The 205173-nt window shown below is 58.6% G+C and carries 165 protein-coding genes, 2 tRNA genes, 1 other RNA gene and 2 pseudogenes; 91 read left to right on the top strand and 79 right to left on the bottom strand.

The window, feature by feature from the left end; genetic code table 11:
* The 4 genes and pseudogenes from AACX78_RS08390 to AACX78_RS08375 all read left to right on the top strand — a co-directional run.
* Positions 1-1102 (top strand): annotated as a pseudogene (locus tag AACX78_RS08390) (DUF1566 domain-containing protein); the annotation flags it as partial.
* A 1-nt stretch (position 1103) separates the two neighbouring features.
* A complete protein-coding gene (locus tag AACX78_RS08385; protein WP_159165918.1) occupies positions 1104-1823 on the top strand; it encodes a DUF1566 domain-containing protein in 720 nt (239 codons plus the stop codon).
* 120 nt (positions 1824-1943) lie between these two features.
* Positions 1944-2282 carry an outer membrane protein assembly factor BamE gene (locus AACX78_RS08380; protein ID WP_011898937.1) on the top strand — a complete coding sequence of 113 codons (339 nt, stop codon included), beginning with the start codon at positions 1944-1946 and terminating at the stop codon, positions 2280-2282.
* Positions 2283-2343: 61 nt separating this feature from the next.
* Entirely contained in the window at positions 2344-2979 is a 636-nt protein-coding gene (locus AACX78_RS08375) for an NAD(P)H-binding protein (RefSeq protein WP_159165917.1), read from the top strand.
* A gap of 112 nt (positions 2980-3091) precedes the next feature.
* Here the strand turns inward: AACX78_RS08375 and AACX78_RS08370 are convergent, their stop codons facing one another.
* Together AACX78_RS08370 and AACX78_RS08365 are read right to left on the bottom strand one after the other, a co-directional pair.
* Entirely contained in the window at positions 3092-3451 is a 360-nt protein-coding gene (locus AACX78_RS08370) for an RnfH family protein (protein WP_005312840.1), read from the bottom strand.
* Complete coding sequence (locus AACX78_RS08365; RefSeq protein WP_159165916.1) at positions 3444-3878, bottom strand: SRPBCC family protein; 435 nt, start codon at positions 3876-3878, stop codon at positions 3444-3446. Before AACX78_RS08365 ends, AACX78_RS08370 begins: the two co-directional genes overlap by 8 nt.
* A gap of 157 nt (positions 3879-4035) precedes the next feature.
* Here AACX78_RS08365 and smpB point away from each other — a divergent pair, with 157 nt between their 5' ends.
* The 13 genes from smpB (at position 4036) to AACX78_RS08305 (ending at position 23502) form a co-directional block, all read left to right on the top strand.
* The gene (gene smpB, locus AACX78_RS08360; protein WP_005312834.1) at positions 4036-4524 is read left to right on the top strand and encodes an SsrA-binding protein SmpB; all 489 of its coding nucleotides are present in this window, start codon (positions 4036-4038) and stop codon (positions 4522-4524) included.
* Positions 4525-4646: 122 nt separating this feature from the next.
* Positions 4647-5006, top strand: a transfer-messenger RNA (tmRNA) gene (gene ssrA, locus AACX78_RS08355).
* A 172-nt stretch (positions 5007-5178) separates the two neighbouring features.
* A complete protein-coding gene (locus tag AACX78_RS08350) occupies positions 5179-6450 on the top strand; it encodes an integrase domain-containing protein (protein WP_159165915.1) in 1272 nt (423 codons plus the stop codon).
* 97 nt (positions 6451-6547) lie between these two features.
* The gene (locus AACX78_RS08345; protein ID WP_159165914.1) at positions 6548-7318 is read left to right on the top strand and encodes a DUF6387 family protein; all 771 of its coding nucleotides are present in this window, start codon (positions 6548-6550) and stop codon (positions 7316-7318) included.
* A gap of 149 nt (positions 7319-7467) precedes the next feature.
* Positions 7468-7695, top strand: coding sequence for a helix-turn-helix transcriptional regulator (locus AACX78_RS08340; protein WP_159165913.1), 228 nt, complete (start codon positions 7468-7470; stop codon positions 7693-7695).
* 12 nt (positions 7696-7707) lie between these two features.
* The gene (locus tag AACX78_RS22175; protein ID WP_159165912.1) at positions 7708-8052 is read left to right on the top strand and encodes a helix-turn-helix domain-containing protein; all 345 of its coding nucleotides are present in this window, start codon (positions 7708-7710) and stop codon (positions 8050-8052) included.
* 166 nt (positions 8053-8218) lie between these two features.
* Entirely contained in the window at positions 8219-11014 is a 2796-nt protein-coding gene (locus AACX78_RS08335) for a DUF927 domain-containing protein (RefSeq protein WP_159165911.1), read from the top strand.
* Positions 11015-11414: 400 nt separating this feature from the next.
* Complete coding sequence (locus AACX78_RS08330) at positions 11415-11909, top strand: hypothetical protein (RefSeq protein WP_159165910.1); 495 nt, start codon at positions 11415-11417, stop codon at positions 11907-11909.
* Between the two features lie 1113 nt (positions 11910-13022).
* A complete protein-coding gene (locus tag AACX78_RS08325) occupies positions 13023-14627 on the top strand; it encodes a type I restriction-modification system subunit M (protein ID WP_159165909.1) in 1605 nt (534 codons plus the stop codon).
* A complete protein-coding gene (locus AACX78_RS08320; protein WP_159165908.1) occupies positions 14617-16059 on the top strand; it encodes a restriction endonuclease subunit S in 1443 nt (480 codons plus the stop codon). Before AACX78_RS08325 ends, AACX78_RS08320 begins: the two co-directional genes overlap by 11 nt.
* A gap of 100 nt (positions 16060-16159) precedes the next feature.
* A complete protein-coding gene (locus AACX78_RS08315) occupies positions 16160-19465 on the top strand; it encodes a type I restriction endonuclease subunit R (RefSeq protein ID WP_159165907.1) in 3306 nt (1101 codons plus the stop codon).
* Positions 19466-19607: 142 nt separating this feature from the next.
* Positions 19608-22145 carry an McrB family protein gene (locus tag AACX78_RS08310; RefSeq protein ID WP_159165906.1) on the top strand — a complete coding sequence of 846 codons (2538 nt, stop codon included), beginning with the start codon at positions 19608-19610 and terminating at the stop codon, positions 22143-22145.
* Positions 22132-23502, top strand: coding sequence for an McrC family protein (locus AACX78_RS08305; protein WP_159165905.1), 1371 nt, complete (start codon positions 22132-22134; stop codon positions 23500-23502). Before AACX78_RS08310 ends, AACX78_RS08305 begins: the two co-directional genes overlap by 14 nt.
* A gap of 471 nt (positions 23503-23973) precedes the next feature.
* On the opposite strand, the gene dsdC is transcribed toward AACX78_RS08305, so the two are convergent.
* Entirely contained in the window at positions 23974-24918 is a 945-nt protein-coding gene (gene dsdC / locus AACX78_RS08300; RefSeq protein WP_159165904.1) for a DNA-binding transcriptional regulator DsdC, read from the bottom strand.
* 226 nt (positions 24919-25144) lie between these two features.
* On the opposite strand from dsdC, the gene dsdX reads away from it, so the two are divergent.
* The 3 genes from dsdX (at position 25145) to AACX78_RS08285 (ending at position 28347) form a co-directional block, all read left to right on the top strand.
* Positions 25145-26482 (top strand): D-serine transporter DsdX, encoded by a 1338-nt coding sequence (gene dsdX / locus AACX78_RS08295; RefSeq protein WP_159165903.1) that lies wholly within the window; start codon positions 25145-25147, stop codon positions 26480-26482.
* 16 nt (positions 26483-26498) lie between these two features.
* Positions 26499-27830: a D-serine ammonia-lyase gene (locus AACX78_RS08290; protein WP_159165902.1), complete on the top strand. Its 1332-nt coding sequence runs from the start codon at positions 26499-26501 to the stop codon at positions 27828-27830.
* A gap of 340 nt (positions 27831-28170) precedes the next feature.
* On the top strand, positions 28171-28347 hold the full coding sequence (locus AACX78_RS08285; RefSeq protein ID WP_005312753.1) for a hypothetical protein: 177 nt from the start codon (positions 28171-28173) through the stop codon (positions 28345-28347).
* A gap of 75 nt (positions 28348-28422) precedes the next feature.
* Here AACX78_RS08285 and icd read toward each other — a convergent pair whose 3' ends face one another.
* A complete protein-coding gene (gene icd / locus AACX78_RS08280; RefSeq protein WP_005312750.1) occupies positions 28423-29676 on the bottom strand; it encodes an NADP-dependent isocitrate dehydrogenase in 1254 nt (417 codons plus the stop codon).
* A 201-nt stretch (positions 29677-29877) separates the two neighbouring features.
* On the bottom strand, positions 29878-30753 hold the full coding sequence (locus AACX78_RS08275) for a helix-turn-helix transcriptional regulator (protein ID WP_201302816.1): 876 nt from the start codon (positions 30751-30753) through the stop codon (positions 29878-29880).
* 132 nt (positions 30754-30885) lie between these two features.
* Between AACX78_RS08275 and manA the strand changes: the two genes are divergently transcribed.
* A complete protein-coding gene (manA, locus tag AACX78_RS08270; RefSeq protein ID WP_159165900.1) occupies positions 30886-32085 on the top strand; it encodes a mannose-6-phosphate isomerase, class I in 1200 nt (399 codons plus the stop codon).
* Between the two features lie 229 nt (positions 32086-32314).
* On the opposite strand, the gene AACX78_RS08265 is transcribed toward manA, so the two are convergent.
* Positions 32315-32464: a hypothetical protein gene (locus AACX78_RS08265; RefSeq protein ID WP_021138017.1), complete on the bottom strand. Its 150-nt coding sequence runs from the start codon at positions 32462-32464 to the stop codon at positions 32315-32317.
* A gap of 706 nt (positions 32465-33170) precedes the next feature.
* Here AACX78_RS08265 and AACX78_RS08260 point away from each other — a divergent pair.
* Positions 33171-34715, top strand: coding sequence for a PTS fructose transporter subunit IIABC (locus tag AACX78_RS08260; RefSeq protein ID WP_236556305.1), 1545 nt, complete (start codon positions 33171-33173; stop codon positions 34713-34715).
* Positions 34630-35082, top strand: a complete 453-nt coding sequence (locus tag AACX78_RS08255; protein ID WP_236556304.1) for a PTS fructose transporter subunit IIB — start codon at positions 34630-34632, stop codon at positions 35080-35082. Before AACX78_RS08260 ends, AACX78_RS08255 begins: the two co-directional genes overlap by 86 nt.
* Before the next feature lie 473 nt (positions 35083-35555).
* On the opposite strand, the gene AACX78_RS08250 is transcribed toward AACX78_RS08255, so the two are convergent.
* Positions 35556-36752, bottom strand: a complete 1197-nt coding sequence (locus tag AACX78_RS08250; protein ID WP_159165899.1) for a MalY/PatB family protein — start codon at positions 36750-36752, stop codon at positions 35556-35558.
* Between the two features lie 86 nt (positions 36753-36838).
* A complete protein-coding gene (malX, locus tag AACX78_RS08245) occupies positions 36839-38410 on the bottom strand; it encodes a maltose/glucose-specific PTS transporter subunit IIBC (RefSeq protein ID WP_159165898.1) in 1572 nt (523 codons plus the stop codon).
* A gap of 316 nt (positions 38411-38726) precedes the next feature.
* On the opposite strand from malX, the gene AACX78_RS08240 reads away from it, so the two are divergent.
* The 5 genes from AACX78_RS08240 to AACX78_RS08220 all read left to right on the top strand — a co-directional run bounded on the left by AACX78_RS08240 (position 38727) and on the right by AACX78_RS08220 (position 44909).
* Entirely contained in the window at positions 38727-39764 is a 1038-nt protein-coding gene (locus AACX78_RS08240) for a Mal regulon transcriptional regulator MalI (protein WP_159167486.1), read from the top strand.
* A 344-nt stretch (positions 39765-40108) separates the two neighbouring features.
* Positions 40109-41329: an alpha/beta hydrolase family protein gene (locus AACX78_RS08235; RefSeq protein WP_159165897.1), complete on the top strand. Its 1221-nt coding sequence runs from the start codon at positions 40109-40111 to the stop codon at positions 41327-41329.
* 278 nt (positions 41330-41607) lie between these two features.
* Positions 41608-42711 (top strand): YdcF family protein, encoded by a 1104-nt coding sequence (locus AACX78_RS08230; protein WP_021138020.1) that lies wholly within the window; start codon positions 41608-41610, stop codon positions 42709-42711.
* A gap of 38 nt (positions 42712-42749) precedes the next feature.
* A complete protein-coding gene (locus tag AACX78_RS08225) occupies positions 42750-42971 on the top strand; it encodes a hypothetical protein (protein WP_159165896.1) in 222 nt (73 codons plus the stop codon).
* 219 nt (positions 42972-43190) lie between these two features.
* Positions 43191-44909 carry an alpha/beta fold hydrolase gene (locus tag AACX78_RS08220; RefSeq protein ID WP_159165895.1) on the top strand — a complete coding sequence of 573 codons (1719 nt, stop codon included), beginning with the start codon at positions 43191-43193 and terminating at the stop codon, positions 44907-44909.
* A gap of 78 nt (positions 44910-44987) precedes the next feature.
* On the opposite strand, the gene AACX78_RS08215 is transcribed toward AACX78_RS08220, so the two are convergent.
* From AACX78_RS08215 to cyoA, 6 genes are all read right to left on the bottom strand, one after another.
* Entirely contained in the window at positions 44988-46349 is a 1362-nt protein-coding gene (locus AACX78_RS08215; RefSeq protein ID WP_159165894.1) for an MFS transporter, read from the bottom strand.
* 196 nt (positions 46350-46545) lie between these two features.
* Positions 46546-47439, bottom strand: coding sequence for a heme o synthase (cyoE, locus tag AACX78_RS08210; RefSeq protein ID WP_159165893.1), 894 nt, complete (start codon positions 47437-47439; stop codon positions 46546-46548).
* A gap of 11 nt (positions 47440-47450) precedes the next feature.
* Positions 47451-47783, bottom strand: coding sequence for a cytochrome o ubiquinol oxidase subunit IV (locus AACX78_RS08205; RefSeq protein ID WP_005312705.1), 333 nt, complete (start codon positions 47781-47783; stop codon positions 47451-47453).
* Entirely contained in the window at positions 47784-48398 is a 615-nt protein-coding gene (locus tag AACX78_RS08200) for a cytochrome o ubiquinol oxidase subunit III (protein WP_159165892.1), read from the bottom strand. It abuts the gene before it with no gap.
* 4 nt (positions 48399-48402) lie between these two features.
* The gene (cyoB, locus tag AACX78_RS08195; protein WP_159165891.1) at positions 48403-50379 is read right to left on the bottom strand and encodes a cytochrome o ubiquinol oxidase subunit I; all 1977 of its coding nucleotides are present in this window, start codon (positions 50377-50379) and stop codon (positions 48403-48405) included.
* Positions 50380-50382: 3 nt separating this feature from the next.
* Positions 50383-51411, bottom strand: a complete 1029-nt coding sequence (gene cyoA / locus AACX78_RS08190; RefSeq protein WP_159165890.1) for a cytochrome o ubiquinol oxidase subunit II — start codon at positions 51409-51411, stop codon at positions 50383-50385.
* A gap of 607 nt (positions 51412-52018) precedes the next feature.
* Between cyoA and AACX78_RS08185 the strand changes: the two genes are divergently transcribed.
* Together AACX78_RS08185 and AACX78_RS08180 are read left to right on the top strand one after the other, a co-directional pair.
* On the top strand, positions 52019-53944 hold the full coding sequence (locus AACX78_RS08185; protein ID WP_159165889.1) for an NAD(P)-binding protein: 1926 nt from the start codon (positions 52019-52021) through the stop codon (positions 53942-53944).
* Positions 53941-55140 (top strand): c-type cytochrome, encoded by a 1200-nt coding sequence (locus AACX78_RS08180; protein ID WP_111588090.1) that lies wholly within the window; start codon positions 53941-53943, stop codon positions 55138-55140. Before AACX78_RS08185 ends, AACX78_RS08180 begins: the two co-directional genes overlap by 4 nt.
* A gap of 71 nt (positions 55141-55211) precedes the next feature.
* On the opposite strand, the gene AACX78_RS08175 is transcribed toward AACX78_RS08180, so the two are convergent.
* Together AACX78_RS08175 and AACX78_RS08170 are read right to left on the bottom strand one after the other, a co-directional pair.
* Positions 55212-55547, bottom strand: a complete 336-nt coding sequence (locus AACX78_RS08175; RefSeq protein WP_201302815.1) for a DUF3634 family protein — start codon at positions 55545-55547, stop codon at positions 55212-55214.
* A gap of 158 nt (positions 55548-55705) precedes the next feature.
* Positions 55706-56674, bottom strand: coding sequence for a nucleoside hydrolase (locus AACX78_RS08170; RefSeq protein ID WP_059113949.1), 969 nt, complete (start codon positions 56672-56674; stop codon positions 55706-55708).
* Between the two features lie 296 nt (positions 56675-56970).
* Here AACX78_RS08170 and AACX78_RS08165 point away from each other — a divergent pair, with 296 nt between their 5' ends.
* Positions 56971-57528: a HutD family protein gene (locus AACX78_RS08165; protein WP_159165888.1), complete on the top strand. Its 558-nt coding sequence runs from the start codon at positions 56971-56973 to the stop codon at positions 57526-57528.
* Positions 57529-57561: 33 nt separating this feature from the next.
* Here AACX78_RS08165 and AACX78_RS08160 read toward each other — a convergent pair whose 3' ends face one another.
* Together AACX78_RS08160 and azu are read right to left on the bottom strand one after the other, a co-directional pair.
* Complete coding sequence (locus AACX78_RS08160) at positions 57562-57765, bottom strand: hypothetical protein (RefSeq protein ID WP_059113944.1); 204 nt, start codon at positions 57763-57765, stop codon at positions 57562-57564.
* A gap of 210 nt (positions 57766-57975) precedes the next feature.
* Entirely contained in the window at positions 57976-58416 is a 441-nt protein-coding gene (azu, locus tag AACX78_RS08155) for an azurin (protein WP_159165887.1), read from the bottom strand.
* 331 nt (positions 58417-58747) lie between these two features.
* Here azu and AACX78_RS08150 point away from each other — a divergent pair, with 331 nt between their 5' ends.
* The 8 genes from AACX78_RS08150 (at position 58748) to AACX78_RS08115 (ending at position 69547) form a co-directional block, all read left to right on the top strand.
* Positions 58748-59788: an FAD:protein FMN transferase gene (locus AACX78_RS08150; RefSeq protein ID WP_159165886.1), complete on the top strand. Its 1041-nt coding sequence runs from the start codon at positions 58748-58750 to the stop codon at positions 59786-59788.
* A gap of 110 nt (positions 59789-59898) precedes the next feature.
* Positions 59899-61545: a tetratricopeptide repeat-containing response regulator gene (locus AACX78_RS08145; RefSeq protein WP_159165885.1), complete on the top strand. Its 1647-nt coding sequence runs from the start codon at positions 59899-59901 to the stop codon at positions 61543-61545.
* Positions 61546-61605: 60 nt separating this feature from the next.
* Complete coding sequence (locus tag AACX78_RS08140) at positions 61606-62568, top strand: ion channel (RefSeq protein ID WP_099993992.1); 963 nt, start codon at positions 61606-61608, stop codon at positions 62566-62568.
* 139 nt (positions 62569-62707) lie between these two features.
* Positions 62708-63514 (top strand): exodeoxyribonuclease III, encoded by an 807-nt coding sequence (gene xthA / locus AACX78_RS08135; RefSeq protein ID WP_021138035.1) that lies wholly within the window; start codon positions 62708-62710, stop codon positions 63512-63514.
* Positions 63515-63698: 184 nt separating this feature from the next.
* Positions 63699-64148 (top strand): hypothetical protein, encoded by a 450-nt coding sequence (locus AACX78_RS08130; protein ID WP_159165884.1) that lies wholly within the window; start codon positions 63699-63701, stop codon positions 64146-64148.
* Positions 64149-64471: 323 nt separating this feature from the next.
* Positions 64472-66016: an efflux RND transporter periplasmic adaptor subunit gene (locus AACX78_RS08125; protein ID WP_159165883.1), complete on the top strand. Its 1545-nt coding sequence runs from the start codon at positions 64472-64474 to the stop codon at positions 66014-66016.
* Positions 66013-69141, top strand: a complete 3129-nt coding sequence (locus AACX78_RS08120) for an efflux RND transporter permease subunit (RefSeq protein ID WP_159165882.1) — start codon at positions 66013-66015, stop codon at positions 69139-69141. The genes AACX78_RS08125 and AACX78_RS08120 overlap by 4 nt, the downstream gene beginning before the upstream one ends.
* 49 nt (positions 69142-69190) lie before the next feature.
* Positions 69191-69547, top strand: coding sequence for a copper-binding protein (locus tag AACX78_RS08115; RefSeq protein ID WP_159165881.1), 357 nt, complete (start codon positions 69191-69193; stop codon positions 69545-69547).
* 99 nt (positions 69548-69646) lie between these two features.
* Here AACX78_RS08115 and AACX78_RS08110 read toward each other — a convergent pair whose 3' ends face one another.
* Positions 69647-70663 (bottom strand): lipoate--protein ligase A, encoded by a 1017-nt coding sequence (locus AACX78_RS08110; protein WP_159165880.1) that lies wholly within the window; start codon positions 70661-70663, stop codon positions 69647-69649.
* 292 nt (positions 70664-70955) lie between these two features.
* Here AACX78_RS08110 and AACX78_RS08105 point away from each other — a divergent pair, with 292 nt between their 5' ends.
* Positions 70956-73448: a diguanylate cyclase domain-containing protein gene (locus tag AACX78_RS08105; protein WP_159167484.1), complete on the top strand. Its 2493-nt coding sequence runs from the start codon at positions 70956-70958 to the stop codon at positions 73446-73448.
* Between the two features lie 42 nt (positions 73449-73490).
* On the opposite strand, the gene AACX78_RS08100 is transcribed toward AACX78_RS08105, so the two are convergent.
* The 5 genes from AACX78_RS08100 to AACX78_RS08080 are packed head-to-tail and all read right to left on the bottom strand — an operon-like array spanning position 73491 to position 78943.
* Complete coding sequence (locus AACX78_RS08100; RefSeq protein WP_159165879.1) at positions 73491-76679, bottom strand: efflux RND transporter permease subunit; 3189 nt, start codon at positions 76677-76679, stop codon at positions 73491-73493.
* Positions 76672-77697, bottom strand: coding sequence for an efflux RND transporter periplasmic adaptor subunit (locus AACX78_RS08095; RefSeq protein WP_159165878.1), 1026 nt, complete (start codon positions 77695-77697; stop codon positions 76672-76674). The genes AACX78_RS08100 and AACX78_RS08095 overlap by 8 nt, the downstream gene beginning before the upstream one ends.
* 56 nt (positions 77698-77753) lie before the next feature.
* Positions 77754-78200, bottom strand: coding sequence for a YeeE/YedE family protein (locus AACX78_RS08090; protein WP_021138046.1), 447 nt, complete (start codon positions 78198-78200; stop codon positions 77754-77756).
* 12 nt (positions 78201-78212) lie between these two features.
* Positions 78213-78626 (bottom strand): YeeE/YedE family protein, encoded by a 414-nt coding sequence (locus tag AACX78_RS08085; protein WP_059168663.1) that lies wholly within the window; start codon positions 78624-78626, stop codon positions 78213-78215.
* Entirely contained in the window at positions 78626-78943 is a 318-nt protein-coding gene (locus AACX78_RS08080; RefSeq protein WP_111588243.1) for an ArsR/SmtB family transcription factor, read from the bottom strand. Before AACX78_RS08080 ends, AACX78_RS08085 begins: the two co-directional genes overlap by 1 nt.
* Before the next feature lie 115 nt (positions 78944-79058).
* On the opposite strand from AACX78_RS08080, the gene AACX78_RS08075 reads away from it, so the two are divergent.
* The 3 genes from AACX78_RS08075 to AACX78_RS08065 all read left to right on the top strand — a co-directional run bounded on the left by AACX78_RS08075 (position 79059) and on the right by AACX78_RS08065 (position 80921).
* Complete coding sequence (locus tag AACX78_RS08075; RefSeq protein ID WP_021138049.1) at positions 79059-79244, top strand: YgaP family membrane protein; 186 nt, start codon at positions 79059-79061, stop codon at positions 79242-79244.
* A 343-nt stretch (positions 79245-79587) separates the two neighbouring features.
* Positions 79588-79962 (top strand): hypothetical protein, encoded by a 375-nt coding sequence (locus AACX78_RS08070; RefSeq protein WP_099994004.1) that lies wholly within the window; start codon positions 79588-79590, stop codon positions 79960-79962.
* Positions 79963-80192: 230 nt separating this feature from the next.
* The gene (locus AACX78_RS08065; RefSeq protein WP_159165877.1) at positions 80193-80921 is read left to right on the top strand and encodes an MgtC/SapB family protein; all 729 of its coding nucleotides are present in this window, start codon (positions 80193-80195) and stop codon (positions 80919-80921) included.
* Between the two features lie 91 nt (positions 80922-81012).
* On the opposite strand, the gene AACX78_RS08060 is transcribed toward AACX78_RS08065, so the two are convergent.
* The 8 genes from AACX78_RS08060 to grpE form a co-directional block, all read right to left on the bottom strand.
* Positions 81013-82023 carry a LacI family DNA-binding transcriptional regulator gene (locus tag AACX78_RS08060; RefSeq protein ID WP_159165876.1) on the bottom strand — a complete coding sequence of 337 codons (1011 nt, stop codon included), beginning with the start codon at positions 82021-82023 and terminating at the stop codon, positions 81013-81015.
* A gap of 27 nt (positions 82024-82050) precedes the next feature.
* Positions 82051-83466 (bottom strand): glycoside hydrolase family 32 protein, encoded by a 1416-nt coding sequence (locus tag AACX78_RS08055; RefSeq protein WP_159165875.1) that lies wholly within the window; start codon positions 83464-83466, stop codon positions 82051-82053.
* Positions 83466-84830: a sucrose-specific PTS transporter subunit IIBC gene (locus AACX78_RS08050; protein ID WP_159165874.1), complete on the bottom strand. Its 1365-nt coding sequence runs from the start codon at positions 84828-84830 to the stop codon at positions 83466-83468. The genes AACX78_RS08055 and AACX78_RS08050 overlap by 1 nt, the downstream gene beginning before the upstream one ends.
* A gap of 83 nt (positions 84831-84913) precedes the next feature.
* Positions 84914-85870: an aminoimidazole riboside kinase gene (locus AACX78_RS08045; protein ID WP_159165873.1), complete on the bottom strand. Its 957-nt coding sequence runs from the start codon at positions 85868-85870 to the stop codon at positions 84914-84916.
* A gap of 115 nt (positions 85871-85985) precedes the next feature.
* Positions 85986-87476: a carbohydrate porin gene (locus AACX78_RS08040; protein ID WP_159165872.1), complete on the bottom strand. Its 1491-nt coding sequence runs from the start codon at positions 87474-87476 to the stop codon at positions 85986-85988.
* A gap of 262 nt (positions 87477-87738) precedes the next feature.
* Positions 87739-88881 (bottom strand): molecular chaperone DnaJ, encoded by a 1143-nt coding sequence (gene dnaJ / locus AACX78_RS08035; protein ID WP_021138057.1) that lies wholly within the window; start codon positions 88879-88881, stop codon positions 87739-87741.
* A gap of 113 nt (positions 88882-88994) precedes the next feature.
* Positions 88995-90920 carry a molecular chaperone DnaK gene (gene dnaK, locus AACX78_RS08030; protein WP_005312589.1) on the bottom strand — a complete coding sequence of 642 codons (1926 nt, stop codon included), beginning with the start codon at positions 90918-90920 and terminating at the stop codon, positions 88995-88997.
* A gap of 297 nt (positions 90921-91217) precedes the next feature.
* Positions 91218-91793 carry a nucleotide exchange factor GrpE gene (gene grpE / locus AACX78_RS08025; RefSeq protein WP_005312586.1) on the bottom strand — a complete coding sequence of 192 codons (576 nt, stop codon included), beginning with the start codon at positions 91791-91793 and terminating at the stop codon, positions 91218-91220.
* Positions 91794-92060: 267 nt separating this feature from the next.
* Between grpE and nadK the strand changes: the two genes are divergently transcribed.
* The 9 genes from nadK to AACX78_RS07980 all read left to right on the top strand — a co-directional run bounded on the left by nadK (position 92061) and on the right by AACX78_RS07980 (position 104004).
* Positions 92061-92945, top strand: coding sequence for an NAD(+) kinase (nadK, locus tag AACX78_RS08020; protein ID WP_005312583.1), 885 nt, complete (start codon positions 92061-92063; stop codon positions 92943-92945).
* A gap of 113 nt (positions 92946-93058) precedes the next feature.
* Positions 93059-94723, top strand: coding sequence for a DNA repair protein RecN (gene recN / locus AACX78_RS08015; RefSeq protein WP_159165871.1), 1665 nt, complete (start codon positions 93059-93061; stop codon positions 94721-94723).
* A 490-nt stretch (positions 94724-95213) separates the two neighbouring features.
* On the top strand, positions 95214-96107 hold the full coding sequence (locus AACX78_RS08010) for a DHHA2 domain-containing protein (protein ID WP_159165870.1): 894 nt from the start codon (positions 95214-95216) through the stop codon (positions 96105-96107).
* A gap of 404 nt (positions 96108-96511) precedes the next feature.
* On the top strand, positions 96512-96952 hold the full coding sequence (locus AACX78_RS08005; protein WP_005312572.1) for a universal stress protein: 441 nt from the start codon (positions 96512-96514) through the stop codon (positions 96950-96952).
* A gap of 252 nt (positions 96953-97204) precedes the next feature.
* Positions 97205-98368: an efflux RND transporter periplasmic adaptor subunit gene (locus AACX78_RS08000; protein ID WP_159165869.1), complete on the top strand. Its 1164-nt coding sequence runs from the start codon at positions 97205-97207 to the stop codon at positions 98366-98368.
* Positions 98365-100305, top strand: coding sequence for a MacB family efflux pump subunit (locus AACX78_RS07995; RefSeq protein WP_102665266.1), 1941 nt, complete (start codon positions 98365-98367; stop codon positions 100303-100305). The genes AACX78_RS08000 and AACX78_RS07995 overlap by 4 nt, the downstream gene beginning before the upstream one ends.
* Entirely contained in the window at positions 100302-101675 is a 1374-nt protein-coding gene (locus AACX78_RS07990) for an efflux transporter outer membrane subunit (RefSeq protein WP_159165868.1), read from the top strand. Before AACX78_RS07995 ends, AACX78_RS07990 begins: the two co-directional genes overlap by 4 nt.
* Positions 101676-101827: 152 nt before the next feature.
* Positions 101828-102634: a siderophore-interacting protein gene (locus tag AACX78_RS07985; RefSeq protein WP_159165867.1), complete on the top strand. Its 807-nt coding sequence runs from the start codon at positions 101828-101830 to the stop codon at positions 102632-102634.
* A 263-nt stretch (positions 102635-102897) separates the two neighbouring features.
* Positions 102898-104004 carry a 3-deoxy-7-phosphoheptulonate synthase gene (locus AACX78_RS07980; protein WP_159165866.1) on the top strand — a complete coding sequence of 369 codons (1107 nt, stop codon included), beginning with the start codon at positions 102898-102900 and terminating at the stop codon, positions 104002-104004.
* A gap of 612 nt (positions 104005-104616) precedes the next feature.
* Here AACX78_RS07980 and AACX78_RS07975 read toward each other — a convergent pair.
* Together AACX78_RS07975 and AACX78_RS07970 are read right to left on the bottom strand one after the other, a co-directional pair.
* Positions 104617-105027: an H-NS family histone-like protein gene (locus AACX78_RS07975; RefSeq protein WP_005312526.1), complete on the bottom strand. Its 411-nt coding sequence runs from the start codon at positions 105025-105027 to the stop codon at positions 104617-104619.
* Between the two features lie 400 nt (positions 105028-105427).
* Entirely contained in the window at positions 105428-105850 is a 423-nt protein-coding gene (locus tag AACX78_RS07970; protein ID WP_021138068.1) for a GNAT family N-acetyltransferase, read from the bottom strand.
* Between the two features lie 187 nt (positions 105851-106037).
* Here AACX78_RS07970 and AACX78_RS07965 point away from each other — a divergent pair, with 187 nt between their 5' ends.
* Positions 106038-106538 carry an SRPBCC family protein gene (locus AACX78_RS07965; RefSeq protein ID WP_021138069.1) on the top strand — a complete coding sequence of 167 codons (501 nt, stop codon included), beginning with the start codon at positions 106038-106040 and terminating at the stop codon, positions 106536-106538.
* Between the two features lie 47 nt (positions 106539-106585).
* On the opposite strand, the gene AACX78_RS07960 is transcribed toward AACX78_RS07965, so the two are convergent.
* Positions 106586-107071 carry a hypothetical protein gene (locus AACX78_RS07960; RefSeq protein WP_339389497.1) on the bottom strand — a complete coding sequence of 162 codons (486 nt, stop codon included), beginning with the start codon at positions 107069-107071 and terminating at the stop codon, positions 106586-106588.
* Positions 107068-107406 carry a DUF805 domain-containing protein gene (locus tag AACX78_RS07955; RefSeq protein WP_159165865.1) on the bottom strand — a complete coding sequence of 113 codons (339 nt, stop codon included), beginning with the start codon at positions 107404-107406 and terminating at the stop codon, positions 107068-107070. Before AACX78_RS07955 ends, AACX78_RS07960 begins: the two co-directional genes overlap by 4 nt.
* Positions 107407-107593: 187 nt before the next feature.
* Here AACX78_RS07955 and AACX78_RS07950 point away from each other — a divergent pair, with 187 nt between their 5' ends.
* On the top strand, positions 107594-108637 hold the full coding sequence (locus AACX78_RS07950; RefSeq protein WP_159165864.1) for a helix-turn-helix domain-containing protein: 1044 nt from the start codon (positions 107594-107596) through the stop codon (positions 108635-108637).
* Between the two features lie 201 nt (positions 108638-108838).
* On the top strand, positions 108839-109096 hold the full coding sequence (locus AACX78_RS07945; protein ID WP_005312504.1) for a DUF3297 family protein: 258 nt from the start codon (positions 108839-108841) through the stop codon (positions 109094-109096).
* A gap of 136 nt (positions 109097-109232) precedes the next feature.
* On the opposite strand, the gene AACX78_RS07940 is transcribed toward AACX78_RS07945, so the two are convergent.
* Positions 109233-110510 carry an NAD(P)/FAD-dependent oxidoreductase gene (locus AACX78_RS07940; RefSeq protein WP_159165863.1) on the bottom strand — a complete coding sequence of 426 codons (1278 nt, stop codon included), beginning with the start codon at positions 110508-110510 and terminating at the stop codon, positions 109233-109235.
* 51 nt (positions 110511-110561) lie between these two features.
* The gene (puuR, locus tag AACX78_RS07935) at positions 110562-111161 is read right to left on the bottom strand and encodes an HTH-type transcriptional regulator PuuR (RefSeq protein WP_005312499.1); all 600 of its coding nucleotides are present in this window, start codon (positions 111159-111161) and stop codon (positions 110562-110564) included.
* A 356-nt stretch (positions 111162-111517) separates the two neighbouring features.
* Between puuR and AACX78_RS07930 the strand changes: the two genes are divergently transcribed.
* From AACX78_RS07930 to AACX78_RS07880, 10 genes and pseudogenes are all read left to right on the top strand, one after another.
* A complete protein-coding gene (locus tag AACX78_RS07930; RefSeq protein WP_159165862.1) occupies positions 111518-112981 on the top strand; it encodes an NAD-dependent succinate-semialdehyde dehydrogenase in 1464 nt (487 codons plus the stop codon).
* A 209-nt stretch (positions 112982-113190) separates the two neighbouring features.
* Entirely contained in the window at positions 113191-114495 is a 1305-nt protein-coding gene (gene gabT, locus AACX78_RS07925; protein ID WP_159165861.1) for a 4-aminobutyrate--2-oxoglutarate transaminase, read from the top strand.
* A 208-nt stretch (positions 114496-114703) separates the two neighbouring features.
* Positions 114704-116029 (top strand): APC family permease, encoded by a 1326-nt coding sequence (locus tag AACX78_RS07920; protein ID WP_111588119.1) that lies wholly within the window; start codon positions 114704-114706, stop codon positions 116027-116029.
* A 448-nt stretch (positions 116030-116477) separates the two neighbouring features.
* Positions 116478-117827, top strand: coding sequence for an APC family permease (locus tag AACX78_RS07915; RefSeq protein WP_059112892.1), 1350 nt, complete (start codon positions 116478-116480; stop codon positions 117825-117827).
* Between the two features lie 189 nt (positions 117828-118016).
* On the top strand, positions 118017-119171 hold the full coding sequence (locus AACX78_RS07910) for a Na/Pi symporter (protein ID WP_159165860.1): 1155 nt from the start codon (positions 118017-118019) through the stop codon (positions 119169-119171).
* Between the two features lie 139 nt (positions 119172-119310).
* Positions 119311-119781: an FKBP-type peptidyl-prolyl cis-trans isomerase gene (locus tag AACX78_RS07905; protein WP_021138077.1), complete on the top strand. Its 471-nt coding sequence runs from the start codon at positions 119311-119313 to the stop codon at positions 119779-119781.
* Between the two features lie 340 nt (positions 119782-120121).
* Complete coding sequence (locus AACX78_RS07900) at positions 120122-120889, top strand: DODA-type extradiol aromatic ring-opening family dioxygenase (RefSeq protein WP_159165859.1); 768 nt, start codon at positions 120122-120124, stop codon at positions 120887-120889.
* A 236-nt stretch (positions 120890-121125) separates the two neighbouring features.
* Positions 121126-126031 (top strand): annotated as a pseudogene (locus tag AACX78_RS07895) (PAS domain S-box protein).
* A complete protein-coding gene (locus tag AACX78_RS07885) occupies positions 126028-126960 on the top strand; it encodes a diguanylate cyclase (protein WP_159167482.1) in 933 nt (310 codons plus the stop codon). Before AACX78_RS07895 ends, AACX78_RS07885 begins: the two are co-directional and overlap by 4 nt.
* A 103-nt stretch (positions 126961-127063) precedes the next feature.
* Positions 127064-127741, top strand: a complete 678-nt coding sequence (locus AACX78_RS07880; RefSeq protein ID WP_159165858.1) for a Crp/Fnr family transcriptional regulator — start codon at positions 127064-127066, stop codon at positions 127739-127741.
* A 70-nt stretch (positions 127742-127811) separates the two neighbouring features.
* Here the strand turns inward: AACX78_RS07880 and tsgA are convergent, their stop codons facing one another.
* The 4 genes from tsgA to AACX78_RS07860 form a co-directional block, all read right to left on the bottom strand.
* On the bottom strand, positions 127812-128975 hold the full coding sequence (gene tsgA, locus AACX78_RS07875; protein ID WP_159165857.1) for an MFS transporter TsgA: 1164 nt from the start codon (positions 128973-128975) through the stop codon (positions 127812-127814).
* A gap of 54 nt (positions 128976-129029) precedes the next feature.
* Complete coding sequence (deoD, locus tag AACX78_RS07870; protein WP_098968851.1) at positions 129030-129731, bottom strand: purine-nucleoside phosphorylase; 702 nt, start codon at positions 129729-129731, stop codon at positions 129030-129032.
* A 339-nt stretch (positions 129732-130070) separates the two neighbouring features.
* Positions 130071-130652 carry a DUF1349 domain-containing protein gene (locus AACX78_RS07865; RefSeq protein WP_159165856.1) on the bottom strand — a complete coding sequence of 194 codons (582 nt, stop codon included), beginning with the start codon at positions 130650-130652 and terminating at the stop codon, positions 130071-130073.
* Positions 130653-130878: 226 nt separating this feature from the next.
* A complete protein-coding gene (locus tag AACX78_RS07860) occupies positions 130879-131250 on the bottom strand; it encodes a hypothetical protein (protein ID WP_201302814.1) in 372 nt (123 codons plus the stop codon).
* Between the two features lie 560 nt (positions 131251-131810).
* Between AACX78_RS07860 and AACX78_RS07855 the strand changes: the two genes are divergently transcribed.
* From AACX78_RS07855 to AACX78_RS07840, 4 genes are all read left to right on the top strand, one after another.
* The gene (locus AACX78_RS07855; protein WP_159165854.1) at positions 131811-132620 is read left to right on the top strand and encodes an ATP-binding protein; all 810 of its coding nucleotides are present in this window, start codon (positions 131811-131813) and stop codon (positions 132618-132620) included.
* Positions 132608-133030, top strand: coding sequence for an AAA family ATPase (locus AACX78_RS07850; RefSeq protein WP_201302932.1), 423 nt, complete (start codon positions 132608-132610; stop codon positions 133028-133030). The genes AACX78_RS07855 and AACX78_RS07850 overlap by 13 nt, the downstream gene beginning before the upstream one ends.
* Positions 133031-133232: 202 nt before the next feature.
* A complete protein-coding gene (locus AACX78_RS07845; RefSeq protein WP_159165853.1) occupies positions 133233-133940 on the top strand; it encodes a DUF4435 domain-containing protein in 708 nt (235 codons plus the stop codon).
* A gap of 333 nt (positions 133941-134273) precedes the next feature.
* Positions 134274-134765 carry a hypothetical protein gene (locus AACX78_RS07840; protein ID WP_159165852.1) on the top strand — a complete coding sequence of 164 codons (492 nt, stop codon included), beginning with the start codon at positions 134274-134276 and terminating at the stop codon, positions 134763-134765.
* 541 nt (positions 134766-135306) lie between these two features.
* On the opposite strand, the gene AACX78_RS07835 is transcribed toward AACX78_RS07840, so the two are convergent.
* Positions 135307-136257: a transposase gene (locus tag AACX78_RS07835; RefSeq protein ID WP_159165851.1), complete on the bottom strand. Its 951-nt coding sequence runs from the start codon at positions 136255-136257 to the stop codon at positions 135307-135309.
* 263 nt (positions 136258-136520) lie between these two features.
* Between AACX78_RS07835 and AACX78_RS07830 the strand changes: the two genes are divergently transcribed.
* Positions 136521-137435 (top strand): DKNYY domain-containing protein, encoded by a 915-nt coding sequence (locus tag AACX78_RS07830; protein WP_159165850.1) that lies wholly within the window; start codon positions 136521-136523, stop codon positions 137433-137435.
* A gap of 207 nt (positions 137436-137642) precedes the next feature.
* Here AACX78_RS07830 and AACX78_RS07825 read toward each other — a convergent pair whose 3' ends face one another.
* The 6 genes from AACX78_RS07825 to AACX78_RS07800 all read right to left on the bottom strand — a co-directional run bounded on the left by AACX78_RS07825 (position 137643) and on the right by AACX78_RS07800 (position 144439).
* Positions 137643-137870 (bottom strand): hypothetical protein, encoded by a 228-nt coding sequence (locus tag AACX78_RS07825; protein WP_236556298.1) that lies wholly within the window; start codon positions 137868-137870, stop codon positions 137643-137645.
* Between the two features lie 343 nt (positions 137871-138213).
* Positions 138214-138630 (bottom strand): YybH family protein, encoded by a 417-nt coding sequence (locus AACX78_RS07820; RefSeq protein ID WP_159165849.1) that lies wholly within the window; start codon positions 138628-138630, stop codon positions 138214-138216.
* Between the two features lie 92 nt (positions 138631-138722).
* The gene (gene thrC / locus AACX78_RS07815) at positions 138723-139997 is read right to left on the bottom strand and encodes a threonine synthase (protein ID WP_159165848.1); all 1275 of its coding nucleotides are present in this window, start codon (positions 139995-139997) and stop codon (positions 138723-138725) included.
* On the bottom strand, positions 139994-141001 hold the full coding sequence (gene thrB, locus AACX78_RS07810) for a homoserine kinase (protein WP_201302813.1): 1008 nt from the start codon (positions 140999-141001) through the stop codon (positions 139994-139996). The genes thrC and thrB overlap by 4 nt, the downstream gene beginning before the upstream one ends.
* 2 nt (positions 141002-141003) lie before the next feature.
* Complete coding sequence (gene thrA / locus AACX78_RS07805; protein ID WP_159165847.1) at positions 141004-143496, bottom strand: bifunctional aspartate kinase/homoserine dehydrogenase I; 2493 nt, start codon at positions 143494-143496, stop codon at positions 141004-141006.
* Between the two features lie 250 nt (positions 143497-143746).
* Positions 143747-144439: a tRNA/rRNA methyltransferase gene (locus AACX78_RS07800; RefSeq protein ID WP_005312418.1), complete on the bottom strand. Its 693-nt coding sequence runs from the start codon at positions 144437-144439 to the stop codon at positions 143747-143749.
* Between the two features lie 266 nt (positions 144440-144705).
* Here AACX78_RS07800 and aceK point away from each other — a divergent pair, with 266 nt between their 5' ends.
* Positions 144706-146433 (top strand): bifunctional isocitrate dehydrogenase kinase/phosphatase, encoded by a 1728-nt coding sequence (gene aceK, locus AACX78_RS07795; RefSeq protein ID WP_159165846.1) that lies wholly within the window; start codon positions 144706-144708, stop codon positions 146431-146433.
* A 170-nt stretch (positions 146434-146603) separates the two neighbouring features.
* Here aceK and AACX78_RS07790 read toward each other — a convergent pair whose 3' ends face one another.
* Positions 146604-147002, bottom strand: coding sequence for an META domain-containing protein (locus AACX78_RS07790; RefSeq protein WP_005312410.1), 399 nt, complete (start codon positions 147000-147002; stop codon positions 146604-146606).
* A gap of 172 nt (positions 147003-147174) precedes the next feature.
* Here AACX78_RS07790 and AACX78_RS07785 point away from each other — a divergent pair, with 172 nt between their 5' ends.
* Entirely contained in the window at positions 147175-147651 is a 477-nt protein-coding gene (locus AACX78_RS07785) for a hypothetical protein (RefSeq protein ID WP_159165845.1), read from the top strand.
* 4 nt (positions 147652-147655) lie between these two features.
* On the opposite strand, the gene AACX78_RS07780 is transcribed toward AACX78_RS07785, so the two are convergent.
* Both AACX78_RS07780 and AACX78_RS07775 read right to left on the bottom strand, forming a co-directional pair.
* On the bottom strand, positions 147656-148135 hold the full coding sequence (locus AACX78_RS07780; RefSeq protein ID WP_005312402.1) for a putative 4-hydroxy-4-methyl-2-oxoglutarate aldolase: 480 nt from the start codon (positions 148133-148135) through the stop codon (positions 147656-147658).
* Between the two features lie 42 nt (positions 148136-148177).
* Complete coding sequence (locus AACX78_RS07775; protein WP_159165844.1) at positions 148178-148594, bottom strand: DUF3293 domain-containing protein; 417 nt, start codon at positions 148592-148594, stop codon at positions 148178-148180.
* A 376-nt stretch (positions 148595-148970) separates the two neighbouring features.
* Here AACX78_RS07775 and arcA point away from each other — a divergent pair, with 376 nt between their 5' ends.
* On the top strand, positions 148971-149690 hold the full coding sequence (arcA, locus tag AACX78_RS07770) for a two-component system response regulator ArcA (protein WP_005312398.1): 720 nt from the start codon (positions 148971-148973) through the stop codon (positions 149688-149690).
* A gap of 132 nt (positions 149691-149822) precedes the next feature.
* Here the strand turns inward: arcA and AACX78_RS07765 are convergent.
* Positions 149823-149897, bottom strand: a tRNA-Gly gene (locus AACX78_RS07765).
* Positions 149898-149996: 99 nt separating this feature from the next.
* Positions 149997-150070 (bottom strand) — tRNA-Gly (locus AACX78_RS07760).
* A 201-nt stretch (positions 150071-150271) separates the two neighbouring features.
* Here AACX78_RS07760 and cydD point away from each other — a divergent pair.
* The 4 genes from cydD to AACX78_RS07740 all read left to right on the top strand — a co-directional run bounded on the left by cydD (position 150272) and on the right by AACX78_RS07740 (position 154715).
* A complete protein-coding gene (cydD, locus tag AACX78_RS07755; protein WP_159165843.1) occupies positions 150272-152041 on the top strand; it encodes a heme ABC transporter permease/ATP-binding protein CydD in 1770 nt (589 codons plus the stop codon).
* A complete protein-coding gene (cydC, locus tag AACX78_RS07750; RefSeq protein WP_159165842.1) occupies positions 152034-153779 on the top strand; it encodes a heme ABC transporter ATP-binding protein/permease CydC in 1746 nt (581 codons plus the stop codon). Before cydD ends, cydC begins: the two co-directional genes overlap by 8 nt.
* Positions 153780-153947: 168 nt before the next feature.
* Positions 153948-154319, top strand: a complete 372-nt coding sequence (rcsF, locus tag AACX78_RS07745) for an Rcs stress response system protein RcsF (protein ID WP_017412233.1) — start codon at positions 153948-153950, stop codon at positions 154317-154319.
* Between the two features lie 9 nt (positions 154320-154328).
* Positions 154329-154715, top strand: a complete 387-nt coding sequence (locus tag AACX78_RS07740) for a DUF488 domain-containing protein (protein WP_159165841.1) — start codon at positions 154329-154331, stop codon at positions 154713-154715.
* An 83-nt stretch (positions 154716-154798) separates the two neighbouring features.
* On the opposite strand, the gene AACX78_RS07735 is transcribed toward AACX78_RS07740, so the two are convergent.
* Entirely contained in the window at positions 154799-155788 is a 990-nt protein-coding gene (locus tag AACX78_RS07735) for an NAD-dependent epimerase/dehydratase family protein (RefSeq protein WP_159165840.1), read from the bottom strand.
* Positions 155789-156022: 234 nt separating this feature from the next.
* Between AACX78_RS07735 and tsaA the strand changes: the two genes are divergently transcribed.
* Positions 156023-156727: a tRNA (N6-threonylcarbamoyladenosine(37)-N6)-methyltransferase TrmO gene (gene tsaA / locus AACX78_RS07730; protein WP_159165839.1), complete on the top strand. Its 705-nt coding sequence runs from the start codon at positions 156023-156025 to the stop codon at positions 156725-156727.
* Between the two features lie 43 nt (positions 156728-156770).
* Here the strand turns inward: tsaA and AACX78_RS07725 are convergent, their stop codons facing one another.
* Genes AACX78_RS07725 through AACX78_RS07710 form a run of 4 tightly spaced genes read right to left on the bottom strand, consistent with a single transcriptional unit; the run spans position 156771 to position 161461 of the window.
* Positions 156771-158216, bottom strand: a complete 1446-nt coding sequence (locus tag AACX78_RS07725) for an HD domain-containing phosphohydrolase (RefSeq protein WP_159165838.1) — start codon at positions 158214-158216, stop codon at positions 156771-156773.
* Positions 158217-158271: 55 nt separating this feature from the next.
* A complete protein-coding gene (locus tag AACX78_RS07720) occupies positions 158272-159393 on the bottom strand; it encodes a beta-ketoacyl-ACP synthase III (protein WP_159165837.1) in 1122 nt (373 codons plus the stop codon).
* Between the two features lie 57 nt (positions 159394-159450).
* Positions 159451-160614 carry a vWA domain-containing protein gene (locus AACX78_RS07715; protein ID WP_113721184.1) on the bottom strand — a complete coding sequence of 388 codons (1164 nt, stop codon included), beginning with the start codon at positions 160612-160614 and terminating at the stop codon, positions 159451-159453.
* 4 nt (positions 160615-160618) lie between these two features.
* A complete protein-coding gene (locus AACX78_RS07710) occupies positions 160619-161461 on the bottom strand; it encodes an AAA family ATPase (RefSeq protein WP_159165836.1) in 843 nt (280 codons plus the stop codon).
* Positions 161462-161628: 167 nt separating this feature from the next.
* Between AACX78_RS07710 and cysK the strand changes: the two genes are divergently transcribed.
* The 4 genes from cysK to crr all read left to right on the top strand — a co-directional run bounded on the left by cysK (position 161629) and on the right by crr (position 165622).
* A complete protein-coding gene (gene cysK, locus AACX78_RS07705) occupies positions 161629-162597 on the top strand; it encodes a cysteine synthase A (protein ID WP_005312371.1) in 969 nt (322 codons plus the stop codon).
* Positions 162598-163039: 442 nt separating this feature from the next.
* Positions 163040-163297 carry an HPr family phosphocarrier protein gene (locus tag AACX78_RS07700; protein WP_005303128.1) on the top strand — a complete coding sequence of 86 codons (258 nt, stop codon included), beginning with the start codon at positions 163040-163042 and terminating at the stop codon, positions 163295-163297.
* Positions 163298-163341: 44 nt separating this feature from the next.
* A complete protein-coding gene (gene ptsI / locus AACX78_RS07695) occupies positions 163342-165069 on the top strand; it encodes a phosphoenolpyruvate-protein phosphotransferase PtsI (protein ID WP_159165835.1) in 1728 nt (575 codons plus the stop codon).
* A 43-nt stretch (positions 165070-165112) separates the two neighbouring features.
* Positions 165113-165622 carry a PTS glucose transporter subunit IIA gene (gene crr, locus AACX78_RS07690; RefSeq protein ID WP_005312365.1) on the top strand — a complete coding sequence of 170 codons (510 nt, stop codon included), beginning with the start codon at positions 165113-165115 and terminating at the stop codon, positions 165620-165622.
* An 88-nt stretch (positions 165623-165710) separates the two neighbouring features.
* On the opposite strand, the gene AACX78_RS07685 is transcribed toward crr, so the two are convergent.
* Together AACX78_RS07685 and AACX78_RS07680 are read right to left on the bottom strand one after the other, a co-directional pair.
* Complete coding sequence (locus AACX78_RS07685) at positions 165711-166673, bottom strand: sensor domain-containing diguanylate cyclase (RefSeq protein ID WP_096118820.1); 963 nt, start codon at positions 166671-166673, stop codon at positions 165711-165713.
* Positions 166674-166735: 62 nt separating this feature from the next.
* Positions 166736-167554: an ABC transporter substrate-binding protein gene (locus tag AACX78_RS07680; protein ID WP_159165834.1), complete on the bottom strand. Its 819-nt coding sequence runs from the start codon at positions 167552-167554 to the stop codon at positions 166736-166738.
* A gap of 237 nt (positions 167555-167791) precedes the next feature.
* On the opposite strand from AACX78_RS07680, the gene AACX78_RS07675 reads away from it, so the two are divergent.
* Positions 167792-168337, top strand: coding sequence for a cytochrome b (locus AACX78_RS07675; RefSeq protein WP_125606427.1), 546 nt, complete (start codon positions 167792-167794; stop codon positions 168335-168337).
* A gap of 72 nt (positions 168338-168409) precedes the next feature.
* Here AACX78_RS07675 and AACX78_RS07670 read toward each other — a convergent pair whose 3' ends face one another.
* The 3 genes from AACX78_RS07670 to AACX78_RS07660 all read right to left on the bottom strand — a co-directional run bounded on the left by AACX78_RS07670 (position 168410) and on the right by AACX78_RS07660 (position 173918).
* The gene (locus AACX78_RS07670) at positions 168410-172162 is read right to left on the bottom strand and encodes an AAA family ATPase (protein WP_159165833.1); all 3753 of its coding nucleotides are present in this window, start codon (positions 172160-172162) and stop codon (positions 168410-168412) included.
* Positions 172159-173385: an exonuclease SbcCD subunit D C-terminal domain-containing protein gene (locus AACX78_RS07665; RefSeq protein WP_159165832.1), complete on the bottom strand. Its 1227-nt coding sequence runs from the start codon at positions 173383-173385 to the stop codon at positions 172159-172161. Before AACX78_RS07665 ends, AACX78_RS07670 begins: the two co-directional genes overlap by 4 nt.
* Positions 173386-173489: 104 nt before the next feature.
* Positions 173490-173918 (bottom strand): GNAT family N-acetyltransferase, encoded by a 429-nt coding sequence (locus tag AACX78_RS07660; protein ID WP_005312341.1) that lies wholly within the window; start codon positions 173916-173918, stop codon positions 173490-173492.
* Between the two features lie 179 nt (positions 173919-174097).
* Between AACX78_RS07660 and rdgC the strand changes: the two genes are divergently transcribed.
* The 4 genes from rdgC (at position 174098) to AACX78_RS07640 (ending at position 180578) form a co-directional block, all read left to right on the top strand.
* Entirely contained in the window at positions 174098-175009 is a 912-nt protein-coding gene (gene rdgC / locus AACX78_RS07655; RefSeq protein WP_005312334.1) for a recombination-associated protein RdgC, read from the top strand.
* 174 nt (positions 175010-175183) lie between these two features.
* The gene (gene ggt / locus AACX78_RS07650; RefSeq protein WP_159165831.1) at positions 175184-176965 is read left to right on the top strand and encodes a gamma-glutamyltransferase; all 1782 of its coding nucleotides are present in this window, start codon (positions 175184-175186) and stop codon (positions 176963-176965) included.
* A 372-nt stretch (positions 176966-177337) separates the two neighbouring features.
* Positions 177338-178990: a YbaL family putative K(+) efflux transporter gene (ybaL, locus tag AACX78_RS07645; RefSeq protein ID WP_159165830.1), complete on the top strand. Its 1653-nt coding sequence runs from the start codon at positions 177338-177340 to the stop codon at positions 178988-178990.
* A gap of 406 nt (positions 178991-179396) precedes the next feature.
* Complete coding sequence (locus AACX78_RS07640) at positions 179397-180578, top strand: M28 family metallopeptidase (RefSeq protein WP_159165829.1); 1182 nt, start codon at positions 179397-179399, stop codon at positions 180576-180578.
* A 77-nt stretch (positions 180579-180655) separates the two neighbouring features.
* On the opposite strand, the gene AACX78_RS07635 is transcribed toward AACX78_RS07640, so the two are convergent.
* On the bottom strand, positions 180656-180880 hold the full coding sequence (locus tag AACX78_RS07635) for a hypothetical protein (protein WP_159167479.1): 225 nt from the start codon (positions 180878-180880) through the stop codon (positions 180656-180658).
* A 303-nt stretch (positions 180881-181183) separates the two neighbouring features.
* Between AACX78_RS07635 and pykF the strand changes: the two genes are divergently transcribed.
* From pykF to pgl, 3 genes are all read left to right on the top strand, one after another.
* Positions 181184-182596, top strand: coding sequence for a pyruvate kinase PykF (gene pykF, locus AACX78_RS07630; protein ID WP_099992100.1), 1413 nt, complete (start codon positions 181184-181186; stop codon positions 182594-182596).
* A 147-nt stretch (positions 182597-182743) separates the two neighbouring features.
* Positions 182744-186067: a mechanosensitive channel MscK gene (gene mscK, locus AACX78_RS07625; RefSeq protein WP_159165828.1), complete on the top strand. Its 3324-nt coding sequence runs from the start codon at positions 182744-182746 to the stop codon at positions 186065-186067.
* Positions 186068-186258: 191 nt separating this feature from the next.
* A complete protein-coding gene (pgl, locus tag AACX78_RS07620; protein WP_159165827.1) occupies positions 186259-187269 on the top strand; it encodes a 6-phosphogluconolactonase in 1011 nt (336 codons plus the stop codon).
* Positions 187270-187357: 88 nt separating this feature from the next.
* On the opposite strand, the gene AACX78_RS07615 is transcribed toward pgl, so the two are convergent.
* The 5 genes from AACX78_RS07615 to AACX78_RS07595 all read right to left on the bottom strand — a co-directional run bounded on the left by AACX78_RS07615 (position 187358) and on the right by AACX78_RS07595 (position 194501).
* On the bottom strand, positions 187358-188098 hold the full coding sequence (locus AACX78_RS07615) for a dienelactone hydrolase family protein (protein ID WP_159165826.1): 741 nt from the start codon (positions 188096-188098) through the stop codon (positions 187358-187360).
* Positions 188099-188308: 210 nt separating this feature from the next.
* Positions 188309-189835, bottom strand: a complete 1527-nt coding sequence (locus AACX78_RS07610) for a methyl-accepting chemotaxis protein (RefSeq protein ID WP_059112055.1) — start codon at positions 189833-189835, stop codon at positions 188309-188311.
* A gap of 39 nt (positions 189836-189874) precedes the next feature.
* Positions 189875-190606 (bottom strand): substrate-binding periplasmic protein, encoded by a 732-nt coding sequence (locus AACX78_RS07605; protein WP_059112056.1) that lies wholly within the window; start codon positions 190604-190606, stop codon positions 189875-189877.
* 542 nt (positions 190607-191148) lie between these two features.
* Positions 191149-192387 (bottom strand): uracil-xanthine permease family protein, encoded by a 1239-nt coding sequence (locus AACX78_RS07600; protein ID WP_059112057.1) that lies wholly within the window; start codon positions 192385-192387, stop codon positions 191149-191151.
* Positions 192388-192785: 398 nt separating this feature from the next.
* Positions 192786-194501, bottom strand: coding sequence for an NAD-dependent malic enzyme (locus AACX78_RS07595; protein ID WP_159165825.1), 1716 nt, complete (start codon positions 194499-194501; stop codon positions 192786-192788).
* A gap of 236 nt (positions 194502-194737) precedes the next feature.
* Here AACX78_RS07595 and AACX78_RS07590 point away from each other — a divergent pair, with 236 nt between their 5' ends.
* Positions 194738-195526 (top strand): substrate-binding periplasmic protein, encoded by a 789-nt coding sequence (locus tag AACX78_RS07590; RefSeq protein WP_236556296.1) that lies wholly within the window; start codon positions 194738-194740, stop codon positions 195524-195526.
* Between the two features lie 33 nt (positions 195527-195559).
* Here the strand turns inward: AACX78_RS07590 and AACX78_RS07585 are convergent, their stop codons facing one another.
* The 9 genes from AACX78_RS07585 to AACX78_RS07545 all read right to left on the bottom strand — a co-directional run.
* Entirely contained in the window at positions 195560-196513 is a 954-nt protein-coding gene (locus tag AACX78_RS07585; protein ID WP_058393422.1) for a formate dehydrogenase subunit gamma, read from the bottom strand.
* On the bottom strand, positions 196510-197169 hold the full coding sequence (gene fdh3B / locus AACX78_RS07580; RefSeq protein WP_058393423.1) for a formate dehydrogenase FDH3 subunit beta: 660 nt from the start codon (positions 197167-197169) through the stop codon (positions 196510-196512). The genes AACX78_RS07585 and fdh3B overlap by 4 nt, the downstream gene beginning before the upstream one ends.
* Before the next feature lie 4 nt (positions 197170-197173).
* Positions 197174-200062 carry a formate dehydrogenase subunit alpha gene (locus tag AACX78_RS07575; RefSeq protein ID WP_159165824.1) on the bottom strand — a complete coding sequence of 963 codons (2889 nt, stop codon included), beginning with the start codon at positions 200060-200062 and terminating at the stop codon, positions 197174-197176.
* 23 nt (positions 200063-200085) lie between these two features.
* Entirely contained in the window at positions 200086-200289 is a 204-nt protein-coding gene (locus AACX78_RS07570; RefSeq protein WP_021229865.1) for a transcriptional initiation protein Tat, read from the bottom strand.
* Between the two features lie 73 nt (positions 200290-200362).
* The gene (locus tag AACX78_RS07565; protein WP_159165823.1) at positions 200363-200995 is read right to left on the bottom strand and encodes a TorD/DmsD family molecular chaperone; all 633 of its coding nucleotides are present in this window, start codon (positions 200993-200995) and stop codon (positions 200363-200365) included.
* Positions 200996-201005: 10 nt separating this feature from the next.
* The gene (locus AACX78_RS07560) at positions 201006-202748 is read right to left on the bottom strand and encodes a 4Fe-4S binding protein (RefSeq protein ID WP_407704431.1); all 1743 of its coding nucleotides are present in this window, start codon (positions 202746-202748) and stop codon (positions 201006-201008) included.
* A 104-nt stretch (positions 202749-202852) separates the two neighbouring features.
* Positions 202853-203455 (bottom strand): DUF3306 domain-containing protein, encoded by a 603-nt coding sequence (locus tag AACX78_RS07555; protein ID WP_159165822.1) that lies wholly within the window; start codon positions 203453-203455, stop codon positions 202853-202855.
* Entirely contained in the window at positions 203448-204002 is a 555-nt protein-coding gene (locus tag AACX78_RS07550; protein ID WP_159165821.1) for a DUF3305 domain-containing protein, read from the bottom strand. The genes AACX78_RS07555 and AACX78_RS07550 overlap by 8 nt, the downstream gene beginning before the upstream one ends.
* A gap of 229 nt (positions 204003-204231) precedes the next feature.
* Positions 204232-205173 (bottom strand): DUF4062 domain-containing protein (locus AACX78_RS07545; protein ID WP_236556295.1); only part of this gene is annotated, 942 nt, incomplete at its 5' end.

The raw sequence follows: 205173 nt of genomic DNA, 5'->3' as shown, positions 1-205173 counted from the left end.
CCCCAACAGCCCCCTCTCCCCCGTCTGTCAGCGCGAGGTGTTGTCAGATCAAGTGATCGGCCTGGCCATTCTGGGCCAGGGCCGTGATCAGGATGGCAGCCACTGGGTCACCCTCGGCTGGCAACCCCAGGAGGGGGCGAGTCAGTACCGGATTGGCTGGGGGAAAACCCCGTTTGAGCATATTGAAAACGCCGAACAGCAAGGCATCAGCCAGCAGACTCGCATCACGCTCAAGGGTCTCCCTCGCTATCAGGACTACCAGATAAGAGTGATGAGCGAAGGCGGCACCATCAGCGCCCCCCTCCACTATCGGACGGGCCAGTTGCATGTGGCCGATACCCGCATCACCCACAGCATGGGAGACGATGACGGCAAGCGGGGACGGGATCTGGACAATCGCTGCGACCCTCTGAGCGGTCAGGCCGTAAACAGCAATCAGGATGGGGTGCTTGGCGCTCGCTACATCAAGCTGGACAGCCAGGGACAACCCCTGCCACGGCAAGACCTCTCCTACAAACAGTTGCCCTTCGCCTGCGTGGTCGATGCCTTGAGCGGGCTGGTATGGGAGACCAAGGTGCAACACAAGGATGGGGAATCCTCCCTGCACGATGACAAGAGCCTGTTTGCCTATGACGATATCCAGAGCGACAACGCCTTCAACGGCAGCTGCTATGACCCGCAAAGTGGCACCCTGGCAAGTGATAGAAGCCGTTGCAACCTGAAGCGTCAGGTCAATCAGGTCAATCAGAGCAAGCTGTGCGGCCTGGATAACTGGCGCGCCCCGAGCCAGCAGGAGTTCTACGGCATCATGACCCTGACCAAAGAGAACCCCATAGCGCTCGATACCCGTTATTTCCCGCTCTATTCCGGCCTGACATACACCTACGGCAAATGGAACGAGCTGGAAGGTATCTTTTACGGCTTCTGGACGGCAGATGTCATGCCAGTGAGTCGCCCGGTCGGCACCTGGAGCCAGGATGATGGCGGGCCGGATGCCTACAAGGTACGGCCAGGCTCTGACCTCAGAGGCAGTATCGCCCGCCAGTATCAACCCCATTACGTCATGCTGGTCAGCGATGGCTTCAAGGTCACAGGAGAATAAGATGCACCGCTATTTCCCCCCCCTATTGCTGATCGCCACCCTGTTGCCGGTCACCAGCCAGGCCCGCGAGTGTCTGCCTGGCTATCAGGACGATCACAACCGTTTCGTCAGCGAGCAAGTCGACACGGCCGAGGGCAAGCTGAACGTGGTCAACGACAGAGCCACAGGTCTGCAGTGGCTCTATTGTCCCTATGGTCAGCAAGCCAGTGCCGATGGCACCGGCTGTGAAGGCACACCCGCGTTTATTTCAACCCGCGCCAACGCTGAAGACAATCCCTTGATGGGCGTTATCAAGCAGGCCAACGACCGGCTTGGTACACCCGCACAACCCTGGCGGGCCCCCGACATCAAGGAACTGTTTACCCTCTACAACAACCAGTGCCAGCCGGCCATTTATTCGGCACAAGGTTACCCTTCGACATCCCTCCAATCACAGATAGCGGCAGACAAAGAAACCCTGTGTGCTGACGCAGCGTCCAAGTGGGATAAGGTAACCGAACAGTGGATCGAGGCTCCCGATGATGTCAAAACTGCATGCCGCGCAGCTGAACAACAACTTTGGGCACTGACCAACATCGCCTTTGGTTCAGACAGCTCGGGGGGGGAAGGATACGACTTTCTGAACTTTGCCGGCAGCGGGGAAACCTTCAACGTTGGCGGAATAGGATTATCCAGTGTCATGCTGCGACTGGTCCGCCCCATCCCCACCATTGAGGAGTGATCCCATCGGCCAGAGGGCCAGGCGCCCTCTGGCTATTTTTTCCATGGCTTTTACTTCCGCCAAGGGAGTAGGTATGATTCGGCCAGCGTAAAAGACTTGAATGGATGATCTGAACTCGATATGCGGATGAAACACCTGATTGCCGCGGCCCTGACCGCCCTCACCCTGTCCGGTTGCAGCCTGGTCTATCGCATCGATATTCCCCAGGGCAACTATGTGGAACAAAAACAGGTCGACAAACTGCGCCAGGGCATGACCCGCGAACAGGTCGAGTTCGTGCTGGGCTCCGCCATGCTGCGCGATGGCTTTGACCCGAACACCTGGTATTACCTCTATGAATTCCAGCCGGGGCGCGGCGAAAAAGAGCGCAAAGAGCTCACCGTGACCTTCGCCAACGACAAGCTGGCCACGGTCACCGGCGACTTCCCGTTACCAGCGGCCTTCCACACCCCGCTCTGATCGCATTCACAAAACCGGCCCAGCGCCGGTTTTGTTTTATCTCGTTCGCAAGGAGTGCTTGATGAGCCAGATCCTGATTGCTGGTGCCAGCGGACTGATCGGCACAGCCCTTGTCCGCCAACTCGATCCCGCTCACTCACTGACCCTGCTCTGTCGCAAGGCGGGGGCTCCCCAACCCCGGCATCACTGGCTGCCAGCCGACTTCGAACAACTGGCGGATCTGGACCTGCCCTCTCCTGTCGACATCGCCTTCTGCTGCCTGGGCACCACCCGCAAGCAGGCAGGCTCTGACGACGCATTTCGTCGGGTCGACCACGACTATGTGCTGGCTTTTGCCAAGCTCGCTCGCCGCCACGGCTGTCAACGCCTCATCGTCGTCTCGAGTCTGGGAGCCAACCCACGCTCACCGGCCCTCTATCCCCGCACCAAGGGGCAGATGGAACAAGCATTGCTGGCGCAATCCTGGCCACGGCTTGCCATAGTGCGCCCCGCCATGCTGCTCGGCAACCGCCAGCCGCCACGCCGTTCCGAGCAATTTTTTCAGGCACTCTATCCGCTGCTGCGTCCCCTGCTCATCGGCAAGCTGCGCCGCTGGCGCGCCATCGACGCCAGCCAGGTCGCCCACGCCATGATAGTGCTCGGCCAGCAGGAGAGTGGCGTCGAGGTGGTGGAAAACGAGCGCCTGCTCGCCATGTAACCTTTTCGCCCTCTGGCGGGGACGATTTAAAAAACTCGCCAACCCGACAGCAGTGCGGTCGGCAAAAAACAAAAAGGCGCCCAGGCGCCTTTTGTGATCACAGCGCTCGGCATCAGGCCGAGTCTGCATCCCCTCGCTTGCGGTTGGTATTGGGCCGGCCACCAGTCACCACATCGGCGCGCCCTTCTTCTTTGGCCTTCTCTGCCCGCTTCTTGCGCATCTCTTTCGGATCGGCAATGAGCGGACGGTAGATCTCGATGCGATCCCCATCCTGCAGCAACTCGGAACCCTTGACCGGACGGCTGTAGATACCGAACTTGTTGACCGACAGATCGATCTCCGGGTGCTTGGTCACGATGCCGGACTGCTCGATGGCAGCCAGCACGCTTGTCTCGGGGGCAACCCGAATGCGCAGCACCGTCTGGCGCTCGGGCAGGGCGTACACCACCTCGATATTGAGTAAATCAGACACCGTACACCACCTTGGCGCGGTTGGAGAAAGCGAGCACCATGGAACCCACCAGATCGCGGAAAATCTGGCCAAATGCCAGCTCGATCAGCTTGGAGGTGAACTCAAAATCGAGGTCGAACTCGACCTTGCAGGCATCCACATCCAGCGGCGTGAAGGTCCACCAGCCAGCCAGTTTGCTAAAGGGGCCGTCAACCAGCTCCATTTTGATCTGCCGGTTGGCATCGAGCTGGTTGCGAGTGGTAAACGTCTTGGCAATTCCCGCCTTGGCCACATCGACCGAGGCCGTCATGTAGTCATTGCCGGTTTCGTGAACGCGGCTGCCGACACAACCGGGCAGAAACTCCGGATAAGAGTGAACATCATTGACCAGCCGGAACATTTGTTCGGCGCTGAACATCACCAGGGCACTGCGAGTAATACGGGGCATGGGCTTTCCTCATCCAATCGGGCCGATTTTATCACCTTGTCCGCTAAAATCACCGCCGAAACTGCTCACAAAGCCGCCACTTGAGCGGTTGCGCGTTTTACAGCCGCCGCCACCCACGTATAATGCGCCTTCCTAATCATTGCCAAAGGCGCCCGTCATGAGCAAAAAGAACAGTAAAAACAAAGCCGGGTCCAGCACCATTGCACTCAACAGAACCGCCCGTCACGAGTACTTCATCGAAGAACGTGTGGAAGCCGGTCTGTCCCTGCAAGGGTGGGAAGTCAAATCCCTGCGGGCGGGCAAGGCCAATATCAGCGAAGCCTATGTCATCTTCATGCAAGGCGAAGCCTTCCTGTTCGGCTCCACTTTCTTGCCACTGAATGCCGCCTCCAGCCACGTGGTGTGTGACCCGACTCGCACCCGCAAACTCCTGCTGAGCCGCCATGAGCTCGACAAGCTGGAGAGCCTGACTGCCCGTCAGGGCTACACCATAGTGCCGCTGGCACTTTACTGGAAAGAGTGCTGGGTCAAGGTCGAGATCGGCTTGGTAAAAGGCAAGAAAGAACACGACAAGCGGGAAGACACCAAGGCCCGCGAATGGGATCGGGAGAAAGCCCGCATCATGAAGAACAAGCATCGCGGCTGATTGTGCGCCGCCAGCGCTTGCGCGGCGTCCAATAAACCAGCAATCGACCGGCCAAGGCCGGTCGATTGCTATCAACTCCTTGCCATGACAGGATTTTTGCGTACAATCGCTTTTGACAACTTGGGGCTGATTCTGGATTCGACAAGATTCACGAAACCCAAGGTGCATGCCGAGGTGCGGTAGGCCTCGTTAACAAACCGCAAAAAAATAGTCGCAAACGACGAAAACTACGCACTAGCAGCTTAATAACCTGCATAGAGCCCTTCTACCCTAGCTTGCCTGTGTCCTAGGGAATCGGAAGGTCATCCTTCACAGGATCGTGTGGAAGTCCTGCTCGGGGCGGAAGCATTAAAACCAATCGAGCTAGTCAATTCGTGGCGTGTCTCTCCGCAGCGGGTTGGCGAATGTAAAGAGTGACTAAGCATGTAGTACCGAGGATGTAGTAATTTTGGACGGGGGTTCAAATCCCCCCAGCTCCACCAAACAATGTTCCGGCCGGGAACGAAGAAGTACAGAAACCCGCACAGCGTAAGGCTTTGCGGGTTTTTTGTTGTCCGAAAAAGTCCGAGGGAGTCGCCAGGAGCCAGCTTGTTTAGTACCATTATGAGTACCACAAGGGCTGTAGTACTAAATTCAGTGGTACTAAGAGGTAAGATGAACAAGAAGACGCGCGAGACTGGGACAAACCGGCTAACCGACACTAAAGTGAAAAATGCCAAGGCCGAAGCCAAGGAGTTCACCCTGCTTGATGGTGAAGGGCTAGAGCTGAGAGTTAAGCCAACCGGTGGAAAGCGCTGGGTATTCAAATACCAGAAACCTGCCGATAAGAAGCGTACCAACATGGGATTTGGTACTTATCCAGAAGTATCCCTTGCCGCAGCCAGAGAACGACGACGAGAAGCCCGCGCCCTGCTGGCCCAAGGCATTGATCCCAAGCTCCACAAAGAAGAACAGCTCGCCACCGCTCAAGCCGAGCAAGAAGCCAGTGCCAACACGTTCGAACAAATGGCCAGCAAATGGCTGGAACTGAAACGGCACGACGTATCAGAAGCGTATGCCGCCGATTCGTGGCGATCCCTTGAGCTATATGTGCTGCCGTTCATCGGCTCCATGCCCATCGACCAAATCCGAGCCCCGAAAGTAATCGAGATGCTACGCCCACTGGAGGCTGATGGAAAACTTGAGACAGTACGTCGCCTCTGTCAGCGAATTAACGAGATCCTCGACTACAGCGTTAACCACGGCCTGCTCGACGCCAATCCCTGCGCCGCCGTTCGCAAGGTGTTCAAGAAACCCACCAAAAAGCATATGCCGACCCTCAAGCCGGAAGAGTTACCGCTCCTGATGACTGACATTGCCAATGGACGGTTAGACCCAACAACGCGCTGTCAAATTGAATGGAGCCTGCACACCTTAGTTCGCCCAGGTGAATCAGCCGGTACTCGCTGGGATGAGATCGACATGGAGGCCAAAGTCTGGAACATCCCAGCAGAGCGTATGAAGATGGATCGCCCGCACCGAGTGCCCCTGACACCACAAGCAATATCCCTGCTGGAACGGATGCGACCGATCAGCGGTCACCGCCCCTTTGTGTTCCCCGGCTACCGCGACCCGCTCGGCCATATCAATGATCAAAGTGCCAATGCTGCCCTGAAACGGTTGGGCTACGGCGGGCGACTGGTAGCCCACGGCTTGCGCTCGCTCGGCAGTACCACCCTCAACGAACAAGGGTTCAACCCTGACGCCATCGAAGCAGCGCTGTCCCATTCCGACGATAACGAGATCCGCCGTGCCTATAACCGCTCCGACTACTTTGAGCAACGGGTGATCATGATGGGCTGGTGGAGCAACCACATAGAACAGGCTAGCCAAGGAAACCTCTCTCTGGCGAGCGGTTTTCAAGCCTTGAAGGTTGTGGGTAAGTAGCATCAGCCTGAACAATTGCAGGGTCAAGCGTAAAAATGGTGTTGGAACCTGCCTCGTTAACGTAGAACATATAACAAGTATATAAAATTGGAAGACCATGCCACTTAAAGAAAATACCAAAACACCTCCATTACCTACATGGTTTTGTCTCTCTAAATATAAGTTCATTGATGAGCTTACAAATGGAATTTTAGTGGATGAAGCTGTCGTAAGAGTAAAGGGCATTGAGGGTCTTTCGCGCCCTTTTAATAGGTTTTATCTCGGTAATAGTGATCTCAAACCAACAATGCTCCATGAACCCCTCCCGATTCATCTACCCGACCGAATACCTTGGGCAGAAGACCGAATGTTTAAACGAGACGGTGGTTTTCTTACACCAGCCGTTGCACTTGATCGCGCAAAACACTCTCGACACATGCGAATTCGATATGCTCCATCAGGATCGGGAGATTTTGAGCTTATCGTGAACCTAAGAAACTGGACTGATAAAGAGCTGCTTCAATTACTAGCCGAGCAATTACCATTCTTACGAGAAAAATTTAACACTCCAGAACCAGATAAAGGAGGCTTTGGAACAGCAGGACCTAGCACAATCAACAGACTAATAAACTATAAGGTGATACAAATGCTAGATCTTATGTTGTGGGCAAAGGCCCATGGCTTCCAATATAGCGCACCTCAGTTATCAAAAGCCCTATATCCTGACGAAAGGATAACAGCCAAGGTTATGCACGAAACTCGCATACCTTTTGCGCTGAACTTTGCCAATATAAAATACCTAGACACGTTATATTTTTGGTTAGATAGCAAAGGGGGCGATGGCAAAGTGAATGCCATGCGCCTCGCTCGCGATGAGAGCAGAAAGTGAACCTCAGCTAACCTAACTCATCACTAGGATAAGCTTCTTTACGATCTGAATCTCACATCCCGAAAAATAATTTTTTTGAAATTCGGATGTCAAAAATATCCAGATATCCATAATCGCCTCATCGAACACAGAGACCAAAGAGGACGATTATGGATATACACGCCCCGCAAACTAATACTCAACCTCGCCTCATCCGACTGAAGGAGGTGATCCAAAAAACCGGTTTAAGCAAGAGCAGCATTTACGACCTGATCGCTCGTGACCAGTTACCTAGACCCGTCCGTTTATCACCAGCGGGAGGGAGATCTGTCGCCTTTGTGGAATCCGAGATAGACACTTGGATTGCGGAGCGCATTGCCGCTCGCCATGCGGAATAGGGGGGACTAAAAATGACCAAAAAAAAAGCCGCGCCGCAGAACGGCACGACCCAGTTTGAACACCCGAAGAATACCACCTTATGTACTGGCCCAACAGTTACCGGGCAGCTCGCGCAAGTGCTGACCATCCTTCGAAAGGGGCCAACCTCTAGCTTAGATTTCATCCATAAGCACAACATCTTGAGAGCTCCTGCTAGGATTTTGCAACTGCGGCAAAAGGGGTTCAATATCACGACCCATATACAGTCACACTTGCTGTATCGTGACCATATATACAAGAACACTGCTACCTATGTGCTAGGACAGCCCGAATGGTCATCCCCCTCCCAATCTGACAACGACGCAACCACCAGCTAACTCCGCTAGAGACCAACACCATGACGATGAACATCAATGGGCATAGCGCTCAGGGCGAAGCCTTGCCAAAAATCGGGAAACATAGCCTCAGAATCCTCCAGATAAAGGCTAATTTTGATGCCCGGGCCTGCAATAAGCTGGCGGCAGTTCAGACCGGGAGTGAGGGATGAGCAAAGCAGGATTCGTCTCGGATGTGGCCGCTGCTGCTAGCGGTCACTGGCCCGATCTGCTTACGGCTGTGGGGATCGACACCCCACACAGGGGTAAGCATGGCCCCTGCCCTGCCTGTGGTGGCAAAGACCGATTTCGGCTCGATAACAAGGGTGGGCGCGGCACTTGGATTTGTAACCAGTGCGGTGCCGGGGATGGGCTGACGTTGGTTAGCTTGGTGACTGGCAAGCCGATCAAGGAGGCTGCTGAGCTGATAGCCCCGCTGGTAGGAGTGTCTGCAGGTGGTCTGGATACTGCTGAACGGGAACACATCCACCAGCAACAAAGGGCCAAAACTGAACAGGAAGGCAGACTGGTAGAGCAAAAACGCAAGAAGGCTGCCCGCCACGCCGCTGCCATCATGGCCGACTGCGGACAAGGCCATCCCTTATACCTTGAACGCAAGGGGTTAGGTGCTCACCTGTGCGCAGTAAACAAAACCTTGATCCAGATTGGAGATGAAGTGTTTTCACCGGGGTGCGCTGTTGTACCGCTGGAAAATGAAGCGAAGCAGCTGGTGAACGTCCAGCTAATTCGCGGCGATGGCATAAGGCGTTACCTAGTAGGTGGCCAGAAGCAACAAGCTTTCCACCGCATCGAAGGCGGGGAGCTGGTAGCAGTGGCTGAGGGATATGCGACAGGGTTGTCTGTTCACCTAGCTACCGGGGCAACCGTCTATTGTGCGATGGATAGCGGCAACCTGTTAAACGTGGCGGAAATTATCCGCCGTCAGCACCCCACCGCCGAGATCATCATCGGCGGCGATCACGACCTAGACGAGGCAGGCCAGCGCAACGAGATCACCCAACGCCAGACAGAGGAAGCGGCCCTAGCTGTGGGGGCCCTGGTGGCCCTACCGCCCAGTCAGGGAGACTGGAACGATTACCACCAAGTCCACGGACTGACCAAGACACAAGAAGTAATCATGAGCGTCAGATCAATCACCACCAGCCCCCAAGGCCACGCCGCCAGCCAGAAAGAAGAAGCCGAGAGCGTCCCACTTCTCCCTATTAGTGAAGATGAGAAGACCGAGGAACAGGCGCTCCCAGTAGGATTCGAGATCAAGGGGGGTCGCCTTTGTGTGTGGGAGCTGGTGGGCCGGGGAGACAATGCTCGGCAAGAGTTGGTGCCCATATCAAGCCCAGTGCAAGTATTGGCTGAAACCAGTGATGAACATGGCCGGGGTTATGGCCGCCTTCTGGAATGGCAAGATAGCGCCGGACGGACGCGCCAGTGGGCTATGCCTATCCGTTCGCTGGTGCCGCGCAATGGTGAAGAGGTGTTCACTGCCCTTCTGGATGCAGGCTTGCCGTTTATAGAGCTGGGTCACAAGCGAAAGCTAACCGAGTACCTGATGGCTTGCCAGCCAGAGAGGCGGATCACCTGTGTAGAGCGAACCGGCTGGCATGGTAATGCCTATGTGCTGCCACAAGGGGCGATAGGGCTAGATGCCGAGGGAGTGATCCTGCAAACAGCGGGATACGCTGCCAGTGACTTCACCGAGCGAGGCACCTTGGCCGAGTGGCAACAGGAGGTTGCAGCACTGGCCGTGAGTAACTCCCGGCTCTGCTTTGCACTGTCACTGGCTTTCGCAGCCCCACTGCTCACGTTAGTGGGAATGGAAGGAGGTGGCTTTCACCTCAAGGGGGAGAGCACAGACGGCAAAACAACCATCATGAAGGCCGCTGCCAGTGTCTACGGTCACCCAGATCGTTACAGCCAGACTTGGCGGGCAACAGGTAACGCTATTGAGGGGATCGCCAGTCGGCGCAATGACGCCCTGCTCTGCTTGGACGAACTGGGAGAGCTTGACGGTAAAGACGCCGGGCAAGTGGCCTACATGCTGGCAAACGGACAAGGCAAGGGCCGGAGCAAACAGGACGGTGAGTTGAGGGAGCGTAAGGCGTGGCGCTTGCTGTTTCTCTCCACTGGTGAATTGAGCCTTGAAGATCATGCAGCCAGTGCTGGCCAGCGCACCCAGGCAGGAATGGAGGTGCGAACCATCCAGATCCCGAGCGACACCGGCCACCATGGGGCGTTTGAATGGCTGCATGGCATGGAGGGCGGACGTATCTTTGCCGATACCCTCAAGGCCAACGCAGAACGCCAACATGGCACAGCCTTTCGTGCCTTGGTGGAAGGGCTGGCACTCGATCTGGATACACACCGCGAACGCTTGGCGAGCGAGATCAAGCTCCTTGCCAGTGAGCTAACGCCAAAGGGGGCAGGCAACCAAGTAGGACGAGCTATCAACCGGTTCGCGCTGGTGGCCGCTGCCGGTGAACTGGCGACCCGACTTGGCGTAACGGGTTGGCCAGAGGGTGAGGCGATCAGGGCAGTGCGGGCTTGTCTCAAGGCGTGGCTGGTGGAACGGGGCCACCTTGGCAACAAAGAAGACGCCGCCACCCTGGAGCAAGTACGCGGGTTCGTTACTGCCCACCAATACACCCGCTTTGCTGACTGGCTCGACGTCAATCATCGACCTGCCAATATGGTGGGCTATCGCAAGGCCGGGTCTGATGGAGTGAGCTTCTTTGTGTTGCCGCCCGGCTGGGGCGAGCTCACCAAAGGGCGCGATCCAAAGCGAGCCGCGCAACTGTGCATGGATGCTGGCTATCTACTGGCAAGCAAAGATAGGAGGCGTTTACAGCGACAAGTTCGATTGCCAGGCATGGGTAGTCGAGTATGGGTGTACATGCTAACAGAGCGAGTATTAGCCGGTGAGGCATGCGGCCCGGAGGATCGCGATTAGGGCTAGCCAGAGGTAAGTGGTGGCCGAGTTTTCCCCTTTTTGGGCACTCCGGTACTCGCAAATAAGCAACGCAAACACCTTGGTGACACTGATGACGCTACCACCAAACAGCGCTGTAAGCCCTATGAATAAAGGGATTGTGCTGTCACCACTTTAGTGGATTGATGGTGGTGACAAAGTGGTGACAGTGATGACGTTCACTATATGTCACCACCAGTCACCATTCGATTTACTACTGGGTGGTGACAGACAAACTCAGTTGTGGCGCGGATTTATGAGCGTTGTAACCATGTCACCACTGTCACCATCTTTTTCATATATAGAGTGAAATAGAACGGCCGATCAGTTCGATAGATAGCTAGAGGCGTGGGATGCACACCACAACTTGGAGAAGAAACGAATGTTCTCGGAGATTCATAAAATGTTCGCCAAGGAGATGGCGAAAGAGGAAAAACTGCGGCAGCAGGAGCAAAAAAGAGCCGAAAGACAAAGCAAAATTCTGCATAAAATTTGCAAACCAGCCCCTGGTGTTGCGCTCATCACTCCATTCTGGGAAACCTGGGCAAGAAAAACCGGGCAGTTTAACCGGCGCAGCTTGGAACGAGCAGAAAGAAACCGGGCCATTGCCAAATTGGGGCCGATTAATCACTTGGCACACCTTGTCTGCGCAATGGAATGGCACCCCCATCATGCCCACATTCTGATCGTGGCTACAGACCCTGGTGTTAGCAATGAGGAACTGACAGATTTCTACAACTTGGATCACTCAAATCACAGGATGGTTTTTCGCCGTTTGAATACGGTCTTGAAACCGGTGGGTTGGCGTTTCGCCTCATACCCTAGGGGAGCTCTAAATGAACCATGGGGTTGGGCGTTGGAAAAAATCCCTGTGTGATCATCCCTAAAAGGATCACTTTATCTGTTACAAGCGATCCTAATTACAGAATGTGACCGTACTTTCTCACAACCCAATGATTACGAGGGCCGTAGCCCTACCTGTGCTTCAAAATGCGACAAAATGATCACTTTTTGCCAATTCTACCCTGGTGCCAAAATAGGATCGTTTTTCTCATGCCTCATCGGCGCCAAACCCACATCAGGCAAGGAATCACCTACAAAAACGATCGTCATGGGGATGATCACTTTTGCTCTCCACTAAGCAATCGTTTTTCTGACCTAGAAAAAGTGTTTTGATCTGACCGCCAGTCTGCTCATAGGCGGCAAACCCAACAGTGGCAAGGGATTGAACTGTGGGGGCCTAGTACCCACACCTGCAACCTAGGCACAAAAAACACAAAATCATTTGTCCCGTTACAAGTGATCATTTCGGTTGCTCAATTATCGACCGTTAAAATTCGTGTTGGCCTGCAACGACCATTATCATCCTGTATCCGTATGCAACCATGCAGGCACACAATGCAAAAAGAGAGTTTTACGATTGGTTTTCCATTCGAGATACACGATACGCTGGAGAGATTTTCCCCGGCCCTAAAGGCAAACGTGGCCTCCGATTTCCTTACCGCAGACGACATTTGGCTCGAGTTTTGGCCGTGTCTCGACCCACAACCAAAACGAGCTGAATTACTGGCGATCAAGGCCCAGTTTATGGCTGCTATCGACGCTTATCTCATCTAGCTAATCCACCCCGTACCACTGGCTTGTCAGTCAAGAACAAGCCAGCAAAAGCGCTCCTCCTTGATCTTCATCCCATCTCGCTCCAAAAGCATCCATAACGGTTTATGAGACCCGAGCAAGACGGTAGAATGTCCGCCCACTCAATCCATTGATAGTAACTGCCTGCTCTGGCTGGCGGTTGCTTTTTGCAGTAACGGATGCCCTTCATGTTTGAGCAAGCCTTCAACAAGATCGATCAGGCCCGGCACTCATTACTGCTGCTCGGGCAGGAACTTTGAACACAACATGGATGTAGCACCCCGTCAGGTCTTCGCCATCAAGGCGCTGGACTCCGGTTTTTTTCTGAAAAATAGAAGTAAGAGAACACAGATACATGGCTAAATCGCCCGCCAAGAAAGCCAGCAAAGGCTTTGAAGAGACCCTCTGGGATACCGCCAACCAGCTGCGTGGCAGCGTGGAATCCTCCGAATACAAGCACGTGGTGCTGAGCTTGGTATTCCTGAAGTTTATCAGCGACAAGTTCGAGGCCAAGCACGCACAGCTGATCGCCAACGGCCAAGAGGCCTTTGTCGATATGGATGTGTTCTACCAGCAAGACAATATGTTCTTCCTGCCCGAAGCGGCCCGTTGGTCATACATCTGTGCCCGTGCCAAGCAGGATGATATCGCCGTCATTATCGATACGGCCCTCTCAACCATCGAGAAACGCAACGCCTCGCTGGCCAATGCCCTGCCCGATAACTACTTCTCCCGGTTGGGGCTGGATGCGACCAAGCTCGCGTCCCTCATCGACAGCATCGAGAACATCGACACCCTCGCCAATGAATGCGACCTGACCGAAGAGGATCTGGTGGGCCGGGTCTACGAATACTTCCTCGGCAAGTTTGCCGCCAGTGAAGGCAAGGGCGGCGGCGAGTTCTATACCCCCAAAGCCGTGGTCACCCTGCTTGCCGAGATGCTTGAACCCTACCAGGGCAAGATCTATGACCCCTGCTGTGGCTCGGGCGGCATGTTCGTCCAGTCCCTCAAGTTTGTGCAAAGCCATCAGGGCAAGAGCCAGGATATCGCCATCTACGGTCAGGAGCTGACCAGCACCACCTACAAGCTGGCCAAGATGAACCTGGCGGTGCGCGGTCTTTCCGGCAATCTGGGGGAGCGCCCGGCCGATACCTTCTTTGCCGACCAGCACCCGGATCTCAAAGCCGACTTCATCATGGCTAACCCGCCCTTCAACCTGAAGGATTGGCGCAACGAGGTGGAGCTCACCAACGACCCGCGCTTTGCCGGCTTCCGTACCCCGCCAACCGGTAACGCCAACTACGCCTGGATACTCCATATGCTCTCCAAGCTCTCCGAGGATGGCATCGCGGGTTTTGTGCTGGCCAACGGCTCCATGAGCTCAAACTCCAGTGGTGAAGGGGAGATCCGCCAAAAGCTGATTGAAGATGACCGCATCGAATGCATGATCGCTCTGCCGGGCCAGCTGTTCTACACCACCCAGATCCCGGTTTGCCTGTGGTTTATCAGCAAGAGCAAACAGGCCAGCGTCAAATATGGCTATCGCGATCGCCGTGGCGAGACCCTATTTATCGATGCCCGCAACCTCGGTACCATGATCAGCCGCACCCAGAAAGAGCTGACGACTAGCGATATAGCCACCATCGCCGATACCTTCCACGCCTGGCGCAGTGATGAGGACGAACTCAAGCGCCGTATTGAGGCAAAAGAGATCAGTGTCGAGCAGTATCAAGACCAGGCCGGTTTCTGCAAGGCAGCAACCCTGGATGAGATAAAGGCCAACGACTATGTGTTGACCCCGGGCCGCTATGTGGGGGCCGCCAGCATTGAAGATGATGGCATTGCCTTTGAGACCAAGATGCAGGAACTAACTCAAATCCTCTATCGCCAAATGGACGAGGCAGCCGAGCTAGATCGGGCTATCCGTCAAAATATGGAGGGGCTGGGTTATGGAGAGTAAAAATCCCTATTTCTCAAGCTGTAATGGCTGGGATGTGGCTTTCTTAAAAGACATATCTCTTAAAATTGGTTCTGGTTCAACTCCTCGTGGGGGGGAGTCTGCGTATATTTCTGAACGTACGAACTTTGCATTTATAAGAAGTCAGAATATCTATGACTTCACATTTGATGTGAATGGCTTGAGGTTTATATCTGATGAAGATGCAAACAAGCTAAAAGGGGTTCATCTCCAAAAAGATGATGTACTTCTCAATATCACCGGTGATGGCGTGACATTCTCGCGTTGCTGCTTAGTACCAGAAGAAATTCTACCGGCTGCAGTTAACCAGCATGTGGCAATAATTAGACTGGATACAACTAAATGCTTGCCTGGCTATCTAATGGCCTATCTATGCTTACCTGAAACCAAATCATACATTGAAAGCTTCAATGCAGGTGGAAGCAGAAGGGCGATTACAAAAGGACATATAGAAAGCTTCGAAGTCCCTCTTCCTCCGATGATTATTCAGGAACATATATCCAGAGTTACTCTTGGATTGTTGGCAAAACAATATATTAATATCCAACTTAACCAAACACTAGAACAGATGGCGCAGGCATTGTTTAAGTCGTGGTTTGTGGACTTCGATCCCGTGGTTGATAACGCGCTGGATGCAGGCTTCTTCGAGCAAGATTTAGCCTTGCCTGACGAGCTGCTGCGCCGTGCCGAGGCCCGCAGAACGGTACGTGAAAGTGGTAACCTCAAGCCACTGCCAGATGCTACTCGCCAACTGTTCCCCGCCGCCTTTGAAGAGTGCGCAGAGCCTGCTCTTGGCCTCGGTGGCTGGGTGCCACAGGGGTGGGAACATGGATGCGTAGCAGATGTGGCTCGTTATAGTACCAAGCGTATTGATACCGAAGAGCTAACGCTTGAGAACTATATATCTACAGAAAATATGCTCGCAGATAGAAAAGGTTTTCAGTCAGCGGCTAATTTGCCAACCGTTAATAGTGTCCCTGCATACACGACGGGCAGCATTCTCATTTCCAACATCAGGCCTTATTTCAAAAAAATATGGCTTGCTAATGGTAACGGTGGCCACTCCAACGATGTGCTTGGGTTCGAGGCAAAAAACGCTGACACAGAATGTTACGTATTTAACTTGATGTATCAAGACTCATTCTTTGATTTCATGATGGCCACCTCCAAAGGTTCAAAAATGCCAAGGGGAGATAAGAAAGCCATTTTGGAATGGGGACTCATCGTACCGCCATTAAATTTGAGACTGTTCTTTTCCGAAAAAGTGAGCAATTTTTATACATCATCATATGGTCGTCACCATGAAAACATAACGCTTGCTCAACTCCGCGACACGCTGCTTCCCAAGCTCATTTCCGGCGAGCTACGTCTCGATCAAATTGAGGCTGACTTTGCCAAGGAAGGGGTGGCCTAAACCGGTGGGCTGCGTCGCAATAGCTGCGCCGCCCCTTCGCCATCACCGATACGCCCAGCGTTAACGAACCCATTTTGAGCAAATAGAAGAAGCCATTGCCATGAGCCATATTTTCACGGAAGCAAAACTGGAACAGGCCATTATCGCCCTGCTGGGGCAGCATCTTAACTCAGCTGGCCAGCCCTGTTACCCCCACTATGTCGGTAGCGATGTGCCACGCAAGGATAAGAGCGAGGTGCTGATTGCTGATGACCTGCGCCAGTACCTTGCTCGCCAATATCAGGCCGATGGCATTACCGAGGGTGAAATTGCAGCCATTCTGCATCTGTTGCAGACCCTGCCTGCCAGTGACCTGTACCAGAGCAATAAAACCTTCTGCCATTGGCTCAGTAATGGCTTCTTGCTCAAGCGCGAAGGCCGGGATCAGAAAGACCTCTATATCGAGTTGATGAACACCCACGCCTTGCCCAGCCAGCTGGCCAGGCTGTTCGTGGGGCAAGAGGATGTGATCGCCGAAGCCGACCACAATATCTATCGGGTGGTGAATCAGCTCGAGATCGAAGGCCAGACCCGCGATGGCGGGCTACAGACCCGCATTCCCGATGCCATCCTCTACGTCAATGGCCTGCCGCTGGTGGTGTTCGAGTTCAAATCAGCGGTGCGCGGTGAAGAAGCCACCACCTATGACGCCTGGCGCCAGCTCTGCGTGCGCTACCGGCGCGATATTCCCAAGCTGTTCGTCTATAACGCCCTGTGTATCGTCAGTGATGGGGTGAACAACAAGATGGGCAACCTGTTCGCCCCCTACGAGTTCTACTATGCCTGGCGCAAGGTCACCGGTAACGAGTCCACAGAGCAGGAGGGTATTAACGGTCTCTACACCCTGATCCAGGGACTGTTTCACCCGGTGCGGCTGCTCGATGTGCTGAAGAACTTCGTCTTCTTCCCTGACACATCCAAGAGTGAAACCAAGATCTGTTGCCGTTATCCGCAGTATTACGCGGCCCGCAAGCTCTACTACAACATCAAAAAAGAGCGCAAACAGCTGGTGAGCCGCCCTGACAGCACCGGGGTGATGGTGGTAGAAAATCACGGAGGTAGCGGTAAGGGTGGCACCTACTTTGGCGCCACCGGCTGCGGCAAGAGCTACACCATGCAGTTTTTGGCGCGCCTCTTGATGAAGAGCATCGATTTTGCCAGCCCGACCATCATCCTCATTACCGACCGTACCGATCTCGATGAGCAGCTATCCAAGCAGTTCTGCAGCGCCACCGCCTTTATCGGCGATGCGGTGATTGAGCCGGTCACCAGCCGTCAGGATCTGCGTGACAAGCTGGCTGGCCGCGCCAGTGGCGGGGTATTCCTCACCACCATTCACAAGTTCACCGAAGATATCCAAAAGCTCTCTGATCGCAGCAATATCATCTGTATCTCTGATGAGGCCCACCGCAGCCAGATCAACCTCGATTTGAAGCTCACCTTCGACCAAGAGAAGGGAACCATCAAAAAGACCTATGGCTTCGCCAAGTACCTGCACGACTCGCTACCCAACGCCACCTATGTGGGCTTTACCGGCACCCCTATCGACGCCACCCTGGATGTATTCGGCCCCACCATCGACAGCTACACCATGACCGAGTCGGTCAACGACCAGATCACGGTACGTATTGTCTATGAAGGGCGCGCCGCCAAGGTGGTGCTCGATAACAGCAAGCTGGAAGAGATCGAACAGTACTATCAGGAGTGCGAAGCGCAGGGGGCCAGCGAGCACCAGATTGAAGAGAGCAAGAAAACCACGGCTAGCATGAACTCGATCCTGGGCGACCCGGATCGCATCGAGGCGCTGGCCAAGGACTTCGCCAAGCATTACGAGCAACGGGTGGCGGAAGGCTCGACCGTCAAAGGCAAGGCGATGTTTGTCTGTGCTAGCCGGGAGATTGCCTATGCCTTCTATCAGAGCCTTAATGCTCTGCGGCCCAAGTGGTTCGAGCCCAAACTGGCCAGCGATGGCGTCTCCCTCTCAGAGCAAGAGGCCAAGGAGCTGATACGCCTGCCCCAGGTCAATATGGTGATGACCCGTGGCCAGGATGATGACGCGGTAATGTATGACCTGCTCGGCACCAAGGAGTATCGCCGGGAGCTGGACAAACAGTTCAAGAACCCCAAATCCAACTTCAAGGTCGCCATCGTGGTGGACATGTGGCTGACCGGCTTTGATGTGCCGGAGCTCGATACCATCTACATCGACAAGCCGCTGCAAAAGCACAACCTGATCCAGACCATCTCCCGGGTCAACCGCCGCTTTGAGGGCAAGGAGAAGGGGCTGGTGGTCGATTACATCGGGATCAAAAGCCGGATGAACATGGCGCTGGCCATGTACTCGAAGGCGGACAAGTCCAACTTTGAGGATGTTCAGCAGTCGCTGATCGAGGTGCGCAATCACCTACATCTGCTGGGCCAGGTGTTCCATACCTTCGATAACAGTGATTACTTCTCTGGCACGCCAACTCTGCAGCTCGACTGCCTAAACCGCGCCGCCGAGTTTGCCCTGCAGACCAAGAAGATTGAGCTGCGCTTTATGGGCTTGGTGAAACGGCTCAAGGCCGCCTATGACGTGTGCGTGGGCAGTGAGGAGATTGCCCAAGAGGAGCGCGAGCTGATCCACTTCTATCTGGCAGTGCGCTCCATCGTCTACAAGCTCACCAAGGGTGATGCGCCTGATACCGCACAGATGAACCAGAAGGTGCGGGAGATGATTGCCGAGGCCCTCAAGGCGGAAGGGGTGGAGGAGATATTCACCCTGGGTGAGGACAAGGCCGAGACCATCGATATTTTTGATGACGAGTACATGGCCCGCATCGGCAAGATCAAGCTGCCCAACACCCGGATGCAACTGCTGCAAAAGATGCTGGCCAAGGCCATCAGCGATTTTCAAAAGGTGAACCAGCTGCAGGGGATCAACTTCTCCAAACGCTTCCAGGCGCTGGTGGAACAGTACAACCAGCGTAAAGAGAACGACGTGCTCAACGGTGAAGAGTTCGATGCCTTCACCCAGCAGATGACCGACATGATCTACGACATCAAATCCGAGATGATGTCATTCGCCGATATTGGTATCGACATGGAGGAGAAGGCGTTTCTCGATATCCTCAAGCACATGTGCGTGAAGTACCAGTTCACCTATGACGAGGCCAAGATGCTGGAGCTGGCCAAGGAGATGAAGGTGACGGTCGATAACAACGCTCAGTATCCTGACTGGAGCAACCGCGACGATATCAAGGCCAAGCTGAAGGTTGACCTGATCCTGCTGCTACACAAATTCGGCTTCCCGCCAGTGGCCAACGACGAGGTCTACAAGAGCGTGTTAGAGCAGGCGGAGAACTTCAAGAAATACCAGGGCAGTTAAGCCCATGACCATTCGGGGTGGTAGCAGCGATGGCCGCTACCGCTCTCTTTCTTTTGCCGTATTGCAGACAGGCATAGCGGGATTGCCTGACCCCACATTTCCATAGCCTGCTTATCCAGGCGCATTTTGAGGCTGATTGTGTATGTCGGTTTTTTTGTTGACCTGGAATCCTGAGCAATTTTCTACCGGTGGTGATGGCAATGCAACCGGCCTACTGGACTATCACGAGGGCGATGAGATCCGCTGGTCTTGTCGAAGTAAACAACCTCAATTTGGAGATACGGTTTATCTGATCCGCCTGGGTAAGGAGCCGCGCGGGATCATTGCCAAAGGGGTCGTCACCCAAGCCCGGTTTAGTGATTCAGACTGGAAAGATAAGGATCAGAACCGCTCTTACATCAAGTTTGAGTTGCAGGACTTGCGACAATCTTGCCAGGCGGGGTTATTGCCGATGTTGCTGCTAAAAGCAGCGCTGCCTGGCCAAACCTGGAGTTCGCAAACATCAGGCATTGCGATCAAACCTGATGTTACGGCCACGCTCGCGGATTTGTGGGAGGCCGGTAAGGATAACCACTCGTTAGTGCAGTTTATGCGTTGGACAAAAGAACATGATTTTAATCAGCGATGGTATGAGGATTATCAGGCTACCTGCCAATTAGCCGAAGAGATAAAACATGGTAAGCCAGTAACGGATGCCGATATCAATAAACTGTGGCGTGATAAATCCAATGGCATCGCCAGTGCTGGTCAAGGGTTAATGTATAACAAAGAGTTCAATAACAATATTGAATTCCTGCGCCAGCTAACCATGGAAATTATTCAGTCTCCTACTCAGGAAACCTATCATAAGGTATTTCAACGCTGGAAGAGTGACGGGACATTTGAACGGTATCTGAAGGTCGTCATTAACCGGGTGTTTGGTGCTGCATCTCCCAAAACTTACACCAGTATTGCTGATGGTTCTTGCCTTAAACCACTGTACCAAGGTCTTCAAAATCAATTTCAAATTGATATTAAACCACACGATGATTGGTTAGAGGACAATCAAACATTACTCGCGGCGGTGAACTCTATCGTCTCCAGTGAGTGGGATCTGTATACCCGTAATATCTTGCTATGGAACCTGTATGAATGGCTCACTGAGCCATCAAATGATGATAGTCATGGCCAATCCCATCAGGTTCATCAGGTCAAGGAGCGAGATGCAGACTATTTGACCAGCGCAGCGCCTACGGCCGGTTCACAGCCTAAAAATGTCATCTATTACGGGCCACCGGGAACCGGCAAAACCTACCGCTTGCAACAGCTGCAAGCACAGTACACCCATCGCCCGGCCGTGGTGGATGAGTCGCTGTGGCTGCGCGATAAATTGGCCCCCCTTAACTGGATGCAGGTGCTGGTGTTGTCATTGCTGAGTCTGGGCAAGCGTGCCAAAGTGGCCGAGATTGTGAGCTGTAAATACTTCCAGACCAAGGCGAGTATTAACGGGCGTACCGATAATCTGGCGCAAACGGCGTGGAGTTATCTGCAGAAATTTACCATCGCAGAGTCGGCAACGGTCAATTACAAGGGGCGCAGTGAACCCGGGGTCTTTGATAAATCAAGAGACGCCGTGTGGCAGTTGCTCGATGACCGGCTGGAGTTGGTGGATGAGGTGGTGCAGTTACATACTGAACTGATCCGCGGACCGCAATCCGCCGACGAAATCAAGCGTTATGTGACAACCACCTTTCATCAATCCTATGGTTACGAAGAGTTCATCGAGGGGTTGAGAGCGACAACTGACGATGAGGGTAATATTCACTATTCGGTTGAGCCGGGTGAATTCTTAAAGCTGTGTCACCGCGCCAAGCAAGACCCTTCGCATCAGTACGCAATCTTTATTGATGAGATCAACCGCGGCAATATTTCCAAGATTTTTGGTGAGCTCATTTCGCTGGTTGAGGTCGATAAACGGGCCGAGGGTCAGCATCCCATGGCCATTCAACTTGCCTACAGTGGCAAGCCATTTAGCGTGCCATCGAACGTCGATATCATCGGCACCATGAATACCGCCGATCGCTCTTTGGCATTGATGGATACCGCACTGCGCCGTCGCTTTGACTTCATTGAGATGATGCCTGATAGCAGTCTGTTTGCGGGTCATGATTCCATCGATATCGGCAACGGTAACAGACTCAGCCTTGGCAAGCTGCTTGATAGGCTCAATCAGCGTATTGAGGTGCTTTATGACCGCGAGCATACGTTGGGACATGCGTTCTTTTACCCGGCCTATCAGGCGGTGAAAAATGGCGATCACGCTGGCGCCTTGCTCGCACTCAAGGAGGCATTTCAGACCAAGGTGATCCCGCTACTGCAGGAGTACTTCTATGAGGATTGGCACAAGATCCGCCTGGTACTCGGGGATAACCAAAAGCGAGAAGTCAGTGGCAAAGAGTTGGCGGAGCTGCAATTTGTGCAACAGCGCCCGATCGACTTCAAGATGTTATTTGGCAATGACTATGAGCCGGATCAGTTCGGGGTGAACCAGCACCGTTATGAGCTGGCGGATCATGAGCATTCGGTGTGGGATGAGGGCATGGCCTATCTGGCAATTCATGACCCTGATGTGGCCCAACGGTACGTGCAGGATCACGCATCACAACCTTCTGCTGCGCAGGTAGAAGATGTCACTTCGTAACGATATTGCGCTGTTTGAGTACGCCTATCTGGTGAGCGAGGAGAGCGGTATTACCCCGATCCCGCATGAGGTGGAGGCAATTTCGCCCTTGGCGTTTCGTTACCTCAAGGAGATGGCACTGGGGAGCGGTCAGGATAATCGCCTGTTCCGGTTGTGCAAGAAACTCGGCGTGGAAGCGCTACAGGTACAAAATTATGCAGGGGTGATCTTCACCCCTGATGGTACTCAAGTTGAGGTGTTGCCCAAGCTGGGGAGGCCAGTTCAGGCCAATGATACCGCGCCCCCCTCCCCTGCCGCCCGCTGTGAAGAGGCCCGGCATGCGCTGTTGATCATGCTGCGAGCATTGCGGGAGTTTTCCCATCTTCAAACAACGAACGCCAACATCCGCCAGCAAAAAATGCCGTTGTTGGAGGTGTTCATTAGCCAATTTCTTGATTCGGTGAATACCCTGGTCAAGAAGGGGCTGCGCAGTGACTATGTTCGCTGTGAGGAGAATCTGAGCTACCTCAAGGGCAAGCTCAATACCGCCCGTCAGTTGCGTCAAAACATCATCACCAAACACAAGTTCCATTGTGAATATGATGAATTCTTAGTCGATCGCCCTGCCAACCGCCTGCTGCATTCGGCACTGGTTGCGCTGGCTGCCATCACGCGCAGTGGGAGTAACCAAAGGTTGCTGCAAGAGCTGACCTTTATCTTTTGCGAGGTTCCACTCAGTACCGACTACAAGTGCGATTTTGCCCGCTTGCGCATTGACCGGGGAATGAGCCATTACCAAACGCCGCTGGCATGGGCCAAATTGATTCTAGAGGGCTTTTCTCCACAAACCATGAGCGGGGGGCACCGGGCAATCTCATTGCTGTTCCCGATGGAGCGGGTTTTTGAAGACTATGTGGCGAAAACGCTGCGAGCCACACTCCCACCGCTGCTGACGTTAACCGCCCAAGCGCAGCGTAAACACCTGGTTTCCCATCATGACGCAGCATGGTTTCGGCTTAAACCCGATATGGTGATTGAGCAGGGCAGCAAGGTGATCAGCGTGCTGGATACGAAATGGAAGCTGCTAGACCCCGCGAAAGGGAACGGCACCGATAAGTACGATCTGCAGCAAGGTGATTTTTATCAGATGTTTGCCTATGGCCATCACTACTTTGATGACCCTGATGGGGACAGAGAGATGTTCCTGGTGTATCCAGCCCATAGCGCATTTCAGGAGCCGATAGCCCAGCCTTTTGATTTCCCCATTGCTGGCCACAAACCATTACGTTTATGGGTGGTGCCGTTTGTGATTGATGCCGTTGAGTCTCGCTTGATACTTCCTACTCAATGCCAGCTACAGCTGCGAAGTTTGCAGTGAAGCGTTCGTAGCAAGAACGGTGGTTACGTGACTACATGACTGGGTGAGCGATCGGCAAGGATTTGAACCCGCATCTTGTGAAGGCGGCTAGGCTACTGAATGTTATGGATGTGTCCTTTGAGAAGGAGTGGTTTTACAGCGTGTACCACCACATGTACCACCTCCACTCACACCTTAAAACACAAAACAAACAAAATCAGCACCTTACAATTAAAATTCAGACTCCCCCAGCCAAACGTTTGGAAAGGGCCGCTTCGCAAGAAGTGGCCCTTTTTATTTGTATCCTGTTTCCATCCCGTATCGAACGATTGAGCCTTTACTGACAGTTCATTCTGCTAACTCGCTGAGATGTGAGACAAATTTCCCCGAGATCTCCGGTTCCTCTCATGCCATCTACACCGTTTTTTGCCGGGTATTCGCCCTCCATCCCGCACGCCAGACGAGGAATAAAACGGCGCTTGGCCCTGCCGCTTATTGTGTCTCCTGTGCCTGGGCGCAGACCCAGTCGATAAAGGCCTGGATCTTGGGGCACTCGCGGTTGGGCAAGGTTGCTATGTAGTAACGCTGCTCGCAGCGCACCTCCATGCCAGAGAAAGGGGCAACCAGTTCATGTCTGGCCAGCCGCTTGCTCACCAGGTTCTTGCGGCCCATGGCGACCCCGGCGTGATTCATGGCGGCGATAATGGCGAGATCGGAGCGATCGAACCCCATGTTCGACTGGCAGGCGTCGAGGGAGATGCCGCACTGGCGAGCCCAACTGCTCCACTCGTCGCTGTCCGAGTCATAGCCCCAGGCCTGCCTGTCGTGCAGCAGGCGACAGCAAGGCAAGTGGTCAGGATTGTCCAGCAGCCCATGCTGCTCGGCATATTCGGGGCTGCAGACCGGCACCATGTACTCATCCATCAGCGGGTGGATGGCGAGCCGCTCAGGGAGTTTGTCATCGAAATAGATCGTCAGATCTATGCCATAGCCGTGCAGATTGATGTTCTCGTTACCTGTCATGACGTTGAGATCGATCTGGGGATGCAGGCGAGAAAAATCCGCGAGTCTGGGCACCAGCCAGCACTGGGCTATGGAGGGGCGGGAGTAGACGGTCAGGGAACCGGACAGTTCCTGATGCTTGATCTCCAGGATCTCCTGATTGATGAACTCCAGCGAGGACTTGAGCGCCCAGAAGACTCGTTGCCCCTCTGCGGTCAGCATCACCTTGCGGTGAAAGCGCTGGAACAGCTTGAAACCAAGCTCCTCTTCCAGCGCACTGATCCTGTGGCTCACCGCACTGGGGCTCAGCGCCAGCTCATCCGCCGCTAGGGCAAACGAGCTATGACGGGCCGCCGCCTCGAAGGTATGCAGCTTGGAGAGCTGATAACCATTTAGCAGCTTGTTTCTCGATACGTAGTTGTCTTCGGTATACATCTGGCACGCCTCTTCGCCCCCAAAAAACGCACAGATGATAGCCAGAAATCCCATCTTTGGATGCAACCAAACAACCCAAATCCCATAAAATCCGATAAACGTGATGAATGTGGCACCTTTGCATCAATCATGCTCACCCAAGACGCCATTTTCATCATTTGTCAGCCGCCCGTCATTTTCATTCAATAGGCGCCTAATCATCACTCATGACACATAGAGGCGCAGTATGAATTCTGAAGTGTGGGTCGTCGGTACCTTGCTGACTAGCATCATTCTGATTGTCTTCACCATAGTGAAGGGCAAGGTGCATCCTTTCTTGGCTTTGCTGCTGGCGAGCTTCTATGTGGGCACCATGATGGGGATGAACCCGGTCAAGATGGTCAACGCCATGGAGGAAGGCATAGGCGGCACCCTGGGCTTTCTCGCCGCCGTCATCGGCCTTGGCACCATACTCGGCAAGATGATGGAGGTATCGGGGGCGGCGGAGCGCATCGGGCTCGCCCTGCAAAAGTGCCGCTGGCTCTCGCCTCAGGTCATCATGGTGCTGGTCGGTCTGGTGTGTGGCATCACGTTGTTTGTCGAAGTGGGAGTCGTACTGCTCATTCCCCTTGCCTTCTCCATCGCCCGCAAGACCAGGACCTCGCTGCTGACGCTGGCCATCCCGCTCTGCACCGCCCTGATGGCTGTGCACTGCATAGTGCCGCCCCACCCGGCCGCGCTCTACGTCACCAATCAGCTGGGTGCCGACATAGGTTCCGTCATCGTCTACGGTCTCGCGGTCGGGCTGTTTGCCTCCCTGGTCGGCGGCCCGCTGTTTTTGAAGCTGCTCGGTAAACGGGTACCGTTCAAGGAGGTGCCCGCCGCCTTTGCGAATATAGAGGCGCGCAACGAGGCAAGCCTCCCGACCTTAAGTGCCTCTCTCTTCACCGTGCTGCTGCCCATACTGCTGATGCTGGCCAAGACGGTGGCCGAGCTCAACATGGATCACGCAAGCCACCTCTACACAGTGCTGGAGTTTATCGGCAACCCCATCACCGCCATGTTCATCGCCGCCTTCACCGCCTACTACGTGCTGGGGATCCGTCAGCGCATGAAGATGGAAGGGCTGCTGGACAAGACAGAGGAGTGCTTCTCCTCCATCGCCAACATCTTGCTCATCATAGGGGCGGGCGGCGCCTTCAACGGCGTGCTCAAGGCGAGCGGCCTGGGGGACAGCCTGGCGACCATCCTCTCCCAGCTGGACATGCACCCTATCCTGCTGGCCTGGCTGGTGGCCATAGTGCTGCACGCAGCCGTCGGCTCGGCCACGGTCGCCATGATGGGGGCCACCGCCATCGTCTCCCCCATCATGGTGCACTACCCCGAGATAAGCCCCGAGATCATGACGCTCGCCATCGGCTCCGGCGCCATTGGCTGCACCATGGTGACCGACTCCCTGTTCTGGCTGGTCAAGCAGTATTGCGGCGCCACCCTGAATGAAACGCTCAAGTACTACACTACCGCCACCTTTGTCGCCTCCCTGATGGCGCTGGCCGGTACCTTCCTGCTCTCCTATATCCTGTAACAAGACCGAGACTCCTATGAAAAAGAACGACATTTCGCATCTCATCGCTCAATTTCCGCTGGTTCGCTCCCTGATCGCACTCGAGCCCGTGACCTGGTTCAACCCCAAGGCCAGCACGCTGGCGGTTGGCCTGCCCCATGTGGGACTGGATGGCAGCGATGTGGCGGATGCCTCCGCCCGGCTTGCCCGCTTCGCCCCCTACATGTGTGAAGCCTTCCCCGAGACCCGCGCCAGCAAGGGCATTCTGGAGTCCGAGATCGCCGCCATCCCGGCGATGCAGGCAACGCTCAATACGCGTTACGGTGTCGAGGTCACCGGCAAGCTGCTGCTGAAAAAAGACAGTCACCTGCCCATCTCCGGCTCCATCAAGGCACGCGGCGGCATCTACGAGGTCCTGACCCACGCTGAACGGCTGGCAATCAAGGCCGGGTTGCTGTGCGAAGAAGACGACTATCGCAAGCTGTTCAGCGAAGAGTTCCGCCAGTTCTTCGGCCAGTACAGCATTGCCGTGGGCTCCACCGGCAACCTCGGCATGTCCATCGGCATCATGAGCGCCAAGCTCGGCTTTACCGTCACAGTCCACATGTCTGCCGATGCGCGGGAGTGGAAGAAGCGCAAGTTGCGTGAACACGGGGTCATAGTGGTGGAATACGCCGAGGATTACGGGATGGCGGTGGAGCAGGGCCGCAAGGAGGCCGAACGCGACCCCAACTGCTTCTTTATCGACGACGAGAACTCCCGCACCCTGTTCCTCGGCTACTCGGTAGCGGGCGAGCGGGTGAAAAAGCAGTTCGATGAGATGGGCATCAAGGTGGATGCCGAACACCCGCTGTTCGTCTATCTGCCTTGCGGCGTCGGCGGCGGCCCCGGCGGCGTGGCCTTTGGCCTGAAACTCGCGTTCGGGGACCACGTACACTGCCTGTTTGCCGAACCCACCCACTCCCCCTGCATGCTGCTGGGGGTCCACACCGGCCTGCACGATCAGATTTCGGTGCAGGATCTGGGTATTGACAACCTCACCGCCGCCGACGGTCTGGCGGTGGGGCGCGCTTCCGGCTTCGTCGGCCGCGCCATGGAGCGGCTGTTGGATGGCTTCTATACCCTGAGCGATCAAGAGATGTATGATCTGCTGGGGCTGCTGGCACGGGATGAGCAGATCAAACTCGAACCCTCGGCGCTGGCCGGCATGCCGGGCCCGTGGCGAGTGACGGCTGATCGCGAGTGGCAGATGGCGCACGGCTTCGATGCCGCGACCCTGGCCCGGGCCACCCATCTGGTATGGGCCACCGGCGGCGGCATGGTGCCCGCCGAGGAGATGGAAAAATACCTAGCCACCGCCAAAATTTGATCTTTTTTCACCCGAAAAACCTGCCACTCTGGCGGGTTTTTCTCTTCATGGATCAGCAAGATGGCACATCCTTTGCGCTGAACATGAGCACGTCACGTCTCCTCCTTCGGCTGCCAATCCCCCCAAGTTGGTTATTTTGTGATAGGATAGGGTCCGTTTTTTGACATCTGCGCCCCGTTCACACCGTTATCCCGCGAGATCGCTACCCAATCCGGTGATAACAACGAACAGAGGTGCGCAGAAAAACAGTGACCTGGTTGAGTCAGGTCTGGCCGCGGTCGAGAGGCTGTTTTGCCAGACGGGCAACGCCCAAGGGCACCTTAGATAAGGAGATCGGGCAATGAAACAATATCAAAGCTGGCTGGGACAATATCTGATGAGTCGCCGCGATGGAGATCACGCCATGGCATCCGAGCTCGCCAACTCCATCTGCGAGTTCTGGCAGACCCAGGGTGACGAAGCCGAAAGCAGCAAATGGCAGCAGCGCTATCAGCAACACGCAGAGCAAGCGCAGTAAGCCACTTGACTCTTCACCGATAAAAAACCGGCGCTCATGGCGCCGGTTTTGCTTTTCAAGACCTTCTGGATCCCATTACATCTGGTCGACCATGTCCTGGGCGAACTGGGAGCAGGAGCGCAGGGTGGCACCTTCCATCAGTCGCTCGAAGTCATAAGTGACCGTCTTGTTGGCGATGGCCGCTTCCATGCCCTTGATGATAAGATCGGCCGCTTCGACCCAGCCCATGTGGCGCAGCATCATCTCGGCAGAGAGGATCAGCGAACCCGGGTTGACCTTGTCCTGACCTGCGTATTTAGGCGCAGTGCCGTGAGTCGCCTCGAACAGAGCCACGCCGTCGCCGATGTTGGCGCCAGGGGCGATACCGATACCACCGACCTGGGCAGCCAGGGCGTCGGAGATGTAGTCACCGTTGAGGTTCATACAGGCGATGACATCGTACTCGGCCGGACGCAGCAGTATCTGTTGCAGGAAGGCGTCGGCGATGACGTCCTTGACCACGATAGTCTTGCCGGTTTTCGGGTTCTTGAAGGAGCACCAGGGGCCGCCGTCGATGAGCTGGGCATCGTACTCTTTCTGGGCAAGGGCATAGCCCCAATCCTTGAAGGCACCTTCGGTGAACTTCATGATGTTGCCCTTGTGTACCAGGGTCACGGAGTCGCGATCGTTGTCGATGGCATACTCGATGGCGGCACGCACCAGACGCTCGGTACCGGCCTTGGACATGGGCTTGATGCCGATGCCGCAGGACTCGGGGAAGCGAATTTTCTTCACGCCCATCTCGTTTTGCAGGAAGGCGATGACCTTCTTGGCTTCATCGCTGTCCGCCTTCCACTCGATACCGGCGTAGATGTCTTCGGCGTTTTCGCGGAAGATCACCATGTCGGTCAGGTCAGGACGCTTGACCGGGCTCGGGGTGCCTTCGTAGTAACGGACCGGGCGTAGGCAGATGTAGAGATCCAGCTCCTGACGCAGGGCCACGTTGAGAGAGCGAATACCGCCGCCGACCGGAGTGGTCAGCGGGCCCTTGATGGCCACGCAATATTCACGAATGAAATCCAGGGTTTCGGCCGGCAGCCAGGCACCTTCGCCATAGATATGCGTCGACTTCTCGCCGGTATAGATCTCCATCCAGGCGATCTTGCGCTCGCCTTTGTAGGCTTTCTCGACCGCGGCATTGACCACATTCAACATGGCCGGGGTCACGTCCACACCGATGCCATCCCCTTCAATAAACGGAATGATCGGATGGTTGGGAACCTGCAGCTTGCCGTTGGCATCGACTGTGATTTTCTGGCCCTGGGTCGGGATAACTACTTTGCTTTCCATCGGCATCTCCTAACTTCCGTTTGTTATCAATCTGTAAGTTGCGCGCGGCCATCTTAGCCCATTCGTTTTCATAATCAAATGGCGAGCACGCATGTCAGACCATAGTCGAGTACTGGATCACAATGCGGCCGGCTCGCTCGCCCCTGCATACATTCGGCACCATCCAACCCTGTTGTACTCGGGCCCAGACGGCGGCATGACTCATACCACCAGCCTATCCCCCTGCCCTTGCGGCTGACTCAGGGAGCGGTACTGTGAGGGGGTCAGCCCGGTCTTTTGCTTGAACACCCGGCAAAAATAGTTCACATCGCCGTAACCACAGCGGCTCGCCACCTCTTCAAGGCGGAAGCGGTACTTTTTCAGCATGAATTTGGCCCTGTCGATCCGCACCCAGCTGATGTAATCGGCCAGGCGCATGTGGCCCTGCTCGCGAAACAGGTGGGAGAGATGGCTGGCCGACACGTTGAAGCGGTGGGCGATGGAGTCACGGGTGATGGGGCGGTGAAAATTTTCCTGGATATAGATGCAGATGCCATGAAACAGGTCTGCCCCTCTTGGCCGCTCGGCGGCGGATTCCGCCAGCAGCTGGCGGGTACTGGTGAGCAGCGCCTGCAACAGGTGGTTGTCGGTGGGGGAGCGGCCGGGATCCTCGGTCAGCACATTGAGCGCCGCCAGTATGTGTTCGATCACATGGCCGGCCCGCGCCATTATGCTGTGCTTTTGCACATCGAAAAAATCGGGGTCTTCCCGCCGCTTGCTCACCAGGCTGAAACCGAGCTGGCGCTTGCCAAACAGCAGGCTAAGCACCGAGCAGTCCGTGGTCCACAGTGGCTTGTTCCAACCGTTGGGCGGTATGTAGAGCGCCTGTCCCGGCAATACGCTTATCTCCTTGCAGCCCAGCTCCTTGTCCCAGACCTGGTTGAGGTATTCGCCGCTGAACACCAGTTCGAGGCGGGGAAAGTTGACCTGATAGCTGAAACCGGGCGGCACCCCCTGATCCTGGGCAAACCAGATCTGCTCAAAAGGGGCCTGCTCATGGAGGGCGCCATCGAGCAGCTGGCTGAAGATAAGTGACATGCTGATCCTGATCAAATAGAGAGAGGCAAGCGGTTGCTGCGGCCACAACCGCCCATGTTATAGTCCGGCCCACAGCAGCAATGCCACCCTTTTCTTCACCCGACTTTCTTCACACTAAATGAGGCATCCCTTATGAGCAGTCGCGATCTGCCCTCTTTTTTGTTAATGCAAAATCCGATTCAAGGTTACGACTGGGGCAGCCATGACTCCCTCACCACCCTGTTTGGCATCCCCAATCCGGCGGGCAAACCCCAGGCCGAGCTGTGGATGGGCGCCCACCCCAACGGCTGCTCCGAGGTGACCCTGGCGGGCAGTACGCAGAAGCTCTCAGCGGTGATCGACACAGCCCCGGCCGCCGCGCTGGGCGAGGCCACAGTCACCCGTTTCGGCAGCCTGCCATTCCTGTTCAAGGTGCTGTGCGCCGAGAAGGCCCTCTCCATCCAGGTACACCCGAGCAAGGCCCAGGCCGAAGCGGGCTTTGCCAAAGAAGAAGCCGCTGGCATCCCCATCAAAGCGGGCAATCGCAACTACAAAGACCCCAATCATAAGCCGGAGCTGGTGTTTGCTCTCACCCCCTATCAGGCGATGAACGGCTTTCGTGCCATTCCCGCCATCCTGGCGCTGTTCGAGCGGGTCAAGCTGGCGGCCATCGCCGATCTGGTTGCGGCCCTTGCCGCCAGCCAGAACGAAGCGGGCTTGCAGCACTTCTTCCACCAGCTGCTGATTTTACAAGGTGCGCGCAAGGAAGACGCCCTGGCGGGCCTGCTGGCCTATGCCGCCGCACATCAGAATGAAGAAACCTTTGCGCTCATCACCAGCCTGGCCGCCCAGTACCCGGGGGATGTGGGGCTCTTCTCGCCGCTCTTGCTCAACGTGGTGACCTTGCAGCCGGGTCAGGCCATGTTCCTCGATGCCTGCACCCCCCACGCCTATGTGCACGGCACTGGCCTCGAGATCATGGCCAACTCCGACAACGTGCTGCGCGCCGGGCTCACTCCCAAGTACATAGACGTGGCCGAGCTGTTGGCCTGCACCCGCTGCTTGCCCAAGCCGGACGACCAGATCCTGCTTGCTCCCCGCATGGAAGGGGCGGTGCAGCACTTCGAGGTGCCGGTGCCGGACTTCACCTTCAGCGTCTACCCGGCGGGCGAGCACCAGCTCACCACCGCCAGCGCCGAGATCCTGTTTGCCATCGACGAGGCCGTGATCCTCAAACGCGGTGACGACACTCTGCGTCTCGAGAAGGGGCAGTCCGCTTTTATCCCTGCTGCCACCGGCCACTACCAGTTGCTGGCCGAAGGCCGGGTCGCCCGCGCCGGCAACCGCTGCTAAGGCGTGAACCCGACACGGGGTCAATGAGTGAATAAACGCACAAGGGCCATCACTGATGGCCCTTGTTGTTTTTCTTTGGAAATCATCTTCACCGTTAGCCTGCCCTGCATGACGTGTACCACCTGACCAATAAAAACCCCCACCTCCCTTGCGGGCTGTGGGGGTTGTACTTTTCTGCTGGATGACGATGACAACTGGCTTGGCTATCGGCCAGTGACAGGATCAGCGGCTACTCATCCAGTTCATCCGGTTGCCGTTCCCCTGCCCGTATCTGTTGCAGTTCATCGACTCTGGCTTGCCACTTGTCGTGGGCCTGCTTGAGCTCCTGTTGCTTGAACTCTTCACGCATGGTGTCGATCTTCTGGTCAAGTGTTTCCATCAGAATGTCTCCTTACATCATTGGGTTAGCATGACAAGGTTAAGACTGGCTGACGGCGCTATTGGCCAACCTGCTCACCTAGTCAGACACCCCGATCCCCATAACTGCCCAACGAAATAAACGATTGATTATCTATAAACCAATCTAAAAAATGGGTGGTAGCTTCTATGAAGCCATGCAGCCCATGCTCCCCAAGCCGGCAGAGGACCATTCTGCACACCCGGATTGTGCTGCAATATCAAGGGGCTATGCATATACCCAGGCGGCCAATCCCCTACGACTGCTTATGCCTGGCCTCCTTTCCTTGACCCGGCTTACCAGTACAGACATAGGCAGCAAAAGAAGATCCCCCTCCCTGGCAGCACTTTTGCCAAACGGCTCACATTAAAGAGGCGGTTAAAGGGTTCAAAACCCCGTCCCAACCTCCCCTTTTGCAAGAGGGTGGAGCCGCAACGCCTCTTGCCCATCATTCCATAAAAATAATCAAGCATTTGTTTTTAAACAGATTTAAATCCATTCAGCCCAGCGCTAACCTGACAATCAAAGTGCGAGCCTGCTCACAGGGCCGGGGCATTGACACAAAAATCCAGTAAAGGGCACATATATCCGATTTCGGTGACATGGCTTGGGCGAAACAATAGGCAGGTCAATCGTTTGCTCCGTTCGTTACTCATATCACCAGTGCTCGCAGAGCCAGGAGACACCTATGCTCACCACCTTGATAGATGAAGGACTGATCTGCCTCGACATAGCGGCCAACGACAAGCAGGGATTGTTTGTCGAACTGGCCGCGCGGCTCAAAGCCTGCGGCAAGATAGGTAATCAGGATCAGTTCGTACGCGACCTCTGGGCGCGTGAAAACCTCGACAACACGGGTTTTGAACAGGGGGTTGCCCTGCCCCACGCCAAGAGCGAAGCCGTGTTGCAGCCCGCCATCGTCATCGGCATCAGCCGGCAGGGGATCGACTACGGCGCCGAAGATGGGCTGGCCTCCAGACTCTTCTTCATGATTGCCTCCCCGGCTGGCGGCGCCAACCACCATATCGAGGTGCTGGCCGAGCTCTCCACCAAGCTGCTGGAACCCGGCTTTATCCCCCGGATGCAGGCGGCCACCAGCAAGGCCGAAGTGCTCAAGCTGCTGGCAGCCACGGCGCCTGTCGGCCTAGCCGGCAAGCAGCCGGTGCGCGCCGAGGCAGCAGCTCAACCGAAAGCCAGTGCACCTGAACCCCAGGATCGCAGCATCAAGGCCCAGCTCAATACCCTCAAGCAGCACCTGCTGTTTGGCACCTCCCACATGATCCCCTTCATAGTCGCTGGGGGCGTCTTGCTGTCGCTCTCGGTGATGATGAGCGGCAAGGGCGCCGTGCCCGAGGCGGGCGTGCTCAAGGACATGGCCGACATGGGAATAGCGGGGCTCACCCTCTTTACCGCCGTGCTCGGCGGCTACATCGCCTACTCAATGGCGGACAAACCGGGGCTGGCGCCCGGCATGATCGGCTCCTGGATAGCGGTGCAGCAGTTCCACACAGGTTTTCTCGGCGCCATCCTGGTGGGTTTCATCGCCGGGCTTATCGTCAACCAGCTCAAGCGAATAAAACTACCGGACTCCATGAGTTCGCTCGGCTCCATCTTCATCTATCCGCTGATCGGCACCTTCCTGGTGTGCGGCATCGTCATGTGGGTGATAGGGGCGCCCATCGCCGCCATGATGGAGGGGATGAACCACTGGCTCTCCAGCATGGCGGGCTCCGGCAAGGTGATGCTGGGTGCCATCCTGGGTGGCATGACCGCCTTTGACATGGGCGGCCCGGTCAACAAGGTGGCGACCCTGTTCGCCCAGACCCAGGTCAACACCCAGCCCTGGCTGATGGGCGGGGTCGGCATCGCCATCTGCGTGCCACCGCTCGGCATGGCGCTGGCAACCCTGCTCTCCCCCCGTCGCTACAAGAAGGAAGAGCGTGAAGCAGGCAAGGCGGCCGCCATTATGGGCATGATAGGCATCAGCGAGGGGGCCATTCCCTTTGCCGCCGCCGACCCGGTGCGGGTCATTCCGGCAATCGTCGCTGGTGGCATAGTCGGCAACATCACTGGCTTCATGATGCACAGCATCAACCATGCCCCCTGGGGTGGGTGGCTGGATAGTGCTGCCGGTGGTCGAAGGCAAGATGGGTTATATCCTGGGAACCGTGCTCGGCGCCCTGACCACGGCCCTTATCGTCAACCTGCTGAAAAAGCCGGTGACCGAGGATGAGACAGTGACAGCCGCCGACAGCGGCTATCAGATCATCGAAGCGGAAGGGGAAGCGGACGTACTCGCCATCACCGCCAGCCCCTCAGGGGTGGCTCACACCTTCCTCGCAGCCAAGAGCCTGCAAAAGGCGGCCGCCAAGGCCGGGATCAAGTTGAAAGTAGAGACTCAGGGCGCCAACGGCATCATCAACCGCATCAGCGCCAAGGACGTGGCCAATGCTCGCTGCGTCATCCTGGCCCACGATGTGGCCATCAAGAACCGGGAGCGCTTCGCCAATATCGAGGTCATTGATGTGAAGACCAGAGAGGCCATCCACAACCCGGAAGGACTGCTGGCCCGCACTCTGACGGGCAGCAAGGTGGCCTGACGAGGGCGTTTAATCCGGTGTGCAGCAGGAGGGGCCGAGGGCTCCTCCGTTTATTTCAATCCCTACATTTTCAATGCAAGGCAGGTGTGAAGCGCCAACCGGCAACCCGGACGGGGATAGCACACTCAGCCCACGGAAGTATTAAAAACCCGCTATAAGCCTGAAAAGGCGGCCTCGCAATAAATAAGCCGCCCAGAGGCGGTAATGCCGATCAGTTAAGGATCCATTGACCGATCCTGCTGATGTGTAAAAATCCGAAACCTATTGATTGGTTTCGGATTTTTTATGCGTATCGAACAGGCCCTCGACTTCCTTCACGCCAGCAATGCGGCAGTTTGTGCTGCCGGCACGAAGGGAACGAAGTTACCCCCGCTGCGTGAAGCCAAGGCCACAGAAATACAGTGTAAAAAAAGCCAATAAAAACAATGCCAGTCAGGCTTAACTGACTGGCATTAGCCCAGAGGCGGCTTGTTTTATCCGGCGTGCAGCTCCTGCAGCGCGGCGATCAGGGCATCGAGCCCCTGCTCGACCTTCCGGCGCGGGCAGCCGACGTTGAGGCGGATATAGCCTGTACCTTCCGGGCCGTAGGTGTCGCCGCGCATGATGGCGACCCGGTATTTCTCCACCAGCAAGGCTTGCAGCGCATCCATCCGTTCGGTGGAGTCGATGCCGAGGCCGCGCAGGTCAATCCAGGCGAGATAGGTCCCCTCGGGCACCCGATAGTCAATGGCGGGGAAGGCGGCGTTGAGCCGCGCCGCCACATGGGCGAGGTTGTCGTACAGATAGCTTTTCAGGGCATCGAGCCAGGCTGCGCCGTCCAGATAGGCGCTGATATGGGCCAGCACCCCGAGAATGGGCGGCGAAGACAGGCCATGGGCCGCCTTGAGTCGCTGCAGATAGGCGGCCCGCGCCTCGGCGTTGGCGATAAAGGCATAGGCGCCGCCAAGGGCAGGGATATTGAAGGATTTGGAGCCCGAGCTCACCAGCGCCCAGCTATCATCCGCCGCCACCTCACTCCACGGCAGGTAGCGGGCAAAGCTCATATCCATATGGATGTCGTCCGAGATGACCTTCACCCCGTGGCGCTGGCAGATGTCGGCCATCCGACCCAATTCGTCCCGCGTCCAGACCCGGCCGGTGGGGTTGTGGGGGCTGCACAGCAGCAAAATCCGGCAATCGGGGCGGGCGGCCTGTTGCTCGAAACATTGCCAGTCTATCTGGTAACTCCCCTCTGCTTTTTTGAGTGGGCATGGCAGCAGCACCCTGTCGTTGGCGGCCAGCATATTACCGAAGGCGTCGTAGGCTGGGGTATGCACCAGCACCCCCTCCCCCGGCGCCGACCAGAGGCTCACCAGCTGGGCAATCACATAGATGACAGAGGGGCCATAAACCAGGGTTTCGGGGTCGAGCTCTGCCCCGTAGCGGCGGGCAAACCAGTCGCTCACCGCCCCCTTGAAGTCACCGTGATTCCAGCGGCTGTAGCCAAATACCCCGTGTTCAAGGCGGGTGGCCAGGGTCTGGCGAATGCAGGGCGCTGTCGCGAAATCCATGTCGGAGATGGTAAAGGGGAGCAGGTCAGCATGACCAAAACGGTCGGCCACATAGTCCCACTGGGTGCAGTAGGTGCCGTGGCGGTCGACCACATGGTCGAAGTCATAAATATCGTACATGAAGTTTCTCCCTCCATAAACAGGAGACATATTGGGAGAGGCAAATAAGGGGGCTTGCGCCCCCCGTTCGGATCTTATTGGCCGGTTCAGGCCCCCATCAGGCTCTGCAGCTGGTTTTTCACCAGATGTACCTGGGGGCCGATCACCACCTGCAGGTTGTGCTCGTCGAGCTTGATCACCCCGATGGCGCCGTTTGCTTTCAATACCTTGTCATCGACCCGGCTCATGTCCTGCACCGACATCCGCAGGCGGGTGATGCAGTTATCGAGCGCCAGAATGTTATCAGCCCCGCCCAAAGCGTTAAGGATGATTTCACCGTTGTAACCGCTGTTGCCGGCCTTCTTGCCTGCGGGCTGGGCAGCTTCGCTGGTTTCAATCTCGCGGCCAGGCGTTTTCAGGTTGAAGCGCACGATGGCGAAGCGGAACACGCTGTAGTAGATGGCGAACCAGATGGCGGCCGCGACCGGCACCAGATACCACTTGGTGGCGGTGCCTTGCAGCACGCCGAACACCAGAAAATCAATCAGGTTGCCGTCGGTGTTGCCGATGGTGACGCCGAGCAGCCCCATGGTCATAAAGCCCAGCCCCGTCAGGATGGCGTGAATGACGTAGAGCACAGGTGCCACGAACAAAAACAGGAACTCCAGCGGCTCTGTGATGCCGCCGATGACGCAGGCCACCACACCGGAGACCAGCAGCGCCTTGATCTTGCCGCGATTTTCAGGGCGAGCGCAGTGATACATGGCGAGCGCCGCACCCGGCAAGCCACCGAGGAAGGCAGGCATCTTGCCCTGAGAGAGGAAGGAGGTGGCCGAGACCGAGAAGCCGCTGGTGTCAGCGCAAGAAAGCTCGGCGTAGAAGATATTGAGGGCGCCACTCACCTCGTTGCCACACACAAGCGACGTGCCGCCCGCTTCGGTAAAGCGAATGAGCGCCACCAGAATGTGGTGCAGACCGAGCGGCAGCAGCAGACGCTCACCGGTACCGAACAGGAAGGGACCGAAGGGGCCGGCTTGGGAAATCAGCGCCCCGATACCGTTGATGCCGGCGGCAAACCAGGGCCAGGCGAAAGGCACTACCAGACCGACCACACCCAACACCAGCACTGTGATGATGGGCACGAAGCGAGCACCGCCGAAGAAGGCGAGCGCATCCGGCATCTTGTAGGTGTAGAAACGGGCGTGCAGTTTGGCGACGATCACCCCGACTATGATGGCCCCCAGAATGCCGGTGTCGATGGAGCTGATGCCTAGGATCGATTTCACCCCGTAGGCCTTCTCCGCCGCAGCATCACCGATCACGTTGGCCACGGTGAGATAGAAGTTGATGGAGAGGTTGAGCGCCGCATAGCCAACGAAACCGGCAAAAGCCGCGACGCCCTTCTCTTCCCGCGCCAGCCCCAGCGGAATGGCGACCGCAAACATCACCGGCAGGTAGATAAAGGCCACCAGCCCCACCTTGGTCATCCAGAGGAACAGCAGTTGCAACACGGTATTGTCGAGGAAGGGCATGCTCTGCTTGACCGCATCGCTGGTGAGCGAACTGCCGACACCGAGCAGGATACCGGAGAAGGCCAGCAGGGCGACCGGCAGCATAAAGGTCTTGCCGAGGCTCTGCAGAAACTCCCATATGGTGGATTTGGCGGGGGACTTGGCCATGTGTCTGATCCTTGTGAAGTGAAGGTCACGTCTCGATGCCGATCTCCCGTACTGCACTCAGGGAGGGCAGGCAGGGGAGAGAGACCGCATCAGGTTTTGTGGATGATAAAACGTTTTATCAACTCACAAGTGCCGACAGGATCACAGAATGGCAGGCCCGAATGGCGAGTGGATCAAAATCTGTGAGCCAGATCGGCACAGCCGTGATGTAACGTTTCACTTGGGTATACGAGGGGGTATGCTGTGGTTCTCCGGTCTCTTTGCCCATGGCTGCAGCACTCGCACTATGTCGTCACAACCCATGCCGTCCAAACCTATGTCGTCCAAACCGCTCGTCTCGAAAAACGTCAAGATCACCGATGTCGCCCAGCTGGCGGGAGTCTCGGTCACTACCGTCTCCATGGTGCTCAACGGCAAGGGGCGTATCTCCCCGGCCACCACCGAGCGGGTACAGCAGGCGATAAAAGAGCTCGACTACGTGCCCAACAGCGCCGCCGCCAACCTGCGCAGCCAGCAATCCAACCTGGTGGGGCTGATCCTGCGCGACATCACGGATCCCTTCTATACCGAGGTCACGGCAGGGGTGAGCGAGGTACTGGAGCAGCAGGGCTACCTGCTGTTTCTGACCCAGTGCGGCCATAGCCCGGAGCGCTTGCAGCAGAGCATACAGTCGCTATCACGCCAGGGGGTGGCGGGCATCATCTTCAATCCGGTGCGCGGCGCGGCGGCTAAAACCCTGGAGACCCTGCTGAGCTCACAGCTGCCGGTGGTGTGCGCCGCCCGCTCCTACTATCGGGATGACGTGGACTTTATCGGCCCCGACAACACCCATGCCGCCCAGCAGGCCACCACCTATCTCATCGAGCAGGGCCACCGCCATATCGCCTACGTGGGCGGGCGGGCCGACTCCCTCACCCGCGCCGAGCGCATCGGCGGCTACTGCGCCAGCCTGCTGCAATACGGCCTCCCCTTCAAACCCGAGTGGGTGCTCGAATGCGAACGCACCCAGCGCAGCGCCGCCGACACCATAGCCCAGCTGCTGCACCAGCACCCCAAGGTGACGGCCGTGCTCTGCCACTACCCCGAGGTGGCGCTCGGCGGCATTTACGGGGTGGAGGCGAGCGGACGCACAGTGGGCAAGGACAACTACATAGGCCAACAGGTCGCCCTGCTCGGCTTTGACGATGTGGCTGAGGCCGAGCTCACTTATCCTGCCCTCACCTTCGTCAGCTCACCGGCCCGCGAAATTGGCCGCCAGGCTGCCCTGCGGCTGCTGGCCCGGATGCAGCAACCGGAGCTTGCCCCCAACCGCCATATCATCGCCCCCCATCTGCAGAAGCGGGCATCAGCCTGACCAGGCAAGCCTCGCCTTGTACTGTGAGTCACCCCACCCCTCCAGATGCCGGGTCGCCATCAACAAACAGGCCATTGGATGATCGGGAACCGATTATCACCACGCGCTACTGTCCCTTTCGGGTTTAGCCCGTGACATGAGCAGTGAGCAATCAAGCCTCAAGGGGGTCGCATCCATGGCGCAGATGGATCACTCTGGGCTGGCTAACAGGAATACACTGACGGTGGTCAGGCTCTGTCTCTGCCTTGTTTTCACGCTGGCACATCCAGGACCTGCAGACGCAGAAAGCCGGGCAATGAACAGCGCCACATTGCGTATCTTTACTGGAAAATGGAGTCTTCAGGATGAGAAATTGGATTTGTCTCGGTATTTTTACCCTGCTTTTGCACATAGGCGTATCACCGGCGTTCGCCCAACAGAGCGAGCCGGTTCAGGTAACGTCAGGCATCCAATACCAGTTGATTGCACGCTGGGATCAGGATCAGCTGAACAAGATCCTGACCCGTGACACACCTGCCTTTGCCGGCATCACTGTCTCGTATACTCCCGCGCGCAATGCCGTGCACCTCTATCACATCAGCTACCACTCCGTCATCCCCGAGATGGGCAACAAGCCTACAGTGGCCTCTGGCCTGCTGGCTGTGCCTGACACCGGTGGCCAGGACTTTCCGACCGTCTCCTATCAGCACGGCACCGTCTATGGTCACAATGAGGTGACCTCCTTTGCCGATCAGTCACCGGAAACCCAGTTGATGATCGCGCAGTTCGCGGGTCAGGGGTACCTGCTCATCGGTGCCGACTACTTTGGCCTAGGCACCTCGACCGAGCCGGAAGGCTATATGGTCAAGGGCAGCCATCAACAAGCCACATTTGATCTGCTGATGGCCAGCCGCACCGTGCTCGCCCACATGCAGATCGTCAGCGACAAGCTGTTTCTGGCGGGCTGGTCACAAGGGGGCTTCGTGACCATGGCTTTCCTCGAGAAACTCGAAGCAGTCGGGGTCAAGGTCGATGGCGCCGCCACCGCCAGCGCACCGCTGGATGTCTACGCCTTGATGCAGGGCTTTCTGGTCTACCCGCGCAAGTTCGATGCCGTCTGGCTCAACAGCATCATGATCCTCTCATCCTTTGCCTACGAGCATTACTACGGCATACCCGGGCTCGCCCGCTCCTTGCTGACCGACGAGTATTACGACATTGCCAAGAAGGCCTATGACAGAGAGCCCTTCAATCCGTCCGACATCACCACAGATCTGCACAAGCTGATCCGCCCGGCCTATTTCGACCCTCACTATTTTGCCAACTCGGCGTTCGGCAAGCTGATCGGCTCAGCTCACGCCTACCGCTGGGTCATACAGTCACCAGTACGTAACTACTACGGGGAAACCGATGAGGCAATCACACCGGGAGTCGGTCGCATGGCGATGACGTATGCCCAATCCATGGGATCGGGCAACCAGAACGTCGAGGCCATCTCGACCGGCCCGACCACCCATCGCGGCACCTTCGCCACCGCAGTCCCCCAGTGGAAAGCCTGGTTCGACAAGGTTGCAAAGCCAAAGTGACCTCGGCACCTGACCCCCCGGCAAAACGCCGGGGGCAGGTGACAAGCACACCCTGCCCCGGTATCTGCATGGGTATTGGTTCTTTGCTCTGCATTGCAGAACTGGCGGCTCTCTTTGGCCCCACCACTACAGCCCATCCCCCGATAACTGAAGCGGTTCACGTTTTTTTCATCTGAAAAGGAGTAGAGTGGGCAATCATCAAGTTGATGTTTTTATTGAAAAAGCCCCTACGGGTCATGCGATGGCATAGCGCCCTTAACCCTCGGTGGAACGCCATGATGAAGAAAAATGCGGTTGCCCTGACCCTGGCTAGTCTGTTGATGTTGCCAGCGTTTATCCCCTCCAATGCCTGGGCGACCTCGGTGCGCTCCCTGCAAAAGGAGCAAAATTACGAACAGTACATCAGCAAGCGCCAGGTGGTTGATCAACTGCTGGCGGACGCCTGGCAGGTCTTCAAGTCGCCGGCTCGCATCTCCACTGCCGGCTTCACCGCCAAGATGCCGAGCAACATGGAGCAGGTCACAGAACTGCTGCTGCAAGCCTATCAACTCGAACCCTACCGCACCGACCTGTTGATCTCGGCAGCCAACGCCCAGATTTACAACGGCAACGTGGACAAGGCCATCACACTGTTCGAGCAGGGTCTCAGCACGGCGCCAGACGATCTGGATCTGAACACCTATCTCGCCACCTGGCAGCGCTTCAAAGGCAATCAGGGCAAGGCTGATGACTATTTCAAGCGGGTGAGCGAGCTCAACAGCGGCCGCGCCGCCGATCTGAAACGCATCTTCGACACCATAGACAGAGTCAATGCCACTCCGCTCAAGGAGCGTCAGGGCCGGGAAAAGAAAAAGGGGCGGCAAGCCATCGTCACCCTGGGGTATGCCCTCAACCCGGATGGCAGCATGCACGAGATCCTGCTGGGCAGGCTGGAGACCACCCGCTCCCTGGCCCAGGCCAATCCGTCTGCGCTGATCATACTGACAGGTGGCGTGCCCCAGAACCGCCAGACCGAAGGCAAGCTGATGGCCGACTGGCTGGTAAAGAAAGGGGTAGATCGCTCGCGCATCATTGAGGAGAACTACGCCACCAGCACGGTGGAAAATGCCCTCTACAGCGGCTATGCCCTGGCCCGTCACCAGATCCAGTATGCGACCCTGGTGAGCTCCGCCAGCCACGTGCGCCGTGGCCAGACCTTGCTGGAGATCGCCTGCTGGCAGAGCGGTCCCGCCGGGATCCAGATAGACAGCGTCAGCTACCCGGACAAGCCGCTCTCGGCACTGGCCAAAGTGAGCGACAGTGAACTGCTCGGCATCTACCGCGATGCGCTGCGCACCTATGGCCTCTGGAGTTACCGCTCCGCCCCTCTGCTGGAGCGCTAATAGCCAGCACTCGGCCAGAAAATAAACATGCCCACTTCATGAGTGGGCGTTTTTATTTGGTCCGCTCTCGCCCAGATGGCGACAGCTCACTATTATCTTATTTATCATCCACAGCAAGAAGCCGCCAGCGTGGCGAAAAGGCAACCAAAATACAGGCTGCAACAGCAGCCGCAGATAGCGGCCATCATCAAGTCGCCTATATTGAAAACTATATTGGCAACCAAGCAGACAAGGTAACGAAATCCTCAAAAAAAACCTAACTAATTGTTTAATTACATCTTTTAAATCTCCGGCGCAGAGATGGGTAAATTGAAAATAATGGCTCTGCACGCAACAGTTACTATCTATTTTATTATTTAATGTCTTTCATTTATTTTTGATATAATCAACAGCAATATTTTCACACAATTAATCGCTGCGCTTCATCTTGTTCATTCGCTTACCATCCGTTTGTTCAGGCAATACGATGGAAACAAACGATGAAATACACGCTGATGATCTCTCTACTGGCACCCACTCTGTTGGCGGGCTGCGAACTGGAAAAGAAAGAGGATCCCCCCTTCAAGGGACAACATATCACCGCCGCTTATGACACAGGTGTCGTCTGTCGCCAATTGCAGCAGGAGTGGCAGCAAGATGACATCGCCAGTCAGCTCAGTTGCCACTACCTGACGGTACCGCTGGATTACGACAAGGAGTGGATCGACGTCAAACAGACCAAATGGGAGAAGCGCCCTGCACCCACCACAGCAAGCTCCTTCCTTTCCGGCAACACGACTCGCTTCTCATCCCCTTCCTGGTCAGATAGCACAACCCGGTTCTCGACTCCCTCCTGGTCAAACGGCATCGACCTGGGTCAGGTCAAGCAGGAGACCCGCAAGGTCAAGGGTGACACTATCGATCTCTTCTATGTGCACTATCGCGCCACCGGCGACTATCGCGGCACCCTCTTTTTCAACCCGGGCGACCCCGATTCAGCAACCCCGAGGATAGGCCCCCTGCTCACAGCCCTGCGCAGTGCCGATCCTGACATTCTCAGACATTACGATATCGTCACCATGGATCCCAGAGGGGTTGGTTACAGTGCACTCGGACACGAGCTCAGAAGCTGCCTGCTGAAAGACAAAAACGGCGTCAAACCGGACATGACCCCAAGTGAGCTCGCCAGATTATTCATTGAGCGGGACAAGGGTACCCTGCCGGCGCTGAACAACAGCGGCGATCACGGCAAGGCTCTCAGCAAACTGATACTGGAACGCTGCGACGAGCCATTTCGTCGTTATGCCACCCATCTGGGCTCCCAGGCCATAGTGCAGGACATGAATCGCCTGCGCCAACACCTGGGGCATGACAAGATCACCCCCCTCACCTTCTCCTACGGCACCCGCCTCGCGGCGCTCTACGCCCAGCGCTACCCGAGTCACGTGGCCGATGTGATAGTCGACGCTTCCATGCCTCCGAGCGAGGGTCGCTATCCGGCCATCTTCCGGGAGGATGCCGCCAATGCAGGGCGCGTCTTCAACTGGCGTTTTGGTGCCCAGGCGCTGCAGCGCAGCGTGGAGGTGACCCGGCAGGTGCACGACAAGGGCCAGTATGTCGATAACCAGGGCAATACTCTGGATCACAAGCAGTGGGATGCGATCATGGGAGATGCGCTCACCGGGCAAGAGGTCAACGATCAGCTGGCGTTCTGGCTGCAGGACGATGCCAGCGAACTGCTGGCTCGTCTCGCCAAAGAGCAAGAGGGGAACAATCCCTACGAGGAGATCATGGGCGGTCCCTTCTTCTCCGCGATTCACTGCACCGACAACGGCCAATCTTACCGCTGGCAGGATCTGGATCCGGAAGATGCCAGCTTCCAGGGTGCGGGGGCTTTTATGCTGGATAACAGCTTCCATGCCTGTGCAGATTGGCCCCATCCCCGCAAACCAGTTCCCACTGTGGGCGCCGGAGAGATTGCGCTCCCAGCTGGATCATTGGCGCTGGTACTGGGGGCAGAGTATGACCCCATAACCCCTTTCAGCAATACGCGCCAGATGCAGGCGGCCTTTGGCAGCGCCGCCCGTCTGGTGCGGGTGGAGCAGAGCAACCGGCACGGCCAGCTGTACTCTTCACAGTGCGCCAGGAACGCCCTCAGCACCCTGCTGCTGGGCGACAGGCAAACACTGGTGCGGGAGCAAAGCTGCAAGGCTGATTGAGCAATTGCCCTGCCCCACAAAAAACCAAACAAGAAGCCCGCCGAATTGGCGGGCTTCTTTATCGATGGCACAAAGAGATCAGGCGGCGACCAACTGCTCCAGATCCTGGCGAGTGAGGCGCTTGGCATCGATTTTCACGTACACAGAGCGCTCTGCACTGGCCAGCATCACATCGCTCACCCCATCGCAGGCGCGGATCTTCTGCTCCAGCGCCGGACTCGCCTCCACACCTTCCGGCAGCACGATGCGCAGGCTGCTCACATAAGGGGGCTCCTGCATGGTCAGGCTCACACCGAGCCAGATCAGGGCCAGCAGGGCGCAGCAACCAAACACCAGTGCACCGCCTCCCAGACTGTAAAAGAGCCCGCCCAGGCTGCCACCGAGAGCCACGCCAATAAACTGGCTGGTGGAGTAGACCCCCATGGCGGTGCCCTTGTAACCGGGGGGGGACTCCTTGCTGATGAGGGATGGCAATAGGGCCTCCATTACGTTGAAACCGATAAAGAAGAGCTGCAACCCGGCGAGCAGCCCCCACAGCTGCAACCCGGCCTGCCACAGCACCACTTCGGCGATCAGCATCACCAGCACGCAAGCCTGGAATACCCGCTTCATCTGGCGGTGCTTCTCGGCATAGATGATGAACGGCACCACGCTCACAAAGGCGACCAGCATGGTGACCAGATAGGCCTGCCACTGACTGTCGCGGGGCAGCCCGGCCTGCTCCAGCAGTGGCGGCAACGCCACGAAGCTCGACATCAGCAGGGTATGGACGCACAAAATGCCGAGGTTGAGTTTGAGCAGGCGCGGGTTGGTAAGCACGGTGCGCATCCCTCCCCTGACCATGCTGGACTCGCGGTTGAGCAGATGACTGGTCGGCGTCGGCACCAGCCAGAGAGTGATGCCAATGCCCCCAAGGGCCAGCAAGGCTATCAGCCAGAACAGGCCGGAGAGCCCCAGCGCATGGGTAATAAGGGGGCCCGTCACCATGGCAATGGCGAAGGTGATGCCAAAGCTCACCCCGATAAAAGCCATCGCCTTGGTGCGGTTCTGCTCGCGGGTGAGATCTGACAGCAGCGCCATCACGGCGGCCGAGATGGCCCCGCTGCCCTGCAAGGCGCGACCGAGGATGACCCCCCAGATGGAGTGGGTCAGCGCCGCGATCACGCTGCCCAGCGCAAACACCAGCAGGCCGCCGACGATCAAGGGCTTTCTGCCGATGCGATCGGAGAGCAGGCCGAACGGTATCTGAAACAGCGCCTGGGTCATGCCGTAGATGCCGATGGCAAGGCCGATCAGGGCTTCGGAGGCGCCGGCCAGGGACATACCATAGGTAGTCAGCACCGGCAGCACCATAAACATGCCCAGCATGCGCAAAGAGAAGACGGAGCCGAGCGCCCAGGTGGCGCGGCGCTCGCCCCTCGTCATGGTGAAATCATTCATGATGGCCTCGATAGGTCAAAGAGAGAGAAGAGTGAAGGGGCGGATGACAAGGCACGCCACACCCGAAAAAGCCGACAATGCACCCGTGCCCCGTGGGGCGGGCCTCATAATAACAGAGCCGGGAAGGTTCCCGGCTCTGGATTCTATTGATTTTCCTGGGTTGCATCACAGCCTTGGGGGCTGGAGACACGGACCATCAGGGCAGCATGCTCACCAATACCGGCGTCGCGTCCGGCTGGAAGTCCACCGACATCATCACGCTCAGGCAAGTAATGGTGACGATGGAGAACATGAACAGCTTGCGGGCCCAGAGGGAGTCATCGACCGCCTGCTTGTAACCCGACAGCGCCATGCCCAGCCACCAGACGCTGACCGCCGTCGCCACCACCAGATACTTGTAACCGGCGTAACCGCCGAGAAACAGCATCAGGGTCGGCACCATGAAGGCCAGTATGTAGAGGGTGATGTGGTGTTTGGCCACGACAATCCCCTTCACCACCGGCAGTACCGGAATGTTGGCCGCCTGATAATCCTTGAAGCGGAAGATGGCAATCGCATAGGAGTGCGGCATCTGCCACAGGCTGAAGATCGCCAGCAGTATCAGAGCCCCCGAGTCGAACTGGCCGCTCACGGCGCAGTAGCCGATGACGGGTGGCGCGGCACCCGAAAGGCTGCCAACCAGGGTGCCATAGACAGAATGGCGCTTCATGTAGAGGCTGTAGACCCCCACATAGACAATGAAGCCCAGCACCGCCAGCAAGGCGGCCAACGGATTGGCCGCCCAGTAGAGCAGTGCAATGCCCGCAACACCGAGCGCGCTCGCATACCAGAGCGAGACGCCGGGGGCGATGAGCCCCCTCACCAGAGCGCGGTTTTTGGTACGCTCCATGATGCAGTCGATGTCCCTGTCTATGTAGTTGTTGAACACACAACCGGAGGCCACCACCAGTGAGACACCGGTCATGGTCAGGATGAACAGGGGCACATCCAGGCTCCCCTTGGACGCCAGCAGGAATCCGCCGATAACCGAGATGAGGTTACCGAAGATGATGCCCGGCTTGGTCACTTGCAGGTATTGCTTCATCATCATTGCCAACCTGCTCAGTGAACCATCATGTTGATGTTGAGGTTGTACATGATCCACAGGGAACCCACGACCACGATGGCGATGATGAGCACGGTAAACACCAGTGCCACCAGGTTCCAGCGCTCCTCGGACGAGGTGTTCATGTGCAGGAAGTAGACCAGATGCACGAAGATCTGCACCACCGCCATGGCCACCACTGTGATCAGCATGGTCTGGTGGGTGAAGCCCCCGTCCATCACCATCCAGAACGGGATGGCGGTCAGTATGACTGACAGCACGAAGCCGATCAGATAGCTCTTGGCACTGCCGTGGCTGGCGCCATGATTGTCAACGCTATGAGTGCTCATTTACATTGCTCCCATCAGATAGACCACGGTAAACACGCAGATCCACACCACGTCCAGGAAGTGCCAGAACAGGCTCAGGCACATCAGACGGGAACGGGTGCGATCAGTCAGCCCCTTCTTGGCTACCAGCACCATCATGACGATCAGCCAGATGAGGCCGCTGGTCACGTGGATGCCGTGAGTGCCAACCAGGGTGAAGAAGGCGGAGAGGAAGGCACTGCGATCCGGGCCATAACCCTCGGCAATCAGGTGATGGAATTCGTAGATTTCCATCGCGATGAAGCCGGCGCCCAGCACAAAGGTCACCAGCAGCCAGCCATTGACGGCAGCGGCACGGCCCTTGTTCATGGCCAGCATGGCAAAGCCGAAGGTGATGCTGCTAAACAGCAGCATCATGGTTTCGGCAAACACGAACGGCAGTTCGAAGATGTCCTTGCCGCTGGGGCCGCCGGCGGTGCCGTTGACCAGGACTGCATAGGTTGCAAACAGACATGCAAACAGGATGCAGTCACTCATCAGGTAGATCCAGAAACCGAATACCTTGTTGGCTCCGGCATCATGGTGCCCATGGTCATGGGCACCCTCGTGAGTGTGATGTAGAACGTCGGTCGCCATGGCGTCACGCCCCCTTGTTGATGTTGGCAAAATGCTGACCTTCGATGCGTTCGATCTCGTCAACCTGCACGTAGTAGTCCACATCATCGTTGAAGCTGTGGATGATCCAGGTGGCAATCATGGCGACGAAGGCGGCAATCGCCATCCACCAGATGTGCCAGATCATGGCAAAGCCGAACAGGGCACTGAAGCCTGCGATGATGACACCCGCCCCTGTGTTTTTGGGCATGTGGATCGGCGCATACTGCTTGGGTTGCTGATAGGCGATGCCGTTTTGCTTGGCTTCCCAGAATGCATCCAGACCTGTGATGGTCGGCTCGATGGCGAAGTTGTAGAAGGGCGGCGGTGAAGAGGTCGCCCACTCCAGGGTACGGCCACCCCAGGGATCGCCAGTCAGATCGCGATTCTTCTCGCGGTCACGGATACTGACCACCACCTGGATCACCTGGCACAAGACGCCAATGGCAATCAGGCCGGCACCCACGGCGGCCACGACCAGCCAGGGGTGGAAGGCCGGATCAAGCTGCTGGCTGACCCGACGGGTCATGCCCATGAAGCCCAGCACGTAGAGCGGCATGAAGGCCACGAAGAAGCCGACAATCCAGAACCAGAAGGAGCGCTTGCCCCAGGTTTCATCCAGGGTGAAGCCGAACGCCTTGGGGAACCAGTAGGTGATACCGGCGAAGCAGCCAAACACCACGCCGCCGATGATGACGTTGTGGAAGTGGGCGATCAGGAACAGGCTGTTGTGCAGCACGAAGTTCGCAGCCGGTACCGACAGCAGTACCCCCGTCATGCCACCTATGGTGAAGGTGATGATGAACCCTATGGTCCACAGCATGGGCGAGGTGAACTCGATGCGACCACGGTACATGGTGAACAGCCAGTTGAAGATCTTCACCCCGGTCGGGATGGAGATAATCATGGTAGTGATGCCGAAGAAGGCATTCACGTTGGCGCCGGACCCCATGGTAAAGAAGTGGTGCAACCAGACGATGAAGGAGAGCACGGTAATGGCGATGGTCGCCCACACCAGCGAGGTGTAACCGAACAACTTCTTCTTGCAGAAGGTCGCCACCACTTCCGAGAAGATCCCGAACACCGGCAGTACCAGGATATACACCTCGGGATGGCCCCAGGCCCAGATGAGGTTGATGTACATCATCATGTTGCCACCCATGTCATTGGTAAAGAAATGGGTGCCGAGGTAACGGTCAGCGGTGAGCAGTGCCACAGTGACGGTCAGGATCGGGAAGGAAGCGATGATCAAAATGTTGGCGCACAAGGCAGTCCAGGTGAACACCGGCAGACGCATCATGGTCATGCCGGGGGCACGCATCTTGATGATGGTGGCGAAGAAGTTGACGCCGGTCAGCAAGGTACCCAGCCCCGAGATCTGCAGACTCCAGATCCAGTAATCCACCCCGACACCAGGGCTGTATTCCAGGCCCGAGAGTGGCGGATACGCCAGCCAGCCGGTCTGGGCAAACTCGCCGACCGCCAGGGAGACGTTGATCAACACAACGGCGGCGGCGGTGAACCAGAAGCTGATGTTGTTGAGGAAGGGGAAGGCCACATCACGGGCACCGATCTGCAGCGGCACCACTATGTTCATCAGACCTATTACCAGCGGCATGGCCACGAAGAAGATCATGATGACACCGTGAGCGGTGAAGATCTGGTCGTAGTGGTGGGGCGGCAAAATGCCATCGCCACCGGCCGAGGCCATCACCTGCTGGGTACGCATCATCACCGCATCGGCAAAGCCGCGCAGCAGCATGACCATGCCGAGGATCAGATACATGACCCCCAGACGCTTGTGGTCGACCGAGGTGAACCACTCTTTCCACAGATACTGCCACTTGCCAAAATAGGTGATCAGCCCGGCAAGGCCGAGGCCACCCAGAATGATACCGGCCACAGTCACCATGATGATGGGTTCATGGTACGGAATGGCATCGAGCGTTAATTTTCCAAACATCAGTTATTCCTCGGATCCCGCTTTCACAGAGTTGTCATCCGTCGGCATCGTCATATGATGCCCGGCATGATCCATTTGTGTGTCATGCGCCATGGCGTCATGGTTCATTGTTTGCTGATCCATGGTGGTGTGATCCATGGTCTCGCCGTGCGCCATCCCTTTATGCTCACCGTGGCCCATGTCACCCATGAACTTGTTGATCAGGTTGACGAACAGTGCCGGATCGGCGCTGGAGAAATACTCCACAGGATGGTATTCGGTCGGCTTGGCCAGGGCATCGAACTCCGCCATTGTGGTGAGCTGCTTGGGCGACTGTTTCACCTTGGCGACCCAGGCGTCGAAACCTGCCTGATCCTGCGTAGCGATGGCCTTGAACTTCATCCCGGAGAAACCGGCACCGCTATAGCTGCTGGAGATGCCGTCATATTTCCCGGCTTCATTGGCGATGAGATGCAGCTTGGTCTGCATACCGGCCATGGCATAAATCTGCCCGCCCAGTTTGGGAATGAAGAAGGAGTTCATGACGGTGTCAGACGTCACCCGGAAATTCACCGGCGTGTTGACCGGGAAGGCCAATTCATTGACCGAGGCAATCCCCAACTCCGGGTAGACAAACAACCATTTCCAGTCGAGGGAAATAACATCAACCAGGATCGGTTTGACCTCGGAATCGAGCGGCTTGTAAGGGTCCAGCTCGTGGGATGTTTTCCAGGTGATGGTCGCCAGAATGACGACGATAATGACGGGAACGGTCCAGACAACCGCTTCAATCTTGTTGGAGTGAGACCAATCCGGGGTATATTTGGCGTCGGTATTGGATGCCCTGTATTTACGGGCAAATACCACTGCCATAATAATCACAGGGATCACCACAATTAACATCAGCCCCAAGGCGGTTAATATCAGTGATTTCTGCTCCAGACCAATCTGCCCTTTGGGGTTCATCAACGCCATGTCGCAGCCGGTCAGCAAGCTGGCCGATGCGATCAACAGCAAAGCACCCAAGCCCCTCTTTAATTCAAAAGGTCTCATGCAGTGTCCTCATCATTCGCAGGCGTAAAGGTATAAAAAAAGCGCATCATTATATTGCATTGAGAATGGATGTAAACAAGGTGGGAAATTAATCTGCAAGTTGTTTTCTGTTTGGAGGTGACCTGTGATGTATGTTAATGCCTTGACAGCCGCCACTTTCACAAGACTGTGCAATTATTAACCAGCAACATTGATTTCATTTCAATCAGAATTAGCTCAGCAAGTGAACAGTCAGTTTTAAACCCTTTATTTAATGCGGTTAAATGACTTTTCCTGTATTTACGTCAGCTGCAATCGGCCCTGTTTTCAACAATGGAAATAACCACATAAAAAGCAGATATAAAGACTCTTACAGACCCTTAATTAATCAAAATACATTCCAGTTAATTCCATGCTCTTGGTGAGACTATCTCCTGAACATACCTGTCTCATGCATTTCATCGGGTCTGCTTCATCACAACCGTCATCATCTTGTTTAATAAGTTATTATCAAACCCATGGACTCCATCCGGATATGGCGTTAGGTTGCGCCCCTTCGTTGCCAAGCCAGTAACGAAACCGACCCTATCCCATTCCCCATTTGACTCTTCATACCACAGGGATTGCCATGAGTATCACACGCAGAGACTTTCTCAACGGCGTAGCCATCACCATAGCGGCAGGCATAGCCCCCATCAATCTGTTGCAGGCGGCAGAGGGCGGCAAGGCGCTGGCCGACAAGACGCTTGCCTATCCGCCCGCCCTCACAGGGTTGCGGGGCAACCACCCGGGCTCCTTTGAACCGGCCCACAGCATAGCCCGCGACGGCAAGCAGTATGACTTCGCCAATGTTCCCCTCGAGGGGGAGTATGATCTGGTGATCGTCGGTGCCGGGATCAGCGGTCTGGCCGCCGCCTGCTTCTATCAACAGTTGCTCGGCGCGGATAAAAAGATCCTGCTGCTCGACAACCACGACGACTTTGGCGGCCACGCCAAGCGCAACGAATTCACCACGCCCGATGGCCTGCGGCTGGGTTACGGCGGCAGTGAATCCCTGCAATCGCCGCGCTCCGTCTACAGCCCCATCGCGCTCGGCCTGCTCAAGACGCTCGAGGTGAACATCGACGAACTGGCCGCCGGCTTCCAGCAGACCTTCTATCCGGATCTGGGCCTGAGCCGCGGCGTCTACTTCGACGAGAAGCACTTTGGCGTCAACAAGGTGGTGAGCGGTGACCCTGGCCACAACGTGGCCGACGACATCCCCCGGGATCGCCTCAACGGCCGCCCCCTAGCCGAATTCATCGGTGACTTCCCGCTCAATGAGCGCGACCGTGCAGCCTTGCTGGCCCTGCACGAAGAGAAGATCGACTACCTCAGTGGCATGAGCCGGGAGGAGAAAGACCTCTGGATGACCCGCAACAGCTACACCAGCTTCCTGCGAGACAAGGTGGGTCTGAGCGAGCGTGCAATCACTTACTTCCAGCAGCGCACCAACGACTTCCAGGCGGTCGGTATCGATGCCACCGCCTGCGCCGATGCGCGGCTCTGTGCACTACCTGGCTTCGACGGGCTGGATCTCACTCCTCTCGATGCCGAGGAGCAGGCAGAGCTGGACGATCCCTACATCTTCCACTTCCCGGATGGCAACGCCGGCCTCACTCGTCTGATGGTGCGCAAGCTGATCCCGCAGGTGGCGCCGGGCCACACCATGCAGGATGTGGTACTGGCCAAGTTTGACTACGGCAAGCTCGATCTGCCGGAGCACAAGGTGCAACTGCGCCTTGGCAGCACGGCGCTGCAGGCGAAGAACATCCGCCGCACCGATGGCAGCAATGGGGTGGATGTCACCTACATCAAGGAGGGCAAGCTCCATAGGGTGCGGGCCAAACAGTCAGTCATGGCCGGCTACAACATGATGATCCCCTACATGGTGCCCGAGATGGCGGAGCCCCAGAAGGAGGCGCTGCGCCAGAACGCCAAGGCGCCGCTGGTCTACACCAAGGTGGTGATCAAGAACTGGCAATCCTTCGTCAAGCTGGGAGTGCACGAGGTCTACTCCCCCGCGGCGCCCTACAGCCGGGTCAAGCTGGACTACCCGGTCAACCTCGGCGGCTATGAGCATCCCAAGAATCCGAATCAGCCCATGTGTCTGCACATGGTCTATGTGCCGACCCTGCCGGGCAGCGGCCTGTCGGCTCGCGAACAGTCCCGCAAGGGACGCGCCATGATCCTCGGCATGCCGTTCGAGCAGCACGAACAGATGATCCGCGAACAACTGCAGGGAATGCTGGGCAGTGCCGGTTTCAACCATGAGCAGGACATCCTCGCCATCACGGTCAACCGCTGGTCCCACGGCTACTCCTACATCACCAATACCCTGTTTGATGACGAGGCGCAGTGCGAAAAATGGATTGAGCTGGGTCGTCAGCCCATCGGCAACATCACTATCGCCAACTCCGACTCGGACTGGAGCCCCTACGCCCACTCCGCCATCGATCAGGCCTGGCGCGCGGTCAACGAGCTGGTCGCCATGCAAAAAGGAGGTGCCCAATGATCCGCGCCCTGTCACTGACCGCCACCGCCCTGCTGGCAGCCATGGCGGCCCAACCCGCACAGGCGGGCTCCGCCATGTCGGCAGGCGAGTATATTTCCAAGCTGGGGGATTGCGCCGCCTGCCACACCAGCGAGGCCAGTGCCCCGCTTGCCGGTGGCAAGGGCTTCCCGACCCCCATAGGCACAGTGTTCGCCACCAACATCACCCCCGACAAGACCCACGGCATCGGCAACTACAGCCTGCCGGAGTTCATCAAGGTGATGCGCGAAGGGGTGGCCCGGGATGGTCACCAGCTCTATCCGGCCATGCCCTACACTGCCTACGCCAAGATGAGCGATAAGGATCTTGAAGATCTCTATCACTACCTGATGAAGGAGGTTCCCCCGCTGGCGGTGGCCAACAAGGAGAGCGACATCCCCTGGCCGCTCAATATGCGCTGGCCGCTGATGGGCTGGAACTGGCTCTATCACGATGACAGTCGCTTCACCCCGGTAGCGGGCAAGAGCGAGCAGTGGAATCGCGGCGCCTATCTGGTGCAGGGTGCCGGTCACTGTGGCAGCTGCCACACCCCGCGCGGGCTCGGCATGCAGGAAAAGGCCCTGACCGAGGCAGACCCCCTCTATCTGAGCGGTGCAACGCTCGATGGCTGGTATGCCCCCAATATCCGCGGTGCCCGGTACGACAAGCAGGCGATCATCGATCTGCTGAAAACCGGCCTCAGCCAGCATCAGGCCGTTTCTGGCCCCATGGCGGAAGTGATCACTCACAGCAGCCAGTACTTCAGCGACGCCGATCTGGCCAGCATCGCCACCTATCTCACCGAGCTCAGTGACGACACGCCGGTGAGTCAGGGCAACCGGGCCTACGCCAGCGCGGGCGGAAAGGCAGACTACGCCATGTACTGCTCGACCTGTCACGGGGTCAACGGTGAGGGCAATGACCATGTCATTCCTTCACTGGTGGGCAACCAGACTGTGCTGGCCGATGATCCGGCCAGCCTGCTCAACGTGCTGCTGCACGGCGCCGAGACCCCGATCACTCAGGGCCATATCGGCTACCACATGCCAGGTTATGGCTGGACCCTCAACGACGAGCAGATGGCCGAGCTGGCCAATACGCTGCGCGCCTCCTGGGGCAATGAAGGGGCCGCCATCAAACCGGCAGCCGTCAAGGCCCAACGTGAGCTGCACGAGTAGCGCGACTGCTGACCTTCGCCATAAAAAACGGGCCTCCCATGGAGGCCCGTTTGCTGTGTGCCATCAGGGCGTCAGCCCTTGCGGGACTTGGGACCTTGGGTGGACACAGCTGACTGGTGGTAATCGGCGTAAGGGAAGATATTGCGAAAACGCTGGGCGACTGGCTCAGGGATCGAACGGGAGAAGACCAGCTTGATCCCGTGTCCGTCCCGCTGACCCAGGATGCGGCCCCGCACGGGATCGTGGTGCAGGATCTGCCGGGCCTGGGCCAAAAACGCGGGGGATACCTTGCCCCGCTTGACCACCACCTTGTCCGCTTGCAACCGGATCTCGAACAGGGCTCCCCGCCCCAGCGTCATCAACCACCCGATCAGGGCAATTGCCACCAACAAGGATAACCAGGCCATCTCTTCCCTCCTAACGACTCAGTGTCAGCACGTCACTCCAGGCTATTTCCACCCCCGCTGACGTCTTGCTGTCAGACAGTATAAGCGGCCCCACTCGCGGAATGTTTGGTGCGGATCACAGCCGTCGACTCACCTTGCGTTCAGTCACCCTACACAGGTCAGCAATCCTTGCCCCAGGCCACCAGGGTGTCGCGATAGAGCGCCAGCAGCGCCTGATCCCGTACCGCTACCCCCACATGCTGGGCACGATAGTCGGCCCAGCCGTCATGAGGATGGGATTTGTCATCGAACTTTTGCAGGGTATGACCGATGGCGGGGCCACTGTTGATCACCCGCACAGGCCCCTTTCTCAGGGTGAACAGAGTCGGATCGATCACGTAGGCGATGGCGGAGGGATCATGTACGTGGCAACCATCCAGGCCGATGCGCTCCGAGTAGAAGCGCAGATAGAAACGGCTCACCTCCCACAGGAAGCGGCCCGGCTCCCCCGCCTCATCGCGCAGCGCATCCAGATAGCCACTGCTGAAGAAGCTCTGCTGGGTCACATCCAGCCCTATGATCACCACGGGCCAGTTGGCGGTAAACACCCGGTCGGCGGCATCGGGATCGTCGTGGATATTGGCCTCGGCATAGGGGGTGACGTTGCCGCGATGACCGTTGACGCCAAAGGCACCGCCCATCACCACCACCTGCTTCACCAACCCGGTGATCTCCGGTGCCTCCTGCAGCGCCAGCGCCAGGTTGGTGAGCGGCCCTATGGTGACCAGGGTGATCTCGCCGGGGGCGGCTTTCACCGCGTCGACTATGTATTGCCACGCCGGGCGGGCATCCGGGGCGAGACTCACCTCCCCGGCCTCGACATCGCCGAAACCACTCGGGCCGTGCACGACAGTGGTCGGCCCCACGGGATCGCGCAGCAGCGGCGCGGCCGCGCCCTGGGCGACATCCGCCTTCATGCCGTACTTCTGCTTGAGCCAGAGTGCATTGCGGGTGCCATTGTCGATGGTGGCGTTGCCAAAGACGGTAGTGATGGCGATGAGATCGATGGCGGGGTGCGCCTCGGCAAACAGAATTGCCATGGCGTCGTCGATACCCGGGTCGGTATCCAGAATGATTTTGTGGCTCATAGGGCCTCCAGACAACAACGGAGCTGCCAGTGTAACGACACTCTGCCCGTTTAACAGCGCTGTGATCACACCCTGACGATTGCCTTCCCCCGGACCGGGTCGAGTGGCGTCTTCTTGAGCAGAACGGGTGGCAGAGACAGGCCGGTAACCTGACAGCCGGCCTGCACAGCGAAAGAGTGCTGAAATAGTGGGCAACCGGACGGCCGCGGATAGCTGCCGCCTTGTGAGCCGCCGTGCGGAATGGTATCACTTGGCCTCATTGACCACTTATCTCACCCACCTGCCGAGGCGCCATTGTGATCACCCTGATTAAAGAGTCGGACCAGCTGAAGATGCCCTGGAAGAACAAGCAGGGCACCACAGCCCAGATCCTCATCTCTCCCAGGGGAGCGACTCTGGACAAGCTCGACTTTGACTACCGGCTGAGCTCGGCCCCCATCAAGGAAGCCGGTGTATTCTCCCGGTTCCCGGGTTATCAGCGCATCCTGCTGCCCGTCAGCGGCGCCGGCTTCGTGCTCAACGGCCACCCTTACGCGACCCTGGAGGCGGCCCATTTCAGCGGGGATGACGAGACCCACTGCGCCTTGCTGAAAAAAGAGGTGACGGATCTGGGGCTCATCTACGATCCCTCGCGCATCAGCGCCAACGTACGGGTGCTCAATCTGCCGTTTCCCCTCACCCTGACCCTGGAGGCCGACAAAACCTACCTCTGCCATCTGCTGAGCGGTCAGCTCACGGTTCAGGATCATACCCTGGCGGTCAACGACACCCTGGTGGTGACCGGCGAGGAGAGCATACGGCTGGAGTGCCAGAAGAAGACCGCCATCGCCTTCTTTACCCTGCAAGCCAGATAAGGGAGAGGCCCGCGCAGGCCATTGGAGACGGGATCACCGTTTGGGGGCGCGGCCCCCGCTGTCGAGACAGGCCTGCATGGTGTCGTAGGGAACATAGTGCTTGGTGCGGCTGTAGTAGGTGCCGCCCTGGGGGTGGCAGATGCCGTTGCGGCTCTTCTTGACCGGGGGCTCAGCCGCCAGCGCCAGGGCGCACACAAGCATTAGACAACAGCTGACAACCCATTTGACTGCGCTCATCACTCACATCCATTCAGTGTCCGGGCCAGCAGGCCCCGCTTGCGGCCTATTTTATCCCGTCCAAGGCGCGGCCACTCCTTGCCAGATCACGAAATGAATCATTTATTCAATCGCTTGGCTTATCTACATCCGCGATCGATACAAGATTTGCGCATCATAAAAAAGCCGGGGCAGCCCGGCTTTTTCTTCATGACAAACAGCACAAGCGGCTTAGCCGATCTTGAAGCTGCCCTTCATCATGGCAAAGTGGCCGGGGAAGGAGCAGAAGAAGGTGAGGTCTTTACCGGCCAGCTCGTCGGTTTTGAAGGTCACGCTGGTACTCTCACCGCCGCCAATCATCTTGGTGTGGGCCAGCACCCGCGGATCATCCTTGGGCAGGTAGTTGTTGTCGGCACCGGCGCTCATGCCGGCGGTGGCGACAGTCTGATAGTCGGCGGTGTTCGACAGCACCCAGTTGTGGCCCATGGCGGTCACCGGCATCTTGCCTGTGTGGTTGAGGGTCACTGTCACCTCTTTGCAGGTCGCCGGTACGCTCATCTCTTTGAGGTTGAACTGCATGGCATCATTGCCTTCGATGACCAACGCGCACTCATCGGCCAGAGCCGGGGCCGCCAGGGTGCTCAGAAACAGCAGGGTAATCGCCTTTTTCATCATCTTCTCCTTTGATTGGCAATAAATGGCAACACAATTGCCTCAGGCTGTGATCCACAACGGGCAAAGATGCTGTCAAAATCGACCTTATTCTACTCAAGTGTTGTCAATCGGCTATGGCTTTAGTGCAAAGCTGCGGGTCAAGTCACCAGATTGACCTTATTAACAACAGACCTTGAGCCTGAATGGATACGCACCCGCCTCGTCATAGGCCCACCTGTGTTTAATTTTGTCCGCGATTTTGTGCGCCAGACGCTCGCCACCCGCCAACCTCTTGGCTAAGCTGGCGCCCCTATGGCACAACGCCCTGTTTGAGATAGAGATGTTGCTTATGTCGTTCACCTCCATGTCGGCCCTGCGTGGCCTGCTGTTACCTCTGGTGCTGATGTTGACCGCCTGCCAGCCAGCCCCCACCCAGACCCGCATTCAGGGTCAAACCATGGGCACCTACTATGTGGTGACGGTGAACGATCTCTATCCGGGCGGTGAAGCAGAGCTGAAGCGTGAGCTGGATGCCCTGTTGGCGCGGATGAACAAGGAGATCTCCACCTATGACAAGAGCTCCCTCATCTCCCGCTTCAACCAGGGGCCAGCCAACAAGCCCATGATGATTCCGGCCACCATGGCAACCATAGTGCAACAGGGCATTGATACGGGACACCTCAGTCAGGGCAAGCTGGATGTCACAGTGGGCCCTCTGGTCAACCTCTGGGGATTCGGGCCGGACATGCGCCCGCTCAAGAAACCCAGTGACGCACAGATCGCCAAGGCGCGTCAGAGAGTGGGTATCGACAAACTGACCCTGACCCCGCAGGGGGATCACTTCCTGCTCAGCAAGGCAATCCCGGATCTCTACCTCGATCTCTCTACCCTGGGGGAAGGCGCCGCATCGGATGAAATCGCCGTGTTGCTAGAGCACAAGGGAGTCCACAACTACCTCATCGAAGTGGCGGGCGCAGTGCGCAGCAAAGGCAACAACAGCAAGGGCAAGCCCTGGCGCGTCGCCATTGTCAAACCGGCGGATCAACCCGGCGCCTTCTCCGATGTTGTGACCCCCAATGGCATGGCCCTCAGCACCGCAGGCAGCTATCGCAACTACTACGAGCTCGATGGTCAGCGTTACTCCCACATTATCGACCCGGCAACAGGCGCCCCCGTGACCCACAAGCTGGTCTCCGCCAGCGTGATGGCCAACACAGCGCTGGAGGCCGACGCCCTCGATACAGCACTCATGGTGATGGGGCCTGATCAGGCAATGGCCTTCGCCAAAGAGCATCAGCTGGCGGCCTATCTCATCATCAAGACGGAGCAGGGCTTTACCGCGAAATTCACCCCCCAGTTTGCCCCTTATCTGGTGCAAGAGAAGCCATAAGCCGTATGGCCCCGCTGAAAAACAGCGGGGCCGGCCCATGTTCAATTGCCTGTCTGCGCGCTTTGGTGGCACACTTCTGTTATCCGCCCGTAGCGCCTTGACCCTGACAGATGCAGACACCGGAACCCGAAGCAGAGAAAAAAGCCCAGCCCAAGCCCAAACGCATCTTGCTGGTCAACGAACAGCGATCCTTTCAGGTGATGATGAAGGCCATGTTGATCAACCTGGGCATCAATCGCATCACCTATGTCAATTCGGCCGAGGAAGCCCGGCGTCGCTGTCAGAAAGAGACCTTTGACATCTATCTGCTCGACTACGAACTGGGGGGCGGCGAGAACGGGCGTCAACTGCTGGAAAGTCTGCGGGATCAGCATCTCATCCCCCCCCAGAGCGTGGTGATCATGGTGAGCGCTGACAGCTCCCGCGCCATGGTGCTGAGTGCGCTGGAGGCCGAGCCCGACGAATACCTGATGAAGCCCTTCTCCCAGGAACAGTTTTCGTTTCGCCTCAAGCGTGCCCTCGCCCGCCGTCAGGCGCTGGAGAGCGTCTTTACCGCCCTGGCCAAGGACGACCTGCCTGCTCTGCTGGCCATCTGTGCCGAGCGAGCCGATGCGGTGCCCCGCTTTGCCAATTTCTGCCGCTGCCTGCAAGCCGATACCCAGCTCAAGCTGGGGCAGGTCAAGGAGGCGCGCAGCCTGATGCGCCAACTGCTGGCTGGCCAGGAGAACAGCTGGGCCCGGCTGACGCTGGGCAAGGCGTGCCACACCCTGGGCCTGAACGAGGAGGCCGTGAGCCACCTGCAGGCCACCCTCAAGAATACCCCGCTGATGGTGGAGGCCCACATGTGGCTGGCAGAATCCCAGCTGGCCCTTGGCAATAGCGAGCTGGCCCAGCAGGAGCTCAAGCGAGCGGTGGATATTTCGCCCCAGTCGGTGCAGCTCTCCCGCCGGCTGGCAGAAGTGTGCCTGCTGCGTCACGACTACGCCCAGGCCAAGGATGTATTGCTGTCCCTCATCGACCTGTCGCGCAACTCCATCCATCGCACCCCTCACTATCTGGGGGCCTATATCCAGACCCTGACCCTGTACGCCCTCAACAGCAACGACAGCTACCACATCGCCAATCTGCAGAAACAGGTGAATTCGGCCCTGTCTCGCATCCGCGATTCGCTGATGATGGCGGAGTTCAACTATCCGGTGTTCGAGCAGATCTGCCAGGCCAGGGTGCAGATCGCCCTGGGGGAGCTGCTCAAGGGCAAGAAGATGCTCTATCGCGCCAACCAGAACTGGCTCGATCAACCGGCCACCATGCCCCCCAGCCTGCTGGGCGAGACCATACTGGCCCTCTACCAGCTCGGCGAATTCGAATACGCCGAGAGCCTGCAGGCACTGCTGGCGGAAGATGAAGACAGGCTGCTCACCACCTGCATCCAGGCCACCCGCGATGACAAAACAGTGCTGGAGCGGCGTCAGCGTTACCAGCAGCTCAACGATCTCGGTATCAAGGCCTATCAGAGCGGTGAACTGGAGCAGGCCCTCGGCCACTTTCGCGAGGCCCTGCGCCGCGCCCCCGCCAATACAGGTGCTGCCCTCAACAAGATCCAGGTGCTGCTGCAACTGATGCAGAAGAATCGCAAGAGCCCGGAGTTTGGCGCCGAGTGCAAGGAGACGCTGGAGGTGCTGGACGGCATCCCCCTCAACCCCACCCAGCAGGATCGTTTTCGCAAGCTGCGTCAGGAGTTTACCCAGCTCAGCTGACCCAAGAGCGGCTCCCCTCGCCTATGCTGATACAGACTCGGCGAGGGGAGGAGAACCGCAATGGCGATGTGTCGATATCTGGTGGCGGACGGGCGTCACTGCAGCGAGGAGGCAGGGGAGCACGAGCTGTGCCGCTGGCACGATCCCCACGCCGATCATCAGGATCCCCAGACGGCGCATGAGCTTGAGCACTACATTCATCAGGGCGGTCTGTGCCACGGCCTGCAACTGGCCCGTGCCAACCTGGCCGGGCTCAATCTGGTGAAGAAGGGAGCACCGCAGGGCTTCTTGCTGGAGCAGTGCAACTTCTATCGGGCCAACCTGCAAGGTGCCCACCTCTACGGCATTCGCATCAAGGGCGGCAGCCTGATGAAGGCGGATCTCAGTGACGCCAACCTCCACTGCGCCGAACTCGACGACGTCAATCTGCTCGGCATCCGCTGGCACAACACCCGCCTCGACAACCTCGACACCGGCAAACGACTGATGCAGGAGCGGCGCGGACGCAGCGAGCGGGATCCGGCGCAAGCCCGCATCTGGTTCAAGGAGGCCGAAGAGACCTACCGGGATCTGCGCAAGGCCTCGGAGGCGCAAGGCATCTTCACCATGTCCGGCCGCTACATACAGCGGGAGCTCACCATGCGCCGCCTGCAGCTGCCGCTCTGGTCAATCCAGAGATTCACCTCCTGGATAGTCGATCTCTTCTGCGGCTACGGCGAGGCGCCGATGCGGGTGGTGCTCTTCTCCCTGCTGCTCATCTTCATCTGCAGCATCTTCTACTTCTTCTTCGGCCTGAGCTTCCAGGGTGAGCACCTTATCTACCAGCCCGGCGCCCCCTTCGAGCAAAACGCCATCTTCCTGCTCGAATGCCTCTACTACAGCGTGGTGACCTTCACTACCCTGGGGTATGGCGACTTCACTCCCGTCGGCCTGTCGCGGATCTTCGCCGCCTTCGAGGCCTTTACCGGCAGCTTCACGCTGGCGCTGTTTGTGGTGGTGTTCGTGAAAAAAATGACCCGTTGAGTGGCGCCGCCCTCCCCGGCTAACGTTGGCGCCGGGGCAAGCGCCCATGCAAGCGGGGCCAAGCCGGCCCCTGAACTTGCATCCGCGGCGGATTCCTAGTCCAATAGCGACTTATAAAAATGACATGAGCATCCCTGACATGAAGATCATCTCTTTTAATATCAATGGCCTGCGCGCCCGCCTTCATCAGCTGCAAGCCATCATCGACAAACACCAGCCGGATGTGATCGGCCTGCAGGAGATCAAGGTACACGACGAGGCCTTCCCGCTGGCAGACGTGGAAGCCATGGGCTATCACGTGGAATTCCACGGTCAGAAGGCCCATTACGGGGTGGCTATCATGAGCAAGCAGAAGCCGGTCGAGGTACAAAAAGGCTTCCCTACCGATCCGGAAGATGCCCAGCGCCGCATGATCATGGCGACCTTCAAACGGGAGGATGGCTCCCTCATCAAGGTGATGAACGGCTACTTCCCGCAAGGGGAGAACCAGGATCACGAGACCAAGTTCCCGGCCAAGCAGAAGTTCTACGAGGACTTGCAGCACTATCTGGAGACTCACCACACCCCGAATGATCAACTCGTGCTGATCGGGGATGTGAATATCTCCCCCACGGATCTCGACATCGGCATCGGCGAGGCAAACCGCAAACGCTGGCTGCGAGAGGGCAAGTGCTCCTTCCTGCCCATCGAGCGCGAATGGATGGAACGCCTGAAAGGCTTCGGCCTGACCGACACCTTCCGCGCCGCCAATCCCACGGAGTGCGAACGTTTCTCCTGGTTTGACTACCGTTCAAAGGGCTTTGACGAGAACCGCGGCCTGCGCATCGATCTCATCATGGCCTCCGATGCCCTCAAGGACACAGTGACCGAGACCGGCATCGACTACGAGCTGCGCGGTATCGAGAAACCCTCCGACCACGCTCCCATCTGGGCCACCTTCGCCTGATCCCGGTAGCCTGGCATCCTGTCGCCCCTGACCCTGAGCCCCCGCCGATGCGGGGGCTTTTTTGTTCGCAATTCCGCCATTTCTTAATCCATATCAACTCTTTGACAGAGGGGGCTTGCCACGCCTTGACCTTCACCTTTCGGTAAGGTTTACATTCGGCCCATCTGTCGCAGGGAAACCACCCATGTTGTCATCGAGATTGCCCACAGAGCTCATCGCCCGGCTGTTGCTGGGGCTGCTGCTCGTCTGCAATCTCACCCTCTGCATTAGCTGGCATGGCGCCACGGTCGACGAAGGCGCTGCCCAGTCCCCGGATACCATGATGATCATGAGCGGCAACGCCGAGACCTCCCCGGCCATGCAGAGCCTCCCCTGCCACGATGGCCAGGCCAGCACCCAGAGCCAGGGAGATTGCCAGATGCACGGCGGCCTCACCTCGCCAATCGGGGCCGGCCTGCCACTGCTGGCCGCGCTACTGACCTTGCTCGCCCTCCCCCTTTTGCTGCTGCCCCATCTGGGGATCGCCAGCCATCTGTTCGATCACTGGCTGCGGGATCCCTTCCTGCGCAGCCGCGGTACTCATCCCCCCTCCTGGCCCCGCCGACATCTGATGCTGTCGGTGCTGCGCCACTAGAAGGATCTTCTCCCGTGCATGGGACAAGGCTGACCTTGCCCGACACTGCACGTCCTTGCCTGACCCTGTGACGGCTGGCACCGCCAGCAATAGCAGGGAGCCGTGCGTCCGCTGACTCGTCAGCAACGCCCCGTTTGCCGCCCAGCCTGTGTGATCTGCTGCGATAGATGCAGCAACCAGACGCTCGTTATGCGTCTGTCACCATCACAAGCCGGCGGCCTGACAGAAGAGAAGATGCACATGTCATCTGCCCGATTGACCGAGCCAGTTGCCGCTCACCCTTGCACCATTAGCGCCCGCCTGATGCAGGTCGGAGGTTCCCTATGAGCCATAAATCAAGCCAAAAGCTGCTTGTCTCAGCCCTACTGCTGGCCCTCGGGGCCGGTGGCGGCTACTGGGCCGCCAAACAGACTGGCGACGGTGCAACCGCCAAAGAGAAGACGCCCCTTTACTGGGTCAACCCCATGGATCCCCGCGACAAGCGCGACGGCCCGGCCAAGGACAACATGGGGATGGACTTTATCCCCGTCTATGAGGAGCAGAAAAACGGCTCGCCGGGCACCGTCACCATCAGCCCCGAGATCCAACAGAACCTGGGGGTGCGGCTAGCCAAAGTCGAAAAACTGCCCATCCACCAGCAGATCGAGACGGTGGGCTATGTCGGTTATGACGAAGATCGGCTGGAGGCCATCAACGCCCGCATGGCGGGCTGGATCCGTACCCTCGCCATCAAGAGCGAAGGGCAGAGGGTCACCAAGGGGAGCCTTATCTACGAGCTCTACGCGCCGGATCTGGTCAACGCCCAGCACGAGTACCTGCTCGCTCTCAACACCGCCAACCCGCTGCTGCTGCGCGCCGCCGAGGGCAAGCTCAAGTCCCTGCAGGTGCCGGCGGATCAAATCGCCGCCCTCAAGCGCAGCCGTCAGGTGCGCGAAACCATTGGCATTTACGCCCCCAGCAGCGGCTATGTCTCGGAGCTCAAGGTGCGCGAAGGGCAGTATGTGGAGCCCGCCGCCGCCCTGTTCAACATCAGCACCCTGCAGCAGGTGTGGGTCAGTGCCGAGGTGTTCGAGCGTCAAGCCGCCCAGCTGAAAGTGGGGGATCCGGTCACCATGACCCTCGACTATGCTCCCGGCCGCAGTTGGCAAGGTAAGGTGGATTACCTCTATCCGACCCTGGATGCGGCCACCCGTACCCTCAAGGTGCGGCTGCGCGTTGACAACCCGGACGAGTTTTTGAAGCCCAACATGTTCGCCAAGGTGGCCATTCGCACCGGCCAGGGGGAACCCCGGCTGGTGGTACCGAGCGAAGCGGTGATCCGCACCGGCAACCAGGACAGGCTGGTGCTGGCGCTGGGGGATGGCAACTTCAAGTCGGTCGCCGTCACCCTGGGCCCCCAATTTGGTGACAAGGTCGCCATCGAGGAGGGGGTCGAAACGGGTGACAGCATCGTCAGCTCGGCCCAGTTCCTGCTCGATTCGGAATCTGCCATCGATTCGGACTTCCAGCGTATGACGGCGGTACGCCCGGCGCAGGTGTGGACCCAAGGTACGGTACAGAGCATCGATCTGACCAGCCGCACCCTGATGGTGGCCCACCAACCCATCCCCGAGTGGCAGTGGCCCGCCATGGAGATGGAGTTCACCGTGGCCGACGAGGTCGACATCAGCAAGCTGGCAGAGGGGCAGACCCTCCATCTGCAGGTGATGCAGGAGGGGGATGAGTACCGCATCACCACCATCCATCAGGAGCAAGCGCCGGCAAGCGGCGATGCCACCAAGCCTGCGGCGGGTGAAATAGAGACGATGGAAGGCATGGACCATAGCCAGCATCAGATGGCGATGCCCCAGATGGAGAAGAAGTCATGATCCCTTCCATCATTCGCTGGTCCGTGGGCAACCGCTTTCTGGTGCTGCTGTTGACCGTCATGCTCACCGCCTGGGGGCTCTGGTCAGTGAAGCAAACCCCGGTGGACGCCCTGCCGGATCTCTCCGACGTGCAGGTGATCATCAAGACCTCCTACCCGGGTCAGGCGCCCCAGGTGGTGGAGGATCAGGTGACCTACCCGCTTACCACCGCCATGCTGGCGGTGCCGGGGGCCACCACGGTGCGCGGCTACTCCTTCTTCGGCGACTCCTTCGTCTATGTGCTGTTTGACGACAACACCGACCTCTACTGGGCCCGTGCCCGGGTGCTGGAGTATTTGAGCCAGGTGGCCCCCAATCTGCCCGCCTCCGCCCGCCCCCAGCTCGGCCCCGATGCCACCGGGGTAGGCTGGGTCTATCAGTACGCCCTGGTGGACAGAACCGGCAAGCATGATCTCAGCGAGCTTACCTCGCTGCAAAACTGGTTCCTCAAGTACGAGTTGCAGACGGTGAATGGCGTCTCCGAGGTCGCCACCGTCGGCGGCATGGTGCGCCAGTATCAGGTACGGGTCGACCCCGACAAGCTGCGTGCCTACGGCATTCCGCTCTCCCTTATCGAGACCGCCATCAAACAGGGCAACCAGGAGACAGGCGCCTCCGTCATCGAGATGGCGGAAGCTGAGTACATGGTGCGCTCGAATGGCTATCTCAAAAGCGTGGAAGACCTCAAGCAGATCCCGCTCGGCACCACTGTGCGCGGCGCCCCGCTGCTGCTGGGGGATGTGGCGGATGTGGTCACCGGCCCCCAGATGCGGCGCGGTATCGCCGAGCTCAACGGCGAAGGGGAAGTGGTGGGCGGCATCATTGTGATGCGCTATGGCGAGAATGCCCAGCACACCATAGACGGGGTCAAGGCGCGGCTGGCGGAGCTGAAGAGCAGCCTGCCGGAGGGGGTGGAGGTGGTCACCGTCTACGATCGTTCCGACCTTATCCAGCGCGCCATCGACAACCTCTCCGGCAAGTTGCTGGAGGAGTTTGCCGTGGTGGTGCTGGTCTGCGTCGCCTTCCTGTTCCACCTGCGCTCGTCACTGGTGGTGGTCATCACCTTGCCCATCGCCATTCTGGTGGCCTTTATCGTGATGCACCTGCAGGGGATCAACGCCAACATCATGTCGCTCGGCGGCATTGCCATCGCCATCGGCGCCATGGTGGATGGCGCCATCGTGATGATCGAAAACGTCCACAAGCACATGGAGCGGGAGGCGCTCACCGATAAGAACCGCTGGCGCATCATCACCGAGGCGAGCATCGAGGTTGGGCCCGCCATCTTCTTCTCCCTGCTCATCATCACAATGAGCTTTTTGCCGGTGTTTGCGCTGGAGGCGCAGGAGGGGCGGATGTTCCATCCGCTGGCCTACACCAAGACCTACGCCATGGCCGCCGCCGCGGCGCTCGCCATCACGCTCGTTCCAGTCATGATGGGCTATTTTATTCGCGGCAAAGTGCTGGCTGAGCAGGCCAATCCTCTCAACCGTGGCTTGAGCCAGGCCTATATACCGCTGCTGAAGGCCGTGCTGGCGCGCCCCAAGACCACGCTGGCCGCCGCACTGCTGGTGACGGTGGCGGGCTTCTGGCCACTCCAGTATCTGGGCTCCGAGTTCATTCCGCCGCTCGATGAGGGGGACATAATGTACATGCCCACCACAGCGGCCAATATCTCGGTGGGCAAGGCGCGGGAAATTTTGCAGCAAACCGACAAGCTGATCCGCACCGTGCCCGAGGTGCAGAACGTGTTCGGCAAGGCGGGGCGCGCCGAGACCGCCACAGACCCAGCCGATCTGGTGATGATGGAAACCAGCATCCAGCTCAAGCCCCGCGACCAGTGGCGCCCCGGCATGACGCCGGAGAAGCTGAAAGAGGAGCTGGACTCCCTCATCCGCTTCCCCGGCCTCACCAACGCCTGGGTGCCTCCCATCAAGACTCGCATCGACATGCTGGCCACCGGCATCAAGACCCCGGTCGGCATCAAGATTGCGGGGCCGGACCTCAAGGTGATCCAGCAGCTCGGCCAGCAGCTTGAGCAGATTGTCGGCAAGGTGGAGGGCGCTGCATCCGTCTACGCCGAGCGGGTGGCGGGTGGCCGCTACGTCAAGGTGGATATCGACCGGCTCAAAGCGGCCCGCTACGGCCTCAATATCGCCGATGTGCAGGCGGTGCTCGCCACCGCGGTGGGCGGCATGGAGGTGGGCCAGACCATAGAGGGGCGTGAGCGCTACCCCATCAACCTGCGCTACCCCCAGAGCTATCGCGACTCGGTAGCCAGCCTGGAGCTGCTGCCGCTGGTCACCCCCAAGGGGGAGCGGATCGCGCTGGCGGACGTGGCCAGGGTTTACATCAGCGACGAAGCCCCCATGCTCAGAAGCGAAAACGCGCGGCTAAACGGCTGGGTCTACGTCGATATCCGCGACCGCGATATCGGCTCTTTTGTCGCACAGGCCAAGGCCGAGGTTAACAAGAAGCTGGTGCTGCCGGCGGGCTATGCCCTCACCTGGTCCGGGCAATACGAATACATGGAGCGGGCCAAGGCGCGCCTCGCCTACGTGGTGCCATTGACCGTCGCCATTATCGTGCTGCTGCTCTATCTGGCGTTTCGCCGCTTCCAGGAGGTGCTGCTCATTCTCACCACCTTGCCGCTCGCGGTAGTGGGCGGGATCTGGACCCTCTGGCTGCTGGATTTCAACCTCTCGGTGGCGGTGGGGGTGGGCTTTATCGCCCTGGCCGGGGTGGCGGTGGAGACAGGCGTGCTGATGCTGGTCTACCTCAACCACGCCTGGGATGACCTCATCGCCAGCGGCAAGCCGGACAAGGCGGGTCTGCATCAAGCCGTGATCCACGGCGCCGCCCTGCGCCTGCGCCCCAAGATGATGACGGTGGTGACCATCATCGCCGGCCTCTTGCCCATCATGTGGAGCCAGGGCACTGGTTCTGAAGTGATGCAGCGCATCGCCGCGCCGATGATCGGCGGCATGGTGAGCGCCCTGGTGCTGACCCTGCTGGTGCTGCCCGCCGCCTACTACCTGTGGCGCAGCCGCAGCCTTGGCAAACAAGCCGACCAACCAGCCGACTAACCCTTTTTGCAATCAACAAAGTGTTTGAATCAATCACGAGGAAAAGACCATGAACTACAAGACATTTGCAATGACATTGCTGCTCGGCCTTGCCTCTCTCCAGGCCCGGGCCGAGATGACCATGAGCCACGAGGGCCACGATATGTCCCAGATGGAGGGGATGGATATGCAGGCGACGGGAGAGAGCGCGATGACCAAGGGGATCATCAGCCGTATTGACGAGGCCAATGGCAAGATCGGCATCAAGCACGAGGCCATCGAGAACCTCAAGATGCCCCCCATGACAATGGTGTTCCTGCTGGCGGATCCGGCCCTGACCAAGGGGCTAAAGGTCGGAGATGCGGTGCGCTTCCACGCCGAGAACCCGGCTGGCAAGCTGACGGTCACCCAGCTGCAAAAACAGTGAATTGACGGACAAGATAAACGGCGGGACTCTCCATCCCGCCGTTTATCTTGAGGTGCGTTTGGGCACCTCGTTAGTAAGCTTGCTGCCAGGACAATGCGGTCAGCGCAGTGCCGCCTGCAACCAGCCAGCAAGCGCATCCAGCTCGGCTTGCCGAGCCGGGAAATCGGCCTTCAGTTGCCCGAACAGCGCGGCTATGGCGTCGCTGCGATAGGCCACGCCCACCAACCGCTGGGCCAATGCATCCAATGGGGCCGGATCCAGGCTGTCGCTGAAGATCTGCGCCCGACCTATGACCCCCTTCTCCACATCGAAATGCAGCTCCACCCCGCCCCAGTCGAAACGCTCGTCCAGTTGATGGGTGAACGCAGGCGCATGACCAAAATTCCACTCCCAGCTGCGCTGGCGGGCGAAAGTGTCGGCAAAGCCAGGCAAGTCCGGCAATTGGGTCGGGGAGATATGCTCGGGGGAGACGCGCGCACCGTAGTGGGCGAAGAAGGCCTCAATGAGCGCATGACTCACCTGCTGATGTTCGATCCCGGGCAGCAGCTCGCACAGGTTGGCTACCCGACTGCGTACCGAGCTGATCCCCTTGGCCGCCAGCTTCTTGGGGTCGGGATTGAGGTAATTGGCGAGGCGGCTCAAGTCTGCATCGAGCAGCAGGGTACCGTGATGGAAACCGCGATCAAGGGTCTCCCGATAGGCCGAGCCAGACACCTTGCGATCCCCGTCCTGGGTGGCCACCAGCAGGTCGTTGCGCCCGGAAGCAAAGGCACTCACCCCGAGCAGCTTGAGCGCATCGAGCACTATGGCGGTGGAGATGCTCTTGTCATAGCCCGGCTTGCCCGCCATGAAGGTGAAGCAGCTGTTGCCAAGGTCGTGAAACACGGCGCCACCTCCGCTGCTGCGCCTGGCCAGGGTCACGCCATCCTCTTCCATGCGGCGGGTGTTGCACTCCTTCCACGGGTTCTGGGCACGGCCAATCACCACTGTATTGGCGTTGCGCCACAGAAACAGTACCCGCTGGTTCGGGTCCATCTGCCGGAAGATGCACTCCTCCACCGCTAGGTTGAACAGAGGATCGTGAGAGTCGGAAACTAGCAGACGCAGAGCAGTCATGGGCAGGCCTTTATCGAGTCAATAGCGGGCCGATATTACCACTTTCTTTCTCACCTGCAGTCTTCAACCAGGCCAGGTTGTGGCCATAGACCATCAAAAATTGACAAGAATGACGCCAAAAGCACCGATACGGTCACAACCGTGCAAAAATCCCCCCCTGACCGAGGGATTGACACTTGCAGCATGAGAGAAATTACCCGACGCTAGCCATAGATACATCACTAGGCGGCCTTACTTGAGCTCACCCCCTGCATTTTTCCATTGCTCGGGCCGGCATATTGGCCCTTTGCTCATACCGTTGCTGCTGATCATACTGGCCTGTCTTCCGGCCAGAGTCGCGGCACAGGATCCGATTGTTTTACAGTTGAAGTGGCATCATCAGTTCCAGTTTGCTGGCTACTATGCGGCCATCGCCCAGGGCTATTACCGGGATGCAGGGCTCGATGTCAGGCTCAGAGAGGCCGGCCCGGGCACGGATGTGGTCGACGAAGTTGTCTCGGGACGCGCCCATTATGGAGTCGGCAGCAGTGACTTGCTGCTGGATCGCCAGCGCGGCCAACCTGTCGTGGTCCTGGCCACCCCGTTTCAACACTCCCCTCTGGTGCTGCTGGCCCGTGCCGATATCGACAACGTGCATGATCTCGTTGGCCGCCGTCTGATGCTGGAATATCACTCCGAAGAGCTGATCGCCTACCTGCAACACGAAGGGGTTGCGCTTGGGTTGCTCCACCGCCAGCCCCATACCCTGAGTGCAGATGCGCTAATTCGGGGCGAAGTGGACGCCATGAGCGCCTACAACACGGATGAAACCTACACATTGCAGCGCAGCGGTGTGCCCTATCAGACCTTTACTCCCCGCAGCGCCGGTATCGACTTCTACGGTGACAACCTGTTTACCTCCGAGCGTGAATTGCGCGACCACGGGGCGAGAGTCAGAGCCTTTCGCGAAGCCAGCCTCAAGGGGTGGCGTTACGCCATGCTACATCCGGAAGAGGTGGTGGCCTGGATCCTCACCCAATATCCGGCGACCAATAATCCAGCCCTGGACCGCAACAAGCTGCTGTTTGAAGCCAAGCAGATGCAGCCGCTGATCCGCGCCGATCTGGTGGAGATGGGCTACATGTATCCCGGCCGCTGGCAACACATAGCGCAAACCTATATGGACCTCGGCCTGCTCACCGCCATGCCGGATCTGGATAGTTTCCTCTACAGCCAGCAGGAAGAGAGAGCACATCAACAGCAGTTGATGATCTATCAGGGCATCGCCATCGGCCTGCTGGTCAGCGCCTTCCTATTGATATTGCTGATGATCTTCCTGCGTCTCAACCGCCGTCTGCGGGAAGAGAGCAAGGCACGCCATCAGCTAAGCCAGGAGATAGCCGACAACGAGCGCCACTTCCGCTTCATCACGGAGAACAGTGCCGACGTCATCTGGACCATGGATATCCAGAGTGGTCGCTTCACCTACCTGAGCCCGTCGGTGCAGCACCTGCGTGGTTTCACCGTCGAGGAGGTGCTGGCCCAGACGGGCGAGGAGCTGATGACGGCTGAATCTGCCGACCGCATCGCCCGCCAGATGAAGGAGTCGCTGGCAACCTGGGCGGCGGGGGATCACATCAATACCAAGCGAGTCACCCTGGTGGATCAGCCTCACAAGGATGGGCGCCTCATCCACACAGAAGTGGTGACCACACTGCATGCCGGCAAAGATGGCAACCCCGTCTCTGTGCTCGGCGTAACCCGGGACATCAGCGATCGCAAAGCCAGCGAGGAGATGATGCGCCAGCTCGCTTTTTATGATCCCCTCACTCACCTGCCCAACCGTCGCTTGCTACAAGACAGGCTGCAACACTCACTGCAACAGGCGGACGGAAAACCGCTTGCCCTGCTGTTCATCGATCTCGATCACTTCAAGCCGGTCAATGATCAGCATGGGCACGAGGCAGGCGACTGGCTGCTGGCCACCGTCGCCAAGCGCATGCTGCACTGTGTGCGGGAGGGGGACACGGTCGCCCGGATCGGCGGGGATGAATTCATGGTGCTGCTGCCCGAGATAACGGGAGAGGCGGGGGCCATCGCCATCGCCGAGGCCATCCACCAGAGTCTCAACCAGACCTTTGCCATGACGGATGCGCTCCATTTCCATATCTCCAGCTGCATCGGTGTAGCCCTCTATCCGCAGCACGGCACCACCCAGAAGCAGTTGATGAATCACGGCGATCAGGCCATGTATCAGGCCAAGGAGGCGGGGCGCAACCGCATCCAGCTGTTCACGCCCCAGATGGCGGGCGGGATCACGCGAGAGGCAGCCAACCAGATGCAGCTGGGCTGGAAACAGAGCCACGACTGCGGCCACCCGCAGATCGATGATGACCATCGCCAGCTGTTTGCCCTGGCCAACCAGTTGCTCAACGGTGTGCTGACCATGGAAGAGGATACAGACCAGTTTCATCAAAACTTCGAGGCCCTGCTGGCCCTGGCTACCCGCCACTTCAACAACGAAGAGGCCATTTTGGCCAAGCTGGAATACGCCGAGCTGGACACTCACCGTCAGGAGCATCAAAAGCTGCTCCATCGGGCCGACAGCCTCTATCAGGCGGCCCGCACTGGCGAGCTCACCAATCTTGCACTACTGGATTTTGTTCTGCAGGACCTGGTGCTGGGTCACATGGTCAAGCAGGACAGGCGCTACTTCCCGCTGCTGCAGGCCAGCATGCAGGAAGAGGCCCTCCTCTCGCCCGATGGCCCCCTCGCCTCTCCCCCGCCCGGTCTGGTGAAACACTGAACCTTGCTGTCTCACGCCAGCACTGGCCGCGCTCTGCTCCCGTCAAACACGCCGCGCCATCAAGCTGTAGTAGAGCAGCGGTATCACTACCAAGGTGAGCAGGGTGGAGACCAGGATCCCGAAAATCAGGCTGATGGCCAGTCCGTTGAAGATGGGATCATCGAGTATAAACAGGGCCCCGATCATCGCTGCCAGCGCCGTCAGCATGATGGGTTTGGCCCGCACCTGCGCCGCTTCGATCACCGCCTGCTCGAACGCCATCCCGGCTCTTCGCTGCTGCTCGATAAAGTCCACCAGCAGTATGCTGTTGCGCACTATGATCCCGGCCAGCGCTATCATCCCGATCATCGAGGTGGCGGTAAACTGGGCCCCCAGCAGGGCGTGGCCCGGCATCACCCCGATGAGGGTGAGCGGAATGGGAGCCATGATGATGAGCGGCACCAGATAGGAGCGAAACTGGGCCACCACCAGCAGGTAGATGAGGATCATCCCCACCCCGTAGGCAATGCCCATGTCGCGGAAGGTCTCGTAGGTTACCTTCCACTCCCCGTCCCACAACAGCGCCACCTCCCCCAGCTTGTCGGGCTGCTGCACGTAATATTGGGGCAGGTCTATGTCGGCACCGGCGGCAAACATGCCGTAGAGCGGACTATCGGTATGGCCGCCCATGTCGGCCACCACCATCACCATGGGCTGCATATTCTTGTGCATGATATAGCTGGGGGCCACCTCATCACGACGGCTCACCAGCTCTGAGACCCGCACCAGCTGCCCGCTCTGGCTACGCACCTTGAGGGCAAGCACACCCGCCAGATCCCGTTTGTCACCGGGAGCCAGCTCGATGCGGATCGGCACCGGATACTTGGCGCCGTGCCCCTGCAGCCAGCTGGCATCCTGATAGCCCACGCCCCCATTGAGGGTGGTCAGCAGATCCCCGAGATCGACCCCGAGCAGGGCCGCCTTGCTCCGATCCACCACCAGCCGCCACTTGGGCTGCGGGTCGGTCAGATAGATATCCACGTCCACCAGATCCGCCGCGGCTACAAAGTGGGCCTGAACGACGCGAGCCGCTGCTTCACGGGTGGCCGGTGTCGGGCCATACACTTCCGCGACTATGGGGGACCAGACCGGCGGGCCGGGGGGTACTTCCACCACCTTGAGGTTGCCCCCCGCCGCACTGGCGATGGCCTGCAACGGTTCCCGAACCGACTGGGCAATTTGGTGGCTGCTGCGATGGCGCTCATGCTTGTCCACCAGATTGACCTGAATATCCCCCACGTTGGCGCCGCTGCGGATAAAGTAGTGGCGCACCAGGCCATTGAAGTTGATGGGGGCCGCGGTACCGGCATAGATCTGGTAATCCTTCACCTCCGGCACTTTGGCAAGCTCCCGCCCCACCGCCAGCAGAGTACGCTCGGTCTGCTCCAGGGTCGCCCCCTCCGGCATATCGAGCACCAGCTGGAATTCCGACTTGTTGTCAAAGGGGAGCATCTTGAGCACCACCCACTGCACCACCGGCATGGCGGTGGCCGCCCCGACCAGCAGCAACACCGCCAGCCAGAGCTTGCGTCTGGCACGCTTGGCGCCAGCGCCGATCAGAAAAGGGGTCATCAGCCGGTGAAAGAGGCCAGTCTTGGCCTCGCCGTGGGCACCATGCACCTCCCCCTTGAGCAAATGGTTCGCCAGCCAGGGGGAGAAGATAAAAGCTACCAGCAGGGAGATGAGCATCCCCATGCTGGCATTGATGGGGATGGGGCTCATGTAGGGGCCCATCAGGCCGCTGACAAAGGCCATCGGCAGCAGGGCCGCGATCACGGTCAGGGTCGCCAGTATGGTCGGCCCCCCCACCTCGTCCACCGCCCCCGGAATAAGATCCTTGAGCGCCCCATTGCCCAGACTGCGATGGCGATGGCGATGGATGTTCTCCACCACGACTATGGCGTCATCCACCAGAATGCCGATTGAGAAGATCAGCGCAAACAGCGACACCCGGTTGAGGGTAAAGCCCCAGGCCCAACTGGCAAACAGGGTCAGCGCCAGGGTGATGACGATGGCCACCCCCACTACCAGCGCCTCGCGCCAGCCCATGCTCACCAGTACCAGCAGCACCACCGCCGTGGTGGCAAAAATCAGCTTGCCGATGAGGGTGTTGGATTTGGTCTCGGCGGTGACGCCGTAGTCACGGGTCACCGTCACCTCGACCCCCGCAGGGATAAGCCGGTTCTGCAAACTCTCGACCCGCGCCTCCACCCGCTTGGCCACCTCGACCGCGTTCTGACCCGGCTGCTTGCCGATGGCCAGGGTCACCGCCGGATAACTGGCCTGCCCCTGCCCCTGCCCCATCCAGCTGCGTTTGGTCGGGGTCTCCTGACCCAGAGAAACCCTGGCCACATCCCCCAGATAGACCGGTTTGCCGCCCTGCTGCCCCACTACCAGTTCTCGAGCCTCCTGCTCGCTTTGCAGGAACTGCCCCACCTGCACCTTGATCTCACTGTTGTCCTGCTCGATGGCCTGTATCGGGCCCACCTGATTGGCGGCCGCAAGTCGCTGACTCAGCTCGCCCCAACTGATGCCATGGGCGCTCAGGGCCGCCGGGTCCGGTATCACCCGCAGCACGGTGCGCTGGCCCCCCAGGCTGTAGATGTCCCGGGTACCGGGAATGCGCTTGAGTTCGGTCTCCAGCTCGTAGGCGACCCGGGTCAGCTCGGGGGCACCCAGCTGCTTGCTCCCATCTTTGCTCCACTCTTTGCTCCATAAAGTGAGACTGACGATGGGGACATCATCGATCCCCCGGGGTTTGACCAGTGGCTGACCCACCCCGATCCCCTGTGGCAGCCAGTCGCGGTTGGAGTCGAGCTGGTTGTTGAGATCCACGATGGCCTGCTCCCGGCTCACGCCTACCTTGAACACCACCACCAGCAGGGCACCATCGGGTTGGGAGAAGGAGTAGAGGGTATCTATCCCCTTTATCTGGGAGACCACCTGCTCGGCAGGGGTGGTGACGAGGGATTCCACCTCTGTCGGGCTGGCCCCCGGGAAGGGAATGTAGACGTCTGCGAAGGTGACATCGATCTGGGGCTCCTCCTCCTTGGGGGTCACCAGCACGGCAAAGAGGCCGAGCAAGAGCCCCACCAGCGCCAGCAACGGGGTGATGGCCGAGCCCTGAAACAGGGCCGCCAGCCGACCCGCCGGCCCCAGGCGGCCATGGCTGCCGTTCAGATCGCTACTCATGGGGCACCTCCTGTTGACGGGTCCAGGCATCGGGGGCCAGGGTGTCACCGCCCTTGAGACCCGCCAGGACCTCGCACAGCCCAGCCTCGCAGTGGCCGACCCGCACCGGGGTCAGGGCCCATCCCTCCCCCTCTTTGAGGTAGACGCCGTTGAACTCCCCCTGCCGCAGCAGGGCGGGCTCCGGCACTTGCAACACCTGACGCTCACCCTGTTTGAGCTGCACCTTGAGCCACATGCCGGGCAGCACCCCTGCCGTGTTCGGCGGCAGATCGAGGCGCAGCCGGAAACTGTGGCTCTGGCTGTCGGCGTAGTTGAAGCGGGTCAGCTTGACGGGAGTCACGGCCTTGCCACCGGGCAGCAGCACCTGCACATCCGCAGGCTCACGAGCCAGCGTCAGGGCGGATTGGGGCAACTCCACCTCCACCCGCAAGGTGTCGAGGGAGAAGCCCGACAGCAGCGGGGTACCTGGGGCGACAGTCTCCCCCAGCTCCACCAGCCGTTTGGTCACCACCCCGGCGTAGGGGGCCAGAATGCGGGTATAACCGTAAGCCTCGCGGGCCTGAGTGAGGCCCGCATCGGCCGCATTGACCTCGGCGCGGGCGGCGCGATCGATAGCCTCTGCATTATCGAGCTGGGCGCGGGTGATCACCCCCTTGGCAATCAGCGCCTGAAAGCGGGCGAGCTGGCGCTCGGCCTCCACCTGCTGGGCCTGCGCCCGGGCCAGTCGCGCCTGCGCACCCATGACGGCGGCAAACTGCTCCTTGCCGCTGATCTCCAGCAGCGGTTGCCCCGCCTGCACCTGATCGTTCACATCCACCAGCATGCGGGAGACCCGGCCGCTGGTCTGGGCCGCCACCGTCCCCTGATTGATGGCACTGACGGTGCCATCCAGCGTCAGCCAGTCGGTCACCGGCTGCGGCGACAGGGTAAACGAGGTCAGGGTTTCTGCCACCCCGGCCAGCGCCAGGGTGGATGTCATGACCAGCAAGGTGGCCCCCGGCAACCGGAAATGCTTCATGATAACCTCCCTCCGTGGTGCTGCGGTTCAGTACGCCAGCGGTTCACGCCACAGGATCAGGCGATGGGAGATGGCCGCACCTTCACCCATACCCGATTCAATCCCTTATCAACCAGCAAGATCCCGGCCACCATGCTTGCCACAAACAACAATATCATGGGCTGACCGCTGGAAATGAGACTCAAGGCTGGCCCCGGGCAGATGCCAACCAACCCCCAGCCGATACCAAACAGGGCCGATCCTGCGATGAGGCGGCGATCCACTTGCCGGAGCTGGCCAAACTGGTATGGCTCATCGAGCAGGCTGCGGCTGCTCGGTTTGACCAACAGTTGGTAGCCCGGCATAAACACCAGCAAGGCGCCCCCCATCACGAAGGCCAGGCTGGGATCCCAGGCCCCCGCCAGGTCGAGAAAACCGATGACACGGGCCGGATCCACCATGCCGGAGATGGCCAGACCGAGCCCGAACAAGAGACCTGCAAGCAGACTGATAAAAAGTTTCATCTCATTACCTCGTTACAACAGATGCAGGGTGACAAACACCGTCATGAAACCGGCCACCATAAAGGTGAGGGTGGCAAAGAGGGAGCGCACCGAGAGCCGCCCCATGCCGCAGATACCGTGACCACTGGTGCAGCCATTGCCAAGACGGGTACCCATACCCACCAGCAGACCCGCCAGCGCGACCAGTGGCCAGGTCGGCAGAGCGCTGAAGCTCGGCATCCGGGCCCAGCCTAGGCTGAACGCCAACCAGGCGCCCGCCCCCAGTCCCAACAAAAACAGCCAGCGCCAGGCATGCCTGTGCTGCAAGGCTCCCGCCAGAATGCCGCTGATCCCAGCCACACGACCATTGAACAGCATCAACATCAGGGCGGAGAGCCCCACCAGCATGCCCCCGGACAGGGCAAGCAACCATTGGGTTTCAAACATCAAGACACCTCATCCTCTTGGGAGTGACAAAAATGGGTTTGCAACACGGCCAGCACATCCGCCGCCGCCTCGTTTGCCAGCGAGTAGTAGATCTGCTGGGCAACCTTGCGCGATCGGATCAGGCCGCTACGCCTGAGCACCGCCAGTTGCTGGGAAAAGGCTGACTGCCCCAACTTGCTGTGGGCCAGCAACTCGCCGACCCCCTTCTCCCCATCAATCAGCTGACAGAGCACCATCAATCGCTCTGGATGGGCCAGCGCCTTGAGCAGGGCAGCCGCCTCGCTTGCGTGGCGGGTCATCTCATCGAAAGGGGCCATAGGCATAAATTAGTAGTTGCTTATATTTGGTTTTATTCTATAAATAAAACCTAAATTAGCAACTTCTAATTTTAAACCTTCGCAACCAGCCGGATAAACAACCAAGGAGCAAGATATGACTGTTGATAACGGAGTGAGAATCGTGGCGGGAAGCATGCTGTTGCTGTCACTGGCGTTGACCCAATGGGTCCATCCGGGCTTTTTCTGGCTGAGTGTCTTTGTCGGGGTCAACCTGATCCAGAGCGCTTTCACCGGTTTCTGCCCTGCCGCCATGGTACTGCGCAGACTGGGTTGTCGCTGATGTAGCCAACTGGCTCACATTATTGACAAACTTGTATCTAAATGTTGCTGAAGGAGGATAGGGCTTTACCTCATCGCTCTGGATGAGTACCATCTGGCCGTTCATCAACAGCGGAGACCATCAGTGGGCAATTCATCAAGTGACAGTTGTAGGCCGACCCTCATAGTCGGCACCCAGGTCGCGAGATAGCCGCAGGTCTTCCTCTGCCGCGTTCTCGCAACTCTGCGAGAAGCGGAAATCCACTCCCCTCTTCTCTGTTTTTACACTTGACGTCAGGTGACTCGTGGCCAATGGCCCAGGACACCTTGCCTGCATAGTTTCTGCTTCCCACAAGGAGGCTGCTATGCGTTTTATTTCAACCAAATCTGGGTCCACCCAGGCTCACCCCCTGCTGAGCAAACTGGGCCGTGGCCTGCTGCCACTCTGGCTGCGTGGCAAGCCGAATCAGCACCACTACCGGTTGCAGATCCGCTGCCAGGATCGCGCCGACATGGAGCAGGTACTCGACATGGTGAGCCACACACTGCAACCAGCAGGGCTGCATCCCATGCAGTCCCTGAGACCAGGGCGCAGTGGTGGTCGGGAGCTGGTGCTGAACTTGCACTGCACCCCGCCCCAGCGCCGGTATCTGGTGCAGTTCGTGCACCAGGTCGGGGTAGCCCACCCGGTACGCTGGGAGCTGCGCCCCCGGCGTGATGCCGAGCCAGTGCTCAACTGACATCTATCAGGTGAATCCGGGGCCAGCAATGCTGGCCCCTCTCCATTGATCCGACACCTTGCCCGTCGCCTTCCATTGAGCGCCTGAGCATCCAGGTCTGTGCGACCCGGGCGTCCGTTTTCATTTTCCATGGTGGTCTTTACCGCATGCAGCCTTGCGATTCATTAGGAGTGCCCATTGGCACGCCATCATGCATCCCGAAGGCCATCAGTTATCAGAAGGAGTAAGCCATGAGAATGTGGCAGCAACTAGACATGATTTCCCTGCTCGACACCCTGGCCAGCCTGCTGCTGGCCTTCGTGCTGGGCAGCCTGGTGGGGCTGGAGCGCCAGTACCGCCAGCGTACCGCGGGTCTTCGCACCAACGTGCTGGTCGCCGTGGGGGCCGCCCTGTTCGTCAGCCTGGCCCAGCGCATCTATGACCTGCACGGCGGCAACTACAACGTGGTCCATGTGGTGGCTTATATCGTCTCCGGCATCGGTTTTCTCGGCGCCGGTGTCATCATGCGCGAGTCGGGCAATATCCGCGGTATCAACACGGCAGCGACCTTGTGGGGCGTAGCCGCCGTGGGCGCGGCCAGCGGGGCCGGGCTCGCCATGGAGGCGGTGCTCGGCGCCCTCTTCGTGCTGGCTGCCAACACACTGCTGCGCCCCCTGGTCAACCAGATCAACCGCCGCCCGGTGGACAATACCGATACCGAGGTGACCTACAGAGTCACGGCCCTCGCCCAGCGCGAATATCAGAAGGAGGTGCTGCACTGGCTGGAAGAGATGATGGAGCAGGCCAACTACCCCCTGAGCGAACTGGACATAGCACCGTTCGGCGAGCGGGATCTGGAGATATCGGCCGTGTTGCTGGCCACCTCCATCGATGGCGACGAACTGGATGCCCTTATGGTCAAGCTGGCCATTCATCCCCATATCAAGCAGGTGTTCTGGCGCGCCAGCACCACGGATTGAACGCACGGGGAATATCTTTGCGTCCTCTCCCGATAGACGAACAGCCCCGCCAACATTGGCGGGGCTGTTCGATGGGAACGAACCTGCGCGACTAGCGGCGACTGCGCCAGCACACTCTGGGGGCTATGACCTGGGCGGTCTGGCCGGGAACATTCCCTGCAATCAGTTGCTGCATCAGCTCGAAGGCGGCGAGGGCCAGCGCCGGACAATCCTGCGCCACAGAATCGATGCGCATGGGAATACAGTCGAGCAGGTCGTGATCATCGAAGGTGCACAACCGCATGCCCGTCTCCATCAGCCCCGCTTCGTTGAGATAGCGCAGTACCCCTTCCAGCAGGGTAAAGGAGGCGGTAAAGAGCCCCCTGGGAGGCGCTCCCAGCTCGGCCACCAGCTCGGCCATCAGCTGATAACCGGAGCTCGGCTGATAGTCGCGATGACGCACCCTTGCAGCATCGGCTTCAAAACCGGCGCGATGGAGCCCCAGCTCATAGCCCGCCAGCCGGTGACGGCTGGGGGAGAGATCCAGCAGGCCACCGAAGTAGTAGATCTCCGCCCCGCACTCGCTGGTCATGTCCCGCACCAGCTCGGCGGTGGCCTTGCAGGCATCGGAGATCACCATGGGCAGGCGCGACTCGCCAATATGGCGGTCGAGCTGCACCACCGGCAGGCGGTCGTGAATGCGGGCATAGATGTCATCGCTGTGGCCGCTGGAGGCGACAATCAGCCCATCCACCTGGCGGCTGATGAGGTTGTCCACCACCCGCTGCTCGAGGGCGGGATCATCCTCGGAGCAGGCGATCAGCAGCTGGATACCCGCCTCCCGGCAGTGCGCCTCGAGGGCGCGGGCGATGCGGGCAAAACCGAAGTTGGTGAGATCGGGGATCACCAGCCCCCAGGTGTAACTGCGGGTCTCACGCAGGGAGCGGGCGTGAAAGCTCGGCAGGTAGTGACACTCCTCCGCCACCGCCTGAATGCGCTTGCGGGTATCGTCGGCAATGCGGTACTCCGCACTCTTCCCGTTGAGCACCAGACTGGCGGTCGCCTTGGACACCCCCGCCAATTCGGCTATCTGGGCAATCGTGATCCGTTTCTTCTTCTCCACCTGGCCTCCCGGCTGACTAGAACCGGGCTATTGTACTAGGCACGCCGACAGCGGCCAGTGATTGAGGCAAATTTTGCCGCCCTCGCCTGTATCACCTGCCGATAGTTGCGGCTTTTCACCGGGGAAGTAACGGGCTGACAGCGTCTGACGACCATCATCCACGAAACATTCGAGGCTGGATCGATCGCACAAGAGCGTCAGCGGGCCACCCAGCCAGGGCGCTGACCTCTCTTCCCACTCCCCGCTCTGCCAGTTCTGGCGACGCAATCCAATGCGCCCTTTCTGCCACACCAGCTCGGCCACGGCGCCGAGCCAGAGACTGCCTGCGCCGGTCAGCGTCAGATCCAGCCAGGCCGAGTCGATGGCCATCCCCGGAAACTCGCTGACGACACCCTCGAAACGGGTCAGCTCCCCCTTGAGGGCGGCAAGTTCAGCCACCGGCCGCTGGCAGAGCCACTCATGCTGCCAGAACAGCTCCCGTGGACAGCTCATCTGGTGGATCCAGCCATAGGGAATGGTCGGCTGGCTCATCTCGTTCTCCTCCGGCAGCCCCAGCCAGCCAAACAGCAGGCGGCGCCCCTGGCTATCCAGGGTGGTCTGCGGTGCATAGAATTCGAAGCCGCGGTCCAGCTCGTGAAAAGCCCCATGTTCGAAGTGCTCGCCATCGAACTGCCCCGCCAGCCAGCCACACTGGTAGAGGTTGCGGTAATCCTCCCCTTGCGGGGCAATACCCTGCGGGCAACTTATCAACACATGGCGATCGGCCAGCGGGAAAAGATCAGGGCACTCCCACATATAGCCAAACTCACCGAGGCCGCCACGCCCACTGCCGGCGATGGGGCCAACCAGCTGCCACTTGTCCAGCGTCTGGCCGCGATAGAGCAGCACCTCCCCCTTGTCGTCCAAGGTGCGGGCTCCCAGCACCATCAGCCACTGCTGGCCGTCATGCCACACCTTGGGGTCGCGCACATGGCCGCTGTAGCCTTCAGGTAAATCGAGCACAGGCCCCAGTTTGTCAAAACCACCCTCACCGTCGGCGCGAGCCAGACACTGATAGGCGGTGCGGCTGCCATCCGGATATTTGACATTGCCTGTGTAGATGAGGATCAGGCGCCCCTGCTCGTCGCTCACCGCCGAACCCGAATAACAGCCGTGGCTCTCATACGCCTCGGTGGGCAAGAGCGCCACCGGCTCGTGCTGCCAGTGCAGCAGATCGCTGCAGCTGACGTGCCCCCACCCCTTGTTGCTGTGCGTGCAGCCCAGCGGGTTCCACTGGTAAAAAAGGTGATACCGGCCGCCGTGCTCGATAAAGCCGTTGGGGTCATTGAGCAGCCCCACCGGGGCTGCCAGATGCCAGCGGGGCCTATGGGGATCGGCCGCCGCCTTGAGCTGTCCGGTCAACAAGGACCGGACTATCTGTTGGAAAAAATCGACTTCCTTCATCACTCCACCTTGTATTTGAGCAGCCAGGAGGCAGCGAAGGCGGCGCCAAAGGCGATGACCAGGCCGATGACATAGTGGATCAGATTCATGGGCTGGACGATGGCCATGCCCGGAATACCGGTCAGGCCCACCGCCGTCATCCCCACCTTGGCCGCCACCACGTAAGCGCCCCCCAGGGCACCGCCGAGCAGGCCGGCCAGGAAAGGCTTGATGTAGCGCAGGTTGACCCCGAAGATCGCCGCTTCCGTGATGCCGAGCAGGCAGGACATGGCCGCCGGTACTGTAATGGCCTTGATTTTCGGATCCCGGGTCTTGAAGTAGACCGCCAGACAGGCACCACCCTGGGCCACGTTGGCCATGGCCCAGATGGGCAGCAGGAAGTTGACGCCTATGGCAGGATTGGTGAGCAGCCCCGCCTCTATGGCATGGAAGCTGTGATGGATGCCGGTGATGACGATGAGGGAATAAGTCCCGCCAAACACCAGCCCCGCCAGCCAGCCTGCCTGCTCATAGAGGGCGCTCAGACCAAACGAGATGCCATCACCCAGCACCCGTCCGGCCGGGCCGATAAACAGCAGGGCCACAAAGCCGGTGATGATGACGGTGAGAAATGGCGTGAGGATCAGATCCAGCGCGTCCGGAATGCGCTTGCGCAGCTGCTTCTCCAGATGGGACATGAACCAGACCGCCAGCAGCACAGGGAAGACGGTGCCCTGATAGCCGATCATGGCGACATCGATACCGAAGAAATCCATGGTCTTGAAGCCACCGGCCACACCCCAGGCGTTAGTCAGGGCCGGGTGGGTGAGGATCCCCCCCATGGTGGCCCCCAGATAGGGGTTGCCGCCAAACTCACGCGCCGCCGTGAACCCGATCAGAATGGGCAGTATGATAAAGGCCGCCGAGCTGAACATGTCGAGCATGACGAAGAGGGCACTGTCGGCATTGACCCAGCCATAGGTGCGCACCATGCCGAGCAGCCCCATCAGCAGACCGGACGCGACGATTGCCGGAATGATGGGCACGAATATGTTGGAGAGCGTCCGCGCCAGCCGCTGGGCCACGTTGAGCTTGGCCGTCGCCATGTCGGTCAGCTCAGCCTTGCTGGCCGTCCCTGTCCCGGTAATAGCCACGAACTCCGCATAGACCTTGTTGACCAGACCGGTGCCGAAGATCACCTGGATCTGACCCGCGTTGCTGAAGCACCCCTTGACCCCCTCCAGCTTGTCGATGGCGGCCTTGTTCACCTTGCTGTCATCGGCCAGCACCAGCCGCAATCGGGTGGCGCAGTGGGCAGCGCTGACGATGTTCTCCTTGCCCCCGAGCAGGGGCACCAAATCCTTGGCTATCGCACTGATATTCATATTCTTCCTCTTATGACCCGCCACGCTGGCGGGCCCTTGTCACATGAGAGTAGGGTCTGTTGAGCTGCGGTTCTAGCCGCAGATCAACAACCGCTTGAGGCTGATCGCAAAAAGGCATCCAGTTCTGTGCGGGTCGGCAGTGCCGTCATGGCCCCCTTGGCGGTGGTGGCGAGCGCCCCGCAGCCGTGAGCCTGAGCCAGGATGGCGGGCAGCTCGGCCAGCGTGGGCAACCGCTCGCCCTGTGCCAGCGCCGCCAGGAGTCCGGCGACGAAGGCATCCCCCGCCCCCGTGGTGTCAAGCGGGGTCACTTTCGGCCCCACCCACTCCAGCAGCTCGCCCTCGAGGCGGGCCACCACTCCGGCCGCCCCCCGGGTCACCAGCACCAGCGCCGGGCCTGATATGGTGGCAAGCCCCGCGGCCAGATCATCCTCGCCGCTCAGCAGCTGCAACTCGTCAATCGAGAGCTTGACCACATCCGCCAGGGCAATTGCCTGGCGCACCACTGGCAGCATCTCGGCGGGGTTGCCCCACACCTCGGGCCTCAGGTTGGGGTCGAAACAGACCCGTCCCCCCGCGTCCTTGATGGCGGCCATGGCCTGCAGGCAACTACCGCGCACCGGTTCGTTGGCAAGGGCGATGGAGCAGGTGAGCAACCACTGGCTGGCCTGGAAGCCGGGCAACTCATCCGGGGTCAGAAACTGATCCGCACTGGGGCGCACCATAAAGGTGAAGCTGCGCTCCCCCTCTTCATCGAGCTCCACCAGCACTGTGGAGGTTCGATGAGCAGGATCCGCCCGCAGACAAGCGGTATCCACCCCTTCCCTTGCCAGGGTATCGGCCATAAAGCGGCCAAACGGATCGGCGCCGACCCGGCCGATAAAGGCTGACTCGCCGCCGAGTCGCGCCACCCCGACCGCCACATTGGCGGGTGCGCCACCCGGGCACTTGAGGTAGTGCAGTTCCCCTTCCGGGATCAAGTCCACCACCGCATCCCCCATTACCCACACACGATTCGTCACCTTGCTACTCCACTGCTGCACAGGATTCACTGACGGGGCCGGGCCCTCATCTCTTGGCTTTCATTATCAGCTAAACCGATTTAGCCAACCAACAGATCCTGGCACCGGCTGCTATTTTTGTGATCGGGATAACGAACTAGAACCAGGTTTCCATCTGCACGCCAAAATTCCACTCGCCACCGGCGGTGAAGTTGCTCTGGCCCATGGCATCGTCACTGGCGTAGCTGTCGAGCTCCGATGACCAGTCCATCCAGGTGGCGAACACCCGCAGCTCCGGACGCTCGAAGAAGCCGGCGGTCTGTGCCTTGAAGGTAGGGGCGAAGGTAAGCTTGGTGAAGTTGCCGTTCACCGCCTGACGACCCTTGTAGCCCTTGGGATCCAGATCCATGTACTGCCATGCCGCCTCATAGACCAGCTCGACGTTCTGGCTCAGCACCTGGGCTACCCGGGTATTGAGGGTCAGCCACTGGTATTCATCCCCTTTCACGTAACGATCCTGGCTCTGCTCTGCCAGCAGGGCCGGTGCGAAACGCCAGCGCGAGTTGAGGTCGGTAGCACCAAACACGGCGACCCGCACTGCATCGGCATCGGGCAGCAGTTCGCTGTCGGAACCCAAGCCCTTGAGCTCGGCACCCAGACCATGACCGTAGAGGATCGCCGCCTTGGAGAAGCCGGGGTTGATGCCAAAGAAGCTGTCGGCGTGATAAGCCACCAGAGTATGGGCCCCCTTGTCCGCCGCCTCGCTTCCCTTGCCACCGTCGTTGATGCGCTGTTCGTTGTCATTGGCCGAGAGGCCGTTCACCATCCACTGCCAGTTGCCGAAGCGGTTGTTCATGGTGAGGATGTAGCTCTCTATGTCCGACAGACCGCTGGCACTGATGTCGCCATAGTCGCGACCATAGAGGGAAAAGTTCGCCTTCCAGCTGTCGGCAAGTTGCACGTCATAGACACCGCCGCCGGTGCCGGCCAGGAAGACCACGTCCGAGTCGAGCCAGTGGATGTCGAAGTTGTCCCGATCAAAGCGCTTGCCCGCCCACAGCACCGCATTCTTGAAAGCGCCATCGAAGCTCGCCAGATTGCCTATTTCGGCAAACACCTGGCGGGTATTGAGGCTCGAATCGCTGGCGGTCCAGTCGTTGCTGGTCTCCACGCCATCTGCCAGCATCAGCTTGTAGCGTGCCCAGCTGCCGTCATCAAACGTCTGGGTCTTGAGCAGATTCGCTTCCATGTAGGTGTCGTCTTCGTTGCCAAGCCGGCCCACTGCGCCCCCCACAGATCCTGCCGGCGTGATGTAGGGACCGCCCCGCCCACCGTTGCCATTGCCGTTGACCAGGAGGCCAGAGCGGGCATAGCCGTGAAACTCGAAGCCCTGTGCCCCCGCCGTCTTCTCATCCACCTTCTGGCTGCGGGTGTTGGCGACCTGGGCCTGCTCGCTGGCCGCACTCGCCTTTATTTCGGCCTGACTGGCACGGCTCTCCGCCGCCTCGGCTCTCGCTTCGGCCGCCTGTACCCGCGCCTCCAGCGCCGCCAGCCTGGCTTCGATACCGCCCTCCGCCGCCCACAGCGGGCTGCTCATCCCCAATCCCAGCGCCACTGCCAACGCCAATTTGCTCTTGAACATGGTCATCTTCCTCACCTGTCGTGTGTTGCCCGGTCGGGCTCTGTTTTTATCGGCGAAGAGAGCATAGCTAAACCGCTTTAGCCAACTCAAGATGCCAGCTAAACCGTTTCAGCCACTCTGTGAGCGGGATAACATTTGTACAGAATGAATTGGCGGGAGTTGTGAGGTGGATCCCTCATCAGGATCCACTCAATAACGAAGAGACGGGCCGAATGGCAGGCAAAAAGAAAGCCGGCACAGAGGCCGGCTTTGCTGGGATGCGTTGAGATCAGCGGGTCAGGTCGTCGAAGAAGCGTTTCACCCCTTCGAAGAAACCTTCCGATCTCGGCTTGTGGGTCTTGGCGGCGGCACCGCTGAACGACTCGTCCAGCTGGCGCAACAGCTCTTTCTGGGACTCGGTCAGCTTGACCGGAGTCTCGATCACCACCTTGCACATCAGATCCCCCACCTGGCCGGAGCGCACTGATTTGACGCCCTTGCCCCGCATGCGGAACATCTTGCCGGTCTGGGTTTCGGGAGTGACCTTGAGCTTGACGCGGCCATCCAGGGTCGGCACTTCAATCTCGCCACCGAGCGCAGCAGCGGTGAAGCTGATGGGCACTTCGCAGTAGAGGTTGTTGCCGTCACGCACGAAAATCTCGTGCTCCTTGACGTGTACCTGTACATAGAGATCCCCGGCCGGAGCGCCCGCTTCCCCCGCCTCCCCTTCGCCGGAGAGACGGATACGGTCGCCGGTATCGACGCCCGCCGGGATCTTGACCGACAGTGTCTTGGTCTTCTGGTAACGACCTTCGCCATGGCACTTGCGGCACGGATCCTTGATGATCTTGCCGCGACCGTGACAGTGCGGACAGGCCTGCTGCACCGCGAAGAAGCCCTGACGCATCTGCACCTGGCCGGCACCGTGGCAGGTCGGGCAAGTCTGGGCTGTGCTGCCGGTGTGGGCACCGGAACCGTTGCAGACCTCGCAGTGGACCAGGGACGGCACCTTGATCTCTTTGGAGACACCGCGCACCGCCTCTTCCAGGGTCAGCTCCATGGTGTAGCGCAGGTCTGAACCCCGGGCAGGACCACGACGACCGCCGCCGCTGCGGCCACCGAAGATGTCGCCAAAGATATCGCCGAACGCATCACCGAAATCGGCACCGCCGCCAAAGCCACCGTGGCCACCGCCACCCTGGCTCTGATCCACGCCGGCATGACCATACTGGTCATAGCGAGCCCGCAGATTCTCGTCGGTCAGGATCTCATAGGCTTCCTTGACCTCTTTGAACTTCTCTTCGGATGCGGCATCACCCTGATTGCGGTCCGGGTGAAACTTCATCGCCAGACGCTTGTACGCCTTCTTGATCTCGCGCTCATCGGCACCTTTCGATACCCCGAGCACTTCATAGAAATCGCGCTTTGACATACTGATCCTGTTGCTACGTAAACAGTTATGCAGACGGGCGTTGGTCACCCAACGCCCGTAAATTCATCGATCAAGCCGATGGGTAGAGCGGGCTCTACCCATCTGGGTGTGGCTTATTTCTTGTCGTCTTTCACTTCTTCGAACTCGGCATCGACCACGTCGTCGTCAGCCTTGGAAGAAGAAGAGGACTGGTTGGCATCGGCGCCAGCACCCTGAGCCTGGGATTGCTGCTGGGCAATCTCCATCAGCTTCTGGGACGCTTCCAGCAGAGCCTGCTGTTTGGCTTCGATGACAGCCTTGTCGTCACCCTTGATGACGGCTTCCAGCTCGCTCAATGCAGTCTCGATTTTGGTCTTGTCGTCGGCAGGCAGGGCGTCACCGGCTTCGGTGATCTGCTTGCGTACAGAGTGGACCAGACCGTCAGCCTGGTTGCGAGTCTGCACCAGCTCTTCAAACTTCTTGTCTTCGGCCGCGTTGGCTTCTGCCTCGCGTACCATGCGTTCGATCTCCTCATCAGACAGACCGGAGGAAGCCTGGATGGTGATCTTCTGCTCCTTGTTGGTCTCCTTGTCTTTGGCAGAAACGTGCAGGATACCGTTGGCATCGATGTCGAAGGTCACTTCGATCTGCGGCAGGCCGCGCTGAGCCGGACGAATGCCTTCCAGGTTGAACTGGCCCAGGGACTTGTTGTCGCTGGCGCGCTTGCGCTCACCCTGCAGCACGTGAATGGTCACGGCAGACTGGTTGTCTTCGGCAGTGGAGAACACCTGGGACTTCTTGGTCGGGATAGTGGTGTTCTTCTCGATCAGCGCAGTCATGACGCTGCCCATGGTTTCGATACCCAGAGAGAGCGGGGTCACGTCCAGCAGCAGTACGTCGGTCTTCTCACCGGACAGTACGGCACCCTGGATGGCAGCACCCATGGCCACGGCTTCGTCCGGGTTGACGTCTTTACGCGGCTCTTTGCCAAAGAACTCGGCAACAGTCTTCTGCACCATAGGCATACGGGTCTGACCGCCCACCAGGATGACGTCGTCGATCTCGCCGACTGCCAGACCAGAGTCTTTCAGGGCAGTGCGAACTGGTTCGAGCGAGTCTTTCACCATGTCTTCCACCAGGGATTCCAGCTTGGCGCGGGTCACCTTGATGTTCATGTGCTTGGGACCTGTGGCATCTGCGGTGATGTACGGCAGGTTCACGTCGGTCTGCTGGGCAGAAGAGAGCTCGATCTTGGCTTTCTCGGCGGCATCTTTCAGACGCTGCAGGGCCAGCTGGTCGTTGCGCAGGTCAATGCCCTGCTCACGCTTGAACTCGTCAACCAGATAGTTGATAACACGGTTGTCGAAGTCTTCACCACCCAGGTGGGTGTTACCGTTGGTCGCCAGTACTTCGAAGGTGGTTTCCCCTTCGACTTCGTCGATCTCGATGATGGAGATATCGAAAGTACCGCCACCCAGGTCATACACGGCAACCTTGCGCTCACCCTTGACCTTGTTCACGCCATAAGCGAAAGCAGCAGCGGTCGGTTCGTTGATGATGCGTTTTACATCCAGACCGGCGATGCGACCGGCATCCTTGGTAGCCTGACGCTGGGCGTCGTTGAAGTAGGCCGGCACTGTGATAACGGCTTCGGTCACCGGCTCACCCAGATAATCTTCGGCAGTCTTCTTCATCTTCTTCAGCACTTCGGCAGAGATCTGCGGCGGTGCCATTTTCTTGCCCTTCACTTCCACCCAGGCATCACCGTTGTCAGCCTTGGCGATGGCGTACGGCATGATCTTCAGGTCACGCTGCACTTCTTCATCTTCGAAACGGCGACCGATCAGACGCTTGATGGCGAACAGTGTGTTCTTCGGGTTGGTGATGGCCTGACGCTTGGCCGGCTGACCAACCAGGATCTCGCCATCATCGGCATAGGCAATGATGGACGGAGTAGTACGATCGCCTTCTGCGTTCTCGATCACGCGAGCAGTGTCGCCATCCAGAATAGCGACGCAGGAGTTGGTAGTACCCAGGTCAATACCGATGATTTTACCCATTTGACGAATCTCCAAATACTTTGAATAAACTGGCGAGGAACTCGCCTTAATGCGTTAACGGCTAGGTGGGGGCTGCCAGTGTGGCTTTCAAGCTCCCGGCATCAAATTTTTTGTGCCGCCGTGGCCTTGGAACCTATATGGGGTCTCAAGTTGACGCTTCAAGCCCTACCCTCAAAAAACCGCACATTCTTGCCTTGTTTACGGAAGAATGCTTGCCAAATGACGCCAAAAATAAGCTGTTGGCGCCGCAACCAATAAAAAGCCCGCCGAGCGGCGGGCTCAGCACAGCGATGGCAATCAGGCTGGCGCCTTGGAGACCATCACCATGGCCGGACGGATCACCCGACCATTGAGCTCGTAGCCCTTCTGCATCACGGCGATGACAGTGTTCGGTGCCAGCTCGCCATTTTCGATCATGCTCATCGCCTGATGGGCATTGGGATCAAACGGCTGATTGAGCGGATCAAGCGGATTCAGACCAAACTTGGCCACGCCGCTTTGCATCGATTTCAGGGTCAGCTCGACCCCTTCGATCATCGGCTTGAGCTCTTCGCTCTCCTTGTCGGCCAGCTCGATGGCGCGCTCCAGGTTGTCCAGTACCGGCAACAGTTCGGCGGCGAATTTCTCCAGCGCAAACTTGTGGGCCTTCTCCACATCCTGGGCGGCACGGCGACGCAGGTTTTCCATTTCGGCGACGGCACGAATGGCACGCTCACGCTCTTCATTGGACGCCAGCTGGGCGGCTTCCAGTTGGGCCTCCAGCTCGGCAATGCGGGCCTGCTCGGCTGTCACTTCACTGTCTACATCGGTCGGCTCGACTGGCTGGGCTTCCACTTGCTCCATCGTTTCAACCTTTTGTTCTTCGTGGTTCATGACATCTCCAATTTCAGGGTTGCTTATGAGGGTCTGCTGACGTTCGGGTGCGAGACAAGTCGGCAACAGACCCTGTAATGGCGCTATTATGGGGACGCAGCCTCGGCTTTCAAGGGGAAAAAGGCGCTATCGTCGCCAATGAGCCGCACCGACAGGTAAATTGCCACTTTTCCCGGTACGATGGCGCGAGCAGAACGCTGGCAGCAGACAAATCCCCCACAAAGCGGGGTATACTGCCCCCAATACTCATCCCAGACCCGACAGACTATGGATTCTCCGTTCAAAACCATTGCCCTGATTGGCAAACCCCACCACGAAGGGGCCAACCAGACCCTGACCGGCTTGCATCAGTATCTCACTACCCGTGGTTTCAAGGTGCTGGTCGAAAGCCGGGTCGCCCACACCCTCGGCATCATGGATGAAAACGTGATGGATCTGGTCCAGCTCGGTGAGCAGGCGGACTTGGCCATCGTCGTCGGCGGGGACGGTAACATGCTGGGGGCGGCCCGGGTGCTGTCACGGTTCGATGTGGCGGTGATCGGGGTCAACCGGGGCAATCTCGGCTTTTTGACCGACCTGTCGCCGCAGGATTATCTGCTGCCGCTGGAACAGGTGCTTTCCGGCCACTACAAGAGTGAACACCGCTTCTTGCTGGAAGCCGCCGTCTATCGTCACGGGGAGCGCAAATCGAGCAACCTGGCGGTGAACGAAGCCGTGCTGCACCCGGGCAAGATAGCCCACATGATCGAGTTCGAGGTCTATATCGATGGCAGCTTCATGTACAGCCAGCGCTCGGACGGCATCATAGTCGCCACCCCGACCGGCTCCACCGCCTATTCGCTATCGGCGGGCGGCGCCATCCTCACTCCCAAGCTCAACGCCATCACGCTGGTGCCCATGTTCCCACACACCCTGAGCAGCCGTCCCATAGTGCTGGATGCGGACAGCGAGGTGCGCCTGCTGGTCTCACCGGACAATCAGGATGACGCCATGCAGGTGAGCTGCGACGGTCAGGTAACACTGGCGGTACACCCGGGGGACGAGATCCTCATCAAGAAGAGCAAGCACAAGCTGCACCTGGTGCATCCGCTCGATTACAGCTACTTCCACGTGCTGCGCAACAAGCTCGGCTGGGGCAGCAAGCTGTTCTAAGCCGCTTTCAACACGCTCTTGTCCATCCTGTTGCGGGTCGACTCTTTACTGTATGGAAAACCAGTATATACTGGATGCATACACAGTAATGTTGGCCCATACAGGATGAGACCATGCTGACCCAGCTGACCGTCAACAACTTCGCTATCGTCAAGTTTCTCGAACTCGATCTGCAACCCGGCATGACCTGCATCACGGGTGAGACGGGTGCCGGTAAATCCATCGCCATAGACGCACTCGGCCTCTGTCTGGGTGAGCGGGCAGAGGCCAGCATGGTGCGCCCCGATAGCGACAAGACAGAGGTCAGCGCCCGTTTCCTGCTGGACAGCAACCCGGCCGCCCGTGCCTGGCTCGCCGCCAACGAGCTGGAAAACGAAGGTGAATGCATAGTGCGGCGGGTGCTCTCTGCCGAAGGGCGATCACGCAGCTACATCAACGGCGTGCCCGTCCCCCTGACCCAGCTTAAAAATCTCGGTCAACTGCTGGTCAACGTCCACGGCCAGCACGCCCACCAGCTCCTGCTCAAACCCGACTACCAGCTCAGCTTGCTGGATGGCTATGCCGGCCATCACCTGCTGCTGGAAGAGGTGCGCCAGCACTATCAGCTCTGGCGTCAGCTGCAAAACGAGCTCAATCGCCTCAAGGCCGAACAGCAACAGCGGGAAGCCCGCCGTCAGCTCATCGAATATCAGGTGCAGGAGCTGGACGAATTTGCCTTGCAACCGGGGGAATTCGAGGCGATTGAAGAGGAGCATCAGCGGCTCGCCAACGGCACCGAACTGATGCAGGAGTGCGGCGCCTGTCTCGATCTGCTCTATGACAACGAAGAGACCACCATCGCCGGCCTGTTGCAGGTCGCCGTCGACAAAGCCGAGAGTCTGGTGGGCATGGACAGCCGCCTCAGCCCCGTGCTGGAGATGCTGAACGAGGCGATGATAGGCGTGCAGGAGAGCCACAGCGAGCTGCGCAGCTATCTGGATCGGCTTGAGCTGGACCCGGAGCGCTTCACCGAGCTGGAAGCCCGCCTCTCCAAAGCCATCAATCTGGCCCGCAAGCACCATGTCAAACCAGCCGAGCTGGCCCTGCATCATCAGGATCTTGCCAGTGATCTCGCCCGCCTCAACTCTGATGAAGAGCGCCTCGAGGGCATGGAAGATGAACTGGCCGAAGCCCGCCTTGCCTTCGTACAGGCCGCAGAGGCACTGAGCCAGAGCCGTCAGCGTTACGCCGAGGAACTCGGCACCAAGGTGACCGCCAGCATGCACGAGCTGGCGATGCCGGACGGCCGCTTCGCCATCGAGGTGCGGCCGGATGCCCAGAGCAGCCTGTCGCCGCTTGGCATCGATCGGGTGGAATTTATGGTCACCACCAACCCGGGGCAACCCATCCAGCCGCTGGGCAAGGTGGCCTCGGGCGGTGAACTATCGCGGATCAGCCTCGCGATCGTCGTGATCAGCGCCCGCAAGGTATCGACCCCAACCCTGATTTTCGATGAGGTGGACGTGGGGATCAGCGGCCCCACCGCCGCCGTGGTGGGTCGTTTGCTGCGCCAGCTCGGTGAATCCACTCAGGTCATGGTGGTCACTCACCTGCCACAGGTGGCAGGCAAGGGCCACCAGCACATGGTGGTGAGCAAGCACACCGATGGCAAGACAACGGAGACCCAGATGCAGGCACTGGATCAGGGCGCTCGCCTCAAGGAGCTGGCTCGCCTGCTGGGCGGCGACCATATCACCGACAATACCCTGGCCAATGCCCGCGAGCTGCTGGCCTCCTGAGAAGGGACGTCCAACACGGCCAGTAAAAGGGGAGCCTCACACCTGCGGGTGTGAGGCTCCCCTTCTTTATATGGCTATCTGACGTTGCGATCGCCCGATCCTCTCTTCTATTTTTCCCCACAAACCAGCCGCTTGGTTAGCCGACATCCAGGGGACTCTCTGGCCAGGATCGAGTGTGGGAGCCAGACCAGAGTACGGGAGCCAATCCTGGCTCAACCTCATAGTACCGCACAGCAACAAGACCCAGCTCCGAGTGCCAGGTCTGGCTCCGTAACAAGGTGCTCGGGCAAGCCGACACAACCAGCTCGGTGACGGTGTGACCATCAAGGACGGTGCGAGTCATCCTGGTTGCCATGACCAGCACCGACGCATAGAGTGAGACCAGGTCGGGAGCAAAAACCCGTGCGCCTTCACCTGTTTTATCTGCCCCCTTGTCCGGCCAGCGTCCTTGCGCGGTCGACCAGGCGCCTCCAACTTCAGGAATGCCTTTATGCTCCACGTGTTTGGTCACAAGAACCCCGATAGCGACAGCATCTGCACCGCTCTGGTCACCGCCGACTGGCTCAATGGCCAGGGCAGACCGGCCCAGGCCTATGCACTGGGTGACCCCATCGCCGAGACCCGCTTCATTCTGGAAACCGCCGGGGTCGATGCCCCGCCCCTGCTGCAGGGGAGTGTGGCCAACACATCTGTGTTTCTGGTCGATTTCAGCGAGCTGGAGCAGGGGCCAGAGGGCCTTGCCGAGGCAGACGTGCAGGGGTTGATCGATCACCACAGGATCGGCACTCTTGTGACTCGGGGCCCCCTCGATGCCTGGATCCGCGCTGTGGGTTGCAGTGCCACTGTGCTGCTGGAGCTGATGGGCTATGACAACCTCTCCCGTTCCCAGGCTCGCCTGCTGCTGGGCGCCATCATCAGCGACACCTTCAGCCTCACCTCGCCGACGACCACGCCCCGTGATCGCGCAGCCGTCAATGCGCTGCTGCCCCTGACCGATCTGGCGCTGGAGCCCTTCGCGCAGACCCTGCTGGAACGCCGCACCCAGTTAGGTGATGCTCCCCTGGCCGAGCTGCTCATCGCCGATGAGAAGGCGTACCAGATTGCCGGTTACACACTGTCTGTCAGCCAGATATGCGTGATGGATCCGGCACAGCTTCAGTCACGGCAAACAGAGCTGGTTCAGGCCATGCAGGCCCGGCTGGAACAGGACAAACTGGATGCCTATGTGTTGATGCTGACCGATCTCGCCAAGGGGAACAGCCTGCTCTATTTCGCCAGCAACGGCATCTTGCCCGAGCAACCCATCCATCTGGCCGGTGCCGTCAGCCGCAAGAAGGAGGGTCTTCCCTGGCTGGCCCACTATCTGTCAACAGACCCGGTGTGATGCCAAGTGGCAGGGCAGCGGTACACGCCGGGTTCCCTGCCCTCTCTTTCTACCCCATGGCTTTGACACTCCACCTCGGTCGGCATGCGACTTTTTCTGTACGCCCTGTCGTCAACTGCCCTCATCCTGCTTGTTCGTGCTCACTGCGTCACGCGATACTCAGATAGAGACCAGGCAGCATGATTCAGATATGCAGCGCTTGCTGACCATGCAAACATGCTAAAAAAATACCATTTTTATCCGCAATTCCCCCGCTAACCGTCAAATATGCGGGATCCCTTCATTCTCCATTCAACTCGGTCTGTTATGCTGATGTATACGAACATGGTTTCACTATGCATCACCGACAGAGGGTGACGCCAGACAACCAGGACATGTTAGCGTCATGCCAAGGAGAACTGCTTATGACCTCAACCCATATTGTGCTCTTGCTGGAAGGCAAGGATTACGAGCAGGAGACGCTGGCCAAAGCGAGCCGGTTGGCACAGGGCATGGGCACTGAGCTGACCCTGCTGCACCTGACTCACAGCAGCAAGGTGCGCCGCGAAAGCCTGTCGCTGTCCGAAGAAGAGCGCAGTGCCCAGGGCACATTGGATGCCAAGGCCATCATCAGTGAACTCATCACCACCTTGCAGCATCCAGTGGATTATCAGTGCCTGGTGGTCGATGACGTTGTGTCGGACCTGAAGCACTGGCTGGCTTCACACCCGACGGATCTGCTGCTGGTGGGCAGCCGCCATCACTGGATGGAAGGATCCCTGGCCCGTCTGCTTATCTACAAGCTGCCGATCGATATCCAGATCTGCCACGAACCCTACGTAGAGCAGCTCAAAGCCGTCAGCTAACCTGACAGGCGCCCACTCAAGTGGTGGGCGCCTCATCTCCCCCTATCCCCTCTTGTTGCCGTCAACACGCGCATTTTTACCCGTCCACCACGCGACTTGCTCATTGCCGCCACCGCTGCAAAGCCCGCTGGCAGCCTCACTAATGACAAGCCTATCTACATGTTTCCTTACATATTCATCGCTGTTTTTTAAGCCTCGTTTGCTGCAGGATATTGCCCTTGCATGCCTTCGCACGTTTCATTCAGGTGATAAATGAAGATAACTCCCAAGCAGAGAAAGTTTGCCCTGCTCGCACTCATCCCCCTGGCTGCCATCACCTGGCTGGCCTGGCCTAATACGACCCCGGACCCGGTGCTGAGCGCGCCAGTGACCCGCCAGGATGTGGAGCAGACTGTGCTGGCCAGTGGCGTCCTGCAGGCTATAGAGCAGGTGGATGTGGGTGCCCAGGTCTCGGGTCAGGTGACCTATCTGGCCGTCGAGGCGGGACAGAGCGTCAAGCAGGGTGACCTGCTGGCCGAGATAGACCCCCTGATCGCCCAGAACAACCTCAAGACCGCCGAGGCGGATCTTGCCAGCCGCCGTGCCCAGCTCAAGATCAAACAGGCACAGCTCAAGCAAAACGAGCTGGCCTGGCGCCGTCAGCAGCAGATGTTCAAGCAGGAAGCCAGCTCCCGCGCCGATCTGGAGAGCGCCGAAGCCCAGTTGGCGGTCACCCGGGCCGAGCTGCAGAGCGCCCAGGCCGAGATCGAGAATGCGCTGATCAAGGTGGATCGCACCAAGACGGAGCTGGGCTATAACCGCATTCTGGCCCCCATGGATGGCACAGTCGTCAGCATAGTGACCCGCCAGGGCCAGACCCTGGCCGCCAGCCAGACTGTGCCCACCCTGCTCAAGCTCGCCAATCTGGAGACAATGACGGTCAAGGCACAGATCTCTGAGGCGGATGTCACCCGGGTCAAGGCAGGCATGCCGGTCTATTTCACCCTGATGGGCGATGCGGATACCCGTTATCACGGCACCCTGCGCACGGTCGAACTGGCCCCCACCAACATCAACGAGCAGGCCACCAGCACCACGGCCACCAGCAATGCCGCCGTCTATTACTACGCCCTGTTCGACGTACCCAATCCGGATCACACCCTGCGAGTCGCCATGACCACGCAAGTCACCATAGTGCTCGGCGAGCGCAAGCAGGTGCTGACCATTCCACAGACGGCCCTTGGCAAAAAGCTGGGGGAGAACGAGTACGAAGTCACCCTGATCAAGGATGACGATCAGAAAGAGACACGCCGCATCAAGACCGGCATGAAAGATGACATCAAGGTCGAGGTAGTCAGCGGCCTCACCGAGCAGGACAAGGTCAAGCTGGGTCAAAGTGCTCCCGTCAACGGCCCCGATGTGGAGATGATGTTGTGAGTGAGCCACTGATCCAGCTCAAAGGGATAGAGCGACGCTACCAGAGCGGAGAGCAGGAGGTCACCGTCCTGCATCCGCTGGATCTGACCATTGAAGCGGGTGAGATGATCGCCATCGTCGGCGCCTCCGGCTCCGGCAAATCCACCCTGATGAACCTGCTAGGCTGCCTGGATCGCCCAAGCGCGGGCCAGTATCTGTTTCGGGGGCAGGACACCGCCACTCTGGATGCCCTCTCCCTGGCCCGGTTGCGCTGTCACCACTTTGGCTTCATCTTTCAACGCTACCATCTGCTGCCACACCTCAACGCCGCCGCCAACGTGGAGATCCCGGCCGTCTATGCCGGCACCTCCCGCCCCGATCGGCAGGCGCGATCCAACGCATTGCTGGCACGGCTGGGCTTGAGTGATCGCAGCCATCACACCCCGGGGCAGCTTTCCGGCGGTCAACAGCAGAGGGTCAGCATCGCCCGGGCACTGGCCAATGGCGGCGAAGTGATCCTGGCGGACGAACCCACGGGTGCCCTCGACAGCCAGAGCGGCAAGGAAGTGATGGCCATCCTCAAGGAACTGCACGCCCAGGGTCACACCATTATTCTGGTGACCCACGACATGGCAGTGGCCAGCCACGCGGATCGCATCATCACGCTGCGCGATGGCCGGGTGCTGGAAGACAGCGGCAAACCGGCTACGACCACAGCCCGCCTCCCGGCCGCCTCCCCCGCCGCCAGAGCGAGCGGCAACGACTGGGATCGCTATCGCGAGGCGGGACGCATGGCGCTGCACGCTATGCTGGCACACCGGATGCGCACCTTCCTCACCATGCTCGGCATCATCATAGGCATAGCCGCCGTGGTGAGCGTCGTCGCGCTCGGTCAGGGGGCCCGTGCCAAGGTGGTCGACCAGATCAACGCCATGGGCACCAACACCATCGACATCTTCCCGGGCAAGGATTGGGGAGACGAGAAGGCTGCCAGCATCCAGACCCTCAACAAGCGGGATCTCGATGCGCTGCTCGGCCAGCCTTATCTGGAAGGGGCCAGCCCCCAGATTGCCTCGTCGGGTCAGCTGCGTTATCGCAACAAAACCAGCAGTGGCAGCATAGTGGGGGTCGGCAGCGACTTCTTCCGGGTCAAGGGGATGAAGCTCACCAGTGGCCGCCTGTTTGACGAGCGCGATATCCAGAACCGGGCCGCGGTGGCAGTGGTGGATGGCAAAACCATAGAGAGCCTGCTTGGCAAGGAAGATCCGGTCGGCCAGGTGGTGCTGGTCGGCACCCTGCCGGTGCGCATCATTGGTGTGGTGGAAGAGGAGACAGGGTTTGGCCGTAGCAGCCAGTCAGTGAACGTCTGGCTGCCCTACAGCGCCGTGATGAGCCGCCTCATCTCCCAGAACCACTTCAGCCAGCTCACCATTCGGGTCAAGGACGGGGTGCAACCCGCCCTTGCCGAACAGGCTGCCATCGAGCTGCTGACCCAGCGCCACGGGGTGAAGGACTTCTTCACCTTCAGCAGCGACAGCATCATCAAGTCTGTGGAGAAGACCACAGCCACCATGACGCTGCTGGTCTCCGCCATCGCGGTGATCTCCCTCATCGTCGGCGGGGTCGGGGTGATGAACATCATGCTGGTCTCGGTGGTGGAGCGTACCCGCGAAATCGGGATCCGCATCGCGGTCGGCGCTCGCCAGTCCGACATTTTGCAGCAGTTTCTGATCGAGGCAGTGATGGTCAGCCTGCTCGGGGGCATGCTCGGGGTCGGCGTCTCCCTGTTCATAGGCCTGCTCTTCTCCCTGTTCGTGGAGAGTATTCAGATGCAGTTCTCGCTCTTTTCCATCCTGATGGCGTTTGGTTGCTCCTCGCTCATCGGGATCCTGTTTGGTTACCTGCCCGCCCGCAATGCCGCCCGGCTCGATCCGGTCGAGGCGCTGGCGAGGGAATGACGATGCACAACTTATCCAAACTGGCGCTCTGCCTGGCCCTTGCCACTGGCGTGAGCGCCTGCAGCCAGCAGAGCACCTATCACAGACAAGATCTGGCACTGGCTCCGAGCTGGCAACAGCCGGATGACGGCCTCACTCATCAGCAGGCCGGCCTCTGGTGGCAAGGGTTCCATGATCCGGCGCTGGATCAACTGGTGGAAGCCGTGCTGGCCGCCAACCCGGACATGCAGGTCGCCGGGTTGAGGCTCAGGAGCGCACTGCTGGGCGCAGATTTTGCCGATACCAACCAGGCCCCCTCGGTCAGTGCCAGCCTGGGGGCCAACGGCACCAAAAATCTGAAAGATGGCAGTGCCAGCAGCAGCATGGGCCCCTCTCTCACCCTCAGTTATGAGGTGGATCTCTGGGGTCGGCTCGCCTCGGCGCGGGATCAGGCGAGCTGGGAAGCCCAGGCTTCAGCCCAGGATCTTGCGGCCACCCGCCTGATGCTGATCGGCAAGGCGCTGGAGCAGTACTGGCAGCTGGCCTATCTCGGCTCGGCCATCACACTGGGCGAGCGGCAACTGGCAAACTACACCCGCGCCGAACAGCTGACCCAGGCCAAGTACCAGGCCGGCGCCATTACCCGGCTCGATCTGGTGCAGGCCAGCCAGCAGAAGGCCAACAAACAGGCTGAGCTCACTTCGCTCCTGATGCAGCAGGAACAGGCCCGCAACGGGCTGCGCCTCTTGCTTGGGCGCAGCAGCGGACCGCTGGAATTTGCCCCGACCGCACTGACGACGACCCCAGTGCCATCACTGGCGGTCGGCATTCCAGCGGATGTGCTGGCGCGGCGCCCCGACGTGCGCGCCGCCGAGTTGCGCCTGCGCAAGACACTGGCAAAAGGGGATGAGATCCGCACCGGTTTTTATCCCTCATTGAGTCTCACCGGCGGTGCCAGCAGCACCTCGGACACCCTGACCCAGGTATTGCAAAATCCGGTGGGCACTCTGGGTGCCAGCCTGGCGCTGCCTTTCCTCGAATACAACAAGACCCGGATCTCCATTGCGAACTCAGAGCTTGATTACCAGATTGCCGAAACCGAATTTCGCAAGCAGCTTTATACCGCCCTGGTGGAGGTGGAAGATGGCCTGGCCGCCCGCCATCACGGCGAGCAGCGCCTGAACTATCTGGCCGAGCAGCTGACGTTTGCCAAAGAGGCGGAACGGCTTGCCCGGGCTCGCTTCCAGGCCGGTGCCACCGGGGTACAACCCTGGCTGGATGAGCAGAACCGCCTGTGGGATGCCGAGCTTTCCTTGCTCAACCAGCAAAAGGAGCAGCTCAATACCATGGCCAGGATCTACAAAGCGCTGGGGGGCAGTGATCGCAGCTGAGCCAGCGCCGCTCAACACCGCCTCTCATGCCATGAGAGGCGGTGCTTTTTCCCCTCTTGATGTCCCCTTCCTGATTGCCTGTCACACAAAGCAATTGATAATAGTTTTCATTTAATGAAAAATGGGCGCCATTGTCAGTCAGGAGTATTCATATGTCTCAGCCCACCCCGGTCAATCGCCCTCGTCTGCTCACGGTCAAACACGTCCGGGATGTGAGCCCGCACCTGCGCCGAGTCTGCCTGACCAGCCCGGAACTCGCTGACTACCCCTTCACCTGCGGCGGCGCCCATATCAAGATCATGCTGCCACAGCCGGGCCAGACCCATGCCGTACTGCCCACGCCCACCCCGCAAGGGCCGCGCTGGGAAGACCCGAGCCAGCGCCCCATCATGCGCACCTTCACCATACGGGCATTTCGTCACGAGGCACTGGAGCTGGACATCGACTTCGCTCTGCACGGCGATGCCGGCCCCGCCAGCCGCTTTGCCATGCAGGTCAAACCCGGCGATCTGCTTGCCATCTCTGGCCCGGGTGGCCCGGATCCCATGCTGCAGCCCGCCCGGCACTACTACATGGTGGGTGACCTCACCTCCCTGCCCGCCATCAGCGCCATGGCCGAGGTAATGCCCGCCGACGCCCAGGGCCATATCGCCCTGCTGGTACCCTATCAGGAAGATGTGCAGGATCTGTCGCTACCCGCTGGCGTGACCTTGCGCTGGTTTATCGGCACCCCCGAGCAGACTGAACCACTGGTGGCGTATTTCACCGCTCTGCCGATGCAGGGGCAGGCGAGCTACTTCTGGTTCGGCGGTGAAGAGGGGCTGGTGGTGCCATTGCGCCGTCACGTCAGGCGCACCCTGGAGGTGGATCGTACTCGGGTCTACGCAGTCCCCTACTGGCGCCACGGCAAGGATGAAGAAGCCTATCACCACGCCCGTCATGATGTGATGGACAGCTGACCTGCCCATTTTTTCCTTGGAATATCAAGCTCATGGCCTGCCGGTCATGGGCTTGATTGCTATCTGCACTCCCCTGATTTGCTCCTTGCCCCCCATTGTGGTGATCCGAGCGGTTGTGCTTGATTTGATGCAAACAACCAGATAATGATAATCACTCTCAACAATAAACAGTGATGACGCCCCATTGCAGCCTCTCTCCATGCCCCGGGTTTGGATGTGGAGCGCACGTCATTCACTCCCGTTTGCACAGCAAGGTAATCCAGATGGCAGTTTTGAACTCAGTAATGCGCGCCTTCGCGGTGGAGGCTCTTCCCACTCCTGCCGACCTGTTGGCACTTCATCCCTGTCCCAGCGAGGTTGCAGCGCAGATCGATCACCATCGCCAGCAGGTTCGCCAGATCCTGACAGGAGAAGACGATCGCCTGCTGGTGGTGATAGGTCCCTGCTCCATCCACGATCCCCTCGCCGCCCTCGATTACGCACAGCGACTGGTACGGCTGGCCGACGCCTATCAAGACAGGTTGCAGATAGTGATGCGCACCTATTTCGAGAAGCCACGCACCACAGTGGGCTGGAAGGGGCTGGTATTCGACCCCCATCTGGATGGCAGCAACGACATAGGTCACGGCCTGCAGCTGGCACGTCAGCTACTGCTCGACATCAACCGTCTGGGGTTGGCCACCGCCACCGAGTTTCTCGATACCACCAGCTTCCTCTATCTTGCCGACCTCATCAGCTGGGGAGCCATCGGCGCCCGCACCACTGAATCCCAGGTGCACCGTCAGCTGGCCTCGGCGCTGCCCTGCCCTGTCGGCTTCAAGAACGGCACGGACGGCAATATCCGGGTCGCCATCGATGCCATTCAGGCCAGTGAAGCCTCCCATCTGTTCACAGCGCCGGGCAGTCAGGGCGGCATTGTGGTGATCAAGAGCGAAGGCAATCCCGCAGGCCACATCATATTGCGTGGCGGCACCCGCCCCAATTATCACCAGAGCGACGTGGAGGATGCCGCCGAACGCCTGACGCGGCAGGGGCTCAGCCACCGCCTGATGGTGGATTGCAGCCACGGCAACAGCCAGAAACTGCACAAAAATCAGATCCGGGTGGCAGGTGAGCTCTGCCGTCAGCTGGGGGAAGGCAGCGACGCCATCGCCGCCGTCATGGTCGAGAGCTTCTTGCAAGGGGGCAGCCAGAAGCCTGCACCATTGAACGAACTCGCCTATGGCCAGTCGGTCACCGACGCCTGCCTGTGCTGGGACGATACCCAGACCCTGCTCGCCATGCTGGCCGAGGCTGTCGAGATGCGTCGCCAGAGCAGAACCCGACGCCAGCCTGGAACGGTACACTGGGATGCCCAATTGGCCAGCTGAACAAGAGAAGGCTTCCCCAGCGGGAGCCTTATTATCTGCAAGTCCCGTCATTACCATTTAGTCAGCCAGGTCGCCAAATAAAATGGTCCAGACTTATCCGTTCAGGATAAAGACCATAGGGTGCGGGCTTTGGATGGGATAAAGAAAATATCCGCGCTACCTCTCTTCATTCGTCACTCGACGACCAACAACCGGCATACCGGCTCCCCTTTACACCATGTCAGATAAAACTGAAAAGCATGCCAGTTAATGGAAAAAGCCCTTCGATGAGTAAAAAGAATCGTAGCTTGCTTGCGGGCAGCTTAATGCCCCCTAGTTTTCTGGGGAATGATGGAGGCGAATATACAATGGGCTGTATGAGTCCAGTGACTCGTCTCTCATTGGCCGTCGGTGAACTGCTGGCAATACAAGATGGGGAAACCACAAGCCGATGCAGACATGACAATTAATCGGCCAATAAGAAAGGCAAACATCACGGCTGACAGTATGCTGTCGCACTGCGACAAACAGGGACGGTACAAAGTGAGGAGGAAATTGACAGGAGAATACTTCGGTGAGCACAAATAATAATGCCGCCTCGCGGGCGGCATCATTCATGATCGATCCGGTGGATCAGATCAGGAAATCATTCAGATCCTTGCCCAGCGCAACTTGCTCGGCAATGGCTTTCGGCATACGGCCCTGGCCGGTCCAGGTCTTCTCCTGGCCATCTTCCTGATACTTGTACTTGGCAGGACGCGGTGCGCGCTTGCTCTTGGCGGCGCCAGCAGTGGCGGCTGGGGCAGCGGCGCTGTTGATCAGCTCACGGGGATCAATACCGGCTTGCTGCAGCATTTCGGTGAACTCGCTCAGCTTGCGCTGACGCTCTTCCTGCTCGGCACGCTCTTGCTCAACAGACTCGGCGCGCTCGTTATATACCAGCTCAAACTTTTCTTTCGCTTCTTGCAGCTGTTCAAACGGCAATTCACGGATGGCAGCACGCAGGCTGCGAATGTTCAGCAGAACTTTCAGAAATTCGTTCATTACTTCCTCACAAAATTATTTTTGTTTGTCACAGGGATAACACAGCTTGAGAATAGCATGCCTGTTTGATAACAACATACTGTTTTTATAGTTCCTGTCACTTTCTTAACAAAAGCGATTGGCTGAATATGCCAGCGACTTTATTCACTCGTTGCTCATTGTCGCAACCGCCGTGATCGCTCACCTCACAATTCTCCCCGGCGTGCCTGACAAATAGACGGACACACCCTGGCATATTTCTCATCACACTTATGTCAGCTATTTTCACAATTGGCCATTGTGGTTAAAACCTGTACCACTCAGACGAGGCTCAAGGTAGACGAATGGCGCTATATATTACTGCCCCATAGCGCCCCATGCCTGCCACCCCTATATTCTCACCCTCGCGCTTCACATCATGTTATTTGAGGATCAAGCGACGCCAGGGGCCTGTGATCTCGCAGTGACCCGTTTCCTCCGTATTCTGCCAGCCGAGGCGATGATAAAAGGCCAGAGCAGAGGTATTGTGGGTCGCCACCTTGAGTGAGGCCGGCTTCCGACAAGCCGCCAACCCCTGGGTCAGCAGTGCCCGCCCCAGCCCCTGACCATGCCAGTCGGCCGACACGTAGAGATGATGCACGAAGCTCTCATCCCCCCAGATGGAAACAAACCCGCAAGGGGTGCCACCCTGTTCAGCCACCCAGAGCTGCTCGCCCCGGGTATGCTCGTCGAAATCCTCAAGCCGAAAGTGGGAAGGGTCGACCCAGTGAAAGGTCTGACGCCGCCCCTTCAGGTACAGCTGCGCCAATTGGGGAATATCCGTCTCTCGCATGACTCTGATCATCAGGCCTTCCTTCGTCACTGTTATCACTTGGCAACACTGTCGGATGGATCGCCACACAGTGTCAAATATCATGGTTAGGATAACGGCCGACCGATGGCACGGGTGTGACACACCTCTGTCCATTTTATCGCCCATGGGGCTATACTGCCTGAGTCCCATGTATGGATGGTTTGAGGCTCGCTGATTTATGGATAACAAGCAGATAGAAGGCAACATCTTTGTTCCGGCCCATATCGACGATGTCTGGCGTGCCTGGACAACCGAGAGCGGCCTGCGCAGCTTCCTGGCGCCGGAATGTCTGATGGTGCCCGAACCGAATGGTCCCTTCGAGATCTATTTCAGGCCCGATGCCCCGCTGGGTGAACGTGGTAGCGAAGGCTGTCGGGTGATGGCCGTCATGCCCCACGACCTGCTCAGCTTCAGCTGGAACTTTCCGCCCTCCCTGCCCCATATTCGTCTGCAAAAAACTCAGGTCAGCCTGCGTTTTGTGCCTGAAGGTCAGGGTACTCGCCTCTACTTCCTGCAAAGCGGCTGGGCAAACGATCCTGACTGGGATCAGGGCTACGCCTATTTTCGGGAAGAGTGGCTGGAAACCAGCCTGCCCCGCCTGCAGTATCGCTTCACCCACGGCCCCATCGACTGGAATAACCCGCCGGACAAGCAGCAACTGAAATCACTGGCCCAATAAGCCGACATATCAAAACACCGCCAGCTGGCGGTGTTTTTTATATTCAATTAGCGGCAGTTCAACGCGGGTTTGTCATCCAGCAGCCAGGAAATCCAGCGCCGTTTTGAATTTAGAACAAACCCTTCATCTGCCTCAATGCCTTTTACTATGTAACCATCTGCTGACAACTGTTCTGCCACCCTGGCAAACTGCCATTCGTTGCTATTAATACGCTCGCCCTTGATCAAGGCGTCACTTAGCTGTTGATTCATCACAATGATCGACAGTCCCGTCACTGAGTCTATCCCCAGCCCGGTATTTGCTACCCGCCCAACCACAACCGGTACCTTGACTGTACAGTGGCGACCTTCGCTATCAGCTGTGGTATAGCTCCCTTCACCAACTCGCCCCTGCATCCATAAAAGACTTCCCTGAGTCAAACGCTCTACCGACAATATACCCAGCGCCCCCTTGGGGAAATCATGAATATCAACAGTCTCGGCGAGCAGGACCGGACACGCCAACATGAGCAACCATAGATAATGTTTCATCATGTCCTCCCCGCTGATTGAGCGTATGAATCGCCTTGTTGCGAGAGAAAATAGAGCAACACAAAGGGGCCGATGACAGGGACAAAAAAGACACATCCCCACCATCCCGAACGATCAATATCGTGCAGACGGCGGACGACAAGTGCAACCACGGGAATGGCACTTGCCACGCTATAGCCCATATCCAGCCAGGTCATATCATCCAGACGCACATCCAGTGCGATACACATAAGAGTGACCAACAAATGCACCCACATGAACATCCAGAACTCCTTTCTGGAGGAGAAACCGGAAAAATCAAAGTAACGGCGCCACGCAAGTAAATAAAAAGAGAACATTCAGGATATCTCCAGCGTTATTTGGTCACCCATCTTGGTGGCGAACGCGGCGTGAGACGTCCTGAAACCGGTTTTAGGACGTGCTAAAACCTGTCTTTGTCCGTGACATTCTTCTTTACGTGGATGCGAACCGTTATGCTGGCATGACGTTATCTTTTCACTACCATGGCTGGGATCAGGATCAGTTATGCTCGCAATTCCCGTACCCTTCGTTGTCTCTCTAATGCTGGCCTTGCTGGCGGTGACCTTGTATGTGCGATTGGCCGAACAAGCAAAAACGGCTTGCCTGTTTTTGGCGATCTGTGCAGCTACCACCGGACTTGTAGGGCTTCGCTGGACTTTCGATATTGTTCTCTTCAGTTTTGCCCAACCAATACTTGCATCACTCATCCCGGTCGCGGCCTGGCACATCTTTACCCGTGCGAGCACCGACACAGGCAGAATTGCTTATAAACATGCCATCGGGCCTATATTGGTGGTAATCAGCCTCTTTACTCACTCCTTTTTTGCGCTACCTCTGGATGAGATCCTCACTGCAATTTATCTGTTTTATGGTATTGCTCTGGTACGTTATTCCGCGAAGGAGCCGCTCCTCATCCATGTCTCGTTAAGTCATTGGGAAGGAGTGAAAAGGGCCGAAAACGCAGCGGGTTGGATGTTATTATTCTCTGCGGTGATCGATACCGCCATATCCATCGACTTTGCAGTTAATCAGGGCAAGTTTTCCCTTTATATTCTAACGCTAGGTCACTTGATACTGCTGCCAGCACTGGCACTTGCCGTGATCATGGTGGGTGTCAATACGCCATCATTTGATGACGTAGGTAAACCAGAGAAACCACATATATCCAAGGTGCCAAGCGCGGAACCATCGCTGACAGAAGAGCGTGCCAACGAGATTACCGTCATGCTGGATAAACTGATGCAAGAAAAAGCAAGTTTTCTCGATCCGGATCTGACATTGGCAATGCTGTCGCGCAAGCTGGGCATTCCCGCCAAACAGATCTCGACGGCGGTCAATCAGGTACACAAAAAAAGCATATCCAGAGTGATCAATGAATATCGTATCGAGCATGCAAAAAAAGCGCTACTGACGACAGATGAAACCGTCACCCAGATATTGATGAATGCGGGCTTCCAGACCAAATCCAACTTTAATCGCGAATTTTCTCGCCTAACGGGCCTGACACCCAGTGCATTCAGAAAACAAAGCGAAACGCAGCCCCGTTAATATGTTGCGCGCCGTCATGTCAAACAGTCAGCCAAGCCCGACACTGACCGAAAAAGCCAATAAGCATCCTGAACACCAACGAGCAATAATGAAGCCCCAAAAATGGGTGGCGGGTGCTGCTTATGGGCTTTATGACCACCTTGAATGCCATGACGGCATTCTCTACAATGACGCACTTTTTACCCATTTCAGGTCATATTGATGAGCGATACCAACACCAAACCGGCACTGCCGGATCACCTTGCGGGCAACCCGCGCAGCCCGCACCATGTCGCAGCCTGTTTCGAACACCCGATCGGTATTCGACTCAATGGTAAAGAGCGCACCGATGTCGAGGAGTATTGCATCAGTGAAGGCTGGGTGAAGATCCCCTCCCCCAAGGCGCTGGATCGTCGCGGTCAGCCGATCCTGATCACCCTGAAAGGCACCGTTGAGGCCTACTATATCGAGTCCGTTTAACTGCTGCGGCCTGCCTCTTCGGATTACCGAGCCAGCGGGTCTGTCACTGCAGTCAACAACAAGGCCACCATAATGGTGGCCTTGTTGTTTCTGGCATCTGCCAAGGTGAACGACTTGCGGGCTGAATCGGCGGCGCTTACACCCCCAAGCGGTCGCGCAGGGTATACCAGGCAGCGCCAGCGGCGGTAAAGGGGATACGAAACAGGCGGCCGCCGGGGAAGGGATAGTGCGGCAGCTTGGCGAAGGCATCGAAGCGCTCTGCCTGACCACTCAATACCTCGGAGAGCAGCTTGCCCGCCAGATGGGTACAGGTGACACCGTGGCCGCTGTAACCCTGCATGTAATAGATGTTGGGGCCGATGCGGCCAAACTGTGGCAGGCGCGACAGGGTCAGCAGGAAGTTGCCGGTCCAGGTGAACTCCACCTTGACGCCTGCCAGCTGCGGGAAGGTCTTGAGCATCTTGGGGATGATCAGCCGTTCGATATCTGCCGGATCCCGCGCGCCATACACAACGCCACCGCCGTAGAGCAGACGGTGATCGCCGGAGGTGCGGTAGTAGTCGAGCAGGTAGTTGCAATCTTCCAGGCAGTAATTTTGCGGCAAGAGGGAGCGGGCGCGCTCCTCCCCCAGCACCTCGGTGGCGATCACCTGGGTACCGCAGGGCATGCTCTTGCCAGCGAGCTCGGGCACCAGGTTGCCGAGATAGGCGTTGCCGGCCACCACCACGAAGCGCGCCTTCACCGCCCCCTTGGCGGTCTTCACCAGTGCCGGTTGGCCCGGGGTGATGCTGGTGACGGCGGATTGCTCAAAAATCCGCCCCCCCTGCATGCGGATGGCTTCGGCCTCCCCCAGCGCCAGGTTGAGGGGGTGAATATGGCCGCCGCTCTTGTCGAGCAGGCCGCCGACGTAGCGATCACTCGCTACCACCTCGCGGATCCCGTCCCCGTCGAGCAGCTCCAGCTTGTCGTTGCCCCACTTCTGCCAACGGGCCTGCTGGGCCTTGAGCTCATGGAGCTGGCGCTCCGTCTCGGCGGCAAAGACGCCCCCCTCCTGCAGGTCGCACTGGATGTTGTAGCGTTTGATCCGCTCGCGGATGATCTGCCCCCCTTCAAACAACATGGAGCCGAGCAGCTTTGCCTGATCCGGCGGGCAGTTCGCTTCTATGGTGTCGATATCGCGGCTGTAGGAGTTGACGATCTGGCCGCCGTTGCGACCGCTGGCGCCAAAGCCTACCCGGGCCGCCTCCAGCACCACCACCGAATAGCCCTTTTCCACCAGATGCAGCGCACTGGAAAGGCCGGTGTAACCCGCCCCTATGATGCAGACATCGCACTCAAGCTGCTCGGTCAATGTCGGATAGGGTGCGTGTTGATTGGCACTGGCTGCGTAGTAACTGTTTACATGCTCGGTCATGATCCCTGTTTCCTTACCGGTTCTTTTCCCAAACGAGACATAGTCTCGACACTAGAAGTTGGCCGGGGTATGGGCGCTGACGATGCGACAAGTCTGCCCCGACGGATTGCTGAAACTGTGGGGCTCGCCTGTGTCGATCACATAGCTGTCCCCGGCACTGAGTGGGTAGGTCTGCCCGGCCACCGTCAGGATCACAGACCCTTCCAGCACGGTACCGACCTCCTCCCCCAGATGTTTGACCTGACCGCCCGTGTCGGTGCCTGGGGCATAGGTCTCCAGCATGAAGCCAAGCTGGCGACGATTATTGCCGTTGTGCACCAGCTTCATGGAAACCCCCTGACTGCCCAGTTCGATCAACTGCTCGGCCTTGATCACCACGCTTGGCGCACGCCCCTCCTCCTCGGCGAAGAAGCGCGACAGCGGCAGCTCATAGACGTTAAGCAGCTTCTGCAAGGAGGCCACCGACGGGCTCACCTTGTCCTGCTCTATCATGCAGATGGCGCCGTGGGTCAGCCCGCTCAGCTCGGCGACCCGTCGCTGGGAGAGCCCGAGACGGCGGCGTGTGGCGGCGAGGCGCTCCCCCATACTCTTGTCCATCAGCGGGTTAGCCGTCATGGTCTGCCGCTTTGCCTCTGCTTGTGGTTGCTGCATCGCCCACCTCCTTGTGTGCCTGCCGACTTGCGTATTTATCTGCTTGCGTGCCTGTCGAGTGTGCTTGCGGATCGGTGCGAGGGCGCAACCGGTTAAAATAGCGAGTCACATTGCCGGACCTGTTCGTTATCCTGCACGGCACGTGCCGTTCATTATTTTGCACACCCAATCCCACAAAAACCGGTAAAATCGCTCTGACAGCTCCATTTCTAGCATGCAGCGCCCCGTTTACTCAAATATATTTAACACTTGAAAAACATTTCAGCTCAATTTATGGTCTTCCTGTGCTTATTATTCTATACGGTGGCAGCACAGGATCCCTTGGCCACCCTGACCCACAATCGAGGCTTCCTTCTATGTCAGCATCACAACCCGCTCTCTCCTTGATCAAGTCCCTTGCCTATATAGATGGTCGCTGGTGCGAGGCGCATAGCGGACGCCACTTCGAGGTACTCAATCCGGCCAATGGCCAGATCATCACCCAGGTACCCGACATGGACGAGGTGGACACCCGCTGTGCCATCGAGGCCGCCAGTGCGGCGCAAGCGCCCTGGGCCGCCCTCACGGCCAAGGAGCGCAGCAACAAACTCTACGCCTGGTTTGAACTCATCATGGCCAATCAGGACGAGCTGGCTCGCATCATGACCTGCGAGCAGGGCAAGCCGCTGGCCGAAGCCAAGGGGGAAGTGGCCTACGGCGCCAGCTTTATCCAGTGGTTCGCAGAAGAGGGCAAGCGCGCCTATGGCCGCACCATTCCGGGTTTTTCCAGCGACAGGCGTCTGGCCACCATCAAGCAGCCGGTGGGGGTGGTCGCCGCCATCACGCCATGGAACTTCCCCATCGCCATGATCACCCGCAAGGCGGGCCCGGCGCTGGCAGCCGGTTGCACCATCGTCATCAAACCTGCCGCCGAGACTCCGCTGTGTGCGCTGGCGCTGGCGGCACTGGCGGAAGCGGCCGGCATTCCGGCTGGCGTTATCAATATCGTTACCACCCATCACTCGTCAGCGGTGGGCAACGAGCTGTGCAACAACAAAGCAGTGCGCAAGCTCTCCTTCACCGGCTCGACCCGCATTGGCAAGCTGCTGATGCGCCAGTGCGCCGACACCATGAAGAAGCTGTCGCTGGAGCTCGGAGGCAACGCCCCCTTCATCGTGTTTGACGATGCCGATCTCGACGCCGCCATCGCCGGGGCGCTCGCTTCCAAGTACCGCAACGCGGGCCAGACTTGCGTCTGCGCTAATCGTATCCTGGTGCAGGCCGGTGTCTACGATGCCTTCGCCGAGAAGCTGACTGCCGCCGTGCAGGGCTTCAAGGTGGGGGATGGCATGAGCGAGGGCACCCAGATAGGCCCGCTGATCAACCTCGCCGCTGCCAGCAAGGTGGCCGAGCTGGTCAAGCAGGCCGAAGCCGCCGGCGCCAAGGTGTTGGTGGGCGGCGAGCCACATCCCGCCGGCCCGCTGTTCTACCAGCCCACCATTTTGGGCAATGTCGATAAAACCAACCCCATTTTGCAGGAGGAGATCTTCGGCCCGGTCGCTCCGCTGGTACGTTTTGACACCGAAGCCGAGGCCATCGCCATTGCCAACGACACCCCCTACGGGCTGGCCGCCTACTTCTATGGCCGGGATATCGCCAGGGTGTGGCGGGTAGCCGAACAGCTCGAATACGGCATGGTGGGCATCAACGAGGGGATCATCTCCACCGAACTGGCCCCCTTTGGCGGCATCAAGGAGTCGGGTCTGGGCCGCGAAGGGGCGGCCGAGGGGCTGGAAGAGTATCTGGAAACCAAATATCTCTGCTTTGGGGGCATTCGCTAGGAGCGGATTTATACCAGACCCCGGCTTCTCCCTTCTCAAGAAGGAGGAGCAAACTGCCCCACCTGCCAAGGGAGGGGCGGGATGGGGTCCTGCTATCAAGCTGCAGCGTGCCTTTGCAGGCATACCGTCATGAAAAGGACCAAGTGAGCGCTCCCGGTTGGGAGGCTCGCCACATTGAGACAGGGGCCAAGGCCTCTCAGGGAGAAAAGATGAGTCATTCAGATAGCCATGCAGACAACAACCAGGCCTGGCAGGCCCGCCGTGAAGCGGCCGTGGTCAACGGCGTCGGCACCCTGCTGCCAGTGTTTATCGACAAGGCTCTCAACGCCGAGCTATGGGACGTGGAGGGCAACCGCTACATCGACTTTGCCTCCGGCATCGCCGTGCTCAACACGGGCCACAACCACCCCAAAGTGGTGGCGGCAGTGCGTGAACAGCTCGAAAAATTCAGCCACACCTGCTTTCAGGTGACCCCCTACCCCGGCTATATCGAGCTTGCCGAGAAGCTCAACGCCCTGGTGCCAGGCCCGACGCCAAAACGCACCCTGTTTCTCTCCACCGGCGCCGAGGCGGTGGAGAACGCCATCAAGATAGCCCGCGCCCACACGGGCCGCAGCGGCACCATCGCCTTCAAGGGGGGCTTCCACGGTCGCACCATGATGGGGATGGCACTCACCGGCAAGGTAGTGCCCTACAAAACGGGTTTCGGCCCCTTCCCGGGAGAGGTCTATCACCTGCCCTTCCCGAGCGATTACCTGGGGGTGAGCGAGGCCGATGCCCTTGCCGCGCTGGATCTCTGCTTCAGCTCGGATATAGAACCGGCCCGGGTGGCAGCCATCATTCTCGAACCCGTGCAGGGTGAAGGGGGTTTCTACTCCGCTTCACCCAGCTTTATGCAGAGCCTGCGCAAGCTGTGCGATCAGCACGGCATAGTGCTCATCTGTGACGAGATCCAGAGCGGTTTCTGTCGCACCGGCAAAACCTTTGCCACCGAGTACAGCGGCATAGAACCAGACATCATGACGCTCGCCAAGAGTCTGGCCGGTGGCTTCCCCCTCTCGGCCGTAGTGGGCAAGGCGGCCATCATGAACGCCGCCAAGCCGGGCGGTCTGGGGGGCACCTATGCGGGTTCCCCCATCGCCTGCGCCGCCGCCCTGGCGGTGCTGGAGGTGATCGAAGAGGAGCAACTCAACCAGAAAGCCCTGGCTCAGGGGGAGCAGATCAAGGCTCGCCTGCATCAGCTGGCCGAGGGTTTTGACTGCATCGGCGACATTCGCGGCCCCGGCGCCATGGTGGCCATGGAGCTGGTCAAAGGCCGGGATGCCAGCCAGCCTGACCCGGACCTCACCAAACGGCTGGTGGCCGAGGCCGGCAAACGCGGGCTTGTGCTGCTCTCCTGCGGCGTGCGGGCCAACGTCATCCGCTTCCTGGCGCCCCTTACCGCCACTTCGGCCTTGATCGAGGAAGGGCTGGCTCTGCTGGAACAGGCGCTCACCGCTGCCAGTCAGAGCTAGATCCACCCGGTTTCATCGGTCATGGCGAAAAATACCGTCAGATAACCGCAGGCCGCCCATCGCGGACGGCCTGCTCATACGGTATCATCCCCGCCCCAAAAAATGATGACAGGCGAGCTGGGCTCCCTCCAGGGCCAGCCACACTGTCACGCGTCCTTCGCCTGCCTGCGGCGCGGGACATACGCCCCAAATTCGAGGAGAGAGGCCAATGGCTCAACGCCCGGCTCGATTGAAGCAAACCCTGACCCTGTGGCAAGTGGTGGTGATGGGATTGGCCTATATGACCCCCATGGTGGTGTTCGATACCTTTGGCATCGTCACCGACATCACTCAGGGCCATGTGACTACCGCCTACCTGCTGGCCCTGGTGGGCGTGTTGTTCACCGCCACCAGCTATAGCCAGATGGTGCGCCACTATCCAGTTGCCGGCTCCGCCTATACCTATGCCCAGAAGGAGTTCTCCCCCGTGGTGGGCTTCATGGTGGGCTGGTCATCCCTGCTCGACTACATGTTCCTGCCGATGATCAACATGCTGCTGGCCAAGATCTACCTGACAGCCCTGTTTCCCGGCATCGAACCCTGGATCTTCATCTGCGCCATGACGGCGCTGATGACCCTCATCAACCTGCGCGGCATCGATCTGGTGGCCAACCTCAACGGTGTCATCATCTTGATCCAGATCGCCATCATGGTGGTGTTTCTGGCCCTGATCGGATACGGCATCGCCCAGGGCGAAGGAGTAGGTACCGTCAGCCTGCAGCCCATCTACAGCGCCAACACAGAGGTGTTGCCACTGCTGACCGGCGCCACCATCCTCTGTTTCTCCTTTCTGGGATTCGACAGCCTGAGCGCCCTCAGTGAAGAGACCCCCAACGCCGGCAAGGTGATCCCGAAAGCCATCTTCCTGACGGCCTTGCTGGGGGGCCTCATCTTCGTGGTGGTGGCCTATGCCCTGCAGCTCTACTTCCCGGATGCCTCCCGCTTCAAGGAGCCGGATGCAGTGCTGCCCGAGATTGCCCTCTATGTGGGCGGCAAGCTGTTCCAGAGCGTGGTGCTGGTCTGTGCCTGCGTGGCCGTGCTGGCGTCGGGACTCTCCTCCCACGCCGGTGTCTCCCGCATCCTCTACGTGATGGGGCGGGACAAGGTGCTGCCCCAGCGCACCTTCGGGTATATCCACCCCAAGTGGCAGACACCCGTGTTCAACATCCTGCTGGTGGGCATACTGGCGCTGTCGGCCATCAGCTTCGATCTGGAAATCGCCCTGGCTCTGATCAACTTCGGTGCCCTGGTGGCCTTTACCGTGGTCAATCTGTCGGTGATCGCCTGCTATTACGTGCGTCAGGGGCGCAACAAAACCCTTAAGGATCACCTGCAATATCTGGTGCTGCCCCTGTGCGGGGCGGGGACTGTCGCGATTCTCTGGCTCAATCTCGAACTAACCTCTCTTATCCTCGGCATTATCTGGGCTGCCATAGGGGGAATTTATCTGTTTTTGCGTACCACCTTCTGGCGCGTATCCTTGCCGACCTATTGAACTGCAAGCCTTGCCAACACTGGGCTGGCGCCGATCTCCCCCGAACGGGTGACGGCGCCATTCATTGATATAAAACAGGTCATTGATAATTCTCTTGCCCGGAATGCCTTTAGTGGCTTGTCTTCCCCCCCCATCTGGGGCAAAATCCCGCCGCTTTCATAACCGATGTGATCCCACATCGGTTATTTTTCATTTTGAAAAATTTTATTACCACTCGAGGCCGGACAACTTCCGGAAATGATATCAAGGTTCAGATGAACCTAATGCCGCAATGAGGAAAAACATGGGGCTCTTGTTTGCTTTGTCTCCGGTCGCCACCGGAACCTGCTTTGGTCGCCGCGCGACCAACGTCTGTGGTTTGCATACCGATGTTGTGAGTACGCGAGAACCCGGTCCCATGGCCTCAAGCCATTCCACTTCCTGCCGCCCGTGCAAGGAGGAAGCCTGAATGAGCCAGCAACCCGTTCGTCTGAAAAAAACCCTCAGCATGTGGCAAGTGGTGGTGATGGGTCTTGCCTATCTGACCCCCATGGCCGTGTTCGATACCTTCGCCATCGTCGGTGACATCACAGAGGGTCGGGTCGCCACCGCCTATCTGCTGGCGCTGGGCGGCATACTGCTGACCGCGTTCAGCTACGGCCATCTGGTGCGCAAGTTCCCCTCTGCGGGCTCTGCCTATACCTATGCCCAGAAGGTGTTCAACCCCTACGTCGGTTTCATGGTGGGCTGGTCTTCCCTGCTCGACTACATGTTCATGCCGATGATCAATATCCTGCTGGCCAAGATCTACCTGACCGCCATGTTCCCCGGGGTTGATCCCTGGATTTTCATCTTCGGTCTGGTGACAGTGATGACCTTCCTCAACCTGCGCGGCATCAACCTGGTAGCCAACTTCAATGGCCTGATAGTGGTGATCCAGCTGGCCATCATCACCCTCTTCATCGGTCTGATGGGCTGGGGCATCTACCAGGGTGAGGGCGCAGCGACCCTGATGAGCAGCCGGCCGTTCCACTTCGAATCCGCCAGCGTGGTGCCGCTCTTTACCGGTGCGACCATCCTCTGCTTCTCCTTCCTCGGCTTCGACGGCCTGAGTTCGCTGTCAGAAGAGACCCCGAACGCTGGCAAGGTGATACCGCGCGCCATCGTGCTGACCGCGCTCATCGGCGGTGTCATCTTCGTGGTGGTTTCCTATTGCCTGCAGCTCTACTTCCCGGATCTGGCCCGCTTCAAGGAGCCCGATGCCGTGCTGCCCGAGATTGCCCTCTACGTCGGCGGCGCCTTCTTCCAGAGCGTGGTGCTGGTGTGTACCACAGTGGCGGTACTGGCCTCCGGCATGGCGGCGCACGCAGGCGTGTCGCGCATCCTCTACGTCATGGGGCGCGATCGCATGATCCCGGAGCGGGTGTTTGGCTACATCCATCCAAAATACCGGACGCCGGCCATCAACGTGCTGATGGTGGGCTGTCTCGCCCTCTCCGCCGTGTCGTTTGATCTCGACACAGCGCTGGCGCTGGTGAACTTCGGTGCCCTGGTGGCCTTCACCTTCGTCAACCTGTCGGTCATAGGCCAGTTCTGGGTACGCGAGAAGCGCAACAAGAGCATCAAGGATCACCTGCTCTACCTGCTGCTGCCGCTGCTCGGCGCCGCCACTATCGGTGCGCTCTGGATCAACCTGGAGCAGAGCTCCCTGGAGCTGGGCCTGATCTGGGCGGGTCTCGGGGTCACCTATCTGTTCCTGCGTCTGGCGGTGTTCCGCATTCCCTTCCGTCAGTACGAAGAGACAGCCGACTCCCAATAAGGGATCGCGCCACACCGCAAAAAGCAGAAGGGGAGCCATGGCTCCCCTTCTTGTTATCCGGCCCTCTGTGCAGCCTTGTCATCAAACCATCATAAAAGTGTCACTTTGTAATATTTCTGTCATAGAGCCTTGATTAAATGCGCAGGTCTACTTCAACCCCGAACGGTATCACCGTCCTCAAGAGGCTACATGCAACAGACGCAATCCTTGCCACAACAGCGAGCATCCCACTTCAGATCGCTGTTCAACTGGGTCACGGTTATCGCACTGGTCTACATCATTCTGGTTGCCGTTGGCGCCGTTTCCCACGGCTTCAAGGGCTTCTCCGGCGGCGCAGAGGGCGCAGCCCAGATCTTCGCCTTCGCAAACAATCCCTTTGTCGCCCTGCTGCTCGGCATACTGGCGACGGCCCTGGTGCAATCCTCCAGCACTGTCACCTCGGTGATCGTCGGTCTGGTGGCGGGCGGCCTGCCCATCGGCATGGCCATCCCCATGATAATGGGAGCCAACCTCGGCACCACCATCACCAACACCATAGTCTCATTGGGTCATATCAGGGACAGAGCCGAGTTTCGCCGCGCCTTTGCCGCCGCGACCGTACACGACTTCTTCAACCTGCTGGCGGTGTTTATCTTCCTGCCGCTTGAGCTGATGTTCGGCCTGCTGCAAAAGAGCGCCGAGTGGCTGGCTACGCTGCTGGTGGGCTCCGCCGACTTGTCGATGAAAGGGGTGGACTTTATGAAGCCCCTCACTGCCCCTGCGCTCAACCTTGTCGACAGCGCGGTCGCCTTCTTGCCGGGCAAGGGCGCCGCCATTGCCACCATCGTCATCGGCATACTGCTGATCCTCGCCTGCGTTACCTATCTGGGCAAGGTACTGCAACAGGTCTTGGTAGGTCGCGCCAAGGAGCTGCTGCACAAGGCTCTGGGTCGTGGCCCGCTGACCGGTATCGCCTCCGGTACCCTGGTCACCATCATGGTGCAGTCCTCCTCCACCACCACCAGCCTGATGATACCCCTGGCCGGTGGCGGCGTGTTCAGCACTCGCCAGCTCTATCCCTTCACCCTGGGGGCGAATATAGGTACGACCATCACTGCCCTGCTGGCGGCCACCGCCATCAGCGGTGCCGGTGCCAAGCTGGCGCTGACCATAGCCCTGGTGCATGTGCTGTTCAACCTGTTTGCCGTTGTGCTCATCTATGGCGTGCCCTTCCTGCGGGAATTGCCCATCAAGGCCGCCGAGGGGCTGGCCCGGGTCGGCAGCGAGAACAAACTGCTGGCACTGGGTTATGTGGCCGGGCTCTTCTTCGCCCTGCCCGCCCTCATGATGGTGGCGGCTAAGTAACCCGCTCTAATGAGACGAGGGGGCTGGATCCTGGCCCCCTCGTCGTCTGTCTGCCCCGTCACATCCTCCTGCGTCCCGGCTCGCCCTCCCTCCCCGACTGGGATAAGATGCCGCCTTCATTGCCTTTAAGGAAAAACTGATGAAATTCATTCTGATCGCGTTGCTGATTGCCGGTGTCGCCTACTACTTCTACTCCAGCAGCAACAACAAAAAACAAGCGGTGGAAAATGTGCGCAAGGGCGCCGAGTTCCTCGCCAGCAACAAAGACAAACCTCTGGTGACCACCACGGCCTCCGGTCTGCAATACGAGGTGCTGACCCCGGGCACAGGCACGGTTCACCCCACAGCCACCAGCAAGGTGAAGGTACACTACGAGGGCAAGCTGCTGGACGGCACCGTCTTCGACAGCTCGGTCGCCCGCGGCGAGCCCATCGAATTTGGCCTCAATCAGGTGATTGCTGGCTGGACCGAAGGGGTACAGCTGATGGTGGAAGGTGAGAAGACCCGCTTCTACATCCCCGCCAATCTGGCTTATGGCGACCGTGCCGCTGGCAAAATACCGCCGGGATCCGTGCTGATCTTTGACGTTGAGCTGCTGGGTATCCAATAAGCAGGCTTATGCCAATCGCGCCGCTGGCAAGATCCCACTGAGCGCCCGTGCTGATCTTTGACGTTGAGCTGCTGGACATCCAGTAAGTCCGTCCCTCGACAGCTTCCTATGCCAAGGCCAGCGCACTGCGCTGGCCTTGTTGTTTCTGCTTGTCTGCGGCCCAGCCCTGTCACACCAATCACAGTTACTATCAACCAATGGTGAACAGTGCTTATACATATCGCTGGATTGTTAACCTTACTTCCTGAGCTGATAATGACCCCATCGTCAGTGGCCCGACGCCCTGACCCCGGTTTCGGGTACGCAATGCGTACCGACACAGCTTATATGGAGTCTTGTCATGTCTATCGCCCCCGTCTGGTTTATCTCTCACGGCGCTCCGGATCTGGTTCTGCGCGACCAACCGGCCACCCACTTCCTGAAAACATTGCGCCTTGGCGATATCAAGGGACTGGTGGTGATCTCGGCACACTGGTTCAGCCGCACCGACCTGCAGATCAACGTCGAGCCCAATCCGGCGCTCATGTATGACTTCTACGGTTTTCCGGAGCCGCTCTACCATATTCGCTGGCCGGCAACGAGTCCGCTGTGGTTGCAAGAGGCGGTGGGCGATCAGCTGATGCTGGCGGGCTTGCTGGCTACACAGGTGCGCCGCGAGCTGGATCACGGCGTCTGGTCGCCGCTCTCCCTGATGGATCCGGCAAGCGAGATCCCCCTGGTGCAGATCTCCATCCCGGCCAGTTTCAGCCCGGCCCAGCTCTGGCAACTGGGGGAAGCGCTGCAAAGCCTGCGCGAACAGGGGATAGGCATACTGGCCTCCGGCGCCATTACCCACAACCTGCGGGCCCTCGGGCCGGACAACTCACCGGTGCCGGGCTGGGCCAGCGCCTTCGTCAACTGGCTGGAGCAGATCATGAGCGAGGGTGACAGGCCCGCGCTGGAAGAGTACAGAACGCGCGCCCCGGGAGCGGTGGAAGCACACCCCCATGACGATCACCTGCGCCCGCTGTTTGTGGCCCTGGGGGCCGCCGGCCAGGACAAGCCCCACAAGCTGCACGACAGCTGGGATGGCGGCAGCCTCTATATGGGCTCTTACCGGTTTGCATGACCGGATGCAGGCCGCTTCTCAGCAACCTCTGCTCTGAGCGGAAGGTGGCGATTGGTATTAAGCTATGTTGAAACCCATTTGATACCATCTTCTAACCAGACACGGGCACCACTCTCCGCGCCCTTGTCTCTAAATGCTGGATATTAAGTTTTACTTCCAATGAGTTAACGTTACTCTGGCTGACAAGGCCGAGCGCACATGTCTGGTGCGTTCCAGTGAAGCAAGGAGGCTTCCACGTGAGCAATCACCACCCCTTTTTTATCTTGAACAGGAGTGCGATCCTGATCTTATGCCTCGGCCTTCTGCTCTCCCTGCTTGGCGCAATTCTCCTCCAATACAACAATGACAAGCAGGCTCAGGTGGCCATCGCCGCCACCACGGAAGACATCGCTGACACCATAAAGACCCGGATAGAGCTTTATCAATATGGGCTGAGGGGGGTACGTGGTGCGATTTTAACCGCTGGCGAACATGACTTCAGTCATCAGGACTTCGTTCGCTATAGCCTGACCCGAGACGTGGACAAAGAATTTCCCGGCGCTCGCGGCTTCGGGTTTATCAGACGGGTCAGCAATGCCGACCTCGATAACTTCATCAACTACGTCCAGAAGGATGGGCGGCCAGGTTTCACCATTCAACAGCTGTCGGCCTATCACGGTGAGCATTTCATCATCCAATACATAGAGCCGGAATCCCGTAATAAGGCGGCAATCGGACTGGACATTGCCTCCGAAACGTCACGTCGCGAGGCCGCACTCTCTGCCATTCGCAGTGGTGAAGTCAGACTGACCGCCCCTATTACCTTGATTCAAGCCACGGGCAAACCACTGCAGTCCTTTCTGATCATGATGCCTATCTATCGCACCGTGATCACACCCGCCACCAGCAGTGAGCGGGAAAAAGCAGGGTTTGGCTGGAGTTACGCCCCTCTACTGACAGAGGATGTGCTGGGCGCCTTGCATCTGGAAAGCGACACCTTTCACATCAGCCTCAGTGATATCACTGCAACGCAACAGGCAAAGCCCTTCTACACCAGCGCCCTCACCCATGAGTCCAACAATCCTCATCATATCGTCATGACACACACCACCGAGCGGAACATTTATGGCCGCCTCTGGCTGATTTCCCTCAATGCTCACCCCCTCTATCTGACCCGACTCCAGCAGACCTCACCGTTAATCATATTGTTCACCGGCGGCATCATCACCCTGCTGACCATGCTGGTCTTCCGCATGCGTGCTATTGGTCAGCAACAGCGCCTCAGGGTCATTGAAAACCAGGCCAAGTTGGCAGCCATTGTTGCCAGCGCCAGCGATGGCATCATCGCCAAGACACTGAATGGCATCTTGGTGAGCTGGAACAAGGGGGCAGAAGATCTGTTTGGTTACTCGGCCGAAGAGGTCCTAGAGCACAGCAGTGCTGAACTGTTCGGTACCAGTGATGATGACGCCAACGAGAAAGCCCTACTGGCAAGCATTAGGCAGGGGCAAAAGATCCCCAGCTTCCACACCCGCCGTCAGCACAAAGACGGACACATGCTGGAGCTGTCCATCTCCATCTCCCCCATTTATGACAACCGGGGCAAGATAGTCGGTATCTCAGAAACCATCAGGGACATCACGGCGCAGAAGAAGGCAGAGGAGCAAATACTGGTGCTCAATGCCAATCTGGAGAATCAGGTCGCGGAGCGTACGGCAGAACTGAGCAAGATCAATGTGTTATTGAGCAATGTGCTGCGTTCAGCCTCTGCCATCTCCATCATAGCGACCGACCTTGAGGGCACTATCACACTATTCAATGAAGGGGCAGAAAGACTCCTTGGCTACCGTGCCGACGAGGTCGTCGGTACGCAGACACCGGGCATTTTTCACGTTCGTGATGAGGTGATGGCACGCGGTACCGAACTGAGCAGTGAGTATGGCCAGCAAATCGGCGGCTTCCAGGTGTTCATCTATAAACCTGAGCGGGATGGGGCCGAGAGCCGGGAGTGGACCTATGTGCGCAAGAATGGCACACGTTTCCCCGTAACCCTGGTGATCACGGCCATCCGCGATGCACAGGGCGAAAGCCGTGGCTATCTGGGCATAGGGCTGGATATAACCCAGAGCAAGGCGGCCGAGAAAAAGCTGGCAGAGAGCCTCGAAATCACTAGAGCCATCCTGGATACGGCGGTCAACCCCATCATGACCATAGATCAAGAGGGCATCATTCAGTCCCTCAACCCAGCCGGACAGAGCACCTTCGGCTATCAGTCACAAGAAGCCCAGGGCAAGCGGATTGAAGACTTATTGAAAGCAACGGATAACGTCGAGACAGATGTCCCATTTTTTCATTCATTCACTCAGCTCAATCTGGCCAGCATCATGAGCAAGGAGTTTATTGGTCTGCGGCATGATGGTTCCGAGTTCCCCCTGCAAATGTCAATTGGGATGATGCAAGCCGCGGGTTCCACCATGTTCGTCTGCATCATCACCGACATGACCCAGCAGTTGGCACAACGCAAGGAGATCCTGTCGACCCGTGATCAGTTGCAAATGGCCGCGGAGGTGGCCGAACTGGGGATCTGGTCCTGGGATCTTGAGACCAACGCCCTGATCTGGAGCGACCGCATGTTCGAGATCTATGACCTGCCGTTGGCACTCAGAAATGAGGGGCTCGATTATCAGCACTGGGCGAGCCGGGTACATCCGGACGATGTGGCGGCCACTACCGACAGCCTGCAACGGGCCGTGGCCGGGACCGGGGTTTATGACCCCGTGTTCAGGGTAACATTATCCAGTGGTGAACAGCGTGTGATACAAGCTGGCGCAAAGGTGGAGAGAGACAGCACAGGCAAGGCCCTTCGCGCCATAGGTTTCAACCGAGACATTACGGCCCAGACCGAGCTGGAGTCACGCCTGCTCTATGCCAAGGAGCAGGCCGATGCGGCCAGTCAGACCAAGTCTTCTTTCCTGGCCAACATGAGTCATGAGATACGCACTCCGCTCAATGCCGTGCTGGGTATGTTGCAACTGATCCAATACACAGACCTGACCTCTCGCCAACTTGATTATGTGGTCAAGGCACACTCGGCAGCCAAATCCCTGCTGGGCCTACTTAACGACATTCTCGACTACTCGAAGATCGAGGCCAGCAAGTTGCAGCTCGATTTGCATGCCTTTGACATCGAAAGCCTGATGCGTGATCTGGCCATAGTGTTGGATGGCAACCAAAGTCAGAAGCAGATCGACGTCATGTTTGATATCGACCCCCGCCTGCCCAATCACCTCATTGGTGACAGCATGCGGTTGCAACAGGTCCTGACCAACCTGGCGGGCAATGCCCTCAAGTTCACCCTCAAGGGGCATGTGATCATCAAAGTAGCGCTGCTGGCCCATCATGAGCAGGCTGTGACCCTGCGCATGTCTGTGACCGACAGTGGCATCGGGATCAGCCCCCACCAGCTGGAACGCATCTTTGAAAGCTTCACCCAGGCCGAGACCTCTACCAGCCGCCGTTTTGGCGGATCCGGGCTGGGGCTGGTTATCTGCAAGCGCCTCATCACCCTGATGGGGGGGGGAGCTGCGGGTCGAAAGCGAGCCGGGGCGTGGCAGTCACTTCTGGTTTGACATCACACTGGCACAGGCCGAATCCCAGTCAATCAAAGAGGCCTGCCACGGTCTGGACCCCTCGTTGAAGATCCTGGTTGCCGATGACAGTGAGATGGCAACAGAGCTGCTGCAACGCACTCTGTCGTTATTGGGGTGGCAGGCAGAGTGCGTTCACTCCGGTGAAGATGCGATACGGCGGGTCAGCGAGGCTCACGATCAGGGACATCCCTTTGACATTGTCCTGATGGATTGGCGCATGCCGGACATGGATGGACTGAGCGCCGCCGCACGGATCCAACAGCAGGCAGCGTTACATCCTGCGCCCAAGATCATCATGATCACCGCCTATGGCCACGAGATACTTACCGAGTCTCACCAGTCAGGTGTTACCCCCTTCACCAGCCTGCTGACCAAACCGGTGACGCCAAAACAGCTGGCAGACACCATTTATCAGGCGATCCATGGGCGCGACACCACCCCAAGCGGGCCAATGCAGCATACCCGGCGGCTGAGCGGCCTTCACTTGCTGGTGGTGGAAGACAATATTCTCAATCGCCAGGTTGCCTTCGAGCTGCTTGGCTGCGAGGGTGCCCGGGTACAACTTGCCGAGTGTGGGCGGGATGGCGTGACCATGGTATTGCAGCAAAACCCTGCTTTTGACGCCGTGCTGATCGATATGCAAATGCCGGATATCGACGGACTGGAAGCGACACGTCAGATCCGTGCCCATCCACAGTTTGCCAATCTGCCCATCATCGCCATGACCGCCAATGTATCGGAAACGGATCGCCAACTCTGCCTGGCCGCCGGCATGAATGAGCACGTGGGTAAACCCATCGCCCTGGAACCGCTGGTCTCGACCTTGCTGGTACAAACCGGCAGGGTAGCGACCGCCACACAGGCCCCGACCTTGGTAGAAACACCCGATACGGGTGAGGCCCTGTTAGAGGCCGAGTCCATCATACGCCAGCGCTTTGATGACGATATCGAACTGCTACACCGGATCCTGAGCCTGTTCGGTCCGGACCTGGCGGAACAGCTGGTCGCCTTGAACCAGGCCATTACGACCGGACAAGTCAAAGAGGTTTGCGCCACACTGCATGCCATCAAGGGCAGCGCCAGTACCATGGGGGCCAGCAGACTGGCTGCCCAGGCCAGAGAACAGGAGCAAACCCTGCTGCACGCAGACGAGCAGCAGGCCAGGCAAATCTTGAACGACGAAAGCTGGTTCATTCAGTTGCAAGAGACCGCCTGGCTCAGCACTGAACGGCTGAACCGGACCTTCACCTCCCCGCTGCTGCGCCCCCTCCAGACACAGGCTGATGCCCTGCCACTCGCCGAGTGGCAGGCAGCCATGCAGGAGATCATGAGCTTGCTGGAGAGTGGCAATCTGGAGGCTGTCGAGTTGGCTGACGCGCTCGGGCGCAAGACGCCACCGCATCTGGGCACCACATTCAGTCAATTCGCCACCCTGATCGACAATCTGGACTTCACCGCTGCCCTCACCCTAGGGCACACACTGTTGAATCTTCAGCCACGGAGCCCGCACTGATGCCCTGGAACCTGCCCATCACCCGCCGCCCCAAGTTGCTGATTGTTGATGATCAGGCGATCAACATACGGTTACTGCACCAACTCTTTCGCGAGGAGTGCGACGTCTTCATGGCAACCAGTGGGGAACAGGCCATCGCGCTTTGTCACAACCTGATGCCAGACCTCATACTGCTGGATGTCATCATGGCAGGTCTGAGCGGTCACGAAGTCTGCCTGCGACTCAAGGAGGATCCCGATACCCAGAGCATTCCCATTATTTTCATCACGGCCCAGCAGGAAGAGACCGATGAGGAGTATGGTCTGGCACTCGGTGCAGTTGATTTCATCAGCAAGCCCATCAGCCCCAACATTGTCAGGGCCAGAGTCAAGGCCCACCTGACCCTGAAAATGCAGGGGGACTTGCTACGCAATCTCGCCATGCTGGACGGCCTCACCGGCATACCAAACCGGCGCCAGTTCGATGATGGTCTAGCGCTGCAGTGGCGCCAGGGTTGTCGTGACCGCACGCCACTCTCCCTCATCATGCTCGATGTCGATTATTTCAAACGCTACAACGACCACTATGGCCATCAGGCCGGAGATCAATGTCTGCAAGCCATCGCATCAGTACTGGCCGAACGGGTGGGCAGGCCACACGACCTGGTGGCTCGCTACGGCGGCGAGGAGCTTGCATGCATACTGCCCAACACCCCCTTGGCCAGTGCAGTCCATATCGCCGAAAGCATGTGCGTCGCCGTGCGCGAGCTGGCCATCGAGCACCTCGCCTCGGACGTAGCCAAGGTGGTCACCATCTCCCTGGGCGTCGTCACCCGCATACCCACTCTGGCAAGTTCGCCACAGCAGTTGCTTGAGGCCGCAGATCGCCAGCTCTACCAAGCCAAGGAGGCGGGACGCGCCAGAGTCGTCGTCGACAACAGCAGTGAATAGGCTGATCTCGTTGAGCAGGGGCCGGGTCTGTTTGGCAGTGCTGGAATCGGGCCTGGCTAACGTGCTGTAATAGCCGCTTGTTTTCAGCAGGCGCACGCACTTCATGCAACTCAAACCCCTTCTCAAGGGGCGCTTCCAGCCCCACTGGCAAGCCGGCCACGATCTCATCGAACAGGTGGTCAGCTCCTGCATCATGGAGCGGCGCCTTATTTCCGAGGGGGAGCCCCTGATGCGCCAGGGGGAGCCGTTGCGGGATCTGGTGCTGGTGCCAAACGGCCGCATTGCCATGGGCCACACCGCCATGAACGGCCGCCGCTTTCAGCTCGGCACCCTGGAGTGCGACAACCAGCTGTTTGGCGAGATGGAGTTCTTCACCGGCTATCGCTGCCAGCTCGACATCATGGCCGAGGAGCCGCTTCAGGTGGCTCGCATCGACGGCGAACGGCTGGAGCAGGCGCTGGTCGCCCACCCCAAGGTGGCGCTCTTCTTTGCCACGGCCATTGCCATCGACTATCAGGACACAGTGGATATCTTCACCTGCCGCATGCTCTACCCCATCAGCTACAACATCGCTCTCGATCTCTACCACAGCCACTGTCATGACAATCCGGTGAGCGGTTTCAGCAAGGGGTATCAGGAGGCGGAGCGTTTCGGCACCACTGACCGCGTCTACCGACGGGCAGTGAAGGAGCTGATGGACAAGGGATTGGTGGCACGCGGCGAGGAAGGATTGCAGATCCGAGATCTGGCGGGGCTCAAGGGGTTTCTGGAACAGCCTTAAGTATCCAGCTCAACGCAAACAAATAAAGAGGGGCGGTCGATACCGCCCCTCTTGCTATTCAATCCCTACATCAGGTCAGACAAGGCTGGGGCCGGGCGATGCGCAGCGAGGCCACCAGCATGGCAAGGATCAGGCCGTAGATCAGCGGGATGGCGTACATCACCGCCTGCAAGCCGATCACCTGCTCCAGCAGGGCGCTGATGGCCGGGCTGAACATGGCCCCGGCGCTGCCGCTGATGAGGATGTAGGAGACGTTCTTGCTCGATGCCTGGCGCACAAACGACACTCCGTAGGCAATAAAGGCGTTGTAGAGCGCGGCGCAGACAAAGCCGTAACCATAGGTGAGGTAAGGCAGCTGGCTCAGGTTGTCGGTGGTAACGATCAAGGTCGTCATCCCCATCGCCAGGGTGATGATCACCAAGAGGAAGGTGCGGATCGGAATACGGGTCACGATGGCGGTCGAGACCAGGGCGCCGAGCAGGGCCGCCGTCCAGTACTGGGTAATGATGTTGCCCGCCTCCTCGAAGGGGATGCCGAACTTGTTCTTCACGAACATGGGCGCCCAGGTGAGGAAGGTGTAAAGCGCCAGCATGCCGAGAAAGAGCCCCAGCCCGCCGCTGATGATGCCAAGGTTCCATTCCGAGTGCTCGTTACCGGCGCTCTCGCCGCCCGCCTCGCAGGCCCTGAAGTTCGTCAGCACAGCCACCAGCATGGTGGCCAGCGCCACCACTCCCACCGCCAGATAGCTCCAGCTCCACGCCATGGAGTGAGTGAGGGTGTAGGTAGTGATAAGCGGAAAGACCACCCCGGCCACGTTGAAGGTGGCATCCTGCACCACCAGCATGGTGCTCTGCATCCGCTCCTTCCAGACGCTCACCACCAGGGTGCCCGCAATGCAGAGCCCCACCCCGCCACACAGGCCAATCACAGTCATGGCCGCCATCACCATATAGAGGGAACCAGTCAGATGGAGCGACGCCGCTGCCAGCGCGATCAGGCCGTAGCAGAGCAACGTCATCCGCTTGAGGCCCACCTTCTCGATGAGGAAGAAGGCGGCAATGGTGCCCGCCAACGCCCCGCCGTTGAGCAGGGAGAAGATGGAGGCCACCTGATTGACGTCGGCGCCAAACTTGGCGGCGATGGGTTCGATCAGCATGCCGAACTGGGTCGCAAAACCGGCCATCACAAAGTTGGCCAGGAAGCTGATGGCAGTGAGGGAGAGCTTATTGTTCATATTGGATCTCTCATAGGGGTCAGGGTGCGGGCAGGACTGGCTGAGCGGCAGCGCTTACAGCGCGGTATGCAGCGCCAGCTCGATCATCTGGTTGAAGGAGAGCTGCCGCTCCTCGGCAGTAGTCTCTTCACCGGTCAGGCAGTGGTCGGAGACGGTCAGGATGGCGAGCGCCTCGATCCCCTGCTGATGGGCCAGCCCGTAGAGACCGGCCACCTCCATGTCGATGCCGAGCACGCCGAACTTCTCCAGCGCCGGAATGAGGTTTTCGTCCGGATCGTAATAGAGGTCACCAGTGAAGATATTGCCCACCTTGACCGGAATGGCCTTCTCCTGCGCCAGGGTAAACGCCTTGTGCAGCAGGGCGAAGTCGGCCGAAGTCGCCATCTGGTAACCGGCGCTGCGTTTGGCATTGGTGGGGGAATCGGTGCCCGCCGCCTGCGCCAGAATGACGTCGCGCATCTGCACGTGGCGCTGAGTCGCTCCCAGGCTGCCGATGCGGATGATGCGCTTGACCCCGAAGTCATTCACCAGCTCGTGGGCGTAGAGCACCATGGAGGGGATCCCCATGCCGTGGCCCATCACAGAGATGCGCTGGCCGTTGTAGTAGCCGGTGTAGCCCAGCATGTTGCGCACATTGGTCACCTCGCGCGCATCGGTCAGAAAGGTCTCGGCGATATAGCGGGCCCGCAGCGGATCCCCCGGCATGATGACGGTCTCGGCGAAATCGCCCGGGTTGGCATTGATATGAGCGGTCATTGTTGTTGTGCTCCAGTTTGACTCGTTTTTTTGTTTTGATGTGGCCATCCTAGCCCCCGCCTCGCCTTCCCTTGCAGGACAAAAGTCCTGTTGCCCCGATCGAGATCCCAGTTCCGGCAACTTGTTCTCTGCGGTGTTGCGTGCCGCATGCTTTTCGACGTTGCTTGCTACGGCTTGCCCGCCACAGTCATCCGCCATTCCTGACGCGCCGGGCAACCGGCATCAAAAAGCGGGAGGGCGACTGCACTCCCGCTCGATAGACCCGGCTACTGGCGCAACGGGTCAATGACATTGTTGGTTCTGCCGGTTAACGCTTTCACTGCGCCAACAAACGCTGGCCTAGCTCAGGTCATGCAGCGCCTTGCCAAGAGGCGGCGTGAGGCGCAAGTCAGAGAAGCGCACCGCCAGCCCCTGCCGCTCGGGGGTGCAGCACATCACCCCGACAAAGCAACGCTCGCTTGGCGGGAAAGGGGCGAGGCGCAGCAGCGGCCACACCTTGCCATCGGTGGAGTATTGCAGACGCAGGCAATCGGCCAGCCGGGTCAGCCGCAGCCAGAAGCGGCGCGGATTGCCGGTGAAAATGCCGGTGGCCCAGTCAGAGCGCGGATTGGTGAGCACGCTGCCGATCATCGGCTGGGCATCGTTGTACTCGATCCCCGCTTTGAGCCAGTGCTCGTCGTCTTGCAGCAGCATCAATCCCGCCTGATCGTAGAGGGTGGTGAACTCCCCCTCGACGCAGACCTGAAAAGTAAACTCCCCCGCCACCTCACAGCCATAGAGGTGCCCGCTGTGGCGCTCGAAGCCATACCAGGTGCTGCGCCAAAAATCGGTCTGCTGGTCTGTCACCACCTGCAAGCCGTCGCTTGTCTGGTGCCACTCGGCCGGTTCATTGAGCCAGCGCCACGCCGTCCCTTCCATCATCCTGCTCTGCTCCTTTTTATCCCGCGTACTCCCGCACAAATGCGGCTCACCAACGCCTTGTCCGGTAACGACAGGTCATGGCGGCGCCTCTGTGGTGCCCACAAAAGGAGTCAATAGTGTCGCTATTGCCGCCCCGATACAAGCCTCGTGCCCCGCTCCATCAGTGCGCCCCAAAAAGCACGGGGGCCTGATGGCCCCCGCTAGCATGCACTGTCGACCTGTCGGCTTATGCCGATTTGACGCACTTCTGGACAAAGCTGTTCTTGGCCGCGCCCGCCAGCTTCTTGTCAGCGGCCGCCTTCTCGCACTTGGCCGCCGGATCCACCGCCGCGCCCGTTTTCACGCACTTCTGGATAAAGCTGTTCTTGGCCGCACCGGCCAGCTTTTTGTCGGCGGCCGCCTTCTCGCACTCACCAGTCTTGGCACCGGTGGCATCTTTCACGCACTTGCCGACAAAGCTGGTCTTGGCGGCGCCCGCCAGTTTTTTGGCCGCGGCCTGCGCCTCGCACTGCAACTGGGCGGAGTTGTTGGCAAAAACCGGGTTGGTCAGCAGCACGCTGCCGCAGAGCAGGCCGAACAGGATGGCAATACGCTTCATATGACGTTCCTTATTGTGATGTGTTTGCAACTGCTGATTGTTGCCGCAGATCCCCCGCCTCGCCAGCTTGGGACACGGAGCACAGGGCAGCCATCGCCCGCACTATAGCGCCGATTGCCAGAGTGAGATTGCCCCCTCCCAGCCTTCTCCAACGGCAAGCACGCCACCCTATTCCCCCCCACGCCCACCAACACCAATAGAATCAAGGGCCATGGGAATCCTGTGCTCTGCCTCTGCGATTTCTTGAGCTGGCGCATAAAACGCAGATATTCCTGATAGTTACGTCACTTTTTGACTGGTTTGCGTATGAGGCTTGAGGATATGCTGGTCATTCGGCGCCTACAGCACCATCCGGTGCCCCGCACGCTGGTCGATAGAGCGCATTGGAAGCTGTAATCCAGGGGCGGTAGCGTGGATTTTGAACCGTGATTGATGCAATTCGTAGGTTGGTGCTGAGCGCAGCGCAACATAGAGTTGCCAGTACATTTCCTATATAGATAATCTCCTCTAAAGAACATGGAGGCTCATTTTTATCTTTTTAATTATAAAAAGAGGTTCTTATGAATTTAGTTTCATCGTTACATATAGAGGGTCTGTGGGGACATTTATCTTTCCAGAGCAATTTTGATGAAAAAATAAACTACATTATAGGTACAAATGGTACAGGGAAAACAACTATTATTAACCTGATCGCTGCAGCTTTAACTGCAGATCATCAAAAGTTAGATAAAATAGACTTTTCAAAAATAGAAATAACATTAAAAAGCACGAATAGTTTAAGAAAACCAAAAATAATTGTAATAAAAGAGCGTGTATCTTTATCCCCATTAGGAATTGTCGACAATGTCAATATAAATAAGTTTTATAAAAGAGTTGTAAATGTAAAGGATTATACTGATGACATTAAATATCATCTTGAGAACTTTGTTAAAGTTTCTTGGTTATCAGTACATCGTTATGACATAGCTGATAAAGATAGATTGAATGAGATAGAACTTAGGCAAAATTTCACATCATCTATCGATAGAAAGCTCTTTACACTAAATAATGAATTAGTGAGATTTTTTTCACTCTTATCACAAAAATTTACGGAGCACACCTTAGAGTTTCAAAAGAAAAGCTTTCTTGCAATGCTACATCAAGAAGGCGTTGAGTCAATATTCACTTTTTCAAGAGAACTTGACATCGTTAAAGAAAAGAAAACTCTCAATGAAATTTTTGATATTTTAGGTGTAGAAAAGCGACTTTCTGATGTAAAACTAAAATCACATTTTGATAAACTCAGCAAGATTCAAGATAGAAAAAAGTTTCTGGCGTATCCGTTAATGATTTTGCAACTCTTTATAATGCATGGAGAATTCATTCCTTAGTAACGGAATATGAAGAATTACAAGAGAAGAAAAAAGAAATATTTAAACAAAGAGATACTTTCATAACAATAATAAATAAAATGTTTGCAGGTAGGAAGACCATTAGCCTCTCAGATAAAAATGAACTAAAAGTAACAGCTAAAAATGGCAGACATATCCCACTTTATGATCTTTCCTCGGGAGAAAAGCAACTTTTAATAATATTATCGGAAGCTTTGGTTCAAAATCTAGATAGCGTAATATACATAGCAGACGAGCCAAAAATATCACTTCACATTATGTGGCAAGAATATTTAACGGATACAATTTTAGAGCTAAATCCTAATGCACAAATAATTTTTGCAACTCACTCTCCTGATGTAGTCGGCTCTTATCAAAATAAAATAATAAATATGGAAGATATTTTCTAATGGCTATAGGACGAACATTTGCTAGAACACCTAATGGAATAAAAAATTACAATGCGTTTCATAACGTAGACTTTATAATCTATACCGAGGGTAGGTGTCACTCTGGAACTGCACAGGAAGATACTAAAGCATACGATACAAAATATTATCTTTCTCTAGCTCAGACATTTACAAAACATAAAAAAATAAAAAAATAAAAGTAATGTTAGTTGGGAATAAACTCAATGCTCTTGATTATCACAAGAGGATTATTGACAACAAAATTCAAAATTGCATTGTTTTTATTGACAAGGATTATGATGGTCTTTTTTGCTCCATTATCAATCAGCCGAAATTACTTATGACTTATGGATATAGTTGGGAAAATGATTTTTGGACCAAAAGACTTTGTAGAGACATTGTTTACAATTTATCGATGAAAGATATATCCATCGTGGATTTATATAATACAAGAGCATCAAGATGCATTGGAAGACTTGATAAAATTTCGAGAATTCAAGCGTCAGGACAATTATTCAGCATTAATATGCTGCCTAATTCCGGCTCCAAAAGCAAAGGCATTGGAATTAATGGCGAGAAAAAATGGCCCATATCGAAAAATGAGTTTCGTAGAGTAAAAGTTGACTCAAGAAAGAAACTGCATGGGCACATATCCAAACACTACGTGGCTTTTCTGAAATCAATACTGGACTATAAAAAAACTTCCTTCTACTCAACAATTCAAGGACATCTCTTTGAGCATGCTATATTGCTTATAATTGGTGATTGCTATAAGGTTTTTTCTGAAAAAAAGACCGCAGATCAGTCAATTATAAAAAACCTAGCTTTTTCCATCTTTGGGGAAGATGTTAAATACTATTTAACAAAAAAAGCTTTAGATCATTACTCTCAGGAGTTCATGAGAATATAAACGAACTTTAAAACAAGCAATTACTTTAAAGCAAGAAATCTGGGACACCCACCTTTCTGAGCCAGCCACTGCTCGGCTGGCTATCTCTGCAATCATGAATACTGACCCCAGGAAAACAGTAACAATCGGGCAAGCGAGCAGCTTTACCTGACAGATCGCTTATGCAAACGTTGCAATACCTGACACCGGAACATATGCCAAAAACAGGGATAAAACAGGGTCTAATAGATTAGTACGGTGGCTGGTGACATCGTTGTTGACCACAGTGGCGAAAACTGGGACACCCACTTTTTGTTAAATTAATATAAAACAGAATGACCGAGGTACAATAACATGAAAAAAATCATTCCAATAGTTTTCCTTTTAACTCCACTTTCATCCCATGCAGACTGGCATCTTGCTTATAAAACAGACGTTCAAGGAAATATTATCCATGGGAATTTATGCACACTCTTAACTTATGTAAAGAATGGTTATGATGTAAAGGTCGTGGTTGATGGAGAAAACCTACAAACAAATACATCATGGCATCTATCCATAACCCCGACTACTGTAGCATATAAAGAAAATTATGTTTACATAAGAGCAGTCTCTATGACATCTGAATACTACAACAAAGATGGTGTAATTGATTTCATACCAACCAATAATATCAATGATTTATACCGCGCAGAAAGTATGGTCGATAACTTGGGGCGTTTAATAACCATCACATATAGTTTAAATGGTGACCGTTTGACACATAAAAAGACTATTGCCCAAGTTGCAACAAAATGGTTTGTTGATACCGCATCACCGATATTGGCTAACTCCACATGTCAATAAGATATGTGTAAAAGAAATTAGGAGAAGAAATTAGGACACCCACCTTTCTGAGCCAGCCACTGCTCGGCTGGCTATCTCTGCAATCATGAATACTGACCCCAAGAAAACAGTAAAAATTGGGCAATCGAGCGGTTTTTACCTGACCAACCGTTTGTGCAAACGTGGCAATGCCTGACACCGGAACATATGCCAAAAACGGGGAGAAGACAGGGTCTAACGGATTAGTACGGTGGCTGATGACATCGTTGTTGACCACTGTGGTGGGCGAACTGCCGGCAATTCGCCTGGTCTCCCACAACTCTGATCCCTTGTCGCCTAAACAGCGTCACCTGTTTCAGCCATCGGGAAAATCTAGGACACCCACCTTTCTGAGGCAGCCACTGCTCGGCTGGCTATCTCTGCAATCATGAATACTCCCCCCAAGAAAACAGTAAAAATTGGGCAACGAGCGGTTTTTATCTGACAAACAGCTTGTACAAACATGGCAATGCCTGACAGCGGAACATATGCCAAAAATGGGAAGAAAACAGGGTCTAATCGATTAGTACGGTGGCTGATGACATCGTTGTTGACCACAGTGGCGGGCGAACTGCCGACAATGCGCCTTGTCTCCCACAACTCTGATCCCTTGCCGCCTAAACAGTGCCACCTGTTTCAGCCATCGGGCACCATCAAGGCCCAACCGCGCCAAGATTGGGGCCAGGTGGGCCGGAATATAACCCCGCTTGTCGGTCCGAATTGCACGGCCTGTCCAGTCAACCAGCATCAGATAGTCAGAAAAGGCATAGGGCAGGCAGTCAGGTTCGCACTTACCGGCAAACGGCAGCAATAGTGGTGACAAAACATCGGTGCCGGGATCTTTCTCGAGACGCTGTTTGATACTGGTGTAATCACTCTGCTCGGGCCGGTCGGCCAATCCAGCCCGTATCGGGTTGAGGTCCACATACGCCATGCAGGCCAGAAGGGCTGACTCGGTGAGCAGGGCCTGACTTTTGAAGCGCCCTTCCCAGAAATGGCCCTTGCAGCCATCTTCTCGATTGGCCTGCCGTGCCAGGGTTTCATTGAGCAGCCGCACAAACCAGCTGATGGAATGAAGCCGCTCCCGCCATTTCTCTATCAGTTGCTGCACCACCATAAGTTCGGGCTCAATCAAGGATTCCCCTTGATACCAGCGCCGTACCATCAACGGCCACTGGAACAGCGCTACCCAGCGCTCGGCCACTTCCCGTTCGCTCCAACTGGAGGCGGTATCTTGCTCCACCTTGAGCACCAGGTGATAGTGGTTGCTCATCACCGCATAAGCACAGACGCTGATGGCGAATAGCCGCGACAGTTGACCCAACTTGTCGACTACCCACTGGCGCCTGTGCTCGTAACTCTGACCGGAATGGGCATCTTCCCCGCACAGAAAAGCCCGCCGCACACAGCGGCTGACCACATGGTAGTAAGGCGTATCCTGCAGACTGATTTGACGTGAACGGGCAATAGTCATGGCTCCTCCCGCTGACAGTGACCTCTCATCTCAAGCCAAGTACAGCAGTGCGCCGCTGTCAAAAAGGTGGGTGTCCCAATTTGAAAGTCGCAAAGCGCCCCCGCCTCCCGGGTGGGTTGCCTTGACGCTGCTTTATGCTTGCCATATGGAAACCACCCTAAGTATGATTCCAAACGGCACCACTTTGGAGGCATGCTGTTTTCTCGAGACCCAGGCTGCCGTTTTGCATCATCACCCACCTATTCAATAAACAGTGAGTCCTTATGAACGTTCGCTACTGCGCCCTGCTGGTGTGCTGTCTGCCGCTAGTGACCAATGCCGAAGTTACTGCTCCCTATCAACTTGAAGCAGACAAGGTGGTCTTCAAACCCTATGGCAACCTGCCAGGCAAACCCCTTGCAGATGCGTTGCCGACAGACTTTGATGTCACATATCGCAATGATGATTTCAGCATCGCCCTCTCACAAGGTCGTTATTTCTGTAACGACCAGCGATTGCCCGCAAGCTTTGATATCAACACAGCCAAGGCGCTTGGCAGCTTCCTGCTGAGCGGGCAACAGGCCTATGCCTATTGCGAGCAAATCAAGGTGCCGGTCAATACAGCCGCGTTTGCATTGCTCGACCACCCTTTCGCGAGTGACGGGCGCCATGTATTTCTCGTCACCGGCGAAGTACTCGAGGGGGCAGATCCCAAACACCTGAAGACGGCCCATGGTCAGGCCGCCGACCAGCGTCACTACTACTATGTGGCCGAACAGACCAAAGTCATCCCCCATAAGGGCAAAGTCGCGCTGTACGATACCTGTCAAGGCTGGGCCAAGATCGATGACACTCTCTATTTCAAGGGCGAGGCTCAACAAGCAGTGGATGCCGCCAGCTTCCACTGCCTGAACTTCTCGTCGGCCGTGACCAAGGATGGATTTTACAGTGGCAACAAGCTACTGGGCCCCCTGCCAAAAGGGGTCGACAGCGACCTAATCAAACCTCTGCAGGAGAACTTCGTCACCGATGGCACACGCGTTTGGTATGTGAACATCAAGCCGACCGAACTGGAAGGGGTCAATCTGGCCGCAGCCAAGGTGGAATACGACCAGCTCAGCGATGGTGTGCATAACTGGGATTGCAGTATTCACGACGATCTGGGCAACCCCAGCTGTGAAAAAACGGCCGTAGAGTAGACCTGTCGGCGCTCACCACTAACAGACAGTCAGAAAACCTAGGTACAACAAACCGGTGACCACAAGGTTTCTAGCCTCCCGGTTCTGACGCAGCGCGGCCTGTTCGCGCAATAAAAATCCCCCGCGCTCGGGGGATTTTTTGTTTCCCGTTTATCCTGTTTGACGAGTCACTATCTGCATCGGCGAGCAGGGATGGGCTTCTCACCATCAACGGTTATTCAGCGCTTCCACTTTCGCGATCATGATGGCCATCAGGCTAGAGATGAGCATCAGCACCATGGCTATGGGCAGCGAGAAGAGGAAGTAATAAACACGCCCACTTGCCACCAGAACAGAGTCTGCAGTCACCATAAAAGGCAGCGGTAGCAGCATGAGCAAGGCGAAGTAGAAGATGATTCTGGCGATCACCAAAGGGGTTTTGAGGGACTGAGTCATTATTTTTCGGTACGGCCACATGATGGTTTGCTCCCTGATTCGTTATTATCCGGCCATCGGCCACCAACCCTGAGCAGGGTCCCGGCCTTGTTCGTCCATGATGGCTTCATGCAGCACCCTGATTAACAGCCACCGACCGGCTGGTCAAGGGACTCCCCATCAGCGGTTTTTTCCCATGATTTTTATTCTTCTGAGCGCAGCCACTATGGCGGAGAGAACCTGCAACAAACCGGCGCCGCACCACAGCAACGTCTAACAAGTGTTTCTATATCAGCAGCTTATTGATTTCCTGCCATTCGGGGCTTGTACCAGCCCTCACTCTGCGATAGCCCCTGATGAGCGCTCAGGCAGAAGACGCGGGTTCCACCGCTGCCAGCAGCGCAGTGCCGTAGGAGTTGTCTATGGTACAGCGCCACTGCCCATCGACCTCTTTGCGAAACACATAGGTGGCGCGGCGGGTTTCCTCACTTAGGCCCCCCTGACCATCCGGGTAATTGAGCCGGGTCTCCATGATCACCAAGGCATTGTCGGCCCCCTCGATCACCTCCATGGCGCCCTGCTCCACCTTGAGCTGCCCCTGAAAGTAATCCGAGATCGCAGTGAAGGCACGGCGGATGGCGGGGATGCCACGCACCACCATGCCGGGTTTGACAACTAGGGCGGCATCTTCGGCGTAGAAGGCCATCAGGGCGTCGAAATCGCGCCGGGAGATGGCGGCGTCGCAGGTCTCGATGAGAGTTCGAAGGGGATGCTGACTCATCTTCACTCCTTATGGGGCGGCTTGCCCGCCTTGTCATGGATAAAAAGCAACGGATAGAAAAATCCCCCGAAGTCGGGGGATTGGCAATCAACTTAACCGAGCAGGAAGGCCTTGAGACGGCCAAAGTCGGCGGGCAAGTTGTGGGACAGCAGCGGCAGTTCGGCGTGCTTGGCGAGCGGGCCGGGCAGCGGCACATCAAGACCCAGGATCTCGTCCACCGACTCCTTGAACTTGGCGGGATGGGCAGTGCACAGGAACACCCCTACTTCGTCCTCGGCCAGCTGTTCTCCCAGCAGATCCCAGGCAATGGCGCCGTGGGGCTCGCACAGGTAATCCAGCTGATGCAGGCGTTTGAGGGCATCGCGGGTCTGAGCGTCGTCACGCATGCCGGAGCCCAAGGTTTCCAGCGCCCAGCCTTCGCGGCGGCACAGCTCTTCTACTCGTGGCCAGTTGTTGGGGCGACTGACATCCATGGCGTTCGACAGAGTCGCCACTGTCTGGTGCGGCTCCCACTGACCGGTTTTCAGGTAGCGCGGCACGGTATCGTTGGCGTTGGTGGCGGCGATAAAGCGCTTCACCGGCAGCCCCAGCGCCTTGGCGATCAGCCCCGCGGTGAGGTTGCCAAAATTGCCGGACGGCACGCTGATCACCGCCTTGGCGCGATCGGCTTTGGGCAACTGGGCCAGCGCCTCGAAGTAGTAGCAGACCTGCGCCAGCAGACGGCTGATATTGATGGAGTTGGCAGAATTGAGGCCAATCGCCTTTTTCAGCGCTTCGTCGTCGAAGGCATCTTTTACCAGCGCCTGACAGGCATCGAAGTCGCCGTCGATGGCGATGGTGCGGATGTTGCCGCCGAGAGTGCAGAAGAGCTTTTCCTGCAGGGGGCTGATCTTGCCCTTGGGATAGAGGATCACCACTTCAATCCCCTCCAGCCCGTAGAAGGCGTGGGCCACGGCGGCGCCGGTGTCGCCGGAGGTGGCGGTCAATATGGTGATCTTGTCATTTGTTCTGAACGCAGCCAGGCACTGGGCCATAAAGCGACCGCCAAAATCCTTGAATGCCAGAGTCGGGCCGTGGAACAGCTCAAGGGCATAAGTGCCATCTTTGAGTTTCACCAGCGGCGCCGGGAAGGTGAAGGCGGCGTTAATCAGCTCGCTTGCCTTGGCCGCGGGCACTTCGTCCCCCAGCAGGTGGCTGATGATGCGGGCAGAGCGTTCGGCCAGCGGCAAGTCCAGCAGGGCATCCACATCGGCCAGCGGCGCAATCACTTCGGGGAAGAAGAGCCCTTGATCGCGACCCAGCCCCTGACGCACCGCCTGCGCGAAGCTCACCTGTTCACTCTTGTCCTTGATATTGTAAAGATTCATAGCTCGCTTCCTGTTACCCGTGCCCCGGCCATGTCCAGTTTGCAGACCCGGGCAAATCCATCTTCGTTCTGCACAAAATGTGCGTCCATCCAATCCTTCATGCGCTCGGCCTGGGCCAGATCCTTCATCACCACGAAGACACTGGGGCCCGAGCCGGAGATGCCGGTGGCCAGCGCCCCGTTCTGGGCCGCTTGAGCCCGCACCTCGTTAAAGCCTTCAATGAGCGCCGCGCGGTAGGGTTCGGCAATCACGTCTTTTAGTACGCTCGCGGCCAACCCTTCTTGCCTGGTGTAGCTGGCGTGGACAAAGGCAGCCAGCCGACGACCGTAGGTGAGGCAATCCTGACGGCGATATTGCGCAGGCAGAATGGCGCGGGCAGCGGCGGTCGACACCACTGTGCCCGGATAGCAGACCACCCAGTACCACTGCTCGAACACCGGAATGCCCTGACTGATGACGCCGTGCTCTTCCAGCACCAATTGCATGCCGCCGAGATAGCAGGGAGCCACGTTGTCGTAGTGGACGGAGCCGGAGATGCGCCCTTCCATCTCCCCCATCAGCAGCAGCAAGTCGTGCTCATTGAGCGGCGCGCCGTGGAAGGCGTTGAGCCCTTCGAGTGCCGCCACCACGCTGCAGGCGCTGGAACCCAGACCCGAGCCCACCGGCAGGTTCTTCTCCAGCACCATTTCGAGCGGCTGCATGGTCAGGCCACGCTTCTCCAGCGCCTCGCCATAGGCCACCCAGCAGTCGTAGAGAATGTTCTTTTTCGGATCGTCGGGCAGCTTGTGGGCGTAGCGGCCCACGGATGAGAGGGCAAAAGGCACGTCAGCCGCTTTTACCTGCACCCGATCACCGAGCAGAGAGCCATCCACGGGGGCGAGCGCCGCCCCCAGTACATCGAATCCCACGCTCAGGTTGGCGCTGGAGGCGGGGGCGTAGGCAACCACACTTCTGTCATTACCCATGGCGCCTTCCGCCATATAGGGGTTCATCTCTGAACTCATGCTTATAGCTCCTGCTTCCAGTTCTGGGTGCGCAGCACGTCAGCAAAGACGCCCGCCGCAGTCACTTCGGTACCGGCGCCATAGCCGCGCAGCACCAGCGGGATCGGCTGGTAGTAGGTGGAGAAGAAGGCGAGCGCGTTCTCCCCGTCTTTGACCTTGAACAGCGGCTCGTCGCCACCGACCGCCTTGATGGCGACCTTGCACTTGCCACCCTCGATGGAGCCCACATAGCGCAGCACCTTGCCTTCACGCTGGGCGGCGGCGAACTGGTCGCGGAACCAGCCGTCAGCTTCGGGCAGACGGGCCATAAAGGCTTCCACATCGCCGCTGACGTCAAAGCCCGGCGGCAGGGCCTGCTCTACTTCCACGTCGGATAGCTCCAGCGCCATACCGGCTTCACGGGCCAGGATCAGCAGCTTGCGCGCCACGTCCATGCCGTTGAGGTCATCGCGGGGATCCGGCTCGGTAAAGCCGTTGCCGCGGGCAATTTTGGTGGCGTCGGAGAAGGCCATGCCCTCATCCAGCTTGCCGAAGATAAAGGAGAGCGACCCGGACAGCACGCCATCAAAGGCGCGCAGCTTGTCACCGGCCTTGATGAGGTTTTGCAGGTTCTCGATGACCGGCAGGCCAGCGCCGACGTTGGTTTCGTACAGGAACTTGCGGCGAGTCTGGCGGGCGGTGCGGCGCAGCGCCTTGTAGTAATCGAGCGACCCTGTGTTGGCCTTCTTGTTCGGGGTGACCACATGGAAACCGGCGGCCAGAAAGTCGGCATACTGGACGGCGACGGCCTCGGAAGAGGTGCAATCGACGATCACGGGATTGATGAGGTGGCTCTCTTCCACCAACTTTTGTACCGCTTCCAGGCTGAAGCTGTCACGGGCTTCCACCAGCTGTTCACGCCAATTGACTAGCGCCAGTCCATCCTTGTTGACCGCCATCTGGCGGCTGTTGGCGATACCGACCACCCGCAGACCAGTGCCCTGCTCAGCGAGCACCGGCTGCTGGCGGGCAATCTGATCCACCAGGGCCGCGCCCACACCGCCGACACCGACCACAAAGAGATCGATGAACTGCTGGCTGCCGAAGAAGTTCTGGTGGCAGGCCTTGATGGCTTCCGCCACCTTGCGATCCCGCACCACGGCGGAGATGGAGCGCTCGCTCGACCCTTGGGCGATGGCGACGATGTTGATGGAGGCTTGCGCCAGGGAGGTGAAGAAGCGCGCCGCCATCCCCTTGCTGGTGCGCATGCCGTCACCGATGAGGGAGATGATCGCCAGATCGCTGATGATATCCAGTGGCTCCAGCAGCTGGTTCTTGAATTCGAGCTCGAACTCGCGCTCCAGCACCTTGCGGGTCTTCTCCTGGTCATAGCTGTGGATACAGAAGCTGACGCTGTACTCGGAGGAGGACTGGGTGATGAGGACGATACTGACCCCGGCGCGGGAGACGGCGGAGAAGATGCGGCCGGCCATGCCCACCATGCCCTTCATGCCGGGGCCGGAGACGTTGAACATGCACATGCCGGAGAGATCCGAGATGGCTTTTACCTTCAGGTCATCATCCCCCTGCTCGACACCGATCAAGGTGCCCGGCCCTTGCGGGTTGAAGCTGTTCTTGATGAGGCAGGGAATGTGGAACTGGGCCACGGGGGCGATGGTTTTCGGGTGCAGTACCTTGGCGCCAAAGTAGGAGAGCTCCATCGCCTCCTTGTAGGAGAGGGTTTTCAGCAGGTAGGCATCCGGCACCAGACGGGGGTCACAGTTGTAGCAACCTTCCACGTCGGTCCAGATCTCGCAGCATTCGGCATCGACGCAGGCGGCCAGCACGGCGGCTGAGTAATCGGAGCCGTTGCGACCCAGCAGCACGGTTTCACCCTTGTCGCTGCCACCGGTGAAGCCCGGCATCAGGTAGAGGCATGACTCTTTTCCAGCGGGGCCCTGCCCCTCTACAGCTGGACGCAGCCCCTTGGCGGCAAAGCGCAGGCGGGAGGCTTCGATATCGACGTGGGCTTCCAGATAACCGCCGTCGGTGACCAGCAGTTGCTCCGGCACTATGATGTCCAACTCGAGGCCACGCACCCGCAGCAACTCGTGCATGAAGGCGATGGAGAGGTTCTCCCCACGGCTCAGGATGCGGGCCTGCACGTTGTCCGGGCAGAGGCCCAGCAGACGAATGCCCTGCATCAGTCGCTCGACCTGATCCAGCTCGGCGGTGAGACGGGCCTGCAGCGCCTTGTCATCCAGCGCCGGATAGGCTGCCTTCAATCCGGCCAGCAGGCGGGAGAAGATGCCGTTGATTTCAAACAGGGTGGAACTGGCATCCATGCCGCGACTGGTCTGCTCCACCAGGGCGACCAGGTGATTGGTCACCTTGGCCGGTGCCGACAACACCAGGGCAACCTGGGATTGGCCGTGGGTATTGACCGCGATATCCGCTACCCGTAAAAAACGCTCTGCATCGGCCAGTGACGACCCGCCAAACTTCAACACTCTCATCGCTTTCTCTCCCTGTAAATCTATGAAATTCAATCTAAAAACCAATCCAACAAAAAGGCCCGTACTGGGTGGGTACGGGCCTTTTCTGATTTCTGTGCTTGTTCGTCAGCGCATCAACCGGCCCCAGTGCCACCTGTGGTGGTACCGGTAATAATGGTGGTGGTGATGACGTTGGTGAATAACTGCATGACGAACACTCTTGAACGAAGCTGGCTTTTAGCAATACCGCGCCGGGCGCCGGGCTGTCAACTTAAACCTCTTTGCCAAATCGGCGAGCAAGGTCTTTGCAGAGCAGATGCAGCATGTTCAAATCCCGCTGTGGCAGCATGGGCACCCGGTCCATCACCCATTGATGCAGTTTTTCATCCTGCGAAACTCCGAGTTCACCAAGTATTTCTGCTGTTTTGTGTTTCAGTACCCGAACCTGTCCGACGCTATCAAAATTTTCTGCTACGGCTTGCGGCTCATCCAGCAACTGGCTCATCTCATAGGCATACAGCATGATCGCCTGCCCCAGATTCAGGGACGGGTAGCTCACCTTGAGGGGCAGATAGCTCAGCAAATCCGCATGGGCCAGCTGCTCATTGGAAAGGCCGGACTCTTCACAGCCAAACACGATGGCGACTTTGTTGAGAGACGGCTTGGCACGGATTTGATCGCGAATTTCCCCCGGAGTGAGGTAGTGCTGATAACGGCCACGCTGACGGGCCGTGGTGGCGATCACCAGATCCATGTCGGCCAGTGCCTCTGGCAAGGTGTCGAACGCCTCGGCCTGGGTCAAAATCTCCTGCGCCCCATGGGCCACCCAGCTCGCCTCTTCCTCTTCGTGTACCCGGCTCGCCACCAGTCGCATGGCATCGAAGCCCATGGTTTTCATGGCGCGGGCAGCGGCCCCGACATTGGGTGCCCGGGCAGGTGCCACCAGTACAAAATAGAGCTTCATTGGGTTTCCTCTTGGGCTGGGCCGACATCTGAAACAGGCTGCAAACCGTCGGCAAAACAGGGGCGCAATCTACCGTTTATCCCCAAAAATTGCCACTTGAACAGATGTTTGAATGTTGCCATAGTGGCCAGACGTGTGAACAAACTGCCAGCCATTCCCGGCATGAATGCCGTGAGTGATTGAGCGCTTGCAGGGCAAGGACAGGACGACAGACCAGCCCCGGACTCAGCCGCCATACCGGCCGACACATCACAAGGAAGAGAGAGATGCAGCAGCCATTGGAACAGGCCGTCGCCGAGACGATCTTGCAACGCTTCGAGTCGTTTTACAGCCGGTTTCTCGAAATAACCCAGGGCAGCAAGAGCCGCTTCGAAAACAGTGACTGGCTGGGAGTACAGCTGGCCGGACGCGAGCGCATTCGCCTCTATGATCACCACGTCGGCGCCACCACGGCCCTGATCAAGCAGATGATGGGGGAGCATCACGCCACTCAGGAGCTGCTCAAACGGGTGAAAGGCGCCTTCAGTGATCTGCTGCCCCGTTGTGACAACTTCGAGGTGGCGGAGTCCTTCTTCAACTCCGTCTATCGCCGCATCTTCCGCCATCGCAACATTCGCGACGAGAACCTCTACATCCATCCCTTTCGCAGCCGGGGGGAGCATCCCGACTTGAGCGCCCTGCTGCGGGTCTATCGCACTGACCTCACCCATCTGCCCCAGACCCTGAGCCAGATGCTGGGGGATTACAGCTTCACCCTCCCCTATGAAGACAAGCAGCGCGACATTGTCGACATCCACCGCCATCTTGCCGAGAACGGCCCGCAGATCCTGCATGACGAGCCCTTCGCCATCGAGATGCTCAAAGAGGTGTTCTACCGCAACAAGGGCGCCTATCTGGTGGGACTTATTCGGGTGAAGGGGCAGGTGTTCCCCTTCATTCTGCCGCTGCTCAGCACAGGCCAGAGCATCTATGTGGATACCGTCATCTTCGAACCGGAGCTGGCCTCCATCGTGTTCGGCTTCGCCCGCGCCTACTTCATGGTCTACGCCCCAGTGCCGGCGCTGTTTGTGGTGTTTTTACGCCAGATCATGCCCCACAAGCCCGATTATGAGATCTACAACGCCATCGGCTGCCAGAAGCACGGCAAGACAGAGCTTTATCGTCACTACCAGCAACACCTGGCCCAGAGCCGGGAACAATTTGTCATCGCCCCCGGCATCAAGGGAATGGTGATGAGCGTGTTCACGCTGCCCTCCTACGACGTTGTGTTCAAGGTGATAAAGGACGAGTTCACCCCCCCCAAGGATGTGAGTCACGAGCAGGTGCGGGCGAAATACAGACTGGTAAAACAGCACGATCGGGTGGGCCGCATGGCCGATACCCAGGAGTTCACCAACTTCGAGTTTCCCCTGGATCGCATCTCGCCCGAGCTCCTGGCAGAGCTAAAGACGGTGGCGCCCTCGGCGCTCACCATCACCAGTGACAAGCTGGTGATCAAGCACCTCTACACAGAGCGCAAGATGATCCCGCTCAACCTCTATCTGGACAAGGCGGACGAGCAGCAGACCCGGCTCGCACTGGAGGAGTACGGCAACGCCATCAAGCAGCTGGCGGCGGCCAACATCTTCCCGGGAGACATGCTGTTCAAGAACTTCGGCGTCACCCGCCACGGCCGGGTGGTGTTCTACGACTACGACGAGATCTGCTACATGACGGAGTGCAACTTCCGCCAGATCCCGCCACCGCGCTACCCGGAAGATGAATGGAGCGCCGAGCCCTGGTATTCGGTGGCCCCCAACGACATCTTCCCCGAGGAGTTCGCCACCTTCCTGCTGCAAAAGCCCCAGGTGCGGGAGATCATGATGCAGCTGCACAAGGAGATGTTCGACGCCAACTACTGGAAGATGCTGCAGAGCAACATCAAGGTGGGGGTATTCGAGGATGTCTATCCCTATCGACGCAAGAAGCGCTTCAAGTTTCAGCGAGGGGGATGAGGAGGCGAGCCTCGCCTTGCTGCCAACTTGGGATGCAATGCATATTGCGACGGCAGAACCGGGAGTCTTGCCATAACGCTATGGCGCAGTATTGAAAAGGGACGCCGCGGCGTCCCTTTTTGATGACAGCTGCCGGCTCACGCTACGACAACCCCTGACAGAAATATCAGTTATTTGGCCGCAGGCATGGCGTCGAAAGTGAGCAGTGCAACCTTGTTGGCATCGCTCAGCACCAGCTGCTTGCCGCTTACCTTGAAGGTCGCCACCTTCTCCAGTTGCTGCAGATAGATCATCTCTTTGCCCGCCAGATCACCCGGGCACATCATGCGGGTCGAGCCCATGGCACCCAGCGTCAATACGCCGTCACCCTGCTGGGTGATACCGCCAAAATAGCGGTTGCAGCCGCCCTTGCCCGCCACCTTGTCACCCGCTACTTGCAGGGTGAAGGTATCATCGCTCGCACCTTGCAGTTGCCAGGTAGACGCTTGCAGCGCAGCCAGATTGGAACCAGTGGTCATGGCGCAGCCTCCCAGAGCCAATGCGGCCAGCAGGGTCAGTTTCTTGTTCATGGGTTCACCTCTTGATATAAGCGAAATAGGGGAAGGAACGTGATGATGGTGGCCTGTTTATCACGAGACTGAGGCAGATTAAAACTCTTTTATTGTGATCTCCGTTCCCTTTACTACCAACTGGCATGTGCCATGCTTGTATTCCTGTTCCGGACCCAGGGAGGGGAAAAGAATGGTCAAACCACTCATCATCGCACTCGCTTCATGCCTCAGCCTCGGTGCCCAGTCCGCCGACTGGGATTTCCTCAAGAGCGAGGCTGACAGCCAGCTCTACGTCAAAAGCTACTCAGGCGTGCTGCTCGACAGCCAGACTCATCACAGCGACAGTTTCGACCTCTGGCTCATCAACACCGGCTATCAATATCCGATCATGGATGACGTCAGCCTCTACATGGAAGCGGGCCCGGCCATAGGCCCGCACAGCGAACAGTCCGGCTACAACCTGAGCTCTGGGGTGCGCTACCAGTTTTCCCCCACATTGAACATCGGCAGCCAGCTCAAACAGCTGGAAGTGCACAAGGCCAGCACACTGCTGGAGCTCAACACCAGCCTGCTGCTTACACCGCAGCTTGCCATCACGGCAAACTACGGCGTGAGTGCATTCAGTACTGAGCACTCCCTCAGCCTGGGCGTAGGCTTCAACTTCTGACCGATCAGATAAGCCGGGTGGCACTGACCAGTACGCCGTTGAGGTCGGCGTAAACATAGTCACCCGGATGTATGGTCACACCGGCAAACGACACCACGGCATCCAGCTCTCCCTGACCCAGCTTCTCTGTTTTGACCGGGCAAGCAGCCAACGCCTTGACCCCCAGCGCCAGGGTTGCCAGTGTCCCCACATCGCGCACAGCGCCAAAGATCACTATTCCCTCCCAACCCTGCTCCGCCGCCTTGATGGCCAGCTGATCGCCGAGCAAAGCACGGCGCAACGAACCGCCGCCATCAATCACCATCACCCTCCCCTGACCGGGACGGTTGACCAGCTCTCGCACCAGGCTGTTGTCTTCATAACAGGAAAGCGTGACCGCCTGGCCATAAAACAGCGGCTTGCCACCAAAATCGTGAAACAGTGGATCGGCGACTTGCAGGGCATCACCATGTTGATCGCAGAGGTCGGGTAGTAGATCCAGCATCATAAGCCTCCTTCCATGGACATGAATTCGCTCATTCTTTCATCAAGCCGTTGATCTGACAATCCAGTGGGATTCAATTTTGCCCAAATGGAGTGGTTCGCCTTTCATCAGCACGGGCTGCAACCAGAGCTCGCCCTGCTCCACCCAATAGATGGCGTTCTGGCCGAAACGAGCTGCCAAATCGATGGCCTCACCACGAGAAGAAGCCAGCGCCAGCGATGATTCACGCCAACTTGCATCAGGAGCACTGCCCCACAATGGCCCCAGCGCCATCATGGTGGGAGACGCGGCGATGGCCCGCCACAGGGCGCGCTGACGGCGGGTATTGCGACGCATTCCTACCTCGCGGCTGGCAGGATTCCAGGCCGTCACAATGGCGTAAACAGGCCATTGAGGTGCCAAAAATGGTGCAATAAAACAAATTTTTTTGTAGTTTTCCCACAAAATCATGTCAACCACATGTTACATTCCATTACATTTTATAAGGGCGAAAATGGGGGTAACCCCAAGTATCATGCTGTGAACTCAGGGTTTGACCTATATCAATCCAGAGTTAAAAAGTTGCTATCTGACGGCAAAGAGTGTTGTTATGCGCCTGTTAACTGATAAAATGCAGCCACTTTTGTAATGGACTACCTTTCCAGGCTTCTCTCGATCAGACTTGTTGAGAGCCCACGTGTGGCACAGGGATGTTTGCCGACGCTGATGCCAAATTCGCGATAATCCGACCTGACATTCATACCCAGGATGACGTAATAAATTTTCAGGACCGGTCGGGTAACGCCAAAGAGTGTTAAAATTTAGATAACTAACTGATAAGAATCTGGGAATACTCATGCAAACACCACACATTCTGATCGTCGAAGACGAACTGGTCACCCGCAATACCCTGAAAAGCATCTTCGAGGCCGAAGGCTACGTTGTACTCGAGGCCAATAATGGCGACGAGATGCATCAAGCCCTCACTGCCCACACCATCAATCTGGTGATCATGGACATCAACCTGCCAGGCAAAAATGGCCTGCTGCTGGCGCGCGAGCTGCGTGAAGATGACAACATCGCCCTGATGTTCCTGACCGGTCGTGACAATGAAGTGGACAAGATCCTGGGTCTGGAAATCGGCGCCGATGATTACATCACCAAGCCGTTCAATCCCCGTGAATTGACCATTCGTGCCCGCAACCTGCTGAGCCGCACCATGAATGTGGCCGCTGGCGGCGAAGAGAAGAAGCTGGTTGAGCGCTACCTGTTCAACGGCTGGGCACTGGACATCAACAGCCGCGCACTGGTCAGCCCGGCTGGCGACATGTTCAAGCTGCCCCGTTCAGAATTCCGTGCCATGCTGCACTTCTGCGAAAACCCGGGCCAGATCCAGACCCGTGCAGAACTGCTCAAGAAGATGACAGGTCGTGAGCTCAAGCCCCATGACCGCACTGTGGATGTCACCATCCGCCGCATTCGCAAGCACTTCGAGAGCGTCAACGACACACCGGAAATCATCGCTACCATCCATGGCGAAGGCTACCGTTTCTGTGGCGAGCTGGAGCAGGAATAAGCCCGTTTCGTCATTGCAGAGTGAGTTTACGAGGCGCCCATGGCGCCTTTTCTCTGCCTGATGTTTGCCATCATCCAGCGCAAACACAAAACAAAAAGCCCACTCTTACGAGTGGGCTTTTTGCATGAAAGCTGGAGCGGGCAGCGGGAATCGAACCCGCATCATCAGCTTGGAAGGCTGAGGTAATAGCCATTATACGATGCCCGCAGGACATCAAAATCAAGTGCGAGACGGGAGTTCAACCCCTTGCAATCAGCCTGTGGGCTTGTGCAGTTACCGCATTGATGCAGGCTTTGCATCTAAATTTGGAGCGGGTGATGGGAATCGAACCCACGTATGCAGCTTGGGAAGCTACCGTTCTACCATTGAACTACACCCGCGTCAGGGCCTCTACTATATGCATTTTGCCGCTGAGCGCAATCACCGCAATGGTGTTTTTTACCATAAATCAAGCTGTTCGACCAACTAATGAGCAGCAAGGTGTTTTTTCAATCAAACATTTTCAACACCAGAAATTTACAAGGTTGCCAAGCCTGAGGGGCGAGGATAGTCTTGCGCCACTCGACGCGAGGATGGTGGTAATGGATAAAAAAACTCAAAAACGTCTTTATGGCTGGTTGCGCAACCAATCGAGCCACGGCCGACGCTGGATCGGTCTCTCCATCGGCTTTGGCCTTGGCCAGGGCATCTTGATGGTCGCCCAGGCCTGGCTGCTGGCGACCCTGTTGCATGGCTTCATCATCGAGGGGGCAACCCCGGAGCAATCCATTCCTCTCTTTATTACCCTGCTGCTGGTCACCCTGACCAAGGCCGCTTTGGCCTATGGCCGCGAGGTTGCCAGTTTCAAGGCGGGCAGCGCTGTGCGCCAGGCCATTCGCGAGCTGGTCCTCACTCGCCTCAGCCGTCTCGGCCCTGCCTATATACAACGCCGCCCTGCCGGTAGCTGGGCCAGCCTCTTGCTGGAACAGATTGAAAATATGCAGGATTTCTTCTCCCGCTATCTGCCGCAGATGGCCATTGCCGTCTTTATTCCGCTGGTGATCCTGGTAGCCGTGTTCCCGGTCAACTGGGCGGCTGGCCTGATCCTGCTGGGCACAGCTCCCCTCATTCCCTTCTTCATGATCCTGGTGGGTGTGGGTGCCGCCGATGCCAACCGCCGCAATTTCCAGGCACTGGCCCGTCTCTCCGGCCACTTTCTCGATCGCCTCAAGGGCTTGCGTACCCTGCAACTCTTCATGCGCACCCGAGCGGAGGGTGACGCCATTCGCGACGCGTCGGAAGATTTTCGCGAGCGAACCATGGAAGTGCTCCGTCTGGCGTTTCTGAGTACCGCCGTGCTGGAGTTCTTCGCCGCCCTCTCGGTGGCGCTGGTCGCGGTCTACTTTGGCTTTTCCTACATAGATCATCTGAATTTTGGCCACTATGGCACCAAGGTCACCCTGTTTACCGGCCTGTTCGTGCTGTTCCTCGCCCCCGAGTTCTATGCTCCGCTGCGCGAGCTGGGCGCTCACTACCATGCCAAGGCGCAAGCCATAGGCGCGGCCGAACAGTTGCTGGAGTTCCTCGAAGCCGAGGTCAGCGAGCCCGCCTCCGGCAATGCCTCCTTTCATGCCGACAGCCCCGTCAAGGTAGAAGCCCGTGCCCTGGAGGTGCTGAGCGCCGAAGGCAAGGTGCTGGTCGGCCCCATCGACTTCACGCTGGCAGCCGGTTCACGCACGGCACTGATCGGGATCAGCGGCGCGGGCAAGAGCTCGCTGGTCAATGCCCTGCTCGGCTTTGCTCCCTATCGTGGTGAGCTCAAGCTCAACGGGCAGGAGCTTGCCAGTCTCGACATGAGTCAGTGGCGACTGCAACTGGGCTGGCTCTCCCAGAATCCCCAGCTGTTTCACGCCTCCTTGCGCGACAACCTGCTGCTGGCCAAGCCATCTGCCAGCGACGCCGAGCTGGAAGATGCTCTCAAGCGGGCTCAGGCCTGGGAGTTTGCCATGGAGAAGGGACTCGACTATCCGGTCGGTGATCAGGCCGGCGGTCTCTCGGTCGGTCAGGCACAGCGTCTTGCCCTGGCACGCACCCTGCTCAAATCGACCCAGCTGATGGTACTGGATGAACCCACCGCCAGCCTGGATCGCCACTCGGAGCGCGCCATCATGACCACGCTGGAACAGGCGACGGCAGGTCAAACTCTGCTGATGATCACTCACCGCCTGGATGAACTCACCAAGATGGATAACATCTTGGTACTGGCCCGTGGCCAACTGGTGGAGCAAGGCAGCTTCCAGCAACTGAGCCAAGCCCAGGGGGCTTTCGCCCATCTGTTGTCCCATCGTTCCGGGAGTTCTCTCGATGACTGATCTATTGCCGTTTCTGCGCCTCTATCGTCAGCACTGGCTGAGTCTCTCGCTGGGCCTGCTGCTGGCACTGGTCACTCTGGTGGCGGGGATGGGGCTCTTGTCCCTCTCCGGCTGGTTCCTTTCCGCCGCGGCAGTGGCGGGAATGGCGGTCGCCAGCCGCGATACCTTCAACTACATGACACCGGCTGGCGGGGTGCGTTTCTTCTCCATCATCCGCACCGCAGGTCGTTGGGGTGAGCGGGTGGTGAGCCATGACGCTACCTTCCGGGTACTGACCCGGCTGCGAGTCTGGTTCTGGCAAAAGCTCTCGCCACTCTCCACCGGCACCCTGGCCGGTTTTCGTCAGGCGGATCTGCTCAACCGGCTGGTGGCCGACATCGATGCGATGGATCACGTCTATCTGCGGCTGGTCACTCCCATAGGCGCAGCCCTGCTCAGTTGCACCGGACTGGTCATATTCCTCTCCTTCTTCGATGGCCGCCTCGCCCTGACGCTGGGCGCCATACTGCTGTTTGGCATGATTGCCCTGCCGCTGGTCTTCTACTACCTCGGTCGCCAGCCAGGTCAGGCGCTGATAGCCGAGAAATCGTCCATGCGCACCCGCATGGTGGACTATCTGGACGGTCAGGCCGAGCTGCAGATGTTTGCCGCAGCCCCCAAGGCGCTCAGCGAGCTGCAACAGGCGGAACAGGCCCTGCTGACGGCACAGGCCCGTATGGCCAGGGTGAGCGGACTGGCCAATGCCAGCGTGCAGCTCTTGAGCGGCTGGACACTCACCCTGATGCTCTGGCTGGCCGGTCACGGCGTGGCGGGTGCGGCACCTGACCCCATCACAGCGCTGATGGTGTTCGCCACCCTGGCAAGCTTCGAGGCCCTGCTGCCGCTGGCGGGGGCTTTCCAGCACCTCTCCACCAGCCTCACTTCGGCTCGCCGCCTCAACGAGATCCTGCAGGAGGCCAAGGCCCCCGAGTGGGGGAACGAGCAGCAGCATGCCAAAGAGGGCGTCTTGCAGATAAGCGATCTCTATTTCGGCTATCCCGGTAACCCGCATCCCGTGCTGCGTGGCTGTACCCTGCAACTGCAGGCGGGTGAGAAACTGACTCTGCTGGGCCAGACCGGCTGCGGCAAGTCCACCCTGATGGGATTGCTGACCCGTGAATGGAGCCCGCAGGCGGGCAAGATCCTGCTCGATGGCAAGCCGTTGACGGACTACAGCGAAGGGGCGCTGCGCGCGTCTCTCTCTGTGGTGAGCCAGCGGGTTCATCTGTTTGCCGCTACCTTGCGCGACAACCTGAAACTGGCCGCCCCCGGGGCCGGCGATGAGCAGCTGACCGAGGTGCTGAACCAGGTCGGTCTGGCACATCTGCTGGAGGATGAGGCAGGCCACAGCGATACCGGGTTGAATGCCTGGCTCGGAGATGGCGGTCGCCCCCTCTCGGGTGGCGAGCGACGCCGTATCGGTATCGCCCGCGCCCTGTTGCACGATGCACCGCTCTGGCTGCTGGATGAACCGACCGAGGGCCTCGACAGCCAGACCGAGCGGGAGATCATGGATCTGCTGTTCAAGCTGGGGGCGGATCGCACCCTGCTGCTCATCTCCCACCGCTTGCTGGGGCTGGAGCAGATGGACCGTATTGCCCTGATGGAAGAGGGGCAGATCCGTCTGTGTGCGCCTCATCATGATCTGCTGGCTGACGACTACTATCGCAGCCTCTATGAGCGGCTGACACCGGCTTGAGAATGAAAGAGGTAGGATACACCTGCGGACGCCTCCCTCCTTTAAGACAGGCCGGCGGAGCCTGTCTGATCCCCGTCACACCTCATCTTCACAGCTAAAATTGGGGCTGGTCGCAGGCAGCGACTGGCCCCTATAATGTCCGCCCTCACAGTTCAAAAAGATGCTGATATGAAACGCCTGATCCTGATGATGCCCCTGATTGCCTCCGGTTGCGCCGACTTCTCCTTCAACAGCAATCTGGACAAGGAAAACTTCGACGAGTACTTCAAGCCGGGCGGCGTTCAGATCTATGAACAGAACCAGCTGGCTGACCTCAACTACCTCTACCTCGGCACCGTCGAGGGGGAATCTTGCCAGAGCGATGCCAAGCAGCCGGTGCCGAACGCAGGTGAAGCTCGCACCCTGGCCCGTCGCCGCGTGGCCGACATGGGTGGCAATGGCGTCACCTTCGACAAGTGCGCCGAGTTCAGTGACACTCCGGGCTGCCTAAAACAGGTGATCTGCTACGGGCAGGCGCTCAAAGTGGCACAAGAGAAGTAAGGATACCCCATGGCCCTGGCCATAGTCCGGCTCGGCAGTCCTCGTCTTGAAGATGAAGGGTTGCGCATCGGCACAGTGCGGCGCCCGCCCCGTGGTGTGCCCAAGCAGGCGTTTGCCAGTCAGGATTGGTATGACGTCTGGTTTCCCAATCTGGCGCCCAGCAGCGACACCATGAAGCTGGGCCAGGCCGCCGATACGCCTGCCCTCTGGGCCGTTTTCTGCAAGCAGTACAAGGCCGAGATGGCCACCCCCTGTGCCCGCCACGATCTGGCGCTGCTGGCTGCCCTCTCCCATACCACCAATCTGTCGGTGGGCTGTTACTGCGAGCAGGCGTCTCGCTGTCATCGCAGCATATTGCAAGAGCTGCTGGTCAATTGCGGCGCCAAGTTACGCTAGAAAGCACAGCCGGATAGTGAAAGAGGGCGTCCCGACGGACGCCCTCTTTCACTTCAATCACCATTCAGACAGGATGAGTCCTACTACAGGCTGCCAACCCGCAGGCGCCGACGCAGCGCAGCCTCCTGCTCCGCAGTCATACCAGCCACCACGGCACCTTCGTTGTCCATCAACCATTGCATCAGATCGGCGACCGTCTCCTCCAGCGGTCGAAAGTTGAGCCCCTGCACTATGGCTGCCTCGGCACTGATGCGGCCATAGCCGGCATACTCAGCCAACTCGTTTGGCAATAGCGTGGGATAGCTCTGCCAGGGTTCGACGCCGGCTGACAGCAACTCAGGCCAGGGGAGCCACTGCGCTTGCCATTGTGTGGCGGGCGCCAGCCTGGCGGTGATGCGATCCAGCCAGTCCACCAGCGCAATACCGGGTTTGAGCAGATTGAAACAGCCACCCAGCTGCTGCTCGGCGGCCCGCAGCACGAATTCGGCGCAGTCGCGCACGTCCAGGTATTGCAGTCGATCCTGCCCGTCCCCCGGCAGCAACCAGGGCCCCCCTTGCTGTACCCGCTTCACCCACCAGGCCAGACGGCCGGTCGGATCATGGGGGCCGCACAGGACACCGGGGCGCAGGATGCAGAGCCGCTCGCCCCAATGATCCCGATACGCAGCTTCGCACAGTACCTTCAGCGGACCGTAATCGGTGGGCAATTCCCCCTCGACAATCTCGTGCAACGGCGCCGATTCATCCATGCCCCGGCTGGCGAAGTCGCGATAAACGCTGATGGTGGAGATAAAGATCAGCCGCTCGCAGCGCCCGAGCAGGGCTGCCGAGAGGCTCACCGCCTGCTCGGGACGGTAGCAACAGGTGTCTATGACCAGATCCCAGCGCAACCCTTGGCTTTGCAGGGGGCTCAGATCCTTGTTCCTGTCACCGTTGAGCTGAACTAGGTCACGCCAGTCCGGGTGCTGATGCCGGCCCCGGTTGAATAGCGTCACCTCGTGCCCCCAGTCCAACGCCAGCGTGGTGAGGTGGCGGCCCAGAAAGCCGGTGCCACCGATAATCAGCAATTTCATCCATGTATCTCCAATCCGGCGCCATCTGAACGCCTTCGCCACAGAGCAGAGCGCGAATGCCATCCCCTGCTCCATCTGCCCTCACCCTACGCAAGTTGGTGCCGGGGTACAGCTCCCGAGTGCCGGTATGGGACGGGGATCACGACAGGACGTGGGAAATGAGCGTAGCGAGGCAGAGCCTGCGTTTTGAGGCTGCCTGTGCTAAATTGCCGGGGTTTTCAGTCAGGATCCGCCATGAAGTTCGAAATCGACACCCTCGGGATCATCCACTCTCCCTACAAGGAGAAGTTCGCCATCCCCCGCCAGCCCGGTCTGGTCAAATCGGCCCGCGCCCGCCTCGAGCTGCTGCCCCCTTACGATCAGCCGGACGTGCTGCGCGGCATAGAGCAGTTCTCCCATCTGTGGCTCAGCTTTGTGTTTCACCAGACCATGGATCAGGGCTGGCACCCGACGGTACGTCCGCCGCGCCTGGGCGGCAACGAACGGGTCGGAGTCTTTGCCACCCGCTCCACCTTCCGCCCCAACCCGCTGGGTCTGTCGGTGGTCGAGCTGCACGGCGTTGGTCGCGAGCGTGGCAAACTGTGGCTGGAGCTCGGCGCCGTGGATCTGCTGGATGGCACTCCTGTCGTCGATATCAAGCCCTATATTCCCTATGCCGACAGTCTGCCGGACGCCCGTGGCGGCTTTGCCCCCGAGGCCCCCACCCCGCCTCTCGTGGTCAGCTTCACCCCCGAAGCGGAGCAGCAGCTGCAGCCCTGGCTCAAGGCTCACCCCGAGCTTCGTCTGCTGGTTAGCGAAGTGCTGGCCCAGGACCCTCGCCCCGCCTACAAGAAAGGCAAGCCGGACGAAAAGGAGTACGGCGTCAGGCTGTTTGACCTCAACGTACGCTTTCGCATCACAGAGCCCGACTGTCTGGTGCTCGCCATAGAATTTGCTTGATCTCGGCGCTATTTGAGTAAAAAGCACCCTGATGTGTTTTTTGTCACTCTTGATCCCTGTGTTCGGCGGCGATCTGCCTGAAGGCTCCCTCGCAAGCAAGGAAGGCATCGACCATACCAGGATCAAAATGGCTGTCGCGCCCCTGCACTATGATGGCTTTCGCCTCTTCATGGGTGAAGGCGGGCTTGTAGACCCGTTTTGAGATGAGGGCATCGTAGACATCCGCCACCGCCATCAAGCGGCCAGATAGCGGGATAAGCTCTCCGGCCAGGCCGGCCGGGTAACCGCTGCCATCCCACTTCTCGTGGTGGGTGAGGGAAATTTCGCGCGCCAGCCGCAGAAAGGAGTTAGAACCAAGCTGAGCCTCGGCGCTGGCCAGCGCATCCGCCCCTATCTGGGGATGGCGCTTCATGATGGCAAACTCTTCATCGGTCAGCTTGCCCGGCTTGAGCAGGATGGCATCAGGAATGCCCACCTTGCCCACATCGTGCAACGGCGCCGACTTGAATAGCAGGTCTATGGTGGTGTCATCCAGTGGATAACGCTCTCCGTCGTGGCGACGCAGGTACTCGGCCAGCACCTTGACGTAGTGCTGGGTACGGATGATGTGGGCGCCCGTCTCGTTGTCCCGGGTCTCTGCCAGCGAGGCAAGGCCGAGGATAGCCACGTCCCGGGTCAGGTTGAGCTCATCGCTGCGTGCCTTCAGCTCGCCGATCATCTGGTTGGTGCTGGCGGCAATCAGGCCGAATTCATCATCCCGGGTCACCGGCACCCGCGCATCCAGATCGCCACACTGCACCTGCGCCATGGCGCGCGTCTGGTGCATCAGGGAGAGGGTCAGATTACGGCCATAGCCACGAATAATCAGCCAGAGGTAACCGAAGGTCACCGCCATCACGAAGGCGATTTCCAGCAATATGTAGTGTTGGGCATCGATCCGCGACATGCCTCTGTCCACCGTCGCCAACCACTCCAGATCCTTGTTGAACAGCAGGAAAAAGACACCCCCCAACAGTGCGAGCGTGGTGAAAGTAAACAGAGTGAACTTACGGGAAACCGGCATGGCCAGCGGCCGGGTCAGCACCAGCGAGCCCTGATACTCCCGCAGTTTGGCCAGGTTCCAGTCCCGCACCAGCGACAAGTCCGCCGCCACCAGAAAGCCCAGGGTGGTCATCCCCAACAGGATCTTGAGGTGACTCTCCAGCGGGAAGTCATACATGAAGCCGTTATAGCCCGAGAGCAGCAACGCCCCAAGCAGGTAGAAGACCACTTCCAGCCCGAAGCCGCCAAGCCCGCTGCCAGGCAGGGCCAACCGGTGCAACACCCGATCGCGCACGGCAAACATGATGGCGAAGACCAGCAAGGCAGGCCCCAGCAGCTGAGGCAGGGTCAGGCTCTCCAAAAACGGACAGACCTGCCACCCGTAGAGGCAAAAGAGTGACAGTGTCACCCCGTAATGCAGGGCGCAGCGCCCCGTGATTTTCTGCATGATTTCACCCTGACCGCTGTTTATTGTTATGACGGAGGGGATATGCCCCCGCCCCTCACAGGCGCCGCAGCAGCAGACTCCCTATCGAATAGCCAGCGCCAAACGAGCAGAGTACACCACGGGCCCCCGCAGGAAGGTCGCGATTGTACAGATGAAACGCGATGATGGAACCCGCCGAGCTGGTATTACCATAGCTATCAAGAATGACCGGCGCCTCCTGCTGGCTGGCATCGTGGCCCAGCAGCTTGCGGCCGATGAACTGGTTCATGGTGAGGTTGGCCTGATGCAGCCAGAGTCGGCTCAAGGAGTCCGCCGTCCAGCCCTGCTCATCCAGCTGGCTGGCAATCTGATCGCACACCAGCGGCAGCACCTCCTTGAATACCTTGCGCCCCTGCTGGCGGAACAGTTTGTCATCCCCATGACGGGTACGCGGACTGAGCCGGTTCAAAAAGCCGAAGTTGTTGCGGATATTGTTGGAGTACTGGGTCACCAGCTTGCTGGCCACCAGTTGCCAGGGGTTGGCCACCTTGCAATCGGCCTCCCGCTCCAGCAGCACGGCGGTACAGGCATCGCCGAAGATGAAGTGGCTGTCCCTGTCACGAAAGTTGAGGTGCCCGGAGCAGATCTCCGGGTTCACTACCAGCGCCAGTTTGGCGGTGCCTGCCGCCAGCATGTCCGCCGCCGTCTTGATGCCAAAGGTAGCGGATGAGCAGGCCACGTTCATGTCAAAGGCCATGCCGCTCGCCCCCAGATAGTGTTGCAACTCGATGGAGAGCGCCGGATAGGGCCTTGGCATGTTGGAAGCCGCCACTATCACCAGATCAATCTCACCCGGCTCACGGCCGGCGGCAATCAGCGCCTGCTCGGCGGCAGCGACCGCCATCTCCACCATGATGGAGGGCTGATCGTCAGCCCGCTCGGGGAGCAAGGGCTGCATGATGTCAGGGTCCAGCACCCCCTCCTTGCTCACCAGATAGCGACTCTTGATGCCGGACGCCTTCTCGATGAATTCGCAGCTCGAGTGCTGCTTGGCGGATAGCTGACCCGCATCGATGGCGGAGGCATTTTCCTCGTTGTAGAGGTCCACATACTGGTTGAAGGCGGTCACCAACGCTTCATTGCTGACAGCAAAAGGCGGGGTATAGAGGCCTGATCCACTGATCACGATAGAAGTCATCTTTGCTCCTGGCCGGGTGCAATCCCGGCTTGTTGGTTTATTTGGGTAGAGAGGTCATTACAACTGATCGATCGCCGCGGCGAGACCAGCCAGCGTCAGCGGATGCATACGCCCGCCAACCACGTCATTCATCAACTTGATGGAGGGATGCCAGAGCCACTCGCGCCTGGGGATGGGATTGATCCACACCAGCCTGGGAAAGTGTTGCTGCAGGCGAGCGAGCCATACCTGACCAGCCTCCTCGTTCCAGTACTCAACGGCACCGCCGGGCCAGCTGATCTCGTAGGGGCCCATCTTGGCGTCCCCCACAAAAATCACCCTGTAGTCGCTGCCGTAGGTGCGCAACAATCTCAGGGTGTCGAACCGCTCCTCGAAGCGACGGGCGTTGTCTTGCCAGACGAAGTCGTAGAGACAGTTGTGAAAGTAGAAATACTCCAGATGCTTGAACTCGTGGCGCAGCGCCGAGAAGAGCCGCTGCACCTCGGCCACGTGGGCATCCATGGAACCACCCACATCGAAGAAGACCAGCAGTTTGACACCATTGTGGCGCTCGGGTCGCAGCTTTACATCCAGCCAGCCCTGACGGGCTGTACTCTGGATGGTGTCGTCGAGATCCAGCTCGTCGGGATTGCCCTTGCGCACCCAGCGTCTGAGTTTGCGCAGGGCCAGCTGGATGGCACGCTGGCCCAGGGGCGAGTCGTCGCTGAAGTTGCGATAGTGGCGGGCTTCCCACACCTTGACCGCCTTGCCATGCTGGCCCTCTCCCCCCATGCGGATCCCTTCCGGATGAAATCCGCCGTGACCGAACGGACTGCTGCCGCCAGTCCCCACCCACTTGTTGCCGCCGGCATGGCGCTCTTTTTGTTCCGCCAATCGCTGGTTGAGGGTTTCAAGCAGCTTGTCGAGCCCCCCCAGAGAGTGCAGCAGTGCCTTTTCTTCGGCACTTAACAAACGTTCGAACTCCTTGCGTAGCCACTCATCAGGTAAGGCGTCGGGCAGCAAGTGGCTGGCCTGCAGACCGTCGTAATACTCGGCAAAGGCGCGATCGAAGCGATCAAAATGAGCCTCGTCCTTGACCAGCAGGCAGCGGGAGAGCTGATAGAAGTCATCCATATCGACACTGACCAGCCGGGCTGCCAGCGCGGCGTGCAAGTCCAGCAATTCGCGCAAACTGCAGGGGATCTTGTGACGACGCAGCTGGCTGAAAAAGTCGATCAGCATGGTGTCAGTTGCCGCGACGGGCCAGGAAGGCCAGCTTCTCGAACAGGTGCAAGTCCTGCTCCGTCTTCAGCAGGGCGCCGTATAGCGCCGGGACCAGCTTGCCCGGTTCGCGGGTGCGCATCGCCTCGGGAGAGATATCATCGGCCAGCAGCAGCCGGATCCAGTCCAGCAACTCGGAGGTAGAGGGCTTCTTGCGCAGCCCTTCCACTTCCCGCAGTTCGAAGAAGAGCGTCATGGCCTCATCCAGCAACGCCGCTTTCAGGTTCGGATAGTGTAGGTTGACGATGGCCTGCATCTCGGCCTTGTCGGGAAAGCGAATGTAGTGAAAAAAGCAGCGACGCAAGAAGGCATCCGGCAGCTCTTTCTCGTTGTTGGAGGTAATGATGACAACGGGGCGCCGGCGGGCCTTGACTCGCTCGCCGGTCTCGTAGACGTCAAACTCCATCCCATCCAGCTCAAGCAGCAGGTCGTTGGGGAATTCGATGTCCGCCTTGTCTATCTCGTCGATAAGCAGCACGGGCCGTTCATCAGCGGTAAAAGCCTGCCACAGCTTGCCCTGGCGAATGTAATGACTGATATCCCCCACTCGCGGATCCCCCAGCTGGGAATCACGCAGCCGGGCCACTGCATCATATTCATAGAGCCCCTGCTGGGCTTTGGTGGTGGATTTAATGTGCCAGGCAATGAGGTGAGTGCCGAGCGAACTGGCCACGGCCTCGGCCAGCTCTGTCTTGCCAGTGCCAGGTTCACCTTTGATAAGTAAAGGTTTTTCCAGCACTATAGCCGCATTGACCGCCATCTTCAGCGCCTCTGAGGCGAGATAGCGATCGCTTCCTGCAAATCCCATAACGTCCATTCCTTTGACGATAAGAGACCTTTTTGAGATCGAGGCCTCAGTAAGAAAGAATAAGCTCTATATCTTGTAATAACATATTGTTATAACAAATCGTCACTTCTCATTCAGAAACCACAGGGTAATCTTGTTTCATCGCCGTAACAAACAGGGATAGCACCATGAGCAAAATTTTTGAGGACAACAGCCAGACCATAGGTCACACCCCGCTGGTTCGACTCAACCGTGTTACCAAGGGCCGCGTACTGGCCAAGATTGAAAGCCGCAACCCGAGCTTCAGCGTCAAGTGCCGCATCGGTGCCAACCTGATCTGGGATGCCGAGAAGCGCGGCGTACTGACCCAGGGCAAGGAGATCATCGAGCCCACCAGTGGTAACACAGGTATTGCTCTGGCATTTGTGGCCGCCGCCCGTGGCTATCCCATCACCCTGACCATGCCGGCCACCATGAGCCTGGAGCGCCGCAAGCTGCTCAAGGCGCTCGGTGCCAATCTGGTGCTGACCGAAGGCCCTCTTGGCATGAAAGGCGCTATCGCCAAGGCCAACGAGATCCTCGAATCAGAGCCGGGCAGATACGTTTTGCTGCAACAGTTTGAAAACCCCGCCAACCCGGAAATCCACGAGAAGACCACTGGCCCCGAGATCTGGGATGCCACCGACGGTCAGGTGGATGTATTCGTGGCCGGTGTAGGTACAGGCGGCACCATTACCGGCGTCTCCCGCTACCTGAAGCAGACCAAAGGCAAGGCAGTGATCTCGGTGGCCGTCGAGCCAAGTGAATCACCGGTGATCAGCCAGCGTCTGGCCGGTCTCGAAATCAAACCGGGTCCCCACAAGATCCAGGGCATTGGTGCCGGCTTCATCCCGGGCAACCTGGACCTGACCCTGCTGGACCGCGTCGAACAGGTAAGCAGTGATGATGCCATCGAGATGGCACGCCGTCTGATGGAAGAGGAAGGTATTCTGGCCGGTATCAGCTCCGGGGCAGCCGTCGTGGCCGCCGCCCGTCTGGCCGAGCTGCCGGAATTTGCCGACAAGACAATCGTCGTCATACTGCCGAGCGCCGCCGAGCGTTATCTCTCCAGCGCGCTGTTTGCCGGCGTGTTCAGCGAGCAGGAGTTGCAACAGTAAGTGATCGGATAATTTCAAAACAACGGCGCTCCCAGGAGCGCCGTTTCTTTATGAGCTAGACTGAGCACTTGGCAGCGCCACTCGGCCCCTTATTTTTTGGGGTAAAATAACAAACAAACGAGTGACAAAAAAAGCAGACATCCTGTGATAAATTTCATATCCTGTGCGGCGTCACGAGGTGTTTGCCGACTAGGTATCACAAAGTAACAAAGTGTTATTTTTCGTTATAAAATAATTTCAAGCCAGTATTTCTGCGGCTTGTAGCGCGATAACGGAAAAGAGTAGCGGCAAACACCGAATACTGCACAGAAAATTGACCTGGATTAAACCATTGCAGGTCTGATTTCGTTACTTTACAACATATCCATACTGACACGGTGAGACAAGGAAGCGTCAAAAGCATCCATCTCTCCAAAGAATATCAATAATATGGGGTGAAACCATGTACGAGAAGTCTGTTGTTATCACTGCTGAAAACGGCCTGCACACCCGTCCGGCAGCTCAGTTCGTGAAAGAAGCCAAAGAATTCCAAAGCGAGATCACTGTGGTCTCCGGTGGCAAATCCGCCAGCGCCAAGAGCCTGTTCAAGCTGCAGACCCTGGGCCTGACCAAAGGCACCAACGTGACCATCCAGGCCGACGGCCCGGACGCTCAGAAAGCCGTTGAGAAGCTGGTTGCCCTGATGGACGAGCTGGAGTAATCCAGCTTTATTCCTCCCCCACAGTCGTTTTAATAGGAAGGATTATGATATCTGGCATTCTTGCGTCCCCCGGTATCGCATTCGGTAAGGCGCTTCTTCTTAAAGAAGATGAAATCGTTATCAATCAGGGCAAGATTTCTGCTGACCAGATTGACGCCGAGATCAACCGCTTCCTCGAAGCCCGCACCAAGTCAGCTGCACAGCTGGAAGCCATCAAAGCCATGGCTGGTCGCACCTTCGGTGAGGAAAAAGAGGCCATCTTCGAAGGCCACATCATGCTGCTCGAAGATGAGGAGCTGGAAGGGGATATCAGATCCTTCATCAAAGACAACAAGGCCACCGCTGATAAGGCCGTCTACGAGGTCATCGAGCAATACGCCAAGATGATGGCCGATCTGGACGATCCCTACCTGCGCGAGCGCGCCACCGACTTCCGTGACATCGGAACCCGTCTGGTGAAGAACGTGCTGGGCATCGCCGTAGTCAATCTGAGCACCATAGACGAAGAGGTCATCCTGGTCGCCAAAGACCTGACTCCGTCCGAAACTGCCCAGATCAACCTGAAATATGTGTTGGGTTTCGTTACCGATATCGGTGGCCGTACCTCTCACACCTCCATCATGGCGCGCTCCCTTGAGCTGCCGGCCGTGGTAGGCACCAACGACATCACCGAGCGCGTCAAGAACGGTGACATGCTGGTGCTGGATGCGATCAACAACCAGATCATCATCAACCCGACCGCTGAACAGCTGAACGAAGCCAAGCAATTCCAGGCCCAGTTCCAGGCTGAGAAAGATGAGCTGGCCAAGCTGAAAGACCTGCCTGCCATCACCCTGGATGGTCACCAGGTCGAAGTCTGCGCCAACATAGGTACCGTCAAGGATACCGAAGGTGCCATCCGCAATGGCGCCGAAGGCGTGGGTCTGTACCGTACCGAGTTCCTGTTCATGGATCGCGATGCGCTGCCGACCGAAGACGAGCAGTTCAAGGCCTACAAAGAAGTGGCAGAGGCCATGCCGGATCAGCCGATCATTGTCCGTACCATGGACATTGGCGGCGACAAAGAACTGCCGTACATGAATTTCCCGAAAGAGATGAACCCCTTCCTGGGCTGGCGTGCCGTGCGTATTTTCTTCGATCGCGAAGACATCATGCATGCCCAGCTGCGGGCCATACTGCGTGCGTCTGCCTTCGGCAAACTGCGCATCATGTTCCCGATGATCATCTCAGTCGAAGAGTTCCGCAGCCTCAAGGCCACCGTAGAGAAGCTGAAAGCCGAACTGCGCACCGAAGGCAAAGCCTTTGATGAATCCATCGAAGTGGGTATCATGATCGAGACTCCGGCTGCTGCCGTGATGGCTCATCATCTGGCTAAAGAAGTGGATTTCTTCAGTATCGGTACCAACGACCTGACCCAGTACACTCTGGCAGTCGACCGTGGTAACGAGATGATCTCCGCCATGTACAACCCGCTGTCACCCTCCGTCCTGACCCTGATCAAGATGGTTATCGACGCTTCCCATGACAATGGCAAGTGGACCGGTATGTGTGGTGAGCTGGCTGGTGACGAACGCGCCACACTGCTGCTGCTGGGTATGGGTCTGGATGAGTTCTCCATGAGCTCCATCTCTGTACCGCGTATCAAGAAGCTTATCCGCAACACCAACTTCGAAGATGTGAAGGCAATGGCTGACCAGGCACTGAGCTACGCAACTGCCGCCGAAATCGAAGCCTGTGTAGATAACTTTATTAAGCAGAAGGCAGTCTGCTAAGATCGGCTGCAAACAGCGACAATCATCTCTAGGAGCTTTTACTATGGGTCTGTTCGATAAACTGAAGAAACTGGTTTCCGATGATAGCTCTGATACCGGCGGCATCGAAATTTTTGCCCCGCTGTCAGGTGAAATCGTACCGATCGAAGATGTGCCTGACGTTGTCTTCGCCGAGAAGATCGTCGGCGACGGTATCGCCATCAAGCCGGCTGGCAACAAGATGGTTGCACCGTGCGATGGCACCATCGGCAAGATCTTCGAGACCAACCACGCGTTCTCGCTGGAATCCGACTCTGGTATCGAGCTGTTCGTTCACTTCGGTATCGATACCGTTGAACTGAAAGGCGAAGGCTTCACCCGCATCGCTCAGGAAGGTCAAAAGGTCAAGCGCGGCGACACCATCATCGAGTTCGATCTGGCCATTCTGGAAGCGAAAGCCAAGTCGACCCTGACGCCGGTTGTCATCTCCAACATGGATGAGATCAAAGAGCTGATCAAGATGACAGGTGCCGTGACTGTGGGCGAGACCCCGGTGATCCGCATCAAAAAATAATGCACGGCTGGCTCAAGCCAGTAGCTGCAACGAAAAACCGAAGCCATGTGCTTCGGTTTTTTTATGAAAAAATGGCAGTGAATACCGACTACTCCTTGCCAAACAATACCCGGTTTCGCCCCTGCGCCTTCGCCTGATACAGCGCCCTGTCCGCCACCAGCAACAGGTTGTCGAGGCTTTGTCCCGTCGTCAGCGTGGCGCAGCCAAAACTCATCGTCAGTGAGAAATGGTGATGGTGCCAATTTATCTGACTGGCAGACAACAGCTGTCGCAGTTGCTCGGCCAGGGAGACCGCCCGGGAGGCATCCGCTCCCGGCAGGATCAGCAGGAACTCCTCCCCTCCCCAGCGCGCCAGACACTCCTTTCCCTGCAACTGCTCCTCCATGATGCGGGCAACCCCACACAAGGCCGCGTCCCCGGCGGGATGACCATATCGATCGTTGACCTGCTTGAAGTGATCAACATCGCACAGAACCACTGACAAAGGTCGCCCCTGCAGCCAGTGCGCCTGCAGCTGCTGCTCGGCTCCGCGCCGGTTGCTGAGTTCTGTCAGTGGATCGGTACAGGAGAGGCGACTGACCTCCTCTATCATGCAGTGCAGATCGTGAATGTCACGAAACGTCACTATGTGCCAGCCGGGCATGGCATCGGCCGTCAATTGGGCTGTGATGGTAAACCAGCGGCGCTGGCCATTCTTGCAGTAGATCCGGGTAGACATCTCCGCCACGGCAGAGCCGTTGGCCAGACTGGTCATGACAACCTGATTCCAGTCCTGGATGGCTTGAGTTCTGGTCTGCTCATCGTGATAGACAGTCGCAAACCAGGCTGTCATATCCGGCAGCTCGGCCAGGGTGTAACCCAGCTGCGCAGAGAATGCCTGATTCACGAACCTGTGATGCCGGATGGGAATGTTCGACAGGGTTGTTGGTATTGTGCCAAGAGTGTCACCACAGACCGCCTCTGAAATGAGGATCGGTATCGGGATCACATCAAAGGATCGAAACAGGATCTGCTGCAGTTCGCTCAATATCGCTGACTCGGATATGTTCAAGGTATTTCCCTTACCAATATTTCGCTCAACAGTAAGTGAGTCCGCAGGCTGGGTAAATCCGCTTATTGAGCCTCTCGGACCACCTTGGTCGCAGTGTTCTCTCCCGGTTGCCACTCCTGATAGGGGCCGTGGATGGCAGAGTAGATCTTGTCCAGCTGACCGGAGGTCTTGAGCTTGCCGATGGACTGTGTCAGGAAGCGGTCCACCGCATCCCCCTTCTCTCCTTTCGGGATAATAAACACATCGTCGAACTCGCCGAAATAGACACGGTGGATATTGGTCAGCCCCATCTTCCTCAATGCAAAATCGGCCTCCTCCTGCGCCCAGAGAAAGGCGTCGATACGGCCCCTGCTCAGTTTGCCAAGGGACTGCTCGATTGAGAGGGAACGTTTGACCGAGAAGGGCCAGAAGTCGCTCACCCCCTCGATGAGCAGATCGCGCTTGGTGTACTCATAACCGAGTACCATGGCAGGCGTAATTGGAGCTGTGCTGTTGCTGTAAAGCACATGGGTCACCTTGCCAAAGGTCACAGAACTGAAACGATAAGGGAGCATGGATTCATCGATATAGGGATTGCGCAACGCGGGCAGATTGAAGTCCGCTTCCCCCACCACAACGCTGCGGGTTGCCCGCGACATGGGATAGACCATCACGCTCACCTCGACCCCATCGTCCAGATCAGCGATAGCTTTGACCAGATTGACGAAGGGGCCGCTACCATCGGAATCGATGAGCCCCGGCAACAGGCCCAGATAGGCAGAAAAGCGCGTTGGATGTTCAGACTCAGCCGCAGAGAGGTGGCCATTGCTGCTCCCCATCCCCCCGGCCACAAGGGCGCACAACATGAACAGGAGACCCTTACCCAAGCCGACATGTTTCATGGATCAAACCCTCGTCATCACTGCCATAGCGGGCAGGGTTATCAGAAGCATAGCTCCGTGATGAAAGGTGCAACCACAGCCAGCGGGATGAGCATTCAGTGTTAAAAGGTTATCTGGATCAATGTTTGCCCGGACAAGCCTCGTAACATGGAAAGGGATGCACCAGGGTCCGGCCACCCCAAGCCCGCCCAACGAGATAAAAAGTGATGCAATGAGCGCCCCGAGAAGGACACGAGCATGTTGAAAAATACCGAACAGCGTTATGGCAGCCTGAGTATCGGGCTGCACTGGTTGACCCTGCTATTGATGATGGCCGTCTACGCATTGATGGAGTTCAGGGATATTTTCCCCAAGGGCTCGGCCGGTCGTGACCTGATGAAGGAGTGGCACTTCATGGTGGGCTTGTTGATCCTGGCTCTGGTTGTCGTACGGCTGCTGGTGCGCTTTAGCAGCCCGTCACCCCGCATAGTGCCCACCCTGTCACCCCTGATGCGAACACTCGGTCACCTCGCCCACCTGGCACTGTATGGCTTTCTCATCCTTGCTCCGCTGCTGGGTTGGTTGCTCCTCAGCGCAGGTGGCAAGCCCATCCCCTTCTTCGGATGTGAGCTGCCCGCCCTGCTCGCGCCGGATGATGCTCTGAAGGGGACGATAAAGGATCTGCACGAAACGCTGGCCAACATAGGCTATGCCCTGATCGCCCTGCATGCGGCGGCAGCCATCTATCACCATCATGTGCTCAAGGACAACACCTTGACCAATATGTTGCCCGAGCGGAAATAAGCACCCGCCTTGAACACGCCAACAAAAAGGCCCCTTTGACAGGGGCCTTTTGCCATAGCTGAAGCGCCACCATCAGGGCAACACCACCCGACTTTCACCACCGCCAAGGGCCTCGACCCGAATTTGCACACCGATCCGCTCCACCAGGGTCTGCACATGGGAGATGACGCCTATCTGGCGACCGGCAGCCTGCAGGGAGTCGAGGCTGGAGAGCGCCAGATCCAGGCTGTCGGGATCCAGAGTGCCGAAGCCCTCGTCGATAAACAGCGATTCAACCTGGGTCTGGCGCGACGAGAGGCTGGAGAGCGCCAGCGCCAGCGCCAGCGATACCAGGAAGCTCTCGCCGCCGGAGAGGGAGTCCACAGAGCGCACCTCGTCCCCCATGTCGAGATCCACCACCTGCAGCGCCAGATCCGTGCCGGGTACCCGCTCCAACCGGTAGCGTGGCGACAACTCGCCGAGCTGGGCATTGGCCTCCAGCAGCAGACGCTCCAGGGTGAGGCTCTGGGCGAAGGTGCGCAGCTTGGCGCCGCTGGCAGAGCCGATAAGCTCGGACAGCTGCTGCCAGTGATCCGTCACTGCCTGCTGGCGACTCAGCGCCTCTTGCAAGGAGCCTGCCTTGAGGGCAGCCGCCTCGGCCTGGGCCAGCGTACTCTTGCACTGGAACAGCTGCTCCTCCAGTTCGCGGCAATGGGCCTCGCAAGCGCCAAGGCGCTCGGCAAGGGCCTCGGTGGAGAGTGCCGTCAGTTCGCCGTGATGCTCGCGATAACGCTCCCGTTTCACCTCCTCCAGTGCCAGCGCCCGTTGACGTTCGGCCAGCCGGGTGCGCGCCTCGGCCAGGGCATCATCCAGCCCCTGCAGGGCTGTTCGGCGGGCCTTGAGCTCCTCCGGATGGATGGCCAGCAATCGGCGCAGATCATATTCGGCAATCCCGAGCCTGGTGGCATGGGCAGCCCAGCGCCCCAGTACCTCACGGCGGCGGCGACTACTCACCTGTTTGTCCTGCTCAAGATGGGTCAACCGTGTCTTGAGCTCTGTCTGTCGCTCCCTTGCGGCCCGCAGTGCGCCCACCGCCTCTTCGAGTTGATTGGCTCCCCGTGAAAGTCGCTGCTGCCACTCGCCCTCGACCTCGGCGATGGCACGCCCCCCAAGACACGCCTCGCGGCTGGCCAACAGTCCCTGGCGCTGTTGCTCGGCCTCCTTGTAGTCGCGCTCCAGCTTGTGCAGCTGTTCATTCTGGCTCTGAACCCTTGCCTCCTGCGCACTGAGCGCCGGGGTCAGGCTCGCAAGTTCGCTGCCCAGCTGCTCCCACTCGCGCTGTCCGTGCAGATAGGCCTCGCAGGTCTGCTGCCATTCGAGCCACTGCCGGCTGCCGAGCCATTGACGCCAGGGTTCGGCCCCCATCTGTTCATCGAGCCGGGTTTCACCCTGAACCAGGCGCTGGCGCAGTGTGACTTCCTGCTCGGCCAACGCTTTGAGCTCGGCCTCCCACTCTATCTTCTGCCGCTCGGCCTCCTGCCACTGCTGCTCAAACTGCTGATGACGGGTTGTGAGCTGAGTCAGCTGATTGCGCAGTCCCATCAGCATCTGCTGGCCTTGCTGGGCCTGTTGCAGCTGTCGCTGTCCGGCCACCAGCCCCAGCTCCAGCGCCTCCCCCTGTGCCAAGAGATGCGCCAGCAGATCCGCCCACTCTGCGGGGCTTTGCCGCAAGGGCAGCCCGTGGCCCAACAAGGTCTCACCACCCCACTGCAACCAGCGCTGGGTCAGCTGTTCGGCTCTCGCCTCCAGCTCGGGTTGGTGTTGCTGGCGGGCAACCAGCTGACGAGTCAGCTCGACGCGCTCGCTCTCTCCCTGAATATGTTGATGATTGAGTCGCTCCCACTCCAGCTCCAGCTGGCGGGCACGCTCGGCCAGCTGGGCCAGGATTCCGGCCACCTGCGGCTGACTCTGGCGATAGGGATGCTCCTCTGCGCCACACAGCGGGCAAGGCGTACCGTCGCTGAGCACGTGGCGATACTGCTCGAAGCTGGCGACGGCACGGGCCTGATCCAGCGCATGACGCGCCTCGTCACGCTGAAGCCCGAGTCGCTCCAGCGCAGGTACCAGCTCCTCGTGCTGGGTAGCCAGTCGGTGCAAATGTTGCTCGAGCAGCGCCATCTCTTGCAACAAGCGTTCCTGTTGCTCGCTGTGATTACGGCCTGCCTCCGCCAGCTCCAGCAATTGGCGCACCCGTGCCAGCTGCTCGGTCTGGGTCTGACGCTGCTCCTGCGCCTTGGCGACCTGACCGTCCCACTCCTGCGCCTGCAACTGGTCGTGCTGCTGTTGCAGCCGGGCGCGCTCCTGCTGCCAGTAGTCCCGCTCCTGCTGTCCCTGCTCCAGCCGGCTGTTGAGATCCCGCAGGACATGGCTCTTGTGCTCACGGCTTTGCAGCAGATGTTGCAGCTGATCCCGACCCTCGGCCCAATCCTGCATGGCCGCCAGCAGGGGTTGCCACTGGCGTGCCAGGGGTGCCAGCGCCTTGCGCTCCTCGAGCCAGAGCGCCCATTGCTGACGCCGCACCTCGAGCGCCTGCACCCGGCTCGCCTGCTGTTGCCACTCCTGTTGCAGGGCGACTTGCAGCGCGCGGGCCTGCGCCCCCTGCTGCTGAACTTCCTGCAACTGGTTGCTCTTCTCCCTGATCCGGGTATCGAGCTCCTGCGCCCGCTTGAGTTCGGGTTGCAGCGCCCCCCATTCGCGCTCGGCGGCTATCTTGTCGGCCAGCAGTTGCTGCTCGCGCAGCGCGGCCTGCTGCTGGGTCTGCTCGACCTGTTCGAGCTCGGGACCCAGCTGGCCAATGAGCTGCTCCTGCTGCTGCACTTCCAGGGTGAGGCGAGCAAGTTCATCGTGATCGGCGCGGGCCACCTGGGCCTGCTCGGCGCGGCCAAACTCCTCCCGCTCGGGAGCCGCCTGGGCGTGAGCCGCTTCTGCGGCGGCCAGTGCCGTCTGTCCTTCCTCGCAGGCCAGCAACTGGGCGGCGATGCGATCGTTGAGGTCCCGCAAGTCCTGCAACAGCTGGCGCTGCTGCTGCTCGTGCTTGAGGCTGGTGGAGAGCGCCAACTGCTGGGCGACCCACTGCTCGCGGGTCGCCTCGTCCATCAGCGCCACGTCGCCGAGCCGTTGCCCGATGGTGGCCAATTTTTGCTGCTCCTCCCGCGCCCGTTCATGGGTCTGGATGGAGATGGCGGAATAGATCTCGGTGCCCGTCATCCGTTCGAGCAGGGCGGAGCGCTCGTCGGCACTCGATTTGAGAAACGCGGCAAACTCCCCCTGGGGCAGGATAACGGCGCGGCGAAACTGCTCCCAGGAGAGCCCCACCAGTTCATCGATGCGATCCTGCAGCTCCCGCTTGCTGCCGGAGAAGACCTGACCCGACGCCACGTCGGTCAGGCTGCGCTCCTGAGCCTGAAAACGCCCCTCGGAACGGTTGCGCGCCCGGCGCACCGCCCAACGGGCCAGCCAGATGCGGCCATCGCAGCCGCGAAACCGTACCTCGGCACAGCCGCTGGCGTGGCCGCGACTGAGGATGCCTCGTACGTCGTTGGCCTTGAGCTTCTCCTCGTCATCCGCTCGGCCCACCTCGGCCACGTGCTTGCGATTGGCGATAAAGCGCGGCATCTCGTCGTACAGCGCCAGACAGATGGCATCGAGCAAGGTGCTCTTGCCGGCGCCCGTGTTGCCCGTGATGGCAAACAACCCTGCGGCGCCGAGCGCCCCCTTGGTAAAGTCGATGGTGAAGGCCCCGGTCAGGCTGGCCAGGTTCTCACCGCTGAGGGACAGGATCTTCATGCGCCGGACTCCTTCACCTGTTGCAATATCTCTTCAAACGAGGCGACCAGTTCGGCCTCGGGTTCACCGTCAAACTGGCGCTGATAGCAGAGCCTGAACACCTCAGTGGGGGAGAGCTCATCCAGCCTGCGCTGGTTCTGGCCATCGGCCAGCCCCTGGCCAGAGCCCAGATAGCGGGTACTGATACGGGCCAGGCGTACCGGCTTGCCCGCCAGCGCCGCCAAAATGCGTTCGCGGATGCGGGCCTCGGGTCTGGGCAACAGCAGTCGTACTTCGAGGAAGGGTTGTGCCTCGCTGGGCAGCGCCGGCAGGGACAAGGCCTCTATGGCCTTGATCGCCCCTTCCAGTTCGCTCTCGGGCAGGCGGATCATCTCCACCGCGCGGGGCACAGGGATCCGCTCCATGCCCACCAATTTGCCCCCCTCAAACGTCACTTCCAGCACCTGATGGTTGTAGTTGGCCTCGGCCAGCGAGAGCGGCAGTGGCGAGCCGCTGTAGTGAACACCCTCGGCCGGGCTCTGGGCCAGATGGAGGTGACCGAGCGCCGTGTAGTCGGCGCTGGCAAAAATATCGGCAGGCAGGGCATGCTGGTTGCCGCCGAGTACCCGCCGCTCTGAGAGCTCGGAGAGCTGACCTGCCGCCAGATAGGCGTGGCCCATAGCGATCAGTGCCTGCTCGGGTTCGCAGCGCGCGCGACCTTGCGTCAATACCTCTTCATAGACCCGCCGTACCCCTTCAATCAGCCGATCCTGACCCTCTTCAAGCTGTTCAACCCTCAGGTCGCTGCTGCGCAGGAAGGGAACGGCGGCGCACCAGGCGGCTATCTTTCCCTCCCTGTCTTGCAGCGGCACCAGCAGGCGGTCGGTTTCAAGCTTGCCCTCACTGTCACGGCTGATGCTGCCCACCAGATGCAGATCGAAGGCGCGCAGCAGTTCGTGAGGGGCATCCAGCTTGGAGGGGGAGTCGTGGTTGCCGCCGATCAGCACCATGTTGAGGTGGGGCATCTCGGCCCGCAGCCTGGCCAGAAAACGGTAGAGTTGCTGCCAGGCGCTGGCGGGGGGATTGGCGGTATCAAACAGATCGCCCGCCACCAGCAGAGCATCGATCTGCCGCTGCTTGATGGTATCGGTCAACCAGTCGAGGAAGCTGTCGTGTTCGAAGCGGCGTTCATGGCCATGGAGTTGATGACCAAGGTGCCAGTCGGCGGTATGCAGGATTTTCATGAGAAATCGACTCGGATCCAGGAGAGGTGCCAGCGGCACCCGATGGAGACAAGATGAGGATGCCAGCCTTTCTTTTCAAGCAAAACAGGCCGGTGGCGTCAGATTCAGGCGGGCTCGCAACACATTTTGTACTGGGGATGACCTGTGAGGGGATCCGACTCCTCACCCTGGATCACGAAACCGTGGCGGCGGTAGAAACGCACCGCCTGCGCATTTTCCACGAACACCCGCGCATGCAGTCTGGCCCCCTGCGCCTTGGCCTCCTGCAGCAGGGCATGGCCGACGCCGCGCCCCTGCCGGTCGGGGCGCACGAACAGGGCAGCCAGGTAATCCTCCACCAGCGCCATGAAGCCGAGCAGCTCGCCGCGCTCCTCGAACACCCAGATGCGGGCATGGTCGAGATAGCGGGTGCGCAGATCCTCCTGGGCCTGCCACCAGCAGGAGGCATCGACGAAATCGTGGGCCTGCAGGGAGGCCAGCAACCAGATTTCGACGATCTCTTCCATGTCCTCGGACCGACTCGGCCTCAACATATTTGCATCCTTGTTAACAATCTGAACACCCGCAGTCTAGGGGACTTTGATGACAGGGTTGGGGACGAACATGACTCCCTGTGAACTCGATCGCCCTTTTTTTACGAGAATGATTGGCTGATCACAAAGCGCCTCTCTAGTACAATGCCCGCCGGACAATCTATGAGACCGAGGACGCCATGTGGTTTAAAAACCTGCAGATTTATCGCTTTACCCGCCCCTTTGACCTGACAGTGGATCAGCTGGAAACCCAGCTCGAGGCCTGTGCCTTCACCCCTTGCGGCAGTCAGGACATGTCCCGGTTCGGTTGGGTCAAGCCCCTTGGCAAATTCGGTTCGACCCTGACCCACTCCGCCTCAGGCCACATCCTCATCTGTGCCCGCAAGGAAGAGAAGATGCTGCCGGGTACCGTCATCAAGGAGATGCTGGCGGAGAAGGTAGAAGCGATCGAATTCGAGCAGGGTCGTGCCCTCAAGAAGAAAGAGAAGGAAGCGCTGAAGGAGGAGATACTCCACACCCTGCTGCCCCGCGCCTTCAGCCGCACCAGCCAGACCTTCGCCTGGATCAACCCGGCCGACAATCTGATGGTGGTGGATGCAGGCTCCGCCAAGAAGGCGGACGATCTGCTGGCCCTGCTGCGCAAGAGCATCGGCACCCTGCCGGTGGTGCCGGTGGCGCTCAAGAATCCGCCCGAGATCACCATGACTGAGTGGCTGAGCGAGGGTAACCTGCCCGCTACCTTCGCACTGGAAGACGAAGCCGAGCTGCGCAGTGCCATGGAGCACGGCGGCATCATCCGCTGCAAGCAGCAGGATCTGATGACCGACGAGATAAAGAACCACCTGGCCAACGACAAGCTGGTGACCAAGCTGGCTCTGAACTGGGGCGAGACCCTGAGCTTCGTGCTGGGGGACGACCTCTCCATCAAGCGCCTGAAATTCAGCGAAGAGCTGCGCGAGCAGAACGACGACGTGACCAGCGAAGATCCCGCCGCACGTCTGGATGCGGACTTCGCCCTGGTGACCGCCGAGCTGGCCCAGTTCATCCCGGCACTGTTTGCCGCCCTGGGTGGCGAAGAGCAGTCCATCTGATCAACGCCTGCTTGCATTGCACAAACCGCCCGAGTGGCGGTTTTTTTGTGTCTGCGGTGCATGACCTTTATTGATAAATGAGTAAGGTATTGATCTGGTTCAACAACTTGAGCAACCAGTGCCAATCGTGACATAGTCATCCTTCGCGCTCATAAAACAGACAAGGAGAGTGTCATGTTGCTCAAACCCGCAGGGCTGGCCGTTGCCTTCGCCCTCCTGGCCGGTTGCGCCGGTGACAAGGGCTTTCAGTATGCCCCGCCCCCCCAGACCCTGATCGCCCCGGAAGCCGCCAGCGGCTGGACTGACAAACAGGGCTGGCAGGGCCATGACTTCATGGTGGCTGCGGCCAACCCGCTGGCGGTGGATGCGGGCTACCAGATCATCCGGGCGGGTGGCAGCGCCGTGGATGCCGCCATCGCCGTGCAACTGGTACTGACCCTGGTAGAGCCGCAATCCTCCGGTATCGGTGGCGGCTCCCTGCTGCTGGTATGGGATGGCAGCAAGGTTGCGGCTGTGGATGGTCGCGAGACGGCCCCTGCCGCCGCCACGGATCAGCTGTTCATGAAGGATGGCAAGCCCATGGCCTTCTATGACGGCGTGGTAGGCGGTCGCTCTGTGGGTGCGCCTGGCACGGTACGGGCGCTGGCGCTGGCCCATCAGCGCTACGGCAAGCTGCCCTGGGCTGCGCTGTTCGAGCCCGCCATCACCCTCGCGGAGCAGGGGTTTGTCATCAGCCCGCGCCTCGCCACCCTGCTGGCAAAAGACCCCTATCTCGCCAAAGATCCGGATGCCCGCGCCTACTTCTATCTGCCGGATGGCACACCAAGGCCCGCCGGCAGCACGCTCACCAACCCGGCACTGGCCCGGGTGCTGAAGACCCTGGCCACACAGGGGGCGGATGCCTTCTATCAGGGGCCGCTGGCAGATGCCATGGTGGCCAAGGTGCGCCAGCATCCCACCAATCCCGGTGTGCTGGCGGCGGTCGATCTGGCCAGCTATCGCGCCAAACTGCGGGACGGCCTCTGCTTTGACTACCGTCAGAGCCAGATCTGCGGCTTCCCGACCCCCTCCTCCGGCACCATAGCTCTGGGACAGATCTTCGGCATGCTGGAGAGCCGCGACATGGCGGCCCTCAAACCTGTGACGACGCCAGAAGGTCAGCTTGCCGCGTCAAGCGATGCCATCCACCTCTACAGCGAGGCGGCGCGGCTCGCCTTCGCCGATCGCAACCAGTATGTGGCAGACAGCGATTTTGTCAGCGTGCCGGTCAAGGGGCTGCTGGACAAGGGCTATCTGGCCGAGCGGAGCAAGCTTGTCGGCGAGCGCTCCATGGGGATCGCCCAGCCCGGTATGCCGCCGCTGGCACTGGCTCGCGGCAAGGATGCGACCCCCGAGCTCCCCTCCACCAGCCATGTCTCCATCGTCGACAAGGCGGGCATGGCGGTCTCCATGACCAGTTCCATCGAGGATGGTTTCGGTTCGCGGCTGATGGTCAACGGCTACCTGCTCAACAACCAGCTCACCGATTTTTCCTTCACCTCTGTGGATGCCGCCGGTCTGCCGGTGGCGAACCGGGTCGAGCCTGGCAAACGGCCACGCTCCTCCATGTCCCCCCTGCTGGTGTTTGACAAGCCAAGCGGCGAGCTGACCATGACGCTGGGCTCACCGGGGGGCTCCGCCATCATCAACTACGTGGGCAAGACGCTGCTCGGCACCCAGGATTGGGGGCTGAACCTGCAGCAGGCCATCAACCTGCCCAACTTCGGCAGCCGCAACGGTCCCACCGAGCTGGAGCTTGGGCGCACACCGGAGAGCGTGGTCGAGGGATTGAAAGCGAGAGGCCACGAAGTGGTACTGAGCGAGCAGACCTCGGGTCTGCAAGGGGTCGAGCGCAATGCCGGCGGCTGGTTCGGCGCCGCCGATCCGAGACGCGAGGGCATTGCCAAGGGCGAGTGAGTACCAGCGTATCTTCACCAAGGCGACCTCAGGGTCGCCTTGGTGCTTGTGACGTGCTGGCACCCACCTATACAGGGAAAATCATCAACGATGAATTATTCCTGCCAACGAAATGGATAAAGGCGCCCCTTTCCCCCTGCATTTCGACACTTATGCACTTTTAATCGCAAATAAGCGTCAAAATGTGGATAAATATTGCTTTTAAGCAAAATTTGTATTATTTTTCAACAGAAACGACAACTGTTGTCCCCAATATCCAGTGTTCGCTGCGGCCAACATCTGTCTCTTTCGCCCCCTGCTCATTGACAGCTGCCCTCTTCATCCCCTGCGGTGATCTGGTAGCCCCCTGACTGCCATTAGCGAGGTGACGACATGGACCACTCCCTTCCCCTTATCACGACTCTGGTGGGCGGCTTCGTGCTCGCCTACGTACTCGGCATGCTTGCCCATCGTCTCAAGATCTCCCCCATGGTGGGATATCTGGCGGCCGGGGTGATCTCGGGCCCCTTCACACCGGGCTATGTGGCCGACATGGCGCTGGTGCCCGAGCTGGCGGAGCTGGGGGTCATATTGTTGATGTTCGGGGTCGGCCTGCACTTCTCCTTCAGCGACCTGATGTCGGTGAAGAAGATCGCCATCCCGGGGGCCATAGTCCAGATAGCGGTCGCCACCTTGCTCGGCATGGGGCTCTCCTCCCTGCTGGGATGGGATCTCACCGCCGGCCTGATGTTCGGCCTCGCCCTCTCCACCGCTAGTACAGTGGTGCTGCTGCGGGCGCTGGAGAGCCGCCAGAACCTGGAGACCCTGCAGGGGCGCATCGCCATCGGCTGGCTCATCGTCGAGGATCTGGTGATGGTGCTGGCGCTGGTGATGCTGCCCATACTCGCCAATATCCAGCACGGCGATCAGAGCATGAGCTGGCAGAGCATAGCGCTGGATCTGGGCTGGACCCTCGGCAAGGTCGCCCTGTTCGTGGCGCTGATGATGGTGGTGGGTAGCCGCTTCATTCCCTGGTTGCTGGCTCACACCGCCAGCACTGGCTCCCGCGAGCTGTTCACGCTGGCGGTACTGACCGGCTCCCTTGGCATCGCCTTCGGGGCGGTCAAGCTGTTCGGCGTCTCCTTCGCCCTCGGCGCCTTCTTCGCAGGTATCGTCATGAACAGCTCCGAGCTGAGCCATCGCGCCGCCAACAACACGCTGCCGTTGCAGGATGCCTTTGCCGTGCTCTTCTTCGTCTCTGTGGGCATGCTGTTCAATCCTGCTGTGCTACTGACGGATCCGCTGGCGGTGCTGGCCACCCTGTTCATCATCATGTTCGGCAAGTCGGTGGCGGCCTACGCCATAGTGCGGCTGTTTCGCTACAGCCAGCGCACAGCGCTCACCATCTCCGCCAGCCTGGCCCAGATCGGCGAGTTCTCCTTCATCCTGATAGGGCTCGCCATCGTGCTCAAGCTGGTGCCGGAAGCGGCCCGGGATCTGATCCTGGTGGGTGCCAGCCTCTCCATCATGCTCAATCCGCTGGTGTTCAACGCCGTCGAGCGCTATCTGGAGAAACACCCGGATGCCGACAACACCCAGGCACTGGCCGAGTGCAAGTGTCCGGCCGTCGAGATGAAGGAGCATACTGTGCTGGTGGGCTTTGGCCGGGTCGGCCGCCTGCTGGTGGAAGGGCTGCACGCCGCCGAGCAACATCTGGTGGTGATAGAGCAGGATTTGCACCGGCTGGAGAGCCTGCGCCAGGCCGCTATTCCCTGTGTCAACGGCAACGTGGCCGATGACGAGGTGTTGTGTCGCGCCGCCATCGCCGACGCCCGTTGGCTGTTGCTGGCCATCCCCAACAGCTTCGAGGCTGGTGATGCCATCGCCAGGGCCAAACGGATCAACCCGGGCATATGGGTGATCGCCTGTGCCGACAGTGATGACGAAGTTCATTTTCTCACCCAGCAAGGAGCCGACAAGGTGATCACGGGGGAGCGGGAAATCGCCCTCGGCATGCTGGCCGAAATAACCAGCCAACCGACCTGATCCATCCCCATCCAACCAGAGAGGGGCAGCAAGCCCCTTTCATTTGCCCGTAGCTAACCTTGTGACCGGTTCATGCTGACGATGGCTGATGAGTCATATCGGCAATCCCGAACGCACCTCGGCGCCATGGCACAGTTTGGCTCCCTTCGTCTGCCCCCCAGCCGGGGCGCCTTGGCCAACACAGTACAACCACACTGCCACCCGTCGCCAGGTCAGCACAAAGCTCCGGCCAGTCCGGGACAAGCCCGGTGGTAAACAGCAGATTGTGCAGCGGCCCCCACCGGACGGGGGAGTCCGCATACCAGATGGGCAGATCCGGTGAACGCCCCCTTGGCTAGACTGGGGTGGTCGTCTTATGACACCCACCAATGCTAGTCACCTGTGACAATACCCGGAAGGATCCGACATGAAACTCTTTATGACCGCCCTCTTGCTTCCCCTGCTGCCCCTCGCCGTGCAGGCCGCTGAACCCGTCTGGATCACGGTCGGTGCCGACAGCGGCGTCGAACTCAGGCAGGTCAAGGCCAAGCTGGCCCCCCTGTTCAGCGCCAGCGGCGCCCCCATACAGCTGGCCCAGATAGAGGCGAGCGAGCTGGGTACCCTCTCCCACCTGATGCATGAAGGCCACCAACGCTGTGGCGGCTATGTGGTTCACAGCACGCTGGCAGATGCGCTGCAGAGCATGGCCCAACCCCTCAGCCAGAACCTGTTCAGCCCGCCGCCGCTGACTCAGGGTGCCAGTGTCAACCGGCTGCTGCCCTATCTGGATCAGGGCAACATAGTGGGCACCATCAGCAAGCTCTCCAGCTGGCGCAACCGCTACTACACCACCACAACCGGGGTGCAATCCGCCGACTGGGTCGCCAGCCAGTGGCAGAGCCTCGGCAGTGCCCTGCCCTGGGCCAGCGTCAGCCGGGTAAAACACAGCGGCTACCCGCAGCAATCCGTGGTGCTGACCCTCAAGGGCAGCCGCTATCCTGACGAAGTCGTGGTGCTCGGCGGCCACCTCGACTCCACCGCAGGCTCGGCTCCCAACAGCCGCACCCTGGCCCCGGGCGCCGACGATGATGCCTCCGGCATCGCCACCCTGACCGAGGTACTGAGGGTCATCGCCGAGCAGGGCCGCCAGCCGGAGCGCACCTTGCAATTTATCGGTTATGCGGCAGAAGAAGTGGGCTTGCGCGGCTCCAAGGACATAGCGACCCGCTACAAGGCGGCCAATACCAGGGTACTGGCCGCGCTCCAGCTGGACATGACCAACCATCAGGGCTCGATTGAGGATATCGTCTTCATGACCGACTACACGGACCAGGGACTGACCGGCTATCTCACCCAGTTGCTTGACGCCTACCTGCCGCAAATAAGCTATGGCTATGACAGCTGCGGCTACGGTTGCTCGGATCACGCCTCCTGGCACAATCAGGGTTATCCCGCCGCCATGCCGTTCGAGTCACGCTTCAACGACTACAACCCCAAGATCCACACGGCGCAGGATACCCTGCAAAACTCCGATGCCTCGGCTGGCCATGCCCTCAAGTTTGCCCAGCTGGCCACCAGCTTCGCCATCGAGATGGGCAAGATCAACTGAGTGACACCCGGTTGAACAAGCAGCAATAAGACAAGAAAGGGAGGCTCGGCCTCCCTTTCTTGCTCATCACACGGTTTTCAGCGGGATTGTGGATGCCAGCCAAGCAGAGTGGCCTGACGCAGCGCTTGCCAGGCTGGGCGGGAGAGAAGGGGTTCACTGGCCGCCAGCATCTGGTGCAATTCGGCGAGCTCAAGGGCGCTGACGTCCCCATCCAGAGGCGCTGGATCATCCGGCCAGCAGCTGGCGGGCAGTGCCTGCATCCCGAGCAGGGCGAGAGAGAGTATCAGCAGATAGGGCGCCATATTGCAGCTCTCATGTTCAGTCACAGTGTCTATTCTTGTCGAGACTGATGACGGCTTGATGACAGGGAAGGATCGTCATTTTACAACATCTGACGAGGCTGACTGGCGCCGAGACACATATGGCAACATTTATGCCAGATCTGCGAAAACCAGTTAATTTATGCCCTAAAAAGTAACCGGGAGGAAAACGTTATCCCTGAAAAGAAAACGTTATCTGGTCAAAACGTTGTTTCTGGATCATAAAAAGTATCCAAAAACTGGTGTATATTGCACGGCGGAAACTCCTTAACCATGAAGACTGACATGAAAAAGACCAAAATCGTCTGCACCATAGGTCCCAAGACCGAATCCAAAGAAATGCTGGCTAAAATGCTGGATGCCGGCATGAACGTCATGCGCCTGAACTTCTCCCACGGCGATTACGCCGAGCACGGTGGTCGTATCAACAACCTGCGCGCTGTCATGGCCGAAACCGGCAAGCACGCGGCCATACTGCTCGACACCAAGGGTCCGGAAATCCGTACCATCAAGCTGGAAGGCGGCAACGACGTTGCCCTGGTCGCTGGCCAGACCTTCACTTTCACCACCGACCAGACCGTCATTGGCAACAAAGACAAAGTGGCCGTGACCTATGCCGGTTTCGCCAACGACCTGCGCGTCGGCAACCGCATCCTGGTGGATGACGGCCTGATCGGCATGGACGTGATCGAAATCACCGAGCGTGAAGTCATCTGTAAAGTGCTGAACAGCGGTGATCTGGGCGAGAACAAGGGCATCAACCTGCCGGGCGTCTCTATCAAGCTGCCGGCCCTGGCCGAGAAAGACAAGCGCGACCTCATTTTCGGTTGCGAGCAAGGCGTTGATTTCGTTGCTGCTTCCTTCATTCGCAAGAAAGAAGACGTGCTGGAAATCCGTGAGCACCTGAGAGCCCACGGTGGCGAGAACATCCAGATCATCTCCAAGATCGAAAACCAGGAAGGCCTGGACAACTTCGACGAGATCCTGGCTGTCTCCGACGGCATCATGGTGGCACGTGGCGACATGGGCGTGGAAATTCCGGTTGAAGAAGTGATCTTCGCCCAGAAGATGATCATCACCAAGTGCAACAAGGCACGCAAAGTGGTTATCACCGCCACCCAGATGCTGGATTCCATGATCAAGAACCCGCGTCCGACCCGCGCCGAAGCTGGCGACGTGGCCAACGCCATCCTGGACGGTACCGATGCAGTCATGCTGTCCGGTGAGTCCGCCAAGGGCAAGTACCCGCTGGAAGCCGTGACCATCATGGCCACCATCTGCGAGCGTACCGATGCCGTTATGCCGTCCAACCTGTCTGCTGCCAATGACAGCAACAAGCTGCGCATCACCGAAGCGGTCTGTAAAGGCGCGGTCGAGACCTCCGAGAAGCTGGACGCCCCGCTGATCGTGGTCGCCACCGAAGGCGGCAAATCTGCCAAGGCCATTCGCAAGTACTTCCCGCAAGCCTGGATCCTGGCCATCACCACCAACAAGAAAACTGCAGCCCAACTGGTTCTGACCAAGGGTGTGGTGACTCACGTGGTTGACAGCATTGCCTCTACCGACGATTTCTATCGCATCGGCAAAGAAGCGGCGCTGGAAAGCGGCATGGGTCTGAAGGGGGACGTGGTCGTCATGGTCTCCGGTGCCCTGGTACCGAGCGGTACCACCAACACCGCCTCCGTTCACGTACTCTAATCAGTCCTGAACCGATAAAACGGCGCCTGCGGGCGCCGTTTTTTTTATCTGCCCCCCTGCTTCCCGTTCAAGCCCGGTGTTAGAATCCACGCGGATTCAATCCAAGTGGGAAATGTCCCAAATATCGCGTAATAACCCGGAAGTTTTATGCCCTCAACACGTTTCAAAAGAGCCTCGGCAGCCCTGTTGCCGCTGCTCTGCTTACTCATCAGCCTCTGCGCCCCGCAAGCCATGGCGCAGGATGTGCCCCAACGGGCCAGCGTACAGCGGGCGCTCGATGCCCTCGGAAAATCAGATGCTCTCACCGTCAGCCAGCAGGCCGACCAGAAGTTTCTGACAGACACCCTCAGCCTGCTCGACAGCATCGAGAAGGAGCACGCCAAGGCCAAGAGTCAAACCCAACGTCTCCGCTCTCTGCCGGGTGAGCTCAGGGACATCAGCGCCAAACTCGATGCCCTGACCCAGAACAAGAGCGCCGAGCAGATCAAGAGTGAGTACGCTCGCATGAGTCTGGCCGAGCTGGAGAGTCGCCAGCCCGAAGTCATTGCCAACATGCAGGATGCCCAGGAAACCCTCGGCACCATCGGCAGCCAGCTCACCAGTCTGCAAACCCTGCCGGAGCGGGCTCAGACCAACATGAGCCGTGCCTATCAGCGCAGCCAGGAGATCCGTACCCGCCTCAACGTCGGTGACAGCGTCAGCAGTGCCGAGAAGATGAAGCTGGGCGCAGAGCTGACCTTGCTGGAGTTGCAACTGGCCAATCTGCAAAAACAGCTGGATAACCGCACCAGCATGCAGGATCTGGCGGTCAAGCAACGGGACTACCAGAATGCCCGCCTCGCCAACGAGGAGCAAAAACTGCAACTGCTGCAAGAGCAGAGCAGCGCCAAACGTCTGGGGGATACCGAAAAAACCGCAGAACAGACCGGCGAACTGGTCGCCATTGCCGACAACCCGCTGGTACAAAAAGAGCAGGAGCTCAATCATCAGCTCAGCCAGCAACTGGTCAGTGCCACCACCAATCTCAACAATCTGGTGCAGAAGAACCTGCAAGCCAAGAGCTGGCTGGAACGCGGCACCCAGACAGAGCGCAACCTGAACGAACAGGTACAGATGCTCAAGGGCAACCTGCTGCTGTCGCGCATCCTCTATCAGCTCTACCAGCAGCTGGAGTCGGCCCCTTCCACTCTGGTCAAGAATCTGGAAGAGCAGATCGCCGACCTGCATCTGGCACAGTTCGAACTGAGCCAGCAACGTGACCAACTGTTCCAGAAAACCCAGTATCTGGACAACCTGATCGCCAGCAGCAGCGAGCCGGTCAGTGCAGAGGACAGAGCCAACCTCTCCACCCTGCTCGACACCCGCATCAGCCTGCTCGATCAGCTCAACCGTCAGCTCGACAGTCAGCTGACCAACGCCATCAGCCTGCAGCTGACCCAGCAGCAGCTGGCGCGGATCTACGCCTCCATCGAATTCACCCTGCAGCAACACATCTTCTGGGTCAGCAGCAACAAACCCATCGATGTAAAATGGTTCATCAACTGGCCAGCCCAGGCTTACAAGCAAGCCTCAGACTGGGTGCTGAAACCGGACTGGGACGGCTGGGGCGAGATGCTGCTGCCGGTTTCCTTGCTCGCCTTCCCGCTGCTGCTGATCGGCGGCCTGCTGATCTGGAAGCGCCCCTCCCTGCTCAATCGGCTGAAGCGGATCAACAAGGATCTGGGACGTTTTCGCCAGGACAGCCAGTGGCACACACCGCGCGCCCTGCTCTATACGGTGCTGCAACGCCTGCCGGGCAGCCTGTTCATTCTGGCTGCCGGTCTCTGGCTCGCTTACTGTGGTCTGCTCAGTGACAAGTTGATGCTCCAGATCACCCTCAACCTGGCCCTCGGTTATCTGGTGTTCAGCGTCTATCTGGCGGTGATGCGCCCGGGCGGCATTGCCGAATCCCATTTCCGTATTCCGAAGGCCGAGTTGCAGGCCAAGCGCACCAGCATGCGCTATCTCTGGCTGCCGCTGCTGCCCCTCATCATGCTCTCTACCAAGGCTGTGGTAGAACCCTCATCGCTGGGCAACGACGTGGTCGGTCAGGCGCTGACCCTGCTGCTGCTGGGCCTCACCACCTATCTGGTGTTCCCCATCTCTCGCGCCCTCATCAAGGGAGAGGGCAGCATGCAACAGTCGATCACTGCGGTCGCCCTGGCGCTGGCGCCGGTGGCACTGATGGTACTGGTGGGACTGGGCTACTACTACACGGCGCTGAAACTGACCGGCCGTCTGGTGGAGTCCTTCTACCTGCTGATCATCTGGAGCCTGGTCTACCGCACCTCACTGCGTGGTCTGGAGCTGGCGGCCCGCCGTCTGGCCTACCGCCGTGCCGTGGCCAAGCGTGAACACAAATCCCAGGAAGACGCGGAAGGTGGCGAGTCCATCGAAGAGCAGCCCATGGATCTGGAGGATGTCAGCCAGCAATCCCTGCGTCTGACCCGCACTGTACTGCTGCTGGTATTCGGCGTCGCCTTCTACTGGCTCTGGTCCGATCTGGTGGCGGTCTTCTCCTACCTCGACAGCATGGTGCTGTGGCACAAGAGCGTGGGCTCTGGCACCAGTGCAGTGCTCTATCCCGTCAGCCTGAGCGATGTGCTGACTGCCATCTTCATGCTGGGCGCAGCCTGGTCACTGGCCCGCAACCTGCCCGGTCTGCTGGAGGTGCTGGTGCTTTCCAAGCTGCGCCTCGCCCAGGGGACGGCCTACGCCATCACCACCATGCTCAACTATGTGCTGATCGGTGTGGGTACCCTGACCGCCCTCTCCCTGATGGGCATGCAGTGGGACAAGCTGCAGTGGCTCGCCGCCGGTCTGACGGTCGGGATCGGCTTTGGTCTGCAGGAGGTGGTCGGCAACTTCGTCTCCGGCATCATCATACTGTTCGAGCGTCCGGTCCGGATCGGTGACACTGTCACCATTGGTACCTACTCGGGCACCGTCTCCCGGATCCGCATTCGCGCCACCACCATCACCGACTTCGATCGCAAGGAGGTGATCATCCCGAACAAGGCGCTGATGACGGAGCGGCTGATCAACTGGTCCCTGAGCGATACCGTCACCCGGGTGATCGTGCGGGTAGGGGTGGCTTACGGCTCGGATCTGGAGCTGACCCGCACCCTGCTCAAACAGGCAGCCGATGATAACAGCCGCGTGCTGAAAGACCCGGCTCCCATCGTCTACTTCCTCACCTTCGGGGCCAGCACCCTGGATCATGAGCTGCGTTTCTTCGTGAGTGAGCTCGGCGATCGCAACCCGGCGGTGGATGAACTGAACCGCAAGATCGACGCCCTGTTCAAGGCGAACGGCATCGAGATCGCGTTCAACCAGATGGATGTCTACATCAAGAACATGAAGGGCGAAGAGCAGAAAGTGGAGTCCGACTCCACCCTGCCCCCCGCCCTGCCGGGCCCGCAGCCCGGCTGATGCAACAGGTATCAAACGCCAAAGGCCCCGTCACGGGGCCTTTTCATTGCCAGTCCCCCATCAGCCACGCCAACTGGCTTTGCCGTCATGGCAACCCCCTGTGCCCGACCCGAACAAAAGAACAGGCAAGATCCCGGGGGATGGGGATAAGATTGGCCTGCCGTTGCCCATAATCAGGAGTGAGAAGCACAATGCAGCAAGTCGTTTATGTCGCCAGCCCCGGCAGCCAGCAGATCCATGTGTTTTCCTTGGCCGACTCGGGGGAGATGCAACTCTTGCAAGTGGTAAGCACACAAGGACAGGTACAGCCCCTGGTGATCAGCCCGGACGGAAAATGGCTCCATGCTGCCGTGCGCCCCGATTTTGCGGTGATAAGCTACCGGATCGACGCAGATGGCAAACTCGCAGAACAGGGCTCGGCCCCTCTGGCGGGCAGCGCCTCCCATACCGCTATCGATGCCAGCGGGCGCTTCCTGTTTGCCGCCTCTTATGCCTTCAACCACGTCACCGTCTCCCCCATCGATGCCAGCGGTATTGTGCAGGCGCCGCACCAACAGCTGGCCCCACTGATGACGGCTCACTCTGTTACCTTGCTGACCAACGAACAAGGAGAACAGGAGGCTTTGGTCGCCTGCCTCACCGAAGATGCCATCCGCCGTTTTATCCTGAGTGCAGATGGTCAACTGCTGCCCCACTCCCTTGGGGACTTGCATACCGCCAAAGGGGCCGGGCCAAGACACTTGGCGCTGCATCCCGTCAATGGCGACATCTACTGCCTGAACGAGCTCGATTGCACCATCAACCGCTATCGGCGTGACGCGGGTGGCCAGATCAGGCAGCAACAGAGCCTGGATATGCTGCCCGAGGGATATCAGGGAGAGCGCTGGGGGGCGGATCTGCATGTCACGCCGGATGGCCGTTTTCTCTACAGCTGCGAGCGGGCCAGCAGCCTGCTGACCCTGTTTGGCATAGCTGAGCAAGATGGCAGCCTGACTGCCCTCGCCCACTTCCCGACCGAGACCATGCCCCGCGGTTTTGCCATCGATCACAGCGGTCGCTATCTGGTGGCGGCCGGGCAGGCCTCTCACCAGATAGCCATCCACAGTATCGATCCCGATAGCGGCCAGCTAACCCTGCTCGCGCGCCATCCCGTCGGGGAAGGGGCCATGTGGGTGAGGATACTGGCCTTGCCAACACAGTGAGATGCGGACAGTAAAAAGCCATGGCAGTGCCATGGCTTGAAATTGCTGTCTCACTCTCTACCTCACTATCTATCTCACTCTGGCCGATCTAACCCCTGGTCACTTCCCCCAGGAATTCGGTGAAGCGCTGCCAGGCTTTTGCATCGGCATCGGCGCGGTAATTGTCCGAGCCAAACACACTGAACGCATGGGGGGCACCGCTGTAACTGGTCGCCTCATGTTTGATGCCCGCACTCTCCAGCTCGGCAATGAGCGCCGCAAAATGATCGAGTGACACCGCCTGATCGGCGCTGCCGTGCTGAATGAGAAAATTCGCCCGGGTCTGCTGGTAGTCCTGCCCGGCCGGTGTCTCCAGCCCGCCATGCACACTGACGATCCCCTTGAGACTGGCACCGCTGCGGGCCAGCTCAAGCACAGCGGCACCACCGAAGCAGTAACCGACGGCCACGGCGTTATCCAACCGCCCACCTTGCCTGGCGGCCTCGGTCAAGGCCCCTTGCAACAGCTTGCGCATCCTGGGCCTGTCTTGGTACAGAGCACCGGTAAGCCGTTTCTTGTCCTCCATGGCGGTCGGCCTGACTCCTGCACCGAACAGATCGGCGGCAAAGACGTTGTAACCCAGCGCTACCAGCATCCTGGCTCGCTTGATTTCATACTCTGTCAACCCATCCCAGTCATGTACCAGCACCACCAGCGGTGCCTGCTTGTCAGGGGCTGCCAGGTAGTAACCCTCGAAGGGCGCACCATCGACCTGATAGGACACAGCCCCGGCCTGAACAGCGCCACCCCATAGCAGCCCAAGTAAAAGCAGCATCCATCTTCTCTTCATCTTTCTCTCCTAGGTCATGAGCAAGCGTTCTGATTGTAGCCGCCGCGCCTGACGCCGCGCCCCCCTTCTGCAAAGCGGATATGCAAAGGGGCCATTCGTGAATGGCCCCTGATGATCGACAAACTCATTATTTTGCTGATTTCGCCGCCCGATTGGCTGTGCTATCGGCATCTGTGACGCCTCATCATGACCATTTCTTCCACCAAAAACTCATACCCTGAACTGCTTGAGCAAGCTGTCGAGCTGGGCCGACAACTGGCGCAGGTCGCTGCTTGCCTCCGCTACCTGAGCCACCCGGGCGGCACTGTCATTATTGAGTCCGGCAATGCGATTGACACTGTTGCTGACCTCTTGCGCCACCGAATGCTGCTCTTCCGACGCCTGAGCGATATACATGTTCATCTCGCGAATGAGACTGACCTGGGTCTTTATTTTCTCGACAGATACCTGCACATCTGCCGCTTCGACACCTGCCTTCGATGCTTTGTCCTGACTGTGCTGCATGCCGGACACCACATTTTGTGTCGCCTGTTGCAGCCGCTTTATGCTGGCACTGATCTCTTCGGTTGATTGCCGGGTACGCCCGGACAGGGTACGAACCTCATCGGCCACCACGGCGAAACCACGGCCCTGCTCTCCGGCTCTGGCCGCTTCAATGGCGGCATTGAGCGCCAGCAGATTGGTCTGCTCGGCAATGCCATTGATCACTTCTATGATGTTGCCGATGCTGCTGCTCTCCGTCGAGAGCGAGCGGATCAGGTTGGCGACTCGCTCCACCTCTCCCACCAGTTGATGAATGGCCTCATTGGCATGGCCCGCCAGGTTGTAGCCCTGATCGACATAGAGACTGGCTTCATCGGTCGCACTTGAGGTTTTCACCGCATTGCCTGCGACCTCCTGTACTGCATGACTCATTTCGGTAATGGCGGTCGCCACCTGATCCAGCTCTGATTGCTGTTCATCACTGCCGCGGCGGGTATCGGTCGCCAGGGAATCGCACAGCTCCGCCGTTTGCAGTACACCGGCTGAGAGGGTGTTGATCTCGGCCACAGTGCCTTGCAGCTTGGCGATGAACTGATTGATGTTGCCAGCCAGAGCCCCCATCTCGTCCTGGCGGCGGATCTTGAGGCGCTGCGTCAGATCACCATCCCCCCGGGCCAGGTCAGAAACGGCTGAGTTCATTTGATGCAAGGGCCGCAACACGTTGCGATGAATAAGCACCATCAGCAACAATATGATGCAGATATCGAGCACAACTATCTGCCAGACAGTGGTGATGAGCAGTTGGCGAAGCTGTATTTGAATGGTGTCATCGCTGGTCAGCACCAGCAGTTTGGCCACAGTGTTCTGCTGGCCATTGTCGTCATACACCAGATCATGACCGCTATAGGCGGCGGTATCCGCTGGCAGCTGGGCGACCCCCTGAATGTCGCCAGCAGGCTCACGGGCAAACCCCGCCACCAGTTTATCTTTGTTCACTACCAGCAGGGCGCTGAGCGCATCGGCGGCCAGCTCCGATTTCAGCGATGCCTCGATAAACGCCGACTCGTAATTCCAGAGCGGGCCGGGCAAAGACAACTGCAGCCGGCTGATGGCCTGCTCGACCAACGCGGCCTGTCTGTTATAGCTATCCGCTCTGGCGGCGCTGTAGTTGTAGCCGCCAAACAGTACCAGCAGCAGACTCACCGACAGGGAGGTCAGCACGGCAATCCTGAACTTCAGACTATTCCAATCCATGGTTCCCTCCCGACATCGATACTTGGCCGCTTCCTGGTGTTACTGGTACTTGGCATTGATCTTTTCGATGGTGCCGTCAGCCTTCATGGCGGCAAGGATCTCGTTGAGCTTGTTGATGAGATCATCCGGTGTCTCTTTGTTGAAGGCCAAACTCATCTGGGTTTCCTTGAACACAAATACCGGCTTGGGATTGGTGGTCTTCTCCTGATTGGCCAGATATGGGGCCAGATATTCGCCGGTCGCCCACAAATCGATGCGGCCAGCCTCCAGCTTTTTCACGTTGGCCGTGTCATTGGCCGCCAGTTGCAGTTTGTCGAACCCCTGCGCCTTGAGGAACTCTGCCGCAGCATCACCGTTATAACCACCGACTGAATACTGCTTGGCATCCTCCAGCGACGCTATCGTGATATTGGAGTCGGGATTGGCAAAAAAGACCCAGTTATTGTTGACCAGAGGGCCAACCCATTTGAACAGAGCCTCCCGCTCGGGAGTCCGCGTCGTGGAGTAGAGGGCGTTATTGGGGGTGCTGAGCGTGTCTTCATAGGCACGCTTCCATGGCATCATGCTCAGCTTGTATTCGACGCCGGCCCGCTTGAGCAACTCTTCCACTACCTCGGTAGAGAGCCCGACGATCTTGCCCCCCTCCCCCTGCATGTTGAAGGGCGGATAATCCTCGGTCATCACATTCAGCGGTGCGGCCTGAACTGCGCTCATGGCCAGTACCGAAGAGACGGAGAACAGGGCACTTTTCCACAACAGTTGATATGTCATTGCAACCTCACTTTGCTCATAACTCATCCCTAAATACCCGCCATTGTCGATGACTGGGCTGTCATGACCCTGGCTGGGTCGCGCCGGCTTTCACGGTTCACCGCCTTCATGACACATGTGGCAGCAAGCAGATGGGGGGTGGATCAGCTGTAGTAACGAGATAGTGGCTGACTTGGCTGACCAAAGGATCTGGTGATCAGGATGAGAAGTGGCTGCGCCATGATGGCCAGGGCTTGATGGGAAAATTGCCCGGTGCAATACCATGACAAGTCGTACAACCAGAGAGGCAAGGGACAAAAAAATGATTGAAAACACCCACATCCATTTTTTCATATTGCGCAGCATAACCTCAGAGCCAAACCTGTCCTTTAGCTAAGGTCACGAAAGCAGATACGTCAACACATACGCCAAATAGAGCATTTAGTGCTGAAACGGTGTCAAATAACACCACAATAACCATACCTCATTCATTGCCAGACCAAAAACAGGAAGCCACCCTGAGGTGGCTTCCTGTTTTTCACAGTGAGCGGTAGCTCCCTTGCTTAATCCTTGGCGGCGTCCATCACGCCCTCTTCGGAATTGGCAGGCAGGATCAGGTTGAGCAGGATGGCGGCGACCGAGGCCAGACCGACGCCAGCCAGGGCGAAGTCACCGATCTTCATCTCCAGCGCGCCAACGCCCACAGTCAGGGTCACGGCCACGATGGCGATATTGCGCGACAGCCCCAGATCCACCTTGGACTCCACCAGGGTCTTGAGACCGATGGCGGCGATGGATCCGAACAGCAGCAGCATGATACCGCCCATCACCGGCATGGGGATGGAGGTGAGCAGGGCGTTGAACTTGCCGAAGAAGGCCAGAATGATGGCAAACACGGCGGCCCAGGTCATGGTAACCGGGTTGAAGTTGCGGGTGATCATCACGGCGCCGGTCACTTCGGCGTAGGTGGTCACGGGTGGGCCACCGATGAAACCGGCGAAGCAGACACCTATGCCGTCACCGGCCAGGGTGCGGTGCAGGCCCGGGTTCTTGGTGTAGTCCTGCCCGGTCACACCGCCGATGGCGAGTACGCCACCTATGTGCTCGATACAGGGCGCTATGGCCACCGGCAGCATGAACAGCGCCGCGGCCCAGTTGATCTCCGGTGTTTCAAAATGGGGCAGTGCCAGCCAGGGAGCATTGATCATGCCCTCAAAGCTCACGTGGCCCATCAGCACGGCAGAGACGTAACCGGCAATCACACCGCACAGTATGGGGATCAGCTTGATCCAGCCCTTGCAGAACACGGCTGCAATCAGGGTCACCGCCAGCGAGATACCCGCCAGGGTCAAGGCCGTGGTGGGCGGAACTACCTGCTCGGCACCGGCACGTCCCATTGCCATGTTGCAGGCGACCTGGGCCACCGAAAGGCCGATCACCATGATCACTGGGCCAATCACCACAGGGGGCAGCAGCTTGTGCACAAAGCCCATGCCACGCACGCGAATGAGTGCCGCCAGGATGAAATACATGAAACCGGCGGCAAACAGGCCAAACATGGTGGACGGCAGTCCCCAGGTCTGGGTGGCGTAAATGATGGGGGCGATGAAGGCAAAGCTGGAACCGAGGAAAATCGGGACCTGGCGGCGAGTGCAGAGCTGGAACAGCAGGGTTCCCACACCGGCGCCAAGCAGGGCCATGGAGGGGTTCAGTCCGGTGAGCAGGGGCACCAGAACCATGGCACCGAAGGCGACAAACAGGATTTGCAGCCCGGCGACACTTTGCTTGACTAAGGAAAACATGGATGTCCTTAATTTTTTGATAACTGACAGGGATATTTGACACTTTTCAGTTATCACAAGACTTTTTCAAGGCACGAAACGAGCCATAAGGCGTCACTTGTTACCTTTTACTGCTTGGGGAGGGCATGAAACTGGCTTTTTAGGCGGGATTCGTTGCTACAAGCATCGAGTATGCGATTTTACGCACTTTTGTGGCAGACGCCAATCGTTTTTCTGGTGGAGTTTATTGACAAGCTCTTCAGCGGGGTCATGTATTGAGCACCAATAGGGATCTTCTGTCGCCACTGACCCCGGGATGACAAGAGCATCAATCTGACGGTGCAGTCACATGGCGGGCTCAAACGAAAAAAAGGGAGATGACCCAAGCCATCTCCCTCTCATGCTGCTCTCTTGGACGGTTATACCCGGCGATAAGGCAGGTAGAGCGGCTCCCACATGTGGCTCAGTATGTGCTGCTGCAGATCCTGCCCGATCAGCGGGTGGGACGGATCCTTGCGCACTATGTCTTTGAGCACGGCGGTCGCCACGTGGACCGAGATATTGCGCAACTCGCGAATGCGCGGATAGACGGAGCCCTGGGCCAGATCCTCCTTGTTCACGCACTCGGCCAGCGCGAAAGCCGCCGTGGTGAAGATATCCGGGCTGATCTCGCTCAGCTGGCTGACGATGGCCGCCAACCCCACGCCCGGGAAGATGAAGACGTTGTTGCCCTGTCCGATGCGGTAACGCTTGCCCTCATAGTGCACATCATTGAACGGACTGCCGGTGGCAACGATCGCCTTGCCCTGACTCCAGCGGTAGATGTCTTCCGGCAGCGCCTCGCAGTTGGCAGTCGGGTTGGAAAGCGGGAACACCATGGGGTGAGCACAATGTTTTTGCATCAACTGGATGTGCTCCTCCTTGAAGGCGCCACCGGCGCCGCTGGTCCCCAGCAGCACAGTGATGGGCACATGACGCAACACGTCCGTCAGATTGGCCTTGCCGGGGGCTTCGGTATCCCAGCCCGCCAGCAACAGACCCGGCTTGGCGTAACGACGCTTGTACTCGTCTAGCCCTTCGCGGTTGTCGCACACCAGCCCCTGGGTATCCAGGATATAGATGCGATCGCGGGCCGCCTGGGGATCCAGCCCTTCACGGATCATGCCTGCGCAGATCTGATCTGCCACCCCGACCCCACCGGCGCCCGCGCCGTAGACCAGGTAGTTCTGCTGTCCCAGGGTTTCCCCTTTCACCTTGACCGCCCCTATGATGCCGGCCAGCACAACGGCCCCCGTGCCCTGAATGTCATCGTTGAAGGAGGGCAGCGCCTGCTGGTAACGGGAGAGATTGTTGAAGGCGTTGGACTTGCTGAAGTCTTCCCACTGCAAGACGGCGTTCGGGAAGTGGCGCTTGACCCCGGCCACGAACTTTTCGATGAAGTCGTCGTACTCCTTGCCACGGATCCGTCTGTGAGGCTGACCCAGATACATGGGGTCATCCAGCAGGGCCTGATTGTCAGTGCCCACATCCAGCGCTATGGGCAGGCAGCAGGCGGGGTGGATACCGGCCGCCAGGGTATAGAGGGAGAGTTTGCCGATGGGAATGCCCATGCCGCCCACCCCCTGATCACCGATCCCCAGGATCCCCTGGCTGTCGGTCACCACGATAATGCGCACCGACTTGGCGTCCAGATGACGCGCCAGAGAGCCCATGTCCTCGACGTTTTTCGGAGTGATATAGAGGCCGCGCGCCTTCTGGTAACGGTGGCTGAACTCCTGACACGCCTTGCCGACGGTCGGGGTATAGATGATGGGGGTCATCTCCTCCACGTGACGGGACAAGAGGGCATAGAAGAGGGTTTCGTTGCGATCCTGCAAGGCACGCAGGTTCTGGTACTTCTCGATGTCGCTGCAGGCGCTCAGAAATCCCTGATACACCCGCTCCAGCTGGGCTTCAAAGGTTTGCACCTGAGGAGGCAGCAGGCCGTCGAGCTCGAAGTCGGCGCGCTCCTGTTCGGTGAAGGCGGTGCCCTTGTTAAGGTTGCGATCGTTGAGCAGGTCAGTGCCTGTCAGTGCAACGGGGCGAAAATCCTGTCCCTGTGCATCTTTCCACAGCAGATATTGTCCGGTAGCCATAGTCATTCTCTTTGATTTACGTGAAGTTGCCGTTCGGCAGGAGAGCAAGACTCATAATGAAATCAATCATATGCCGTTTAATCTTTCGGTTTTGTGAGCTTGGGCATACCCTGCGGCCAAAATACCAAGCCAAAGTGACACTCAGCCAGTGTTGCGACAAATGGACAAAAGTCATGCTAGGATTGCGGCCATTCTGACCATCCTTCACTGTCCACCAGCCAAGAGTGGTTTCTATATTGTTGATAGCCAAGCTTATTTCTCTGCGTCTGATGCTGCCGGTCTTGCTGTTGCTGGCCATGTCGAGTCCCCCTGCCATGGCCACGCCGCCCAGGGTGCTCAACATCATAGTCGGTGAATGGCCCCCTTTCGTCTCGGAGCAGTCGAAACACTACGGCCCCGTGGCTCACCTCATCAGCGATCTGTTTCAGGAAGCGGGCTATAGCGTCAAATATCACTTTGCCCCCTGGGGCCGGGTCTATTCGTTGGCGGCAGGCAGCCAGCTCTATGACGCCACCGCTGTCTGGATGCACAAGCCGGAACGGGAGAAGGACTTTCTGTTCAGCGAGCCGGTATTGCAGGAGCAGTTCGTCTTCTTCTCGCTCACGTCACGGCAGTTGAACGCCGAGCGACTGGACCAGATTGCAGGCCTGCGTCTGGGGGGCGACATTGCCTACAGCTACGGGCCCGAGCTTGATGCCATGGTGGCAGAGGGCAAGGTAAGCCAGCAGCGGGTCACAGACATCAAGCTCAATTTCGGCAAATTGCTGCGCGGCCGGATCGACCTCTATCCTCAGGAGCTGCGCATCGGTCTGACCGCACTGCGCAAAGAATTTGATCCGGCCACCGCAGCGACCATCACCCACAGCCAGACACCCTTTTTGCAAAACAACAGCTTCGTGATGTTCCCGCACAAGATGCCGGACTCGGCCAGATTGCAGGCCCAGTTCAACCAGAAATTGCAGCAAGCCATCACCAGCGGACGCTATCAGGACTATTTCGATCGACTGGAACGAGGGGAGTACTGAGATCGGGACCAGCCCCGATCTCAGTGCTGCGGCTCAACGACCATCCGGCTTGTCGAGCTGATCCTTGACCTCTTCAAACCAGAGCCTGTGGTGCTGCCTGGCCCAGCTCTCGTCCACATAGCCGCTCTTCATTCCCTCCAGCGCCCCTTCTGTTCCCACAGTCCCTATGTAGATGTGACCGAATGAGGCGGCAATCAGCCCGATGGCACCGATCCCGTGCAACAGGTTGCTCACTGCCATCACTTCCCGGGTCTGACCAAACAGGGGGAAGTCGAGCACCAGCCCTGTGATGCAGACCAGCAGGCCCGCACTGCACAGCAGCCAGAACCATACCTTCTCCCCGCCGTTGCAAAACGCCGCATCCGGATGCTTGCCATTGGGCAAGATGCCCCCACCCTGGCGGAACCACTCCCAATCCACCCGGGTCGGCAGATTGTGGCGCAACCATTTGAGGATCATCACCAGCAGCCCCAGCACGAACAGAGGCCCCAGGTAGTTGTGCGTCAGCTTGGCGCCCTGAATAGCGGCCCCCCACACCCCATCCCCGAACGGGCGGATCACAAACTTGCCGTAGAGCAGGATCAGGCCACTAAGCGCAAGCAGCAGAAAAAGCGCCGCCGTATACCAGTGCAAGGCACGTTCAAACGGGGTCCAACGCAGCACCTTGCGACCGGTGCGAGGGTGAGCCAGCTTGAGCTGGCCTGCCCACAGGTAGAACAGCAGCAAGGCAAGGACGGAACCACCTATGGCCAGAGCACCGAACGGCGAGACCCAGGTATTACGCAGGGTACGCCACTGTTCACCGGTCACATTGATCAGCACACCGTGTTCGGCGCCCCTGGAGGTGGTGATGCCCACCTCTCCATCCTTCACCGCCCGCCAGTAGTCGGCGCCGGCAAAGCCGACCGTCTCTTTTTCGGCATCGGCAAAACCGGGCGCACTGAACAGCAGCAAGGCCGTCAGCAGCGCCGTCAGCCAGTGTCTCATTGGCCGCCCTCCTGCTTGCCAAGCTTGAGCCCCTTGCCTCTGCCATCGCGCGGCTGGCTGGCGTCATGGAACAGATCCTGCTCATCCCCGCCCCAGGCGGCGTGAGGGGCCCCGCGATAGGCGACCCGCTCGCGGAAAATGTCGGAGATCACCTGCGCATCACCGGCCAGCAGAGCCTTGGTAGAGCAGAGCTCGGCACACATGGGCAGCTTGCCCTCGGCGATGCGGTTGGCACCGTACTTCTGGCGCTCCGCCTCGCTGTGGTCCTCCTCCGGGCCACCGGCACAGAAGGTGCACTTGTCCATCTTTCCCCGCTCCCCAAAGGCGCTGCTCTTGGGAAACTGTGGGGCACCGAACGGACAGGCAAACAGGCAGTAACCACAACCGATGCAGAGATCCTTGTTGTGCAGCACTATGCCGTCATCTGTGTGGTAGAAGCAGTCTGCCGGGCAGACCGCCATGCAGGGGGCGTCGGTGCAGTGCATGCACGCCACCGAGATGGAGGTCTCCCCTGGCAGGCCGTCGTTGAGGGTCACCACCCGGCGGCGCTGTATGCCCCACTCCAGCGCATCGTCGTTCTCGTTCTTGCACGCCGTCACACAGCCGTTGCACTCGATGCAGCGCTTGGTGTCACACATGAATTTCATTTTGGCCATGGTCTCAGGCTCCTACTTTACGAAAGCGGCACAGGGTGACCTTGGTCTCCTGCATCTGGGTGACAGGGTCATAACCATAGGTGGTGACTATGTTGACCGACTCCCCCAGCACATAAGGGTCAGACCCTTCCGGATATTTGGATCTCAGATCCTTGCCCTCGAAGTGACCGCCGAAGTGGAACGGCATAAAGGCCAGCCCCGGCTTGACCCTTGGGGTCACTAGCGCCTTGACAAGCACCCGGCCCCCTTCCGGCCCCTCGACCCACACATCCTGACCGTCGCGCACGCCGACGTCGTTGGCATCCGCCGGGTTCATCTCGACGAACATCTCCTGCTGCAGCTCGGCGAGCCAGGGGTTGGAGCGGGTCTCGTCGCCGCCCCCCTCGTACTCCACCAGACGGCCGGAGGTGAGGATGATCGGGAACTCCTTGCTGACGTCCTTCTCCTGCACAGAGGCGTACTGGGTCGGCAGGCGCCACAGGCTCTTCGAATCAGGCCAGGTGGCGTAGTCCGCCAGCAGATCCCGACGCGGGGTGTAGAGCGGCTCGCGGTGCTTGGGCACCTGATCCGGGAAGGTCCACACCACACAGCGCGCCTTGGCGTTGCCGTAGGGCACGAAGCCGTGCTGGATGGCGACCCGCTGGATGCCGCCGGACAGATCCGTCTTCCAGTTCTTGCCCTCGGCTTCTTTCTTCTCGGCCTCGGTCAGCTCGTCCCACCAGCCGAGCTGCTTCAGCAGATCGGCGGTGATCTCCGGATAGCCATCCTCCACCTCACTGCCCTTGGGCCAGGAGTCTTCGGCGAGCAGCGACACGCCCTGATACTCGATGCCGAAACGGGCGCGGAAACCGCCGCCCCCTTCCGACACCGGAATGCTGGTGTCGTAAAGGATGTGGCTGCCGGGATGCTTCATCTCGGGAGTGCCCCAGCAGGGCCAGGGCAGACCGTACACTTCGCCACTGACCGGGCCGCCTTCGGCCTTGAGGTTGGTCTTGTGGAAGGTGTGCCAGTTCTGCTGGTGCGCCTTGAGCCGCTCCGGGCTCTGGCCTGTGTAGCCCACGCTCCACATGCCGCGGTTGTATTCGCGGGTGATGTCTTCCAGCAGCGGCTCGTTGTTCTCCACCTTGATGTGCTTGAACAGCTCATCGGCAAAACCGAGTTTCTTGCTCAGCAGATACATGATCTCGTGGTCGACCTTGGATTCGAACAGGGGTTCTATCACCTTGTCGCGCCACTGCATGGAGCGGTTGGTGGCGGTGACGGAGCCATAGGTTTCGAACTGTGTGGTAGCCGGCAGCAGGTAGACGCCGTCGGTGCGATCGTTCATGACGGCGGCGACTGTGGGGTACGGGTCGACAATCACCATCATGTCGAGCTTTTGCATCGCCTTCTTCATCTCGGGGCCGCGAGTCTGGGAGTTGACCGCATGGCCCCAGTAGAACATGGCGCGGATATTGGCGCCCTGCTCAATGAGGTCGGCGTTCTCCAGCACACCATCCACCCAGCGGGAGACAGGAATGCCATTGTTCTGCATCGGCAACTTGCCGTTGTAGGCCTTGTTGTCAAAACGTGCCTTGATCCACTCGTAATCGAGGTCCCACACCCGGGCCCAGTGCTTCCAGGAACCCTCTTCCAACCCGTAGTAACCGGGCAATGAGTCGGAGGTGACGCCAAAGTCGGTGGCGCCCTGCACGTTGTCGTGACCACGGAAGATGTTGGTGCCCGCCCCGCTCTTGCCCACATTGCCGAGGGCCAGTTCGAGGATGCAGTAAGCACGGGTATTGTTGTTGCCCGTGGTGTGCTGGGTGCCGCCCATGCACCAGACCACGCAACCAGGGCGGTTGTCGGAGAGCAACTTGGCGGCGCCATACACCTCTTTTTCACTCAGGCCGGTCACCCGCTCCACTTCCGCAGGCGTCCAGCGCGCCACCTCTTTTTGCACCTCGTCCATGCCATAGACACGGGTGCGGATGAACTCCTTGTCTTCCCAGCCGTTCTTGAAGATGTGCCAGAGCATGCCCCAGATAAAGGCGACGTCGGTGCCCGGACGCAGAGAGAGGTACATGTCCGCCTTGGCGGCGGTGCGAGTGCGACGCGGGTCAACCACCAGGATCTTGCAGCCGTTGCGCTCTTTTGCCAGCAGGATGTGCTGCATGGCGACCGGGTGGGCCTCCGCCGGGTTGGAGCCGATAAACATGATCGACTTGCTGTTGTGCATGTCGTTCAGGCTGTTGGTCATGGCGCCGTAGCCCCAGGTATTGGCTACGCCAGCCACCGTGGTGGAGTGGCAGATCCGCGCCTGGTGATCCACGTTGTTGGTGCCCCACAGGGACGCCATCTTGCGAAACAGGTAGGCCTGCTCGTTGGAGTGCTTGGCGGAGCCGAGCCAGTAGACGCTGTCGGGGCCGGACTCCTTGCGAAGGCGCAGCACTTCGTTGCCCACCTCTTCGATGGCCTGCTCCCAGCTCAGGCGCTGCCACTTGCCGCCCACCAGCTTCATTGGGTATTTGAGGCGACGCTCACCGTGGCCGTGCTCGCGCAGGGCCGCCCCCTTGGCGCAGTGGCCGCCGAGGTTGAAGGGGTGATCAAAGGCGGGCTCCTGACCGGTCCAGACGCCGTTTTGCACCTCGGCATAGACGCCGCAGCCCACCGAGCAGTGGGAGCAGATGGTGCGCTTCACCTCGACCGGCACCTCGGCCGCCACGGTTTTGGCCTCGGCCCGCTGCATCATGGCCGGGGCCAGCCAACCGGCGGCCACGGCGCCACCGGCCACCAGACTTGAGTTGACCATAAAGGCGCGACGGGTCAGCCCCTGACCGCGAGCGGCTGCATTATTCTGCAAGTGGCCCTGCTCGCCCACTTGGGGCTGCTCGGCACGTTTTGTCAGTTTCATGAATTCTCCTTCACTGATCCGGCTCAGTCAGTGCCGCGCAGGGTGCGATAAAAGTCGTGAACATGGGGGGTCTCCCGATAGCCCTTGTCAGGCTCGGTGTCGTGGGTCAGCACCTCTTTGCCCACCACCCGACCGGTGGCACCGGCCAGCACGCCTATGGTGGCGACCACGCCAACTCCCTTGATCAGATTGCGGCGGGACGGGTCTTTCAGCTTTTCATCGCTCATCTTTCTGTGACCTCTGTTTTTGTTATGGCCAGCAGCACTGTGCCGGCTTCGCTATGAGTGAGTGGGTGCCGCTTCATGGCAGCGTTACCACAGGGCTACCAAACGGCAGGCGCAATTCGTTTTCCAGCCTGAAGAAATCTTCGGCCAGCGCCCCGACCGCCCGGTAGAAGCTGCCCCCTTTCGCCTGTTGCTGATCGCGGCAGCAGGCGAGTACCCAGGGGGCAAGGTGGCGTTCATAGAAGCGGTTGCGATCCGGGTGCTGCTCGCCAATCAGTACCGCCATCACCTCACAGAGGGCGGCCAGATGATCTTCCGGCTCGCACACCCCGCTCTGGCGCTCGAAACCGAGGGACTGCAGATCGGCGCGCAGCACCGCCAGCGGCAGCTCCATCAGGGAGCCAGTGAGGTACCAGGAGGCAAAGGGCACGATTTCCCCGCGCCCCAGCCCGATAAAGAGGTTCTGATACTCCTCGGCAAGCTCATTTTCGTGATGGCTACTGGCCGCCAGCTGCACCAGCCCCAATCCTCTGGCAAAGGGGCCCGGCATAGCCTGCAAGCCTTGCAGCCAGACAAGCTGCTCGCCACGGGGCGCGGCACGCCAGAGGCTCGCCAGCAGGGCATACATGTCGGCGCTGCTCTGTTCCAGTTCGGTCACGGTCAGTTCGCCTGCATTCAGTACGGTATGGCTGTTAGGTTGTTCACTCATCACAGGCCCCTCATATCTTGAGCTGGGCGGCAGGATCCGCCGCCAGCGCTGAAAACACATCCTTGACCCGGCAGTCCTCACACATCAGCAGCCGCTGGGCGGCCTCGTTCTGAAAGTGGGAGTGACCGGCCAGCTTTTGCTGGATGCGGCGGATCATCGAGGCAGGGGCAAACGGCTTGGAGCAGCGAATGCAGCAGGCAGCCTCTTCGGCTTTCAGGCTCTGCACGGCGCGGCGCGCCTCGGGCACAGGCTGCAGACGTGGTGTGAGCACTATGGCCTGCTCGGGGCACGCCTTCTCGCACATGCCGCACTGGATGCAGTCCTGCTCGATAAAGTTGAGGCCAGGCGTGTGTCCCACAGAGTGGAGGGCGCGGGTCGGGCAGACCGCCACGCAGCCCATGCAGAGGGTGCAATCAGACTCTTTCAGTTCCACGCTGCCGTAAGGGGCGCCACGGGGCACAGCCAACATCTCGCGGCTGCCCTGATTGACCTGCCAGAGGGCGTCGAAGGCGGCAAACAGGTTCTCCCGTTTGTCTCCCTTGAGCGGCCTCTTCAGCAGAGCAACAGCTGGCTGGCCGGAAATTGGCTCATCTATTTCAACATCTGCGTTAAACAGGGCGATGCGAGCGGCAGCAAGACCGGCGCCAACCAGCAGCACGGCGGCACTCGCCAGTTCCCGTTCCAGCAGCGCACGGACGCTTGCGGGGGCATCATCACCGAGTGCAATGCGCACCGCGCTGGCGCCATAGGCGAGGGCAGCGAACCAGCTCTCGATACCTAAACTCGCGCTCTCCTCCACCCAGACCGGCAGCCAGTTGGCGGGCAGGCGGGTGAGTGCGGCTTCCACCCATTCGCGCTCGTTTTCACCGGCGATCAGCAGCTGGGGCGCTTCGCCGCCCGCCTCCAGGTAGTGCTTGAGCAAGCGCAGCAGGTAGTCGCCGCTGGTGTGTGCATCGGGCTGGCGATAGGCAATCGCCCCGGTCGGGCAGGCAGTGGCACAGCTGCCGAAGCCCTGACAGAGATGGGGATCGATCTGGATGCGGCCATTGATGGGCTTGAGGGCATCGGTCGGGCAGACATCGAGACAGCGGCTGCAACCGGGCACGCCGCGGGCGGTAAAGGCGCAGGCCTCGGGGTCGAGGCGAAAATAGCGCGGCTTGTCGAAGATACCGGTCAGCACGCAAAGCTCGGCAAGCCGTTCGGCCAGCCCTTGGTCATCGGCCAGATGCAGATAACCGACCGGCGGTCGCTCCAGTGCAAAGAGCGGGGTGCGGCCCAGATCGGCCACCAGATCAAAGCGCGGTTCGCTACCCACCGTCGCTTGTTGTGGAAAACAGAGCACAGCCAGGTTAACTCGCTCCCCCTGCCCATTGAGGCCGGTGAGCTGGAACTGCCCCAGATACCCTGTCAGGCTCGGCTCGCGCAGGGTCAGGGCCGCGAGGGATGCGGTGGCGTCAAAAATGGTCTCGAGATCTGCCGCCTCGGCATCGTGGACCGCTTCGGTCACCAGCAGGGTGGACTTCACCCCGGCGGGCAGCAGGCTGGCGGTGCGGCGAATGCGATCTTCCGGGCCGACCAGCAGCAGGCGCCCCTGACTCTGGTAAGAAACAGTGGCCGGGATCAGGTTATCTGTCTTGACCGTATGCTGCAGGGCATAGGCACGGGCACGGCTGTTGCGATCGCCATGCTGCTCACTGCGCCCCGCGCGACCCTCATAAAGGGGCAAGGTTGAAATTGGTAGTTCGATGCTCACATGCACTCCTGTGCGCGCCACCTCATGGGATGGGGCGCTTGTTGGTCTACCGGGAGAGCAAGAGGCGAGCCAACTCCCCCGGAAAAAAAGTAACTGACAGGGAGTCAGGATCCTGAGGGTTCCATTCCCCCATCCTTGGTTGGGACATTTTGTCCATCACGGGAAACCAAAATGTCCCAATCGTCGGTGGGGGTTTGAGAATGGTTATCAGCCAGTCCGTTCGGCTCGTCTGCGGCAGCAATGCTCATAACCGCGGCCGGTTCAGCAGCTCCGGTGGCTGGATTGGCCGTCTCGCTCTCAAGGGCTGTCACCTGATCAACCAGCCAGTTGCGCAGCCCGGCGGTCAGGGCCGCAGGCAGCAATTCGGGCTGGCTGAAATCCTGGGTGTAGTCGTCGAGCCCATCCGGCTTGTGGCTACGAAACATGGCCCGCAGCGCCTCCTTGTCGGGGAGTTTGGCCTTGCCCGGCCGGGCCGTTGTTAGCGACGGTTCGCTACTCTCAGCCCCCTCAACGGCAAGAGGTTCACAGCACCCATTGTCAGTGCTGACTACGGCGTTATTCATTGCAATATCTGGAATTTCACCTTCGCCACTGCCTTCGATGGGGGCAGCAACCACCTCGGAAATGACCTCTTCCCTTGGCTGCAATGGCTGATGCTTGCGCGCCTCACTCTTGCGAGACGACCAGCGCTTGAGGAACTCACTCATGGGCACTGTTTCCGACGTCGCTGCCACGCTCGCGGCCATCGGGGCCGGTGGCTTTGACGGCGCCGCAGCTGACTTGATCTTGGCTATCGACACCGAGCTGATCCTGCGCCCGCCCCTTGCCCTTCTTGCCCTTACGACGGGCCTCCAGCAGCTCGCCGTGGCGGCCGATAAAGGCCTCGACCCAGGCTTGCAGTGCCTCGGGCAGCGGGCAGGAGAGCACCTGCCGCTCGCCATCCATATAGGCGGCGGCCACGGTCTGGCTCAGGGTCAGGCCATCGGCCAAAAAGCCATTGTCCACGCGGCTTCCGGTCACAAAGAGGCGGGGCGAACCGGAGCTCAAATTGAAGCGATAATCCCCCCGCTCATCGCGAAACAGGGTAAGGGGCAGCGCACCGGCGGCCTCAGGTTCGGCAGGGTGGAGCGCCGCAATCTCGAAACGGCGGCTATGCCAGCGGCCAACCTGGCTGTCGATGGCCTTTAACTCCAGCTTCAGCCAGCGCTGCGGGGAGAGGGGTTTGCTTGTGTCTTGCACTGTCACGGCTCCCATCAGAAGGTCTCTACCGGGCCGCCCTCCCCCGTGATCCACCCCGTTCGGGGCGTATCACAGCAGGAGATTCAGGGCGGCCACGGCCATCAATGGGATAAGACTTAGCAAGAGTGGGGCCAAGGTGGGATAAGGTTTTCCATCGAGGCTGGCAGGATGCTCAGCAATTCCAACACACAACCGTTAGATAGAGTACGCTCTAGTAGTTCGCAATCTACGATTGTATATAAAGCTATCCAATCTCTTTTTTTAGAAGATCAAAGTCTCGATGTGCACTCGTGTTATTTTCCATATCATGGATAAATTCATCATCATAGCCAGCAGATGTCAGAAACTCGCCAACATCTTTCGATTTTTCGAACGCATCATATAATCTCGCAACACCTATTCCTTTTGGTGAACAGCCTAAGAAATATTTAATCATTGGGTTGTTTTCGAAAATTTTAATATAACTTTCCCTGAGGGATTTATTTGACGCCCTGATTATTTGCTCAAAGTTTTCCGGCTGAAGTTTTGCCATTATAGATTCTGTGTAATTTTTTAGAACAGAGCTAAGTTCTTTAAGCCCTGACACCTGTGCTGAAAGATCCTCCAGTTCCTTATCTCTCTTTTTATCTGATAAAAAATCAGCAAATAATCCCGCCCATTGATCCTTAAGCCAGCTAGATAAATCATCAAACTTCTCAAAATCTCTTATTATATTGTTTCTCTTTTGAGCATAAATGTCATCTATTAGTTTGAATATATTAACATTATCTACGTGTGCATATTCAATGCTTTGGTTTTTCCTGTTTTTCTTATACGTGTGATATTCTGAATGAACATTTTTCTCTATGAAAATATATATTGGAATATCATTTTTTCGTGCTGTCTCATATTCCTTTTTGGTCACTGAGTTGTAAAAATCCAATCCTATTTCAGTTTCTGATTCTGATTCTGAAATAGGACTTCCATACCGCCCACCAATAATCAACACTAAAATATGGCAGTTTTTTATTTCTTCATAACATGATATATCAAGTGGTGAATCGTGATGAAATGGTATATCTCCATCTTCGAATAATACAGCTTCATATCCCATACCATCAATGAATGCTTCTAAACTATTTCTTATATGCTTTAAATCATAGTATGTTGAAGAAACAAAAACTCTTGGCTTCGCCATATTATATTC

Origin of the sequence: Aeromonas sp. 9A, assembly GCF_963900955.1 — a bacterium.
GTDB lineage: Bacteria > Pseudomonadota > Gammaproteobacteria > Enterobacterales > Aeromonadaceae > Aeromonas > Aeromonas salmonicida.
The sequence above is the reverse complement of the archived record's forward strand: the minus strand, read 5'-3'. Positions and strand labels throughout refer to the sequence as shown.

Coding starts and splice junctions, on each gene's coding strand:
- AACX78_RS08385 (WP_159165918.1), top strand. CDS start 1,104: ATGCACCGCTATTTCCCCCCCCTATTGCTGATCGCCACCCTGTTGCCG.
- AACX78_RS08380 (WP_011898937.1), top strand. CDS start 1,944: ATGCGGATGAAACACCTGATTGCCGCGGCCCTGACCGCCCTCACCCTG.
- AACX78_RS08375 (WP_159165917.1), top strand. CDS start 2,344: ATGAGCCAGATCCTGATTGCTGGTGCCAGCGGACTGATCGGCACAGCC.
- AACX78_RS08365 (WP_159165916.1), bottom strand. CDS start 3,878: ATGCCCCGTATTACTCGCAGTGCCCTGGTGATGTTCAGCGCCGAACAA.
- smpB (WP_005312834.1), top strand. CDS start 4,036: ATGAGCAAAAAGAACAGTAAAAACAAAGCCGGGTCCAGCACCATTGCA.
- AACX78_RS08350 (WP_159165915.1), top strand. CDS start 5,179: ATGAACAAGAAGACGCGCGAGACTGGGACAAACCGGCTAACCGACACT.
- AACX78_RS08345 (WP_159165914.1), top strand. CDS start 6,548: ATGCCACTTAAAGAAAATACCAAAACACCTCCATTACCTACATGGTTT.
- AACX78_RS08340 (WP_159165913.1), top strand. CDS start 7,468: ATGGATATACACGCCCCGCAAACTAATACTCAACCTCGCCTCATCCGA.
- AACX78_RS22175 (WP_159165912.1), top strand. CDS start 7,708: ATGACCAAAAAAAAAGCCGCGCCGCAGAACGGCACGACCCAGTTTGAA.
- AACX78_RS08335 (WP_159165911.1), top strand. CDS start 8,219: ATGAGCAAAGCAGGATTCGTCTCGGATGTGGCCGCTGCTGCTAGCGGT.
- AACX78_RS08330 (WP_159165910.1), top strand. CDS start 11,415: ATGTTCTCGGAGATTCATAAAATGTTCGCCAAGGAGATGGCGAAAGAG.
- AACX78_RS08325 (WP_159165909.1), top strand. CDS start 13,023: ATGGCTAAATCGCCCGCCAAGAAAGCCAGCAAAGGCTTTGAAGAGACC.
- AACX78_RS08320 (WP_159165908.1), top strand. CDS start 14,617: ATGGAGAGTAAAAATCCCTATTTCTCAAGCTGTAATGGCTGGGATGTG.
- AACX78_RS08315 (WP_159165907.1), top strand. CDS start 16,160: ATGAGCCATATTTTCACGGAAGCAAAACTGGAACAGGCCATTATCGCC.
- AACX78_RS08310 (WP_159165906.1), top strand. CDS start 19,608: ATGTCGGTTTTTTTGTTGACCTGGAATCCTGAGCAATTTTCTACCGGT.
- AACX78_RS08305 (WP_159165905.1), top strand. CDS start 22,132: ATGTCACTTCGTAACGATATTGCGCTGTTTGAGTACGCCTATCTGGTG.
- dsdC (WP_159165904.1), bottom strand. CDS start 24,918: ATGTATACCGAAGACAACTACGTATCGAGAAACAAGCTGCTAAATGGT.
- dsdX (WP_159165903.1), top strand. CDS start 25,145: ATGAATTCTGAAGTGTGGGTCGTCGGTACCTTGCTGACTAGCATCATT.
- AACX78_RS08290 (WP_159165902.1), top strand. CDS start 26,499: ATGAAAAAGAACGACATTTCGCATCTCATCGCTCAATTTCCGCTGGTT.
- AACX78_RS08285 (WP_005312753.1), top strand. CDS start 28,171: ATGAAACAATATCAAAGCTGGCTGGGACAATATCTGATGAGTCGCCGC.
- icd (WP_005312750.1), bottom strand. CDS start 29,676: ATGGAAAGCAAAGTAGTTATCCCGACCCAGGGCCAGAAAATCACAGTC.
- AACX78_RS08275 (WP_201302816.1), bottom strand. CDS start 30,753: ATGTCACTTATCTTCAGCCAGCTGCTCGATGGCGCCCTCCATGAGCAG.
- manA (WP_159165900.1), top strand. CDS start 30,886: ATGAGCAGTCGCGATCTGCCCTCTTTTTTGTTAATGCAAAATCCGATT.
- AACX78_RS08265 (WP_021138017.1), bottom strand. CDS start 32,464: ATGGAAACACTTGACCAGAAGATCGACACCATGCGTGAAGAGTTCAAG.
- AACX78_RS08260 (WP_236556305.1), top strand. CDS start 33,171: ATGCTCACCACCTTGATAGATGAAGGACTGATCTGCCTCGACATAGCG.
- AACX78_RS08255 (WP_236556304.1), top strand. CDS start 34,630: ATGGGTTATATCCTGGGAACCGTGCTCGGCGCCCTGACCACGGCCCTT.
- AACX78_RS08250 (WP_159165899.1), bottom strand. CDS start 36,752: ATGTACGATATTTATGACTTCGACCATGTGGTCGACCGCCACGGCACC.
- malX (WP_159165898.1), bottom strand. CDS start 38,410: ATGGCCAAGTCCCCCGCCAAATCCACCATATGGGAGTTTCTGCAGAGC.
- AACX78_RS08240 (WP_159167486.1), top strand. CDS start 38,727: ATGTCGTCCAAACCGCTCGTCTCGAAAAACGTCAAGATCACCGATGTC.
- AACX78_RS08235 (WP_159165897.1), top strand. CDS start 40,109: ATGAGAAATTGGATTTGTCTCGGTATTTTTACCCTGCTTTTGCACATA.
- AACX78_RS08230 (WP_021138020.1), top strand. CDS start 41,608: ATGAAGAAAAATGCGGTTGCCCTGACCCTGGCTAGTCTGTTGATGTTG.
- AACX78_RS08225 (WP_159165896.1), top strand. CDS start 42,750: ATGAGTGGGCGTTTTTATTTGGTCCGCTCTCGCCCAGATGGCGACAGC.
- AACX78_RS08220 (WP_159165895.1), top strand. CDS start 43,191: ATGAAATACACGCTGATGATCTCTCTACTGGCACCCACTCTGTTGGCG.
- AACX78_RS08215 (WP_159165894.1), bottom strand. CDS start 46,349: ATGAATGATTTCACCATGACGAGGGGCGAGCGCCGCGCCACCTGGGCG.
- cyoE (WP_159165893.1), bottom strand. CDS start 47,439: ATGATGATGAAGCAATACCTGCAAGTGACCAAGCCGGGCATCATCTTC.
- AACX78_RS08205 (WP_005312705.1), bottom strand. CDS start 47,783: ATGAGCACTCATAGCGTTGACAATCATGGCGCCAGCCACGGCAGTGCC.
- AACX78_RS08200 (WP_159165892.1), bottom strand. CDS start 48,398: ATGGCGACCGACGTTCTACATCACACTCACGAGGGTGCCCATGACCAT.
- cyoB (WP_159165891.1), bottom strand. CDS start 50,379: ATGTTTGGAAAATTAACGCTCGATGCCATTCCGTACCATGAACCCATC.
- cyoA (WP_159165890.1), bottom strand. CDS start 51,411: ATGAGACCTTTTGAATTAAAGAGGGGCTTGGGTGCTTTGCTGTTGATC.
- AACX78_RS08185 (WP_159165889.1), top strand. CDS start 52,019: ATGAGTATCACACGCAGAGACTTTCTCAACGGCGTAGCCATCACCATA.
- AACX78_RS08180 (WP_111588090.1), top strand. CDS start 53,941: ATGATCCGCGCCCTGTCACTGACCGCCACCGCCCTGCTGGCAGCCATG.
- AACX78_RS08175 (WP_201302815.1), bottom strand. CDS start 55,547: ATGGCCTGGTTATCCTTGTTGGTGGCAATTGCCCTGATCGGGTGGTTG.
- AACX78_RS08170 (WP_059113949.1), bottom strand. CDS start 56,674: ATGAGCCACAAAATCATTCTGGATACCGACCCGGGTATCGACGACGCC.
- AACX78_RS08160 (WP_059113944.1), bottom strand. CDS start 57,765: ATGAGCGCAGTCAAATGGGTTGTCAGCTGTTGTCTAATGCTTGTGTGC.
- azu (WP_159165887.1), bottom strand. CDS start 58,416: ATGAAAAAGGCGATTACCCTGCTGTTTCTGAGCACCCTGGCGGCCCCG.
- AACX78_RS08150 (WP_159165886.1), top strand. CDS start 58,748: ATGTCGTTCACCTCCATGTCGGCCCTGCGTGGCCTGCTGTTACCTCTG.
- AACX78_RS08145 (WP_159165885.1), top strand. CDS start 59,899: ATGCAGACACCGGAACCCGAAGCAGAGAAAAAAGCCCAGCCCAAGCCC.
- AACX78_RS08140 (WP_099993992.1), top strand. CDS start 61,606: ATGGCGATGTGTCGATATCTGGTGGCGGACGGGCGTCACTGCAGCGAG.
- xthA (WP_021138035.1), top strand. CDS start 62,708: ATGAAGATCATCTCTTTTAATATCAATGGCCTGCGCGCCCGCCTTCAT.
- AACX78_RS08130 (WP_159165884.1), top strand. CDS start 63,699: ATGTTGTCATCGAGATTGCCCACAGAGCTCATCGCCCGGCTGTTGCTG.
- AACX78_RS08125 (WP_159165883.1), top strand. CDS start 64,472: ATGAGCCATAAATCAAGCCAAAAGCTGCTTGTCTCAGCCCTACTGCTG.
- AACX78_RS08120 (WP_159165882.1), top strand. CDS start 66,013: ATGATCCCTTCCATCATTCGCTGGTCCGTGGGCAACCGCTTTCTGGTG.
- AACX78_RS08115 (WP_159165881.1), top strand. CDS start 69,191: ATGAACTACAAGACATTTGCAATGACATTGCTGCTCGGCCTTGCCTCT.
- AACX78_RS08110 (WP_159165880.1), bottom strand. CDS start 70,663: ATGACTGCTCTGCGTCTGCTAGTTTCCGACTCTCACGATCCTCTGTTC.
- AACX78_RS08100 (WP_159165879.1), bottom strand. CDS start 76,679: ATGAGTAGCGATCTGAACGGCAGCCATGGCCGCCTGGGGCCGGCGGGT.
- AACX78_RS08095 (WP_159165878.1), bottom strand. CDS start 77,697: ATGAAGCATTTCCGGTTGCCGGGGGCCACCTTGCTGGTCATGACATCC.
- AACX78_RS08090 (WP_021138046.1), bottom strand. CDS start 78,200: ATGAAACTTTTTATCAGTCTGCTTGCAGGTCTCTTGTTCGGGCTCGGT.
- AACX78_RS08085 (WP_059168663.1), bottom strand. CDS start 78,626: ATGTTTGAAACCCAATGGTTGCTTGCCCTGTCCGGGGGCATGCTGGTG.
- AACX78_RS08080 (WP_111588243.1), bottom strand. CDS start 78,943: ATGGCCCCTTTCGATGAGATGACCCGCCACGCAAGCGAGGCGGCTGCC.
- AACX78_RS08075 (WP_021138049.1), top strand. CDS start 79,059: ATGACTGTTGATAACGGAGTGAGAATCGTGGCGGGAAGCATGCTGTTG.
- AACX78_RS08070 (WP_099994004.1), top strand. CDS start 79,588: ATGCGTTTTATTTCAACCAAATCTGGGTCCACCCAGGCTCACCCCCTG.
- AACX78_RS08065 (WP_159165877.1), top strand. CDS start 80,193: ATGAGAATGTGGCAGCAACTAGACATGATTTCCCTGCTCGACACCCTG.
- AACX78_RS08055 (WP_159165875.1), bottom strand. CDS start 83,466: ATGAAGGAAGTCGATTTTTTCCAACAGATAGTCCGGTCCTTGTTGACC.
- AACX78_RS08050 (WP_159165874.1), bottom strand. CDS start 84,830: ATGAATATCAGTGCGATAGCCAAGGATTTGGTGCCCCTGCTCGGGGGC.
- AACX78_RS08040 (WP_159165872.1), bottom strand. CDS start 87,476: ATGACCATGTTCAAGAGCAAATTGGCGTTGGCAGTGGCGCTGGGATTG.
- dnaJ (WP_021138057.1), bottom strand. CDS start 88,881: ATGTCAAAGCGCGATTTCTATGAAGTGCTCGGGGTATCGAAAGGTGCC.
- dnaK (WP_005312589.1), bottom strand. CDS start 90,920: ATGGGTAAAATCATCGGTATTGACCTGGGTACTACCAACTCCTGCGTC.
- grpE (WP_005312586.1), bottom strand. CDS start 91,793: ATGAACCACGAAGAACAAAAGGTTGAAACGATGGAGCAAGTGGAAGCC.
- nadK (WP_005312583.1), top strand. CDS start 92,061: ATGGATTCTCCGTTCAAAACCATTGCCCTGATTGGCAAACCCCACCAC.
- recN (WP_159165871.1), top strand. CDS start 93,059: ATGCTGACCCAGCTGACCGTCAACAACTTCGCTATCGTCAAGTTTCTC.
- AACX78_RS08010 (WP_159165870.1), top strand. CDS start 95,214: ATGCTCCACGTGTTTGGTCACAAGAACCCCGATAGCGACAGCATCTGC.
- AACX78_RS08005 (WP_005312572.1), top strand. CDS start 96,512: ATGACCTCAACCCATATTGTGCTCTTGCTGGAAGGCAAGGATTACGAG.
- AACX78_RS08000 (WP_159165869.1), top strand. CDS start 97,205: ATGAAGATAACTCCCAAGCAGAGAAAGTTTGCCCTGCTCGCACTCATC.
- AACX78_RS07990 (WP_159165868.1), top strand. CDS start 100,302: ATGACGATGCACAACTTATCCAAACTGGCGCTCTGCCTGGCCCTTGCC.
- AACX78_RS07985 (WP_159165867.1), top strand. CDS start 101,828: ATGTCTCAGCCCACCCCGGTCAATCGCCCTCGTCTGCTCACGGTCAAA.
- AACX78_RS07980 (WP_159165866.1), top strand. CDS start 102,898: ATGGCAGTTTTGAACTCAGTAATGCGCGCCTTCGCGGTGGAGGCTCTT.
- AACX78_RS07975 (WP_005312526.1), bottom strand. CDS start 105,027: ATGAACGAATTTCTGAAAGTTCTGCTGAACATTCGCAGCCTGCGTGCT.
- AACX78_RS07970 (WP_021138068.1), bottom strand. CDS start 105,850: ATGATCAGAGTCATGCGAGAGACGGATATTCCCCAATTGGCGCAGCTG.
- AACX78_RS07965 (WP_021138069.1), top strand. CDS start 106,038: ATGGATAACAAGCAGATAGAAGGCAACATCTTTGTTCCGGCCCATATC.
- AACX78_RS07960 (WP_339389497.1), bottom strand. CDS start 107,071: ATGATGAAACATTATCTATGGTTGCTCATGTTGGCGTGTCCGGTCCTG.
- AACX78_RS07955 (WP_159165865.1), bottom strand. CDS start 107,406: ATGTTCTCTTTTTATTTACTTGCGTGGCGCCGTTACTTTGATTTTTCC.
- AACX78_RS07950 (WP_159165864.1), top strand. CDS start 107,594: ATGCTCGCAATTCCCGTACCCTTCGTTGTCTCTCTAATGCTGGCCTTG.
- AACX78_RS07945 (WP_005312504.1), top strand. CDS start 108,839: ATGAGCGATACCAACACCAAACCGGCACTGCCGGATCACCTTGCGGGC.
- AACX78_RS07940 (WP_159165863.1), bottom strand. CDS start 110,510: ATGACCGAGCATGTAAACAGTTACTACGCAGCCAGTGCCAATCAACAC.
- puuR (WP_005312499.1), bottom strand. CDS start 111,161: ATGCAGCAACCACAAGCAGAGGCAAAGCGGCAGACCATGACGGCTAAC.
- AACX78_RS07930 (WP_159165862.1), top strand. CDS start 111,518: ATGTCAGCATCACAACCCGCTCTCTCCTTGATCAAGTCCCTTGCCTAT.
- gabT (WP_159165861.1), top strand. CDS start 113,191: ATGAGTCATTCAGATAGCCATGCAGACAACAACCAGGCCTGGCAGGCC.
- AACX78_RS07920 (WP_111588119.1), top strand. CDS start 114,704: ATGGCTCAACGCCCGGCTCGATTGAAGCAAACCCTGACCCTGTGGCAA.
- AACX78_RS07915 (WP_059112892.1), top strand. CDS start 116,478: ATGAGCCAGCAACCCGTTCGTCTGAAAAAAACCCTCAGCATGTGGCAA.
- AACX78_RS07910 (WP_159165860.1), top strand. CDS start 118,017: ATGCAACAGACGCAATCCTTGCCACAACAGCGAGCATCCCACTTCAGA.
- AACX78_RS07905 (WP_021138077.1), top strand. CDS start 119,311: ATGAAATTCATTCTGATCGCGTTGCTGATTGCCGGTGTCGCCTACTAC.
- AACX78_RS07900 (WP_159165859.1), top strand. CDS start 120,122: ATGTCTATCGCCCCCGTCTGGTTTATCTCTCACGGCGCTCCGGATCTG.
- AACX78_RS07880 (WP_159165858.1), top strand. CDS start 127,064: ATGCAACTCAAACCCCTTCTCAAGGGGCGCTTCCAGCCCCACTGGCAA.
- tsgA (WP_159165857.1), bottom strand. CDS start 128,975: ATGAACAATAAGCTCTCCCTCACTGCCATCAGCTTCCTGGCCAACTTT.
- deoD (WP_098968851.1), bottom strand. CDS start 129,731: ATGACCGCTCATATCAATGCCAACCCGGGCGATTTCGCCGAGACCGTC.
- AACX78_RS07865 (WP_159165856.1), bottom strand. CDS start 130,652: ATGATGGAAGGGACGGCGTGGCGCTGGCTCAATGAACCGGCCGAGTGG.
- AACX78_RS07860 (WP_201302814.1), bottom strand. CDS start 131,250: ATGAAGCGTATTGCCATCCTGTTCGGCCTGCTCTGCGGCAGCGTGCTG.
- AACX78_RS07855 (WP_159165854.1), top strand. CDS start 131,811: ATGAATTTAGTTTCATCGTTACATATAGAGGGTCTGTGGGGACATTTA.
- AACX78_RS07845 (WP_159165853.1), top strand. CDS start 133,233: ATGTTAGTTGGGAATAAACTCAATGCTCTTGATTATCACAAGAGGATT.
- AACX78_RS07840 (WP_159165852.1), top strand. CDS start 134,274: ATGAAAAAAATCATTCCAATAGTTTTCCTTTTAACTCCACTTTCATCC.
- AACX78_RS07835 (WP_159165851.1), bottom strand. CDS start 136,257: ATGACTATTGCCCGTTCACGTCAAATCAGTCTGCAGGATACGCCTTAC.
- AACX78_RS07830 (WP_159165850.1), top strand. CDS start 136,521: ATGAACGTTCGCTACTGCGCCCTGCTGGTGTGCTGTCTGCCGCTAGTG.
- AACX78_RS07825 (WP_236556298.1), bottom strand. CDS start 137,870: ATGACTCAGTCCCTCAAAACCCCTTTGGTGATCGCCAGAATCATCTTC.
- AACX78_RS07820 (WP_159165849.1), bottom strand. CDS start 138,630: ATGAGTCAGCATCCCCTTCGAACTCTCATCGAGACCTGCGACGCCGCC.
- thrC (WP_159165848.1), bottom strand. CDS start 139,997: ATGAATCTTTACAATATCAAGGACAAGAGTGAACAGGTGAGCTTCGCG.
- thrB (WP_201302813.1), bottom strand. CDS start 141,001: ATGAGTTCAGAGATGAACCCCTATATGGCGGAAGGCGCCATGGGTAAT.
- thrA (WP_159165847.1), bottom strand. CDS start 143,496: ATGAGAGTGTTGAAGTTTGGCGGGTCGTCACTGGCCGATGCAGAGCGT.
- AACX78_RS07800 (WP_005312418.1), bottom strand. CDS start 144,439: ATGAAGCTCTATTTTGTACTGGTGGCACCTGCCCGGGCACCCAATGTC.
- aceK (WP_159165846.1), top strand. CDS start 144,706: ATGCAGCAGCCATTGGAACAGGCCGTCGCCGAGACGATCTTGCAACGC.
- AACX78_RS07790 (WP_005312410.1), bottom strand. CDS start 147,002: ATGAACAAGAAACTGACCCTGCTGGCCGCATTGGCTCTGGGAGGCTGC.
- AACX78_RS07785 (WP_159165845.1), top strand. CDS start 147,175: ATGGTCAAACCACTCATCATCGCACTCGCTTCATGCCTCAGCCTCGGT.
- AACX78_RS07780 (WP_005312402.1), bottom strand. CDS start 148,135: ATGCTGGATCTACTACCCGACCTCTGCGATCAACATGGTGATGCCCTG.
- arcA (WP_005312398.1), top strand. CDS start 148,971: ATGCAAACACCACACATTCTGATCGTCGAAGACGAACTGGTCACCCGC.
- cydD (WP_159165843.1), top strand. CDS start 150,272: ATGGATAAAAAAACTCAAAAACGTCTTTATGGCTGGTTGCGCAACCAA.
- cydC (WP_159165842.1), top strand. CDS start 152,034: ATGACTGATCTATTGCCGTTTCTGCGCCTCTATCGTCAGCACTGGCTG.
- rcsF (WP_017412233.1), top strand. CDS start 153,948: ATGAAACGCCTGATCCTGATGATGCCCCTGATTGCCTCCGGTTGCGCC.
- AACX78_RS07740 (WP_159165841.1), top strand. CDS start 154,329: ATGGCCCTGGCCATAGTCCGGCTCGGCAGTCCTCGTCTTGAAGATGAA.
- AACX78_RS07735 (WP_159165840.1), bottom strand. CDS start 155,788: ATGAAATTGCTGATTATCGGTGGCACCGGCTTTCTGGGCCGCCACCTC.
- tsaA (WP_159165839.1), top strand. CDS start 156,023: ATGAAGTTCGAAATCGACACCCTCGGGATCATCCACTCTCCCTACAAG.
- AACX78_RS07725 (WP_159165838.1), bottom strand. CDS start 158,216: ATGCAGAAAATCACGGGGCGCTGCGCCCTGCATTACGGGGTGACACTG.
- AACX78_RS07720 (WP_159165837.1), bottom strand. CDS start 159,393: ATGACTTCTATCGTGATCAGTGGATCAGGCCTCTATACCCCGCCTTTT.
- AACX78_RS07715 (WP_113721184.1), bottom strand. CDS start 160,614: ATGCTGATCGACTTTTTCAGCCAGCTGCGTCGTCACAAGATCCCCTGC.
- AACX78_RS07710 (WP_159165836.1), bottom strand. CDS start 161,461: ATGGGATTTGCAGGAAGCGATCGCTATCTCGCCTCAGAGGCGCTGAAG.
- cysK (WP_005312371.1), top strand. CDS start 161,629: ATGAGCAAAATTTTTGAGGACAACAGCCAGACCATAGGTCACACCCCG.
- AACX78_RS07700 (WP_005303128.1), top strand. CDS start 163,040: ATGTACGAGAAGTCTGTTGTTATCACTGCTGAAAACGGCCTGCACACC.
- ptsI (WP_159165835.1), top strand. CDS start 163,342: ATGATATCTGGCATTCTTGCGTCCCCCGGTATCGCATTCGGTAAGGCG.
- crr (WP_005312365.1), top strand. CDS start 165,113: ATGGGTCTGTTCGATAAACTGAAGAAACTGGTTTCCGATGATAGCTCT.
- AACX78_RS07680 (WP_159165834.1), bottom strand. CDS start 167,554: ATGAAACATGTCGGCTTGGGTAAGGGTCTCCTGTTCATGTTGTGCGCC.
- AACX78_RS07675 (WP_125606427.1), top strand. CDS start 167,792: ATGTTGAAAAATACCGAACAGCGTTATGGCAGCCTGAGTATCGGGCTG.
- AACX78_RS07670 (WP_159165833.1), bottom strand. CDS start 172,162: ATGAAGATCCTGTCCCTCAGCGGTGAGAACCTGGCCAGCCTGACCGGG.
- AACX78_RS07665 (WP_159165832.1), bottom strand. CDS start 173,385: ATGAAAATCCTGCATACCGCCGACTGGCACCTTGGTCATCAACTCCAT.
- AACX78_RS07660 (WP_005312341.1), bottom strand. CDS start 173,918: ATGTTGAGGCCGAGTCGGTCCGAGGACATGGAAGAGATCGTCGAAATC.
- rdgC (WP_005312334.1), top strand. CDS start 174,098: ATGTGGTTTAAAAACCTGCAGATTTATCGCTTTACCCGCCCCTTTGAC.
- ggt (WP_159165831.1), top strand. CDS start 175,184: ATGTTGCTCAAACCCGCAGGGCTGGCCGTTGCCTTCGCCCTCCTGGCC.
- ybaL (WP_159165830.1), top strand. CDS start 177,338: ATGGACCACTCCCTTCCCCTTATCACGACTCTGGTGGGCGGCTTCGTG.
- AACX78_RS07640 (WP_159165829.1), top strand. CDS start 179,397: ATGAAACTCTTTATGACCGCCCTCTTGCTTCCCCTGCTGCCCCTCGCC.
- AACX78_RS07635 (WP_159167479.1), bottom strand. CDS start 180,880: ATGGCGCCCTATCTGCTGATACTCTCTCTCGCCCTGCTCGGGATGCAG.
- pykF (WP_099992100.1), top strand. CDS start 181,184: ATGAAAAAGACCAAAATCGTCTGCACCATAGGTCCCAAGACCGAATCC.
- mscK (WP_159165828.1), top strand. CDS start 182,744: ATGCCCTCAACACGTTTCAAAAGAGCCTCGGCAGCCCTGTTGCCGCTG.
- pgl (WP_159165827.1), top strand. CDS start 186,259: ATGCAGCAAGTCGTTTATGTCGCCAGCCCCGGCAGCCAGCAGATCCAT.
- AACX78_RS07615 (WP_159165826.1), bottom strand. CDS start 188,098: ATGAAGAGAAGATGGATGCTGCTTTTACTTGGGCTGCTATGGGGTGGC.
- AACX78_RS07610 (WP_059112055.1), bottom strand. CDS start 189,835: ATGGATTGGAATAGTCTGAAGTTCAGGATTGCCGTGCTGACCTCCCTG.
- AACX78_RS07605 (WP_059112056.1), bottom strand. CDS start 190,606: ATGACATATCAACTGTTGTGGAAAAGTGCCCTGTTCTCCGTCTCTTCG.
- AACX78_RS07600 (WP_059112057.1), bottom strand. CDS start 192,387: ATGTTTTCCTTAGTCAAGCAAAGTGTCGCCGGGCTGCAAATCCTGTTT.
- AACX78_RS07595 (WP_159165825.1), bottom strand. CDS start 194,501: ATGGCTACCGGACAATATCTGCTGTGGAAAGATGCACAGGGACAGGAT.
- AACX78_RS07585 (WP_058393422.1), bottom strand. CDS start 196,513: ATGAGACACTGGCTGACGGCGCTGCTGACGGCCTTGCTGCTGTTCAGT.
- fdh3B (WP_058393423.1), bottom strand. CDS start 197,169: ATGGCCAAAATGAAATTCATGTGTGACACCAAGCGCTGCATCGAGTGC.
- AACX78_RS07575 (WP_159165824.1), bottom strand. CDS start 200,062: ATGAAACTGACAAAACGTGCCGAGCAGCCCCAAGTGGGCGAGCAGGGC.
- AACX78_RS07570 (WP_021229865.1), bottom strand. CDS start 200,289: ATGAGCGATGAAAAGCTGAAAGACCCGTCCCGCCGCAATCTGATCAAG.
- AACX78_RS07565 (WP_159165823.1), bottom strand. CDS start 200,995: ATGAGTGAACAACCTAACAGCCATACCGTACTGAATGCAGGCGAACTG.
- AACX78_RS07555 (WP_159165822.1), bottom strand. CDS start 203,455: ATGAGTGAGTTCCTCAAGCGCTGGTCGTCTCGCAAGAGTGAGGCGCGC.
- AACX78_RS07550 (WP_159165821.1), bottom strand. CDS start 204,002: ATGGGAGCCGTGACAGTGCAAGACACAAGCAAACCCCTCTCCCCGCAG.